At 38.8% G+C, this 203,831-nt stretch carries 189 protein-coding genes and 3 tRNA genes; 79 read left to right on the plus strand and 113 right to left on the minus strand.

Features of this window, described 5'->3' with window-relative positions; translation table 11 throughout:
• Nucleotides 1–792: 792 nt before the first annotated feature.
• From GM552_RS07710 to spt, 3 genes are all read left to right on the plus strand, one after another.
• On the plus strand, nucleotides 793–2,526 hold the full coding sequence (locus GM552_RS07710; RefSeq protein WP_370533616.1) for a fatty acyl-AMP ligase: 1,734 nt from the start codon (nucleotides 793–795) through the stop codon (nucleotides 2,524–2,526).
• 158 nt (nucleotides 2,527–2,684) lie between these two features.
• On the plus strand, nucleotides 2,685–2,927 hold the full coding sequence (locus GM552_RS07715; RefSeq protein WP_122124053.1) for an acyl carrier protein: 243 nt from the start codon (nucleotides 2,685–2,687) through the stop codon (nucleotides 2,925–2,927).
• 12 nt (nucleotides 2,928–2,939) lie between these two features.
• The gene (spt, locus tag GM552_RS07720) at nucleotides 2,940–4,139 is read left to right on the plus strand and encodes a serine palmitoyltransferase (RefSeq protein ID WP_155565971.1); all 1,200 of its coding nucleotides are present in this window, start codon (nucleotides 2,940–2,942) and stop codon (nucleotides 4,137–4,139) included.
• Nucleotides 4,140–4,144: 5 nt separating this feature from the next.
• Here spt and GM552_RS07725 read toward each other — a convergent pair whose 3' ends face one another.
• Both GM552_RS07725 and GM552_RS07730 read right to left on the minus strand, forming a co-directional pair.
• The gene (locus GM552_RS07725; RefSeq protein ID WP_155565972.1) at nucleotides 4,145–5,083 is read right to left on the minus strand and encodes a hypothetical protein; all 939 of its coding nucleotides are present in this window, start codon (nucleotides 5,081–5,083) and stop codon (nucleotides 4,145–4,147) included.
• A gap of 16 nt (nucleotides 5,084–5,099) precedes the next feature.
• Nucleotides 5,100–6,074: a diacylglycerol kinase family protein gene (locus tag GM552_RS07730; protein ID WP_155565973.1), complete on the minus strand. Its 975-nt coding sequence runs from the start codon at nucleotides 6,072–6,074 to the stop codon at nucleotides 5,100–5,102.
• 195 nt (nucleotides 6,075–6,269) lie between these two features.
• Between GM552_RS07730 and GM552_RS07735 the strand changes: the two genes are divergently transcribed.
• From GM552_RS07735 to GM552_RS07755, 5 genes are all read left to right on the plus strand, one after another.
• Nucleotides 6,270–7,157, plus strand: coding sequence for a metallophosphoesterase (locus tag GM552_RS07735; RefSeq protein WP_155565974.1), 888 nt, complete (start codon nucleotides 6,270–6,272; stop codon nucleotides 7,155–7,157).
• 67 nt (nucleotides 7,158–7,224) lie between these two features.
• Nucleotides 7,225–8,382: an LptF/LptG family permease gene (locus GM552_RS07740; protein WP_155565975.1), complete on the plus strand. Its 1,158-nt coding sequence runs from the start codon at nucleotides 7,225–7,227 to the stop codon at nucleotides 8,380–8,382.
• On the plus strand, nucleotides 8,382–9,479 hold the full coding sequence (locus GM552_RS07745; RefSeq protein WP_155565976.1) for an LptF/LptG family permease: 1,098 nt from the start codon (nucleotides 8,382–8,384) through the stop codon (nucleotides 9,477–9,479). Before GM552_RS07740 ends, GM552_RS07745 begins: the two co-directional genes overlap by 1 nt.
• Entirely contained in the window at nucleotides 9,476–10,300 is an 825-nt protein-coding gene (locus GM552_RS07750; protein WP_230873472.1) for a sterol desaturase family protein, read from the plus strand. Before GM552_RS07745 ends, GM552_RS07750 begins: the two co-directional genes overlap by 4 nt.
• A gap of 17 nt (nucleotides 10,301–10,317) precedes the next feature.
• Complete coding sequence (locus GM552_RS07755) at nucleotides 10,318–11,091, plus strand: nucleotidyltransferase family protein (protein ID WP_155565977.1); 774 nt, start codon at nucleotides 10,318–10,320, stop codon at nucleotides 11,089–11,091.
• 52 nt (nucleotides 11,092–11,143) lie between these two features.
• On the opposite strand, the gene GM552_RS07760 is transcribed toward GM552_RS07755, so the two are convergent.
• Together GM552_RS07760 and GM552_RS07765 are read right to left on the minus strand one after the other, a co-directional pair.
• A complete protein-coding gene (locus GM552_RS07760; protein ID WP_155565978.1) occupies nucleotides 11,144–12,034 on the minus strand; it encodes a formyl transferase in 891 nt (296 codons plus the stop codon).
• Between the two features lie 13 nt (nucleotides 12,035–12,047).
• Nucleotides 12,048–12,344, minus strand: a complete 297-nt coding sequence (locus tag GM552_RS07765) for a putative quinol monooxygenase (protein ID WP_110439034.1) — start codon at nucleotides 12,342–12,344, stop codon at nucleotides 12,048–12,050.
• A 166-nt stretch (nucleotides 12,345–12,510) separates the two neighbouring features.
• Between GM552_RS07765 and GM552_RS07770 the strand changes: the two genes are divergently transcribed.
• Both GM552_RS07770 and GM552_RS07775 read left to right on the plus strand, forming a co-directional pair.
• Entirely contained in the window at nucleotides 12,511–13,299 is a 789-nt protein-coding gene (locus GM552_RS07770) for an inositol monophosphatase family protein (RefSeq protein WP_155565979.1), read from the plus strand.
• A 69-nt stretch (nucleotides 13,300–13,368) separates the two neighbouring features.
• A complete protein-coding gene (locus GM552_RS07775; RefSeq protein ID WP_230882792.1) occupies nucleotides 13,369–14,229 on the plus strand; it encodes a lipid-binding SYLF domain-containing protein in 861 nt (286 codons plus the stop codon).
• Nucleotides 14,230–14,267: 38 nt separating this feature from the next.
• On the opposite strand, the gene mltG is transcribed toward GM552_RS07775, so the two are convergent.
• The 9 genes from mltG to GM552_RS07820 all read right to left on the minus strand — a co-directional run bounded on the left by mltG (nucleotide 14,268) and on the right by GM552_RS07820 (nucleotide 22,750).
• A complete protein-coding gene (gene mltG / locus GM552_RS07780; RefSeq protein ID WP_155565980.1) occupies nucleotides 14,268–15,227 on the minus strand; it encodes an endolytic transglycosylase MltG in 960 nt (319 codons plus the stop codon).
• Between the two features lie 34 nt (nucleotides 15,228–15,261).
• Entirely contained in the window at nucleotides 15,262–16,542 is a 1,281-nt protein-coding gene (gene fabF / locus GM552_RS07785; RefSeq protein ID WP_122124066.1) for a beta-ketoacyl-ACP synthase II, read from the minus strand.
• Between the two features lie 48 nt (nucleotides 16,543–16,590).
• Nucleotides 16,591–16,833, minus strand: a complete 243-nt coding sequence (locus GM552_RS07790) for an acyl carrier protein (protein WP_110439039.1) — start codon at nucleotides 16,831–16,833, stop codon at nucleotides 16,591–16,593.
• Nucleotides 16,834–17,024: 191 nt separating this feature from the next.
• Nucleotides 17,025–17,768: a 3-oxoacyl-ACP reductase FabG gene (gene fabG / locus GM552_RS07795; RefSeq protein WP_110439040.1), complete on the minus strand. Its 744-nt coding sequence runs from the start codon at nucleotides 17,766–17,768 to the stop codon at nucleotides 17,025–17,027.
• Nucleotides 17,769–17,792: 24 nt separating this feature from the next.
• Nucleotides 17,793–18,749: an ACP S-malonyltransferase gene (fabD, locus tag GM552_RS07800; RefSeq protein ID WP_155565981.1), complete on the minus strand. Its 957-nt coding sequence runs from the start codon at nucleotides 18,747–18,749 to the stop codon at nucleotides 17,793–17,795.
• A gap of 24 nt (nucleotides 18,750–18,773) precedes the next feature.
• Nucleotides 18,774–20,027, minus strand: coding sequence for a bifunctional 2-polyprenyl-6-hydroxyphenol methylase/3-demethylubiquinol 3-O-methyltransferase UbiG (locus GM552_RS07805; RefSeq protein ID WP_155565982.1), 1,254 nt, complete (start codon nucleotides 20,025–20,027; stop codon nucleotides 18,774–18,776).
• Entirely contained in the window at nucleotides 20,027–20,788 is a 762-nt protein-coding gene (locus tag GM552_RS07810) for a glycine betaine ABC transporter substrate-binding protein (protein WP_155565983.1), read from the minus strand. Before GM552_RS07810 ends, GM552_RS07805 begins: the two co-directional genes overlap by 1 nt.
• A gap of 34 nt (nucleotides 20,789–20,822) precedes the next feature.
• The gene (locus GM552_RS07815; protein ID WP_155565984.1) at nucleotides 20,823–21,650 is read right to left on the minus strand and encodes an acyl-ACP desaturase; all 828 of its coding nucleotides are present in this window, start codon (nucleotides 21,648–21,650) and stop codon (nucleotides 20,823–20,825) included.
• A 101-nt stretch (nucleotides 21,651–21,751) separates the two neighbouring features.
• Complete coding sequence (locus tag GM552_RS07820) at nucleotides 21,752–22,750, minus strand: enoyl-CoA hydratase/isomerase family protein (RefSeq protein ID WP_155565985.1); 999 nt, start codon at nucleotides 22,748–22,750, stop codon at nucleotides 21,752–21,754.
• A gap of 108 nt (nucleotides 22,751–22,858) precedes the next feature.
• Between GM552_RS07820 and GM552_RS07825 the strand changes: the two genes are divergently transcribed.
• On the plus strand, nucleotides 22,859–23,914 hold the full coding sequence (locus GM552_RS07825) for an acyltransferase (protein WP_155565986.1): 1,056 nt from the start codon (nucleotides 22,859–22,861) through the stop codon (nucleotides 23,912–23,914).
• A 54-nt stretch (nucleotides 23,915–23,968) separates the two neighbouring features.
• Nucleotides 23,969–24,976: a biotin synthase BioB gene (bioB, locus tag GM552_RS07830; protein ID WP_155565987.1), complete on the plus strand. Its 1,008-nt coding sequence runs from the start codon at nucleotides 23,969–23,971 to the stop codon at nucleotides 24,974–24,976.
• A 50-nt stretch (nucleotides 24,977–25,026) separates the two neighbouring features.
• On the opposite strand, the gene GM552_RS07835 is transcribed toward bioB, so the two are convergent.
• Complete coding sequence (locus GM552_RS07835; protein WP_155565988.1) at nucleotides 25,027–27,249, minus strand: cation-translocating P-type ATPase; 2,223 nt, start codon at nucleotides 27,247–27,249, stop codon at nucleotides 25,027–25,029.
• 109 nt (nucleotides 27,250–27,358) lie between these two features.
• Between GM552_RS07835 and GM552_RS07840 the strand changes: the two genes are divergently transcribed.
• Nucleotides 27,359–27,550 (plus strand): heavy-metal-associated domain-containing protein, encoded by a 192-nt coding sequence (locus GM552_RS07840; RefSeq protein ID WP_155565989.1) that lies wholly within the window; start codon nucleotides 27,359–27,361, stop codon nucleotides 27,548–27,550.
• A gap of 37 nt (nucleotides 27,551–27,587) precedes the next feature.
• On the opposite strand, the gene GM552_RS07845 is transcribed toward GM552_RS07840, so the two are convergent.
• The 3 genes from GM552_RS07845 to GM552_RS07855 are packed head-to-tail and all read right to left on the minus strand — an operon-like array spanning nucleotide 27,588 to nucleotide 29,371.
• Nucleotides 27,588–28,220 carry a phosphoribosylanthranilate isomerase gene (locus tag GM552_RS07845; protein ID WP_155565990.1) on the minus strand — a complete coding sequence of 211 codons (633 nt, stop codon included), beginning with the start codon at nucleotides 28,218–28,220 and terminating at the stop codon, nucleotides 27,588–27,590.
• 4 nt (nucleotides 28,221–28,224) lie between these two features.
• Nucleotides 28,225–28,926, minus strand: a complete 702-nt coding sequence (gene pyrF, locus GM552_RS07850; RefSeq protein ID WP_155565991.1) for an orotidine-5'-phosphate decarboxylase — start codon at nucleotides 28,924–28,926, stop codon at nucleotides 28,225–28,227.
• A 52-nt stretch (nucleotides 28,927–28,978) separates the two neighbouring features.
• On the minus strand, nucleotides 28,979–29,371 hold the full coding sequence (locus GM552_RS07855) for a LapA family protein (RefSeq protein WP_155565992.1): 393 nt from the start codon (nucleotides 29,369–29,371) through the stop codon (nucleotides 28,979–28,981).
• 193 nt (nucleotides 29,372–29,564) lie between these two features.
• Here GM552_RS07855 and GM552_RS07860 point away from each other — a divergent pair, with 193 nt between their 5' ends.
• The 6 genes from GM552_RS07860 (at nucleotide 29,565) to GM552_RS07885 (ending at nucleotide 34,142) form a co-directional block, all read left to right on the plus strand.
• Nucleotides 29,565–29,864 (plus strand): hypothetical protein, encoded by a 300-nt coding sequence (locus GM552_RS07860; RefSeq protein ID WP_155565993.1) that lies wholly within the window; start codon nucleotides 29,565–29,567, stop codon nucleotides 29,862–29,864.
• 77 nt (nucleotides 29,865–29,941) lie between these two features.
• Nucleotides 29,942–30,445 (plus strand): protein-export chaperone SecB, encoded by a 504-nt coding sequence (locus GM552_RS07865; protein WP_155565994.1) that lies wholly within the window; start codon nucleotides 29,942–29,944, stop codon nucleotides 30,443–30,445.
• A 26-nt stretch (nucleotides 30,446–30,471) separates the two neighbouring features.
• Complete coding sequence (locus GM552_RS07870; RefSeq protein ID WP_155565995.1) at nucleotides 30,472–31,074, plus strand: NUDIX hydrolase; 603 nt, start codon at nucleotides 30,472–30,474, stop codon at nucleotides 31,072–31,074.
• Between the two features lie 68 nt (nucleotides 31,075–31,142).
• Nucleotides 31,143–32,453, plus strand: coding sequence for a dicarboxylate/amino acid:cation symporter (locus GM552_RS07875; protein WP_155565996.1), 1,311 nt, complete (start codon nucleotides 31,143–31,145; stop codon nucleotides 32,451–32,453).
• A gap of 51 nt (nucleotides 32,454–32,504) precedes the next feature.
• Nucleotides 32,505–33,374, plus strand: a complete 870-nt coding sequence (gene folD, locus GM552_RS07880; RefSeq protein ID WP_155565997.1) for a bifunctional methylenetetrahydrofolate dehydrogenase/methenyltetrahydrofolate cyclohydrolase FolD — start codon at nucleotides 32,505–32,507, stop codon at nucleotides 33,372–33,374.
• 174 nt (nucleotides 33,375–33,548) lie between these two features.
• Nucleotides 33,549–34,142 (plus strand): hypothetical protein, encoded by a 594-nt coding sequence (locus GM552_RS07885; protein WP_155565998.1) that lies wholly within the window; start codon nucleotides 33,549–33,551, stop codon nucleotides 34,140–34,142.
• A gap of 36 nt (nucleotides 34,143–34,178) precedes the next feature.
• Here the strand turns inward: GM552_RS07885 and GM552_RS07890 are convergent, their stop codons facing one another.
• The gene (locus tag GM552_RS07890; protein ID WP_155565999.1) at nucleotides 34,179–34,682 is read right to left on the minus strand and encodes a lytic transglycosylase domain-containing protein; all 504 of its coding nucleotides are present in this window, start codon (nucleotides 34,680–34,682) and stop codon (nucleotides 34,179–34,181) included.
• A gap of 109 nt (nucleotides 34,683–34,791) precedes the next feature.
• Between GM552_RS07890 and GM552_RS07895 the strand changes: the two genes are divergently transcribed.
• Nucleotides 34,792–35,538, plus strand: a complete 747-nt coding sequence (locus GM552_RS07895) for a methylenetetrahydrofolate reductase (protein WP_155566000.1) — start codon at nucleotides 34,792–34,794, stop codon at nucleotides 35,536–35,538.
• On the opposite strand, the gene GM552_RS07900 is transcribed toward GM552_RS07895, so the two are convergent.
• Complete coding sequence (locus GM552_RS07900) at nucleotides 35,535–36,911, minus strand: dipeptidase (protein ID WP_155566001.1); 1,377 nt, start codon at nucleotides 36,909–36,911, stop codon at nucleotides 35,535–35,537. The genes GM552_RS07895 and GM552_RS07900 overlap by 4 nt on opposite strands.
• 63 nt (nucleotides 36,912–36,974) lie before the next feature.
• On the opposite strand from GM552_RS07900, the gene GM552_RS07905 reads away from it, so the two are divergent.
• Together GM552_RS07905 and GM552_RS07910 are read left to right on the plus strand one after the other, a co-directional pair.
• Nucleotides 36,975–38,180 carry an MFS transporter gene (locus GM552_RS07905; RefSeq protein WP_155566002.1) on the plus strand — a complete coding sequence of 402 codons (1,206 nt, stop codon included), beginning with the start codon at nucleotides 36,975–36,977 and terminating at the stop codon, nucleotides 38,178–38,180.
• 24 nt (nucleotides 38,181–38,204) lie between these two features.
• Complete coding sequence (locus tag GM552_RS07910) at nucleotides 38,205–38,765, plus strand: TIGR00730 family Rossman fold protein (RefSeq protein ID WP_155566003.1); 561 nt, start codon at nucleotides 38,205–38,207, stop codon at nucleotides 38,763–38,765.
• A gap of 64 nt (nucleotides 38,766–38,829) precedes the next feature.
• On the opposite strand, the gene GM552_RS07915 is transcribed toward GM552_RS07910, so the two are convergent.
• The 7 genes from GM552_RS07915 to hpnA form a co-directional block, all read right to left on the minus strand.
• Nucleotides 38,830–39,483, minus strand: a complete 654-nt coding sequence (locus GM552_RS07915; protein WP_155566004.1) for a hypothetical protein — start codon at nucleotides 39,481–39,483, stop codon at nucleotides 38,830–38,832.
• On the minus strand, nucleotides 39,483–41,447 hold the full coding sequence (gene shc, locus GM552_RS07920) for a squalene--hopene cyclase (protein WP_155566005.1): 1,965 nt from the start codon (nucleotides 41,445–41,447) through the stop codon (nucleotides 39,483–39,485). Before shc ends, GM552_RS07915 begins: the two co-directional genes overlap by 1 nt.
• Nucleotides 41,448–41,537: 90 nt before the next feature.
• Nucleotides 41,538–42,827, minus strand: coding sequence for a hydroxysqualene dehydroxylase HpnE (gene hpnE, locus GM552_RS07925; RefSeq protein ID WP_155566006.1), 1,290 nt, complete (start codon nucleotides 42,825–42,827; stop codon nucleotides 41,538–41,540).
• Nucleotides 42,828–42,838: 11 nt separating this feature from the next.
• Nucleotides 42,839–43,714 carry a presqualene diphosphate synthase HpnD gene (gene hpnD, locus GM552_RS07930; protein ID WP_155566007.1) on the minus strand — a complete coding sequence of 292 codons (876 nt, stop codon included), beginning with the start codon at nucleotides 43,712–43,714 and terminating at the stop codon, nucleotides 42,839–42,841.
• Nucleotides 43,715–43,842: 128 nt separating this feature from the next.
• Nucleotides 43,843–44,730: a squalene/phytoene synthase family protein gene (locus GM552_RS07935; protein ID WP_155566008.1), complete on the minus strand. Its 888-nt coding sequence runs from the start codon at nucleotides 44,728–44,730 to the stop codon at nucleotides 43,843–43,845.
• Nucleotides 44,731–44,733: 3 nt separating this feature from the next.
• Entirely contained in the window at nucleotides 44,734–45,990 is a 1,257-nt protein-coding gene (locus GM552_RS07940) for a glycosyltransferase (protein ID WP_155566009.1), read from the minus strand.
• Nucleotides 45,991–46,039: 49 nt separating this feature from the next.
• Nucleotides 46,040–47,032, minus strand: coding sequence for a hopanoid-associated sugar epimerase (hpnA, locus tag GM552_RS07945; RefSeq protein WP_155566010.1), 993 nt, complete (start codon nucleotides 47,030–47,032; stop codon nucleotides 46,040–46,042).
• A gap of 156 nt (nucleotides 47,033–47,188) precedes the next feature.
• On the opposite strand from hpnA, the gene GM552_RS07950 reads away from it, so the two are divergent.
• From GM552_RS07950 to GM552_RS07960, 3 genes are all read left to right on the plus strand, one after another.
• Nucleotides 47,189–48,241 carry a lysylphosphatidylglycerol synthase domain-containing protein gene (locus GM552_RS07950; protein WP_155566011.1) on the plus strand — a complete coding sequence of 351 codons (1,053 nt, stop codon included), beginning with the start codon at nucleotides 47,189–47,191 and terminating at the stop codon, nucleotides 48,239–48,241.
• A gap of 39 nt (nucleotides 48,242–48,280) precedes the next feature.
• Nucleotides 48,281–49,183 (plus strand): prephenate dehydrogenase/arogenate dehydrogenase family protein, encoded by a 903-nt coding sequence (locus GM552_RS07955; protein WP_155566012.1) that lies wholly within the window; start codon nucleotides 48,281–48,283, stop codon nucleotides 49,181–49,183.
• An 86-nt stretch (nucleotides 49,184–49,269) separates the two neighbouring features.
• A complete protein-coding gene (locus tag GM552_RS07960) occupies nucleotides 49,270–50,889 on the plus strand; it encodes an ATP-binding protein (RefSeq protein WP_155566013.1) in 1,620 nt (539 codons plus the stop codon).
• A 31-nt stretch (nucleotides 50,890–50,920) separates the two neighbouring features.
• Here GM552_RS07960 and pyk read toward each other — a convergent pair whose 3' ends face one another.
• Nucleotides 50,921–52,366 carry a pyruvate kinase gene (gene pyk, locus GM552_RS07965; RefSeq protein WP_155566014.1) on the minus strand — a complete coding sequence of 482 codons (1,446 nt, stop codon included), beginning with the start codon at nucleotides 52,364–52,366 and terminating at the stop codon, nucleotides 50,921–50,923.
• An 88-nt stretch (nucleotides 52,367–52,454) separates the two neighbouring features.
• On the minus strand, nucleotides 52,455–53,135 hold the full coding sequence (locus tag GM552_RS07970; RefSeq protein WP_162988616.1) for an SH3 domain-containing protein: 681 nt from the start codon (nucleotides 53,133–53,135) through the stop codon (nucleotides 52,455–52,457).
• Nucleotides 53,136–53,589: 454 nt separating this feature from the next.
• Here GM552_RS07970 and GM552_RS07975 point away from each other — a divergent pair, with 454 nt between their 5' ends.
• Nucleotides 53,590–54,120 carry a DUF2939 domain-containing protein gene (locus tag GM552_RS07975; protein WP_196424880.1) on the plus strand — a complete coding sequence of 177 codons (531 nt, stop codon included), beginning with the start codon at nucleotides 53,590–53,592 and terminating at the stop codon, nucleotides 54,118–54,120.
• A gap of 11 nt (nucleotides 54,121–54,131) precedes the next feature.
• Here GM552_RS07975 and GM552_RS07980 read toward each other — a convergent pair whose 3' ends face one another.
• The 6 genes from GM552_RS07980 to zapE all read right to left on the minus strand — a co-directional run bounded on the left by GM552_RS07980 (nucleotide 54,132) and on the right by zapE (nucleotide 62,658).
• Nucleotides 54,132–54,359, minus strand: a complete 228-nt coding sequence (locus GM552_RS07980) for a DUF3126 family protein (protein ID WP_155566017.1) — start codon at nucleotides 54,357–54,359, stop codon at nucleotides 54,132–54,134.
• A 92-nt stretch (nucleotides 54,360–54,451) separates the two neighbouring features.
• Nucleotides 54,452–55,462, minus strand: coding sequence for a L,D-transpeptidase (locus GM552_RS07985; RefSeq protein ID WP_155566018.1), 1,011 nt, complete (start codon nucleotides 55,460–55,462; stop codon nucleotides 54,452–54,454).
• Between the two features lie 82 nt (nucleotides 55,463–55,544).
• Nucleotides 55,545–57,269: a dihydrolipoyl dehydrogenase gene (gene lpdA / locus GM552_RS07990; RefSeq protein ID WP_155566019.1), complete on the minus strand. Its 1,725-nt coding sequence runs from the start codon at nucleotides 57,267–57,269 to the stop codon at nucleotides 55,545–55,547.
• Nucleotides 57,270–57,314: 45 nt separating this feature from the next.
• Nucleotides 57,315–58,520 carry a 2-oxoglutarate dehydrogenase complex dihydrolipoyllysine-residue succinyltransferase gene (odhB, locus tag GM552_RS07995; protein WP_155566020.1) on the minus strand — a complete coding sequence of 402 codons (1,206 nt, stop codon included), beginning with the start codon at nucleotides 58,518–58,520 and terminating at the stop codon, nucleotides 57,315–57,317.
• A 44-nt stretch (nucleotides 58,521–58,564) separates the two neighbouring features.
• Complete coding sequence (locus GM552_RS08000) at nucleotides 58,565–61,420, minus strand: 2-oxoglutarate dehydrogenase E1 component (RefSeq protein ID WP_155566021.1); 2,856 nt, start codon at nucleotides 61,418–61,420, stop codon at nucleotides 58,565–58,567.
• A 134-nt stretch (nucleotides 61,421–61,554) separates the two neighbouring features.
• Nucleotides 61,555–62,658: a cell division protein ZapE gene (gene zapE, locus GM552_RS08005; protein WP_155566022.1), complete on the minus strand. Its 1,104-nt coding sequence runs from the start codon at nucleotides 62,656–62,658 to the stop codon at nucleotides 61,555–61,557.
• A 216-nt stretch (nucleotides 62,659–62,874) separates the two neighbouring features.
• Here zapE and GM552_RS08010 point away from each other — a divergent pair, with 216 nt between their 5' ends.
• From GM552_RS08010 to GM552_RS08035, 6 genes are all read left to right on the plus strand, one after another.
• Nucleotides 62,875–63,894, plus strand: a complete 1,020-nt coding sequence (locus GM552_RS08010; RefSeq protein WP_155566023.1) for an aspartate-semialdehyde dehydrogenase — start codon at nucleotides 62,875–62,877, stop codon at nucleotides 63,892–63,894.
• Between the two features lie 354 nt (nucleotides 63,895–64,248).
• On the plus strand, nucleotides 64,249–64,701 hold the full coding sequence (gene sdhC, locus GM552_RS08015; RefSeq protein ID WP_230873109.1) for a succinate dehydrogenase, cytochrome b556 subunit: 453 nt from the start codon (nucleotides 64,249–64,251) through the stop codon (nucleotides 64,699–64,701).
• 64 nt (nucleotides 64,702–64,765) lie between these two features.
• Nucleotides 64,766–65,179, plus strand: a complete 414-nt coding sequence (sdhD, locus tag GM552_RS08020) for a succinate dehydrogenase, hydrophobic membrane anchor protein (protein WP_230873110.1) — start codon at nucleotides 64,766–64,768, stop codon at nucleotides 65,177–65,179.
• A gap of 27 nt (nucleotides 65,180–65,206) precedes the next feature.
• The gene (sdhA, locus tag GM552_RS08025) at nucleotides 65,207–67,018 is read left to right on the plus strand and encodes a succinate dehydrogenase flavoprotein subunit (protein WP_155566024.1); all 1,812 of its coding nucleotides are present in this window, start codon (nucleotides 65,207–65,209) and stop codon (nucleotides 67,016–67,018) included.
• Nucleotides 67,019–67,037: 19 nt separating this feature from the next.
• Complete coding sequence (locus GM552_RS08030; RefSeq protein WP_110439083.1) at nucleotides 67,038–67,820, plus strand: succinate dehydrogenase iron-sulfur subunit; 783 nt, start codon at nucleotides 67,038–67,040, stop codon at nucleotides 67,818–67,820.
• Nucleotides 67,821–67,854: 34 nt separating this feature from the next.
• Nucleotides 67,855–68,517, plus strand: coding sequence for a tyrosine-protein phosphatase (locus GM552_RS08035; protein ID WP_370533621.1), 663 nt, complete (start codon nucleotides 67,855–67,857; stop codon nucleotides 68,515–68,517).
• 13 nt (nucleotides 68,518–68,530) lie between these two features.
• Here the strand turns inward: GM552_RS08035 and GM552_RS08040 are convergent, their stop codons facing one another.
• Nucleotides 68,531–69,034 carry a helix-turn-helix domain-containing protein gene (locus tag GM552_RS08040; RefSeq protein ID WP_122124102.1) on the minus strand — a complete coding sequence of 168 codons (504 nt, stop codon included), beginning with the start codon at nucleotides 69,032–69,034 and terminating at the stop codon, nucleotides 68,531–68,533.
• 481 nt (nucleotides 69,035–69,515) lie between these two features.
• On the opposite strand from GM552_RS08040, the gene GM552_RS08045 reads away from it, so the two are divergent.
• A complete protein-coding gene (locus GM552_RS08045; RefSeq protein ID WP_155566026.1) occupies nucleotides 69,516–70,298 on the plus strand; it encodes an NAD kinase in 783 nt (260 codons plus the stop codon).
• Nucleotides 70,299–70,324: 26 nt separating this feature from the next.
• Here the strand turns inward: GM552_RS08045 and GM552_RS08050 are convergent, their stop codons facing one another.
• From GM552_RS08050 to GM552_RS08060, 3 genes are all read right to left on the minus strand, one after another.
• Nucleotides 70,325–71,014 (minus strand): response regulator transcription factor, encoded by a 690-nt coding sequence (locus GM552_RS08050; RefSeq protein WP_155566027.1) that lies wholly within the window; start codon nucleotides 71,012–71,014, stop codon nucleotides 70,325–70,327.
• A 185-nt stretch (nucleotides 71,015–71,199) separates the two neighbouring features.
• The gene (locus GM552_RS08055; protein WP_155566028.1) at nucleotides 71,200–71,634 is read right to left on the minus strand and encodes a hypothetical protein; all 435 of its coding nucleotides are present in this window, start codon (nucleotides 71,632–71,634) and stop codon (nucleotides 71,200–71,202) included.
• Nucleotides 71,635–71,664: 30 nt separating this feature from the next.
• Nucleotides 71,665–71,922, minus strand: coding sequence for a hypothetical protein (locus GM552_RS08060; RefSeq protein ID WP_155566029.1), 258 nt, complete (start codon nucleotides 71,920–71,922; stop codon nucleotides 71,665–71,667).
• A 669-nt stretch (nucleotides 71,923–72,591) separates the two neighbouring features.
• Here GM552_RS08060 and GM552_RS08065 point away from each other — a divergent pair.
• Genes GM552_RS08065 through GM552_RS08075 form a run of 3 tightly spaced genes read left to right on the plus strand, consistent with a single transcriptional unit; the run spans nucleotide 72,592 to nucleotide 75,254 of the window.
• Entirely contained in the window at nucleotides 72,592–72,786 is a 195-nt protein-coding gene (locus GM552_RS08065; RefSeq protein WP_110439090.1) for a DUF1656 domain-containing protein, read from the plus strand.
• A 30-nt stretch (nucleotides 72,787–72,816) separates the two neighbouring features.
• Entirely contained in the window at nucleotides 72,817–73,728 is a 912-nt protein-coding gene (locus GM552_RS08070; RefSeq protein WP_110439091.1) for an HlyD family secretion protein, read from the plus strand.
• Nucleotides 73,729–73,739: 11 nt separating this feature from the next.
• Complete coding sequence (locus tag GM552_RS08075) at nucleotides 73,740–75,254, plus strand: efflux transporter outer membrane subunit (protein ID WP_370533622.1); 1,515 nt, start codon at nucleotides 73,740–73,742, stop codon at nucleotides 75,252–75,254.
• A 91-nt stretch (nucleotides 75,255–75,345) separates the two neighbouring features.
• Here the strand turns inward: GM552_RS08075 and GM552_RS08080 are convergent, their stop codons facing one another.
• The 4 genes from GM552_RS08080 to xseA all read right to left on the minus strand — a co-directional run bounded on the left by GM552_RS08080 (nucleotide 75,346) and on the right by xseA (nucleotide 79,054).
• Entirely contained in the window at nucleotides 75,346–76,509 is a 1,164-nt protein-coding gene (locus GM552_RS08080) for a hypothetical protein (RefSeq protein ID WP_370533623.1), read from the minus strand.
• 248 nt (nucleotides 76,510–76,757) lie between these two features.
• Nucleotides 76,758–76,844 (minus strand) — tRNA-Leu (locus GM552_RS08085).
• 163 nt (nucleotides 76,845–77,007) lie between these two features.
• Nucleotides 77,008–77,445, minus strand: coding sequence for a YcgN family cysteine cluster protein (locus GM552_RS08090; protein WP_155566031.1), 438 nt, complete (start codon nucleotides 77,443–77,445; stop codon nucleotides 77,008–77,010).
• Between the two features lie 157 nt (nucleotides 77,446–77,602).
• Nucleotides 77,603–79,054, minus strand: a complete 1,452-nt coding sequence (xseA, locus tag GM552_RS08095) for an exodeoxyribonuclease VII large subunit (RefSeq protein ID WP_155566032.1) — start codon at nucleotides 79,052–79,054, stop codon at nucleotides 77,603–77,605.
• A gap of 52 nt (nucleotides 79,055–79,106) precedes the next feature.
• On the opposite strand from xseA, the gene purD reads away from it, so the two are divergent.
• Complete coding sequence (gene purD, locus GM552_RS08100) at nucleotides 79,107–80,381, plus strand: phosphoribosylamine--glycine ligase (protein ID WP_155566033.1); 1,275 nt, start codon at nucleotides 79,107–79,109, stop codon at nucleotides 80,379–80,381.
• A 164-nt stretch (nucleotides 80,382–80,545) separates the two neighbouring features.
• Here purD and GM552_RS08105 read toward each other — a convergent pair whose 3' ends face one another.
• Complete coding sequence (locus GM552_RS08105) at nucleotides 80,546–81,580, minus strand: nitronate monooxygenase family protein (protein ID WP_155566034.1); 1,035 nt, start codon at nucleotides 81,578–81,580, stop codon at nucleotides 80,546–80,548.
• A 183-nt stretch (nucleotides 81,581–81,763) separates the two neighbouring features.
• Between GM552_RS08105 and GM552_RS08110 the strand changes: the two genes are divergently transcribed.
• On the plus strand, nucleotides 81,764–83,554 hold the full coding sequence (locus GM552_RS08110; RefSeq protein WP_155566035.1) for an FAD/NAD(P)-binding protein: 1,791 nt from the start codon (nucleotides 81,764–81,766) through the stop codon (nucleotides 83,552–83,554).
• Between the two features lie 110 nt (nucleotides 83,555–83,664).
• On the opposite strand, the gene GM552_RS08115 is transcribed toward GM552_RS08110, so the two are convergent.
• From GM552_RS08115 to truB, 4 genes are all read right to left on the minus strand, one after another.
• Nucleotides 83,665–85,083, minus strand: a complete 1,419-nt coding sequence (locus GM552_RS08115; RefSeq protein ID WP_155566036.1) for a nitronate monooxygenase family protein — start codon at nucleotides 85,081–85,083, stop codon at nucleotides 83,665–83,667.
• 132 nt (nucleotides 85,084–85,215) lie between these two features.
• On the minus strand, nucleotides 85,216–87,384 hold the full coding sequence (gene pnp, locus GM552_RS08120) for a polyribonucleotide nucleotidyltransferase (protein WP_155566037.1): 2,169 nt from the start codon (nucleotides 87,382–87,384) through the stop codon (nucleotides 85,216–85,218).
• A gap of 238 nt (nucleotides 87,385–87,622) precedes the next feature.
• Complete coding sequence (rpsO, locus tag GM552_RS08125; RefSeq protein WP_110439101.1) at nucleotides 87,623–87,892, minus strand: 30S ribosomal protein S15; 270 nt, start codon at nucleotides 87,890–87,892, stop codon at nucleotides 87,623–87,625.
• Nucleotides 87,893–87,911: 19 nt separating this feature from the next.
• Nucleotides 87,912–88,838, minus strand: coding sequence for a tRNA pseudouridine(55) synthase TruB (gene truB / locus GM552_RS08130; protein ID WP_155566038.1), 927 nt, complete (start codon nucleotides 88,836–88,838; stop codon nucleotides 87,912–87,914).
• Between the two features lie 219 nt (nucleotides 88,839–89,057).
• Here truB and GM552_RS08135 point away from each other — a divergent pair, with 219 nt between their 5' ends.
• From GM552_RS08135 to GM552_RS08150, 4 genes are read left to right on the plus strand one after another with little or no spacing between them, the layout of a single operon-like run.
• A complete protein-coding gene (locus GM552_RS08135) occupies nucleotides 89,058–90,197 on the plus strand; it encodes an ABC transporter permease (RefSeq protein WP_155566039.1) in 1,140 nt (379 codons plus the stop codon).
• 3 nt (nucleotides 90,198–90,200) lie between these two features.
• The gene (locus GM552_RS08140; protein ID WP_155566040.1) at nucleotides 90,201–90,992 is read left to right on the plus strand and encodes an ABC transporter ATP-binding protein; all 792 of its coding nucleotides are present in this window, start codon (nucleotides 90,201–90,203) and stop codon (nucleotides 90,990–90,992) included.
• Nucleotides 90,989–91,939, plus strand: coding sequence for an MlaD family protein (locus tag GM552_RS08145; protein ID WP_122124116.1), 951 nt, complete (start codon nucleotides 90,989–90,991; stop codon nucleotides 91,937–91,939). Before GM552_RS08140 ends, GM552_RS08145 begins: the two co-directional genes overlap by 4 nt.
• Nucleotides 91,936–92,529, plus strand: coding sequence for a membrane integrity-associated transporter subunit PqiC (locus GM552_RS08150; RefSeq protein ID WP_155566041.1), 594 nt, complete (start codon nucleotides 91,936–91,938; stop codon nucleotides 92,527–92,529). The genes GM552_RS08145 and GM552_RS08150 overlap by 4 nt, the downstream gene beginning before the upstream one ends.
• A 5-nt stretch (nucleotides 92,530–92,534) precedes the next feature.
• On the opposite strand, the gene rbfA is transcribed toward GM552_RS08150, so the two are convergent.
• The 6 genes from rbfA to acnA all read right to left on the minus strand — a co-directional run bounded on the left by rbfA (nucleotide 92,535) and on the right by acnA (nucleotide 101,547).
• Entirely contained in the window at nucleotides 92,535–92,960 is a 426-nt protein-coding gene (rbfA, locus tag GM552_RS08155; RefSeq protein WP_122124118.1) for a 30S ribosome-binding factor RbfA, read from the minus strand.
• The gene (gene infB, locus GM552_RS08160) at nucleotides 92,960–95,779 is read right to left on the minus strand and encodes a translation initiation factor IF-2 (RefSeq protein ID WP_155566042.1); all 2,820 of its coding nucleotides are present in this window, start codon (nucleotides 95,777–95,779) and stop codon (nucleotides 92,960–92,962) included. The genes rbfA and infB overlap by 1 nt, the downstream gene beginning before the upstream one ends.
• A gap of 59 nt (nucleotides 95,780–95,838) precedes the next feature.
• Nucleotides 95,839–96,423 carry an RNA-binding protein gene (locus tag GM552_RS08165; protein WP_155566043.1) on the minus strand — a complete coding sequence of 195 codons (585 nt, stop codon included), beginning with the start codon at nucleotides 96,421–96,423 and terminating at the stop codon, nucleotides 95,839–95,841.
• Between the two features lie 92 nt (nucleotides 96,424–96,515).
• Nucleotides 96,516–98,045: a transcription termination factor NusA gene (nusA, locus tag GM552_RS08170; RefSeq protein WP_155566044.1), complete on the minus strand. Its 1,530-nt coding sequence runs from the start codon at nucleotides 98,043–98,045 to the stop codon at nucleotides 96,516–96,518.
• Nucleotides 98,046–98,106: 61 nt separating this feature from the next.
• The gene (rimP, locus tag GM552_RS08175) at nucleotides 98,107–98,649 is read right to left on the minus strand and encodes a ribosome maturation factor RimP (protein WP_155566045.1); all 543 of its coding nucleotides are present in this window, start codon (nucleotides 98,647–98,649) and stop codon (nucleotides 98,107–98,109) included.
• Between the two features lie 213 nt (nucleotides 98,650–98,862).
• Nucleotides 98,863–101,547 (minus strand): aconitate hydratase AcnA, encoded by a 2,685-nt coding sequence (gene acnA, locus GM552_RS08180; RefSeq protein WP_155566046.1) that lies wholly within the window; start codon nucleotides 101,545–101,547, stop codon nucleotides 98,863–98,865.
• Between the two features lie 183 nt (nucleotides 101,548–101,730).
• Between acnA and ccmA the strand changes: the two genes are divergently transcribed.
• Both ccmA and ccmB read left to right on the plus strand, forming a co-directional pair.
• Entirely contained in the window at nucleotides 101,731–102,351 is a 621-nt protein-coding gene (ccmA, locus tag GM552_RS08185) for a heme ABC exporter ATP-binding protein CcmA (RefSeq protein WP_155566047.1), read from the plus strand.
• Between the two features lie 12 nt (nucleotides 102,352–102,363).
• Entirely contained in the window at nucleotides 102,364–103,026 is a 663-nt protein-coding gene (ccmB, locus tag GM552_RS08190) for a heme exporter protein CcmB (protein ID WP_155566048.1), read from the plus strand.
• 6 nt (nucleotides 103,027–103,032) lie between these two features.
• Here ccmB and GM552_RS08195 read toward each other — a convergent pair whose 3' ends face one another.
• Nucleotides 103,033–103,398, minus strand: coding sequence for a copper resistance protein CopC (locus GM552_RS08195; protein ID WP_155566049.1), 366 nt, complete (start codon nucleotides 103,396–103,398; stop codon nucleotides 103,033–103,035).
• Between the two features lie 129 nt (nucleotides 103,399–103,527).
• Between GM552_RS08195 and GM552_RS08200 the strand changes: the two genes are divergently transcribed.
• Nucleotides 103,528–103,890, plus strand: a complete 363-nt coding sequence (locus GM552_RS08200) for a hypothetical protein (RefSeq protein WP_155566050.1) — start codon at nucleotides 103,528–103,530, stop codon at nucleotides 103,888–103,890.
• 124 nt (nucleotides 103,891–104,014) lie between these two features.
• Here the strand turns inward: GM552_RS08200 and GM552_RS09075 are convergent, their stop codons facing one another.
• A complete protein-coding gene (locus GM552_RS09075) occupies nucleotides 104,015–107,380 on the minus strand; it encodes a S41 family peptidase (protein WP_155566051.1) in 3,366 nt (1,121 codons plus the stop codon).
• 133 nt (nucleotides 107,381–107,513) lie between these two features.
• Between GM552_RS09075 and GM552_RS08210 the strand changes: the two genes are divergently transcribed.
• Nucleotides 107,514–107,756 carry a DUF3297 family protein gene (locus GM552_RS08210; protein WP_110439118.1) on the plus strand — a complete coding sequence of 81 codons (243 nt, stop codon included), beginning with the start codon at nucleotides 107,514–107,516 and terminating at the stop codon, nucleotides 107,754–107,756.
• A gap of 62 nt (nucleotides 107,757–107,818) precedes the next feature.
• Here GM552_RS08210 and GM552_RS08215 read toward each other — a convergent pair whose 3' ends face one another.
• The 4 genes from GM552_RS08215 to GM552_RS08230 form a co-directional block, all read right to left on the minus strand.
• Nucleotides 107,819–108,556: a dienelactone hydrolase family protein gene (locus tag GM552_RS08215; protein WP_370533617.1), complete on the minus strand. Its 738-nt coding sequence runs from the start codon at nucleotides 108,554–108,556 to the stop codon at nucleotides 107,819–107,821.
• A gap of 21 nt (nucleotides 108,557–108,577) precedes the next feature.
• Entirely contained in the window at nucleotides 108,578–109,024 is a 447-nt protein-coding gene (locus GM552_RS08220; RefSeq protein WP_155566052.1) for an META domain-containing protein, read from the minus strand.
• A gap of 91 nt (nucleotides 109,025–109,115) precedes the next feature.
• Nucleotides 109,116–109,502, minus strand: a complete 387-nt coding sequence (crcB, locus tag GM552_RS08225; protein WP_155566053.1) for a fluoride efflux transporter CrcB — start codon at nucleotides 109,500–109,502, stop codon at nucleotides 109,116–109,118.
• A 69-nt stretch (nucleotides 109,503–109,571) separates the two neighbouring features.
• The gene (locus tag GM552_RS08230; protein WP_155566054.1) at nucleotides 109,572–110,867 is read right to left on the minus strand and encodes a radical SAM protein; all 1,296 of its coding nucleotides are present in this window, start codon (nucleotides 110,865–110,867) and stop codon (nucleotides 109,572–109,574) included.
• A gap of 331 nt (nucleotides 110,868–111,198) precedes the next feature.
• On the opposite strand from GM552_RS08230, the gene GM552_RS08235 reads away from it, so the two are divergent.
• Complete coding sequence (locus tag GM552_RS08235) at nucleotides 111,199–111,504, plus strand: TRL-like family protein (protein WP_155566055.1); 306 nt, start codon at nucleotides 111,199–111,201, stop codon at nucleotides 111,502–111,504.
• A gap of 142 nt (nucleotides 111,505–111,646) precedes the next feature.
• Here GM552_RS08235 and GM552_RS08240 read toward each other — a convergent pair whose 3' ends face one another.
• The gene (locus GM552_RS08240) at nucleotides 111,647–113,200 is read right to left on the minus strand and encodes a trypsin-like peptidase domain-containing protein (RefSeq protein ID WP_155566056.1); all 1,554 of its coding nucleotides are present in this window, start codon (nucleotides 113,198–113,200) and stop codon (nucleotides 111,647–111,649) included.
• Between the two features lie 89 nt (nucleotides 113,201–113,289).
• Complete coding sequence (locus GM552_RS08245; protein WP_110439125.1) at nucleotides 113,290–113,721, minus strand: nucleoside deaminase; 432 nt, start codon at nucleotides 113,719–113,721, stop codon at nucleotides 113,290–113,292.
• Nucleotides 113,722–113,954: 233 nt separating this feature from the next.
• Between GM552_RS08245 and GM552_RS08250 the strand changes: the two genes are divergently transcribed.
• The 5 genes from GM552_RS08250 to GM552_RS08270 all read left to right on the plus strand — a co-directional run bounded on the left by GM552_RS08250 (nucleotide 113,955) and on the right by GM552_RS08270 (nucleotide 119,413).
• Complete coding sequence (locus tag GM552_RS08250) at nucleotides 113,955–114,656, plus strand: gamma-glutamyl-gamma-aminobutyrate hydrolase family protein (RefSeq protein WP_155566057.1); 702 nt, start codon at nucleotides 113,955–113,957, stop codon at nucleotides 114,654–114,656.
• Nucleotides 114,637–115,413, plus strand: a complete 777-nt coding sequence (locus GM552_RS08255; protein ID WP_110439127.1) for a pseudouridine synthase — start codon at nucleotides 114,637–114,639, stop codon at nucleotides 115,411–115,413. The genes GM552_RS08250 and GM552_RS08255 overlap by 20 nt, the downstream gene beginning before the upstream one ends.
• Before the next feature lie 4 nt (nucleotides 115,414–115,417).
• Entirely contained in the window at nucleotides 115,418–115,975 is a 558-nt protein-coding gene (rsmD, locus tag GM552_RS08260; protein WP_110439128.1) for a 16S rRNA (guanine(966)-N(2))-methyltransferase RsmD, read from the plus strand.
• Nucleotides 115,976–116,045: 70 nt separating this feature from the next.
• Nucleotides 116,046–118,730 (plus strand): DNA translocase FtsK 4TM domain-containing protein, encoded by a 2,685-nt coding sequence (locus GM552_RS08265; RefSeq protein ID WP_347400700.1) that lies wholly within the window; start codon nucleotides 116,046–116,048, stop codon nucleotides 118,728–118,730.
• Nucleotides 118,731–118,747: 17 nt separating this feature from the next.
• Entirely contained in the window at nucleotides 118,748–119,413 is a 666-nt protein-coding gene (locus GM552_RS08270; RefSeq protein ID WP_230873111.1) for an RluA family pseudouridine synthase, read from the plus strand.
• 31 nt (nucleotides 119,414–119,444) lie between these two features.
• Here the strand turns inward: GM552_RS08270 and rfbD are convergent, their stop codons facing one another.
• Genes rfbD through rfbB form a run of 4 tightly spaced genes read right to left on the minus strand, consistent with a single transcriptional unit; the run spans nucleotide 119,445 to nucleotide 122,883 of the window.
• Nucleotides 119,445–120,323, minus strand: coding sequence for a dTDP-4-dehydrorhamnose reductase (rfbD, locus tag GM552_RS08275; protein WP_370533618.1), 879 nt, complete (start codon nucleotides 120,321–120,323; stop codon nucleotides 119,445–119,447).
• A 12-nt stretch (nucleotides 120,324–120,335) separates the two neighbouring features.
• Nucleotides 120,336–120,896, minus strand: coding sequence for a dTDP-4-dehydrorhamnose 3,5-epimerase (gene rfbC, locus GM552_RS08280; RefSeq protein WP_155566059.1), 561 nt, complete (start codon nucleotides 120,894–120,896; stop codon nucleotides 120,336–120,338).
• Between the two features lie 29 nt (nucleotides 120,897–120,925).
• A complete protein-coding gene (gene rfbA / locus GM552_RS08285) occupies nucleotides 120,926–121,831 on the minus strand; it encodes a glucose-1-phosphate thymidylyltransferase RfbA (RefSeq protein ID WP_110439131.1) in 906 nt (301 codons plus the stop codon).
• Nucleotides 121,828–122,883: a dTDP-glucose 4,6-dehydratase gene (rfbB, locus tag GM552_RS08290; protein ID WP_155566060.1), complete on the minus strand. Its 1,056-nt coding sequence runs from the start codon at nucleotides 122,881–122,883 to the stop codon at nucleotides 121,828–121,830. The genes rfbA and rfbB overlap by 4 nt, the downstream gene beginning before the upstream one ends.
• Before the next feature lie 158 nt (nucleotides 122,884–123,041).
• Here rfbB and GM552_RS08295 point away from each other — a divergent pair, with 158 nt between their 5' ends.
• On the plus strand, nucleotides 123,042–123,701 hold the full coding sequence (locus GM552_RS08295; protein ID WP_122124140.1) for a histidine phosphatase family protein: 660 nt from the start codon (nucleotides 123,042–123,044) through the stop codon (nucleotides 123,699–123,701).
• Nucleotides 123,702–123,830: 129 nt separating this feature from the next.
• Nucleotides 123,831–125,159: a lipopolysaccharide biosynthesis protein gene (locus GM552_RS08300; RefSeq protein ID WP_110439134.1), complete on the plus strand. Its 1,329-nt coding sequence runs from the start codon at nucleotides 123,831–123,833 to the stop codon at nucleotides 125,157–125,159.
• 194 nt (nucleotides 125,160–125,353) lie between these two features.
• On the opposite strand, the gene GM552_RS08305 is transcribed toward GM552_RS08300, so the two are convergent.
• Both GM552_RS08305 and moaC read right to left on the minus strand, forming a co-directional pair.
• A tRNA-Lys gene (locus GM552_RS08305) sits at nucleotides 125,354–125,429 on the minus strand.
• Between the two features lie 77 nt (nucleotides 125,430–125,506).
• Nucleotides 125,507–125,980 carry a cyclic pyranopterin monophosphate synthase MoaC gene (gene moaC / locus GM552_RS08310; protein WP_155566061.1) on the minus strand — a complete coding sequence of 158 codons (474 nt, stop codon included), beginning with the start codon at nucleotides 125,978–125,980 and terminating at the stop codon, nucleotides 125,507–125,509.
• A gap of 56 nt (nucleotides 125,981–126,036) precedes the next feature.
• On the opposite strand from moaC, the gene GM552_RS08315 reads away from it, so the two are divergent.
• Genes GM552_RS08315 through mog form a run of 5 tightly spaced genes read left to right on the plus strand, consistent with a single transcriptional unit; the run spans nucleotide 126,037 to nucleotide 129,135 of the window.
• On the plus strand, nucleotides 126,037–126,285 hold the full coding sequence (locus GM552_RS08315; protein ID WP_155566062.1) for a MoaD/ThiS family protein: 249 nt from the start codon (nucleotides 126,037–126,039) through the stop codon (nucleotides 126,283–126,285).
• Between the two features lies 1 nt (nucleotide 126,286).
• The gene (locus GM552_RS08320; RefSeq protein ID WP_155566063.1) at nucleotides 126,287–126,745 is read left to right on the plus strand and encodes a molybdenum cofactor biosynthesis protein MoaE; all 459 of its coding nucleotides are present in this window, start codon (nucleotides 126,287–126,289) and stop codon (nucleotides 126,743–126,745) included.
• On the plus strand, nucleotides 126,738–127,352 hold the full coding sequence (gene mobA, locus GM552_RS08325; protein WP_155566064.1) for a molybdenum cofactor guanylyltransferase MobA: 615 nt from the start codon (nucleotides 126,738–126,740) through the stop codon (nucleotides 127,350–127,352). The genes GM552_RS08320 and mobA overlap by 8 nt, the downstream gene beginning before the upstream one ends.
• Entirely contained in the window at nucleotides 127,336–128,544 is a 1,209-nt protein-coding gene (gene glp, locus GM552_RS08330) for a gephyrin-like molybdotransferase Glp (protein WP_155566065.1), read from the plus strand. Before mobA ends, glp begins: the two co-directional genes overlap by 17 nt.
• Before the next feature lie 24 nt (nucleotides 128,545–128,568).
• Nucleotides 128,569–129,135, plus strand: coding sequence for a molybdopterin adenylyltransferase (mog, locus tag GM552_RS08335; RefSeq protein ID WP_155566066.1), 567 nt, complete (start codon nucleotides 128,569–128,571; stop codon nucleotides 129,133–129,135).
• A 10-nt stretch (nucleotides 129,136–129,145) separates the two neighbouring features.
• Here the strand turns inward: mog and moaA are convergent, their stop codons facing one another.
• The 9 genes from moaA to GM552_RS08380 form a co-directional block, all read right to left on the minus strand.
• Nucleotides 129,146–130,135, minus strand: coding sequence for a GTP 3',8-cyclase MoaA (gene moaA, locus GM552_RS08340; RefSeq protein ID WP_347400646.1), 990 nt, complete (start codon nucleotides 130,133–130,135; stop codon nucleotides 129,146–129,148).
• A 130-nt stretch (nucleotides 130,136–130,265) separates the two neighbouring features.
• A complete protein-coding gene (locus GM552_RS08345; RefSeq protein ID WP_347400647.1) occupies nucleotides 130,266–130,880 on the minus strand; it encodes an ATP-binding cassette domain-containing protein in 615 nt (204 codons plus the stop codon).
• A 50-nt stretch (nucleotides 130,881–130,930) separates the two neighbouring features.
• Nucleotides 130,931–131,608 (minus strand): molybdate ABC transporter permease subunit, encoded by a 678-nt coding sequence (gene modB, locus GM552_RS08350; protein ID WP_155566068.1) that lies wholly within the window; start codon nucleotides 131,606–131,608, stop codon nucleotides 130,931–130,933.
• A gap of 6 nt (nucleotides 131,609–131,614) precedes the next feature.
• The gene (gene modA, locus GM552_RS08355) at nucleotides 131,615–132,391 is read right to left on the minus strand and encodes a molybdate ABC transporter substrate-binding protein (protein WP_155566069.1); all 777 of its coding nucleotides are present in this window, start codon (nucleotides 132,389–132,391) and stop codon (nucleotides 131,615–131,617) included.
• A gap of 18 nt (nucleotides 132,392–132,409) precedes the next feature.
• Nucleotides 132,410–133,096: a respiratory nitrate reductase subunit gamma gene (gene narI, locus GM552_RS08360; protein WP_155566070.1), complete on the minus strand. Its 687-nt coding sequence runs from the start codon at nucleotides 133,094–133,096 to the stop codon at nucleotides 132,410–132,412.
• On the minus strand, nucleotides 133,080–133,736 hold the full coding sequence (narJ, locus tag GM552_RS08365; RefSeq protein WP_155566071.1) for a nitrate reductase molybdenum cofactor assembly chaperone: 657 nt from the start codon (nucleotides 133,734–133,736) through the stop codon (nucleotides 133,080–133,082). Before narJ ends, narI begins: the two co-directional genes overlap by 17 nt.
• On the minus strand, nucleotides 133,736–135,292 hold the full coding sequence (gene narH, locus GM552_RS08370) for a nitrate reductase subunit beta (RefSeq protein WP_155566072.1): 1,557 nt from the start codon (nucleotides 135,290–135,292) through the stop codon (nucleotides 133,736–133,738). Before narH ends, narJ begins: the two co-directional genes overlap by 1 nt.
• Before the next feature lie 10 nt (nucleotides 135,293–135,302).
• Nucleotides 135,303–139,001: a nitrate reductase subunit alpha gene (locus tag GM552_RS08375; protein WP_155566073.1), complete on the minus strand. Its 3,699-nt coding sequence runs from the start codon at nucleotides 138,999–139,001 to the stop codon at nucleotides 135,303–135,305.
• 32 nt (nucleotides 139,002–139,033) lie between these two features.
• Nucleotides 139,034–140,416 (minus strand): NarK family nitrate/nitrite MFS transporter, encoded by a 1,383-nt coding sequence (locus GM552_RS08380; RefSeq protein ID WP_155566074.1) that lies wholly within the window; start codon nucleotides 140,414–140,416, stop codon nucleotides 139,034–139,036.
• Nucleotides 140,417–140,692: 276 nt separating this feature from the next.
• Here GM552_RS08380 and GM552_RS08385 point away from each other — a divergent pair, with 276 nt between their 5' ends.
• The 3 genes from GM552_RS08385 to GM552_RS08395 all read left to right on the plus strand — a co-directional run bounded on the left by GM552_RS08385 (nucleotide 140,693) and on the right by GM552_RS08395 (nucleotide 145,500).
• On the plus strand, nucleotides 140,693–142,873 hold the full coding sequence (locus GM552_RS08385) for a TonB-dependent siderophore receptor (RefSeq protein ID WP_155566075.1): 2,181 nt from the start codon (nucleotides 140,693–140,695) through the stop codon (nucleotides 142,871–142,873).
• Nucleotides 142,874–142,935: 62 nt separating this feature from the next.
• A complete protein-coding gene (locus tag GM552_RS08390; protein ID WP_155566076.1) occupies nucleotides 142,936–144,825 on the plus strand; it encodes a histidine kinase in 1,890 nt (629 codons plus the stop codon).
• A gap of 18 nt (nucleotides 144,826–144,843) precedes the next feature.
• Nucleotides 144,844–145,500: a response regulator transcription factor gene (locus GM552_RS08395; protein ID WP_155566077.1), complete on the plus strand. Its 657-nt coding sequence runs from the start codon at nucleotides 144,844–144,846 to the stop codon at nucleotides 145,498–145,500.
• Here GM552_RS08395 and GM552_RS08400 read toward each other — a convergent pair.
• Nucleotides 145,497–146,249, minus strand: a complete 753-nt coding sequence (locus tag GM552_RS08400; protein WP_155566078.1) for a HesA/MoeB/ThiF family protein — start codon at nucleotides 146,247–146,249, stop codon at nucleotides 145,497–145,499. The genes GM552_RS08395 and GM552_RS08400 overlap by 4 nt on opposite strands.
• Before the next feature lie 206 nt (nucleotides 146,250–146,455).
• Between GM552_RS08400 and GM552_RS08405 the strand changes: the two genes are divergently transcribed.
• On the plus strand, nucleotides 146,456–148,156 hold the full coding sequence (locus GM552_RS08405; RefSeq protein WP_155566079.1) for an alginate export family protein: 1,701 nt from the start codon (nucleotides 146,456–146,458) through the stop codon (nucleotides 148,154–148,156).
• A 96-nt stretch (nucleotides 148,157–148,252) separates the two neighbouring features.
• Here the strand turns inward: GM552_RS08405 and GM552_RS08410 are convergent, their stop codons facing one another.
• From GM552_RS08410 to mnmE, 5 genes are read right to left on the minus strand one after another with little or no spacing between them, the layout of a single operon-like run.
• Nucleotides 148,253–149,155: a ParB/RepB/Spo0J family partition protein gene (locus GM552_RS08410; protein ID WP_110439155.1), complete on the minus strand. Its 903-nt coding sequence runs from the start codon at nucleotides 149,153–149,155 to the stop codon at nucleotides 148,253–148,255.
• Nucleotides 149,156–149,171: 16 nt separating this feature from the next.
• Nucleotides 149,172–149,960, minus strand: a complete 789-nt coding sequence (locus GM552_RS08415; RefSeq protein WP_122124312.1) for a ParA family protein — start codon at nucleotides 149,958–149,960, stop codon at nucleotides 149,172–149,174.
• A gap of 1 nt (nucleotide 149,961) precedes the next feature.
• Nucleotides 149,962–150,582, minus strand: coding sequence for a 16S rRNA (guanine(527)-N(7))-methyltransferase RsmG (rsmG, locus tag GM552_RS08420; RefSeq protein WP_370533619.1), 621 nt, complete (start codon nucleotides 150,580–150,582; stop codon nucleotides 149,962–149,964).
• Nucleotides 150,572–152,467 carry a tRNA uridine-5-carboxymethylaminomethyl(34) synthesis enzyme MnmG gene (gene mnmG / locus GM552_RS08425; RefSeq protein ID WP_155566080.1) on the minus strand — a complete coding sequence of 632 codons (1,896 nt, stop codon included), beginning with the start codon at nucleotides 152,465–152,467 and terminating at the stop codon, nucleotides 150,572–150,574. The genes rsmG and mnmG overlap by 11 nt, the downstream gene beginning before the upstream one ends.
• Nucleotides 152,468–152,488: 21 nt before the next feature.
• Nucleotides 152,489–153,823 carry a tRNA uridine-5-carboxymethylaminomethyl(34) synthesis GTPase MnmE gene (mnmE, locus tag GM552_RS08430; RefSeq protein WP_155566081.1) on the minus strand — a complete coding sequence of 445 codons (1,335 nt, stop codon included), beginning with the start codon at nucleotides 153,821–153,823 and terminating at the stop codon, nucleotides 152,489–152,491.
• A gap of 199 nt (nucleotides 153,824–154,022) precedes the next feature.
• On the opposite strand from mnmE, the gene GM552_RS08435 reads away from it, so the two are divergent.
• Both GM552_RS08435 and GM552_RS08440 read left to right on the plus strand, forming a co-directional pair.
• The gene (locus GM552_RS08435) at nucleotides 154,023–154,340 is read left to right on the plus strand and encodes a hypothetical protein (RefSeq protein ID WP_122124160.1); all 318 of its coding nucleotides are present in this window, start codon (nucleotides 154,023–154,025) and stop codon (nucleotides 154,338–154,340) included.
• Nucleotides 154,341–154,446: 106 nt separating this feature from the next.
• Nucleotides 154,447–154,899, plus strand: coding sequence for a methylated-DNA--[protein]-cysteine S-methyltransferase (locus GM552_RS08440; protein WP_155566082.1), 453 nt, complete (start codon nucleotides 154,447–154,449; stop codon nucleotides 154,897–154,899).
• 78 nt (nucleotides 154,900–154,977) lie between these two features.
• On the opposite strand, the gene rho is transcribed toward GM552_RS08440, so the two are convergent.
• Nucleotides 154,978–156,249 carry a transcription termination factor Rho gene (gene rho / locus GM552_RS08445; protein WP_110439160.1) on the minus strand — a complete coding sequence of 424 codons (1,272 nt, stop codon included), beginning with the start codon at nucleotides 156,247–156,249 and terminating at the stop codon, nucleotides 154,978–154,980.
• A gap of 383 nt (nucleotides 156,250–156,632) precedes the next feature.
• Here rho and trpB point away from each other — a divergent pair, with 383 nt between their 5' ends.
• From trpB to glpK, 7 genes are all read left to right on the plus strand, one after another.
• On the plus strand, nucleotides 156,633–157,859 hold the full coding sequence (gene trpB, locus GM552_RS08450; RefSeq protein WP_370533620.1) for a tryptophan synthase subunit beta: 1,227 nt from the start codon (nucleotides 156,633–156,635) through the stop codon (nucleotides 157,857–157,859).
• A complete protein-coding gene (gene trpA, locus GM552_RS08455; RefSeq protein WP_155566083.1) occupies nucleotides 157,856–158,668 on the plus strand; it encodes a tryptophan synthase subunit alpha in 813 nt (270 codons plus the stop codon). The genes trpB and trpA overlap by 4 nt, the downstream gene beginning before the upstream one ends.
• 41 nt (nucleotides 158,669–158,709) lie before the next feature.
• A complete protein-coding gene (gene accD / locus GM552_RS08460; RefSeq protein WP_155566084.1) occupies nucleotides 158,710–159,570 on the plus strand; it encodes an acetyl-CoA carboxylase, carboxyltransferase subunit beta in 861 nt (286 codons plus the stop codon).
• 5 nt (nucleotides 159,571–159,575) lie between these two features.
• Nucleotides 159,576–160,880 (plus strand): folylpolyglutamate synthase/dihydrofolate synthase family protein, encoded by a 1,305-nt coding sequence (locus GM552_RS08465; protein WP_155566085.1) that lies wholly within the window; start codon nucleotides 159,576–159,578, stop codon nucleotides 160,878–160,880.
• Between the two features lie 192 nt (nucleotides 160,881–161,072).
• A complete protein-coding gene (gene glpD, locus GM552_RS08470) occupies nucleotides 161,073–162,581 on the plus strand; it encodes a glycerol-3-phosphate dehydrogenase (RefSeq protein ID WP_155566086.1) in 1,509 nt (502 codons plus the stop codon).
• Nucleotides 162,582–162,606: 25 nt separating this feature from the next.
• Entirely contained in the window at nucleotides 162,607–163,395 is a 789-nt protein-coding gene (locus GM552_RS08475) for an MIP/aquaporin family protein (RefSeq protein ID WP_155566087.1), read from the plus strand.
• Nucleotides 163,396–163,422: 27 nt separating this feature from the next.
• A complete protein-coding gene (gene glpK, locus GM552_RS08480) occupies nucleotides 163,423–164,922 on the plus strand; it encodes a glycerol kinase GlpK (RefSeq protein WP_155566088.1) in 1,500 nt (499 codons plus the stop codon).
• Nucleotides 164,923–164,957: 35 nt separating this feature from the next.
• On the opposite strand, the gene GM552_RS08485 is transcribed toward glpK, so the two are convergent.
• The 4 genes from GM552_RS08485 to GM552_RS08500 form a co-directional block, all read right to left on the minus strand.
• A complete protein-coding gene (locus GM552_RS08485) occupies nucleotides 164,958–165,857 on the minus strand; it encodes a DMT family transporter (RefSeq protein WP_155566089.1) in 900 nt (299 codons plus the stop codon).
• Between the two features lie 163 nt (nucleotides 165,858–166,020).
• A complete protein-coding gene (locus GM552_RS08490) occupies nucleotides 166,021–167,550 on the minus strand; it encodes an efflux transporter outer membrane subunit (protein WP_196424881.1) in 1,530 nt (509 codons plus the stop codon).
• A 4-nt stretch (nucleotides 167,551–167,554) separates the two neighbouring features.
• The gene (locus GM552_RS08495; protein ID WP_110439170.1) at nucleotides 167,555–170,716 is read right to left on the minus strand and encodes an efflux RND transporter permease subunit; all 3,162 of its coding nucleotides are present in this window, start codon (nucleotides 170,714–170,716) and stop codon (nucleotides 167,555–167,557) included.
• Between the two features lie 23 nt (nucleotides 170,717–170,739).
• Complete coding sequence (locus GM552_RS08500; protein ID WP_110439171.1) at nucleotides 170,740–171,909, minus strand: efflux RND transporter periplasmic adaptor subunit; 1,170 nt, start codon at nucleotides 171,907–171,909, stop codon at nucleotides 170,740–170,742.
• Nucleotides 171,910–172,288: 379 nt separating this feature from the next.
• Between GM552_RS08500 and GM552_RS08505 the strand changes: the two genes are divergently transcribed.
• Entirely contained in the window at nucleotides 172,289–173,014 is a 726-nt protein-coding gene (locus GM552_RS08505; RefSeq protein WP_122124171.1) for a helix-turn-helix transcriptional regulator, read from the plus strand.
• Between the two features lie 40 nt (nucleotides 173,015–173,054).
• Here the strand turns inward: GM552_RS08505 and GM552_RS08510 are convergent.
• Nucleotides 173,055–173,130, minus strand: a tRNA-Ala gene (locus GM552_RS08510).
• Between the two features lie 109 nt (nucleotides 173,131–173,239).
• On the opposite strand from GM552_RS08510, the gene GM552_RS08515 reads away from it, so the two are divergent.
• Nucleotides 173,240–173,542: a YggT family protein gene (locus GM552_RS08515; protein WP_110439173.1), complete on the plus strand. Its 303-nt coding sequence runs from the start codon at nucleotides 173,240–173,242 to the stop codon at nucleotides 173,540–173,542.
• Between the two features lie 95 nt (nucleotides 173,543–173,637).
• Here GM552_RS08515 and GM552_RS08520 read toward each other — a convergent pair whose 3' ends face one another.
• The 8 genes from GM552_RS08520 to GM552_RS08555 all read right to left on the minus strand — a co-directional run bounded on the left by GM552_RS08520 (nucleotide 173,638) and on the right by GM552_RS08555 (nucleotide 179,483).
• Complete coding sequence (locus tag GM552_RS08520) at nucleotides 173,638–175,323, minus strand: glycosyltransferase family 39 protein (RefSeq protein WP_155566091.1); 1,686 nt, start codon at nucleotides 175,321–175,323, stop codon at nucleotides 173,638–173,640.
• A 33-nt stretch (nucleotides 175,324–175,356) separates the two neighbouring features.
• Complete coding sequence (locus GM552_RS08525; RefSeq protein WP_155566092.1) at nucleotides 175,357–176,082, minus strand: glycosyltransferase family 2 protein; 726 nt, start codon at nucleotides 176,080–176,082, stop codon at nucleotides 175,357–175,359.
• 23 nt (nucleotides 176,083–176,105) lie between these two features.
• Nucleotides 176,106–176,615 (minus strand): F0F1 ATP synthase subunit B, encoded by a 510-nt coding sequence (gene atpF, locus GM552_RS08530; RefSeq protein ID WP_230873476.1) that lies wholly within the window; start codon nucleotides 176,613–176,615, stop codon nucleotides 176,106–176,108.
• Nucleotides 176,616–176,630: 15 nt separating this feature from the next.
• The gene (locus tag GM552_RS08535; protein WP_110439175.1) at nucleotides 176,631–177,242 is read right to left on the minus strand and encodes a hypothetical protein; all 612 of its coding nucleotides are present in this window, start codon (nucleotides 177,240–177,242) and stop codon (nucleotides 176,631–176,633) included.
• Between the two features lie 13 nt (nucleotides 177,243–177,255).
• Complete coding sequence (locus tag GM552_RS08540) at nucleotides 177,256–177,489, minus strand: ATP synthase subunit C family protein (RefSeq protein WP_110439176.1); 234 nt, start codon at nucleotides 177,487–177,489, stop codon at nucleotides 177,256–177,258.
• A 45-nt stretch (nucleotides 177,490–177,534) separates the two neighbouring features.
• On the minus strand, nucleotides 177,535–178,302 hold the full coding sequence (locus tag GM552_RS08545) for a F0F1 ATP synthase subunit A (RefSeq protein ID WP_110439177.1): 768 nt from the start codon (nucleotides 178,300–178,302) through the stop codon (nucleotides 177,535–177,537).
• 28 nt (nucleotides 178,303–178,330) lie between these two features.
• The gene (locus GM552_RS08550; protein ID WP_110439178.1) at nucleotides 178,331–178,642 is read right to left on the minus strand and encodes an AtpZ/AtpI family protein; all 312 of its coding nucleotides are present in this window, start codon (nucleotides 178,640–178,642) and stop codon (nucleotides 178,331–178,333) included.
• A 76-nt stretch (nucleotides 178,643–178,718) separates the two neighbouring features.
• Entirely contained in the window at nucleotides 178,719–179,483 is a 765-nt protein-coding gene (locus tag GM552_RS08555; protein WP_155566093.1) for a hypothetical protein, read from the minus strand.
• Nucleotides 179,484–179,628: 145 nt separating this feature from the next.
• Between GM552_RS08555 and GM552_RS08560 the strand changes: the two genes are divergently transcribed.
• Nucleotides 179,629–181,122: an oligopeptide:H+ symporter gene (locus tag GM552_RS08560; RefSeq protein WP_155566094.1), complete on the plus strand. Its 1,494-nt coding sequence runs from the start codon at nucleotides 179,629–179,631 to the stop codon at nucleotides 181,120–181,122.
• A gap of 9 nt (nucleotides 181,123–181,131) precedes the next feature.
• On the opposite strand, the gene GM552_RS08565 is transcribed toward GM552_RS08560, so the two are convergent.
• Nucleotides 181,132–182,493: an MATE family efflux transporter gene (locus GM552_RS08565; RefSeq protein WP_230873477.1), complete on the minus strand. Its 1,362-nt coding sequence runs from the start codon at nucleotides 182,491–182,493 to the stop codon at nucleotides 181,132–181,134.
• A 71-nt stretch (nucleotides 182,494–182,564) separates the two neighbouring features.
• Nucleotides 182,565–183,365 carry an SDR family oxidoreductase gene (locus tag GM552_RS08570; RefSeq protein WP_230873478.1) on the minus strand — a complete coding sequence of 267 codons (801 nt, stop codon included), beginning with the start codon at nucleotides 183,363–183,365 and terminating at the stop codon, nucleotides 182,565–182,567.
• Between the two features lie 67 nt (nucleotides 183,366–183,432).
• Between GM552_RS08570 and gmk the strand changes: the two genes are divergently transcribed.
• From gmk to GM552_RS08590, 4 genes are read left to right on the plus strand one after another with little or no spacing between them, the layout of a single operon-like run.
• Nucleotides 183,433–184,089: a guanylate kinase gene (gmk, locus tag GM552_RS08575; protein ID WP_155566096.1), complete on the plus strand. Its 657-nt coding sequence runs from the start codon at nucleotides 183,433–183,435 to the stop codon at nucleotides 184,087–184,089.
• Between the two features lie 7 nt (nucleotides 184,090–184,096).
• Nucleotides 184,097–185,542, plus strand: coding sequence for a D-glycero-beta-D-manno-heptose-7-phosphate kinase (gene rfaE1, locus GM552_RS08580; protein WP_155566118.1), 1,446 nt, complete (start codon nucleotides 184,097–184,099; stop codon nucleotides 185,540–185,542).
• Between the two features lie 34 nt (nucleotides 185,543–185,576).
• A complete protein-coding gene (locus tag GM552_RS08585; protein ID WP_155566097.1) occupies nucleotides 185,577–186,788 on the plus strand; it encodes an AGE family epimerase/isomerase in 1,212 nt (403 codons plus the stop codon).
• A 4-nt stretch (nucleotides 186,789–186,792) separates the two neighbouring features.
• The gene (locus GM552_RS08590; protein ID WP_347400651.1) at nucleotides 186,793–188,298 is read left to right on the plus strand and encodes a replicative DNA helicase; all 1,506 of its coding nucleotides are present in this window, start codon (nucleotides 186,793–186,795) and stop codon (nucleotides 188,296–188,298) included.
• Nucleotides 188,299–188,330: 32 nt separating this feature from the next.
• On the opposite strand, the gene GM552_RS08595 is transcribed toward GM552_RS08590, so the two are convergent.
• The 15 genes from GM552_RS08595 to GM552_RS08660 all read right to left on the minus strand — a co-directional run bounded on the left by GM552_RS08595 (nucleotide 188,331) and on the right by GM552_RS08660 (nucleotide 203,575).
• Nucleotides 188,331–188,876, minus strand: a complete 546-nt coding sequence (locus GM552_RS08595; RefSeq protein ID WP_155566098.1) for a hypothetical protein — start codon at nucleotides 188,874–188,876, stop codon at nucleotides 188,331–188,333.
• A gap of 14 nt (nucleotides 188,877–188,890) precedes the next feature.
• Nucleotides 188,891–190,465 (minus strand): bifunctional phosphoribosylaminoimidazolecarboxamide formyltransferase/IMP cyclohydrolase, encoded by a 1,575-nt coding sequence (gene purH / locus GM552_RS08600; protein WP_155566099.1) that lies wholly within the window; start codon nucleotides 190,463–190,465, stop codon nucleotides 188,891–188,893.
• Nucleotides 190,466–190,514: 49 nt separating this feature from the next.
• Entirely contained in the window at nucleotides 190,515–191,441 is a 927-nt protein-coding gene (gene rapZ / locus GM552_RS08605; protein ID WP_155566100.1) for an RNase adapter RapZ, read from the minus strand.
• Nucleotides 191,442–191,531: 90 nt separating this feature from the next.
• A complete protein-coding gene (locus GM552_RS08610; RefSeq protein WP_155566101.1) occupies nucleotides 191,532–192,341 on the minus strand; it encodes a metal ABC transporter permease in 810 nt (269 codons plus the stop codon).
• Nucleotides 192,342–192,364: 23 nt separating this feature from the next.
• Nucleotides 192,365–193,123 carry a metal ABC transporter ATP-binding protein gene (locus GM552_RS08615; RefSeq protein WP_155566102.1) on the minus strand — a complete coding sequence of 253 codons (759 nt, stop codon included), beginning with the start codon at nucleotides 193,121–193,123 and terminating at the stop codon, nucleotides 192,365–192,367.
• Nucleotides 193,123–194,025, minus strand: a complete 903-nt coding sequence (locus tag GM552_RS08620) for a metal ABC transporter solute-binding protein, Zn/Mn family (protein WP_155566103.1) — start codon at nucleotides 194,023–194,025, stop codon at nucleotides 193,123–193,125. The genes GM552_RS08615 and GM552_RS08620 overlap by 1 nt, the downstream gene beginning before the upstream one ends.
• Before the next feature lie 48 nt (nucleotides 194,026–194,073).
• Complete coding sequence (locus tag GM552_RS09010; protein WP_255412377.1) at nucleotides 194,074–194,205, minus strand: hypothetical protein; 132 nt, start codon at nucleotides 194,203–194,205, stop codon at nucleotides 194,074–194,076.
• A gap of 97 nt (nucleotides 194,206–194,302) precedes the next feature.
• Nucleotides 194,303–195,250 carry an electron transfer flavoprotein subunit alpha/FixB family protein gene (locus tag GM552_RS08625; RefSeq protein ID WP_155566104.1) on the minus strand — a complete coding sequence of 316 codons (948 nt, stop codon included), beginning with the start codon at nucleotides 195,248–195,250 and terminating at the stop codon, nucleotides 194,303–194,305.
• Nucleotides 195,251–195,252: 2 nt separating this feature from the next.
• On the minus strand, nucleotides 195,253–196,002 hold the full coding sequence (locus tag GM552_RS08630) for an electron transfer flavoprotein subunit beta/FixA family protein (RefSeq protein ID WP_155566105.1): 750 nt from the start codon (nucleotides 196,000–196,002) through the stop codon (nucleotides 195,253–195,255).
• Nucleotides 196,003–196,041: 39 nt separating this feature from the next.
• A complete protein-coding gene (locus tag GM552_RS08635) occupies nucleotides 196,042–197,688 on the minus strand; it encodes an electron transfer flavoprotein-ubiquinone oxidoreductase (RefSeq protein ID WP_155566106.1) in 1,647 nt (548 codons plus the stop codon).
• An 84-nt stretch (nucleotides 197,689–197,772) separates the two neighbouring features.
• Nucleotides 197,773–198,429 (minus strand): 2OG-Fe(II) oxygenase, encoded by a 657-nt coding sequence (locus GM552_RS08640; RefSeq protein WP_155566107.1) that lies wholly within the window; start codon nucleotides 198,427–198,429, stop codon nucleotides 197,773–197,775.
• A gap of 14 nt (nucleotides 198,430–198,443) precedes the next feature.
• A complete protein-coding gene (gene hemN / locus GM552_RS08645; RefSeq protein WP_155566108.1) occupies nucleotides 198,444–199,808 on the minus strand; it encodes an oxygen-independent coproporphyrinogen III oxidase in 1,365 nt (454 codons plus the stop codon).
• 18 nt (nucleotides 199,809–199,826) lie between these two features.
• Complete coding sequence (locus GM552_RS08650; protein WP_155566109.1) at nucleotides 199,827–200,693, minus strand: OmpW family protein; 867 nt, start codon at nucleotides 200,691–200,693, stop codon at nucleotides 199,827–199,829.
• A gap of 367 nt (nucleotides 200,694–201,060) precedes the next feature.
• Nucleotides 201,061–202,821 carry an ATP-binding protein gene (locus tag GM552_RS08655; protein WP_370533624.1) on the minus strand — a complete coding sequence of 587 codons (1,761 nt, stop codon included), beginning with the start codon at nucleotides 202,819–202,821 and terminating at the stop codon, nucleotides 201,061–201,063.
• 43 nt (nucleotides 202,822–202,864) lie between these two features.
• Nucleotides 202,865–203,575 (minus strand): response regulator transcription factor, encoded by a 711-nt coding sequence (locus GM552_RS08660; RefSeq protein WP_198196655.1) that lies wholly within the window; start codon nucleotides 203,573–203,575, stop codon nucleotides 202,865–202,867.
• Nucleotides 203,576–203,831: the final 256 nt, after the last annotated feature.

Here is a 203,831-nt window from a genome sequence, read left to right on the forward strand (position 1 = left end):
TCTAAGGCTCCTAAAAACCCTAAACATCATAGCGCCACAAAAAACACTACAACCAATACGCCACCAGCATATCCCCTTCTCATCCTATACAATTGTCAATGAACAAAACCGTAAAACACATCAAAAACCTTTTGTTCTCTCAATGTCTGTGTGAACTTATCTATACAATTTAAATCTAAGAATCAACCCCTAAATTTTATTTTTTTATTTTTAATTTTAAATCCTTTTTTATTCTAAAAAACCGTTTTTAATTAACAATGTAAATCCGCTCATTTAACAATTTATAGAATAAGATATCAGGTTTACTTCTTTTCTATTTAAAAAATTGACTATTTTCATACTGAAAATGAAATATATTTCCCACTTATTAGTATATAAGTATTATACATACATAAAACGCTGTTCATTCATTTAAACTGATTGCAATAATGGGATTTGATTAACAAAACAATAATCAGTCCAAAAAAGATCTGGTTTTAAAAAAACTGTTTCATATAAATGTATATTTGCATAAAAAACTTGCGAAATCTTTATTTTTTTTTAAAAACAAGATTGTTTTTTATTATAAGCCCTATTAAACGTAAATACATAACCATAACAATGAGTTTTTACATGTTGCAAAAAATACTTTCTTCATTTGTAGAAAGCTTCTATACACAATATGTTTGGCAACAGCCAAACAGGATTGCTCTTTTATAATCATAATGAAGTGATTATTATTTATCTTTAGGTATACTTAACAAAAGCAATTTATATATACTGTTTTGTAAAAAACTTGGTGGAATTTTAATTGTGGACATAAACAAACATCCAACACCAACGGATTCTGGTCTTAAACGACGTTTTGGTGATTTTGTTTCTCTTTCTGAGGCTTTAGATTACGCCGCTCAAGGAAAAAGCGGTATTAATTTTTATTCAGCCAAGGGAGTTTTATTAGAATCATTACCCTATTCTGACCTGCGACAACAAGCTATACATGTTGCCAAGCAACTTTTGACCTTGGGACTAAAGAAAGGCGATCGCCTGGCCATTGTTGCAGAAAGTGACAGTGACTTTAGCCGTATCTTTTTTGGCTGCCAATATGCAGGTATTGTTCCCGCCCCAATGCCTCTGCCTGTTGCTTTTGCTGGAAAATCTTCTTATATCAACACCTTGCGGGGAATGATTGAAAACTCTTCCGCAAAAGCGGTTATTATTCCACAAACAATTCAAAGCTGGACGCGGGAAATTATTGAAAAATTTCCTTTATTGTTCGGAGGAAGTCCTGCCCAGCTAAAAGAAATAAAAGTTAATAGCGCCATAGAATTACCAGTTATTCAGGCTGATGATCTTTCTTATCTTCAATTTTCTTCAGGAAGCACTCGCTTTCCTATGGGGGTTGCTGTCACCCAGAAAGCCTGTTTGGCCAATGCTCATGCAATCTCATATTATGGATTGGCAGTAAAAGAAACAGGAGACCGATGCGTTTCATGGTTACCCTTGTATCACGATATGGGGCTGGTTGGATTTTTTCTAACCCCTATGACATGCCAGTTAACCATTGATCTTTTGCCTACCAGGGATTTCGCAAGGCGTCCACATGTCTGGTTGGATCTGATCAGTCGTAATAAAGGGACCCTATCTTATAGTCCATCTTTTGGGTATGAACTTTGTACACGCCGTATGCCTTCCTCAACCCTGGAACTTGATTTATCCTCTTGGCGTGCGGCAGGTATTGGCGGAGATATGATACGTTCTCATATTTTAGAACAATTTGCCGAACAATATCAAAAATATGGTTTTAATTCAAAAGCTTTTGTCGCAAGCTATGGTATGGCGGAAGCGACATTAGCCCTTTCATTCGCACCTTTGGGAGAGGGACTTAAAACCGATACTATTGATTTGCCCCTTCTTGAAACGACAGGTATAGCAAAACCTTCCAATGATCCTTGCGTTACAACCAGGACTTTTACTCTTTGTGGTCCGATACTTCCTGATCATGAAATTAAAATACGGGACGAAAATGGAAATATTCTTCCCGAAAGAAGAGCGGGCAGCATTTACGTGCGAGGCCCAAGCCTTATGAAAGGTTATTTCAATAAAGAAAAAGAAACAGAAGCCGTTCTTGACAAAGAAGGATGGTTAAAAACAGGTGATCTAGGTTATATTTTAAATAACGAAATTGTCATAATTGGACGCGAAAAAGATTTGATTATCATTAATGGGCGAAATATATGGCCCCAGGATCTGGAATGGGCGGCTGAACATGCTTTTAACTCGCTAAGAAGCCGCGATGTCGCTGTATTCTCGGTTGATAAGAATAATCAGGAAACTGTCGTTGCACTTGTCCAATGCCGTGCCATTGATGAGTCTGAAAGAAAAAGACTTCAAGAAGATATGACCAGTCTGTTTAGAAGACAAAATGGTGTAGAAGTATCTGTCCTGTTAGTCCCTCCACATAGCCTGCCGCAAACCTCCTCTGGAAAATTGACACGGGCAAAAGCAAGACAAATGCTTTTAAAAGGAGAATTCGGATTTCATTTTTAAAAATTCAGGTATGAAATGAAATTTTATGGCCTCTTGAACAGAATTTAAAAGCTATTTACAATAAATCAATTCTTTCCTTAGGATATGCGACTGATTGCGTTAAATGTCATCCAATCAGTCATAATCGTTCAAATATTGATATTTAACAAGGTAACACTATGACTGAAACGGTTGAAGAAATTTCAAAAATAATTATTGATACATTATTAGAAAACCCAAAAGTTCCCAAAAACATTTCACCAGACAGCAAAATTATTGAAGATTTGGAATTCGATTCTCTAGCTGTCATGAATTTCGTCATGGAAATTGAAGATAAACTAGACGTATCCGTTCCTTTGGATCGCCTGACAGACGTAAGAACGATTCGTGATCTTGCAGATGCCATCGTTTCCCTTAAATAAAAGCTCTCTCCTATGGATATATTTACAAAATTCAAGCCACTTGAAACTGCTTTCAACCAACTTATTTCCTTTGCCCCGCACAATCCGTTTGGGGTTACAATCGAGAAAACACTTACTGCAACAGTTGGTACTATCAACGGGAAAGAAACACTTCTTTTTGGAACAAACAATTATCTAGGCCTCAGTCAATCCAAAGAGGCACGAAAAGCAGCTGCTGAAACAGCTATGCAATATGGTGTTGGAACAACGGGATCCAGAATTGCCAATGGCTCTTATTCCTTACATCAATCACTCGAACAAGAGCTGGCTCAGTTCTTCAACCGTTGTTCCTGCATGGTTTTTTCAACAGGATATCAAGCAACCCTCGGCATGGTATCAACTCTTGCCGGTAAGGATGATTACCTTTTCTTGGATGCGGACTGTCATGCCAGTATTTATGATGGCAGCAGACTCAGTCAGGCACAAATTATACGTTTCCGACACAATGACGCTGACGACTTACGTAAGAGATTACGCCGAGTTGGCAATATAAACGGTATTAAACTGGTTGTTGTGGAAGGAGTTTACTCCATGTTTGGAGATATCGTTCCCCTCAAAGAATTTATCCAGGTCAAGAAAGAGGAAAATGCTTATCTCATGATTGATGAGGCACATTCTTTTGGTGTTTTTGGTGAACATGGTCGAGGAATTGCAGAACGTGAAAACGTGGAACAAGACGTTGACTTCATCGTGGGAACTTTTTCTAAAAGCTTGGGTACTGTTGGAGGATATTGTGTTTCCGATTATCCACAAATGGATAAATTACGTCTTTGTACCAGACCCTACATGTTTACGGCCTCTTTACCTCCCGAAGTAATCGCCGCAACACGTGAAAACTTGAAAATCATCGCTAACCGTCCTGAATTGAGAAATAAACTAAAGAATAATGCCTCCCGGTTTTATCATGCATTACAGAATGCTGGTTTTCAAACTGGTCCAGATATCAGCTCTGTTGTTTCTGTCATCTTGAATGAATTACCTCAGGCTGCTCATTTCTGGAACAGGGTGTTAGAATTGGGGGCTTATATTAATCTTAGCCTGCCTCCCGCTACACCAGATAACAGACCTTTATTAAGAGCGAGTATCGCCGCGGTCCATACAGAAGAACAGATTGACCGACTAGTTCAAATCTACATTCAGGCGGCTAAAGATGTAGGGCTAACTCTTAATTAAAATCTTTATCGTTTGAATAAACCCTGTCGATATAATTTGAATAATATCCAGGGTGCATTTATAAGGGGATATTTTTTTTGGAACGCTGTCAACTCAAGATTAATGTCACGGTGTCGATTAATTTTCCACACAATATACTGCGCCCCCCCTTCAAACGTGAAAGCGGCCTTAATTAATCGGCAAATATTCAAGGGTCGACCCAATATTTTCCGAATCTTCCAGCGTTTTCTAGCATATTCTCGTTGATCCTTTGACACAGATGGAAATAAAGAATAATTTTTTGTCTCGTTATAGGATATTCCTGCTTTTTGCCAGCCCAGTTTTAAAAGTTGCTTAAAGTAATCTTCTCTATTTTCCAAAATCAACATTGGACGATTATTTGATTCCACCCTTAGCTCGACATCATAAGTATGACGGAATAATGAACACCAATATTTTTCCGCAGTCCCATATTCTGGCCCCAAAAAAGTGGCCCACCATATAGCTGTATTTACCGCTTTTATGAGACAATCCAACAATGCCTGTTTTCCTTTTTCATCCTTCCACCAAAGAATCTTAACAGGCTGACAAAAACGCGCCCACATCGTTGTATCAATGGATTGTAAAGCAGTAGCTTTTTGAAGTTGATCTATTGATAATATCGCAACTTTGGCCCTTAAATTAACATTCCCCTCACTCCATTCATGATATTCAATATTCGGAGGTAGACAATAATTAATCACAATTTTAAAACAATCTTCCGGATACCAATCAGACAAATTTTGACAAACAACATAAAAATCAAGCAAACCTGTCAGTTCTTTTTTCCATAAAGAAGAACCGTAATAGATAACACCTATGGGTTGCCGATCTCCTATAATCTGTTTAACGAAGGCGGTAACAGATTCTGGAACAGAATGCTGATCAAATGAAGTGGCTAATAATTGTGACAAGGATGATGACATAAACAGCCGACATTATCTATAAACGGACAAACGAAAATTTGGGACCGGTCGAAAGAAGGACACAATGATCCTCGCCTGTATCAAACTGTTCTCCATCAAGAATAATATCCTCTTTGATTGACAGTTTTATTTTATTGGCGGTACCACTAAGATAATTAGGATCATTCAATAACCATTCCGGCGTTTTACCTCTTAATAAGGCGAAACATGCCGCCAACAGATGTGGAGGACGTGCTTTAACATTCAAATAATGAAGACTATCATCCCCTGCATATCGGTTAAAAAACGGCCACATTCCATGAGATAGGCTCTGTAAAGTCGTCGATAAAAACAAAAAGCAATTCTCCTGATATGATTTCTTTTCATCAATGAAAAAAGAGCATACATTACCGTTAAGCCACAAATCCCGTGTTTTTGAAAAAAATAATTTTAGTAAAGACGTTATAATGGTGATTGCCACAGCACCATCATGAGGAAAATTTTTTAAAATCGTCGGATTATGTGCAATCTGAATAGCCTTCGTAAATGCCGCTGCACCTTGAAACATTCCCAAAACAGGCGGGCGAGAGGGATCAGACCATTCAATTTTTAATGCATGACGATGCTGAACCATAAAATGCAATCGCTGACGTTCTGCCAAAGTCCTGATACGCTTAAGAGCATTGATTCCCCGAATACCGAATCCAATATCCTTGGCTATTAAATTTGTATTTCCTGAAGGAAGAATAATGAGGCTTGGCAATTTATCATGTGGATAACAGCTATAAATAGCTGTCATGACATGACTAATCGTGCCATCCCCACCATCTATAATGATACAATCAACTCCTGTTGCGACAAAACGATTTAACGTTTGCATCATATCATCAACAGTTCGTGGCGTAGAATAATTTTCACCTAACCAGTTCAAGGCAAAATCTGTAAATTCCTTATCCTCTTTCTGATTTAATCGACTGACAGGATTTTTAATTAAGGCAATATTCTGATTCACGGATTGCTTCTAACATTCTATAGTATCTTGTTTTAATTTAATATGAGGAGTAATAAACGTTTTTATAGTTTTGATGTTATCATTCCTTCCCATTTGCTTCTTTTATGAAAAAAATTGTGCAAAAATCAACTATATTATCATGATTTCAAGTATGTTACATAAAATAGCATAGAATATATTTAAGGATAGTCTCTTTTGAAACGCTTTACAATTGCCCATATTTCGGACATTCATCTTCCCTTGGAAAGCATTCAATTTCCGAAATTATCCCTTGTCAATAAACGATTTTTAAGTTTTCTGTCCTGGAAAAAAAGACGCCTTTCTTTGCAAAAAAAGAGACTTGATATCATTATTGACGATATTTCCAGAGAATCTCCCGACCTTTTGTTGATATCGGGAGATCTCACCAACTTAGCTCTGCCTGAGGAATTTAAACAGGCAGCTGACTGGTTGCATCATCTTCCTTTTAAAAATATAAATATTATCCCAGGGAATCATGATGCGCTTGTTAAAACACAATGGCACAATAGCTACGCTTTCTGGTCACCCTGGTCACATGCTTACAATCATGACGATTACCCTATCATAACCCGTTATGGTTCTATCGCTGTCATTGGCATTAATACAGCTGTTCCCACGCCTCCCTTTTTTGCAAATGGCCAGGTTGGAAATTATCAGCTGAATCAAATCAGATATGTACTCCAACAACTTAAAAAAGATAATTTATTCAGGATTGTGATTTTGCACCATCCCCCTGTATCAGGAATTGTTTCGGAAAGAAAGGCCTTAAAAGACAGGAAAAAATTGCAAAAAATATTATATGAAGAGGGTGTCGAGATTATTCTTTTTGGGCATGTCCATCGTACCATTACCCGAAAATTTCTTAACACCAATATACCGATGCTGGGAATTGCTTCAGCCTCTTCCAATTCAAACCGTCCGTATCACCAAGCCGCTTGGCGTAAAATCGTAATTGAAAAATTGGATGATCACTTTCATACATTTTCAACGGTACGCTTTATAGACAAAAATGGTGATTTTTCTCAAACCCACTCCTTTTATATAGATCATTATTTTCAGTAAATCCTTGTTGAAATTTCATTTAAAAAACCAGAGTTTGACCAGATTTTTATCAACGATCCACATCAAAATGTTGGATTCCTACCTTTTTGCGCAAGCTCTCCCAAGTTTTATTGTTTCTCTTGGAGTTATTCTTGCCGCCTTGATGCTGGAAAGATTGCTTGTATTACTTGACCTATTAGCGGCAGACAGCAGCCCCCTCAGTACTTTTCTTGGCTTGCTGGCAGATCTGATCCCTCATTATCTTGGTCTTGCCATTCCGGCAGCCTTTTGCGTATCAATTTTTTCAAGTATTCGTCAGTTAAATCTTAATAATGAAATTGATGCACTATTAAATGCTGGAAAATCCCTTTTTCAATGTACACGGTCTTACATCATAAGTGGTATTGCCGTCAGTTTTTTTTGTATAATATTATATGGTTATATTCAGCCATATGCCCGATATGATTTTCGCGCAGCTTTTTTTTATGCCTCTCATGCTGGATGGGCACCCCATATTCAAAGCCATATGATTGTTCAACCCAATAACCACACTGTTATGATCGTTGACAAAGCTAGCCAAAACGGAACCCAGCTTTCAGGAATCTTCATAAGACAAACAAAATTAAATGATAAAAAACAACTGGTTGAACAAATTATTCTGGCCGATAAAGGGAATTTTTATTCACTGGCCGATCATTCAAAAATAATGCTGACCCTTTATGATGGTCAAAATCTTACATTAAATCCGAATAACAACAATAATATAACAGATTTTTCCAATGCTTCACGAATAATACAAAACACAAACAAGAAAAACATTTTTAGGGAAAGAGGCAGCGATGAACGCGAACTAACCCTGACAAATCTCTACGAACAAATTCAGCACCATACCTATCAAGACATTCCAATTTTAGATATAAAGGCTGAATTTCATTTTCGTTTAGTCCGCGCCTTATCAATTATTGCCATTCCTTTTCTTGCTGTCGCCTTAGCCATTACACCAAAACGTCGTAAAAGAAATTTAGGTCTTGGAATCGCGGCAATCATTCTTGTTGCCTATGATCATATTCAACAACTGGGTTTAACCCTTGTTTCACACGGACATGACAATGCTTTTGTCGCTTTATGGCTACCATTTTTTATATTCTTGTTTTTTTGCTTTGGCTGTCTATTCTTAAAAAACAATCCCTTTCTCTTTACCTCTCGCAATTTGTTAAGACACTTTTCAAAGTCTTCGGATAAATAATGAAAAAATTATTGAAACGTTATGTGTTAACCTTTTATTTATCCAGTCGCTTGTTAGCAACGACTTTTACTACTGTCATTATTTTAACAGCAATCATGGAGGTTTTAACCCTATTGGAACAAACCTCTTCCATTTTGGAACGACAACTTGGGCTAAAAGGGGTTGTTCATTTCATGATGCTGAAATTACCTTTACTTTTTAATTCTGTTTTACCCTTAAGTACCCTTATCGGTTTCTTGATCGCCCTCACTCAATTGACAATCAACAATGAGATAACCATCCTACGATCCATAGGCCTATCGACATGGGGACTGATAAAAAAATTAATACCTGTTACGCTATTGCTAAGTTTTCTATGTTTTATTATGTCTGACCAAATTACACCCAAAACGGAACTGGATCTGGCAACATGGTGGAACAAAACCAACCCGCATCCCGAAAAAGAAAATAATTTCTATTTTTACAGCAATCTTGATATCATCAATATTGATCATATTGCCTATGGAGGAAATAAAATAACAGGACTGACGATCATCAAGCGTCGCGATTTATCTCATATTGACTCGGTGCTTATTGCTGATGAAGTCATTCACAAAAATCACCAATGGATTTTCTCTCATGCAAAATTCCTGCAAAACAAACCGGATATTCCATTAAAATTTCATGAATTAACAAATGAAAAAGAAAGAATATGGAATATTAACCTGACACCACATACCCTTATAAGACTATCTTCAAAATCAATGCCACAATCCATCCATAATATGGTTCTAGAATTATCATATCAACAACCTTTCAAAATGCCTACGAATTATATAAAAACAACAATTTGGGGAAGATTGTGTTTACCCTTTACTTTTATCATGATGCTAATTATTACTGTACTTGTGACCTACATCCCGCCACGTGCCGGGTTACGTAGCTGGATTCCCATATATTGTTTGGGATATGGATTGTTATTTATTATATTCCAAGAAGTCCTGCATGCTTTGGGGAAAGCAGGAACCATACCCGCCCCAGTGGCTTCACTTTCTGCCTTCCTTGTCTTTATGTTAGCTACATGCACTATCATTCTATCAGTTGAAGAAAAACAATGAGCAACCAATCTATCTTTCAAATTATGCGCAATCAAGACCTACGTTCCGGACGTAGTTACGATTTAGGTAAAATGGGACTAAAACAATTATGGGTGGCCTATTTGACGCATCCAACCATCCTATTATATTTCAGCCTTATTATTGGATGTATTGTCGCCGTCTGCTACACGTTCAATGGATGGGTTCCTGTCTTAAGTTCAATTATCGTCATGATATTTGGCTTTCCATTAATCTGGTATATTATCCATCGCTGGATCATGCATGTTTCGTTACTATACAGAATGAAATGGTCGGCTTCACTATGGAAACGCATTCACTTTGATCATCATCAGGATCCCCATCTTTTAAATGTATTATTTGGATCACCCTTGAATACCATACCAACCATCATTATCATTGGGGGCGGCTTGGGATATTTAGTTGGTGGATTTTGCGGTTTCTTTGCCTCTATTGGTACAGCTGTGTACATGTCATGTTTTTATGAATTTTTTCATTGCATTCAACATTTGAATTATAAACCAAAATCCAGATATGTAAGTCATATTAAACAGGTTCATGTTTTACACCACTTTCATTATGAGAAGGGAAACTTTGGTATTACCAACTATTTTTGGGACAAAGTCTTCGGTACCTATTATGAAGATGCCAAGGCACGCCCACGGAGCCCAACCGTATTTAACATGGGATATACAGTGAAAGAAGCTGAACATTATCCTTGGGTTATGCTAAAAACCGGGGCTCCTCCACGTGATCGTCCCGCAGGATCTAATTTTCGGGAGCATAAAAAAGATTGCACCCAACACACCCAAAAAGCAGCCTAAAAGGAATTGGGGCCATTATGGAACGTGAACCCATCAATGCTTTAATTCTGGCTGGGTCAAGGCAAGGGAAACAAGATCCTTTGGCTTTGCATGCTCACGTTTCGCACAAGGCGATTATTCCCGTATTGGGAAAACCAATGATCGAATATGTTACCGAAACCCTTGCAAAAATAGAATCCATTAATAAAATTTCTGTTTCAATTGAAAAGTTCGAGGTTGTTAGGGATATTCTACCCAACTTTATTAAGTATCTTCCCACCTGTCCTGGTCCAAGTGCAAGCATCATCCAAGCCATTCAAGCATTGGGAACCCCCCTATTAATAACAACCGCTGATAACCCCTTACTTCAACCGGAATGGGTGGAATATTTCATACAGGAAGCGGAGGCCTCACAATGTGACCTTGCTGTTGGTATCGCCCTAAAGGAACAGATTGAAAAAGATGTTCCAAACACAAAAAGAACTTACATCAAATTGGCTGACGGTTCTTTTTCTGGTTGCAATATTTTTATGTTTCGAACACCAAGGTCCATTCAAGTCGCGAAACTTTGGCAAAAATTGGAAAGTTATCGTAAAAGTCCAGTAAAAATGGGCTTGCTATTGGGATATTCAATAATCTTGCGATATATCCTGCATCGCTTGACTAGAAAAGCACTTAAAAAAAGAATTTTCAAATTAACCAAGGTTAAGATCCATTTTGTAATTATACCCTGGGGGCAGGCTGCCGTGGATGTGGATAAACCCGATGATCTCCACTTGGTTAATAATTTGATGTCTGACCGATCAAATTAAATCGATTCTTACACATTTCATTGGTTTAAAATCAAAAAATATTCCAAGCTTTTTAAAATATTCCATGTATTTGATATCGCATGTCAATCAAGAAACGCCTCACAGGCTGTCTAAGTATTTTTTTACCATCTATCAGACTATAGGGGCCAGCCTTACTTAATGTATGCACCCCTTGATTATATTCGCCAAATATTGAACCTTTATTGAACTGGCCTGTAGTTCTTGCTTCAAATTGATCAGGGGTTAATTCAATAATGTTTAAAAATGTCAGTCCCCCTCCATACGTCAGGCTACAATCCTGTGTCGGTAAAATAATACCCTGAGATGTAATGACTGCATTACCACCAGGACGTGCACTTGAGGGGGAAATCCTTACGGGATTAAGTGAATGAGAATGCCATGTTCCTGCGAGACTTTCCGACCAGGCAACAGATAAAACGCTTTGCCGACTTAACCCTTCCCTTACAGGGGTATAAAACATCCACCATAAATCATTATAAAATAATACAGTCGGATCAATGGCCACTTCAGGAAAAGAAAAAGAGGATACCTTCTCCCAATGAAATGGAAACTCAACTGCTTTATATAAACTGGTTTCACCTGATTTGTATGCCTCTGGCAGCATGTAAACCAACCCCTGATCCTCAATTAACATTGGATAGGATAGATGCCAGGGTTTCTCCAATACAATTTTTCGATCAATAAGTGAAAGCTGTTGATCAAGAATTAATACCTCTATACGGCCATGACGATCTCTGTAATCATATGCTTCCGCAAAAACATATAGTTTATTATCTCTATAGAGGCCAAAAGGATCAGCAAGAAATTTGAACGTATCCTCCTCTTTTATCCAATGAATATCGCAAATATCACAAGCTATTACATCCTCAACCGGTGCCTTGACAATACCAATGCGCCATATATCCGTTTCAAAAATCGACATCAGAAATACAAATTTATTTTGCGGGTATTAAATTCAGTAATTCAAGGGGCTTCACAGCAAAAGGTTTTACCACGCGCATCAGATTCTGGAAATGTTCCGTTTCGCAATGCGCATCCAAAGCCTGTTGATTTGCCCAACATTCAATAAAAACAATTTTATTAGGCTTGTCACTTTGAAAATAGGCTGTATAGCTGTGATTTCCTTTTTCCTCTCTTGAACGAGAAACACACACATTCACAGCATCTGAAATTTTTGACCAGGCCCCTTCATCAATTTCCAGTATAGCAACCAAATTAACTTCCTGAGACATAATTTGTTCCTTATTTTTTAAATAAAAATAATACGTTTCATCTTTATCAGGTTTTTATCTTAAAATAGTAAATAATCTGATTCTATAAAAAATTAAATATTTCTGATAAAATTCACTATAATCACATGATTTAAATTCATTCAATCATTTAAGGTTAAGACCAATTATGAGTGACGCACTTTCACGTCGTTTTATAGCTGCACAAGAAATTGTCAAAAATGCATCTGAAATTGCCTTACAAATGCGGCCCAGTCCAGGGGGACCCCAAGGATCCCTCAAACATGCCCAAGACTGGTTGACCGAAACAGATGGCAAGATCGAGTCTTATATTTCAAAAGCAATTCAATCCCTCTTTCCCGAAGATGGTTTTCAAGGAGAGGAAAAGGGAAAAACACGTTCAGGGTCATTAAGATGGATTGTCGACCCTATCGATGGAACATCAAACTATGCACGTGGCAGAAATCGGTGGTGTATTTCTCTTGGCCTTATGGAAGAAAATGTTCCCACTCTCGGTATTATTGCAGCTCCATGCGTAAACGAATTCTATACTGCCCGTCTAGGAAAAGGGGCATTCATGAATGAAAAGCCCATTCATGTTTCCGATGTTAAAGATCCAAAAATATCCATGATTGAACTGGGCTGGAGTCACGTCAGTAAAATCGATGAATTTCTAAAAAATGCAGAAGCTATCTTAAAAACTGGCGCAATGATTCGCACTTTGGGTTCTGGCACCATGTCCCTCGTCGATGTTGCGAGCGGTAGACTGGATGGACATTTTGAAATGGCCATTAATTTATGGGATGTGGCGGCAGCACTCGTTTTGCTTAGAGAAGCTGGTGCCTGTATTTCACCTTTCTTGGAAAATGGTGGCCTTCATCAAATGACACCTATTTTAACCGCAGCTCCAGGAATTTCGGATATCCTCTCGAAAACACTTCATATGTCCTTATCATAAATCGCTTTTATGTTAAACTACCGATCTGTTTTTTCTTTTTCGTCAAACCTGAACTAAATTGTTAATCCTATGAAAAATAATTTCATCTTTAAATATGGTACGATGTTTTGCTTTTCAATGCTGTCAATATTTTCTCTTCAGCATGCCAAGGCCAAAACTGACAAAGTACAATCTATTGTGGACCATTCTCTTTTAACAGTTGAGGATGTCTTTGCAAATATTCCCACATCCAGCCGTGTCTATACCCGTTTAAAAAACGCCCGGGCAGTGATGATTTGCCCAAATATTACACATATCTCCCTCGTGTTTGGAGGCTCCGGGGGAGATTGTGTGCTTCTTTCTAGGGATGCAAGAAATTCTTGGTCCAGTCCTGCTTTTTACAAAATGTCAAGTGGCTCTTTTGGTATACAGCTTGGTGTACAAAATACAGAAGTCATGCTTTTCATCATGAACGAACGCAGTTTGCGCAAATTGTTGGACAGCCAATTTACAATGGGAGCCAGTGCCTCTGCAACAGCAGCAAAATCCAGTAGCGATGCCAACAAGGATACAGCAGATATTTATAACCTGCAAAAAGCATCAGGATTATTTGTCGGAGCCTCTCTAAAAGGATCTAAATTAAAAATTAACAGTAGTGCCAATCATAAATATTATAACCAGATTGTGGGACCAGAAGATATTGTCATGGCAATGCGCGTTAACAATCCAGCGGCAAACCGTCTACGTAAAATCCTGATCAAATATTCAAATATGGCAAAAACTGTCCAACCTGACAAAAAATCATCCAAAAATCATAATGTAGAGGATGATAATGGCGATACCAATACCAACGATGATTCAGGTGCGATTGACCTTGCCCCACAAAAAGGCTCCTCATCACATAATATTAAATCTGAAAATTTGCCCTCCCCTTCAAAATCCAGAAAATAAAAAAACTATTCTATATTTTAAAAGATAGTTTTTAAAAACTATCTTTTTTTCTCTGCGGCAACATTGTGATTATGTTCTGCAAGACTTGTTGAAAAACTATGTCCACCCGTTCCATTTGCAACAAAATATAATATTTTTCCTTCTGCAGGATGTGCAACAGCCTCCATAGCGGCTTCACCAGGAGAGCATATTGGTGTAGGAGGTAAAGCGCTGGTCCAATAAGTGTTATATGGGTTGACAATTTCCAGATCCTGTCGAGTTAGCCTGCGATCAAAATCATTTTTTCCATCAGTCAGGGCATAAATCACTGTGGGATCTGACTGTAATCGCATGCCAAGATGCAGGCGATTGATAAATACACGGGCAACCATGGGACGTTCGCGTTTTAAAGCGGTTTCCCGCTCAACAATTGAGGCAAGGGTAACCAAATCCTGTTGCGTTTTTATCTCAGCAAGCACCTGTCGTTCACCCCAGATTTTTTGCAGTTTTTTCTGCATTGCCTGTTGCATACGGAATATCATCTTTTCACGAGACATACCCCATTCATAGGCATATGTCTGGGGCAATACCGTTCCCTCTTCTGGTGGCTGTATCTGTCCTGTCATATAGGGGGCATCATTAATCAAATTCGCAATCTGATAGGCTGTCAGCCCTTCTGGAATGGTTAATTTATGCTGTACAGGTTTTGCATACCGCAAGATATCGATAACCTGTTGAATCGATGCCTGCTTTGGAAAAGAAAACTCAGCCGCGTGTAACGTTCCGGCCTTATCTGTCAGCTTTATGCCACTACGAAAAATAAAACCGCCCCAATAGGATTGAGTGACAACCTTTTCTTTCTGAAGTTGGTTTAATATTGCCGCGACATTTCCCTTGGCAATAACCACATTTTTAGCATTATCCAAAGGACCGGGAGCAAAATAGGTATATTTTCCGTAAAAGAATACAGCAAGCAGGCATACAAGTAATGCACTGACCCCATATAACAATCGACGCATTACAATTTAACCCATGATATATCTTAGTAAATTTTCATATTCTTTTAAAAATCAGGCTCGCATTCGTGCCACCGAAACCGAAACTATTGGATAGGGCAGCATCAACTTTTCTTTGCTGGGCAGTATGAGCTATACGATCAATGACACTTTCCCTTGATGGATTATCAAGGTTCAAAGTGGGAGGTACCTCATTATTACATATTGATAATAGAGAGAAGATCGCCTCAACCGCACCTGCTGCACCTAATAAATGACCAATAGCCGTTTTTGTTGAAGACATTGCCAAATGTTTGCTTGCATCCCCAAACAACCGCTCGACAGCTTCAAGTTCAAGATCATCCGCCATGGTTGATGTACCATGTGCATTAATATAATGGATATCTTCCAATGATAATCCTGAATGCTTAATGGCCGATGCCATTGCACGATAAGCACCTTCATGCCCTTCTGCTGGAGCAGTGATATGATACGCATCACCTGACATGCCATATCCAGCCACCTCACCATAAATTTTTGCGCCACGGGCTTTCGCATGTTCATATTCTTCTAACACAAGAACACCGGCACCTTCTCCCATAACAAATCCGTCGCGATCCTTATCCCAGGTTCTTGACGCTTTTGTAGGTGTATCATTGAACCCCGTGGATAATGCTCTGGCAGAACAGAACCCTGCAATACCCAATTCACATACAGCCGCTTCCGCTCCTCCGGCAATCATTACATCAGCATCGCCAAGCGCAATCAAACGGCTTGCATCTCCAATAGCATGCACTCCTGTTGCACAGGCTGTCACTACCGCATGATTGGGCCCTTTAAAGCCATATTTGATGGAAACATATCCTGAAACCAAATTAATCAAGGCAGATGGAATAAAGAACGGAGAAACTTTTCGAGCCTGACCTTCATTAACCTTGATTGACGTTTCATAAATGGTTTGCAGCCCACCAATTCCTGAACCAATCATGACACCGGTAGCCATTTGATCCGCTTCATTTTTGGGTGTCCAGCCAGAATCCTCCACTGCCTGAATAGCCGCCACTAAACCCAATTGAATAAAACGGTCCATTTTCTTTAAATCTTTAACGGGGATCCATTCAGACAGGTTTAACCTGCCCTCTTCCTTTGAACCTTCAGGAACTTCCCCGGCAATACGTGCAGCAACACGTGATGCATCAAAACTTTTGATTTTGTCAATGCCGCTTTCACTTGCAACAAGTCTTTTCCAAACATTATCGATACCAATTCCAAGAGGGCTTACAATCCCCATTCCAGTAACAACTACCCTGCGGTGTGGCCATGAACTTGTACTCGTCATTAAATTATCCTGTAAGTTTTATGAATCGATAATGTTATAGACTTTTAATTAAGATGCTTGTTTCTGTTTTTCAATATAATCGATAGCATCCTTGACTGTTGCAATCTTTTCTGCGGCATCCTCAGGAATTTCCACATTAAAAGCCTCTTCAAAAGCCATAACAAGTTCAACTGTATCCAAGCTGTCCGCACCCAAGTCATCAATAAAGGAAGCTTCAGGAGTTACCTTTGATTCTTCAACACCAAGATGTTCAACAACAATTTTTTTTACTTTGTCAGCAATTTCACTCATTATATTCGTCCTTTTACAGCTATAAAGCTTACATGTTTATACTATATTACCAAAGTTCCAAAGAATTTTTAGAACTTTATACGATTTTATCACAACGGTATTGGGGAAATATCACATTTCCCCCAAATAACCAAGCAAAAGCAATATTATAATTTTATAAAATGTTCAAATGGTTCACAAAGCAAGGATCTTTACACCATATACATGCCACCGTTAACATGCAAACATGTTCCAGTAACCCAATCTGTCTCTTCAGAAGCCAGATAGACAGCTGCGGATGCAACATCCTCCACCTGTCCCATTCTATTTCTTGGAATTCTTTGTAATAATCTAGATTGTTGCTCTTCTGATAATACGGCAGTCATTGGTGTTTCAATAAAACCGGGGGCAATAACATTAACGGTAACGCCTTTTTTCGCCACTTCTAACGCCAGACTTTTACTCATAGCGATTAATCCGCCTTTTGCAGCTGAATAATTGGCCTGACCAACATTACCAATAAACCCAATGATCGAAGCGATATTGATAATGCGTCCTGAACGCCGGCGAACCATTCCCTTTAACGCAATCTGACATAATTGGAAGGGCACAGACAAATCCACATCCAGAACCTCGGACCATTCCGATTCCTTCATTCGGATTGAAAGATTGTCCCGCGTTAATCCGGCACTATTAACCAGGATATCGACAGGTGCATTTGCCTGCCTCTCTGCATTCGGGATAAGCGCTTTTAAAGATTCCTGATCCTTGAGGTTGGCTGTTTGAACAAATGCGTTCTGTTCACCCAACTCTTTTTGAACCTCTCTTAAAACGTTTTCCCTGGTTCCCGACAAAACAACCCTTGCCCCTTGCTGAACAAATGCCTTGGCAATCGCTTGACCAATTCCACCCGAGGCACCAGTAACCAACGCTACCTTATTATCTAGTCTGAACATAATCTTCATAATCCTTGTGTTCTTTTAAAAAGCAGAAAGAATTTTTGCAAATTCTTCAAGATCTGCAGGTGTATCAACAGAACAAACCTTGCTATCCCGTGCAGTACGCTGCATGATTTTAGACAAAACCTTACCTGCACCAACTTCAACAAAAAAATCAACTTCCTGATCAATCATATATCGCATAGTTTCTGCCCATCTTACAGAACCTGTTATTTGTCTAACCAATGAATCCCTGACAAAAGAAGAAGAATTTTCATAAGGGCAGGCGGTTATATTTGCGATAACAGGAAAATTAAATGGTTTGGGATTTGTTTTAGCCAAGGCATCCCGCATTTCCCGGGCAGCGGGTTCCATTAACGGACTATGAAATGGTGCTGATACAGGCAATTTAACAACTCTACGGATACCAGCTTCCTTGGCTATGGCTATAATCCGTTCAATCGCGTCCATATGCCCAGAAACCACAACCTGAGACGCGCCATTATCATTGGCAACTACAACAACCGAATTTCCCTGCGTGGCCTGTTTACATAAATCCTGAACCTGTCCAATCGTGACGCCTATAAGTGCAGCCATTGCTCCCTGACCAACCGGTACCGCATTTTGCATTGCACTGCCGCGCGTCCGTAACAAATTGACAGTTGTAACAAAATCAAACACATTGGCAGCACAAAGAGCAGAATATTCACCCAAGGAATGTCCTGCCGCCATTGAAACCAGATGATTGGCATCAATATTAAATTCTTTTTCCAAAACCGTGATTAGGGCCATGGAATGTGTCATTAATGCAGGTTGTGTATTTTGCGTTAAAGTCAACGCTTCCACAGGCCCCTCCATCATAATTTTGGATAATGGCTGCTTTAACGTTTCATCCAACGCTTCATAGACTTCTCTGGCAATTGGAAATGCTTCAGCCAATGCCTTACCCATACCAACATATTGGCTTCCCTGACCGGGGAATAAAAATGCACATTTCATAATAGATGATTCCAATAAAATAAATTAAACGGCAGATCTTACAAAAAGCTGGTTAATACTTCGTAAAATTTCAAAAGTCTGCTTCCACAAAGGTAAAATACGGTGTTCCTCAATACCCCGTTTTTTGACAATCTCAATTATTTCTCCAACCGAACGGCGATTGTCAACAAGTCCCAAAAACCCGCGTGCCTGTGCAGGTAAAGGAAGCATAATCGTCAACATTCCAAAAGAATAAGGAAGCAGATTGGATGGTAAAATCTGATTGGCAAGTATTTCTCCAGGCGTTTCCCGCATAAAAGGAATTGAATCAGAGGCACATGGATCAGCAAATTGTATATTATCTTCCGCGCGACGCACATATACAACATGCGTTGACATATTCCCAGCCAAAGATTCAGCCAGACCAGCCTGTGTTCTTATATCAAACTGCCTGAATTTTTCTCTGATCTTTGGATCTGTTATTAAATAAGCAGGATCATAACGCGCAGGCTCCACCAAACAGTTTACCGCCAACTCATTTTTATCCAACAGATCCCATAATTCGGCAATTTTATAGGATCGGTCACGCGGGTTTAATAAAAGATCATACAGACCAGCGTCACCTCCAGTTAAATGATCACCAAAATTTCCATTAAATCTGAGCCAGGCAGTCGATGGAAGATGCTTCATGATTCTTTTTGCAACATCCAAACGCTTTACTGGTGGATCTGACAAAGAGGTCAGTTTGGATAATGCTTCCTGCACCATATAAACGCCAGTACGACCATAGGGAGCATAAACCATCAATCCCATCCCGCCGCCAGGATTTAGTTGTTCCCTTAATATTTGCAGGGCAGCAGCAGGATCAGGCAAATGATGCAAAACACCACAACAATCAATATAATCAAACAACCCGAGATTTAAATCTGGCAATTCAAGAATTGAACCCTGAACATAACGGATATTACTCAATTTCCGTGTAGCTGCCCGTTCTTTAACAATTTTCAAAACTGCCTCGGCCCGATCCAAACAGATCACTTCACCAGAACGTTGGTGTCGTGCCATTTGTTGAGCCACCATGATTGCTGCATCACCGGTTCCACAACCAGCAATCAAAATCCTTAATGGTTGCGTATAAGAACGATATCCTCCAAATACCCAATAATCAATTTCATTCAAATGGCTTGGACTGCCTATTAATAAGCGTTTGGTTTCATCCTTTGGATTGCGTTCGGGATACGGATAGGCCTCATATTGCCTTGCCAACCCCAAATCTTGCTGATCATTTTTATGGGCCATTACGCTCTTACAACCAATTTACCACGCTGCCAAGCTTCTGCCGCCTCATCGGCACTCATCCCCTGATTGCGTATTGCATTTTCCATGAACTGAACAATCTGATTACCCAACATCATTTCCTCAAGCTCATCAATCAAGTCACCCCCAAATCGCTGAATCCAATTGGGGTTTAATAGCATGGCCGCTTTTTGTTTCCGTATAAAAATATTCTCGGATTCCCTCAGACGATAAAAATTTCCTGAATCCGTGAACAATGCCGGTTCATAAAGCATCATTAACTCGGGTTCTTGTGAGTGGATTATTTCCTGATAATGAGTCAACGTCTCTTCATCTGCAATAGATTTCAATTGATAACCAGCCTCGATCAAACCATATTCTTTCATGATTTTATTCGCGAAAACCTGCAAAGTTTCACATACCGTGATTTCACGATGAAGAAATGAAGCCGTTATAAGTTGATCAATAGAACCCACATGTTCTTGAAACTTTTTTGGCAAAGCAAAAGAGATAGAGGGTTGATAAAGATTTCCAATCACCTTGAAATTCGGATTGGATTGAATGATATCGGCATGAATATCAGGCAACCATACACTTACAAACAAATCAATTTTCCCAGCAGTCAGCTCCTGAATCAAATCCTTACATTCACCGGTAATTAATTCTATATCCGTTATTCCATGGGCCTCTAACACACGTGTTATAACTGCTGCTGTTGCTTCATGTATCAAATTATCAAAAAAACCAAGCTTCAAAGAATCCATCCCTGTTAATGTCCCACTCTTGTTCAGAAAATTGTTATATTATAGATAAAACTTGTTTGGTATAGGCTTTCTGTTGTTTATTAATAATCATTAGTATCAATTTAGACAAATATCTTTGCCATTTTTCTGAAGGCATCCACCCAATAACCTTACAAACCATATTAACCACCCTGACAATATGATGGATTTTATATAATGACATGGCCTTTTCCATATAAAGGGCTATACATCGTTTATGATTATATGGCATTCCATGGGGCTCATTGGTGGCATGAAAGGCCGAGGCAAGCTCATCATCCTGACTTTCAATTATACGACCCAAGGCAATCCTGGCTCGTTGCAACCTGGAGAGCTTTTGAGATTTCAAATATAATTTAGCATAATCATAAAACAATTTATAATGACGATATTCATCTCCAGCAATCCGTCTGCATATCTCCTTCAGGACAGGTTCCTTTACATAATCTGCCAAGGCACTGTAATAAGATGAAGTGCCAACCTCAACCATAGCCCGGGCGATAAATTCTCCCGCCTGTGATCCACGGATTGAGTGATCCGTCTTTAAGTCAATTTTATAAAAATTTCTGAAACGCTTATAACTTTCCTGATAATCCCAAGCAGGATCAGCCATCATGGCCCATCGTCCCAATGTTTCACCATGTTGCACCTCTTCATCTTCCCATTTCCTGAAAAGCTTTGTCAATTCAGGATCATGACCAAATACATTAGTCAAATAAACCGTATAGTCTACACTATTTCGTTCAACAACAGCAGCTGTTTTTATCAAAGGAACAATATCAGCATCTATTAATGAAGGGTCAAATTTATCCCAGTTAACCTGTTCAATATCCCAATGTTTCATAGTGCCACGCTTTCCTTATCAATTTTATTTTTAATTCAGAAATTATAAAATGACTATAGTAAACCGTAGTATGAGAAAATGACTAGATATTTTTATTAAATTCAATAGTCAAAACAGGAATTAATCTCGGACTCTGAAATTGACGCCTGATTCCATCTTGGGTTATGATCCTTGTCAATAATTGCAGCCCTCACCCCTTCTAAAAAATCGGCCCGTTGGATAAGATGACTAATTAACAATAAATCGCGTGTTAAAACAGCTTCTTGAGTTGGTAATTTCAAATGCCAAGCTCTATAAGTTACCTCTAAAGAAAATGGACAAGCTTTTAATATAGTTTTAAAATCACATACGGCCCAATTATATTTACTTTTTCGCAATTTCTCAATAATCTTTGCTACAGAAGAAGCTTGATAAATATCAGCAATTTGTTTTAAAGTTTTATTATCAAATTCATAGGATTGCTTATATGTTGAAAGAAAAAAATTAATTTCATTTGGCTGTAATTCTGTTAATTTTTGTAAAAAAAGTTCTAATTCACTTGAATAAATCATATAATCTGCAAACCCCAACTTAATAGCAGTGTTACCATTAAAACGTTGTCCCGTTAACATAGCCCTTAATCCAGAAAAACCTGGAGCATTTTGAAATAAAAAAGAACTACCTGCATCTGGGGTTAATCCGATCATCACTTCTGGCATTGCTAAAATAGAACGTTCAGTAACAAAACGATATGTAGCAAACGCTCCTAATCCTATACCTCCCCCCATGGTAATGCCATCCATTACTGAAATAATGGGCTTAGAATAATGTAGTATATAATTAGCTAATACATAATTATATTTAAAAATTTCTAAACCTTTTTGTCTTTTACCTGAACGAACTAAATCAGCAATTTTCCGAATATCACCACCAGCACAAAAAGCTCGTTCACTACTACTATTAATTAAAATAATATAAATACGCGAATCGAATTTCCACTTTTCTAAAACATCTAATATTTGATTTTGTAACACATCATCAATCGCATTCAATGCTTGCGGTCTATTCAATGTTAATACACCAACATAATTTCTTTTTTGTACTATAACTAAATTAGACACTTAAAATATATCCAACAAAAATTTATAATTATTCATAAATATTGATAACAATTTAAAAAAGTTTATAAAAGTTAATAGTTTGAAAGTATATTTTTATAAGGTTGCGTCATGGACTTACTCCATAAAAGAAATGTATCCCTTGATTGTTTTCGTGGAATTATGGCTTTATTTGTCGCTTGTGGACATTTTTTTTATTGGAACCATAAACCAATAATTCCTTGTTCTTTTGTTTTAGCTGTTGACTTTTTTTTGGTTCTCAGTGGTTTTGTCATTTGTCATTCCGTTTATCAAAAAAGAGAAAATTTTAACTCTATAAATTTTGCTTTTAAACGTTATCTAAGACTTTTTCCAGTATATATCGTTTGCGTAGTTATTTCTTATGTATTTAATATTTTTAATAATATCACTCAACCTAATTTATTTGATTGGTTTAAAATATTAACTATTTCAGAAATGATTCCCTTAAATACGCTTCACCCTTCAATACCTTTTGAACCAATAGGAATTTCATATACTATTTCAGCCGAACTTTGGGTTGGAATAATAATTTTTCCAATATTTGTAACATTACTAGATAAATTTACGCATTTGATATTTCCTGTTTTAATTCTAGTAATCTTATATTGTTTAATTGTATTAAATCAAACCTCTATAAACTATATGGATGCGCATCATAGGCTGTATAATTTATTTATAGATTATGCAATTATTAGATGTTTATTAGAATATTCACTAGGAATTCTTACTTATTTAATATTTATTAAGATTAATTTTAAACCAAACAATTTTATAATTTCTTTTTTTCAACTTTTTATAATTCTTTTATTTTCTATGATTTACTTAAAATTAAATTATAATAGAAATAATGAATTTATAGCTCCTTTTTTATTCGCTATATTTATCTATCTCTTATCTTTTAAAACTGGAATTATTTACAAAATAACTTCTAATAATTTTGCAAAATTTTTAGGAGATATTTCATATTCTATTTACCTAATTCATCCTATTTGGATAAATATCTGTTCAAAATATTTTCATTTACATACCACAAAAGGAATTAATATCGTCATTTATATATTTTGCATATTAACATCTGCATATATAATTTATCAATTTGTTGATAAACCTTGCCTACAACTTCTACGATACAAAAATAATACTTAAAACCAATTTTCAGTAATCTCGTAAAATTATTTATGATAAATTAAGGACTTATATATGCCGCTTAAAAGAGATTTCTCAACAACGATTTTTAATAATTTTCCGATTCGTCACGACTGGACCAAGGAGGAAATTGCTTCTTTGTTTCAGCTCCCGTTGCCCGAGCTTATTTACCAAGCACAAACTGCCCACCGATTAAATTTCGATCCAACACAAATTCAGGTTTCAACCTTGCTCTCGATCAAAAGTGGAGGATGTCCCGAAGACTGTGCTTATTGTCCACAAAGTGCAAAACATGAAGAAAAAATTAAGGCAGACCGTCTCATGTCCGTTGAAAAAGTGCTTGAAAAAGCACGAGCTGCCAAAGCGGAAGGTGCGACACGTTTTTGTATGGGTGCCGCCTGGCGTTCCCCGAAAGATCACGATCTCGAGACCGTTTGTGCTATGATAGAAGGCATTAAAAATCTTGGGCTGGAAACATGCGTAACCTTAGGAATGCTTAATCTGGAACAAACTGAAAAACTTAAAAACGCTGGGCTGGATTATTATAATCATAATCTTGATACTTCTGAAGAACATTATGAAAAGATCATCTCAACCCGTACATATCAGGATCGTCTGGATACCCTCGCTTTTGTTCGTGATGCCGGTATCAAAGTATGTTGTGGGGGTATTCTCGGAATGAATGAAGATGAAGCAGACCGTGTCAGCATGATTGCAACCCTTGCCAATTTACCCAGACATCCGGAAAGCGTGCCTATCAATATGCTTATCCGCGTCAAAGGAACACCTTTGGGTAACGCAGACCCCATAGATCCCATTGATTTTATTCGTACAATTGCTGTCGCCCGAATCACGATGCCTGAAAGCTATGTCCGATTGGCAGCCGGCAGAACGGAGATGAGTAATGAAATGCAGACCTTGTGCTATCTGGCTGGAGTCAATTCTATTTTTCTGGGTGAACGTTTGCTAACCTGTCCCAATCCAGAAAAAAGCAGTGATTTGACCTTATTCAACAAATTAGGACTACAAATTGCCAACCAGCAAAACCGGGCCATATCCTAAATTAACAACACTACTATAAGAATTAAGATTTTGAATTTTGGAAATCTTATCTAGATTCTTGCTTTCCAGCGTAATAACCTTAAAGCGTTCATAACAACACATACGCTACTTAAAGCCATGGCTCCCCCTGCAATAGCCGGATTTAAAAATCCGAGCATTGCCAAAGGAATACCGGTAATATTATAGATAAACGCCCAAAACAACCCTTCCTTGATACGCTGACGAGTTCTTTTGGCAATATCCAACGTATCAGCGACCAATTCAGGATTATTCCGCATCAATACGATCCCAGCCACCTCGGCCGCCACATCCGTTCCCTCGCCCATTGCAATGGCAAGATCCGCCTCTGCCAAGGCCGGAGCATCATTTATTCCATCTCCAACCATGGCAATTGACTGATGATCGATACCCTTTGAACCATGTTTCTTGATAAACTGTTGTTTATCTTCTGGTGTCAGATTCGCTTTAACGTCATCTATTCTCAATATATTACCAATTTTTTTGGCGACAGCTTCATTATCCCCCGTCAACATAATTGATTGGATTGAATGCTCTTTCAATCGTCGAACCGCCTCTACCGAACCAGACCGTACATGATCCTCAAAAGCTACAATACCCAATAAACGATAGGAATCTTGCATCTTCTCAAGAAGCCAGGATAAAGTTGATGATCGAATTTCTGACGGCACATCAGGAATTTTACACCCATGCGATTCAACCATCCGCTGATTGCCCAATAAGAAAACCCGTTCTTTTATCTTTCCCATGACACCACGTCCCTGTTCTTTTATAACCCGGAATTCTTCTGGTTGTTTTAAAGAAATAGTATAAGAGGAGGCTTCAGATAGCAGTGCCTTTGCCAAGGGATGTTCGCTTGATAAAGACAAACTGGCTGCATGATAGAGAATTTCTTTTTTTGAAAAATCGGATAAGGAAACAATTGAAACGACTGACAGTTTTCCTTCTGTTAAGGTTCCTGTTTTATCAAATGCCACCTTTTTGACATGCACCGCTCTCTCTAAAGTTTCAGCATCACGAATTAAAATACCAGAACGAGCTGCTGCCCCGCATCCAGTGGCTAAAGCTGTCGGCGTTGCCAAACCCAATGCACAAGGACAGGCAATCACCAATACGGCAGCGGCATGCATTAACCCTATTACAAAAAGACCGTTTATCAACCACCAACCCAGAAAGGTTAATAATGCTAGAATAATAACAACAGGTACAAAAATACTGCTTATCCGATCCACCATTTTTTGGATTGGCGCCTTGGAGGCTTGTGCATTTTCAACCAATTGGATAATAGCGGACAATCTTGTCTGTCTCCCGGTTTTTTCAACCTTAATTGATAAACGCCCATTATCATTTAATGAACCACCAGTAACTTTATCCCCAATTTTTTTCTCGATTGGCAGGCTTTCCCCAGTCAGCATCGACTCATCAACCGCACTTTCACCCTGTATGACCACACCATCACAAGGAATTGTTTCACCTGGACGAACAACAACCTGATCACCAACCATTAATTGATCGAGGGGAACTGATATTTCTTTGTCATCAACAAGTTTACAAGCTGTATCAGGACGCAGAGCCTGTAATGCCCTAATTGAATCAGCGGCTTTATATCTTGCCCGCTTTTCCAACCAGTGTCCCAGTAAAATAAAGGTTATAATCAATGAGGCGCTTTCATAATAAAGATCAGGCTCAACCTTGCAATAACCCAACAACCAGGAAAGCAATAAACATGTGCTCAGAATCCAGGCGGTACCTGAACCAAGTATCACCAGCAAATCCATATTTCCATTTCCTGATTTTACCGCACGATAAGCAGCAATATAAAATGGTTTTCCCAACCAGAATTGCACAGGAGTTGCCAATAAAAACTGAACCCAGCCTGGAAGCATCCAATGATGGTTGAAACCGCCAGCAATCATTGAACCCAATAATGGTGCGGAAAATAAGGCCGCGATAATCCAATGATATAAATCCTTTTCATCACGATCCCCATTCAGGTTGATAGCTGCATGACCGGGATCAAGCCATTCCGCATGATAACCAGCCTTTGTGACAGCCGTCTCAATCTCAGCAATTAAATTTTGTTGTTGGATAGCTGGTTTAGGAATTACCCTGGCCTGTTCCAATGTCAGATTCACATTGACATCTTCAACTCCTGCAACACGCTTAATGACTTTCTCAACACGTCTGACACAAGATGCACATGTCATTCCACGAATTACAAAATCAATTTCTTTATTTTCCAATGCTGCAGACATGATCGACCAATCCTACACTTTATCGGTATGCAAATAAGAATTAGTATAAAATATAAAACATGCTATAATAATCAACTTTCATAGTCATTAACTAAATAGGATTTTCATCATGAAAATATATCATGTCGAAGGAATGACATGTCAACATTGTGTCCACGCTGTAAAAGAAGCCGTTGAAGCCCTTCCAGATGTTCAGGAGGCCAATGTCGACTTGAAAACCGGAACATTAAAAATCACCGGTTCGGTCAATGAGAATGAACTCAAAAAAGCGATTGAAGAGGAAGGATACACACTCTCTTGAAATAATCCCATAATGGGCATTTCAGGTTCAATAATAATTATTCGCAATTATATTCTTGTCTGGCATTTTTTACAAAATGTTGAATTAGGATTGGATCCTTTTTCCCCAATACAGATTCAACCCCTGATGAGACATCAATTGCCTCTGCACCTGACTGCTGAATGGCTTCTTGCACATTATCGGGCGTTAATCCACCTGCCAGCAACCATGGCTTTGCCGGATTCCAGTTTTTAGTCAGGGACCAATCAAACTTGCGTCCATTACCGCCCGGTCTTGTATCCGATTCATAAAATGGCGCCTCAATCACTATTCCATCAACTTGGCAAGGTTCAAGCAAATCATCACGCGTTTTAACCCCCTTTGCCAACCAAACTGGCAGACCGATTTCCTCTCGAATAATTGCCGCCTGCTTGTCAGAACAATAAAGTTGCAGAATATCCAGCCGAACCTTGTCAAGAATTCTTTTTATATCATCTAATTTTGGCCTAACAAACAAACCAACCCTTAACAGACCTTCCTTACCATAATCAGGCAACTGTCTCGCTTGGGTAACAGATAAAAAACGCGGAGATGCTGGATAAAAAACCAATCCCACCCAATTGACCCGTAATTTTAACAATAAATCACAAGTCGCCGTTTCTCTTACACCACATATCTTGATAGAAACCATAAAATTAATCTTGTAACTGACAAATGATTTCCTCAGCAACCTGTTGTGGATTAGCTGACTGTGTTATTGGCCGACCCACTACAATCCAATTTGCACCCGCCTTATGTGCCAACGCGGGTGTCATGATTCGCTTTTGATCATCTGTTTTGGCATTTTCCAACCTTATTCCCGGCACCACCAATACAACTTTATCTCCATAAATCTTACGCAAAGTTGCAACTTCCTCAGATGAACAAACAAGACCATCGACACCAGCGTCCAAAGCCATTCCTGCCAGTTTCATTACTTGTTCAAGAGGTGTCGTATGAAGATTTACACTATTTAAATTCTCCTGATCCATACTGGTCAGAACCGTAACCCCAAGTAATAACGGTTTCTGATTATCAGGAAAATTGACATCTATTGCCTTACGTGCGGCTTTAATCATGTCTTTTCCGCCCAACGTATGAATAGTCAACATGGCTGGTTTTACAGAAACCAAACTGGCAATTGCGGATGCAACGGTATTGGGAATATCATGCAGTTTCAGATCAAGAAAAACTTGCCGACCCCTAGCCAGTTTCCTTACCGCATCAAATCCGCAAGCGTAGGTAAACTCCATACCTATTTTAATCATTTGCCCTGTTAAATCAGCAATTTGAGCCCATTGCTCAGCCAAATCATAATCTTTTGTGTCAATCGCAAGAATCAAGCCGGTTTTTGTCATTATTTTTCTTAAGTGATCTATCAATTATTTATTATAATATGTGGAAATAAATCTATTCTTCTGAATTCTGTTGCGAAGGTTCAACCCCGGCAGGGGAAAAGGCAGACGTTGCTGTTGGAACTGGGGCCCCATTCTGTCCTGTTCCCTGCTGCGTTGTATTCTGTTGAGTCAGGGCTATATACTGGGCCCGCAATTCATTTAACTGTGTTTCCAAATCACGTATCTTCTGTTCTGCCTTTCTGGCTCTTTTCCATTGACTGACCAAGGAGGTGAAAACTGTTAAAGCTCCTATCGCAAAAGAAATGATTCCAGCCAGCAATACAATCATTCCAACAGAACTTTGCCAATTAGCAGAAAAGAAATTCATTGGCACAGGCGTCATATTTAACAAGAAAAAGATAATTAAAAGTACCAGGAATGGTACAACGATAATTAATCGCAACACGATATGATCTCCCTAACCCAACCATAATCAAACATTATGAATATGACCAGTATATAATACACAAACCCTTACATAAATAAGGAATTTTAATCCAGATAAAAAAAACATTTAAAATAATAATTTAAAAAAAACAAAAAATAACCATATAGTTATAAAAAGATAAATCGTTTTTTCTTATATAAATCAAAAAGCTATGCATGAAGTTGTTTCATTTAAAAAAATAAAGAACAAAATATGGGCCAACATTTTTTATATCGGAAACAAACGATACATCGCTAATATTTATCATTCTTATGAAAAAGCATATCAGGATTGTGAATGGCGGAAACAGGAAATTACTGCCTACAGACATTTACTAGTCAATCATGAACAACCCGTACCACAATATTTGACAATCCCGATTCACCAATCAGAGATTCCAAAAAATTGGCAACCTTTGCCTGTATTCGGTTTTTTGCTTTCCTCAAAAAAACTTTCAAAAAAAACAATTTGATTTTATAAACAGGTCTTTCGATTCAATTTATTAATAATTTTATACCTATAAATATTTAATTTAAAAGAGAATGCTCAATGTCTAATAAACAACATGAAGAAAAAACATTTTTTTTACCTATCATCCCAGTTAAGGATTTAGTCACCAACATTGAATATATTCGAGAATTAAACGTAAAAATTTTTAATACACCCAAAGTTTTTCTTAAGGTATCTCCAAAATCCGACATTACCGTAACCGTTAATGTCAATGCCCAGCAAATTGAAAAGGATTACCCCCAATTCGAAATTATCGTTATCCTAAATTGTACCAGCCAAAAACAACTTGAAGATGATGATGAACCAACTTCTATTTTTGAAATTGACTTACAATATGGTGCAGTTGTGACCCTTCCCACTTTAAAGGCTGCCAATATAGAAGAATTGTTGATGATACATGCTCCAGAATTATTATTTCCAGAAATTCGCAATATCATCCTGAATATAAGTCGCACATCCAATCTACCCTCTATTCTTTTGCAACCCATTGATTTCGCAGAATTATGGAAAGAAAAAAAATCCACCATGAAAAACAAAAATTAAGAAACCCTACAAAAATGGATACAACAATGCCCCAAAAACTAGACACGGACAAAAAAATTATTGGTCAAGCAGATCCAGGCGGGATTGTTCCGGAATCATCACGTATTGCCTATGAAAACCGTTGGCTAAAAATCCGTGAGGATATCATACGCTATCCCAACGGGTTAAAAGGCATGTTTGGTGTTGTAGAACGAAACGAATTCGCTGTTATTTTACCACTGCATATTAATAATGAGGGAATTAAAATAGTCACCCTTATTCGACAATACCGATATCCTGTGGGTAAATTTATGTGGGAACTGCCGATGGGAATGTGGGAATTAAAACCAGATGCCACCCCCGAGATGGTTGCTGCCGGAGAACTGGAGGAAGAAACAGGTTTGCGTGCCGCCAATATGGTACATGGAGGTATATTATATCAGGGGGCAGGCTATTCAACCCAAAAAGGTCACGTTTTCCTTGCCACTGATTTAACACAACATTCCCCGAAACGCGAAGAGACAGAACTGCATATGACCTGTCATACAATCCCGTTAACTCAATTCGAGGAAATGATTCAAACCGGACAAATAACTTGTATGGTCACAATCGCTGCATTCTGTTTGTTACGTAGTAAAAAATTAGTTTGACTCTCTCTTCCTTCGTTACCTAAAAAAAGATTTAATCGTGTAATTTATGACTTGAGGAAATATAAAGTATGGCAGAAACCCAGCTCCAATATAATAACCCTTCTACATCACGTACCTTTGTCAAACATGCGGTTACAATTGGTTCCACCATGATCTTGGGACTTGTTTTTGGGTTGATCTGTCATGCTTTTGGAGATGTTATTATCTATAAGTCAGCAAATGGCTCAATAACGTTATCAAATTTTATTCTGACCTTGTCTGAATTAATTGTCAATTTGTTTTTGCGCCTGATAAAGATGATCGTGGCACCTCTGGTTCTGGCCACGCTTATTGCCGGGATTGGGAACGTTCAAGATACTAAAACCATAAAAACCATCGGGATCAAGGTTATTTTTTGGTTTATCGGTGCCTCTATCGTTTCCTTGGGTGTTGGAATGCTTGCCGCCAATATCATCCAGCCAGGCAAGAATTTTACGCATAATTTACCACCTGTCTCTGAATCTCATGCAATTTATCATTTTGACCTTATTAAATTTACACTTCATATCGTTCCTGATAGTGTCATTGACGCAATGGCTCATAACGATATGTTACAGTTGGTTGTTTTCGCTGTCTTTTTCGGTTTGTCTTTAGCCGCTTTACCTGACAAACAATGTCAACTGGTAAGAGATGTAACAGATGGAGTAGGCAAAGTTATGCTGAAAGTCACCGATATGGTCATGATTATTGTACCATTGGTTGTCTTTGCTTCACTTCTTTCAATAGCAACCCGTAATGGATTACATGTAATTGAAAGCTATGGACTGTTTTTAATCGAGTTTTATGCTGTCATTCTCGTCATGTTCATTATTTTGATTGGAACTGGTTATTTCATGATGGGAAAAAAAGTGTTTAAACTTCTTCCATTCATAGCCGAACCTGTAATGGTGGGATTTGCAACCGCCAGTAGTGAGTCTGCCTTTCCAAGATTACTTGAACAACTTGAAAAATTCGGTGTTCCACCCAAAATATCTAGCTTTGTCGTTCCCTTAGGCTATAGCTTTAACCTTTGTGGAACCATGATGTTCATTTCATTTGCCGCCATTTTCATCGCACAAGCCTATGGTATTCATATGCCCATTGAAAAACAAATCATGATGCTCCTGGTCATGATGATCAGCAGTAAAGGCATCGCAGGAGTTCCACGCGCCTCAATGGTAATGCTCGCCGCTGTCATGCCAGGTTTTGGAATACCCGAAGCTGGACTGCTATTAATTGTCGGAATTGATCAGTTTCTTGATATGGCAAGAACTGCAACAAGTGTTTTGGGTAATGGAATTATTGCAGCAATCGCCAATGAATGGGACATCAGGGCAAACAATACAAAAGAAACAATATGATTTTATCTTTCCCCAAAACCAGTTGAATATAATAAAGGTCACTGATATCTTATGAAAACGCAATTAATTGATGGCAAAGGCTTTGCCGCAAACATGACCCAGAAAATAGCTCTGGAAGTCAAGCTGCTGCAGCAGGAAAAAAATGTAACCCCTGGTCTTGCCGTCATTTTGGTCGGCAATGACCCTGCCAGCGAGGTATATGTCAGAAACAAGACAAAACAGACACACAGGGTGGGAATGCGTTCGTTCATGCATCTTCTTCCTGAAACAACCACACAAGAAGAAATCCTGAATCTAATTGCAAGATTGAATAAAGATCCTAATATTCATGGAATTCTCGTACAGCTACCTCTTCCAAAAGGGTTGAATGCAGACACCATTATTCAGGCAATCACCCCTCATAAAGATGTTGACGGCTTGACAGCCTATAATACAGGAAAACTTGCGCTTGGACATAAAGACGGATTTATACCCTGCACCCCACTTGGATGTCTAATGTTATTGCAAAAAGAACTTTCCAGTTTGAAAGGATTACATGCAGTCATTATTGGAGCGTCAAACTTGATGGGCAAACCCATGGCACAACTTTTATTACAAGAAGGTTGCACTGTAACTATTGCCCACATTCATACACGCAATCCTGAAAAACTTGCCCGTCAAGCAGACATTCTTATTGTTGCGACTGGTTGCAGTGAGCTCGTTAAGGGATCATGGATCAGTGAAGGTACGACTATTATAGATGTCGGCATAAACCGTATCACGACAAAAGATAACAAGACCAAACTGATAGGTGATGTCGCTTTTGAAGAGGCTTTGGGTAAAGCTGCAAAAATTACACCTGTCCCTGGTGGTGTCGGTCCTGTCACTATTGCCTGTTTGTTGCATAATACATTACAAGCAGCAAGAAATACGATAAAATAATTTACACCAGAACTATTTCTTATTATAATTATTGCAATAATATAACAATAATTTCTTAAACCGCTTGATTAATATTAATAACTAAATCATTTAAAAGCGGTTTACAATTTATTAGATTGTTTTCTATAAACGAAACTAAAACTTGCTAATATAATATTTAAGTGAACAATTAAAATGACTGAAATTGATTTTCCCTCTTTACTGTTTGATTCAGCCTGGTATTTAAAAACCTATCCAGATATTGCAGCCGCCAATGCGGATCCTGTTGAACATTATCTGTTTTTCGGATTTCGAGAGGGAAGAAATCCTAACCGTTTTTTTAATACCACCTTTTATCTGAATACCTATCCTGACGTTGCCGCAAGCACTATTAACCCTTTTATCCATTATATAATGTATGGTGCCGCGGAAGGGAGATTGCCCAGGGCTTCTGATCAACCACCTATACCTTCTACAACGGTAAGCACGGAACTATCAACCGGGACCGATATTCCGTATATGGTTGCCACCGAACCCAACCCACAATCTAAATCTGAAATTAATTTAAGTTTTAAAATCAGTGATTCAGAACCTCCCCAGCAATTGCAAGATAAAAAAACTGCATCCTATGATAAATTAACCTTGAATGCCGTATCTGAGATTAAAACAAAATTACCAAACAAGAAAACGACTGTAAAACCAAAAAACTCATCTGTAGCATCCTCTCGAAAACGAAGTCCGAGAGTTAAAACTCAACGCGTAGCACATGGTAATAGTATAAGCGGATAGGCTGATTTTTGTATAAATTCAAAACTAGATAAATAATCAGTTTCTAACGGTTTTCTTTTTAAATTTTCTTCTTTTTTTTACATTCATTAAACGATGCTGATAAGGAGAGAGATATTTTCCAGCTTTTTTTCTCCTTATTGAAAAATTATTGTTCAAATAAGAGGCTTGAATGATTTGAAACTGATAATGATTGTTTAATTCAGGTGTATGAGAATGATAATTGCCAATCGCCTGCATTAAATTTCCATTTGTCTCTGCAAGATACAATTTAAGAATCGCCCCCGCCACGGCTATATTATAACAATTATCCTGTTTTAATCGTTGATAGATGACTTGACCGGTTTCATGCGTTGTTTCCATCAATGGAACAATCCAACGTGTATTGATCTGCATTACCCCCAAATCCTGCGTGCCATTCTTGTTATTGGAGACAAGATTAGGAGCCCCACCCTCCACACGTTGTATTGCCGGTAAAACAGAGGAAGGCAAATGATGAAACGCAGCAACCATCATCATACATTTTAAATATGTCGCAACCATCTAACTAAATTAACTTTATTCTATTTTATTTTTATATTAACAATTTAAACATTAAAAAAATTGAATCTATTATTTCAAATCCACTCATTTTCATTACAAGGAATTCGTTATGACACGAATCTCGGTAGAGTTAATTCCTAGAGATAGAAATCATATCATTAATGATATGAAACAAGTCAAGGAATGTTTTCCAATTGCCGACAGCATCAATATTCCAGATCTCATGCGTTTTTCTTTAAGAAGCTGGAACGCTTTTCAGATTACCTCTTCATATTATACACGTTCCATTCCTCATATAAGAGCAATTGATATTAATCCCGATCTTCCATTGCCCGGCCATGATATCAATAATTTACAAGAAATTCTGGTTATTCAGGGAGACCCTCCCTCCGATTTCAACAAACATACATATCCCAATTCAACTGAAAGCATTTTAAGACGATATCGAAGGGAACTCCCAAATCTGAAATTGTATGCTGCCTTTGACCCATACCGTCGTTCTCCCAAGGAAGAACTTGAACATGTCCTGTCAAAAAAAGAAGCGGGAGCCAGTGGTTTTTTTACACAACCCATTTTTGATGAGAAAATGCTTGAACTCTGTATGGATTGGTTACACAACAAAACCGTTTTCTGGGGTTTGTCACCTGTCATTGGACCAAAATCGAAATCATATTGGGAAATTACCAACAAAGTTGTCTTTCCACATAATTTTGAAACAAGTTTACAGGCCAACATTGATTTTGCAAAAAAAGCCTTACAAATGATCAAAAAAACAAACCAAAATGTTTATTTAATGCCTTTACGCGTCAAATTAACCACCTATCTATCACCATTACAGGAAATTTTTCAAAACTAGTCTCCCAACGCATATAAAATTCGAATCCAAGATCGTATCCCCTTATGAAATGAACGAAGATTATATTTTTCATTCGGGGAATGAATGCAATCATCAGCATTTGCAAACCCGATTAAAAAAGATTCTATTCCGAATTCACGCTGTAAATCATTAACCACAGGTATGGCGCCTCCACTGCCAATAATGGCTGTTTTATGAAGCCATTCATCTTCGAGCGCTTGACTAATTTTACTTAAATTCTTTCCTTCAAGGGAAACCATACTTGCATTTGAAACACCATGGGAAACAAATTCAACTTTACAATCTTCGGGTATTCTCGATTTTACAAACTGCCGAAAATTTTTCCGAATTTGAATTGGATCCTGTTCCCCAACCAAGCGAAAAGAAATTTTGGCTGAAGCCTGAGCTGGAATAACCGTTTTAAAGCCAGGTCCTTCATATCCCCCCGTAATTCCATTGATTTCACACGAAGGACGACACCATGTCTGTTCAACGGCATTGAATCCAATCTCACCCGCCGGATATTGCAAACCGATTGGATGAAGCAGTTCACTATCGGTTTTACCAATTTCCTGCCATTTTTGACGAATCGTTTCAGCAATTTCAGGCACCCCTTCATAAAAATTTGGAATGGTGACCCTTCCTGTATTATCACGTAATGCTGCAATAATTTCAGCCAAAACCTGAATGGGGTTTTGAGCGGCATTTCCGTATAATCCCGAATGCAAATCCCGATTAGCCGCGTAAACGGTAACCTCTTCCCCAACCAAGCCACGAACCATGGCAGTGATTGCTGGCACATCCGGAGTAGCCATATCCGTATCACAAATAAAAGCAATATCAGGATGTAAGATTTCTTTCTGTTGCGCTAAAAAGATAGGTAAATGTTCTCCTCCACTTTCCTCTTCACCCTCCAAGATAAAAGTGATATTCAATGGAAATTGCTTGTCTTTCATATAAATCGCTCGACAGGCTTCCAGGAAAGTAAGAATTTGACCTTTGTCATCTGATGATCCACGCCCATGAATAACCTCTTTTCCTGTTGCGTCGGTTCGGATACAAGGTTCAAAAGGTGGTATTTCCCATAATTCCAGTGGATCGACAGGTTGTACATCATAATGTCCATAAAATAAAACATGCGGGTCTCCCTTTATTTCAGGAGAATTTGCCATGACGATTGGATGTCCCCCAGTTTCACAAATCTGCACATCCAAATCCATATTACGCAAGTAATCATGCAACCACTGTGCTGCCTTTCGACAGTCTTGGTTATAGCTTGGAATAGCTGAAATACTTGGAATGCGTAAAAATTCGAATAAACGATCAAGAGATTCTGTTATCCTATGATCAACATTGCAAAGAATTGATTGCAAAATAAACTCCTATTATTATAAAATTTTATTTTAAAGAGATACTTTTTTATTTAATAACCAATAATGATTTTATCCTATCTGAAACCAAAACCCATTACATTAAAGATTCTTGCCGCGGCCATTTTTAATCTTGTATGTTTCATAAATATCGGTATGCCTTTGGCTACAATACCTGTATTTGTTCACAGACAACTCGGATATAATAGTATAATTGCCGGAATTGCTGTTTCCGCAGCCTATCTTGCCACCTTTATAAGTCGCCCGGGAGCGGGTCAATGGCTGGATATCAAAGGGGCCAAAAGTGCAGTCATTATAGGTTTGGGAATTAGTGCATGCGGGGGACTTTTGACAATTTTGGCTTTATTGTTTACCCATCAACCTCTTATGGCATTAATAATCATCCTTCTAGGCCGCTTTTGCATGGGTATTTCAGAAAGCTTGGCATCAACAGGTGTTAATGTCTGGAATATCGGCAGGGTAGGAATTGAAAACGCAACCCATGTCATATCATGGAATGGCGTAACCACTTATGGCGGCATGGCCATTGGTGCCCCCTTAGGGGTTTATCTTGCTTCACAGCCCATCGGTTTTATTGGTGGGTTATCTGGATTTTCTATTCTTACTGTCATTCTGGCTTCAGCATCAATGCTTCTAGCATCAACCTATCCAGCCATCATTCCCGTTTCAACCGCTAGACGTTTACCTTTTACCAAGGTTTTCAAACGAATTTCAGCTTACGGCTGCTGTCTTGGTTTATCAACTATCGGATTTGGCAGTATTCAAACTTTCATTGCCTTATATTTTATTAGCAACCACTGGACAGGATCTGCCATTGCCTTGACAATTTTTGGCGTTTCCTTTGTCATGATCCGATTTATTTTCAAAAATTCACTTTTAAAATATGGTGGTTATATTGTCTCTATCATCTCCCTAATTACAGAAACCATTGGTCTTCTTCTGCTTGCCACACAAACCTCAATAATTGGTGCATATATCGGAGCAGCCTTGACAGGATGTGGTTTTTCACTCATCTATCCAGCCTTGGGTGTTATTGCCATATCAAAAGTCAGTAGTGAAAATAAAGGGGCGGCCCTTGCCTCATTTTCTTTATTTCTGGATATGGCCCTTTTTATTTCCGGTCCCCTACTGGGTCTAATCCAAAGTCATCTTGGATATGATTATCTTTATTTGTCAGCCAGTTTTTTTGCTTTTTGTAGTGTTCTGTTAACCTATGGGCTATATTATCAGAATAAAACAGCCTCTATTTAACAATGATATATTAAAGAAAATTTCATGACTCATTACAATTACTCAATTACCGTTTTCTGCGGTTCAAAATGCGGAAACAAATCCATCTACATTCAGGCGGCAAAAGAATTGGCAAGCCATTTTGTTCACAATCAATTACGACTTGTCTTTGGAGGAGGCAGTGTGGGTTTGATGGGAATAATATCAAATACCATGATTGACCTTGGTGGATCCGTCAAAGGTATTATCCCGCAATTCCTTATCAAAAAAGAGGGACAACATTCTCGTGTAAATGATTTAACCATTACCGAAGATATGCATTCCAGAAAAAAGATTCTTTATGACGAAGGAGATGCCTATCTGATTATGCCTGGAAGTATCGGGACTTTTGACGAATTCTTTGAAATACTTACTTGGCGCTATCTAAAACTCCACAATAAACCGATCATCATTGTAAATGTCGATAATTGGGCTAGGGGCATTCATGATCAATTAAACAATACCATCGAACAGGGATTTGCTGATAAGTCCCTGTTAAAACTCTTTGAAGTTGTTCCTGATGTACCTTCAGCAATAGAATCTTTGAAAAAACAGATGAAATTCTAGAAAATAAATATTCCTGTTACCATAAAATTCTGTAACAGGGATTTCACATATTATACAATATTTTCTAATGAAAATTGGCAAGATACCGTTTTAAATGCCAGTATGCTCGAGCCATATCCATACCCACGCCAAACAAATCCTTAATCTGAAATGGACAGGTTAACAGACTTCCGGCAATCCTGGAAAAATTCAATTTGCCATCCTGTGTCAAGACTGAAGAAACAAGAAGTGGAAGATTCCGACTTGCCGTATCGCATACAACACGTAAAACAGCAAACGGAATATGTTTCTCCTGAGCAAACTGCGCAACCAGACCACTTTCCATATCAACTGCCAAACAGGCCGAATCTTTAAAAAGCCTTTCTTTTTTTTGGGCAGAGGTCACAATTTCATTGCTATGCAATAAACTTCCGAGCTTGACTTCTGATTTTTCCGCCCCCAACCAGGTCCTTAATTCAGCATCCGCATGATATTCCCTATTCTCGGCAACTACACTATGCGGCAATAATATTGTACCTGCCTTAATAACGGGATCCAAACCGGCAGCAAATCCAAAAGATACGATTGAATCAATTTTTTCCACCGACAATCGCTCAAGGGCTTTTTTTGCACCCAGATAGTTCGCCCCGCTCGTTTCAACAGCAGCGGGAGCTAAAGTTGAGGCTAATCTCGCCTCAAAATCCATTCCAACCAAAATGCCAAGGCGGTTGTATATCATTAAAACCCAACCTCGACTTTTCCACTGTTACTCGCTTGAAGATTGCGAAAACGTGATAAGGCCAATAAAGGAAAAAACTGTTTATATCCATGATAACGAAGATAAAACACTTTTGGAAATCCCACGGCATTATAAGGGTTTTCTTCCCAGTGACCATTTTCTTTCTGGGCGCTCATCAGCCAGGCCATCCCTTTTTGCACCGCTGGGTGTTTGACTTGTCCCGCTGCCATTAATCCGAGTAATGCCCAGGCAGTCTGAGAAGGCATGCCTTGATTATAAACGCCTTTTGGCGCATCCTCATAGGAGGCTTCATCTTCACCCCATCCTCCCTCTGGTCTCTGTACATAAAGTAACCATTTAACCGCACGTTTTACCATTGGATCTTCATGAGAAACTCCAGCTGCATTTAAGGCGCATAAAACCGACCATGTTCCATAAATATAATTCGTTCCCCAACGCCCGAACCAGCAACCTGCATCTTCCTGTTCAGAACGTAAATATTGAATTGCCTTATCGATTACCGCTTTATCTTCAGGATAATTAAGCTGTGCCAGAAAAGAAACACAACGCGCCGTTACATCAGCCGTAGGAGGATCCAGCAAAGCGCCATGATCAGCAAAAGGGATATGATTCAGGATCATTTTATTATTGTCGATATCAAAGGCCCCCCAACCACCATTCGAGCTTTGCATGCCAATTATCCACTGACGGGCACGTTCAATTGATTCGGCATGTTCCGGATTACAATCACGATGTAGCAACATACCGACAACAGCCGTATCATCAACATCTGGATAATAATCATTTCTATATTGAAATGCCCATCCTCCAGGAGCTGTTTCGGGAGAGTTAATAATCCAGTCTCCCTTTACATCCAAAATCTGGCGATCTTTCAGCCATTTCAAACTTTTCGCCAATTTTTGTGAGGTTACCTCTCGATCCACTGCTCGATTATGACTTATGGTTTCAATTACGGCATGGCCAGTCAAGGCAGTATCCCAAATAGGTGAAACACAAGGTTGACAATAGGCTTCTGTATCCGTCTCAATCAATAATTTTTTCACAGAACGCCAGGCAATCGCAGCGCGTGGATCATCATCGGCAATTCCCAACGCATGATATGCCATCACAGAATTTGCCATGGCTGGATAAATTGCTCCCAGCCCGTCTTCCCCATTCAATCGTGCATCAACGAATTCCAATGCTTTCTGAATGGATTTTTTCCGTAAAACAGATGGAATATATTTTTCAGCAGGTCTTACAACTTTATCCAGTCCTTTAAAGACATGTCCCCAATAAGACCGGAACGGACCCTTAATCCAGTTGCTGACCTGATCAGGCGGAGTTACAAACAATTCCTGAATATGAATACTACGAGGGTTAATCGCCTTGGGTTTCAAAGCGGCCAGAATCAATAAAGGAACAACAACTGTTCTGGACCAATATGACATATTCCAAATGGAAAACAATGCTTTCTTGGGCATCAGCATCAATTCAATCGGCATTGCAGGAGTGGCATGCCATGGAACCTCACCAAACAACGCCATTTGAATACGTGTGAAAACATTGGTTCTTTCCGCACCGCCATGCGCAAGAATGGCCTCTCTGGCACGTTTCATATGGGGTGCATCAATATCATCCCCAATAGCCTTTAAAGCAAAATAAGCCTTTACGGAAGCCGAAAGATCAAATTTTCCTTGATAATAAAGAGGCCATCCACCATGATCCCCTTGGATACGGCGCAAGTAAACGCCAATTTTATTTTCCAAATCCCGGTCTATACGATTCAGAAAATGTTCCAACAATACATATTCAGCAGGGATAGTTGCATCCGCCTCCAGTTCAAATACCCAATGTCCATCTTCATTCTGATGTTCAGTTAATACATGCTGTGCTCGAGAAATTGCTGCGTCCAAATCGTCATTATCTATTCCCTTTCCCAAATCACCAGTATGATCTAGCATAATTGAATATTTCCTTATTTTATTATAAATAAACCATTACTATTTGAATTTTGATAAAAAATCTAACCTTAATTATCCCGAGTTTATAAGCTATAAAATAGCCTGAGCCGCCTTATATCCCGAACGGATAGCCCCCTCAATTGTTGAGGGAAGACCTGTAGCGGTCCAGTCTCCTGCCAAAAACAGGTTTGGACATATCGTATAACAGGAAGGACGACGTTTATTTTGTTCTATCGTTGCGGCAAAACTGGCCCTTTTTTCCCACAACAGACGATAGGACGGCACGTCTTCAGGCAAAGGGGAAAAAAAGAAAGGTTCAAGGGTTGTCCTGATTTCCTGCCAAATTAATTTTGATAAATTTTCAGGATCGGACCCCGTAAAACGATTGGCGGCACTTACAGTTACCGAAATCACCCCGTCTTTAACAAAAATCCATTCACTAATTCCACCAATAACACCGATGAACCTTGCCTTTTCGACACTCCCCTTCATTTGCAAGGCAAAATCAACTTTATAATGAAGATTCAATATACTTTCAAATTCATCTGGCAAGGGAATGTCAGGTAAAATCGGAGATAAAACCTGTCTTGCCGTATAAGGATTAACCGCAAGAATAACCTGGTCCTCTGAATTAAGTTCTATTTTTTCATTATTCACGATAAAATAATCAATATATCCGTCTTTCCGATGCAGTTCAGAAAGACGGGATGTCGCATGAACTTTGCCCCCTTGCAATTTTATCAGAGATAAAGCCGGTTTTACAAAGGTTTCTGACAATCCCTCCCTTGGAAAATAGGGAACACAGGCCTTTCCTCCCTTTAGCAAAGACTGACGCACAACAGAACCCAGCAAAATTGCGCTACCAACCTCACAAGAAGTATTCAAAACAGAAATGGCAAACGGTTTCAGAAGACGACGGGAAAATTCACCATTTACCAAACAATCGGCAACAGTTTGACTATGATTTGCCTTAATTAAATGCCACAAAGCCATCAATTCGGGAAATTTAAAACCTGGAACCCGACGGTTTTTACTAAATAGCCACCAAGGGAATCTTCCATTTGATAAACTAACATCCCAATGTTTGTTTTCATCAAGATCAAAAAAGGGAAATAGGGGAATTCCTGAACTGGTCAGACTGTTCATGGAATCTATTTTGTTCAAATAATCAAAAACGGCATCATTTCCAGAAAGAATTAAATGATTACCGTTATCGATCAAACGATCCAATTTTGAATCATAAAAAGAACGGGCCCGCCCACCAAATGTTGGACTTCCTTCATAAAGCGCGATTTGCGCATCTGTCCTTGAAGATAAAAAGACAGCGGCAGACAAGCCAGCCAGCCCCCCACCAATAATATGAATATGTTTCTTTGCCATATTATTGAACGCTATACCATCAATCCAGCCATACCAACAATAACTTTTTCCCCTGTCGATAAGGATGCTCTTTTAAAAGGTTTTTTCCACCCCAATTTTTTTTGTTTACCCAATAAAAAGCGATAAGTAGCTGCCATAATTTTTGCAGGCCGAATGGCATCAACTTTACATTGCCTCATATAGTTCGCGGCAGAACGAAAATGATCCAGGGCACGATATGACATAATATTGCAAACTTCTTGAATTGAGGGATTCTCCATACATCGTTCAGGAATCAGGGAAATATGAAAACGTTCCAACAATTCTTTCGGTAAATACAAGCGCCCTCGTTCGATATCTTCCTCTAGATCGCGCAAAATATTTGTTATCTGTAGTGCCCGGCCCAAATGATAAGCGACTTTTTCAGCCGCTTCTGATGAATCCCCAAAAATCCGGATTGCCAAACGACCCACTGCCGAAGCGACCCGATCACAATACAAATCTAGTTTGACTTCATCAGGAGCAATAACAGGATTTAATACATCCATTTCCATACCATCAATAATGGCAAGAAAATCTTCTTTCCTCAATCCAAACTGTTGAATTGAGCCCAGCAATACATTCTCAACGGAACCATCAGCCTTTCCATTATACAGAAGCTCAATTTTATCGCGCCATTTCTGCAATTGTTTCTGTTTAACCTCAGGTTCACCCATATCGTCCGCAATATCGTCAACAATGCGACAAAAACTGTACAAGGCGAACATACCGTAACGACGCTCAGGGGATAACATTTTCATGCCTGCGGCAAAAGATGTCTTGGCATGACGAACGATTGCCTCGACAAAGATCAAATCAAGCTCGCTACATCCCATTATCTGTGCAGTTTCAGCTAGCGGCTTTTGCATAATTTGATCGGACCTTTCCATAGTTAAAAATAAATTAAGTCAGTTTTAAGCAAGAAAACAAAAATTAGCAAATTAAATAATAGGATAATCTATTACCCTATATCAATAATTTATCTTTTTCAGGACTATTATCTTAAAATATGTGGACAAGCATATAGAACAGCCTTGATCGCATCCTTATAATTCAGTTTCACTCTTGTTGCCAATGGATCCTCTTTTCTCAAATGCTCAGTCAAGGAACATGCAAGCGTAAGAATTACAGAACTCTCCATTCTTAACCGTCGATTGGACGTCAATCGTATTAATTGTTCGGCTTCCCTGTTTAAATCATCAATATAGTCAAGAATATAATCAAATACATTCCTTAATCCGCTTATTGTTCCCTCGTCTTTAACCGCCTGCACGTCAACATTTTCTGCACGCAGCATATCCAACGGGATATAACAGCGATCAAGACGAATGAGGTCAGCCCTACAATCCTGCAAATGATTAAGAATTTGTAAAGAGGTGCATAACGCATCTGCAGCTGGCCTTGTATCAGCATTTTCCTTATGAAGATCAAGTAGATAATGACCAACAGGATTGGCAGAGTATCGACAATATTCGAGAAGCTCGGAAAAAGTTTCATACCTATTTTTTACTGCATCCTGACGAAATGCAATCAATAAATCCGTTGCAGTGTCAAAAGATACACCCGTTTCCAACAAACTGTTACGTAAATATCTTGCAGACTGGACATCAGCCCGATCGGGTGCCGGCACATCATCACATAAAACAGCCTGCATTCCATTCAATCGTTTAACTTTTTCTTCCGAACTTAACATTTCGGAATCAGCGATATCATCAATAACCCTTGCGAAATTATAATATGCCTGTACATGAGGTCTCAATTTACGGCTAATCAATAAAGATCCTACTGGAAAATTCTCATCTTTTGCCCCCTTGCCAGAAGAAACATCTTCATTCCCCCAAATTGAAAAATCATACAGATCACAATGATTATTCACTGAACGCATAAATTAATCCTTCTGTTTTGCATTTTTGTGCCCATTCCGTACTGAAACCAGATCTCCTAAACCCATACCGGTTTCCTGTTCATGAGCTGTACCGGAATTGTCTGTATAAGCCCTGCCTTTCCAGACCATTCCCTTCCCCCGGTAATAATTAATTGCTGAACCAATTGTCGCAAACAAATAGAACAAAGCAATAAATGGTAAAACCAAAATCCATAAATAGGAAATTTGAAAACGAGATAAGGTCGGAACAAATGACAAAATTGACATCATATAGGTGATAAATGCCAGTTGCTGCACACGTCCCTGGGAAAAAACAACCTGTAAAAAAGGCGTGAACCAAATCAGCGTCATCAAGATAATGGTTACCATTAACCAAACCAATGAATAATTCAACTGAACATAAGCAGAACGTGTAATCATGTTCCAAATGGATTCAACAGATTCATAAGGCCTTAATGAAACAGCTTGAGAACTATGTCCCAGATAAATTTTTCCGCAATTTCTTTTAACCAAAGACGCCAAGGTTACATCATCAATCAATGCATCTTTCAGCGCTGCAATACCACCAATCCGATCCAAGGCCTCTTTTCGAATTAAAACTGTTCCGCCCGCCCCTGCCGCAACAGTGCTCGAAGCTTTATTCACCCTTGAAAAAGGATAAAGCATACAAAAGAAAAAAATAAAGGCAGGAATCAAGGCTTTTTCAAAAAAACTTTCACAACGAAGCTTTACCATTTCGGATACTAAATTCAAATTATCCCGTAAAGCCTTATTTACCAAAGAGGAAAGATGAGTCGGTTCATGAAAAATATCGGCATCAGTAAAAAAGAAAAAAGAATTTTTCATTGACCTCTGTTGAGTAACCTTTGTTATTCCTTGTGACAAGGCCCACAATTTACCACTCCATCCATCGGGACGAAAAGATGCATCAACAATTTGTAGTTTTTCACGTTGATCTTCCGACAAGGTCTCCCTCAGTTTCCTGACCAGTGTTCCGGTTCCATCAGTACTTCCATCATTAACCAATGTAACATCATACCGTCCAGCATAATCCTGATTTAACAAGGATAAAATGACGTTCTCGATTGTTTTCGCCTCATTACGCGCCGGGACAATAACATGCAATTCTGGCCAACAATCCTGCTTCTTTTGCTCTTCCCGAGATAGAGGATATAAAATCGGTCCCCTACTCCAAAAACGACCATGAAAAAAAATCAATCCTATCCAGATTGCAAAAGAAATACCTGCCAATACTAACATAATATTGCACCATTTATATTCATCTTAAATTTCAAGTCTTTAAATTATTTTATTGTTTAAGATATCCTTGCTTCCAAAACCATAACAGGGAATCTTTCAAGGCCTCTTTTGCAGGCCTGAATGTATAACCAAGTTCCCTTTCTGCCTTGGCAGGAGAGAAAAACATTTTTTTATAAGACATCATCAGCATTTCACGCGTAACCCGTGGCTCTATATTAAGTGTACGAGCCAACCACTCCGAAATAACAGCTACCGGCCACAAAACCTTCTGATTAAGTCTTATTAAGGGAGGTTTTACACCAGCAATTTCAGCGACAATTGAAAAGAGTTCCCGTAATAACATATTTTCACCACCTAAAATATATTTTTCACCAATACGTCCCTTTTCCAAAGCCAACCGATGCCCATTGGCAACATCATCAACATGCACAATATTCAAGCCTGTATCAACATAAGCGGGCATTTTTCCAGAGGCACAGTCCAAAATCATTTTTCCCGTAGGAGTGGGTTTTATATCGCCAGGACCAATGGGGGTAGAGGGATTAACAATCACCGCCGGCAATTTTTTGTTTTTTACAAGCTCCAACACAGCCTGTTCAGCCTGATATTTGGACTGTTTATAAGCACCAATTATATGATGAACAGGTGTTGTTTCATCAGCAACACTGCCGTCCCCAACCAATCCAAGGGCTGCCACAGAAGAACAATAAACAATTTTTTCAATGCCAGCTTCCATTGCGGCCAGCATCAGCTGACGTGTGCCTTCGACATTAATATACATCATTCTGTTAGGATCCGGTACCCATAACCGATAATCAGCTGCCACATGAAAAAGATATCGACACCCTTGCAACGCATCGGCAAAACTTGTGGGATTAGCCAGATCCCCCTCGACCAATTCAGCCTCCAATCCATGCACATTTTGACGATTACTATTCGCCCGAACCAATAATTTAAGTTGATGTCCATGGGCAATTAAATTGCGGGCTACGGCAGAACCTACAAAGCCTGTTGCTCCTGTCACAAACGTTGGCGCGACCATCTCGACCTCATTCATCATGTTTATATTTTTTAAGTTTTGCAAATCAATAACTAAGATACGTAGGAACGTGTATTGTAATTAGCTCTATTTCTAACTAGTATGCAAATAATTTAATAATATAAAATAACTTTCTAATAAAATAACATACGGTTTGTTTTGAAAAAAATCTCAATTATTTTGTTCTTTCTCGGACTTACCCTTCTCATTGGCGGAGCTGTCTGGGTTGGTATGGACAGTATTGTTCAATCTTTTTCCTCGGTGGGAATAAAAGGATTACTCATTCTTTCTTCATGGCAGGTTATTGTCATTCTTTTACTAAGTTATGCTTGGCATGTCATCTGTCCTGATATAGGCATACTGCGCTTGATATGGGCCCGTTTCTTACGGGAATCTGCGGCAACCTGTCTACCTTTTTCACAAGTTGGCGGAATTCTTTTAAGTATCCGCGCCGTATGTTTTAAAGGTTACCGTTATATTAAAAACCCTAAAGATCTTTCAATTGCCCATGCCGTCAGCTCGAATATCGTTGATATTACCACCGAGACACTTGGACAAATTGTTTTTATCATTGTTGGCATATGCTTCCTGATAATTGGACAATATCATGAGACCTTACAAAATATTACCGTTCCCGGCACCAAACTCAATCTTAAATGGTTTATCATCATTGGAATTTTTTTTCTGTTGATAGGCAGCATTTCCCTTATTTGGTCCCAACGACAAGGAAGCGCCTTAATTAAAAAACTTGTCAATTTTCTCAGCAAAAATATTGCCCAACAATGGGAGGATCAAGTTAATGCCAATGCAGATTCCTTTCAAAATTCAATCAATCAAATCTGGTCGAATCCAAAAAATGTTCTGTTAAGCTGTATTATCCATTTAATAGGCTGGTTGGCTGGTGCAGTTGGAACATGGCTTTGTTATAAATTCCTGGGAGCTTCAATCAACATTCAGGAGGCCGTTATTATCGAGGCTTTTGTATGTGTTGCCCTTTCCATCGGGTTTCTTGTTCCCGCTAGTGTTGGTATACAAGAAGGCGCATACGTTCTTTTAGGCAGTATATTTGGCATTGATCCCCATTTATCCTTCAGCCTCTCTCTCTTGCGCAGGGCCAGAGATATTTTAATTGGGGTGCCAACCCTTCTATTATGGCAAATTACTGAAATTCATTATTTGAATAAATATTCAAAAAATAAAAAAAATTGTTGATCCCTCTTCTGAATAATTTCAAGTAAACAAATTAACATTATGACCAATAAAATTACATCAATTCCAATTTTTAAAAATATCACCGTCATTGGCCCGGGATTAATCGGTTCTTCAATTCTTCGACGCATTCAAAAAGATCCCACTATTTCAGAATATACGGTTGCTGTTGATAATCACCCTGAAGTTTGTCATCGCGTTAAGAAATTAAAAATCGCCAACAAAGTCAGTTCAGACCCTGTTGAGTCAGTTAAAAATGCAGATTGCGTCATCCTCGCAATACCTGTTGGTGCCATGCAAGAAGTTGCCAAACAAATTATTCCACATATGAAAAAAGGGGCCATTCTTACCGATACAGGATCCACCAAGGCTTCTGTCATCGCCGCCATTACTCCCTATCTAACTTCTGATATTTCCTTTGTTCCAGCACATCCCATGGCCGGAACAGAATTTTCCGGTCCTGATGCCGGTTTTGAATCTCTGTTTGAAAATCGTTGGTGCCTGATAACGCCCACCACCTCAACCGGAAAAGAAAGCGTTTATAAGATCGAGCGATTCTGGCAGGCCATGGGGGCGAATACGCGCATTCTTGATATAAGACATCATGATAAAATCTGCGCAATTGTAAGTCATTTGCCACATCTACTTGCCTTTACTATCTGCAATACAGCAGATAGTCTGGCCGATGAAACACGTTCCGAGGTATTGGATTATGCGGCATCCGGATTTAGGGATTTTACACGGATTGCAGCATCTGATCCAATTATGTGGAAGGATATTTTTCTCAATAACCGTGAAGCCATTCTGGAAATGCTGGCTCGCTTTACCGAAGATGCCCAGGCAATGGCAAAAGCGATTCGCTGGCAAGATGAGGACTATATTGTAAAAACAATTAAAAAAGGACGGGAAATTCGTAAATCCCTTATCAATAATAAGCAAGCATAATCATTTTATTGGTCTTATTCATTAAGATATCTTATTTTAATTTATCGGCTTTTTCCTCAGCACCCTAAAATTAAGATAATCATAAAATGAACGTATTGCCATCAAAACTCCCATCGATTCAAAAACTGATGAATACATTTGAATGGAAACACACAACGCTGGGAGAACAAAAAAATTGGCCGTCCACATTACATACAACGATTTCCCTGTTAATGAATTCTTCACTTCCCATGATTCTTTTTTGGGGAGAAAAGTATATCACGTTTTATAATGAAGCCTACATTCCCTTTATTGATTTTAAACATCCTGCCCTTTTGGGGCGTCCTCTACTGGAGGTTTGGCCAGAACAGAACAAGAATTTCAATAAAATTATCAAACTTGTTTATCAAGGAGAATCCTTCAGTTACACATTTCAACAGCAGCACGCCAAAAATTCATCCTCTCATCCCTTACAAAAAATTACCATTACCTTTAATCCTGTTCATAATGAACATAATAAAATAAGCGGTATCCTTGGAATCATTACAAATATAACCGATCACAAAAAACCAGAAACAGAATCAATCGAGCATTTAATCGGTGGCATAGCTCATGATTTCAACACTCTGCTTGGTGGAATAATTGGAAATCTGGAATTAATGGAATTGAGAATTCAACAAAAAAAACTGGAAAAATTACCCACTTATATCAATGCTGCCCAACAAGCGGCATCCCAAGCCTCAGTCATTACAAATCAGCTTCTTTCCTTCTCAAGAAGGCAAACTCTCATTCCGCACGTTACGAACCCCAATCACATCATTCAAATTCTGACTGATGTTTTTCAAAACATACTTCATAAGAATTCAGATAAAACCATTTTTCTTGATTTTTCTTTGAGTCAAGATATTTGGCCTGTTTTTTGCGATCCAGAACAATTTAAAACCGCACTGATCAATATTTTTACAAATGCTTGTGAAGCGATACAATCCCTGACAGGAAGAATAAATATATCCAGTAAAAATTTATCTATTGACCATACTCTTGCCAATCAGCTTTCCATTAAACCTGATGACTACGTAAAAATAAGTATAAAGGATAATGGTAAAGGCATCAAGCCTGAATATATTGACCGTGTTACAGATCCATTTTTTACAACCAAACCCTTGGGAAAAAGAGCCGGACTCGGCCTTTCAATGGCTTATGGTTTTACCAGACAGTCACGCGGATATTTAAAGCTGCATTCCAGGTATATGGAAGGCACTATTATTGATTTATATCTTCCACGATATCGACGCCCTTTGGTTGTGGAAAATTTTTTCACAAATGATACCCGGCAATTATGCTATAAAACATTAATTATTTCACAAGATTACCATCTTCGTACACTTTTAGGCGAGGCATTTGAAGATCTTGGTTATACAGCGACCATGGTTAAAACTTATCCAGAGGCGACAACATTACTAAACAATAGCTCAAATTTCGATTTTATCACTATTGATACCAGGATATTACAGCAATTCAACAATCAAAATATAATTTCAACACTTCACAACAATTATCCAGATCTACTAATTCTTTTCATTACCGGTTATGAAAAGAACTTTGTAAATTTATCCGATTTTACAGACGAGAAAAATTTTATTATTCGACAACCGATAACATATTCTCTTCTTGCCGATCAAATTGAAACAATAAAAAAAATACGGGAAAAGAAATTCCCGTATTAAAAAATGGAATTATTTTATTTTTATTAAAATACTAGTTGATTTCCGTAACACGAATCAAATTCGTGCTGCCTGTCTGACCAAAAGGAACACCGGCAACAACAACAATTTGGTCACCCCTTTTGACAATATTGTGTTCTTGCGTCGTTTTACGGGCTTCATCAACAATATGTTCAACAGTACAGGAAGGTATGCAAGCCTCATTTGTTGTACATGGATGAATACCCCAAACCAATGCCAACCTACGAGCCACTTCAACACTTGGCGTTAGACTGAAAATCATACTGTTTGGACGTTCTCTCGACATGCGCAAGGCTGTTGTTCCCTTATGCGTATAGGCAACAACAGCGGGTGCAGACAAAGTCGCACAAATTTTCTGGGCAGCGGCAACAATAGCATCAGCAATATTACGTTGAGGTTGTTCACGCGTGGCTTCCATTAATTTTGTCCACTCTTTATCTTTTTCAACCCGTGTAATAATACGGTTCATAATGGAAACTGCTTCTTTCGGATATTGACCTGCCGCACTTTCAGCAGACAACATGACCGCATCAGCGCCCTCCAATACAGCAGTTGCAACATCAGAAGCTTCAGCACGGGTAGGTGTTGGTGATGAAATCATGCTTTCCAACATCTGAGTGGCCACAATCACTGGTTTACCAAGACTGCGCGCCTTGCGAATAATCTGAATTTGAACCAGGGGCACCTCTTCAGGAGGCATTTCAACACCAAGATCACCACGGGCAACCATTACACCATCCGTAACTTCAAGAATTGAATCAAGATTTTCAATTGCTTGTGGTTTTTCCATTTTGGTAATAATCCAGGCTCTACCATTGGAAATAGCCTTGGCTTCCTGAACATCCTCTGGACGCTGAACAAAGGAAAGCCCGATAAAATCAACACCCAGATCCAATGCAAAACGTAAATCTTTATGATCTTTTTCTGTCAATGCTGGAATGGGCAAAACCATATCAGGAACATTCACACCTTTATGATCAGATAAAACACCGCCGACAGTAACTTCGGTTTCCAAATAATCCGCACCAACATTCCGAACCGTCAAACGTAACTTACCGTCATCAAGCAATAATCTTGCCCCTGGCTTTGCACTTTGGATAATCTCTTTGTGAGGTAAACAGACACGATTTTCATCACCTAATGCCGGATCTAAATCTAAACGAAAAATTGCTCCATTTTTTAGAGTAACCTTACCATTTGCAAAATTACCTACGCGCAGTTTAGGTCCCTGAATATCGGCCAAAATACCAATAACCTTACCTGTTTCCTCTTCGATTTCACGGATAATACGATATCGTTCTGCATGATCCTCATGTGTACCATGGGAAAAATTCAAACGAAAAACATCAACCCCGGCCAAAAACAAAGCCTTGATCATTTCTTTTGTTGAGGAAGCAGGTCCCAAAGTTGATACAATTTTTGCCCGACGATCTCTTAAGATCAATGATTTATCTTTCATAATATTAGTTCCTTACATTTTTAATTGTGAATTCAAACGTATCAAATTTGAATTCTTTATTCCTATATATCATTATTCAATAAGAAAATTAATGAGGCTGGATAATTTCCTGGGGAAGCAAGCCCCAGATATTTGATCTTGGTATCCATCCTATATAGGTATTGATTTTAACTTTACACCAACTGGCGTTGGGTTGGCATTCTTTTATACTTCCAACAACTCCGGGTTTCAAAATCGCAACTGGATCAGCCGACTCTTGTGGAACAGTCCTTACAATGACACCCTGACCCGATAATTGGGAATTTTGTGTTTTGGATACATATTCTGAAATATAGCTGTCTGTGCTTTTTACTTCTGATTTCTCTTTTGTTTCGTCTTGTAATTTATCTTTATCATCCATGACACTGAGCGGCATTCCAGTTGTAATGAAAAAACGCTCTCTGGATAAAATAGCCTGCTGGATCCATCCTTTTTGTCCATCCACGTCCTCAATAAGACGCCAAACATCAAATTCCCTAAGAATTTTTACTGGCATATGACGTCTGTGATAAATCATGATAATAGGATAACGGGTTCCAGGACCTGCTCGCATGTTCACCACATCCGCACGTAAAGAAAGAAAATGAGGGATAGGCAAACCTGTTACAGAACCCTTTTCTGGTTCCTGAGATGGAATGCTGCTTGCAGCGGGGATTGCGGCCGCTGAAGCGGTTGCGACTCCCACTGCTGTTCCAGCTGCAGCTGTGCCCCCCCCCTCATTATTATTCACAGATTGAGTCTGAGAGTTTTCCTGTATATGAACCTTTTTTTTCTTGTGAGAAACTGGGTGGCTTTTTTTCCTGATACTTTTTTTATGAACAAACTGTTTATGCTGATTTTTTTCCTGAGTAAAAGCGGTCGAGGAAAAACATAAAATATTTAAACAAAATATTGATATAAAAAATGAAATGTATAAAAAACAATTTAAGCTTTTTTTAATAAGATGATCTAAAAAACCGCATTGCATTTTATCTTGTCTTTCAAATATAAATCAAGGGATCAAATCGTTACTATAATATAAAATAATAATTATGTTATAATAAATTCAATGCTTTCTTTCAAAAAGGCAAGAGACATATTACCATAAATCTTATTCAAACAGGTTAAATAACAAGAATATGACTTTTTTATACATATCCCAAAAAAAATATAGAAAAAATCTGTTTTTATATATAAAATGGTTAATGGTCATAATTGTATTTTGCACGATATACGTTGCCTATCCATATTTGACCCTATGGTCAATTTCTAAGGCGATACAGACCCACGATACTAAATATCTAACCAAAAGTTTGAACTGGCATTCTATTCAAGATCACTTAAAAAAATATCTCACTCAGGATTTTCACAGCCCTTCAAAAGAAGACCTGGATGAATTACCGGATTTTGGAACGTCTTTTGCGACTGAAGCGGTAAGTAATGCTATTGATCATCATATAAATCACAATAGTTTACATGTTTTACTTGATTATATATCCCCGCCTACATTGCCATCATCCTCTTCTTTGAAAAATAAGAAGAATGCATTACAAATTTATATGTCGAGCCATATCTATTTTTCTTCGCCTTTTACAATGCACGCAAGAATTATCATTCCTGGTGAAAACATGCCACCCTTAAGCCTGACAATGAAATTACAAAGATGGCGTTGGAAAATTACAAACATATCTTTACCTGATCAGGTTATTGCCCAACTTTTCCAACAGAATAAATAGACTAGTTCTGATTATACAAGATCTTCTTCTAATATTGTCATTGAGATCGCATAAGAAATTTCACCTTCATCCTCATCACGATAAACTGTTCCAATTGACTCAAGCGTTTTTCCATCTTGAATACATAATTCAACAGGCTGTCCCTGACGTTTAGGCAAAATAACCTTCAAATTGTTATTCCCTAATTTTTTCTGTAAATATGACTGTAATGACTTGCCTTCTTTTTCAGTAATATTCATAGACTTTCCTTATCTTGAAATCGAAAATTGAAAATGATTCCATATTAGTTAACCAACCCTTTACCAAATTACCAGTTCTTTATTTGAAATTATCATTTAATTTTCTCTGAAGAATCAACAACAACCAACAGGTCACCAGCAATTGGTGTAACCTGGCGATTTCTAGATAAAATAGCTTCAAACCGTTTATTCTGTTTTGCGGCCTGCTCATATAAAACATCTATGATACCATAATGATCTATAAAACGGTTCATATGGGCAGAAATACGAACGCATCCTTCAGATGCAGAATTGCCCAGTCTTGGTTCCAAATATACAGGATCTGTTGCATGCATTTCCAACCGAATCTGACCTTTTACATGATTAGGCAACCACCCTTTTTCAGCCCATTGCCAACCAAAATCCCATACTCGCATTCCTTTCGTTCCGTTACCACGAATCCCTAATTTATTCTTGGTACCCAACGCGCGATATCCCAACCTTTCCGTAGTATTCATGAATACACCTGTCGGTGTGACATAATATAATTTACGTCCTTTTTTTCCTGTAGATACATGCCCTCCCCCAAATGCCATCCATTGATCCGTGCCTTGAGGAAAAGCCAGCACAAAACATAAAGCTTGAACCTTGGGATTGCGATCAACCACAACTAAAATCTGTGCCCGTTTCAAGAGAATACCTGATTTTTCAACTTCTTTTTTGGCCAGTCTAATCCATTCCATATTTTGTTTATTGCTATAAATTCGTGCACGGGGAACATTCTTGCTTAATAAACGCTGAAGCCTTCTGGCCTCTAAATAGGCCTTTTCCGGCGCAAGGACTGGTAAAGGAGGTAAAGTGACAAAATGATTATTACCAAAGATCGAGAAATTATTTTCAAACTGAGTATAATCAATATGACATTGATTTCCTGTCAGACTTGAAAAACAGTCATATATAATTGGAGAAAAATCACGATCATCAATTGGACAATAATAATGTCGTCTTAAAGAGTTCAATTGATCAGTAACATTGAAAGAGGAGAGAGATGTTTTAGCAAAAGGCTGCATAATAAAGATTAAAGAGCACAATAATATGCAAACCCTTAATCGATAAAGCTTCATCCTCTCTCCTTATTATGTAAAATATTACAATTATTCATTAATTATATATAATATTTTACAAATAAAAACAGAATAATTTAGTTTACATATGGATTGCCTGGTTCTGTGTTGCCAAGGCCGCCTCTTTAACCGCTTCGGACAAGGTAGGATGCGCATGACAAGTCAAGGCAATATCTTCGGCAGAAGCACCAAAAGCCATTGCCAATACGGCTTCTGCAATCATTTCACTGCAATTTGGACCAATCATATGAACACCCAAAATTCTGTTGGTATGTTTATCGGCCAGAATTTTTACAAAACCGTCTGTTTTACCCATTGCACGGGCACGACCATTAGCGCTGAATGGAAATTTGCCAACCGTATAGGCTACATTTTCTTTTTTCAATACTTCTTCTGTTTTACCAACCATGGCAACCTCAGGTTCTGTATAAACAACACCTGGAACAAGGTTGTAATCAACATGCGGCTTTTTACCTGCAATAAATTCTATAGCTGCCACACCATCCTCTTCTGCTTTATGCGCCAACATTGGACCAGCTATCACGTCTCCAATCGCATAAATACCCGGAATATTGGTTTGGAATTGAGCGTCTGTTTTAATTCTTCCCCTTTCATCCAATTCCACACCAATTTTATCTAGTCCCAGACCTGCAGTTACAGGACGGCGACCAACTGCCATCAAGACTACATCTGCCTCAAGAGTTTCCTGATTCCCTCCTTGAGCGGCTTCAATTGCGATCTTAAGCTGTCCATTCATCTTGTCAATTTTACTAACTTTATGAGACAGTTTCAGTTCAAAACCTTGCTTGATCAAAAGACGGGCTAATGTAGATGAAATTTCCTGATCAAAACCAGGCACCAACCGATCAAAGTATTCAACCACAGTAACCCTGGCACCTAAACGTTTCCAAACACTTCCAAGTTCAACCCCGATCACACCACCACCAATAACGACCATATGACGAGGTATTTCAGAAAGAGCCAAGGCTCCTGTTGAACTTACAACCTGTTTTTCATCAATTTCAATTCCCGGCAATCCTGCCGTCTCACTGCCAGTTGCAATGATAATGGAACGCGCGCTAATCTCTTGCCCATTAACGGAAACTTTTCCTGCGGCAACAATGGTTGCCTCGCCCTCAATACGCGTTACCTTATTCTTTTTGAATAAGAACTCGATCCCATTAACATTCGCCTCAACGACTGACTGTTTGTGCTCCTGCATTTTTTTCAGATCAACTGAGACATTCTTAACAACAACCCCCAATTTTTCAAATTGATGCCGGGCAGCTTCATATTGCTCGGAAGCATATAATAAAGCTTTTGAAGGGATGCAGCCAACATTCAAGCATGTTCCACCCAATGTTTTCCGTTTTTCTACACATGCGACTTTCATGCCCAGTTGTGCAGCACGAATGGCGGCAACATATCCTCCTGGTCCCGCACCAATTACAAGAACATCATAATCATATTCACTTGCTGGCGCGGAAGCATCAACTGGTTTTTGCTCAGGATTTGAGCCCGAAACAGATGACACTCTTGTATCATTTCTTGTAACTGTTTCTCCTTTTCCCAATGGTTCCAATGTCACCAATAATGCACCTACTGAAACCTCACTGCCCGCTTCGACAACATGTTTGCCGACAATTCCCGCAGAGGGGGCCGGCACTTCAACATTTACTTTATCCGTTTCAAGCTCAACAATCGCCTCATCCGCAGCAACTTGATCGCCTGGCTGTTTCAACCATTTTGAAACAACAGCAGATGTTATACTTTCCCCCAAAACAGGTACGACAATATTTATGGTCATGTTTTTTACCTTTCCTATCCTTTATAATAAATTTCACACGACCCCTTAAACATCCAACAACAAGCGTTCTGGATTTTCAATACGTTCCTTGATATGAACCAAGAAACTGACCGCTTCCTTACCATCCACGATACGATGGTCATAAGAAAGAGCAAGATACATCATTGGACGGATAACAACCTGTCCATTGACTGCAACTGGACGCTCTTTGATCGCGTGCATCCCCAGAATTCCTGATTGCGGCATATTTAAAATTGGGGTGGACATCAGAGAACCGTAAATTCCTCCATTTGTAATCGAGAAGGTACCCCCTGAAAGGTCAGCTAATTTCAGCGTATTACTGCGTGCACGTTTTGCAAAATCAATGATCTGCCCCTCAATCTGAGCAAAACTCATTTGATCCGCATCTTTGAGCACGGGAACAACCAGCCCATTTGGGCCACCAACCGCAATTCCCATATTCACAAAATGACGATAGATAATATCTTCACCATCAATTTGTGCATTGATTGCAGGATATTCCTGAAGGGCAGATACAGTTGCCTTTACAAAAAAAGACATAAATCCCAAACGGCTACCTTCATGTTTTTTATTGAAGGCTTCCTTATACAGGGTCCGCATATTTATGACGGCAGACATGTCAACCTCATTAAAGGTCGTCAACATTGCCGCTGTTTCCTGTGCTTCCTTAAGGCGACGCGCAACCGTACGACGTAACCGGGTCATTTTGACACGCTCTTCACGAGGATCATCCTGACGGGGTACAACAGGACCAGATGCCTTGGCAGGATTTTCCTTTTGATCCAGAAATTGTACCACATCATCCCGTGTAATCCGGCCACCCCGTCCCGTACCAGCCACCTGATCAACCGTAATATTTTTTTCTTCCATCATTTTACGGGCAGCCGGCATTGAAACTGGCTTATTATCAGCAGGCACTGAAACCGAGGGTTCTGCCTGTTTAACATCCTGTACAGACACACTTTTGGATTGAGCTGATTCAATAACCGAAGCCCCATCCTCCAATACAGTCAATAAGGTCCCAACACTGACCTCCTGCCCTTCATGTACCAGCTGTGCACCCATCACACCTGTTTTAGGCGACGGAACCTCTACACTGACCTTATCTGTTTCAAGCTCTACAATCGCTTCATCCATATTCACAACCTCACCAGGTTTTTTTAGCCATCTGGCAACTGTGGCCGTACTGATACTTTCGCCTAATTGCGGTACTTTAATTTCAATGGACATATTTGTTTTTCCTAATTAAATCTTATTATTTCTCAATATAGTTCTTATAAATTCAAGGCTTGTTTAACCAATTGTTCCTGACCTGCCTTATAAACAGACATCAACCCTGCTGCAGGACTTGCCTGAGCCGTACGTCCGGCATATTCAATTTTGATTGGACTATTTTTAACCGTGTGCACAATCGCTTCAATCTTACCAGAAATAAACTGCCATGCCCCCATGTTCTGAGGTTCTTCCTGACACCATACAAATTCCTGTGCCCCAGAATATGATTGTATCAATTTCTTAACAATATCGATTGGGAATGGATATAATTGTTCGACACGAACCAAAGCCACATCATTTTTCTTGGCTTCACGACGAGCTATCAACAAATCGTAATAAACCTTACCTGAACAGAATACAACTCGTTTGACTTTTTGACGATTTACAGAGGCATCTATTTCATCAATAACTTGTAAAAATTCTGTTTTATCCGCAAATTCTGCCAATGTTGATTGTGCAAGAGGATGTCTTAATAAAGATTTCGGGGACATGACAACCAACGGTTGACGATAATTCCGTTTCAACTGCCGACGCAAGGCATGAAAATAGTTTGCGGGAGTTGTAAAATTACAAACCTGCATATTTTCCTCTGCACTTAGCTGCAAGTAACGTTCAAGTCGGGCAGATGAATGTTCAGCCCCTTGTCCTTCCTGGGCATGTGGCAATAAAAGCACCAACCCCGATTGCTGGAGCCATTTACTTTCAGCAGCCGAAACAAACTGGTCAATGATAATCTGTGCGCCATTGGCAAAATCACCGAATTGCGCCTCCCACAAGACCAAGGCATTTGCATTTTCACAAGAATAACCGTATTCAAATCCCAGAACCGCAAATTCAGACAGCAATGAATTATAGATGTCCAATTTCGCCTGATCAGTGGCAATATGATTTAAAGGAATATAAGGTTGCTGCGTCTTCTGGTCAAACAGCATTGCATTACGATGACTGAATGTACCCCGTTGACAGTCTTCACCGGAAAGACGAACCGGATGCCCCTCCAACAAAAGGCTACCAAAGGCCAAGGCTTCACCAGTCGCCCAGTCAAACCCTTTTCCTGTTTCAAACATTTTGGCCTTAGCTTCAAGTTGACGAACCAATTTCGGATGGCAATTAAACCCTGTTTGGTATGAGCTAATCGCTTTACCAATCCGCTTTAAATCATCAATTGAAACTGCCGTGGAAAAATCTTTACGATTTTTTCCACGCCATTGCATTTTTTTCCAGTCACCTTTTAACCATTCTGGAGTTCCGGGATGATAATTATCAGCCTCTTCATAGGATTTTTGTAAATAATTCTGGAAATCAGACCAATATTTTTCCGTTTCTACAGCAGAAATCACTCCTTCATCTTGTAATTTCGCTGCATAAAGCTGATAAATATCCTTATGTTTATGAACAGCCTGATACATGATTGGCTGGGTAAATGTCGGTTCATCCGTTTCATTATGTCCAAATCGACGATAACAGACAATATCAACAACAATATCCGTTGCAAAACGTTCCCGATAATCAACGGCAAGCCGCATGACTGAAACTACAGCCTCAGGATCATCCCCGTTGACATGAATGACGGGAGCTTTAGCAACTTTAGCGACATCCGTACAATAATATCCAGAATGTCCATATTCTGTAGATGTGGTAAATCCAATCTGGTTATTTGTAACAACGTGAATTGTTCCGTTTGTTTTATATCCGGGAAGCCTGGACATGGCAAAAGTTTCATAAACCACACCCTGTCCAGCAAAGGCAGCATCACCATGCATTAAAACAGCCAGATGTTTCTGACCATTAGCATCTTGCATGGCACGAACCCTTCCCTCTACAACAGGATCAGCCGCCTCAAGATGGGACGGGTTAAATTCCAGGACAAGATCGACATCCTGTCCATTCATTTGAACCTGTTTTCGATATCCAAGATGATATTTCACATCTCCAACACCAGGAATATCGTCAGATTTATAAGATTTTCCTGCAAATTCACTAAATAAGGCAGGAAAAGACTTGCCAACGATATTGGTTAAAACATTTAAACGTCCACGATGTGCCATGCCCATCGCCACAGATTGAATATCATAATTTGCTACTGCATGTCGAATAAGGGTACGTAAGGCAGGAATAAGTGATTCCCCGCCATCCAATCCAAACCGCTTTACACCAACGTAACGTTTTTGACAAAAAGTTTCAAACCCTACAGCCTCTGCAAGTTCCTGTAAGATTGTTTTCTTATCATCTGCATTCAGCACATGATTTTTCTGGCTTTCAACCTTTTCACAAAACCATTGCTGTTGTTCACTATTTTGCAGATATGTATATTCCCAGGCAATTGAACTGCAATAAATCCGCCTTAATACAGGAATGACTTCACCAAGAGTATGAATTTCACCTGGAAGGAAATTCTTAGTAACATCTCCCATAAAAACTGGGCGATCCAAATCCTCTTTTTTAAATCCATAAGTTTCAGGATTTAATTCCTTGCACTCTATAGGCTTATGAATGGACAAGGGATCCAATACAGCATTAAAATGACCAAAGCTTCGATATGCATTTATAAGCTCTACGGCTCGCAGACTGTCATTCGCAGCCTGATAAAGTTGTTTGGCTGTTACTTTTCCCTCTTTCGTCAAAGCGGGCTTGTCATCGGGCTCCAATTCAATTTTTACAGGTTTGCGAGGGGCCCATGAAGGTCCCCTTACATCATCCATTACAACTGTCTTATCATCATTCATCGCAGAAAAAATCTGTGCAAATGACGGGTCAACACTATTAGCGTCCTGCCTCCACTTTGCATATAATTCCGCAAGATACGCAGCATTCGATCCACTGAATACACTGGCAATTTGATCAGCAATCGCCATAATATTTCCCCTTAATTATTTCTACTAAAAACTCACTATTCAGAGTTTAATTTACCTATTAATATAACAAGTGCACCTATAAGCCACTTCAATTTTTCTTTAACAAATGTCAGAGAACCTTTACTCTCGAATGCCTATTTTGTCCAATCTAGACTTTGCATTTCATACAAACGTGAAACAGTACGCTCAAAAAAAGCCGCCCTATTTTCCTCAGGATAAATATGCTCCCAATCCGTCTCCGCAGATACATAGAGAATTGTATGCCGTTCGTACAATACATCAATCAAAGTGGTAAACCGTTCAATTACATTCATATTTTCAGGGTTAAATATCGGTATGTTATCAATAATCAATACTTCATATTTTTGAGCCAAAACCAAATAATCACCAGCTCCCAGTGCCGCATCACATAATTGTTCAAATTGAAACCGGGCCACCTTTCCTGCTGCGCAAGGTATGGTAAATTGACGTCCCATAACGGTTAAGATTGTCTTTTCGCCCTCTTTGCCACCTGATTCCTGTAGGAAGATTTTATCCAGAAGAGCATGGTTTTCCGGATTACAGCCGATCAACCATTTGGTTTCAATTTCCTTGCGACCCAATCGATAATCATGTGCCGAACATAATTCAAGTTCAATCATATTTTGTGCTAATAAAGCAATAAACGGCTTGAAAGCATCAGCTCCCGGTCTGTTTTGAAATAAATCCCTGATGTGAACATTCGAAGTGGCAACAATGATAACTCCCAATTTAAAAAGATATTCAAACAGTCGCCCCAATATCATTGCATCAGCTATATCATTGACTTGAAATTCATCGAAACAAAGCAACCATGTCTTTTCGACAATTTCCTCAGCCAGTTTTGGAATGGGATCTTCACCCTTTGGATACTGTATTTCCAACGCATGAAATTTCTTATGCACTTCCTGCATGAAAACATGAAAATGTGTTCTCATCTTTTTTTCAACAGGGGCCTGACTGTAAAATAAATCCATCAACATTGATTTACCTCTACCAACAGGCCCTACAAGATATATACCCTTGGGTTTTACAATAGGCTTTTTCCACAATTTTTTAAATGAATTCAAAAGCCCGCCAACGTTAGTCTGTTCTGGCACATAATCAGACAATTCAACACAAAGATGATCCAGTCGGTCTGCAATTTGTTCCTGTGCCTTGTCTGGTTTAAGCTCACCATTCTTTACTTTTTGTGCATACAACACATTTAAACGACTCATAAATAAAAAAAACCCTGATTAACAATTAGTATAAAGACCTTTTAAATTATTACTAAGAAGAACATAGCTTCTTTTTTTTTCCTAATAATTTTCTTTATTTTCAAACAATTTTGATAAAATTTATTTACATAAATAATAAAAGAGTTAAAATATTTGGCTGGTTTCTAAAGACTTCTTTAAAATTTATTAAACTTTATTATCTAAGGATTATATACTATGGGATATCGCATAGCCGTTATTGGAGCAACAGGGGCGGTAGGTAGAGAAATCTTAAAAATTCTGGCGGAACGTGATTTTCCAATTAAGGAAATTGTTGCCTTGGCTTCTCCACGTTCGGCAGGAAAAGAAATATCCTTTGGTGACAAAAGAATTCTAAAAGTCCAAAATCTTGAAACCTTTGATTTTAAGGGATGGGATATCGCTTTATCCTCTCCTGGCGCATCCGTATCATCCGTCTATTCACCCAAAGCAGCCAAGGCAGGCTGTATCGTGATTGACAATACTTCCCATTTCCGTATGGAACCTGATGTTCCATTAGTGGTTCCAGAGGTTAATCCGGAAGATTTAAAGAAAATCAAGCGGAATATTGTTGCAAATCCAAACTGTTCAACCATTCAGATGGTTGTTGCCTTAAAACCTTTGCACGACTTGTTCAAAATTAAAAGAATTGTTGTTTCGACATATCAAGCCACAGGCGGGGCAGGCAAAAAAGGAATGGACGAATTATATATCCAAACCAAATCATCATTGGTTGGGGATTCCATTTCAATAAACAATTTTACCAAGCAAATTGCCTTTAACTGTATACCTCATATTGATAAATTCATGCCAGACGGATCGACAAAAGAAGAATGGAAAATGAATGTGGAAACCAAAAAAATTCTTGATCCAGATATCAATGTTTTTGCAACCTGTGTTCGGGTTCCTGTTTTTATCGGACATGGCGAGGCAATTACCATTGAATGTGAACGCCCCGTTGATCTTGCCAAGGCACAAAAAGCCTTACGCAACGCTGAAGGTGTCATTCTATTCGATAAACAGGAAGATGGCGGCTATATTACCCAGATTGAGGCGGCAGGAGAAGATGCCTCCTATGTTTCACGACTCCGTATCGATCCAACAGTTCCAAATGGCTTAGGACTATGGTGCGTTTCCGACAATTTACGTAAGGGTGCAGCATTGAATACAGTACAGATTGCCGAAAAATTAATAGAAATGAATCTAATTTCTAAATGATAGTTTTTAACCAACAGATCATAAAATTGATATGATTTGTTGGTATCGAAATTAAAAACATAAATAAATTAATGATTACCAATTTCACGTTTCTATAGCCATTAATCCAATTTATACAAATTAATTTGATATTTATTTTATTATCCTGAAAATTGTTATTATCATATTCTTATTGTTACTTTAGAAATAAAACAAAAAACTGTTTAGTCATCAAATAACAAAGACCCCGAATACTTCATACACAATCAATTGAATGTCCAAAAATTGACTGGATCAATCTTTTAGTGGGGTATAAAGTGCAATTAACTTAAATCGGTATCAGCCGTGTTATAAGGATTAATTAGGAAATCAAGAATGTCGGATATACGCAAAACTTTTTATGTAGGTTACAAAAGTGACGGATCATATCGAAACCGACCAATGTCGCCCCATTTACAAGTTTACAAACCCATTTTATCAATGGTCTTGTCAATCAGTAACCGCATTACAGGCGGTGCACTTTCCGCAGGAAGTGCATTAATGGTTGCCTGGCTGGTTTCAGCCGCAAAAGGACCAAAATCTTTTCAAAAAACTCAAAAATTTACAGGAAGTTTTCTAGGACAAATTATTTTATTTGGTTTTTCATCAGCATTCTTTCTCCATTTTATTGGCGGTATTCGTCATTTTATTTGGGATTTAAGTGGCAAACGTCTTGAAAAACCTGAAATTAATCAAGACAGTAAATCAGAGGTTATCGGTGTTGCTGCTTTAACTTTAGCTTTATGGACTATTATTCTTGGTAAAAAAATCAAAAAAAGAAAAAAATAGACAACCTTCGTATTGATTAAAAAATATCAAAATAATTTTCTATAAACAATTAGGAGAAACTCCAATGAATACCTCTGTAGAACGCCCCACCATTCTACGCTCTTATCTTGGACGTATGCGTGGATTGGGGACAGGACACAATATTTTCGAACATTGGTGGACCGAACGCATAACCGCGGCAGGCAGTGCCCCTTTATCAATCTGGTTTATTATCCAAATGCTAAGATTGGGTGATGCAGATCATAAGGATGTTGTAAAATGGGCTGGAAAACCTACGAATACAATTTTATTACTCACACTTGTCTTGCTAACATTCCGTCATATGCAACTCGGCTTGGAAGTCATTACATCAGATTACGCACGTGAAAGAAAAAGATTGGCTCTTAATTACTGTATTAAAGGTGGGGCCTTATTTTTAGGAATTCTATCCGTAATTTCTATATTAAAATTATTTTTTACTGCATCCGCCAGTAAATAATTCAGCATTTAAAGGATATATATCGTAATGACTGATACTACTTTATCATTAAAAGATACGTATCGTATCGTGGATCATGCCTATGATGTCATTGTCATAGGGGCTGGCGGTTCTGGCTTGCGGGCAACATTGGGAATGGGTGCGGCCGGTTTTCATACAGCCTGTATTACAAAAGTATTTCCAACCCGCAGTCATACAACAGCAGCCCAGGGGGGAATTGCGGCTTCACTTGGAAATATGGGAGAGGATCACTGGCAATGGCACATGTACGATACCGTAAAGGGCTCTGACTGGCTTGGTGATCAGGACGCAATTGAATATTTATGCCGTGAAGCGGTTCCTGCCGTTTATGAACTGGAACATATGGGAGTACCCTTTACCAGGAATAAAGATGGTAAAATCTATCAACGTCCATTTGGTGGACACATGCGCGACTTCGGAAAGGAACCCGTTCAACGCGCTTGTGCTGCGGCAGACAGAACTGGTCACGCTATATTGCATACACTTTATCAACAATGCTTGAAACATAATGTTGAATTCTTTGTTGAATATTTTGCTATTGATCTTATCATGGATGAAAATGGCACATGTCGCGGTGTTACGGCATGGTGTCTGGAGGATGGCAGTATACACCGTTTCCGTGCAAATCTGGTTGTTCTGGCGACAGGAGGATATGGACGCGCTTTTCAATCCTGTACTTCTGCCCATACTTGCACAGGTGATGGAAATGCCATGGTCATGCGTGCTGGCATCCCAACACAGGATATGGAATTCGTTCAATTCCATCCAACCGGTATTTTCCCAGCCGGCTGTTTGTTAACAGAAGGATGTCGCGGAGAAGGCGGCTATCTGACAAACAGTGAAGGTGAACGTTTCATGGAACGTTATGCGCCACATGCAAAGGACCTTGCTTCTCGTGACGTTGTCTCTCGTGCCATGATTGTGGAAATCAATGAAGGACGCGGATGTGGTCCCAATAAAGATCACATCATGTTACATCTTGAACATCTGGGGGCAGACCTTTTACACGAACGTTTACCTAGTATTGTTGAAACATCGCGCATTTTCTCCGGAATTGATGTAACGAAGGAACCCGTTCCTGTATTACCAACTGTCCATTATAATATGGGTGGTATCCCAACAAATCTTCAGGCCGAAGTTATTCGACCTACCAAAGACAATCCAGATGCAACCGTTCCGGGATTAATGGCAATCGGTGAATGTGCCTGTGTTTCCGTTCATGGTGCAAACCGCCTTGGCACGAATTCATTACTTGACTTGATTGTATTTGGTCGTGCAGCTGCCTTACGTGCAAAAGATATTCTTAAACCTGGCGCTCCTGTTGCTCCATTCCCTAAAAATGCCGGGGAAAATGCATTTGGCCGTTTAGATAAACTAAGATTTGCCAAAGGTGGAACCCGTGTGGCTCAAATGCGTGACACCCTGCAAAGAACCATGCAACGTCATGCAGCCGTTTTCCGGAATACTAAAAACATGAAAGCGGGCGTTGAAAAGATTAGGGATATCTGGTCTGGTCTGGGGGACATCTCTGTTTCCGATCAATCCCTGATTTGGAATACAGATTTAATGGAAGCCTTGGAATTCGAGAATCTATTGGCAAATGGTACCGTAACCATGGTAAGTGCAACCGCACGTCATGAAAGTCGTGGCGCACATGCCCATGATGATTATCCTGAACGTGACGATAAAAACTGGTTGAAACATACTGTTTCATATCTTAATGACAAGGGAGAGGTTTCACTTGATTATCGCCCAGTCCATATGAGAACTTTAACCGATGAAGTTCAGGTTTTCCCTCCTAAAAAACGGGTATATTAATCAGAGAAGGTGATGACTAATGGTTGAATTAAGACTACCCAAAAACAGTAAAATTGGAATTGGAAAAGTATTTTATGCCTCTTCACAGGCAAAAAATATCAAGAAATTTAGAATCTATCGTTGGAGCCCTGATGATAACAAAAATCCAGTCATCGACACTTACGAGGTTGATCTGGACAAAATCGGCCCAATGGTTTTAGACGCGTTAATTCATATTAAGAATGAAATTGATCCGACTTTATCATTCCGTCGTTCTTGTCGTGAAGGGGTTTGCGGATCTTGTGCCATGAACATTAACGGATTAAATACCCTAGCCTGTTCAAAACACATTAATGAATATGAGGGGGATATTGCAATTTATCCTCTCCCCCATATGCCCGTCATTAAGGATTTGATACCTGATCTTAATGGTCCATATGCACAATTAAGGGAAATTGATCCATGGCTTAAAGCTGATACCCCTCCACCCCCTGACAAAGAACGGTTACAATCCATTGAGGAGCGTAAAAAACTGGATGGTTTATATGAATGTATCCTGTGTTTTTGCTGTTCAACCTCTTGTCCTTCATATTGGTGGAACGGGGACCAATATTTAGGCCCATCCGTCTTATTGGCTGCCATGCGTTGGGTTGCTGATAGCCGTGATGAGTATAAAGGCGAACGCCTTGATGAATTAGAGGATTCAATGCGTTTGTATGCATGCCGTACTATCATGAACTGTACACAGACCTGTCCAAAAGGGCTTAATCCAGCTCATGCAATTGCTGAATTGAAAAGATTACAAATTGAACGTAAACTTTAAATAAGCTAAAAGATGAGTCATGAAAAAGAAATATATTTTTGACTCATCTTTTCCAAATCGTCGGGACTATCATATCGCATGGCTCAACAGCCTATTTGTTGACCATGCGATTTTTCGTTTATTCTGGTCAAATTTTCAGACAGTTATCCCCGGTAAAGTATATCGCAGCAACCATCCCACTCCAACCAGATTATTGAATTTAACAAACAAATATCATCTTAAAACAATTATCAATTTACGGGGTAAAAGAAATTGTGGTTCTGATGCGCTATCCCGCCATATCAGTAATAAATTAAATTTAAAACATTACGACCTCCCTTTTGAAAGCCGTGGAGCACCACATATCGATCGAATTCTAAATCTTGCAAATATTTACAAAGCTATTGAATTCCCTCTTTTAATCCACTGTAAATCTGGAGCTGATCGTGCAGGTTTAGTTTCCGCATTAATTCTTCTATTTGAAAACTACGATATTCATTCTGCAATGCGACAGCTTTCATGGAAATACGGTCATTTTAAATATTCCAGAACAGGAATTCTTGATGCTTTTTTTACCCAATATCTTCAGCAAACGCATGGAAAAGTGAATTTTTTATATTGGCTTCAATCCCAATATAATGAAAAGCAATTAAAAGATTCTTTCAAATCGAAAAAAATCTCCTCTTTTATTACAGATAACATTTTACATAGAGAATGAAATATTTTTTAAATCATTCTGCCATAACCTTAATAAGATGTAGCAACTTTTTCCTGATTTCCTTATCTTTAATATGATAATACGCCTTTAACAAATCAACCGTTTCCTTATTATTCATAACATTCAAATCTGTAATTTTAATTTCCTCCTTAATGGCATTTTCCTTATCCTTGGTAATTAATATTTTTTTAACATCTAATGCCGTTGAAAATGATGGAGGAACCTGACTTTTATTTTCTTCGTTTCCGGTCAAAAACTCATCAAAGAAAAAATTAATCGGAACTTGCAAAAACTGTGCTATATAATAAAGTCTCGAAGCGCCAACACGATTAAATCCCTTTTCATATTTTTGAATCTGTTGAAATGATAAACCTAAAGCTATAGCAAGTTTTTCTTGGGAAAAGCCCAATAACTTTCTTCTTAACCGGATACGGCTTCCTACTCGTTTATCTATAGGATTGGGAGGAATTTTTTTTTCTTTTGAAATACAGTTTGATAGCAACTCATTTGCTTTCATCAAATAATAAACTTTCACAATAAAATACTTGTAAAATCATATCCACAATAAATATTTATATTAAATAACTCTTTCAAAACATTATATATTACTAGACAAATATGATTGTTTACATTATTCTAAACTAATAAATATATATATATTTACATTTAGCCATGAAATATAATTTTAATTCAACACCATTATCTCTAATTGCATAATTTTTACCTAATTTATAAATATTAATAAATAATTAAATTGTTTACCTAAAATTAGCAAATAAATTTTAAATTTTGGTATATCAATCCTTTTTTAAGTATTATTCAGTTTACAAATCTATCTATTCAACCCAGTAGCTCTAGTAAAATTTTAATAATAAATTATATTTGATTTAATAATTTTGATTGATTAAAAAAGAAATTAATTAAACTAAAACAATATTGTTTATATGTTGCGTAATGTTTATAATTAATGAAATCTGTATAATTGCCGAGAACTATTTATGAGGTTTTTTGATAATCCACCCACAAAGTTTCATTTTTTATCCATGGATAAACCCGAGGCAATTCAATATAAAAATGACCTGGTAAAAAAATATGGAAACGCAAGTATCGACCAAGCCGAAGTCATTATCTGTATTGGTGGTGATGGTTTTGTTCTAGAAACACTTCATACTTATATTAATTATCAGATTCCAATTTATTGTATCAATTTCGGTTCTGTTGGTTTCCTTACAAATCCCAAGATCAAGAAGGATCTTCCATCACTACTTCAAAAAACCCAACCAACTTGCCTTCATCCTTTGGCCATGTCAGCTAAAACAGTTGATGGTAAAACACACACAGCCCTAGCTTTTAATGATATATTTTTATACCGGCAAACCAGACAGGCAGCCAAAATAAAGGTGATAATTAATCATAAGATCAGGTTATCTGAACTGATTTGCGACGGTATCATTCTTTCAACACCCGCAGGATCGACAGCCTATAATTTATCAGCACATGGTCCAATCGTTCCCTTAAATTCTGATTTGTTACCCTTAACTCCTATTTGTCCTTTTCGGCCACGCCGATGGAGAGGCGCATTACTTCCTTCAACAACTCTTTTTCAATTCTTGACCATGGAAGAAAATAAACGCCCTATAGCAGCTGTAGCCGATTTCACAGAGATACGTGACGTTGTCGAGATTACTGTCAAAGAAAACAAATCTATAAAATCTTGTTTACTATTCAATCCAAATCAAAGCTTGTCAGAACGGATTATTTCAGAACAATTTTCCGAATAAAGATTGGTGAAACGTAATATCTATTTTCATTCACTATCCATTGTTGATTTACGGAAGATATAACCTTGTCCCCATATTGTTGAAATAAAATCTTCCGCACCAGCATCTTGTAATTTTTTTCTTAATTTACATACAAAGACATCAATAATTTTAATATCGGGTTCTACATTGCATTTGTATAAATGGTTTAAAAGTGCCGCCTTTGTAATTAAAGTGCCCCGTTGTAAAATAAGCAATTCCAAAATAAGATATTCCTTGCCTGTCAAATGAACCAATGCTTTATTAACGAATACTTCATGTGTTTCCAAATTGATACTTAATGCATCAATATGAATAATTTTTTTGGAAAATACTTTTTGGACACGTCTCAAAACCGCCTTGCATCTTGCAATCAGCTCATCCTCATAAAATGGAATTAACACATAATCATCCACACCTGCCTGAAAAGCTTTTATCTTACTTTCCAGATTATTTTGTCTGGAAACAACAATAATAGAAATCTTTTCATTTAATGCGCGCAATTCTCTAATGGTCGAAAAAAACAATTTATCCAAATTATTTCCTTCAACTATAATAAGATCATATTCATACAGATGAGCCGTTGATAATACCTCAATATCAAACGATACCCTATCGATAGAAAAGTCTGTTACTTTAAGTTTTTGGTAGAATTCATGCTCTAAAAAAAAGATTTCTCCCATAAGAAGAACGTGCATACTTCTACTCCAGGTTATAAAATGAATTTAAAATACTACTATAAAGTGCATAAGTTTATAAAAAAAATCAACAAAAACTTAATAATGAGAATGATAAATTTGGAAAAACAATTTTTTTTCAACAACTTCGTAAATAATGTTGAAGTATTTATTATAAAAACCTCAACATTATAAATAAAATCTATTCAGATTTTTTTTCTAAATTTCTTTTTAATAAACTGCCATATAAAACTTCGTAAATATCCACCCAACGGCCCTGTAAGTGCAGTAATTAAAGTTGTCAGGGCAATTGAATCACGCAATTGCTTTAAATTATGGTTCCGAATCACCTTGGCTTCTATCTCTTCTTCACCAATTTTTGCCTGCAAGGCTAGATAGAAAAAGATACCAGCACACAAAATATCAAAAATTAGGATAATTAATGATGATCCCAAAAAACCAATATGAAACAACCAGCAACACAGCGCCGCCAAAACAGCATGCAAGGAAATTAAAACAAATAATCCAAATACTGCCCCTATACAGCATAACAGGATTTGCTTGCTTACTCTAATTGACTTTTTTTTCAAAAGCAGGAGCTCTGCATCCGCTGCTGCTTTGCCAAATTCAACAATCTTCATGTATATAGACCATTTCTACAACAAATATTACTAGCGCGTCATCCGACCCAGTACAAAACCTATAATCGTGGAGATCAAAACCGCTTTGATCGGTTTGGATTGAACTTTTTTAGAAAGCTGCTCTACTTGTTCTTCTGCAACATCCTTCATATCATCCTTAATCTTATCTGCTTTATCTGCCATTTCAGCCAAGGCAGGATTAAGCTGTTCTTTTGAAGCCATGACATTATCTTGAACCTGATTTTTAATTTGCTTTAAATTTGTTTTTTTTTTCTTGCAAAAAAACATTTTAATTCCTTCTACATATCCGATAAAACTTGTTTTCAAGTTTAATATATATTTAAATTAATAATAATAAAAAAAGACAAGAAATATTATTTATTTTACTTTGAATAATGTAATAAGACTTAATGACAAGATCTAAACATACAATTAGATTTATTACTAATAAATGATATAACTCATAAAATGCTTTTTTTATCTATAATTGCATATTAAAATTACTTGATTTTAATATGCAATTTAATTTTTTCTATTCAAATTTTCCAATTATGGACCAAATATTTCCTTTCTATTTTAACCTAAATTTTATTTACTGCAAAACGCATTGTAAAATAAAATTAATGTACATATACAATGAAAATATCTTGACTTGAAAATAATTTAGGCATAATCCGCACGGAGAGCATTTAATAATTCTTGATTTATTCCCTTACTTAAATATGTTTTAAATGCTACCCATATCATTATCCGTTTCTATCATAAATGGATTATATTATAAACAATATTAGAGTTAATTTTTTAAGATCAAATTGATTGATTCATGTTTTGTGCTTTAAAGAAAATTTTGTCCATAAAAAAAACAAATTTATATTACTCTTTTTTATTTTTCTGGGAATTTACAAACTATCCATTAAAAATTAGTAAAAATGTTTCCTTTTTTCTGAGTGCAACAAGATGATCGCAGAATTTGATTTTTTTGGTGTCTATATCGCCCCTTTTGTTGTTTATGCTTTATTTGCATTCGCCTTAACTGTTATTATCCGTTCTTTCCTGTGGAAAACAGGTTTAATAAAATTATTTTGGCATCTTGCTTTATTTGAAGTAGCTTTATATTTCAGTATCCTATGTTTGCTTATCTTATATGTATAACTTCTGACTTTAAGAATTTGTTTTTCAATCATGGCACCCATTAGTAATATCATCCGCATCATCTTGACCCTAATCATTGTAGCCATGGCTATAATTCTAGGGGTAGCCTTGTGGGACACCTACATGATTGCCCCATGGACCCGTGATGGTCGTGTCAGAGTATACGTCGTTAAAATCGCCCCGGAAATTTCGGGCACCATTGTACAGGTTCCTGTCAGGGACAACCAGTTTGTTCGCAAGGGTGATCCCCTTTTCGTAATTGACCCCTTACGTTTTAAAATCGCCATTCAACAGGCAGAGGCAAATTTGGAAAATGCGGAGGCCAATCTTGCCTTACAACGTCGTAATGCAATGCGTCGCAAAGGATTGGAAGGCATTGTTTCAACAGAAGAAAAAGAAGATTTCAATACAAAGGTTAGAACCGCACAGGCAAGTGTAGATACAGCAAAAGCAGCCCTGACAGAAGCCAAGTTAAATTTGCAGCGTTCCATACTTTATTCACCTGTCAATGGCTATATTACAAATCTTAATTTACGGGTTGGTGATTACGTCAATACAGGCAATTCATATTTATCCGTTATTGATGCCGATTCTTTCTGGGTCTATGGCTATTTTGAAGAAACCAAAATGTGGGGCATTCATGTCGGCGATGTCGCCCGGATCAAGTTAATGGGATATAAACAGATACTGCCCGGACATGTTGTCAGTATTGCCCGTGGTATCAATGACTCTAATGCCAACGCTGATAATTTTGGTTTGCAAAACGTTAATCCCATTTTTACCTGGGTTCGTTTGGCTCAACGTATTCCCGTAAGAATTCATATTGATCATATTCCAGACACGATCCATCTTTCCGCCGGCATGACCGCCACAATCAGTGTCGGCCCACAAACAAGTGGCAGAAAAGGAAAACTGGCCACCTGGTTACAAGATCATCTATGAGTATTTCAAACATGTTCCGTCTAAAATCTATCTGGCAGAAAGCAATTACATTTTCCTTGATTGGATTGAATGCCTGCACGGTTGGCCCCAATTTTCATCGGGATCACATGAAAATTCCGGAACAATGGACTGAAAAAGTATGGAAAAGACCAGCCACAGCCCAAGAGATTGTCCAGGCAGCGAACAACATGCGTCGTTGGTGGGAACAGTTTCATGATCCATTGTTAAATCAACTTGTTGAAAAGGCCATCCAGAACAATTATGACCTTCAGATGGCGGGACAACGGATTTTGGCCGCTCAATCCTTGCGTGATCAGCAGGCGTCTAAATGGTATCCCCAACTGGATGGTTCTGGCGGATTTGGATATCAGACATCTTCCAATACCTTATCCAGCAATATCTCGATATCAAAAGGAAATCCAAATAATGCCGTTATACGTCGTTATGGCGCGACATTCAGCTGGCAACTGGATACATTCGGTTTGATCAGACGAATGGTTCAATCCCAAGAAGAGGCTGTAAAGGCCTCGATCGAGGATAGAAGAGCCGTCCTTTTAGCCATGCTTTCTCAACTGGCCAATAACTATGTAACCCTCCGCACCATGCAGCTACGGTTACGCATAGCGGATGAAAATGTTGCAATCGCCCAATATATCTATAATCTGGCACAAAAACAGTATATTGAGGGTACAGGCACGACTCTAAGCACTGCCCAGGCAGAAGCCGAGCTTGAAACCCAGCGAGCAAGTCGAGAGCCCTTGAAAACCAGCATTACCCAGATTACCCATACAATTGATGTTTTGCTGGGACAAACGCCGGGAACCACGGAAACACTTCTTAAGATAGAACAGCCTTTACCAGACTTACCCCCATTTCCACCCTCCATTCCTTCCATTGCCCTAGCCAATCGTCCAGACATACGTATGGCCGAAAGGCAATACGCCATGGCAACGGCAAATATCGGTGTTGCGGTTGCAGAACTCTATCCACAATTCACCATTGACATGAGTGCGATGCCAACGACTTCTTTTACCAGTCAAATGGCCAATATTGCCAGTCTGGTATCCAGCAGCTTTATCAATCTTTCCATTCCAGGTCTGCATGGTGGCCGCCTTAGTGCCGCGGTTAAGCAAGCGCAGGCTCAGGCAGAAGAGGCACGGTTAAATTACCGTCAAACAATCCTGACATCCCTGAAGGAGATCGAGGATGTTATCGCGGCCTGGGGTGATGATTCAGAACATGTTGATCTGTTGCACAAATCCAAAGTAAGCAGCCAGACTGCCCTTATCCGTGCCCAAAAACTCTATAAGGCAGGACTTACAGGATATCTGGATGTCCTGACCGCGCAACGAACAGCCACAAATGCCGCCAATGAAGAGGCTGTGGCCATTTTGGAACGTTTCCAGGATTCCATCAATTTGTTCACGGCCCTTGGAGCCGGCTGGCAGGGTGTGGATATAACAAAAACGGAACTTCCCATGACCATCGAACAACAAAATCTGTTAGCGAAACTGGTCAAACAATAAAATTCGAAAGCAGTTTTAAAAATTATACTTCAATTATATTAACGTATAACCTGATCCAATTTTATAGTTTTAATTTAAAATTTATTGAAATTTATACTTTCTCTGGTAATTTCAATTGTCCAGATTTAGCCCACTCTAACGCTTTTTTTGAATCTGGATCTTTAAAATTTTTTATTTTCGTCAATATTAAATTAAAATCACCTTTAACTGTATCTAAGTCATTTATAACATTGTAATAATCCGAATAAATATTATTATCTAAAATCCAATGATAAACTGATGAAATAAAATGTAAACTACCCCATAATCCCTGTAACTGTTTAACTTGTTTTAAAATATGATTTGTATTAAAATTTTTATAATAAGCAATACAAGTGATATAACGTTTAAATAAAATTCTTTTCTTTACTATGTCCTTACAAATATTTTTATACGTTTGATCATCATCAAATAAACTATAATATTTATCAAATTGATTTATATTTTTCTCAAAAATAATATCTAATATTTGCTCACAAATAGGAAAATTAATAATATTTCCATTTAATTTTTCATTTAGTAATTGATCCAATCCATTTGCATTATTCCACTTTGTATCTTGGAGCAAATAAAATAATTCATCAACATTTTCCATTAAAGGCTCAATTCCTTTATCTATATCTTTTATTTTTTTTATTCTTTCAAAAAGATATGCTGCCAATTCATATTGGTTAATAAAAGGCTGTTTTTGATATGAAACACGATTTTGAAAAGCAGTTTGCAATTGTTCAAGCAATCCCTCTCCTACTAGTACTAACCCATTCAATACATCCAGGATTGATTTTTCTTGTTGAGACAATTCACCATTAAATTGCTTATAGCCTAGATCATGATTAACCTCTGACCACGCATGCATTAATACTGAAGCAACTTGAATCTCAACAATATGATCAGAATATTCCTTATTCTCTTCTAAAGTGTCAGATCTGATTTCAACACGATAATGATCTGCATGGTAACCATCAAATCTATTGTTGACCAGTTTTACTTCATTAGGAAATTTTTTATCTTTAATAATCTTAAAATTCTTCTCAATTAACTGACTCACTCTCATACGATCTGCAGGATAATATAGTGCTATTCGAACACCAGACAAATCAATAATATCTTTACTAATAGCTTCTTCATTTTGGTAACGTTTCTCTTTGCAGCGTTGAATAATTTTTTCTTTTAATCGCTCAGATGTTTTTGCACGATATGTAACAATGGCTTTGATACCATCACTCTTTAATGCTTTTTCACATTGTTTAGCTACTAATCGGGCAAGCTCATTAAAAAAACACGTTTTTGTTTATAATGACTTAGAAAAGATTCAATTAATTGATTTAATTGTTCCATCCTTTTCCCCGTTTTCAGTTAACATTAATTTCAAATTATATATAAAACGTAACAAAAAATTATTGTATTATTTTAATTAAATTTCTCAAATTTTAAAAAAAGGGAAAAATCAATAAATTATTCAGGTGGTGCGAACTGTGGGACTTGAACCCACACGTCCAAAACGGACACAAGATTTTAAGTCTTGAGCGTCTACCATTCCGCCAAGCTCGCCCATATTTTGTAAAAGGATTAATAGCATGAAGAACGAAAAGGTCAAAGAATAAATTTAAAAAAAATTAATTATTTGATAAAAGATTTCAAATCCATGTAAAATTCTCCAATACAAGTAAATATACAGCCTACAATGAAGGAAGAAAACCGCTCATTGTGTTTTTCAATCGATCCATTCCACTATATAATCCTCCAATTCCCCTGCATCATGTTCACTCACAACCTTTCCCCGCACGGAAATACCGGCTTTATGCATGGCTTCAAAATTACCGGCAATCAAATAATGCCAAGGATAAAGTGTCTTGCCTTCCGCTATTAAACGATATGCACAGGTGGAGGGCAGCCAGTCAATCCTTGATAAATTCTTTCGGGTCAATTGGATACAGTCCGGAATCCTGATTTTACGATGACAGTAATCCGAACATTGCCCTGTTTTTATATCCAGCAACCAACAGGCAACATTTGTATAATAAATTTCATTCGTATCATCATCCCGCAATTTATGCAGGCAACACCGACCGCAACGGTCACATAAAGCCTCCCATTGCTCCTTGTTCATTTCTTGAAGTGACAAGTTTTCCCAATAACGATCCGTAACCATAACAACCAATATAATATTCTGATCAAAAAAATGATTTACAATATTTCAAAATTCAATTTTTCAATAAATCAACATTCATCTCAATTTATATAATTCAGGTTACGATTTAATTAAATTGAATAATTAAACAGGATTGATTATAAACCGTTTAATCAATTTACAGATCAAAACTTTCCTGACGGTTTTCCTGCCGCTTCAAAACACGCACGTCTTTCTGCCCATCATAAAAAGTTAAGATCAAATCAGATCCAGCTCTCAATCCTCTTGCTTCAGTTACAGCCTGACCTTTCTTATTCTGTACCAAGACATATCCCCGTGCCAATACAGCCTTGGGGGAAAGGGCTTCCAATCTTGCCGTGACACTTTCCAATTTCAGCTGCCTTTCTCTCAATAAATTACGTACATTCGATATGGAGAACAGGGGTAAATTATTTTCCAACTGACGCATATAATGCAGCCAAGAAATTGCATATTGTTTTTCATTAAAGGCCAGTTGTCTCTTGAAACGATCAATCAGTCCCAAAAGATATTGATCAACAGCCTGAATGGAAGAAAGCTGATGTCTCCTTTTCAGAACCAATGCTGGAAGCGCCAAATCCAGACGATAGGAACGGTCATCCAGGCGCATGCGATTTTGAGCCAATAGAGTGGGAACGTCCGGCAGTATGGTAATGGCCTTGTTCAAACGCAGTTGATAAGATTGAATAATCTGTATTAATGCTTTATTCAAACGCGTAACCAGCTGCATTATTCCAGCAGCAAGATCAACCTGCGAAGGAACAGCCATTTCCGCAGCTGCAGTTGGAGTCGGGGCCCGACGGTCAGATGCGAAATCAATCAAGGTTGTATCTGTTTCATGTCCAACTGCTGAGATCAGGGGAATTTTCGACTCTGCTGCGGCTCTTACAACAGCCTCATCATTAAAGGCCATCAAGTCTTCCAGTGATCCACCCCCTCGTGCAACAATCAAGATATCAGGACGTGGAATTTTACCATTAACAGAAAGAGTGTTAAATCCAATAATAGCCCTGACAATCTGTTCACTTGCCCCCTCTCCCTGAACCGCCACTGGCCAGACCAGGATATCCCTGGGAAAACGTCGTTGAATTGTTGTGCGAATATCGTGCAAAACCGCGCCTTTAGAGGATGTAATCACACCTATTACTTTTGGCAATAGAGGAAAAGGACGCTTTTTTTCCTGGTCAAATAAACCTTCAGCTTCCAATTTCTTTCTTAATTTTTCGATACGGGCCAATAAAGCACCTTCGCCGGCATAATCAATCTGATCGACAATGAGCTGATATGATGAACGTTCCCCATAAGAAGAAATCTTGCCTGTTGCAATAACCTCAATACCGTTTTCGAGTTTTATAGTAAGTTTTGCCGCCTTGAACCGCCAGATAATTGCTGTCAGTTTTCCATTTTCATCTTTTAGGGAAAAATAAATATGTCCAGACGGATACTGTTTTAACTCGGTAATTTCCCCCCTCACTTTAATCCGAGAAAAATTTCCTTCCAAAACGCGCTTAATCGCTGTAGAAATATCCCCTACACTAAATTCTGGTATATTATCCGTCATTCGATCAGAAAGTTGCTCATCTATCGACATAAATATGATACAGCCTTATCCCAAAAAAGAAACATCAGTAAAGGAAATCTCTATGCGCGTTTTACTCGTCGGTTCTGGGGGAAGAGAACACGCCCTTGCCATGGCTCTTGCTTGCTCACCCAATCTTACCGAGCTTTTTATCGCACCAGGAAACCCAGGTACTGCACAATATGGTAAAAATATAAACATTAAGGTAGATAATATTACCGATTTAGTAAAATTTGCACAAGACAATCATATTGATCTTGTTATTCCCGGACCAGAATTACCTTTGGTTAAAGGATTAACCGATGCTTGCCAGCACGCCGGAATCCTCTGTGCAGGTCCCAGCCGAGCGGCTGCACAGCTGGAGGGAAGCAAGAGTTTCACAAAAATGATCAGCGATGCCGCCCAAATCCCAACTGCAGCATGGAAAGAGTTTACAGATAGTGAACAAGCGATTGCTTATTTGAAAACCCATTCTTTTCCGATTGTTATCAAGGCAGATGGTTTGGCGGCAGGAAAAGGCGTTATTATCGCCTATACCTTTAAGGAAGCTGAAGAAGCGATCGAAACAATCCTGCAAGATAACCGTTTTGGCGAAGCAGGCAATAAAATCGTTATCGAGGAATTTCTGACAGGAGAGGAAATTTCCCTATTTGCCTTTTGCGATGGAGAACATGCGGTTTTAATCGGGGCGGCTCAGGATCACAAACGCATTGGCGATAATGATACGGGACCCAATACTGGCGGAATGGGGGCGATATCCCCACCACCCTTTTTTGATCACGCAGCCCAAGAGAAAGCGTTGGATATAACAGTCAGACCCATGCTGCGCGAAATGGTAAAACGTGGAATTCCTTTCCGTGGCATTATTTTTGCCGGACTGATGATTACAAATGATGGGCCTTATCTAATTGAATATAATGTTCGTTTTGGAGACCCGGAAGCGGAAGTTCTGCTTCCTCGACTGGAAACAGATTTGTTAGATATTCTCTATAATCTCAGTCAGGGAAAATTAAAAAAATCAGAAATCAAATTCTCTGATCAAGCAGGGATTTGTATTGTTATGGCGGCAAAAGGATATCCGGGAACACCAGTTGTAGGGGGAATTATCCAAAATATTGACCAAGCTGAATCCCTACCCCATGTAAAAGTCTTTCATGCTGGAACCAATTATAACGCTCAACAAGAACTTTGTGCAGCAGGAGGTCGTGTCTTATGCGTTGCCGCTTTTGATAAAACACTCAAACAAGCACAAACAACCGCATATAATGCCGTTAACAAAATTAACTGGAAAGATGGTATCTGGCGCACGGATATCGGTAATAAAGCTTTAAAACAGTAGAATAATATAAAAACGATATTTCAAAACAGGTTAAATTGAATGTATCTTAAAATACGTTCAATTTTTACAATTCAGCAAATATGCATTTTATTTTCTAAAAATTATAGTAAAAAATATTGCTATTTAATTTAACTCTATCTTCATACTCTAAATAATGATTAAGATCAAAAATCAACATCTTCAATAAAAGACTTCATTAGATCTGGCGCTTCCATTTTTTTAATTTTTGAAACCTTTGATCCTGCCCAAAATGCGGCATACTGAGGCTGTCTAGTATATTCGTAAATTTTCTTGGCAAAATAATAAGTATAAGGATAAGGTGGTGTTAAAGGCCGATCTGGTGAATCAATTTTTAAATGCCAATCATTGACCAACCCTCTGGCAGGTCGACCAGAAATGGTCGCAGTAATTTGCGTAACTTTAGAATTAAATAATGATTGTCTATAGGTTTCACTCGCTTTTGACGAACTGCATTGGACGAATGCCGTTCCTAACTGAACACCATTTGCCCCCACTCTAAGACAATCATGAATATCTCGTGCATCCATAATACCACCGGCAGCCACAACTGGTATTGATAAATTATTTTTAATCAGAAAAACCAGTTCTAGTGTTGGTATCGCCGAATCAATATTTGGATTAAAAACACCCCGATGACCACCCGCTTCTATACCCTGCGCTATTATTATATCTATACCAGACCTTGCTATGTATGAAGCCTCTATCAAATTTGTCGCAGAAGCCATCGTAACAATATTGGCTTGTTTCAATCTGTGAATTTGACTTTTGCTTGGGATTCCAAAATGAAAACTAACAGCGGGAACTTTTTCTTGAATTACTAAATCCAGAAAATTGTCATTCTCTAAAAAACTGGAATAAAGACAGGAAAAAGCCTGACTAAAATTATTCATCAGATCTATCCTGCCAAATTTTGAACAGCAATATTGAACCCACTGATTTTCAAGTGTAGCGTCTGATTTCTCTGGTTGATGACAGAAAAAATTGACCTGAAAAGGTAAGGAGGTCAGCTGTTTCAGCTGTTCAATTTGCTTTTTCGCCTCTTCATGATTGCAGGATCCCAGTCCCAACGATCCCAATCCACCAAAATTTGAAACCTCAGCTGCCAGTTTTGGTGTTGATACACCCGCCATTGGTGCAAGAAAAATAGGATATTGAATATTCAAAAAATTTCGTAACATTTTTTATACACTTAAATACTAATAATATACTTCTTAATAAAACCAATTAAATTATAACTTTATTAGTTATTTTAATTTGTATTATATTTCGTTTCAATGTGTTATTTATTATAAAATAATAATTATATTAATAATGCATTAATTTTATTTAAAAATATTAATATATTAATAGAAGAAAAAATTATGAATAATGATTATAATAAGATTAAGATATCTATAATAGGATTGGGATCAAGAGGCCTCAACGTACTTGAAAGAATTATATCCCATTGTATTTGGGATGAGAAACTAAAAGATAGGCAGATTATTTTACAACTATTTAACGAAAATAAAGATTATGGTGCCGGTTGTCATGATATCAATCAATCAGAAAATTTATTGGTTAACACTATTTGCAGTCAGATTACTGTTTTCCCTGATGATACGGTTAAAAACTACAAATATGCAATCCGGGGACCAACCTTTTATGAATGGTTAAAAATCAAATATAAATCACAAGATAAAACAATCAACCCTTTAAACTATTATTCACGAAAGGATCTTGGCGAATATCTATGCTGGGTCTTTAATTATTTATGTTCTATCAAGGTACAAAACCTTCAGATCATCAAAATACAGGAAAAAGTTATAAACATTTCCGGAAGTGATAAAAAAAAATGGAGTATCGTTACGAAAAATAATACTTACTCATCTGATATTATTTGTATAACCACCGGTCACGATACCCAAAATTGCGAATTTCCAAATAAGAAAAAAATATATGCATATCCTTTGGAAAAATTAGACCATATCATTACAAATAAAGAAACCGTTGCAATACAGGGACTTGGCTTGACCACATTTGACGTTATTTCCAAATTGACTGAAGACAGAGGAGGGAAATTCATTAAGGAAAAAGATCACCTAATCTATCAACCCTCTGGAAAGGAACCTAAAATTATAGCCTTTTCCAGATCAGGATTGCCCTTGAATGCACGGGGGAGAACGCAAAAAGAATTAAGAGAACAATACAAGCCCCAAATTTTTACCAAAGAAAAAATAATTGAGTTAAAAAACAATAAAAAAATTGATTTTGAAAAGGATTATCTCCCGTTATTGATTGAAGAAATGGAATGTGTTTACAGTTTTACCTATCTCAAGAATCAGGACATAATCAAGGCTTATAATTTCCTTAATGACTATCTAAGAAACAAATCACAAAGAAACGCGATTGTAAAAGCCTATATTCCCGATGAAAAAGAAAGATTCTCATGGGAAAAAATTAGCGATCCGCTTGCCCATACTTCCTTCAAAAGCCAGAGAGAATTTCATGAATGGCTTTTAAACTATTTACAGGAAGATATACATAACGCTTTACAGGGCAATATAGACAATCCCACCAAGGCAAGCACTGATATTTTAAGGGATGTACGTGATTGGATCAGATTAACCGTTGACCATTGTGGCCTGTCGGAAAAAAGTGCTATCTGGTTCAATGAAGTATTTAAACCTATCATGATCCGAATTTGTGTTGGTCCACCCCTTGAGAGAATTCAGCAAATGATCGCTTTAATCAAGGCCAACATATTGCGCATAGATTTGGGGCCGAATGTTAAAGTAGAAGAAAAAAAGGAAAGCTTTTACCTAACAACACAATTTAACGAAGTCATTCGTGCTGATTATTATATTGTTGCCATGGTCAATGCACCCATTGCAAAGGAAAGCAAAGACATTCTTTTTCAAAATATCCTGAAAAACAATATAGGCTGTCAGTTCCATATTGGCAATTATGCTCTAGGAGAATTTAATGTCAATGCAAACTTCAATTTGATCAATCAAAACAATCAGATAATCAAGTCTATTTATGCTCTAGGTGTTCCCACTGAAGGCAGTAAATTTTATACTTATATTTTACCAAGACCTTTTGTTAATTCGACAGCTTTATTTGATGCAGAAGTCTGTACCAATAATTTGTTATCGCAAATTGCCAGATAATATTTTAACAAATATTCAATAGTTTTTTAAAAACTAGTTTAATCCAAAAAATTCTAAATTATTTGAACAGTAATTTAGAATTTAACATTCGATACTGGATAAATTTATCATTAATATCCGGTTATAATTCGATCAACCAACTGTTTAACTGTTGGAATAAACCCATTATCATAAAATGGGTCAGATCCAAATCGCCACCCTGTGGTTCCACTAAACATCAAATTATGATCAACCACCTCTTTTGCGTCAGGACCATTCGCATGAGCTATTGCCTGTAATGTTTTCTGAATACAAAAAGAGCGGGGATCGGGTCGATTTCCTGTCGTATAACTGGGACCAACCTGTGACCAATTTGAAAACTGGCACATTGACAGGCATCCCATGCAGTTATTCTGATCCTGTTGTATCTCTCCTGCTTTTTCAGGAGTTACAAAAATGAATGTATGATCTGGAGTCCGGAGAGGCTGAGTAAACCCCTCGCTTTCCCATTTCTTAATATTTTCAAAACTCGTCTGGGTAACATAAATCAAACGTTTTCTAGCCCCATATTCATATGGAACATTCATCATTTCTGTAGCTTCCCTTGAAAAAGGAACTTGCCTTTGAGACCGTTCCCTCAATTCATTAAGAAAACTATTTTGAACTGCCGATGAATAAAAACCTGTAGGAGAGAAATGATTAAGATATACATCACCCTTTTTCAATGTCCGCAAACGATCTTTCCAAGCTTGAGGGATTTGGCTTTCCCTCGTTAACAAAGGTCTTGTACCGAACTGAAATGCAATCATACCCAAATCTGGATTATCAATCCAATCTTCCCATTCAGAAAGCCACCAGACATTACCTGCCATAATGATTGGAACATGATCCAGTCCATATTGGCGCATGACTCTTCTCAACTCTACAACGCGTAGAAAAGGATCCTGCGGTTCTAATGGATTTTCACTATTTGATAACCCATTATGCCCCCCAGCCCTCCATGGATCTTCATAAACCACCCCACCAAGCCATTCTGGCGTTTTTCTGTAAGATCGACGCCATAACGCATTGAATGCACGTCCAGAGGAAACAATGGGATAGTAATATAATGCATGTTTTGCAGCAATTTCTGATAAACGATAGGGCATTCCCGCTCCACAGGTAACACCATTAATCAAGCCTTTTGATTGTTCCAAAACCTGAGATGCAATCAGTTCACTTGCTGCCATTTCCCACATAATATTGACATGAAGAGGCACTTTTGGCCCCGCAATATCACGGGCAACCCTTATTTGGGTTATTCCGCCCTTAATTGCATATTGAATGAGTTCTTCATGTCGTTCACGCCGTGTTTTTGCATGATAGATCTGGGGAATAACATTGCCATTTTCATCATAACTATCAGCATTTACAATGGAAATGGTTCCAATTCCACCCGCAGCAGACCAATGACCAGCAGATACTCCTGTAGAAACAGAAACCCCTTTACCCCCTTCAATCAAAGGGAGGACTTCTTTATTTCCCATACGAATTGAATTAACTGCTTTCATTATTACTCCTGCTCTATATGCAGTGGACTAAACAATCTAAACCAAAAAAACTTTGAATAGCCCACTTATATTTATTCCAATAAAAAAATCAAGAATCATCTTTTTATTGAAAAAAATGATACACATAAAAACCTATGAGCGTTTGGACTGGTTATCATTGCGATTACGAGATGACGAGCTGTTTTTGACTCCAACGGCTTCACTGATGTCAGCACCTGTTTCCTGATCTACCTCACGCATGGAAAGCTTGATTTTTCCTCGATCATCAAAACCCACAACCTTCACCTTGACAGTATCCCCCATTTTGACAACGTCACTTGTACGACCGACACGCCCGGCTGATAATTCAGAAATATGAACCAGCCCGTCACGAGCCCCCATAAAATTGACAAATGCTCCGAAATCGGCAACCTTTACAACTTTTCCTGTATAAATGCGGCCAACTTCTGGTTCAGCAATGATTGCATTGATACGCTCCTTGGCTTTTTCCGCCTGTTCATTCGATGTAACAGCAATTTGTATTGTACCATCATCATCAATATCAATTTTACAACCTGCATATTCAACAATTTCACGAATTGTTTTACCGCCAGATCCAATAATATCCCTGATCTTTTCCTTGGGCACATTCATAATGATTACATGTGGTGCATTCTCTGCAATGTCATTACGGCTTTCTGTCAAGGCTTTTGCCATTTCACCCAAAATATGAATTCTTCCTTCACGAGCCTGTTCCAAGGCCTGTTCCATAATTGCTGGTGTAATGGATGTAATTTTAATATCCATTTGTAAAGCGGTGACACCAACTTCAGTACCAGCAACTTTAAAATCCATATCTCCCAGATGATCTTCATCACCAAGGATATCACTCAATACAGCAACACCCTTTTTCTCCTTGATCAATCCCATGGCAATTCCCGCTACAGGACGTTCCAGTGGCACACCTGCATCCATCAGGGATAAAGAGGTTCCACAAACCGTAGCCATAGAGGACGAACCGTTACTTTCCGTAATTTCAGAAACTACACGCATGGTATATGGAAATTTTTCCTTGCTTGGCAACAGAGGATGGATAGCTCTCCATGCCAGTTTTCCATGACCAATTTCACGACGCCCAGGTGAACCCAACCGTCCACATTCCCCCACAGAATAAGGAGGAAAATTATAATGCAACATGAAATTAGAACGATATTCCCCTTCTAACGCATCCACAACCTGTTCATCTTGAGTTGTACCTAAAGTTGTCACAACCAGAGCTTGCGTTTCACCCCGGGTAAAAAGAGCGGATCCGTGTGTTCTAGGTAAAACACCAACTTCACTGATAATGGGTCGAATCGTGGTTAAATCACGTCCGTCAATCCGCAATCCTGTCTTTAGCACTGAATTACGAACAATATCGGCTTCCAATTTATCAATCAAGGAACCCGCCTTGACTGTATCAAATTCTTCCTCAACAAGCTTATCAATAATTTTGGTACGTGCCGCATCCAGTAAAGTGTAACGTTTTTGCTTTTCCTTTTCCTTATAGGCTTCCGCCAAAGGTTTGCGTCCAATCTTGTCAATACGAGTTTTTAATTTCTTCTCTTCTGCAGTAGGTTCAGACAATTCCCAAGGTTGACGGGCAGCATGCTCGGCCAAAGCGATAATTGCATCAATAACAGGCTGACAGGCCTCGTGACCAAAATTAACAGCCCCCAACATTGCTTCTTCACTTAATTCCTGGGCTTCGGATTCAACCATCAGAACCCCTTCGGAAGTACCCGCCACAACCAAGTCCAATTTGGTTTGATCCATCTCCGCCAAAACCGGATTTAGAACATATTCATTATCAATATATCCAACCCGGCAACCCGCAATCGGTCCAAAGAAAGGAATACCGGACAGGGTCAGCGCTGCAGAACAGCCAATCATGGCAACAATGGCAGGATCATTTTCCATATCATGACTTAAAACAGTCGCTATAACCTGCACTTCATTACAAAAATTATCAGGAAATAATGGACGAATAGGCCGATCAATAAGTCGAGAGATCAATGTCTCGATTTCAGAAGCGCGCCCCTCACGTTTGAAAAAACCGCCAGGAATTTTTCCAACTGCAAAAGCCTTTTCCTGATAATGCACGGTTAATGGAAAAAAATCCTGATCTGGATTGGCTTTCTTATTTCCAACAGCTGTACATAATACTGTAGTCCCGCCATAAGTGGCCATCACTGCACCATCTGCCTGACGCGCTATTTTACCTGTTTCCAGAATAAGAGGACGTCCCCCCCATTCAATTTCCTTACGATAATATTTAAACATTTTTTATCCTATGAAGTTATACGCAAGAAATTTTTTTTAACCATCATTACATTCAATGCTGTAAATAACAGCGTTTCGGACGGCATGGAGCATTTATATTTTGTTATTTTCACACCATGTGGCCTGAAACGCTGTAAAGCTGGATTTCAAAAAACTTTCCTGTTTTGATTATAATATACTCAATATTCTTAATTTATAAAATAAAGACTGGTTTAATAGATAAACCAGTCTTTATTTTTTAACGACGCAAACCTAAACGCTTGATCAGGTTTTCATAACGGCTTTTATTAACCCGACTGATGTAGGCCAGCAAACGACGACGTTGACCAACCAATTTCAATAACCCACGCCGGGAATGAAAATCCTTGGCGTGTTCTTTCATATGTTCAGTTAAATTATTAATTCTTTCTGTTAACAAAGCAATCTGAACCTCAGGAGACCCTGTATCATTTTCTTTGGTTTGGTATTCTTTAATTAGCTGGGTACGACGATCCGGTGTAATCGACATCGTATATCCTTTCATCAATTTAAATATTAAAAATACGAACAGGACGCAGCCATTTATTGTTTAAATGGCACAATCCTATAAAATGCTCCTTTTTCATTGCACGAACAATGCCATCATATGAATTCACATCCAGTGCAAAACGATTCCGTATCTCGGTCAGATCAATAGATTTGCCAAAATTCAGGGATTCAGCCTCCTCTTCAGTCATAGCTAGAGCCGGGATGTCGTCCAGCGCAGTTTGAACGGGAAGAAGCATATCTAAAGAAACAATTCCTTTTTTGCCATTTTCAACGAGTTTGTCCAGTAAAAAAGCATTTGCAATATCAAATGGACCCACGCGAAGGCGGCGTAATTCAGAAACATAACCAACTGTATTACAGGCAACCGCCAAATCCCTGGCTAAAGAACGCATATAAACGCCTTTACCAGAAACAACTTCAAACTTTGCACGATCTTTATCAATCCGTTCTATCATTCGAAAAGAATCAATACGTGCCAACCGTTCTTTTAGTTGAGGTTTTTCCCCTTGACGTGCTAAGTCATAAGAACGTCTACCTTGCACCTTTACCGCTGAGTAAATAGGAGGTACCTGATATATTTCTCCTTGAAAGGACTGTAAAGCTTTATTGATTTGTTCATCACCCGGTCTGAACTCTGAATGGTCAAGAACCTCACCTTCAGCATCATCCGTTGTACGAGATTCTCCAAAAGTAAGTTCAAAATGATAAACTTTTGTCTTATCCATAATGTAAGGGATTGTTTTGGTTGCCTGGCCAAAAGCGATGGGTAACAACCCTGTCGCCAATGGATCCAAGGTACCACTATGCCCTACCTTACAGGCATTAAAAACATATTTCACCCTATTTACAACGTAAGCAGATGTCACATTTAATGGTTTATCAACAAGAAGCCATCCATCCAACTTCTGTTTACGTTTTGTATGCATCAATCAATCAAAAATCCTAATTCTCTGAAAAGTAACTTTTATATTACCAATACTTCTCTTTTTTACATAGTTACTTTTTACAAAAAAAACCATATTATATAAAAAATTAAAATGATAATAAATTCACCTACATTTCATATAAGTATATAATGTTTTATATATTTACCTTTTTAGTATAATTTTATGAAATAAAATTATTCAACATTATTCAGACAAAGCATGAGCGATATAAATTCAGATCAGCAGCCTCAGTGGAAACTAGAGCAGCAAGAAAATCATTATGTTATTTCCTTAAGTGGGCAATGGTTAGCAAAAAACAATAACATTCCCCGATTTTCTCCAAAAAATCTAGAAAGGATCCCTGCTCATCAAACGCTTTATTTTGATGCTAGAAATCTTAAAAACTGGGATAGTGGATTGATTGTCTTTCTTTGGGATATCAAATGTCAGGCCACCAAACATTCCATAAAATTCTTTGACAAGGATCTGCCTGCTTCCGCACAAGAACTTCTTTCCCTCTTGCATGAAAGCAAAGATGAAGGACCTGTTAAACATTCATCTCCCTTTCGTCCGTTATATATGATTGGTGAATGGACTATCAACGGACTGACCAATCTTGGCATAACTGTCCAGATGCTTAAGGAAGTTATTATTGGTATTTTAAAATCCCTCACTGGCCGTTCTTACATGCGAATTGTGGATTTGATTTCTGATGTCCAGAACGCTGGTCCGTCTGCCTTCTTAATCATCAGTGTTGTTAATTTTCTAGTCGGGGCAATTCTTGGTTTTGTCGGTGCAGTACAATTACGCAGGTTTGCAGCTGACGCTTATGTGGCAAACTTGGTCAGCATTGCAACTGTTCGGGAAATGGCTGCCGTCATGAGTGCTATTGTTATTTCAGGCCGAACAGGTGGGGCCTATGCAGCCCGTATTTCAACAATGCAGGGAAATGAGGAAATTGATGCGTTAAAAGTCATGGGTGTTTCCGTTATGGAATATCTTATTCTTCCATCAATGCTCTCACTTGTAATCACCATGCCGATTTTATATCTTTATGGCTGTTTTATGGGAATTCTTGGCGGATTGATTGTTTCCATTTTCATGTTAAAAGTTTCAATCATAGGATTTTTACAACAAAGTTTCGGAGCGGTTGCTTTCAACCAATTTGTGTTTGGTGGTCTCAAAACCATTTCATTTGCAATATTTATAGGGGTAAGCAGCTGTTACATCGGGTTAAAATCAGGACGAAGTGCGGTTGATGTCGGCTTGGCTGCGACCAAAGCTGTGGTTACTGGCATTGTAGGGGTGATCGCTATTGATGCCATATTTGCCGTTATTGCTGATATGATTGGAATATAAATAATGAGTAACCAATCCAGCAATATACTTCTATCCGTTAAAAATCTCACCATTGGTTACGGTACAAAGGTTATCCAGAAAAACATTAATTTTGACGTTAAGCAAGGCAGCATTTTTGCCCTAATGGGTGGTAGTGGATGTGGAAAAAGTACACTTCTTAAATCCATGATAGGGCTTTTAGAACCAATAGCGGGTGATTATCTTGTCAAGAATGAAAATTACTGGAGAGTTTCGAGAAAACATCGCATAAAAATCGCGCATAATTTTGGTATTTTGTTTCAAAATGCTGCTCTATGGAGCTCTATGACAGTAGGTGAAAATGTTGCACTTCCATTGCAACTTTTTACCAACCTTTCTCCAGAAATGATTCATCGATTGGTAGAATTAAAACTGGGGCTGGTTGGAATGGAATATGCCATTAACCTGTATCCCTCTGAATTAAGCGGAGGAATGAGAAAACGGTGTGGCTTGGCTAGAGCTCTTGCCCTTGATCCAGAAATCCTATTTTTTGATGAACCCTCAGCCGGACTTGATCCTATCACTTCTAAGAGACTTGATGATTTAATTCTCACCTTACGAAATGGATTGGGAAGCACAATCATCATAGTCAGTCACGAATTATCAAGTTTATTTACAATTGCAGATGATGGTATATTCCTTGACGCGGAATCAAAGACACCCCTTGCCCATGGTTCACCACAAGAAATGCACGATCATCCATCCTGTCAATTGGTATACGATTTTATGCATAGACAACGTTATGAAAATGCAGAAGAGAAAGAAGAACAAAGATGACCATTAATAAACAAACCACAATCGGGGCTTTTGTATTGGGAGGAATAATTCTTGCTCTTTGTGCTGTTATTTTTTTCAGTAATTTTAATCTTTTTTCAAAAAAAGAGCATGCCATAATCGTTTTTCCAAGCTCAATATCAGGATTATCCATTGGAGCGCCTGTTACGTTCAGAGGAGTACAGGTAGGAACCGTTGATTCCATTAATCTCCAATTCGATCAAGGCAGTCACAAAGCATATATCCCTGTAGTAATCAATATTGATCCCAGAAAAATCCGCATAGGATATAAATATAATAATTTTAAAAAACTATTGGAAAAAATGATAGAAAATGGACTTTGTGCAGAAATTAGCACAGAAAGTTTTGTTACCGGTACGTCCAATATTTTTCTTGATTTTGATTTGCAGAATGCCCCTCACTTTCATCCTGTGATTGCAAAAAATCTTACAGAAATACCTTCCCGTCCCTCTACGTTTCAAAAAATCAAATCCGAATTAATGAATCTACAACTTGAACAACTTTCCAGAAACCTAAATGACACTGCACAAAAAATAGGACAACTTGCCGAAACTTTAAACAAACAAACTCCTGATCTTATTAATAGCGTCAAAAAAACATCAGATAGTACAAATATTCTGGTGACTCATATCAACAAAAACATAGATGGTTTATTGAAGAACTTTAATAAATTGCTTGTTGATGGAGATGTCCAACTTCGTTCACGCGGAAAAGAGCTTCACATTTTATTAAACAATTCAAACAAAGCCGTGTCATCAGCATCAGAAATGATTGATAATGTGAAAACGCTTACCTCATCCCGTTCACCTTCACGAAACAATCTTGAAATTATTCTGAAGAACCTTGCTGATGCTTCCACTTCACTTCGAGGATTTTCGCGGGAAATAGAACGTAATCCTAAATTATTACTGATTGGTCGAAAACAATGAATAAATTCATCGCTTTATCCTCATTAAGTACCTTATTTATTCTCGGGGGATGCAGTGCTCCCCCTCTTAAATATTACACTTTCAATGAAAATATTATAAATCAGTCGACAAACAAAATTACACAATATTCTGAAACTTCCCCCACTATTATCATTACACCGATCACAGTACCGGATTACCTTGACACAACCGATATTGTTACCCGAGAAAACAGCAGTCTTCATCATAGTGTCAACGGAAGAATGAGTAGCGTTTTATCCGTTGCCGTAACCGATTATGTTACACATTTGCTATCCATAAAAAATCCAACTCTATTCATAACCAATCAAAGACAGGTTGGTATGCCAACAAGTCAGATCCTGATCAATATCAGCCACTTGGATGTACAAAATCTGGGGAATCAAAATGGCTCAGCAATCTTGGAAGCTGATTGGTCCATTATTCCCAGAAATGAACATCTACCCATCAACAAACAAAAAGGAACCTTTTTCGCATCGGGTTCCATTGCTTCTGACAGTGATGTAATCAAAATAGAACAGGCTCTATTAATCCAACTGGTTAATCAAATCAGTAAAAATCCTTTGTACTAACTTGATTATTGATTTTCTTTTTCAAGGTCTCTCAAAACTTCCGGACTATTCAGCACTGCATCAATCTTAGCTGCATAGTCCAAAGTTGTATCAGGCTGAAATCTCAAATCAGGTAAAAATTTAAGTCTAATTTTTTGTGATAGCTGATTTCTCAAATAAGGTGCAACTCGTTTTAATGCAGGTAAAAAATCCCCTACATCACTTTTCCCTAAGTGAGAAATATATACAATTGCATGACGCAAATCAGGCGTCATGCGCACTTCTGTTACTGTAAATTTCTGTCCCTGAAGTTCAGGCACACGAAATTCGATCCGGATGAATAAATCTGCCAAAATATGCCTGATTTCTTCAGCAACGCGCAATTGCCGTTGAGAAGGGCCTTTTGAATCCTTTTTCAAAAAATCCTTCCCAGTTACTATAAATTTATCCATCAAGCCTGTACTGTTTCAATTTCATAACATTCAACAACGTCTCCCTCTCGCAAGTCATTGTATCCTGAAAAAGAAAGTCCACATTCATAATCATGTGCCACTTCTTTGACATCATCCTTGAAACGTTTAAGCTGGCTTAAATTACCCTGATGAATAACAACATTATCACGCAACAACCGAACACCGCAGCCTCGACGAACCACGCCCTGTGTTACGTAACATCCTGCAACCTTACCAGTTTTACTAATGGTAAAGACTTTACGAATTTCTGCATAACCCAAGAATTTCTCACGCTGTTTTGGTGCAATACGTCCTTTAATAATCTGTTCAATATCATCAACCACCTGATAAATAATTGAATAGTAATGAATATCAACACCTTCATGCTGCGCAAGTTCTCTAGCCTGCGTTGTTGCCCTTACATTAAAGGCGATAATGATAGCCTGTGATGCTTTGGCAAGTTGAACATCACTTTCCGTAATCTGACCAACTGTTGCGGATAAAACGCGAACTTTAATTTCCTCATGTTCAAGTTTCTGAACTGTCGCCTGAATAGCCTCAGCAGATCCCTGAACATCAGCCTTGATTAAGACAGCAATTTCTTTTTGCTCATTTGCTTGAATACGCGCAAGCATCTGATCCAAGGTTCCACGTGCAGCCATTCTAACCGCTGCCTGTTTTTCACGAGCCTTACGTTGCCTAAATTCAGAAATTTCACGAGCTTTACTTTCATTATCCACAACAACAAAAGGCTCACCAGCACGAGGTACACCCGTTAAACCCAAAAGCTCTACGGGTGTGGAAGGTCCAGCTTTTTTCATATTCTTGCTTTTATCATCCAGCATCGCACGAACACGACCCCATTCAGAACCAGCGACAATAACATCTCCTTTATTCAAGGTTCCTTTCTGAACCAATAAAGTCGCAACAGGTCCACGTCCCTTGTCCAAACGGCTTTCAATAACAGCACCCTCTGCCACTCTATTCGGGTTTGCTTTTAATTCCAACAATTCAGCCAGCAAAATGATTGCTTCTTCCAGTTTGTCCAAACCGATATGTTTTTTAGCCGAAACTTCAACATCCTGAGTATCACCCCCCATTTTCTCAACGACGATTTCATGATTCAAAAGCTCCTGTCTTACACGGTCAGGATTGGCTCCAGGCAAATCACATTTATTAATGGCGACAATAATTGGAACATTTGCAGCTTTAGCATGTTTAATTGCCTCAATTGTCTGAGGCATGACCCCATCATCCGCAGCAACAACAAGCACCACGATATCCGTCACTGACGCTCCCCTGGAACGCATCGCCGTGAATGCCTCATGACCAGGCGTATCTAAAAAGGTGATTTTAGCACCTGACTGCATTCTAACCTGATAGGCGCCAATATGCTGGGTAATCCCACCAGCCTCCTTATGCGCAATATCCGTTGTCCGCAGAGCATCCAGCAAAGAGGTTTTACCATGATCAACATGTCCCATCACCGCTACAACAGGTGGACGGGGCAATTTATCCTCATCCTTATCCTCTACACCTTCAATACCAAGTTCAACATCACTATCGGCAACCCTATGCACACGATGACCAAATTCCTCGATAATCAATTCGGCCGTGTCTGCATCCAATGACTGATTAACTGTTGCCATCACACCCATTTTCATCAGGGCTTTAATAACGACTCCTTGGCGTGCAGCCATACGATTGGCAAGTTCTTGTACGGTAATTGTTTCTGGAAGAGTGACATCACGAACAACCTTTACCTGATCCGTACGTAATTTCTCCAACTCTGCTTGACGGCGTTCACGTTCTCTTTGACGACGTACCGAAGCCAACGAACGAACTTTATTATCATCCTCGCCCTCAATCGCTGCCTGAATATCTATTTTACCAGAACGTCGACCATCCCCCTTGCCTCGACTACTGCTTTTACGATTTACACCGCTTCCACGACGGGACGAACCACGACGACCTTCCCCTTCATCAGAATCCATATCATCCTGAACATTAATCCTGCGTGAAGATTCAACAGATTTCTTATTTATTTTTCCGTCTTTTTCAGATGTTTTGACATTGAGAACAGATTCACTTGAATTTTTTACTGAGGTTTTACCAGATACGGATTCTCCATTCTTAACAGACTCACTCACCACAGGTTTTTCAGGCAAAATAGCCCTTTTTGCCAAAGGTTCCACAGGAACAGGCTCTGGTGCCAAGGTAATTTCACCAGGAATAGGAACCTTGGAAACCTTGACCCGACGTAATGGAGGTTCAGATGCAGTTTTCGTTTTTTTGGATTTTATAGTTTTTTTAGATTCTTCTTCTGTCTCAGATACAGCAATTTTTTCCTGCTCAACAGTTTCCTTGCCTTCTTCCTGCGCAGCCTTTTCAGCCTCTGCCTGTGCCTTGGCTAGAACTTTCTCTTCTTCCTGTTTTTTACGTAATCTCTCCGCTTCTGAAAGAATAGATATTTTTTCCTGTTCTTGACGTTCAAGATTTTTACGCTGCTGTTCAAGCTTTTGTTCTTCCAGAACACGCTGTCTGATGGCTAATTCTGCAGCTGTCAAGGAGCGTTTACTCGAACCAGCAGATGCTTTTTTTGCCGCAGGTTTACGGACACTATTAACCTGTTTTTCCTTACTGCCAGGCGCACTACGCTTTTTACGTACTTCAACCTGGACAACCTTGCTGCGTCCATGGCTAAAACTTTGCCTAATAGATCCGGCATCGACAGTCTGCCCCACGTCCCTTTTTACTGATGAACGTAAAGATAAACGTTTTTTACCCTGTCCTTGTTCTTGATCGTTGCCTTCGCTCATATACCTGCCTGTTCTTAAATCCATTTTCGATGGGTTGACTTATTCCATCGATTTATACCCTAATTTATTATTCCTGATAACCGTTTATTATCAAAAAGAATTTGCTTTACAAACGGTCCCCTGTAAATTGCTGCATGAACTATATATTCTCGACCAAAAATCATTCCCAATTCTTTTGCCGTAAAAACTGCCATGACAGGTAAAAGACCCGTTCCTGATAATATACGCTTTTTTTCTTCTTCACTACCATCTATAGCCTGTATAATCAATCCAGCAATATTCTGAGAAATCTTTTCTCTTACTTTTACAAAACCGTACGTAATCTGTCCAGCACGTCTTGCAAAACCAAATGTATCCTTAATTTTATTCCGCAAACCATCCCTAATTATTGACACCAAATTTTCCGGAACCGTAACCTGACATTGCATTGCACGTGAGAACGAACGCATTTCTATCGCCTTATGTATGATATTTTTATCGGCTTTCAACCACATCCCTCTTCCAGGAAGCCGTTCTGTCAAATCTGGAACAATATATCCATCTGGCGACAAAACAAAACGAATTAAATTTTCAGGATCATCTCTTTCCCTTGTAACCACACAGAAACGTTGACGATTCGCCGAGCTATCAGGACTTTTATTCATTAGCGTAAACTATTCAAAATTAAAAGAAAATAATAAATCAAAATGATTAGGCCTCCCATGAAGCCTAATCATTTAAATATCATTATCAAATTTTATTCTTTATCTTGACTTTCCTCGCCTCCCTCTTCTTCAAACCAATGTTCTCTGGCCTGCATAATAATTGCATTGGCTGTTTCTTCATCAATTGCATCTGCACCAAGAATCTCGATCAGTTCATCACTGGCAAGGTCAGCTAAATCATCGAGCGTTTTCACCCCTTTTTCACCCAATAAGATCAACATTTGTTGTGTAAAGCAATCAAGTTCCACAAGCTCATCCGAAACCCCAAGAGCCTGCCTTTTCTCATCCAGAGAACGATGTTGTTTTTCCAAACATTCTTCTGCCCTCTGGACAAGCTCTTGCGCGATATTTGCATCAAAACCTTCAATTTCAGCCAATTCCTGGGGATCGGCAAAAGCAAGCTCCTCAATAGTATGAAAACCTTCTGTAACCAACAGGCCGGCAATCACATCATCAACATCCAGCTCTTCGGCAAAAATAGCGGATCTGCGACGGAATTCTTCTTGTCTACGATCTGATTCTTCTGTTTCGGTCAGAATATCAATGTCCCATCGTGTCAATTGACTGGCCAAACGAACATTTTGTCCACGACGTCCAATAGCTAAACTCAATTGATCATCTGGAACCACAACCTCCACACGCCCAGCTTCCTCATCCATGACAACTTTTGTAACTTCCGCCGGTGCCAAGGCATTCACGACAAAGGTGGCCGCCTGACCGCTCCAAGGAATGATATCAATTTTTTCCCCTTGCAATTCCTGTACTACAGCTTGTACACGAGACCCCCTGACTCCAACACAAGCACCAACAGGATCAATGGTACTGTCTTTTGAAATAACAGCCATTTTCGCTCGGGAACCCGGATCTCTGGCGACTGCCTTAATCTCGATAATACCATCATAGATTTCAGGCACTTCCTGTGCAAACAATTTCGCCAAAAATGCGGGGTGCGTCCTAGATAAAAAGATCTGTGGACCACGTGGCTCCTTACGGACATCACAAATATAGGCTCTTACACGCTCTGAATTCCGAAAGTTTTCTCTTGGAATCAATTCATCACGCCTTAACAAAGCTTCGACACTGCCAATTTCCACCAACAGATTGCCATATTCAGTTCGTTTCACTGTTCCATTCACAATTTCACCAATACGGTCCTTGAAATCCTCATATTGACGATTCCGTTCACATTCACGAACACGTTGCACGATAACCTGCTTTGCAGTCTGTGCAGCGATACGGCCAAAATCTATGGGTGGCAATGGATCAATAAGATATTCACCAATCTTAATATCAGGCTGTATCTTGAGCGCAATTTTATATGGAATTTGTGAAGCCTCATTTTCAACTTCCTCCACGACTTCTGTCCATCGGGAAAGGCGCACCTCTCCCGTCTTACGATCAATTATCGCACGAATGTCTTTTTCATGACCATATTTAGCGCGTCCAGCCTTTTGAATGGCCTGTTCCATCGCTTCGAGAATCTCTTCCCGGCTAATGGCTTTTTCACGTGCAACAGCATCAGCAACCAATAACAATTCAGGACGAGCAACAGACGTATCCATTTTAACCTCACAATCTATTATACCAGATTAAACCGGTTTTGATTTTATTTTCACTTATACTTTATTCAGTTTCCGACCCAGATAAAGCATTGACCATATGACTGCATGCATCAATTAAAGAATCAGTCAGCACCAATTTAGCCTTGCGTATTTCTGACAAAGGCAATTCAATTTCAGAACCTGTATCTAAACGCATACGCGCATTCTGTTCATCCGCTCCCAGGGCAATCCCGGAAAACCGTCTTCTGCCTTCAATTGGAATCATCATTTCCACTTTGGCAAGATGACCCGCAAAACGGTTCCAATCTTTTACGCGCACCAAGGGACGATCGATTCCGGCGGAGGAAACCTCCAATGTCCAGGCACCTTCCATAGGATCATGAACATCCATTACAGCACTTACAGCGTGACTAATCTGTTCACAATCCTCAACATTAATCAGACTACCATCAGCCCGATCCACCATAATCTGTAAGGTCAAAGCTTGTTTGCCCAACAAAGCCACTCTAACCAACTCATATCCCATATTAATCAAAATGGGTTCAATCAAAGCGATAACACGTTGTTCAATACGTACATCAGAAATATTTTCTACGGATTCCAAAATAAAAAAGGCGGCCGACTAAGGCCACCCCCCACATCTAACGGAAGACAATTTTGTATTAATTTAACAATCTTATAAATGCTTTACAAGTAACAAATCCAAATATTTATAATTCCATGATAATGACACGTTATGTTTGGATATATTACAAATGAAAAGTGACCTGTTTAACAAATAAACAGGTCACTTACACTTTAAAACAGATTTTAAGACTTAGGCCATTAGTCTGAGAACATAAGGCAAAATGCCACCATTACGATAATATTCTACCTCTTCTTGCGTATCAACACGACAGATCACAGGAATATCCTGATGTGAACCATCATTGCGAGTTATTCTCATAATCATTTTTTGACGCGGTTTTAAAGTTTCGATACCCAAAATATCGATTTTTTCATCACCCTTCAATCCCAACGTTTTACGTGTTGTACCCTCCTCAAATAAGAGTGGCAATACACCCATTCCAACAAGATTAGAACGATGAATACGTTCAAAACTTTCAGCAATAACGGCTTTTACTCCCAACAACGTCGTACCTTTTGCCGCCCAGTCACGGGAGGAACCCATTCCGTATTCTTTACCGCCAAAAACAACCAATGGTGTATTTTCTTTTTGGTATTCCATGGCAACATCATAGATTGCCCCTTCCTTACTATCAGGATAATGCTTGCTATATCCACCTTCAACTCCTGGAACCATTTCATTACGAATACGGATATTGGCAAAAGTGCCACGCATCATGACCTCATGATTACCACGACGTGAACCATACGAGTTAAAGTCCTCCACCCTAACTCCATGTTCAGTCAAATATCTGCCAGCAGGGGAATCTTTACGAATGGAACCAGCTGGAGATATATGATCTGTTGTAACATTATCCCCTAATAACGCCAATATTCTTGCCCCTTTAATATCATGACGGGCTTCAGGATGCCGCTTCATTCCTTCAAAATAGGGAGGATTACGAACATAGGTTGATTTTGAATCCCAATCATAAGTCTGAGATCCAGTTGCCACAGCCAATCTCTGCCATTCAACCGTACCTTTACTGATATTATCATATCCCTTACGGAATTCTTCACGCGTAATCGCTGCTGCCATTACCTCTTTGATTTCCTCTGTTGAAGGCCAAATATCATGTAGATAAATTTCCTTACCATCCTTGGAAACACCAATAGGATCCTTTGTAATATCCTTACGCAAGGTTCCCAATAAAGCATAAGCGACTACCAACGGTGGACTTGCCAGATAGTTTGCGCGAACGTTTGGAGAAATACGTCCCTCAAAGTTACGGTTTCCCGAAAGAACCGCTGTTGCCACCAAATTGTTATTTTCGATAGTGTCAACAATTTCTGGTGCCAGAGGACCGGAATTTCCGATACAGGTTGTACAACCATATCCAACAATATTGAATCCAAGCGCATCAAGAGATGGAATTAACCCGGCCTTTTCTAAATATTCAGTAACAACTTTTGAACCAGGTGCAAGAGACGTTTTAACCCAAGGCTTCCGCTTCAATCCCAAAGCATGTGCTTTTTTTGCCAATAAACCAGCAGCAATCATCACTTCCGTATTAGAGGTATTGGTGCATGAAGTAATTGCCGCAATTACAACTGAACCATGTTCGAGTTTAAAATCTTTACCGGCAACAGCACAAGCGACATCTTGATCTTTACCTTCAACATGGAATCCTGAAGACAGCTCTTTGACGAATGCAGAGGTTGCATCGCTGAGGCTGATACGATCTTGTGGACGACGAGGACCTGAAATAGAGGGAACAACATTACCAATATCCAGTTCCAAAGTATCAGTAAATTCTGGTTCTTCCGCATTCGCTTCACGGAACATACCCTGTGCTTTAAGATAAGCTTCCACCAACTTAATCTGATGATCGTCACGACCGGTTAATTTGAGGTAATCCAAAGCTTGCTGGTCAACCGGGAAGAACCCACATGTTGCGCCATATTCAGGTGCCATATTTGCAATTGTAGCCCGTGTATAAAGTGGTAAATGATCCAAAGCCGGACCATAAAATTCAACAAACTTGCCAACAACACCCTTCTTACGTAACATCTGTGTAATTGTCAGAACAAGATCTGTTGCAGTTACACCCTTTGCCAATTTTCCTGTTAACCGGAAGCCGATAACATCCGGTATTAACATTGTAATCGGTTGCCCCAACATGGCTGCTTCAGCTTCGATACCTCCAACACCCCAGCCAAGAACACCCAATCCGTTGACCATTGTTGTATGGGAATCTGTTCCAAAAAGAGTGTCTGGATAGGCATAGGTTTTTCCATCTTCATCACGAAGCCAAACAACCTTGGCAATATGTTCCAAATTAACCTGATGACAAATTCCAGTATCAGGTGGAACAACGGAAAAACCTTTGAACGCTTCTTGTCCCCAACGAAGGAAAGCATACCGCTCAGCGTTTCGTTCAAATTCAAGCGTTATATTTTCTTTCAGTGCCGCATCAGATCCAAATTTATCGACCATTACAGAATGATCAATCACCAGATTTACCGGAATTAGTGGATTAACCTTTTGCGGATCACCTTTTAACTGGGTCATTCCTTCACGCATGGCAGCCAAATCGACAACAGCTGGAACCCCTGTAAAATCCTGCATCAAAATACGGGAAGGACGAAAAGGCACTTCGGACTGGCTATGATGATTCTTTTGCCATTCTATAATTGCCTTGGCATTGTCTACCGTAAAAGATTGACCATTTTCAAAGCGTAAAACATTTTCCAGCAATACTTTTAAGGTATTTGGTAAACGACGAAAATTACCCAATTTTTTCTCTGCTTCAACCAGTGAAAAATAATGATAGGTTTTTCCATCGACTTCCAACGTTTTACATGTTTTTAAATTATCCTGACCAATCAGTTTCATAATGATATCCTTAAATTATGTCGTTAGATAATCGTGTATAAACAACATTTTATATTTGTTATCTCGCCAATTACACTATACTTATTATATCTTGAATATCATAAAAGCAATTATTCATGGGCTTTTACAATTTCACTAAACAGTGTACTTTTGTAACTTAAAATCATTTTTGAAACCCTTTTCATGACCGTATCTATTGTCAATCTAACCACATTTCGAAATGAAAAACTGGTCCTGAACAATATCAATTTTTCTCTATCTGCAGGGGAAAGTCTCTGTATCCATGGTCCAAATGGCGTTGGCAAAAGTACATTATTAAGAATTCTCGCAGGGTTCAGAAAACCAGATTCAGGTAATGTTTTATGGAACTCCAGAAACATCTTTGAACATCATGAAACTTATGAAAATTATCTTCAAACTATTGCCTGGTTGGGTCATTCAAACGCCTTAAAACCGATTATGACTGTGAGAGAGAACCTGCAGTTATATTCAAAATTTTACAAAACCAATCTTCACGATTGTTTGAAAAAATTTAATTTATACCATTTAATTGATACTCCCGTTCGATTATTATCCGCTGGTCAAAAACGTCGCACAGCCCTGGCCCGCATTTTGCTTAAACCTGCAACAATTTGGTTGCTAGATGAACCAACCGTTGGATTGGATAGAGAAAACATGATCAATCTTGCTGAAATATTTGCCTCTTTTCAAAAAAACGGTGGCATGATTTTAGTCAGTACACATACAGATCTTCCATTGATCAACGCAAGATCTCTTAATCTTTCACTTCCTTCCTTACATTAAGATATCTTTCCCATGCCTTTCATTCTTCTTTTACAACGAGAAATATTACTTTCTTTCCGGCATGCCAGTGATACCATTGGAACAATCCTGTTTTTTATTTTGACAGCGACTCTTTTTCCGCTTGCGCTTGGACCAGAACCTCAAAGACTTCAGCAAATAGCCCCCGCCATTTTGTGGGTTTGCGCCCTGTTGGCCGCTTTGTTGCCTATGGAACGCATATACCAGCAAGATTATGAGGATGGGTCCCTGGATCAATTTTTTTTGCTTGGAATATCTCCCTCTACCTTGGCCTTCACCAAAATGACAGGTCACTGGTTATGTACAGGAATCCCTCTTCTCTGCGCCAGTATCCCCTTAACAATTTTATATAACTTGCCCGTATCAATCCTGCCCATTTTTATTATCAGCCTTTCACTTGGAACCGCCTGTCAATCTCTTGTCGGGGGAATGACAAATTCTATTGCCCTTGGAGCCAAGAAAAACTCTTTTTTGCTCCCTTTATTAACTTTTCCCTTGTTAACCCCCGTCCTTATTTTTGGCACCATGCTTATTGATGCAAAATTAAATAATCTCGCATTCCTACCCAATCTTCAATTACTCGGGGCATGTTTTGCTATTGCTCTACCTTTTTGCCCACTTGCTGCTGGAGCAGGTTTACGATTGGCAATAGAATGAACAAAATCAGGGATTAACAGCCTCAAAAGGAATTTCACCTGTACTTTCCTCCCCCTTCCAATTCCAAACATGCCATTGCAAGATATATTGCCCCGCCTTTAACGGATATGATGTTTTAACTTCCCTGTGATTTAAAGCGGTTGTTGCGGGAATCAAATCAGGTTGTCCAGATTGATTTATCAATAACAAACGACTGCGGAAAGGATCAAATTCATGGTCATAAACCAAATGAATTTCTTGATTCCCAGCCTTAATTTTCTGATGTGGCTGAGGATTGGAAAACTTTAAACCGATTGCTTTAGCTGTACCAGTCGATAATAACAAGGCAGTGCAGCAGGCCATAAAAATTAATTTATTTTGTTTTTTACTCATTTTGAAAGCCCTTTTAAATTTATTCTTTCAAATCTTTCAAAAAAAACTATAGCCCTATAAAATGGTTAAAACCAGTCCTTACAATAATGACTGCGATCACTTACCTATTAATCTCAACTGGAAAGATAAATGATCTTTCATCTGCGCTCTTTGGCTGTAACCATAATTGCTGGAATTAGCCTAAATATCCTGTTTACCTGTAAAGCTGTCGCCCAATATAAACGATGCTGGCTGGAAAATGGTGTTGTTACTATCAACTGCGCCCCTGCTGATGGTTATTTTTTCATAAATAGACAAAATATATATAAAAAATGTCCAATAGTTGCAGGTAGTTTAGAAAAATCCTGTAATATAGAAGATGGTTATGGGTTATTTTATAAAAATTATCATTGGTATCAATGTCCCGTACAACAAGGTAAAAAATTGGATCATTGTACTTTGGCTTCCGGATACCAGATTATTAAACTGCATCAAACTTTTTTAAAAGACTAACGATCTTTCAACATTTTAAATGTTCAAAAATCAATGTGACGGCTGTTATCTCTTCTTACTGCTTATATAAACTCTAAAAATGATAACTGTATGGCTTATATTAAGATACCATACAGTTCGAACCCTATTTCCTGTTAAAGGGGATACCGTTCTCAGGATAAGCGGTTTTCCAAGAAGGAGACTGAGGCATAGATACAGGATGATCCCTTAACTCTTTTAGCAAATAATCTATTGCCGTTTCCAATTGTCTATCATGCCCATGCTGTAATTCATCTGGAGTATTCTCAATTTCAATATCTGGATCGACCCCGTGATTTTCAATAATCCATTCTGATTGTAATCCATACAAGCTTTCTTCTGGAATAGTAATATATCCTCCATCCCTTAGCGGCCAAAAACCGCGAATACCACGTACGCCACCCCAGGTTCGCTTGCCAATCAGTTTACCCAAACCATATTTACGAAAATAATAAGGAAAGATATCACCATCAGATGCAGAATACTGGTTGATTAACGTGACCTTAGGTCCAACAATCAACTGTTCAGGCAAGGAATGAGCCATTTTTTCACGGTTTGTGGTCATTCCCACCAAGATTCTCCTTAAACGCTCAAGAAGAATTTCATCGATAAAACCACCACCGTTCCAGCGATCATCAATAATAACTGCCTGTCTATCCAGCTGGGCATAAAACTGACGGATAAACTGCTGCAATCCAAGCTCTTCCATATCTGAAAGATAGATATAGGCTATTTTCCCACCTGATAAACGATCAACCAGTCGACGATTATGTTCAATCCAGTCTTTCTCTCTTAATGACAGTTCACTTTTAATCGTATTGACTGTTACATTTTTCACGGCTTTTGTTTGCCGATCCTCAAAAGAGAGTTGGACAGGATTTTCGAGCCCGACAAAAAACCGGTAAGGGTTAATACCACTCTTTACCTCTTGACCATTTACCGTTAACAGATAATCACCTGCATGAATATTAAATCCTGGTTCAGATAAAGGACTGCGATAGGCTTTGCGGCTATTATCCCCGGAATATATTTTTGCCAAATAATAACGCTGCTTCTGTGCATCATAGGCAAAGTCAACCCCCAATAAGACTGTGGGAACTTTTTTTGTCAAATTCTGTTGATCTCCACCTCCAACATATGTATGTGAATTGCCGATTTCTCCAACCATCTGACCAATAAGATAATTGATATCCGATCTTGATCCAGCCAATGGCAATAATTTGGCATAACGATCATGAATTTCATGCCAGTTCTGTCCATTCATTTGGGGATTAACGAAAAGATCACGCTGTAGACGCCAGGCATTATCAAACATTTCCCTCCACTCTTCAGACGGAATGACAAAACTTGTTAAGGATTCAAGCTTTAATGATTTATCTTCCGTATGTTTTTCCTTGGCATCACTAATAACCCACTGGTTATTCTTGTTATATAAAAATTTCTGACCGTCATACGAAAGACTATAATTCTGAATACCCTGTTCAATTATGGTATCTTTCCTCTGTTTAACGTCATAAACATGCAACGCAGGTTTTTCACCGGGAAATTCACTAGAAATCGTTTGTGGAGGACTCATCAAGTAATAAACCTTATCCCCAGCAATCTGCATATCTGTAATCATGCCACCTTCAATTGGTAGGGGAACAATTCGACCTTCCAATCCTTTTTCATCGATCTGAATTGAAGAGATCGTTTTTCCATCCTTCTCTCTTATAACCCTATCTTTATCTACAATTCCCTCATCAGAACGAGGGGCGAATAAGGATGGGGTTGCAACCTGTAGGGTTGCCACATATATTCCCGCGCTTTTAACCGTCAGGGCATTCATTTCATTGTCAGCAAAAACAGTATTTTCATGGCGATTGGAAACAAAATATAAATATTTTCCATCAGCAGAAAATAATGGCAAATAATCATTATTGTTTCCGGATGTTAGCTGAACAATCTTATTCGTAGCAAAGTTATAAGCCCAAATTGCCCGTTGCTGATTGGATTGAGTTAAACTATAAACCAACCAATGACTGTCAGGAGAAAAACTAAAATCATGTATTTCCGCATGAATATCGGTGGCAATTTTTTTTACGGATTTACCCTCAAAATCAACTGTCCATAAATTATGGTTGCCATCTGAAAAGGCAAGCAGTTTTCCATCGGGAGAAAAACGCGGAGCATAATAATAACCTGACTTGAAATGGGTTAAAAGCCGTTCGGCCCCTCCCAGAGATGGACGAACAGCAATATTCTGTTCACCATCACTATCTGTTGTATAGGCGATCCATTTCCCATCCGGTGACCAGACGGGATGATCTGCATCTACATTACTTGCATTAATCAAATTTCGGATAGCTCCATTTTCAACAGGAACGGTGAATATATTTCCCCTTGCGGCAAAAGCGGCCCGTTTTCCATTTGGAGCAATCGAGAAATCAGGTTGTTGGGCAGAATCAGTTTTACGTACATCATCAGTCAAAGACACATAACGACGCATGATTTTTATACCATCATCCGGTACAATAACATGGATTTCATGCAGGTGCTCCGATGGAAGATCAAGCACGTATAAATGACCGCCCTGTTGAAAGACAATGCCTTGATCACCCAATGACGGAAAATCAATATCATAATCGATGAAATGCGTTACCTGACGTTTTTTTCCTGTCGTCTTGTCATAAACCCATAAATTAACGCGTCGATTTGCATCCCTGTCAGATAAAAAATAAATTTTGTCCTGATACCACATCGGAGTGGTATCTGTGCCTTTCCAATGAGTTATTTGTTCCAGTTTTTTTGTATCAAAATCATAAATATAAATATCCTGTGCCAGACCACCATCATAACGTTTCCAGGTTCGAAAATCACGATAGATACGGGTATAAGCAATTTTTTTTCCATCAGAATCATAACTTAAAAATCCAGAACGATCCAGGGGAAGCGCTTTTGGCAATCCACCTTTTATGGATACGGAAAACGGCAAACTCATCCAGCTGTTCCACGCATTCCGACGAGATAAAAATACGATTGATTTCGAATCCGGTGTCCAGGTGACAACCATATTATCAGGTCCCCAACGTTCCGGTGCAGAAGCAACAATGTCGGAATGATAGGTTAATCGTTTGACCTCTCCACCCGCAGCGGGCATGAGATAGACATCTCTATTGCCTTGATAGCTTCCTGTAAAAGCTAGCCATTGACCATCCGGTGAAAATCTCGGCATCAAATCCTCACCCTGTTCGGAAGTCAACCGAACGGCCGTTCCACCTGATTTTGAAACCTGCCAAAGATTACCCCGTGCCGAAAAAACAATTTTATTCCCATGTAAAGTTGGATAACGCATGAGAACTTGATTGTTTAAAGTTTGACTTTCCTGGGCAAGACCTGGAAAAAAAGTTCCTGCACAACCGATCATTCCGACATGAAACAATATCGTATTTACTAATAACCTATTCCATCTGTTCATGCCAAATCCACGCACTTTATTATCTCCATCTGTTCATGCCCTTTTCAGCCATTAAAATCTTCAATCGCAAAATTGCTTGTCAGGCCGAATCATTTTTTTGTAATAAGTTAAAAACTTATCGCTAAAATCACAACAAGGAAACCTAAAAATGTCAGACGCGCTTCCCGATCGCCTTTCTGCCGATCCACAAAGCCCATACTATAATGAAGAGCTTTTAAACCGTGGAGTTGGTATTCGCTTTAAAGGAGTGGAAAAAGATAATGTTATTGAATATTGTCTGAGCGAACAATGGGTCAAGGTATCCATCGGCAATACATTGACACGCAGTGGCAAGCCCATGAGCATGAAACTCAACGGCCCCGTTGAGGCATACCTCAAAGAGGAAAAATAATATTAAAAATTAAAGTAACGTAAATTTAAATATCATTCATACGTTACTTTATCGACAGCAATCTAAAAAGAATCCCTTAAAAACCGAATGACAAGCCCCATACAGGTTTGAAACAGGGCGGGATCATAGCGTGGTCCTTCATCCCTTAAAAAAGCGTGCTGGGCATTGAATTCATGCCATTCATACTGAACCTCTGCTTTTTCCAGGGCTTCACGAATCAATTGCCGACCCGCAAAAGGGATATGGGGATCCTGTTTTCCCCACGTAAACATAACCTTTCCCTTGATATCCTTAAATCGTTTCAAGGTATCATCCCTTTGCCCCTTACCAAGGGTGGCATCATGCACATTGGTGGCATAAAAACAGACAGCTGCTGATATTTCAGGGTTCAGGGCAGCTCTTAACGCTAAATGCCCTCCTAGACATACCCCCATTGATCCAATCTTGCCATTAGAATAAGGATAGGTTTTTAACCATTCAATAACTGACATCGTATCGGAATCATAAGCTGAAACAGGTTTTTCAAATTTCAAACAGTTACCCCGATCCGTCCCTTCCTTATCATATTCCAAGGCAACCCCTGGATTTTCATATTCATGATAGACTTCTGGAACAATAACAATATAACCCTGCCCTGCTATATAAGATGCCAAACGACGAATTGGCTGAGTTACCTGATAAATTTCGGAGTAAAATATGATCGCCGTATATTTTCCCTCTTTGACAGGTCGGAAAATATGACAACGCATCAAGCCTGTTGGCGTGTTAAGATCCTCTGCCTCATTCGAATAAATAATCACCCATTCATCCTTTTGTTATCATTATTTAAAATATTTTGCGGTTATTAATATCTTATTATTTTCATCAAGCAACCTTAGATATTTTCCACCAATGGAAACTGATTTAACCAATTTTAACTTGTCAAAGAAAAATTCATCCTGCGCATTAACCTGGGGATCCAAACAGGTATTTTGCTGACGTTCAATTTTACTGATTGTAATTTGGTTTCCATTGTTTTGAAAAAATCCAAGAAATTTATTACATAAACCACTTCCATTAATTCGATGTGTATAAGGATTAAAACTTAAATATGTGAATTTCTGATCATTTTGATAGGATTTAATAAATGTTTTTTGATGACTTAAATGTTCAACACGCCATATTGATTCATCAAAAGGAGCTTTACTTTTTGAATCTTGGGCAAAAGCTGAATTTATTCCTGCCCCCAATAACCCCGTACCGAAAATCATTACAATAATTTTTTTCATTTAAATTTATCCTTCTATTGCGCTTTCCCATTCAAGTAAATCTACCTAATCATACGAATAAGTTGAAGTAAACAAAATGAATGCGAAACAATCAATGAAAACAAGATCTCATCATATAGACCGTTGCAATTCCGAGAATGGTCAACCCTATTGAACAAATAAGATGCGTAAACACTATAACTCCTGCCCACATAAAACGCCCTTCTTGCATGGAAAGAACAACTTCTGCAGAAAAAGATGAAAAGGTTGATAAACCACCCAAAAAACCCGTAATAATGAAGAGGCGCCATGGTAGCAGGACTGGAATTACCACAAAAATTGCCACGGCAATACCAATAAAATAACCAGCAAGACAATTTGCAGCCAAAGTTCCAAGGGGCAAATAAGGAAAAAAAGCGTTCAAGGCAATCCCCAACCACCAGCGCAACAGACAGCCCAAGGCCCCACCTATACTGACCATCATAATTGAATTGATCATTCATTTACCTTGTTCATACAATTTATTGAATCAATCCTATAAATAAATCATTCATCAAATTGATATAATTTAATTTTTTATTATCATGTTATTACTTATTTCAATTAACTGATCATAAAAATCATGAATGTTAACAATATCTTTTATATTAGTTTCAAAGATATTTTTCTCCACTTTTTTTCCCTGTATATTTGAATAGGCCTCAACAAATATTTTTAGATGACCATCCCATGATAATCTAAGCATAAATTGACCGACAAATCTATTTACTGATATTTTCCTTTGATTTGCCTCTTCAACCTGAAGATCCTGTAAAAAAAATAACTTGTCATTATTTGGCAAGGTCTTACACAACCTTCTTAAATTCACCCAATCACTATCATTTAAAAATTCTCTCTCTTTGAAATCTTTTGAAAGATAAGGGGTATCGAATGTATTGCGAATTTCCACTTTAGAAGCATTATAATCATTAACAAGCCTATTAAATAAATCTGGCAATTCTTTCACGTTGGACTGATATGCCATGATTATAAATTGTATTCTAATTGGATGAACAGATGTCAGGACCGCTTTTTTCAACTTCTCCATATTTTCCAAAAAAATATGTTGTTTGGCACCTTTTCTCAATTGTTCATAAATTACAGAATCAAAGGATTCAAGGGAAATATTGATATGATCTATCCCGGAATTAACAAGCCAATAAAAAAACTGATCTGACATTCTCTTGGCCAGATTAGTTGTGAAAAAAATTTTATTTCTATAAATTTCAGGAACCTTCTCAATATAATCCATTAATTTAGGATGAAGAGTAGGTTCATGCAGACATGAAAACCAAAATTCACTGTTCCGAATATAAGGCAAAAAACGTAAAGCTGACTCTATGACCTCTTCACTCATAAAATATGTTTTATTTGTCGAGGTATAATCATACAAACAGAATGGACAGCGTAAGTTACAATTATTAACAATATCCATTGCCATATGTACAAATGGTTGAAATTCCAATCTAATATTTGATGCAAAAGGTATTTTATAATTTGAATTTTTTACTCGAATAACAACATTTTCATGCTCTTTCACACTGAGTACACGTGGGAATTTCATATAGAATGCATAATAACAGCTCCCATCTCCAATTTCTTTAATCGTTTCATAATGCAATTTATCAGCTACAGAAGAGACCAGTATTTCATTTGTTGTCTGCAAAATTGCTTCACAAATCAAACGCTGATTAGGAAAATCCTGATTGCATACCCAACCATATGCATATGAATCACTCAATTCATCTACAAATCCTATAAAAGGCTCAGGAACTGTAAATAAGGATTTTAATTTCTTTAATAGTATTTTAGAAATATTGTACATTATGCAGATTCATAAAAATGAAGGCTGGCTTTATATAATACATATTCGAAAAAATTACGGTAAATAAAATATATTTGTACAGAAATAAAATTGGTGAGCCATAAAAAACAATAAATTATTTATAAAATTTCATGAACAGTTATGTATGATCTTCAGCTTGATTGATCAATCCTGTACAAAACCAGTAATAATTTCATAATGTTTATATTTATAATATGCAATATTTATGATTGAAATTCAATAAAAGAACCGCTATTAAAAACCCGTAATTAATTTATTAATAAATAATTACATATTTTAGTACTTATTTTAATATATTATTGGATTTATAATGAAAAAACTGTTTTTACTAGCAACCACGGGATTACTAGCCGGATGTGCGGGTGGTAAATCACCAGTGGGACTAGCTTTAATCAGTAATGTAAAAGGCCCTATTTCAGCAACTGATCACACTGTCACCTCAAAAAAAGGTGCAAGTTGTGCCCACAATCTACTAGGTATTGTTGCAAGCGGAGATGCATCAATTGATTCTGCCAAAAAGAAGGCAGGCATAACAAAAGTTTCTTCTGTTGATTATAAAACCACAGGTATTTTCCCTTTTTATGGAAAAACCTGTGTCAATGTAAAAGGGGAATAACTTCCTTTATATAAATAATTAACTTTTTTGGAAGTTGTTTATAAATTATTAATATAAACAATTTCTAAAAAGTGTTTTTTTCGCTTTATAAATAAGAAACAACACTTTGCGATTGCTTTTAACTTACTGATAATCATGCAATTTAATCATTATCTCCGAGTGTGACAGCGATAAATATGGACTGGCCATCTCTTAAAATTCTCAATAAAACAGTTTTGTCTGTTTTTAGAGATGAACTAATCAACCGGTTCGCCATTTCCGGTTTATCAACATCTTGGTTATTAACGGATACAATGACATCACCGTTCTGCAATCCGGCATGATCAGCTGGGGAATCGTTTTTAATCGAGGTAACAATTACCCCCTTGATTTTTTCATCAATACCAGCCTGTTGCCTTATTTCAGGGGTTAATAATGATAAGGAGACACCCAAACTGCCAGGAGCAGGAGCTGGTGTTTTTTTACTCTTGGTATCCTCGTTTAGATTACCTACCTGAACCTTTACAACTTTCCGCGTGCCATTTCGCAAAATATTCAGATCAATCATTGTATTTGGAGTAATAGCCGCAACCTGGTTGGCAAGATCCCTCGGATTTTCAACCTTTTTATCATTCAAAGAAAGAATGACGTCCCCAACCTTCAGTTGGGCCTTTTCAGCAGGACTATTGTTTGCAACAGATGCAATCAAAACCCCTTTTGGTGGAATACCATGCTCAGATGGAGGCAATTTTAACATTTTCACCATTGAAGGTGTGATCATCTGGCCCATAACCCCTAAATAACCACGGGTAACATGTCCTGTCTTTTCCAATTGAGTAACGACATTTTTCACCGTATTTGATGGAATGGCAAACCCGATACCGATTGATCCTCCTGATGGAGATAAAATTGCTGTATTAACACCGATAACCTTACCATCTTGAGAAAAAAGAGGCCCTCCCGAATTTCCACGATTGATTGGAGCATCAACCTGGATAAAGGAATCGTAAGGAGTATCACCGATATCCCTTCCCCGGGCAGATACAATCCCTGCGGTAACGGTACCTCCCAAACCATATGGATCTCCAACTGCAATTACCCATTCACCAGGTTCAATACCATTTGAATCTCCAAGCTGGATAAATGGCAAAGGTTTTTCAGACTGGATTTTTAACAACGCCAAATCTGTTTTTGAATCCCTTCCAATAATTTTTGCCTGATATTTCGCACCAGTCTCCAGGGCAATCGTTATTTTCTTCGCCCCTTTAACAACATGATTATTGGTTACGATATAACCATCAGGCGAAATGATAAATCCTGATCCACGTGCCTCAGCCACCTGCTTGGGCATTTGTTGTGGAAACATGGGAAAGGGAAAAGGAAACGGAAACGGATTCATATTATCATCGCCATTGGGAAATCCATTTCCCATCATTGAATCATCATTGTCTCCGACAACAACCCGTGAAGTAATAGATACAACGGCAGGTTTGACCTGTTTAACCAAATTTACAAAATTAGGCAGATTTTGCGTTGAGGTTACCGGCTTGATCGCATCAGAATGATCTTTTAACAAATCTGTTGCCTGGGATGAATTATAACCTGTGACTGCACTGCCCAGCACTAAAGAAGCCAATAAACCCTGTTTAATTTTTTTTCCACAAACATGATTTATAAGCTCTAGAACCGTTTGCTTTTTTTTAGAATATTTATCCATAAAATTCCTCGTAATTTCTTTATTTTTACATAAAATTAATTATTTAAGAAATAATATGATGATCAATTATGGCAAAAATTAAAAATTTTTTACCGTAAATTCATAAAAAAATTTCTTAATAATTTTTGACAGGCATGCTCCCGAACACCTCCAATTATTTCGGGATGATACATCGTTTGCTGGTGTGAAAATATACGCGCCCCGTGCTCTATTCCCCCACCTTTTGAATCATATGCTCCAAATACAATTCTTGCGATCCGAGCATGCATTGCAGCAGCGGCACACATAGGACAGGGTTCTAATGTAACGACCAGACTATATCCCATAAGCCGTTTACTCTTGACTTTTAGACAAGCTTTTTTCAAAACGATCATTTCGGCATGCGCCAAAGGATTTTGATGCGCCTCTACCTGATTAAAAGCCTGCGCAACAATCTTGTTTTCCGGTGATAAAACAAGCGCTCCAACCGGAATCTCTCCCCGCTGATATGCTTTCCTCGCAAGATGCAGAGCCTGATCCATTCTCCAGTAAGATTGTTTAGGATACAATGATATCATATCTTAAAATTAATACATGTTATAATTCTATAGTAAATTTTGAATATAGAATATGTCATCTAAATCACCAATTCTTTCAATTAGAAGAACTATTTTCATCTTTAGTTAAAAGATACTTTGACAAAAATATCTTTTTCTTATTAAAAACGTCTATCCAATATATTCCCCTTAATATTCACCGTCTCCATGATTCTTGTATGACAAATTCTTCTTTACCCTTGATTGGCATCACGCTGGATAGTAGTACAATTCCCTTTACAGATAATCACAACATTTGTTCCTATATTCTGGACAGAAACTTAAAAACAAGTGTTCTTGAGGCAGGTGGAATTCCGTTGGGTATTTTTCCAGTCAATCAAAAGAATTTATCAATGATTCTTGACAAAATGGATGGGCTTGTCCTTTATAAAAATAAATTTTCCGACTCTTCAAAAAATCATGATCCCTTTGAACAAAATCTTCTTCAATATGCTTGGGAAAAAAACATTCCCATTCTGGCCATTGCAGGTGGGGCCTGTCACATGACCTTTTTTCTCCAAGGGGAATTATATAAAAATATTCAAACGGAATTGCCTGAAAGCCTTCCCCATATTCAAATAAATTCTCCCTATCAAGGAAGTCACTGCATTCAACTTCAGCCAAAAAGCTGTTTATATTCTTTAACCAAACGAACAAAATGGATGGTAAATTCTTTTCATCAATCTGGAATAAAATCTGCAGGAAAAGGGATCCCAAGTGCCCTTGCCGAAGATAACACTATCGAAGCAATTGAAGATCCTTCAAGGTTTTTTTTTGTTGGTGTACAATGGCATCCTGAATTTGCTGTTGATTATACTGATCGCAAATTATTTTCAGCACTAATTGCCAAGGCCAGAACCTATGCCCAAAACAGATCCTGATTCTCCCAATCTCTCATTTTCAAAAGGAGAACGCATTGCCAAATGGCTTGCACGTGCAGGTGTGGCATCCAGAAGAGATGCTGAGAAACTGGTTTCGGAAGGTAAAGTCTTTATTAACCAACAGCAAATCACCCAACCCGCCACCTTTGTCTCGAATAACGACAATGTCTATGTTAATGGAAAACTCATTGCTTATCCAGAACATTCTCGTTTGTGGCGGTATCACAAACCTGTTGGCCTGATAACCACCCACAAAGACCCAGAGGGACGACCCACTGTTTTCGATGCACTCCCGCCTAACATGCCACGTGTTATCAGTGTAGGTAGATTGGATTTAAATAGTGAAGGCCTTCTACTACTCACCAACGATGGCTCCCTGGCAAGGCAGCTGGAACTTCCCTCCAATCACTGGGTGCGTCGGTATCGGGTCCGGGTATTTGGTCATATCGTACAAGCAAAACTGGATCAGCTAAAAGATGGCATTACAGTTGAAGGAATACACTATTCCCCAATCATTGCCAAAATCGATTCACAAAAAGGAATGAATGCTTGGCTTACAGTTTCATTACAGGAAGGTCGTAACCGGGAAATCAGACGTGTTATGCAACATTTTGATTTACAAGTTAATCGTCTAATCCGAATTGCCTATGGACCTTTCCAGCTGGGTTCATTACCAAAAAATAGTCTTGATGAGGTTTCGGGAAAAGTCATTAGAGAGCAAACGGGTAAACACATACCTTTATCCAGAAATAAATAGATACATGCGAATTATTGCCGGTAAATATAAGGGTACACATTTGTACCCCCCTGCTGGTCTGGAAACCCGTCCAACGGCCGATCGTGTAAGACAAACATTATTTGACATGCTTATACATGCAGAATGGGGAGGACAATATTTTTTGCAGGACAGCCTTGTTCTCGATGCTTTTGCCGGAACGGGTGCCTTGGGTATTGAAGCTTTGTCCAGGGGGGCAAGAAAAGGTTTTTTTTGTGAAAAAAATAAATCAACTCGTCAGGTTTTAGAAAAAAACTTGACCCGTTGTCATTGCCATTTGAATAGTGTAATTTACAGTGATTATCAGGCCCTGCCAATAACTGAACACCCCTGCAACCTGGTTTTCTTGGATCCCCCATATCGAAAAAACCTTATACCTTATACACTCCAGACGCTAGAAAATAAAAATTGGCTTTCCACCCGATCCATTATCATTACAGAAATTGCACAAGATGAAAATCTTATGCTAAATGATAATTATCATATGTTAGCTGAACGAAATTTCAAAAATACATGCCTAAAATTTTGGGTAAAAAGAAAATAACCAAGGGTATATTTCAGTTTTATAACCCTATAAAAATAAATAAACCCCTGTAAGGATTTGGATAATTACTGTGCCTAACCAGAATAAAATTGGAAAAAACACGACTTCAAAATTTCAATCTTCATTCAGTAAAAGGCTGATACAGGCAAGCGGCTGGATTCTATGGATATTTGCCTTGTTACTTATGCTGGCATTGATCAGTTACAATCCTTATGACCCTTCATTCAATACCTCGTCAAACCAGCCTCCCAGCAACTTGCTCGGTTATATTGGATCCCATTTGTCAGATATTTTAATTCAATGGGTTGGAATAGCCAGTTTTTTCCCAGTGCTCGTTTTTATTGCATGGGGTTGGCGCATCATACGGTTTCAATATTTAAAAGGAATAATTATCCGTTTTATAGCCATGATTATTGCCATACCAGTCATGGCTGCGCTAATTGTGGCAACCATCCTGCTATTTTCAGGCAACAAAGTTCCTACGCTTGTTATTCCACCTGGATTGGGGGGATCAATTGGTTACGTGATCGCGAGAACATCTTTGATAGCGGCTCAGGATACACTTGGCATTATGGGAAGAATCTTGATCTGGGTTTTAAGCGCCATATTTTGTTTGCTGTTAATCCCTCTAACAATGGGATTGTCAAAACAGGAATGGAAAAAAATCATAGGTTTTTTCAAAAAGATCTTTCAATTCTTCTATTATACTTTACTCAGGAAATCTAAACCTGCCGAACCAGAAACTGATCATTATATCAATAATTCTTATAATGTCCCTTTACGGACCTACAACCATTCACCTTTTAAATCCAATCCAGATATCCTGAAGGAAGAACAAACCTATACCCCTCCCGCCTATCAGGATTCTGTCAGGGAAACAACCCATGCCATTCAGCCTTATGCAAAAAAACAGAAACCCTCTTCACTGGCACCAGACAACACACCTATTTTCAACCCGGAGGACGATCAGGAAGATGCCCAGAATAATTATCGGCCGGCATCGCAGTCCTTGATAACAAAGCAAGAAACAACAGTATCCACCACAGTTAATAAAAACGAACAACCTCTGAGAGAATTAACAAAACCCACCGAATCAATAGAATATGGAGACACCCGGCAACCTGACAAACCTTATGAAAAAAGGGAAACTACGCCCATAAAAAATAAAGGTATTTTTTCCCTGCTCCATAAACCTCTTAAGGAACACTTTGTATCTTCCAATAATGCATCTGAATCTCACCCTCCCTCATTTGAAGAACAATCAGGAAACAGTTGGTCTTTTCCTTCCCTTTCCCTGTTAAAACCCAATTTAAATCACGAAAGCAATAAACCTACACCTGAAATGCTTCATGCCAATGCTCGCATGCTGGAAACCATTTTGGATGATTACGGGGTAAAAGGCACTATAGGTAATATTCTACATGGCCCAGTAGTAACTTTATATGAATTGGAACCGGCTCCAGGTATCCGGTCTGCTCGTGTCATTGGCCTGTCCGATGATATCGCCCGCTCTCTTTCCGTTATATCAGTGCGCATTGCCACAGTTCCAGGCAGAAATATCATCGGGATTGAGGTTCCCAATAATATTCGTGAAATTGTATATTTTTCCGAACTGCTTAATACAGAAAACTGGTACAGAAATTCTGCACGTTTATGTCTGGCTTTAGGGAAAAACATTTTTGGTGAGCCAATTTATGCAAATCTTGCAAAAATGCCACATCTATTAATTGCTGGAACCACCGGTTCAGGGAAATCAGTGGGCGTTAATGCCATGATTCTATCCTTATTATATCGCCTGTCTCCTGATGAATGCCGTTTAATCCTAATTGATCCAAAAATGCTAGAGCTTTCTGTATATGAAGGTATTCCCCATCTTTTGACCCCTGTTGTTACCGATCCGCACAAAGCCTTGTCTGCCTTGAAATGGGCGGTAAGGGAGATGGAAAGACGTTATCGTCTTATGTCCCAGCTTGGAGTCAGGAATATTGATGGTTATAACCAGCGCATAACCAATGCAAAAAATCAAAGCAAGGTCATGACAAGACGCATACAAACAGGCTTTGATCCTGAAACTGGTAAACCAACATTTGAGGAACAGCAAATTCCCCTTGAACATTTTCCCTATATCGTTATCGTCATTGATGAAATGGCTGATCTCATGATGGTGGCCGGCAAAGATATCGAAGCTGCCGTTCAACGTCTTGCGCAAATGGCTCGAGCTGCCGGAATACATGTTATCATGGCAACACAGCGTCCTTCCGTTGATGTAATTACCGGGACTATTAAGGCCAATTTCCCCACTCGTATCTCTTTTCAGGTAATCAGCAAATTTGACAGCCGAACTATTCTTGGTGAACAAGGAGCCGAACAATTATTGGGACAGGGAGACATGTTATTCATGCAGGCGGGTGGACGTATTGAACGCATTCATGGTCCCTTTGTCTCTGATGAAGAAGTTGAACGGGTTGTTCAGCATTTACGCACGCAGGGTGAACCGATTTATGTTGAAGATGTTACCGTTGACCCTGTGGAAGATAATAATGGACGTTCAGGCGGCAATAATGATGAATTATATAACCAGGCAATCAATCTTGTTTTAAGGGAGGGAAAGGCTTCCACCTCATTTATTCAACGTCATTTATCCATCGGGTATAATCGAGCAGCCAAAATTATTGAACAAATGGAAAAAGAACGGATTGTCAGTCCTGCCAACCATGTTGGTAAACGTGAGATCCTTATTAAAAGATCAGAATAAAGGGAAGATTCTTTACCTTGCTTCCTTTTAGAATTCTTTATCAAGATAACTATTATATTATCATTGACAAACCTGCTGGAATGCCTGTGTATTCGAGCGATAAAAATGATTCCATTCCCTCTGTCGAAAATTTTTTTCCCCTGTTATCAAGACGAAAGGAAGGGCCATGGCTAGTGCACCGTTTAGACCAGGATACAGCTGGATGTTTATTAATAGCCCTACGCAAGCAAGCCCTAATCAAGGCCCAAGCCTGTTTTGCGCAACATAAAGTAAATAAAGTCTATTGGGCCATTGTTCAGGGTAGACCGAAAAAATATTCCGGTATCATTACATCACCCCTTTTAAAAATAACACAAAAGGGCCAATGGAAAATGATACAAGATAATAAGGGTCAGAATGCACTGACAAAATGGAAATTTTTGAAAGGCGATAATACTTGCAGTTTAATTGAGCTTAATTTACAAACGGGTAGAACCCATCAGGCCAGAGCCCATTGTTCCATTATGGGACATCCAATTATCGGTGATACAATATATGGTGCCAAGAAATATTCATCCATTCCATTATCACTATTGAGTCGAACCCTAACGCTTCAATTGGAAACAGCCATTTCTGCTACGGCTCAGCCACCACAACATATGCTACATTACATAAATAAATTCAGCATATATAAAAAGTCTTAACCCTCAAGATCAAGACCTTTATATTTAAATTCTATGTCGAGAAAATTTTTTTAATGACATTATCAACACTTTTATGCCAATCCGGTAACCGTATGGCAAAAGTTTTATAAAGCTTGTCCGTATTCAACCTTGAATCCTGTGGTCTTTTTGCAGGAGTTGGCCAATCTTCAGTTTTTATAGAAGTAATGGAAGGCATTTTTTGCCCATAACGCTCTGCCTGTCTCAATGCATATACAGCCAAATCATACCAAGTCGCATCACCCGTTCCAACAGCATGATAAATACCGCTCCAATTATCCTGCCATTTTTGACCGACAATCCGATCTGCTATTTTCATAATCGCCCAAGCCAAATCATCAGAACAGGTTGGATTTCCCTTCTGATCCCCTACAACACGAAGCGCTGGATTTTTGGCTCCCGCATTAATAATAGTACGAACAAAATTTTTTCCGTGTTCCGAATAAACCCAAGCTGTCCTCAATATAATTGCATGAGGATGAGCCTGTAAAATAGCCTTCTCTCCTGCAACCTTACTTGCCCCATATACTGTTTCGGGAGAAATTGGATCCGTTTCAACATAGGGAGTCCCCTTTTCACCAGAAAATACATAATCTGTTGAAATATGAATCATGGGAATATTATATCCTGCACATAATTCAGCAAAATAAGCAGGCCCATCGCTATTGACCAAATAGGCTTCATCTCGATGATCCTCTGCCGCGTCAACAGCCGTCCATGCTGCGGTATTTACAACAAGGTCAGGTCTATCTTGCTCAAAAACTCCGGATATCGTATTATGTTGTGTAAAATCAAACTGTGGACGGCCGATGAACTTTAAGCGTTTATCATGCAAATTCCGTAAAGATTCTGCCAATTGTCCATTTTTCCCGCCAATTACAAGAATTGTCACCAGTTTATCCTTTTATGAATATGAAAACCAATTCTTTGCTGCTGAAAATGATGGATTTTGCATATCTTTTTCTGATAAAATCGCATCATTTACAGCGATTGGCCATTCAATGCCAATTTCTTTACAATTCCATAAAACAGCACGCTCACTGGCTTTATTATATAAATTTGTACATTTATATTGTACCATAACGTTTTCTGTTAACGTACAAAAACCATGTAAAAATCCTGGTGGGATCCACAATTGAGACCAATTGTCAGCTGATAATTCCGCAGCAACCCATTTCCCATATGTCGGAGAACCCGTTCGCGCATCAATAGCCACATCCCAAATCGAACCTTGTGTACATCTTACCAACTTCCCTTGTTCATAAGGGCCCAACTGACAATGCAAACCCCTCACCACACCTTTCTGAACAGAAAGGCTTTGATTATCCTGCACAAAAGGCAAATCAATCCCGACTTCTTTTAATCGCTGTGCATTATAGGTTTCTGAAAAAAATCCACGATTATCCTGAAAGCGAGGAGGTGTTATCAATAATACTTCTGAAATGGCTAATTTTTCTATTTTCATGACAAATATTTCTTACTTTTAATAATTAATTACTTTTGATTAAAACCTTCGTTTGCAACATCCATCAACATTCTCCCAAGGTCTGTTTTATTCAATTTTTTTGCAATTGCACGTAATTGCTCCGCATTAATAAATCCTCTATGGTAGGCCACCTCAGCAGGAGATCCCACCAAAATCCCTTGTCTTGCCTGAATCATTTGCACAAAATTTCCAGCCTGCATCAAACTGGCGGGAATACCGGCATCCAACCAAGCACAACCCCGACCCAGACGCTCTACATGTAAATTGTCATTTTCAAAATAAATTTTATTTAAATCCGTGATTTCATATTCACCACGTGCTGATGGTTTTATTTTTTTTGCATATTCTGTAACCCTTGAATCATAAAAATACAGTCCTGTCACAGCCCAGTTTGAGGGAGGATCTTTCGGTTTCTCTACAATCTGGGTTACCTTGCCATTTTCATCAAATGTCACAACACCGTACCGTTCAGGATCACTAACCTGATAACTGAATATCGTTGCACCGGATTTTCGTTGAACCGCCTTTTGCAACAGCTGACTTAAATGTGAAGCAAAGATCAAGTTATCCCCCAGCACCAGGGCACAAGGGGAAGCATCCAACCACTCTTCAGCTAAAACAAAGGCTTGTGCAATACCTTCAGGTTTGGGTTGAACACAATAGTCAAATTTCATTCCAATATCAGAACCGTTTCCCAATAATCTTTTGATTTGTGGTATATCATGAGGGGTAGAGATAATCATGATTTCCCGAATACCTGCCAGCATTAATGTTGTCAGCGGATAATAAATCATGGGTTTGTCATATATAGGCAATAGCTGTTTACTGGAAACAGCTGTCAAAGGATATAACCTTGTACCTGATCCACCAGCCAGTAATATACCCTTTATTGATTTTTCATGCTGATTTGTCATTGTTTTATTCCCAACCGTTGTCCAGCATAATGTTTTTGACGAATATTCTTCCACCAATCCTCATGATTCAAATACCATTGAATCGTTTTACGAATTCCTTCTTCAAAATTGTGTTTTGCTTTCCATTTTAATTCGGTTTGGGCATGGACTGGATTTATTTCATATCTAAAATCATGACCTGGACGATCCGTTACAAAATGAATCAACCGCTCGTATTTTCCCTGAGGATCAGGCTTCAGTTCATCAAGAATATGACAAATCGTTTGCACAACCTCCAGATTAGTTCTGGGTTGTTGGGCACCAATTGCATAAGTTTCTCCCGGAATTCCAAGCTCTATAGCTTTTACAAGCGCTTCAGCATGATCTTCAACATACAGCCAGTCTCTTATATTATCTCCCTTACCATAAACTGGTAGAGCCTTGCCTTCCAAGGCATTGATAATCATTAACGGGATTAACTTTTCTGGAAAATGCCAAATGCCATAATTATTTGTTGTGTTTGTCACAAAAGTTGGAAGTCCATATGTATGAAACCAAGCCCTAACCAGATGATCTGAAGCTGCTTTTGAAGCAGAATAAGGACTGCGCGGATCATAGGGAGTTTGTTCTGTAAATGGGGGATCTCCAGACTGTAAAGCGCCAAAAACTTCATCTGTTGAAATGTGATGGAAACGGAATTTTCTTTGTCTATCTACTGACATTGCTCTCCAATATTCATAAGCAGCCTGTAATAAACAATATGTTCCATGAATATTGGTCCGAATAAACACTTCTGGACCATCAATCGAACGATCTACATGAGATTCTGCAGCCAGGTGCATTACTGCATCAGGCTTGAATTGATTAAATATTTTGTTTAATGAAATAAAATCAGTAATATCAGTTTTGCAAAAAGAATACCGGCTATTTCCGGCTATTTCTGCCACATTATCAAGAGAAGCCGAATACGTTAGGATATCGATATTAACCACTTCATGCTGCGTATTTTTTATAAGATGTCGAATCACAGCTGAACCAATAAAACCACATCCTCCAGTGACTAAAATCAACATTATTAATGTACCTTAAATAATTTTTTTGTATTTTATATTATAAATTTATTGAATATCTTCAAAATATCTTAAAAATTTATAATAATTAAATCAAACCAATTTGCAATTTATGATATAAATACCCATATTTTTTGACTATATAAAGTATATCATTGCTTATGTCTAACAATAATTTTAGTTTCATAGACCATCCTGATTCTATTGGTGATACGACACGTTTCTGGTTTATTCGTCATGCAATTGTTAATGAAAAGGACCGTTCTTATCTTTATGGCACTAAAGATGTTCCAATCTGTCCTACACATTTAAAAAAACAACAAACATACTATCAGTTTCTGGCCAAGAAATTACCCAAGACACAACTTTGGTTCATTACCAGCCTGTCCCGTACAAGAGATACGGCCTTACAAATTCAAAAGGCGGGTTATGGATCTGAGAATTTACAAATCGAAAATGCTTTTCTGGAACAGAATCTTGGAGCCTGGCAGGGTCTATCACATGTTACAGTTGAAAAACACCGAAAATTTTCTGCGCACCCTTTTTGGCCCTTCTCAGCCGAAGAAACTCCACCTAAAGGTGAAAACATGAATGATGTCCATCAAAGAGTCAGTTGCAAAATGGAGGAATTTAGCAGAATATACACAAATAAAGATATTATTGTCATATCTCATGGCGGGGCTATTCGGGCTGCCCTTGCCTATGCTTCAAAAATCCCGGTTAATTCAGCATTATCCTTTGCCATTTATAACCTTTCCATTACTCTGATAGAAAAAACACGTGAACATTGGCATATTATTACGGTAAATGATATGATTTAGCCTTTTATTTTTCTAAAAAAAGTTACTATATATTTTAACTTAAAAAAAAATTGCTAAGGCATTATCTCTTTAATGCCCTGAAAAACTGAAAATAACAAAATCTGTTTACTTGAAACTATGGAATAAAGAGTGCCAAAGAATAAAATCCCTTCCTATAGAGGCAGTTTAAGGCGGTCAGGATATAACGTATTAAAATTATTAAGCGGAAAGATCATCAATGTTCCTCTTGGTTTAGCCCAAATTTATTTAACAACCCGACTCATTGGCGATAAAGGATACGGTTTTCTGGTTCTTATATACGCTTTTGGCCAGCTTGTGGGCGATGTGGCAGAATTTCAATCATGGCAGACTGTCTTGCATTACGGCCTTAAACCCTATCAAAATAAAGATCTTCCCCTTTTTCAACGAGTGTTGCGATTTTCTTTTTTACTTGATGCATGCAGTGCTACCTTTGCCTTGGTCGTCAGTGTTCTGATTGCCATAAATTTCAGCAATATTTTGGGGTGGCCACCTGAATGGCATTATCTGGGTATCATTTTCAGTTTTTCTGTTTTATTTACGACAAGTGCAACAGCCAATGGCGTTTTATTATTATTGAACCGTTATGATTTACTTGCCATTCAAGGAACAACAACAACAACAGTTCGGTTCTTGGGCATCGCTTTTCTTACCCTTATTCATGGTGGTATGTTGGGAGCAGTTATTGTCTGGACTTTTGCCACTTTCATGAATTTCATTACTATTTTGGTCACCGCTTTGTACCAACTTTACAAGCAAGGTTTTTTAAAAGGATTTTTCAATCGTATTAATGATGGGCTTACCAAAGATTTACCCGGGATATGGAAATTTGCCTGGAATACCAATATAAACATGACTTTTTCCCTTGTTTCCGCCCATATAACCGCTCAAATTATTGGAAGTATGCTTGGTACTGTTCAAAATGCACGCTATTCGATTGCCAATAAAATTTCAGAAGCGATTGCAAAACCTGTCATTATGCTACAATCTACATTATATCCGGAAATGACCCGCTCATGGCAGGGCAGCAAACCATCGCACCTTTATAAAATGGCCTTGCAAATCACTCTTTTAACCGGCGGTATCATTTCCGTTATTTTTCTCATTCTACCTTATATTGCACCATATATCATTTCATTATTACTTCATAAATCCACCACACCTGAAACCCTTCATTTACTATATTGGTTGGCTGGTGCAAAAGCAGTTATCCTATGGGGAATTTCCTTGGAACCCATTTTAATCACAACAGGAAATACCAAAGGGGCATCCATTTCTCGTGGAATAAACAGTTTCATTTATATACCAATGTTGATTATTTTTATTCAAAAATGGGGGATACAGGGGATTGGACCAGCCACCCTAATTTCATCTGTATTACTGGTTATTTCCCAAATCCTTTTTGTTATAAAATATAAAAAGAAAACTATAACACAATAATAAATCCTGCATTATTATGAATAATGTTCTTATTAAATATTATAATATTGTTTAATGCTCATTAATTTTTTTATTATTTAAATAACCAAAATTCAAAAACATGAATTTTAAGCTCATAATATGGGGCTTTTAACTTAAAAATGCATATTTCTCAAAATTATATTTGATAAATAAAAATTGCTGTATCAAGAAAATGGTGGGCGCACAAGGGTTCGAACCTTGGGCCCGCTGATTAAGAGTCAGCTGCTCTACCAACTGAGCTATGCGCCCCACACAGAACTTTTATCAAGAAGCGATCAAAAATACAAGATGAATTCAGTAATTAGACTGAACTTTCCTTATAAAATTTAAAAATTAAATTCTCCGCTTTTCCCACCCTTTTTAGAAACAAGATGAATGTTATGCATGACCATTCTTTTATCTACCGCTTTAAGCATATCATAAACGGTTAACAATCCTACAGAAACCCCTGTCAACGCTTCCATTTCAACTCCTGTTTTGCCCTCTGTATCAACAGTAACCCGCATATGCACAATATTTTTACTTTCTTCCAATTCAAATTCCACTTTTAGATGATTTAGCGATAATGGATGACATAAAGGGATCAAATTTGAAGTCTGTTTGCTACCCTGTATGGCGGCAATTCTTGCTATACCTAATATGTCACCCTTATGACTGTTTCCTTTTTTCAAAAGTTCAAAAGCTTCCTGAGACATCTGGATTGACCCCCCAGCCATGGCAGTTCTTTTCGAGATTTTCTTATTTGCGACATCAACCATGTGAGCTTGCCCAGACTCATCAAAATGCGTCAATTTACTCATGATATTCTTCCTATATTAATCTTTAAACTCATTCTAGCAGATGCTATATATATAATATGATAAAAATCCGTTATTTTGGTTTTCTTAAAGATATTTTACAAATTGAAGAGGAAGAAATTACCTGGGACAAAGGTAATTCACAAGATTTACTTAATTTTTTAAGAAGCCGCAATGCCTCTTGGTCGGACGCCTTGGCAGAAGAAAACATTTTCCGCCTGGCCATTAATCAACGCATTATCTATCAACCCACTCCCCTTCATCCTGATGATGAAGTTGCCATTCTACCTCCTGTTACAGGAGGTTGAATTGTTCTCTGTCAAAATACAGACCCAACCTTTTTCACAAGAGGAATTCCGAAAAAAGATTCACATTTTCAATTGTGGTGCAATTGTCAGCTTTACCGGTATCGTCAGGGGGTTTGATGAAAAAGAACCGCTTGATTATCTTTATCTTGAACATTTTCCGTCTGTAACTGAACAAGAAATTGAACGAATAATTCATTTGGCAAAAAAACGATGGGATATACAGGGTTGTCAGGTTATACACCGCGTGGGGAATTTACGGGTAGGAGAAGAAATCGTTTTGGTTCTGACAGCGGCCAGTCATAGAAAGGCTGCATTTGAATCTGCTGAATTCATAATGGATTATTTAAAATCAGAAGCTCCATTCTGGAAAAAAGAATTTTTTAGAAACGGACAGTCAAGATGGGTCAGGGCTAAATCATACGATTTAAAAGAAAAAGAACGATGGTCCAGTCATGAATGATAAAAATATTGCCGCCTTTATTCTGGCGGGTGGGGAAGGTCGGCGTGTAGGATGTCAAAACAAAGGATTGCTTTCTCTTAATAGTCATCCCCTTGTCAATCATGTTATCCAACGTATTCAACCGCATGTTCAAAACATTTTGATAAGCGCAAACAATCATATTGAAACTTATCAATCTTTTGGTTTTCCAGTCTACCAGGATCTCCCCCAATGGAAAGGAAAAGGTCCCCTGGCTGGCATTGTCAGTCTTTATTCCTTTATTCCCGCTCATACAGATTACATATTGGTTGTTCCCTGCGACACTCCCTTTTTACCCGCAAATCTAGTTTCCTCACTTTATCACGCATTGATATCAAATCCAGACTTGCTAATTGCGTACGCAGCGACACCAAAACAGATTCATCCAAGTATCCTCTTATGCAAACCCTGTACGAATGACTATCTTGCCAATCATTTAAATCATCAGCATTATAGCCTTAAATCATGGATATCTGCACACCCAAATATAAAAGTGAATTTTCATGATGAACATGAATTTACCAATATTAACGACCTTGACACATTAACCCGTTATCAACAAGACAGGCACCATGCTAAAAAACTATGATGAGGCCCTTGAAGAACTTCTGCAAAGAACCTCTATTAAACAACCCATAGAAGATTATCCCCTTTTAAAGGCAAATCATCTAGTTCTTGCTGAAAATATTTATGTTCAATATGACACACCTTTTTTCAGCAATAGTGCCATGGATGGCTATGCTCTGGGTGGTGATCCTTGTCAATGTTCTGAATGGCAAATTACAAACCGGATTGCAGCAGGAGATTCCCTTTCCAATGCCACCCTCCAAACTGGTGAAGCCGCACGAATTTTTACCGGAGCTCCAATTCCCCCCGGAACCAGCGCTGTAATCCAGCAAGAAAATACAAAAATTGAAAACAACACCCTAACTCTTACCTCGCAGATCAAAAAAGGACAAAATATACGCTATCAAGGGGAAGAACTAAAAAAAGGTGATATACTGCTTACACAAGGCCATAGGCTTACGCCCGCAAGTGTTGCTTTATTGGCAAGTCAAGGCTATCAAAATGTCAAAATATATAAACCTTTAACCATTTGGGTTTATTCCACAGGAAATGAATTGATCAACCCAGGTCAGCCTCTATCTTCTGGCAAGATTTTTGATGCAAACCGTTATCTTTTGATAACCTGGCTTCAAAAAACCAGACATCATGTCATTGATGCAGGCATTCTTCCCGATAATCGGGATAAAACTGAAATCGCATTAAAAAAAGCCAGTAAAGAAGCAGACATCATTATCTCATCTGGTGGAGTTTCGGTTGGTGAAGAGGATCACGTTCATGCCGCCTTACAACAGCTTGGCCAACTCATTTTCTGGAAACTTGCCATTAAACCCGGCAAACCTTTTGCCTGGGGACAAATCAATAGCAAAATATTCTTTATGTTACCCGGTAATCCTGTCAGCACCCTCGTCACCTTTCAACAACTTGTTATTCCCGCTTTACGACATCTTGCCGGCGAAACATTACAGAATTGCCTGCCAAAAACTATTCTTGCTCAAGCCCAATTTGAAAAAAGGAAAACCCAAGCAAGACGGGAGTTTTTACGGGTGCGGGTTGATTATTCTCAATCACCTGCTCATGTTAGTCTTTTAAATAATCAGGGTTCTGCCATGTTGGCAACATTTTCCCAGGCAAATGGATTGGCAGAAATTCCGGAAAATACCCCTGTTCATAAAGGAGACTTTATAAAAATTTATCCACTTGACTATTCTCTTTAGACTTTATTGATAGGAAAATATAAAATGACAGCAATAAAAATTGGTTTGGTTTCTGTCAGTGATAGAGCCAGTCAGGGTATATATGAAGATAAAGGTTTACCTGCCTTGAAAAATTGGCTGGATAAAGCGGTTCTTAACGAAAAACAATATATTGAGCATTTAATTCCTGATGAACAGGATCTGATTGAAAAAACATTAATCGATCTGGTCGATCATCAAGATTGTCCCCTTGTTTTAACCACGGGCGGTACAGGCCCTTACATCCGAGATGTGACACCTGATGCAACTCTGGCCATCGCAGATAAAGTTATGCCCGGTTTTGGTGAGCAAATGCGTCAAGTCAGTTTATATTTCGTGCCAACCGCCATTCTGTCACGACAAGTGGGCGTAATCCGTAAAAAAAGCCTGATACTAAACCTGCCCGGACGTCCGAATGCCATTCGTGAAACATTGGAAGGGGTAAAAGATCAAGATGGCAAGGTTCTTATACATGGAGTATTTGCCGCGGTTCCAATGTGTATCGATGTAATTGGTGGACCCAGGATTGAAACAGATAAAAAAGTCGTAAAAGCTTTTTTACCTAAAAAATAGGACTGTCAACCTATCCTCCTGTCTTTGACATAATACGCATAATTTTATTGGGCTGTTTTAAAAAATCATGTTCTTTTGGCTTTAATTCTATCGCTTCTTGAATGGCCTGATCCAGTTCTTTATCACTACAATGATTTCTTAATAACGGCCTTAACGCAAAGCTGTTATCCTGTCCCAAACACATATAAAGGGTTCCATCAACCGACAATCTAACCCGATTGCATGTCGCACAAAAATGCTGTGATAACGGTGTAATTAATCCAAGACATACATTACCTGTTGCTGTTTCCCAGTAACGCGCCGGACCATTTCCTATTATCTTCATCGTTGAACGCAAATCGTAATGTTTCCTTAATTCTTGTATAATGGGTTGCAGCGAGACAGTTGTCATATTTTGCCCGGTTTTTCCCATTGGCATGACTTCAATCAAACACAGAATAAACCCGTGTTCAATACAAAATTCGAACATTCGTTCAATTTCTGCCATATTCTTGTCTGGCAATACAACCATGTTAATCTTTATTTTATGAAAACCGAGTTGTTTTGCTGTTCGCAGACCCTCCATAACCTGCTCTAGACAATCCAGACCTGTAATATCCTCTATATTTTTACGATTCAAGGAGTCAAGACTTATGTTCAAACGATCTAAGCCAGCCTCAAACAATGATTTGGCATGGGATGTCAGCAAGGTTCCATTCGTTGTAATGGATAAATCCTCCACCTCATCAATTTTTTTAATTCGATGCACCAGATCTGTTAGGTTTTTGCGAACCAACGGTTCACCACCAGTCAAGCGAAAACGTTTTGTACCTAATCTTACAAACGCACGAACAACACGCATTAATTCATCAAAAGTGAGCCAATGGTCTGGAGTTTCAAAATCTTTAAATCCTTTCGGAATACAATAAGAACATCTTAAATTACAGCGATCCGTAACAGAAATTCTTAAATAATCAATTGTTCTACCAAATTTATCAATCAGCATCAGAAGCTCGGCCACGTCATAATTGCAATAAAGACTTTGTAGTTATGAATTTTATATATGTGTTTAAAAATCAAAAAAAAGACTTAAATATTTCTAAAAAATCATTATAGATAAAATACAATCAGACTATTATTTATTAATTCATCTAATAATTACTATTTTTTCCCAAATGTAAGATATCCTCACCAAAACACTCTACATCCTCATCATCGTGCGATATAACCATCATCAAGCATTGCAACCGTTGTTGAATATCCCTTATTTCATACCGCAATTTGCGTCGCAAGCGACTATCAAGCATTGAAAACGGTTCATCTAGTAACAACAAATCGGGTTGCGCAACCAATGCTCTGGCCAATGCAACCCGCTGTTGTTGCCCCCCCGACAATTGATATGGATAATATTCAGCATAGTTCAGGATTTCCAAGCGATTCATCCAGTCCTTAACAATTGCAAAATCCTGACTGACACGGGGATTAAATATTCCCTTGACAAGTGAGAAGGAAATATTCTGTTTGACTGTTAAATGCGGAAAAAGACTATAACCTTGGAAAAGATAAGCAAGTTTTCTCTCCTGGGAGACCAGATTGATTTTACGTTTCTGATCAAAAAAGATTTTATTATCAATTTTTATCAACCCGCAATCTGGTGAATTTAATCCCGCTATTATTTTAAGCAATGTTGTTTTTCCAGATCCAGACGGGCCAAATATCACCACTGAACGATTTTGAGAAAAAAAATCAACATTGAGCTGAAACACATGATGATGATTTTTTATTAATTTCTTGAGATTTATTTGAAATATCATGATCAATAAATTGAATTATGCGTAATATTCAGCCGTTTAGCCATAAATAAAACAAAAATGCAAACAGCGGATAAAATCAAGACGGATATATTTGCGGCATGATCCTGTCCCGCTTCAACGGCTTCATAGATTGCCAAAGATAGGGTTTGCGTTTTTCCGGGAATATTTCCGGCAATCATCAGGGTTGCACCAAATTCTCCCAAAGCTCTGGCAAATGCCAGTAATAAACCTGCCATAATACCACGCCAAGCCAAAGGTAAGGTTATACGGAAAAAAATCGCCATATCAGAAATAGTCAATACCCGTGCAGCCTGTTCATAACAAGGATTGATTGATTCAAAGGCACTTCTGGCGGGTTTGAATATCAAAGGAAAAGTCACGACAATAGCGGCTAAAACAGCCCCCTGCCACGTAAATATAAGACTAAGATGAAAATATTTTCCCAATATTTGTCCTATCCAACCATGCTGTCCAAACAATACTAACAAATAGTATCCCAATACAGTCGGCGGCATAACCATTGGCAATGTAAAGACAATATCTAAAAATTCCTTACCATAAAAACGATACCGAGCAATAAAATATCCTGCAGGTATTGCCAGAAACATATTGATCGAGACTGCGAAAACGGCAATTTTCAAGGATAAAAAAAGAGCCGTCCAGGTAAAATTTATTCCCATGAACAACTACCGAACAGCAAAACCGTATTGTCTAAAAATTCTCTGACCTTTAACTGAAAATAACAGGTCCATGAACGCCTTAGCCTGATTTGGGTTTTGAGTATTTTTAACCAAGGCAACTGGGTACTGAACGGGTTTTGGCAAAGGAGCCCGATAAAGTATTTTAACTTTATCTGAAAAAAGTTTTGCATCACTTTCATAAACAAAACCGACATCCACTTCATTACAGGCAACATAATCCAGAACCTGACGGACATTTTGCGCAGGAATGAATTTATCTTGTAATTTTTGCCATAAACCTGCAGCCTGCAATGCATATTTTGTATAACGACCCGCTGGAACAGTTACAACTTGTCCCAACGCGATCCGCTTAATCAAGGGTTTATCTAAATCTGCCAGTTCACGTATCTGTAACTTGCTATGAATAAAAGTCACAAGAACCAAATGATTATTAATAAAATCCTGTCTTGATCCAGGAAAAATCAATCCTTTTTGCTCTGCCATATCCATTGTGCTTTCATCGGCACATGCAAAAAGATCAACCGGGGCACCCTGTGCTATTTGATTTAACAGACTGCCCGAAGAACCAAAATTAAATAAAATTTTATCCTGAGGGTGCGATGTTTCATAAATTTTAGCTATATCTTTAAAAGCATCGCTTAAACTAGCCGCCGCAGAAACAACAATCTCTTTTGCCTGAACGGAATGAAAAAATCCAAAACAAGCCAGAACAACAGCCAATAGTTTAAGCAATCTTAATTCCGGTATTTTGGGATTTTTCATCAGTTCACATCTTCACGTTCATGAACGTGGTCTTACCAACTGCCAGCGTCGAGTTACATAACTGACCATGGCAAAGCCACTAAATACATGAACCAAACGGGTAAATGGGAAAATAGCAAATACTGTCATTCCCATAAAAAGATGGAATTTGAAGATTGATGACGCATTCATGATATAGGCCACGGCATCACCTTGAAAGGTAATTGTATGCTGTACCCATGTCATAAGTTGAACCATTTCATGACCGTCCGTATGCTGAGCCGAAACAAAAATTGTTGATAAACCAAGTAACAAAGTCAATAATAACCAGATTAACAACAATTTATCACGCCAGGTACTATTTGCCAATATACGGGCTGAAACAAATCTTCTGTGAATAAGGATCAAAATCCCAACCAAACAGATACTGCCCATGATGCCGCCAGCCATCATGGCGAAAATCTGTTTTGCTGAATGGGTAACTCCCAGTGTATCCCAAACCCAGATGGGTGTTAAAAGACCGAAAAGATGCCCAAAAAACAGACCTAAAATACCAATATGAAAACAGATATTTCCAAATCTTAATTGTCCACGATATAAAATCTGGCTGGAATCACTTTTCCATGAATATTGTTCACGTTCAAAACGTACCAAGCATCCAACAACAAAAATTGTTAATACGATATACGGATAAATTCCAAAAATAAATTTATCGAGATAATGCATGACTTGCCCCTTTATTTTCATTGTCTACAGAACAGAGATTACAGGCATTCGTTTGTAAAAGAGGTTCAACTCCCTCAATATTTGGGCCAAATTTCTCCATTGCCTCCTCCATATCTTTAACTGGGGGAACTTTTAAAGGTTGAGGTTGAACAGAAGAATAATTGACAAGTAAAGTGAAAATACCCGTATAGACAGACTGACTTTCCCGCAATTTTGATCCGATGTGATCAATCACGTCAATTGATGCCGCCAGTAAATCCTTTGCTTCACCTTCATTACAGACAGATAAAAACTCTAAAAATAAAGGCAAATAATCTGGTAATTCATCAATTACTGAAATATCATAACCGTTTGCCTTATATTCTGACATGAGATTGACTAGGGCTTGCCCCCTTAGACGGTCCTCACCGTGAATATGCTCAAATAAATGCAATGAACATGATGGATTACGATCGAAAAGTGAAACATACTCTTCTTGCAAATCAATCAAATCCTTTTCTTGCAAATGTTCCAATAAGGGAGAAAGCAAGCTCCATTCAATCTCAAGCGTTTTTAAACGTCCCAAAATTGAAGGGAGTGCATCAAGCAATTCTTGCTCTGGATAACATAATAAAACTGAAAGTATCTTGAAAATTTCCATCAGCTATTGCTTTCTTTTGCCTTGTTCTGTTCACGATCCTCTACAGCGTCGTGAAAGATAATTGGAGAAACCTTCTTGCCAAAAAGACTTGCCTTATTCACCCCGTCAGAGCATCCATTCCCGAAAGTAAATCCACAGGAAGCCTTATCCTGGAATGCGTTTTCAACCATTTCCTTGTGGGATGATGGAATGACAAAACGATCTTCATAATTCGCAATCGCCATAATCTGATACATTTCTTCAATCTGGACTTCAGTCAAAGCCGTATCTTTCAAGACAGAACGATCAGGACGTTGATCAACAGACTTGCTACGCATATAACGACGCATCGCAATCATGTTTTCCAAGGCGTTAATAATGGGTTCTTCTTTCCCCGCCGTAAGCAAATTAGCCAAATAGCGAATTGGAATACGTAAATCCTTAATACCAGGAATAATTCCATTCTTGCCAATCATGCCATTCGCTACTGCAGACTGAATAGGCGATAAAGGTGGAATATACCAAACCATTGGTAAGGTGCGGTATTCTGGATGCAGGGGGAAAGCAACTTTCCATTCTACTGCCATTTTATAGACCGGTGAATTTCTTGCCGCATCCAGCCAGCTTTGGGGTATACCCTGTTTAAGAGCTTCCGCAATAATTGCCGGATCATTGGGATCTAAAAAAACATCAAGTTGGGATTCATACAAATCCTGGGTATCTTCCGTAGATGCAGCCTCTTTAATTTTATCTGCATCATAAAGTAAAACACCCAGGTAACGAATACGCCCTACACATGTTTCGGAACAAACGGTTGGCTGTCCACCTTCAATACGTGGATAACAGAATATACATTTTTCTGCTTTACCAGAAACCCAGTTAAAATATATCTTTTTGTAGGGACAGCCCGAGACACACATCCTCCAGCCGCGACATTTATCCTGATCTATCAGGACAATACCGTCATCCTCACGTTTATAAATTGAACCTGAAGGACAACTTGCAACACAGGCTGGATTTAAACAATGCTCGCACAATCTTGGTAAATACATAAGAAATGTATTTTCAAAAGTTGACAGCATATCCTTTTGAATACCATCAAAAAGCTTGTCTTTTGCACGCTTTGAAAACTCTCCACCAAGATCATCCTCCCAGTTTGGTCCCCAATTTATTTTTTCCATTTTTTGTCCGGTTAGGACCGAAACTGGTCGGGCAACAGGGGGGGTTTTTACATCCGGAGAATTTTGCAAACGTTCATAATCATATGTAAAGGGTTCATAATAATCATCAATTTGCGGAAGATTGGGATTGGCAAATATATTTGCCATAATATGTAACTTGCCACCCTGACGGGGACGCAACTTGCCACCTTTTAAAACCCATCCACCATTATATTTATCCTGGTTTTCCCATTCCTTGGGATATCCAACCCCTGGTTTTGATTCAACGTTATTGAACCATGCATATTCAACACCATCTCGACTGGTCCATACATTTTTACATGTCACGGAACAAGTATGGCATCCTATGCATTTATCCAGATTCAACACCATGCCAATTTGAGCTCTAATTTTCATTGGTAATCTCTTATGCCTCAACTTTTGGGTAATTAACGCTAACAGTCTCTTCAAGCCAATCGACATGCTTCATTTTACGGACAACAACAAATTCATCACGATTTGAACCAACTGTTCCATAATAGTTAAAACCATAGGAATATTGCGCATAACCGCCAATCATATGTGTCGGTTTTAAGACTGTTCTTGTTACCGAATTATGAATGCCTCCGCGTTTTTTTGAAACTTCTGCACCAGGAACATTGATGATCTTTTCCTGAGCATGATACATCAAGGTCATTCCTTCTGGAACGCGCTGACTTACAATTGCTCTGGCCGTTAAAGTTCCATTTAGATTGAAAACCTCAATCCAGTCATTATCAACGATACCAGCCTTTTGTGCATCAATTTCGGAAAGCCAGACATGTGGCCCGCCACGGGATAATGTCAACATCCGTAAATTATCGGAGTAAGTACTGTGGATGCCCCACTTTTGATGTGGTGTGATAAAATTCAGGACTATTTCTGGATTTCCGTTACCATGCTGTCCCAAAACCTTTTGAGTTGTTTTCAAGTCAACCGCTGGACGATAGACACACAACATTTCACCAAATGCACGCATCCATTGATGATCCTGATAAAACTGCTGTCGACCGGTCAGGGTTCTCCAAGGAATCAGTTCATGAACATTTGTATAACCAGCATTGTAACTTACCGTTTCACTTTCCAGGCCTGACCAGGTTGGGGAAGATATAATCTTACGTGGCTGAACCTGTATATCACGAAAACGAATGGAATCATGTTCACGAGGGGTGGCCAAATACGTATGGTCAATACCTGTTACTTTTGATAATGCCCCCCATGCCTTGACAGCGATATGCCCATTTGTTTCAGGAGCAAGATTCAGGATCATTTCAGCCGCATCAATAGCAGTATCAAGTCTCGGCTGTCCCTTTGCAATACCCTGACCAACAACCTTGTTTAAATTACGTAATTGATCAACCTCATGCTTGGTATCCCAACTTATACCTTTACCACCATTACCAAGTTTTTCAAGTAAAGGACCAATTGATGTAAACTGTTCATAAATTGCTCCATAATTTCGCTCGATAACTTTCATGGCTGGCATTGTTTTACCAGGAATAGGATCACATTCACCCTTTTTCCAGTCTTTAACGTCAAAAGGCTGCCCCAACTCTTGTGGAGTGTCATGCATTAAGGGTGTCAATACAAGATCTTTTTGATTTCCAAGATATCCTGCGGCGAGTTCAGAAAATTTTCCAGCCAGTCCTTTAAAAATTTCCCAATCACTTTTACTTTGCCATAAAGGTTGTACAGCCTCGCTTAAAGGATGAATAAAGGGATGCATATCCGATGTATTCAAGTCATTTTTCTCGTACCAGGTGGCCGTCGGAAGAATTACATCTGCATATAAACAAGTCGTTGACATACGGAAATCCAAGACGACCAGAAGATCCAGTTTACCTTCTGCGGCTTCTCTTACCTTGATTTCCTTCGGTTTAATACAATTTTGCTCTTCACTTAAAACTGCATTCTGAGTACCCAAAAGATATTTAAGGAAATATTCATGTCCCTTACCTGAAGAACCAAGAATATTGGAACGCCATACAAACATGTTGCGTGGAAAGTTCACTGGATTATCAGGATCATTACAAGACATGTCAATTGCACCTGATTTCAATCCTTCAACCGCATAGTCAATGGGATCTTTATTTTGAGCAATTGCATTTTGTGTCAACGTCAACGGATTCATTGACAATTGCGGTGCAGAAGGTAACCATCCCATCCGTTCAGCCTTGGCATTACAATCAATCAGCGCCATACCTTCAAATTCACTCAGGCTATTTTGTGAGGCAACTTCATTGATAGCCAGCTTTTCATGACGCCATTGACTTGTATGATTGTAAAAGAAGGATGTTCCGTTCATCTGACGAGATGGACGATTCCAATCCAATCCAAATGCCAATGGAGCCCAACCGGTTTGTGGCCTCAGTTTTTCCTGACCAACATAATGGCACCAGCCACCTCCACTTTGACCTATACATCCACAAAGCATTAACATGTTGATAATGCCACGATAGGACATATCCATATGATACCAGTGGTTTAATCCGGCGCCCACGATGACCATGCTTTTACCATGAGTTTTATCGGCATTTTGGGCAAATTCACGAGCAACCTGAATAACCAATTCAGGTTTTACACCAGTATGTTTTTCCTGCCATTTAGGAGTATAGGGAACATCATCCATATAATCTCTAGCGCCATCACCTAGACCACGGTCAATACTGTAATTGGCAGCCATTAAATCAAAAACTGTAGTAACCTTTACCTGATTGCCATCAGCCAAGGTAATGGTTTTAACCGGAACCTTTCGGAGCATCTGTTCATTTTTGCTTTCTCCAGCAAAATAATTGAACACAACCTCCGCAACATTATCATGCTTACCCAGCAGACTAAGTTGGGCCTTAACGGTCTGTCCTTTGCTATCCTGTTCTTTAAGATTCCATTGACCTGTTTCACCCCAGCGAAAACCAATTGATCCTTTGGGGGTTACAATCTGTCCCGTCAATTCATCAATAACAAGCGTTTTCCATTCAGGATTGTTTTTTTCATCAAGCTGATCTGCCAAATGACTGGCACGCAAGAAATATCCGGGAACCAGTTGGCCATTCTTTTCATCAAGCATAACCAGCATTGGCATATCTGTATATTGACGGCAATATGACGTAAAATATTCAGAGGGACGGTCCAGATGAAATTCTTTGAAGATTACGTGCCCCATCGCCATGGACAAGGCAGCATCCGTACCTTGTTTGGGAGAGAGCCATATATCACTGAATTTTACCATTTCACCATAATCTGATGAAACAGCGACCGTTTTTGTACCTTTATAACGAACTTCGGCATAAAAATGAGCGTCTGGCGTACGAGTCATGGGGATATTTGATCCCCACACTAGTAAATAGGTTGAATTATACCAATCGGCTGATTCCGGAACATCGGTTTGCTCGCCCCATACTTGTGGGCTTGCTGGTGGCAGATCGCAATACCAATCATAAAAAGATAGCGGAACACCCCCAATAAGAGAAAGATAACGGGATCCGGAAGCGTAGCTGACCATCGACATAGCCGGAATAGGAGAAAATCCAATAATACGGTCGGGACCATATTTTTTGATAGTAAAGTTATTTGCCGCGGCAACAAGCTCGTTGACTTCCCGCCAGGTTGATCGGACAAATCCGCCCAATCCACGTCTTTTCTTGTAAGAACTGGCCAATTCTGGTGTTTGACTGATATATTCCCAGGCGGATATCGGATCCATCTTCTGACGTGCATCACGCCATAATCTAGCCAGCTGTCCACGCAGCATTGGATATTTAACACGTTGGGCAGAATAAACATACCAGCTGTAAGATGCCCCGCGAGGACATCCCCTGGGTTCATGATTGGGTAGATCCGCACGAGTTCTCGGATAATTTGTCTGTTGGGTTTCCCAGGTAATCAATCCACTTTTAACATAGATTTTCCAACTGCAGGATCCAGTACAATTCACACCGTGAGTTGATCTTACGATTTTATCCTGTTGCCAACGTTGTCTATACGCGTCTTCCCATTTTCTGTCCTCGTTAACAACAGCGCCATGCCCGTCAGCAAAACTGCTTTTCGTTTTTTTAAAAAAGTTTAAACGATCTAATATATGGCTCATAATCAATTTCCAAATTCTAAATCAAATTTGTCTTAACAACGTATTTCAGCATTTCTGCGAAGGTAGTACCAACGGTTTATCAAAAGGCAAAATACGTAAAATCCCACAAAAATATAAAAAGCTAAATTATACGATCCGGTATAACTTAAAGAGGTTCCATACAGTTTTGGAATTATAAATCCACCATAGGCACCAATAGCCCCCATAAAACCAAGAACCGCACCGGTTTCCTTGGCAGCATCCTCATTCATCTGCTCTTCAGATTCAGCTTTTTGTTTTTTAAGGTATTTCTGGTAAAATATTGTGAATATTCCGGGAACCTGGGCAAATACGGATCCATTTCCCAATCCAACAAAAATGAACAGGATCATAAAACTTATCAGGAAGCCGACAAAACTTCTTGATTCTTCCGGGGCTGAGATGAAGAAAACGATACATAAGGAAAAAACAATCATACCCAGGAAACTGATTTGAGTTACCCGTGTCGCCTTGAATTTGTCAGAGGCAATTCCCCCAACAACTCTAAATATGGACCCCAGCAAAGGACCTAAAAAGGCGTATTTTATTGGATTAACATCAACGAATTCATGCTTTATCAACAGGGGCAATGCCGCTGAAAAACCGATAAAGGATCCAAATGTACCCAGATAAAGCAAACAGGCAACCCAGGTATGTTTACGCTTGAAAATTATTGATTGCTCTGAAAAAGATGCCTTGACCGTGGCAAGGTCATTCATCCCAAACCAGGCAGCGATAACGGTTACCGCAATAAAAGGTACCCAAATATAGGTGATATTCTGTAACCAGACAAGACTCTGCTGACCGTTATGAATACGTGTTTCTGGTCCACCCCCCAAAGCACCAAAGATACTGACGCCAATAACCCACAAGGTAACAAATTGTACAAACGGTACACCAAGATTTCCCAGTCCAGCATTTACCCCCGTGGCAAATCCCTTTCTTGATTTAGGGAAAAAATATCCGATATTTGCCATAGAGGAGCTGAAATTTGCTCCACCAAATCCACACAACAGGGCCAAGATCACCATTGTTGCAAAACTGGTATTTGGATTTTGTATGCATATACCAAAACCAATGGTTGGAATCAAAAGGGTGGCTGTTGAAAAAACCGTCCATCTTCTTCCACCAAAAATGGGAACCATAAAGGCATAGATGATTCTCAGGGTTGCCCCTGACAATGCAGACAATGCCGTTAAAAGCATTAGTTGATTTTGAGTATATTTAAACCCAACTTCTGGTAGATAGACAACAACGACACTCCATAATTGCCATACAACGAAAGCAAGTAAAAGAGCAGGAACGGAAATCCATAAATTCCGTAAAGCAATAACACGTCCTTGCTTTTCCCAAAACTGTTGATTTTCCGGTTCCCATTTTGTTAGTAAATGAGACATTTTTTTTCCTTGGTTGATGAACCAATACGTTTATATCTGTATTGTTTTTGATCTTTATTGTATAAGTTAAATAAAACGCATAATTGTTTTAATAATATTTACATCTTCCGCAAGATCGAACCAATTAGTCAAAAGCTTATAGAAATCTGGAATAATGGCTAGGTTGTTTATAGCCATTTGGCTAAGTATAATTAGTCGTTTTCCTACTATTAATATATCATATTCATTTCCATTATTAGAATAATTTCTTGAATTATTAATCCATGAAGAATTTGCATGAATAGAAAACAAAAATATATTCTACCTCTGCTTCTTCTTTTCCCTTTTCAAACGATGGCACAAAAGATTTCAACCTCGACCAATATGGAAAGAGAGGATGAAATATCCGAAAAAATTACTGTAAGGGGACAAAGAAGGGCTGACGGATCAGTTGCGGTAATGAGTACTCCAGACGTTACCTTGGGCCCCTTGGGTTCCTTGAAATCTGAAGACGCGCCTTTTTCAATCTTGTCAGTTCCTCATGACGTTATTGCCAATCAACAGGCAAGAAACGTTAATGATCTAATGAAATACCTTCCTTCCGTACAACTCGAGGCCCGTGGATCTGCAGGCATGGCCAGGCCGCAATCCAGGGGGTTTGAGGGGGACGTGACAGCAAACAGCCGTATTGACGGGCTCAATATGACAACCACCACCCCCTATCCAACGGAAATGTTTGAAAATTTGCAGGTTCTGAACGGGTTGGCCGGGGCTATGTATGGCCCACAAAATCCAGCCGGCATTTTCAGTTACCAGCTCAAACGTCCCACTGACCGTCGTACGGAACATCTTTCAATCAATTACGATTCAATTGGTGCCGTGACGGAATATGCGGATGCATCTGGTCGAGTCGGTAAAAATGGGTGGTTTGGATATCGTTTAAACCTTCTGCATGATGAAGGCACCGCCTATGTGGAACACAGTCAGTTAAAACGTAATCTGGTCAGTGGTGATTTTGATATTCATCTTTCCTCCAAAACCGTTATTGAGATAGATGCCAGCCATTATACCTATAATGAAAGGGGAACAGCGACGAATTTTTCGTTTGATAATTCCATTCAACTGCCATCCGCACCCAATATGGGCAAGGCCTATCTTGGGCAAAAATATGCCGGCTTTAATACGGAAACAAATACCTTTCTCGGAAAAATCAAACACCAAATCAATAGAAAATGGAGATTTACTGCGGGAGGGCTCTATCAGGATGCCAAACGAGAGATGTTCAACAACAGCAATCGACTCCTAAACAGCAAGGGTGATTATCAACAATCTATTTCGGTAGCCGGTCAGGCAAACGTTTTTCAGGTAGGGAGCAATTTTGCCTATGTGAATGGAGAAGTAAATACAGATTTTGTAAAACATGAACTTGTTTTGGGCACCAATGGATATATGAGGGGTAATTACAATCCCACTCATACTGAAACAATCAATCTTGGAACCAGCAACATACACAATCCTCGTCCATTACCGGGTCATAGACCAAAAGGATGGGGACGTTATCAATCGGCCTTAATCCAGCAACAAGCCCTGATTGCAGGCGATACAATCCATTTTAATCAACAATGGGCCATTATGGGTGTTTTCAGTTGGAGCTGGTTAAGCAATGACAGCTGGAACATGAAAGGAAAGAAAACCGCACACAATTCACATGATGCGGCATTTAGTCCAACAACAAGCCTGATTTATCATCCTCTTGAAGGTCATACCGCCTATTTCACTTGGGCAAGAAGTCTGCAGGCGGGAGATATTGCCCCGGCGACGGGAGTAATTAATCCAAACCAGATCATGGCTCCCTATCGTAGTGAAGAATATGAAGTGGGCTATAAGGTCAAATTCAACCGCCTGTGGTTAAATGTTGCGGCATTCCGTATGACACGTCCATATGCATTTATCAATCCAACAACCCATATTTTTGCCGTCGCAGGACAACAGCGCAATTATGGGGTTGAATTTCAGGTCGCAGGACAGATATGGGATAGTCTGTCTATTCTTGGAGGTGTTACATGGCTTGATGCACAACTGGGAAAAACAGGAAATATTGCCACCTCTCATAAACAAATTGTTGGTGTCCCACCTGTTCAGGCCAACCTGCTGATTGACTACCAATTACCTGTCGCAAAAGATCACATCCTGTACGGTATGGCATTCAACATCAATCTTCACTATACAGATCGTCGGGCTGCCAATAATTACAACACCACTTTTGCCAAGGGGTATTTTACGACAGATGTCGGGATGCGCTACGCCTTCAATGTCTTTAACACCCCACTTGCGGCACGATTTAATGTCAATAATGTAACCAATAAACATTATTGGATGTCTGTATATCCATCCTCAATTAACGGAGGCACCGCAAATAACAGTGCTTATGCTGGATTACCCAGAACATATCAATTTTCATTGGCAGTTGATTTCTAATATTTAATTCAAATATATGTTAAAATAATCTTATCATAATATTTACGAACAATTATCAAATAATGAAAATCACGCGGTATTTTAACAAGCTTTCAACCAAACTGCTTACCTGTACTATCGCATGGGTTGTATGTGCCATATTCTTTACGGGATATGCACTCGCCCTGCTTTGGCAGCTTGAAAATGCTGGAATTGCCATCAATTATACGGGCAGTTTGCGCATGCGTGTCTATTACATGATGTTACTTTCTAATCAAAACGATTATGTAAACCTGCAGCATGAACAAACAAAATTTATTACAATCCTTAATAAATTAAAAAAATACGATAATAATACCCTGATTTTTTCAAATAATAAAAAAATAAACCTGCAAATAAAATATATTGAAAAAACCTATAATAACCAGATATTGCCGCTTATAAACCAGTCCTCTGGATATCACAGATTAACTGACAAAAATTATTATCATCTCAACACATTCGTAGAAGACATTGATCTTTTAGTCAAACTGATCGAAAACCAAAATACGCAAGACATCATTTGGCTTCGATACATAATCACAACAATTATCCTGATGATACTGATAACTGCCTTTTCGAGCATATCCCTGTTATATAGATCAGTCATCAATCCATTGAAACATCTTGAATCAAGTATCAAAGCCCTAAGTCAGGGTAATCTATCCAGACGTATTCCTGTAAATGGCAGTAGTGAATTTGATATTGTCTCCTCCGGTTTTAACCAGATGGCACATAATTTGCAGGACTTATACAATAACCTTGAACATAAAGTTTCGGATAAAACACTTGCATTAAAGAAAAAGAATCATGAATTAACTATTCTTTATGACATGATCACCTTTTTACATACCTGCCTGACTCCCAATATGGCAACCGAGAGATTCCTTGAAAAAATTATTGATTTAAGTCAAGCGGATGCCGGATTTATCGGCTTTCTTAACGAAGAGAAAGACGCCATGAATTTTATTTGTAGCCAAGGTTTTCCAGCACAATTAAACACCATTGAACAATGTTATTTTTCTGCCAACTGTTTTTTTGATATTTCTTCCCTACCCAAAAATTCCTATCCTATTTGCGTCAAAACTGATCAGCAGGAAAACTGTCTTATACCCTCGTGCGTTAAAAAATTATTTAGTCATTTTATCATTTTTCCTATTTGGCATAATAAAAATGAAATAGGGTTAATGGTTCTATATTTTAAAAAAAGGGAATCTTCTTTTTCTCCAGAAACCTACCACTTGATTGAAACATTGACCTGTCAACTTGGTGTATCCATTGAAAATTACCAATTAACTGCCAAAGAAAAACAGCTTGCCATTATGGAGGAACGCAACTTAATTGCACAGGGATTGCATGATAGCATAGCACAAGCATTGTCCTTTCTTAATTTGCAAGCTCAAATGCTTGAAAAGGCAATCAATAAGAATGACCTTGACAAAGCCAAGCAAAATCTGGATTTTATTCAGCATGGCGTGCAAGAATCCTATGACGATGTTCGTGAACTGTTAATGAATTTTCGAACCAAGATTGGCAAGGAAGATTTTGAGACTGTTGTTAAGAAAGTCGTGAACCGTTTCAAAGCCCAGACAAAAATACCTGTAAAATTAATTAATCTGCAAAAATTTTTATTTATTACAAAACAACAGCAATTACAGATCATTTTTATTCTTCAAGAAGCTTTATCCAATATTCGTAAACATTCAAAATGCAAGCTTGCAACAATTGAATTTAGTTATAATAATTCTTTCATGATGCGTATTCATGATGATGGTGTCGGATTTGACCTTAATACCTTGCAAAAAAAACAACAGAACCATATCGGTTTATCAATTATCCAAGAGAGGGCAGAAAATATTTCCGGAAAAATAAACATTACTTCAACACCTAATCATGGTACAACCTTGGAACTCACTATTCCGATAAACTTATAGAACGGTAGTATAAAGAAAATGCAAACAAAAATTAAAATTCTGCTTATTGACGATCATTCTTTATTTCGTTCAGGATTGAAATTTCTTCTTAACAATCAGGAAGATATAGAGGTTATTGGAGAGGCGCAAAATGGATCAGAAGGTATAAAACTGGCCCAGAAACTTAACCCTGATATCATCCTCCTTGATCTGGATATGCCAAGAATGGGCGGAAAGGAAACGCTCCAAAACCTTTTAAATATTAATCCAGACCTTAATGTCCTAATTTTAACTGTTTCGGAAGATAATGATGACCTTATTCAATGTATGACACTTGGAGCAAAAGGCTATCTTTTGAAAAATATCAATACCGATTTCCTATTGGACAGTATTCACAAAGTTTATGAAGGGAATAATATTCTCTCCCCAGCCATGATATCAACCCTTATCGATCAATTCCGACCCAATGAAAAGGAAAAGAACGAAGATCTCTATGATTCTTTAACACCAAGGGAAAAAGAAATATTGGCTTGGCTGACCAAGGGAATAAGTAATAAAGAAATTGCCCGTTTTTTGAGCGTGTCAGAAAGTACAATCAAGTTGCATGTTCAGAATATATTACGAAAACTTAATTTACACAGCAGGGTGCAGGCAGCAATTTACGCCCTAGAACATGGTTTTGACAAAACACCCTAGTTCCTCGAACAACCACACACGTTACAATGCGGATTGCGATCACATTCCAGCATATGAAAAGAAAAATTCAAAGCATTATAATGCAGTATCCTGCCCGTAAGAGCTTGACCCATCCTGGATATTACCTTCAAAGCCTCTGAAGCCTGCATAGCTGCCATTGTATTGACCAATGGGGCGTAAACACCGGTAAATGAACAACGGTCCTGTTCTGTTTCCGCTCCATCAAATAGACAGGCGTAACATGGTGATCGATCATTATTTGAGTCAAATACACTTAATTGCCCTTCAAACCGTATGGCCGAGGCATAAATTAAAGGTATTTTACTAGAATATGCAACCCGCCCGATCATTTGTCGGGTTTTTAAATTGTCACTACAATCCAAAATCACATCATAATCATGAATTAATGAAGATAATTCATCCTCGGATAAACGGTAAGGCACAGTATCAACAGTAATATCCGGATTTTGTCTATGAATGAAATCGGCCATTACATGATTTTTGAATTTACCAATATCATCAGGTGTATAGTATGTCTGTCGTTGTAAATTGGACAGTTCGACCTTGTCATTATCAACCAGCATTAAACTGCCAATACCCGCAGCAGCAAGAATAGGAATTGCTGCACAACCCAGTCCCCCGCATCCTATAACCATAGCACGGCTATTTAAAAACCGTTTTTGTCCATCCAAATCAATTTGCGGCAAAAGGATATGGCGACTGTATCTTACCAATTGATCTTCATGCATTATTTGAAATAACCCAAATAAATAACCATATAATGATAAACGTCATAAAGAATACTAGCCATAAGACTAGCAACCAAATATTCACAAAGATTAATATAATCTTATTCTTAATATAAATAATACTATACATGTGGATAATATAAATTCTTTTCTTAAAAGAATAATATAATTAAATAAAACAATAATATTAGTATGAATGATAAACTATGAATAAATCAACTATTCTGGCTAGTTTAAAAGTAGTTAATCATATTTGTTTCTCATTACTACTTTTAACTTCAATACATACTTACGCTAAAGATCAAACAAAACAAACATTACTTCCAACAGATTCAAAAATTCAAAATAAAATCGATTCTACATTTACTGATTACTCAAATCTTAATAACCGTTGTGCAAAAGTTGTCACAGCGGCTGGTAAATATGGAAATACACGACATCCGGATTGGGGTGTCTTCAACAAACACAGCGGTTTTGGACCTGTTGGTAATTATTCTTGGTATGCTTTCGGACAATATGCCCCATACGCACAAGCAAGATGGGCAGAAGACTGGAGCGGATTATGCAATGATCCCCATAAAAATGATGACTGGTTTAACCGACTCAAGTATATTCCCCTGAATGATTCTGGGGATATCTGGCTGAGTTTAAACGGCAATGAGCGGTTTCGTCATGTTTTCGACAGCAAACCATATATGGGATTTGGAGCCAAAACAAATTCCAACCGTTTGTTGATTCGTAGCGTTTATGGTGCTGATTTGCATATTGGTTCCCACGTAAGAGCTTATGCCGAACTCATTAATGGTGTTGCTGGTGGCAGCAACACTTTTGGCTATCAAACAGGTTTTCAACGTAAACGACTTGACATGCAGCAAGGTTTTTTAGAAATAAAGGGGAACCTGCTTGGTGCAAAAATGGGGGCAATGGGAGGACGTCAATATTTTGTTGATGCACCACTCTCCATGACTTCCGCACGGGAACTGACTAATATTCGTTACAGTTGGGATGGATTCCGAGGCTATGCTTTCTGGAAAAATTTCAGAGTCGACATTTTTGACTTCTGGCAAACTGACTTTTCCAAAGATCATGTTTTTGGTGCAGGGCCAAGTTATAATGCTCGCATGTTTGGTGGTTTGGCCAGTTATGCTCTTCCCAGCTTTAAAGTGCAGAATGTGAATAGCCAATTATATCTTGATGCCTTTTATATTGGTTACCTTTATAACGGTAATGCTGCAGGTCTTCCCACACCAACACCCGGGAAAAACCGTCAAGGCTCTACAAGACGTGATAATATCGGTGGAAGGTTGAACGGAAATATTGGCAATTTCACCATTGATGTTACAGGTATATATCAGGGTGGTGAATTCCGTCCCGCAAATTCTGGTAGTAAAACACGTCCAGTCAGAGCCTATGCATTTGATGCGATTTTTGCTTATAACTTTAAAAACGTGCCGGGAAATTTGTCATTGGGCCTGCAAAGCGACTATTTTTCTGGTGGCAACTATCACAAAGATCACGGCGCGGTCAGAAATTTTGCTGTTCCCTATTTTACAACAGCAAACTATCAGGATATGACGCTATATCTGGCAACTTCCAATACAGTCAGTACAGGTCCTTTAATCACTTACAATCCAACAAAAAAAGCACTTGTCAAATTGCACGCACCTGTAATTTGGAGAGCCAATACCAATGATACGATTTACGGTGTCGGATTCAACTATCCTTTGCGTGACAATTATTCTGGTGGATTTGTTGGTGCAATTCCCCAGTTTACTCTCGCTTATGCAATTGCTCCCCATCTTGTTTTAACTGGAGACTTTGGCGGTGTTCTAGCCTCACAATCCATAAAAAAAGCTGGTGGCAATGACAGTGCTTTCCTTATGGAAACACTCGACTTCAGGTTTTAACCTTTTTCATTCTATACTTTACTTATTATTTTGTCGCTTATTTTTAATAATAAGCGACTTTTTTTATTATGGGTCTATGAAGTATCAATATTTCATTTAATTTTTTAACAACGTTAAAATCTCATCAAACTGTTCAAGGGATTTATAAAATATTTTTAAGGACCCACCTTTACCATCAAATTGAATTTTGACATTAAACCCTAATCTGCCACGCAAATCTTTTTCAAGTGACTCTATCTCAGGATCGATTGGCTTTTTTTTCAAGTGTAAATTTTTATTAACCGCTTTGGCATTTTTAACTAGGGCTTCTGTTTGTCTTACCGTTAAATCATCTTGAATAATTTCCTTTGCCGCTGATACAGGATCGGGATGCATAAGCAAGGCTCTTGCATGTCCCGGAGTTAATATCCCGTTTTTCAAATAATTTATAATCTCATCCGGCAATTGCAATAGGCGGATTATATTAGCAATATGTGAACGTGATTTACCCAATGCAGAAGATAACTCATCCTGAGTAAGATTGAACTCATTTAATAATCTTGAAAAACCTTCAGCCTCTTCGATAATATTTAAATCCGTACGCTGTAAATTTTCCACTAATGCGACAGCCATTGCATCTTTATCAGTAAAAGAGCAGATCCTAACCGGCACCTCATCAATCATGGCCAGTTGGGCAGCACGCCAGCGACGTTCCCCAGCAACAATTTGGTATTGACCCTTTTGGGTATCTTTTTCCTTAACCAGCAGAGGTTGTAAAATACCATGTTGTCTGATTGAGTCCGCCAACTCTTGTAAAGCTTCAGGCTGCATAATTTGTCGAGGTTGAAAAGGACCAGGCTCAATTATGTCAATAGGTAAAATCTGCATTTTCAAATCTGAAATCCCAAGATCGGATCCAATATCTTTCTGATTATCCTCATCTTTAACCGACTCCCCTAATAAAGCGGCAAGTCCTCTTCCCAAACGAATTTTACCCTGATCCCTTTTCTTACCCTTCATATTTCCTACCCTCAAATTAAGCAAATCGACGATTCAATTCCTTAGCCAAGTTTATATAGGCTTGCGCTCCAGTTGATTTAGGATCATACACCATTATTGGCTTTCCATAACTTTGTGCCTCTGAAATACGGATATTGCGTGGAATAACTGTTTTACAGACCTTATCCCCAAAAAAATTCCTAGTATCTTCAGCAACAAGCTCTGAAAGTCTGTTGCGTTTGTCATACATCGTTAAAACAATTGCCTTTATATCCAGATCAGGATTTACCTTTTTCTGCAAATGTGTAACCGTTTTAACCAGATGACTTATTCCTTCAAGTGCCAGAAATTCACATTGCAACGGAACAATAACACCAGTAGCAGCCGCCAAGGCATTTACCGTTAACAGTCCAAGGCTTGGAGGACAGTCAATCAAAATATAATCATATATACCTATAAATTGCTTAATTGCCTCCTTGAGCCGAAATTCACGTTTTTCAATATCAATCAACTCAAGCTCTGCAGCCGCAAGGTTGCCATCAGCTGTAATCAACGATAATCCTGGAATCATGGACTCCTTGATCATTCCATCAACCACTTTGCCATTAATTAATAAATGATAGGTTCCTTTATCACGATCGCCATATTCAATTCCCAATGCAGTTGAACTATTTCCTTGAGAATCAAGATCAATTAATAGAACCTTCTTTTTTTCAGCGAATGCGGTGGCAAGATTAATTGCTGTCGTTGTTTTACCCACCCCACCTTTTTGGTTTGCAATTGCCAAAATATAAGTATTTTTTGATTTTGTCTTTTTAAGCGCCATTTTATTCAACACGTTCAAATTGATTAATCTTAACTATTACCCCATCGGCATTCGTTTGACTGGAAAAGGTTTTATAATTTATTTTCCAATCCTTTTGTGCCTCTTCAATTTCCAGATTAACAGACCGGCCTTTCAAAAATAAACAATAACCATTTTTATTTAAAATATTTTTTGAAAATTCCAAAAGCTGAGTCAATGAAGTCAATGCCCTTGCCGTCACAACATCTGCACTGATAGCATTCACATTTTCAATCCTCTGGCAAAGCACAGTTGCTTGTGTTTTGGTCTGTCGCAGAACTTCCCTTAAAAAAATTGTCTTTCTCATATCAGATTCAATCAATATTACAGGAATATCTGTTGACAATGCCAAGATCAGACCGGGAAATCCTCCACCTGATCCAAGATCAGCAATAGATTTTACAGATGAATCAAGATACCGAATCAATTGAAAGCTGTCATATACATGACGTTTCCAGACCTGATCCATACCCTGTTGCGATACCAAATTTATTTTTTTGTTCCATTGCTGAAGCAAAGAAATATAAATTTCCAGTTTCTCTATTGTTTCACGTGAAACACTCTTTAAAAACGGATAATTTTTTATATAACCGTCAAGATTCACAACAATTATCCTTTTCCCCTTTTTGCGGGGTTCGAATATATGCCAATATAGCCATCAATGCAGAGGGTGTTACCCCCGGTATCCTTTGGGCAGCACCAAAAGAAACAGGACGAACCGCTTCTAGACGTTCCTGCATTTCTCGGCTTAATCCGCCAATTTTCCTATAATCAAGATCCAGTGGCAAATTGATTCTGGACTCCTGGTCAAGCTGCCTGATTTCCCTGGCCTGTCTAACAAGGTAACCTTCATAACGGGCCTCGGTACGAATATATTGTTGAACTCTTGATGTTAATTGATGAAACCAAGGAGCGACTTTCTCAATTACCTCCTCAGAAGGGCATAATGATAAAATTTCAAATAATGACCGCCAGCGTCCATCGGACGAAATCTGCATTCCATAACCATTCAGGGTTTTAGGCAGGTATTTCTCTCCCTTCGCTCTCTGAACAGAATTTTTGATATGATCTATATCCTGAAGATATAAAGCCAATCGTTCAGCCCCCAAACACCCCAACTGTTCAGCCAAAGGGGTTAACCGTATATCTGCATTATCTGCCCGTAAAGTCAAGCGATATTCTGCCCGTGAGGTAAACATACGATAAGGTTCGGTCACCCCTTGCGTTGTCAGGTCATCTATCATGACACCAATATAACCCTGGCTACGATCAATTGTAATTTTTTCTGATCCAGAAGCATGATTTGCGGCATTAATTCCAGCCAACAAACCCTGAGCTGCGGCTTCCTCATACCCTGTTGTACCATTGATTTGTCCGGCAAGAAACAATCCGGAAAAATTTGGCAATTCTAAGGTCGGATTCAAGGATCTCGGATCAATATAATCATATTCCACGGCATAACCTGGCCTGACAATCACGGCATTTTCCAGACCTGGAATTGAATGAACCATTCGTTCCTGAACATCTTCTGCAAGACTGGTTGATATTCCATTCGGATAAACCAAATCCCCACCTTCATGTCCAGGCAATGCTTCAGGCTCAATAAAAATCTGATGACGCTCCCGATCAGCAAAACGGACAATTTTATCCTCGATTGACGGACAGTAACGAGGTCCTTTTCCAATAATTGCACCCCCATAGACTGCAGAAGTATGAATATTATCCCTTATTATACGATGCGTTTCAGGAGTGGTTGCAGTTATCCGGCAGGAAACAAATTCATTAAAAGCGTTATCAGTCAATCGGCTAAAAAACTCGGGAGATTCATCCCCCTTATCTTCTGTCAACCGCTCCATATCGATACTTGATCGCAACAGCCTTGGAGGGGTTCCTGTTTTTAAGCGACCCATACGCAGTCCCATCGCCTCCAATCGGTTTCCCAATATTGTGGCAGGTTTATCTCCAACTCTTCCGGCTGGCTGACTTTTATTGCCAACATGAATAACACCACGCAAAAAAGTTCCCGTCGTTAAGACAACCGCTCCTGACAGAAAATCACGACCATCCTCGCAAATAACACCACATATTTTATTGCCAATATCGACATTGAGATCAGCAACCGCACCCTCCATAATAGTCAGGTTGCTTAATTCTTTTAAAAATTGTTGAACCGCATTACGATATAACATCCGATCAGCCTGAGCCCTAGGTCCATGTACTGCTGGACCTTTGGAACGATTAAGCAGCTTGAAATGAATGCCCGCACGATCCGCTGCTTTTGACATGATACCATCAAAAGCATCAATCTCCCGAACAAGATGCCCTTTGCCTATTCCACCAATTGCCGGATTACATGACATGATCCCAATCGTGTTAAGAGAATGGGTCAGCAATAAAGTTCTTGCCCCCATCCGAGCAGAAGCTGCAGCCGCTTCACTTCCAGCATGTCCTCCACCAACGACAATTACATCGTATTTTACATTTATCATTAATCTTTTCTCAACTCGACCTTACTTACCGATACAAAATTGACCAAATATGGTATCCAACAGATCCTCCACACCTACAGCACCAGTTAATCTACCCAAACTCTGCATAGCTAACCGCAATTCTTCACCACGCAATTCAGCCCATTCCATTTCTTGGGCTTTTTGCAAATGTTGAACACATTCTGTTATACCTAATCGATGTCTTACCCGTGTTAAAGGGGGTGGCCCCTGACGGGATATTAATTCTTTGGTTTTCTGAACCAATAAACTTTTGAATTTATCCATCCCCTCACCCGATTTGACGCTGATTAACACGGTTTTATCTGACTGACTTAATAATGTTTCACGTGAAACATTTAAATCAATTTTTGTTCGAACCAACAGATCACAAGATAATTCAGGGCAATCATTTTTATCCGCAGCATCCATCAAACACATTACATAATCTGCATTTTGAGCGATCTTGTAGGCTCGCTTTATCCCCTCTTTTTCAATTTCATCTTCTGTTTCACGTAAGCCTGCAGTATCCACCAAGGTTACAGGAACATCACCCAATACTACCCTGACCTCAATAACATCTCGTGTTGTTCCAGCCTGTTCGGTCACAATCGCCGCATCACGGTCAGCCAAATAATTCAATAAACTAGATTTTCCAGCATTTGGTGGCCCCACAATTGCAAAGGTCAGTCCTTTTCTCAAACGTTCCCCTCGTCCTTGATCATTCAGATGGTCAATCATTTCAGAATGCAAATCAACGATTGTCCTCTTCACATTCTCCTCAATCTCTTGCGGCAAATCCTCATCCGGGAAATCAATTAATGCCTCTTGAAATGCCAACACTTCGCGCAATTGTTTTGCCCAGCCATGATAAAGGTCACTTAATCCACCTTCCGTTTGTTCCAAAGCCTGTTTTCTTTGCGCCTGCGTTTCCGCCTCAACAAGATCGGCAATACCTTCCGCCTGTAATAAATCAATTCGGCCATTCAAAAACGCTCGCTTGGTGAATTCACCTGCCTGGGCAGGAATGGCACCATAAGAAACCAATACCTCCGCAACAGCATCAACCACAGCAGGACCTGCATGCAAGTGCAGTTCTGCACTATCTTCACCCGTATAACTATTAGGGCCTGGGAACCACAGCAGCAAAGCCTCGTCCAGTAATTCTTTCTGACCCTCCTGAATTTTCCATAATTTACGAACCGACGCCAAACGTGGTTGCGGCACTTGATGACACATTCTGTGTAAAATAGAATAAGTTAAAGGCCCACTCAAACGCATGATCGCAACAGCACCCCTGCCCATTGCAGTTGCCAAGGCAAAAATTGTCGTATTTGAATTTAATGAAATATTTTCCATACAATATTAACTTATCTACTTAAGATATATATTTTTTATACGGTCGTAACATAAAAAAATCTTTTAATACATACGAAAAGATAAATTCATTCATATAAAATCAATTTTCTTCAAATCAATAAACTAAATATTACTACACATATCATTGTACGCTACCTATAATAATTATAATTATGCAACTAAATTGAAGGGATATAATATGCGTGACCTAACAGATAATGAAATTAACAATGTATCAGGTGCCGCTTCATTTACCGCAATTGGTTCGTTAATTGGTTCTCGAATTGGTAATGGACTAAATCAGCTGAGTAAAAATATCTCTGGAAAAGAGCCAGAGAAATCATATATAACAGGTGCAATAAATATAGGTTATGGAATCGGTGAATTTCTGGATAATCTTAATAATCGATCTGTTTGGGGGGATGCATGGAATAACACTCAAACAGGTATCACTCAACTTATTAATGCAGCCGTGACGAATAGTCTTAATGATCTGAAGATTTTACTTCCCGCTTAAATTTTAGAGACAATCCCCAATAGAATAAATTGATAAATAAAATAAATTATCTTAATTTTGTAAATTGCTACATTTACAGAAATAAATTTCAGATTTTTATAACACCATGGGTTTTATATCTTTTCATTCTCCAGTCGGTGATCTTAGTATCGCTGAAAATGATAATCTTATCGTCTCAATTGATTGGGGCTGGGGTAGTCTTGAAGAAAAAACACCATTATTGGAGGAGGCAAAAAACCAGATTGCCGCGTATTTCAATGGTAAACTAAAAAAATTTGATTTACCCATTCTATCGCCTGGAACAGCCTATCAACAACAAGTCTGGGAATTTTTGCAAACTATTCCCTTTGGTACGACAAAATCCTATTCCGAACTCGCCAAAATAATAGGAGGAAGTGCCCGTTCCATTGGAAATGCAAACGCCGCAAATCCAATTCCCATTATCATTCCATGTCATCGTGTCATTGGTAAACGAACTTTAGGTGGATATTCTGGAGGGGAAGGGATTAAAACCAAAGAATATTTATTGAATATTGAAAAATTATTTAGCACACCTTAATCAATATCTCTATAATTCAGGAAATAGAATAAATACATAGGATTTATTCTATTTCCTAATGTTCAATACTTTTTACGATCAAGTATTCATAGCATCAAAAAAATCTTGATTGTTTTTGCTGTATTTCAACTTATCAAGCAAGAAATCCATTGCATCCATCGTTCCCATTGGCGCCAAGATACGACGAAGCACCCAAATTTTTGACAAGCTCGAACGATCCACCAATAGCTCCTCCTTACGGGTACCGCTTTTAGTAATATCAATCGCAGGAAAGGTTCGTTTATCAGCAAGCTTACGATCAAGAACAAGTTCAGCGTTACCGGTTCCCTTAAATTCCTCAAAAATAACCTCATCCATACGACTACCCGTATCGATCAGTGCCGTTGCGATAATGGTTAAGGAACCACCCTCTTCAACATTACGCGCCGCACCAAAGAAACGTTTTGGACGTTGCAACGCATTGGCATCCACACCGCCAGTCAGAACTTTACCTGATGAAGGAACAACAGTATTGTAAGCCCGAGCCAATCGCGTAATGGAATCAAGCAAAATCACAACATCGCGTTTATGTTCAACCAGTCTTTTTGCTTTCTCCAAAACCATTTCCGTAACCTGAACATGACGATGCGCAGGTTCGTCAAAGGTTGAGGAAACAACCTCACCTTTGACTGAACGAATCATATCCGTAACCTCTTCCGGACGTTCATCAATCAGAAGAACAATTAAGACAACCTCGGGATGATTGGTTGAAATTGCTGTTGCTATATTCTGCAACATCACGGTTTTACCCGTTCTCGGCGGGGCAACGATAAGCGCACGCTGCCCCTTACCAATGGGTGTTACCAAATCAATAACTCTGGGTGTAAAATCCTTATTTGGATTCTTGCTTTCCATTAATGATGGAATTTCCATCTGTAACCGTTCATTTGGAAATAGGGGGGTCAAATCATCAAAATTGATACGATGACGAACCACTTCCGGATCCTGATAATTGATTGTATCAACTTTCAGCAAGGAAAAATAACGCTCCCCATCTTTTGGAGCGCGTATTTCACCAGAAACAGTATCCCCTGTCCGCAAACTAAAACGGCGTAACTGTGCGGGAGAAACATAAATATCATCCGGTCCTGGCAGATAATTGGATTCAGAGGAACGTAAATATCCAAAACCATCTGGTAGAATTTCCAGAGTTCCCTCTCCATAAATAGCTTGATTGTTCTCAGCAAGCTTTTTAAGGATGGCAAACATCATATCTTGTTTACGGAGTGAGGACGCGTTTTCAATCTGCAAACTTTCTGCATAATTGAGCAGTTCTGCTGGAGATTGCGCCTTGAGTTCGGCAAGTTGCATAGATGGAGGCTCTATATAATAGAAAATTAAATCATATAAATAAGGAAAGGAAATATGGCGATCAAATACTTAAACATTTACCAAATTGTATATTGATCCTTTATTCATACATTTCAAAACAAAAACGTAAAAATAAAATACACATTTCATACGAAGGAAATTTTGATATATATATCAAATATAAGATTGGATTTATAGATAAAAAGATCAAAAACGTCAAGAACTTTAATTTTTAAATAAAATTGAAAAATAACTATTTTTTTTTCAAAAAGCCATTTAAGTTACAATTCCATTTATTTGCTGTAAAATCCAGAATCATTTAAACTCAACCAAACGATAATTTTGTTGATTTTTTATTTCAATCAAGTTTTTAGGAGAGAAACGTGGGGTCCCAAACTGGTTCATCCTTTAATAGTTTAAGACAGGGTCCTGATGAACATGGACATTTTGGAAAATATGGGGGAATGTTTATTGCCGAAACACTTGTCCCTTTAATCCTTGATTTGCAAAAAGCTTATCAATCCATTCAGAAAGATCCTGGATTCCAAAATGAATTGACCTACTATTTAAAAAACTATGTTGGAAGACCCAGCCCATTATGGTTTGCAAAACAATTAACAAACATTGTCAATGGTGCAAAAATCTATCTGAAACGTGAGGATCTCAACCATACGGGGGCCCATAAAATTAATAATGTCATGGGTCAAATCTTGCTGGCCAGACGCATGGGCAAAACACGCATAATCGCTGAAACCGGAGCTGGCCAACATGGTGTTGCAACAGCCACAGTCTGTGCACTATTCAATATGGAATGTGTAATCTATATGGGCAAGCTTGACATTGAACGTCAGAAACCAAATGTTTTCCGCATGGAACTGTTGGGCGCAAAAATCATTCCTGTCACCGCTGGCAATGCCACATTAAAAGACGCCATCAATGAGGGGTTAAGAGACTGGGTAACAAATGTTCATAACAGCTATTATCTTATGGGTACAGCTGCCGGACCTCATCCTTATCCCATGATGGTCAGAGATTTTCAATGCATTATTGGCAATGAAGCCAAAAAACAGATTTTGGAAGCTGAAGGAAAGTTACCCAATAAAATTATTGCTGCAATAGGCGGCGGATCAAATGCAATTGGTATTTTTCACCCTTTTCTGGATGATCCTACCGTATCCTTAATTGGTGTTGAAGCGGGAGGAAAGGGGCTGGATAGTGGAAAAACCGCAGCCTCTATTGAACGGGGATCATCAGGGGTATTGCATGGTAACCGTACGTATCTGTTACAAGATGATGATGGTCAAATTACTGAACCTTACAGTATCAGTGCCGGACTGGATTATCCCGGAGTGGGTCCTGAACATTCCTGGTTACATGATCTGAAACGAGTGGAATATGTTGCCATCAATGATGATGAAGCAGTTGACGCATTTCAGAAATGCACAACCAAAGAGGGAATCATCCCGGCCCTAGAAAGCTCTCACGCTCTTGCTCATGCCTTGAAAATTGCTCCTGCCATGAAGTCAGAAGATATCATCATTGTCAATCTATCGGGTCGAGGCGATAAGGATATTGATAATATCGCAAATTATTTAGGAGTAAAATTATGAGCCGTATTGCCACCTGTTTCAAAACTGTTAGACAAAAAAAACGTGGAGCTTTTATTCCTTATATAGAATCTGGTGACCCTGATTACCAAACCGCCTTAAATATTCTAAAGGCCATGCCACATGCAGGCGCGGATCTGATTGAAATTGGCATCCCCTTTAGTGATCCCATGGCAGATGGCCCAACAGTTCAGGCAGCTGCCAACCGTTCGTTAAAAGCCGGAACCAATATGCAAAAAACATTGCAAATGGTTCGGGATTTTCGTCAGGACAACCAAACAACCCCTATCATTTTAATGGGATATGTTAATCCAATCGAACATTATGGATACGAACGTTTTTGTCAGGATGCCGAACAGGCTGGTGTTGACGGTCTAATCATTGTTGATATGCCTCATGAGGAATTAGGCTGTATTCTACCATATGCGGGAAAACATCATCTTGATGTTATTCGACTGGTAACCCCGGTCACTCCCAAAAACCGTTTGGAAAAAATTCTTAAAGATGCCAGTGGTTTTATCTATTATGTCAGTATTACGGGAGTGACAGGCACCAAAACCGCGTCCCAGAAAGATCTGGAAAAAACCATTCCCATCATTCGTTCCGTTTCCGACCTCCCTATCGCAATCGGGTTTGGAATTTCAACAGCTGAACATGTTCAAAACGCTATAAAACATGCAGATGCTGCCGTTGTTGCCTCAGCTTTGTTAAAAACACTGGAATCAACCTTAAATCAGGACTATCATTCTACTGATACAACCATTGAAAAAGTTATCCAGCATGTTGCGCTCCTGTCAGCGAATACCCTGTAAAACAGGTTTATAAATTAATCATCATCAATGAAAGATCAGTTATGAGTTGGCTTACGGAATATGTACGTCCCAGAATTCAAGGATTTTTAAAAAAAGATATACCTGATAATCTGTGGACCAATTGCGATGCCTGTGACCAAATGCTGTTAATCAAGGATTTACAAAAAAACATGAATATCTGTCCACATTGTGGACATCATATGCGTGCATCTGTGAAAGAGCGTTTGGAATGGACTTTTGACCAGGATTCCTATACTTGCATAGAGCTCCCCAAAATGCCTGTAGACCCCTTAAATTTCAGGGATAAAAAACGTTATACCGATCGACTAAAGGAAAACCGCGCAAAATCACAACTTGAAGAATCAATTGCCGTCGCACATGGTACCATTCTGGAGCAAAAAGCAGTGGTGGCCGTTATGGCCTTTGAATTTATGGCTGGCACAATGGGGGCCGCCTTTGGTGAGAGTTTCCTTGCGGCAACCCGTCTTGCCCTTTTACAACAATCCCCTTTAATCATATTTACCGCATCAGGGGGGGCCAGAATGCAAGAGGGAATGATTAGCCTTATGCAGATGCCCCGTACCGTCATAGCTGTAGAAATGCTAAAAGAGGCCAAAATTCCCTATATCGTCGTCTTTACCAATCCAACAACAGGCGGGGTGACTGCTTCCTTTGCAATGTTGGGGGATATCCACATCGCAGAACCCAATGCATTAATCGGATTTGCAGGTCCACGTGTTATTGAAAATACTGTTCATGAAAAATTGCCAGAAGGATTTCAACGCTCAGAATATCTTCTTGATCACGGCATGATTGACATGGTTGTTAAAAGAACAGATATGCGAGAAACGCTTGCCAATCTCATCAGCCTGTTATGTAACACAAATACACAAACATCCTAGCTTTTATGAATTCTCCTGTTTTAACCGAATTTACTGGACGCTCAGGTCAAATACTCGAGCGACTTAACAAACTATATCCCTCTTTGATTGATCTATCCCTCAATCGATTGAAACGGTTGCTAAACGATCTGGGAAATCCAGAGCGGCATCTTCCCCCAACAATTCATGTGGCTGGTACGAATGGAAAAGGCAGCACCTGTTCCTTTTTGCGTGCCATAGGCGAAAAAGCGGGATGGAATGTTCATGTTTCAACTTCACCCCATCTGATCAATGTCACAGAACGTTTTCGAATTTCAGGCCATCTGGTTGATGAAGCAGAATTATCAGATACCTTGTCCTACATTGAAAAAGTTAATAATCAACAACCCATCACGGTTTTTGAAGTTCTAACAGCCGCCACTTTTTGTCTATTCGCGAAATATCCAGCTGATCTGGCAATTATTGAAGTAGGATTGGGTGGGCGCTTTGATGCAACAAATGTCATATATCCCATTGCCAGCACCATCACCTCCATCTCAATGGATCATGAAGCTTTTCTTGGCAACAGTCTTGTAAAAATTGCTAGGGAAAAGTCTGGAATCATCAAAAAATCCATACCTGTTATAACTTATAATCAATCCCCAGAAGTATTGAACATTTTACAGGAAGAAGCTCAAGCCAAGAATGCTCCACTATTTATCCAGGGGAAAAACTGGACTATTGAAAAACAAAGGGATTATCTAGTTTATAATGATTCCAAGGGAACGCTTCAATTACCTCTACCCAGTCTAATGGGATTTCATCAGGTTAATAATGCAGGTTTGGCGATTGCCACTTTACGTGCAACCCAACTTGCCGTGCCAGAATATGCATGGCAAGGTATTGCAGAGGCACAATGGCCGGCACGTTTGCAACGCTTACAAGGAACATTGACCAAGTATATCACTCCAGAAACAGAGTTGTGGCTGGATGGAGGACATAATGCCGATGCCGGGCAAATCCTTGCCCGATTTATAAAGTCTAAATGGCAGGACAGGCCCCTTCATCTCATTGTTGGCATGAAAAACAATAAAGATTCCAGTGCATTTCTTGCCCCTCTTATCCCGTTATGCACCTCTATACAGGCTGTAATTGAACCTGATCAACATATGGCCATGTCCATTGATAATATTATCCAGGCTTCTAAAAATCATGCCATTAGCGGTGGAACGATTAAAAATGCTTTAATTCATCTTCAACAAACAGAAAAAAAACCTTACAGAGTCCTTATTTGTGGAAGTCTTTATTTAGCAGGAAGTGTTTTACGTCAAGATGGATGGAAACCTGTTTAAGGTTTATTTATATAACTATTTATAATTAAACTTTTATTTTCTTTTAAATATATGATTTTTACTTTTAGTACAACTATACTTTACCAGAAATAGCCCAAATAGGGCCATTTCTTGCTTGATATTTCATATCTCCTGAAACCATATTAAAAAAATAAAATTAAATAAATAAAATATTCTTTCAGGAGATTACTAATGAACACCCAGCCTACAACCTATGATCTTTTAATTGTTGGTGGTGGCGTCAATGGAACAGGTATTGCTCGCGATGCAGCAGGACGAGGATTAAAAGTTTTACTCGTTGAGAAAAATGATCTGGCAAGCCATACTTCTTCTGCAAGCACAAAACTAATTCATGGCGGATTGCGTTATCTTGAATATTATGAATTTCGCCTGGTTCGGGAGGCCTTACAGGAACGTGAACGTCTTCTTAACCTGGCCTCTCATATTATACGTCCTCTTGAATTTGTTCTTCCTCATCGAAATTCCATTCGACCAGCCTGGATGATTCGAATCGGATTATTTTTATATGATCATTTGGCAAGCCACCCAAAATTGCCTAACTCCAAATTAATCTCATTACAAACCTCTCCATATGGACAACCTTTACGAAATGACATCAAAAAGGGCTTTACCTATGCAGATTGCGCCGTTGATGATAGCCGCCTTGTTGTATTAAATGCAAAAGGGGCCTCTATGCTGGGTGCCGACATTCGTACTCAAACAAAATTTGTGGATGCCAAACGCTCAACAAATGAATGGAGTGCAACAATCCAAGATAATAAAACCCAGAAAAAAACAACCATAACAGCAAAAGTAATTGTGAACGCAGCCGGACCATGGGTTGCAGAACTTTTACAAGACAAACTGCATGTTCAAAGTAAAATGAATGTTCGGCTTGTCAAGGGCAGTCATATTGTTGTCAAAAAACTTTATGAAGGTCCTCAAGCCTATATTCTACAAAATGATGACAAACGGATTGTATTTGCCATTCCCTACCACGAAGAATTCACATTGATTGGCACAACAGATATTTCCTGGGATCAATCTCCAGATATTTTACCTGGGATTGATGAAAATGAAACCGAATATCTATGTAAATCGGTGAACGATTATTTCAATAAGAACATTGCTCCAAAAGATGTAATCTGGAATTATTCTGGCGTTCGTCCACTGTATGACGATGCCTCCAGCAATGCTTCAGCAGTAACCAGAGATTATCACCTCGATTTGAATGAGGAAAACAGTCAGGCACCTTTACTCTCAATCTTTGGCGGGAAAATTACAACCTATCGCCGTCTTGCAGAACATAGCATGGAAAAACTAGCCAAGTTTTTCAAATATACCCGCCAAAATTGGACGGACAAAGAACCTTTGCCAGGTGGAAATATTACCGATGGCAATTTTGATTTATTTTATAAAGATTTTCGCAATACTGTTTCCTTCCTTGATGAAATCACTGCCAAACGCATTGCACACAGTTATGGAACAGATGCCATAAACATTATTCACAATGCCAAAAGCAAGACGGATATGGGTATTGATTTTGGCCATGGTTTGACACAGCATGAAGTTGATTACCTTGTCGAAAAGGAATGGGCCATGACTGTAGAAGACATTTTATGGAGAAGAACAAAACTGGGATTATATTTCACCCAAGAAGAGCAAGGAAAACTGGCTCAATATTTGCAAAAGTCTCAATAACCTCCCTCCAGAAAGTCAATAACATATGCAAAATACGAAAAATCTTATAGGAGAGCTCATTTCTGAAGCGATTGCAGTTACAATTATCATATTTATTGGTTGTTCAGCAGCAGCAATGCTTCTTATGTATGATCCAAGTCCTTATCAAAATGCCTATTGGGGTGTTGCGATTTCCTGGGGATTAAGTGTAACTTTCGCGATCTATGTTACTGGCAGCATAAGTGGCACCCATGCCAATCCTGCTGTAACACTAGCCCTTGCCTTATTCCGGAATTTTTCCTGGAAAAAAGTCCCCGCCTATATAATCGCCCAGGTTTTTGGCGGGATTTGCGGTGCAGTTCTTGTTTATTGCATGTATTATTCAGTTATTGACCATTATAATGTTGTCCATCACCTGACCCGCCCATTGGGCGGTGGGGCTGGTGTTTTTATCACAGCACCCGGATTAACAGTCACACCTATCCATGCTTTTTTTAACGAAATCCTTTTAACTGCATTTTTGGTTTTCAGTATTTTTGCCATTACTGATGAATACAATACCATTGCCCCACAAGCAAACAGTGGTGCACTGATTATCGGTTTTGTAGTTGCTGCTATTGGTGCATCGGCAGGATATCTTGAAGGATGGGCGATCAATCCCGCACGTGATCTTGGTCCTAGAATATTCATCTATTTGGCTGGCTGGGGACCTTCTGCCTTTCCCGGTTTACCTTCTTATTGGTGGGGTCCTATTTTCGGCCCACTCCTAGGCGGTGTCATGGGTGGAGGTGCCTATCAATTATTCATTAAACCCTTTTTATCTCGTATATCATAACCCAATTACAAAGCGGATATAATTTCCATGAATAAAGCTCATTATATTATTGCCCTTGACCAGGGCACAACATCTACACGTTCAATTATCTTCAACACACGGGGCCAAGAAATATCGCTCAGCCGACATGAATTTACCCAGCATTATCCTCAACTTGGATGGGTTGAACATAATCCGGAGGACATCTGGAGTGATACTGTATATACAATTAAAAACGCCATCGCCAAAGCTTCCCTTGAAGGTAAAACCAGTGAAATTGCCGCCATAGGCATTACCAACCAACGTGAAACAGTTGTTATCTGGAACCGTAAGACGGGCAAACCTGTCTACAATGCCATCGTATGGCAGGATCGACGGACAGCAAATTCATGCAGAGCTTTAAAGGAAGAAGGGCTAGAAAAAACAATCTATGAAAAAACAGGCTTACTTCTTGACCCCTACTTCTCCGCGACAAAAATTGCCTGGATATTGGATAACATCCCGAATGTAAGATCTGAAGCAGAACGCGGTGAACTGGCTTTTGGTACAATTGACAGTTTCCTTTTATGGCGTCTAACTGGAGGCAAGGTTCACGCAACAGATGCAACCAATGCCAGTCGAACCCTGCTGTTTAATATACAAACACAATCATGGGATCCAGAACTACTCAAAATCTTTAATATTCCCGCCTCTATTTTACCTGAGGTAAAAGATAACAGTACTTTGTTCGGCACAACAGATCCTGCCTTGTTTGGTAATTCAATTCCCATTATGGGAATGGCGGGGGATCAGCAAGCCGCATTAATCGGTCAAGCCTGTTTTGAACCCGGCATGGTTAAGGCAACCTATGGCACGGGATGCTTTATGCTGTTAAACACAGGGGACAAAATCGTAACCTCCCAAAACCGCATGCTCACAACAACGGCCTATCGCCTAAATGGTAAACCAACCTATGCACTTGAAGGATCCATCTTTGTTGCTGGTGCTGCAATCAAATGGTTAAGGGATGGTATCGGAATCATCACCCATGCCTCACAAACCAATGATATGGCAACCAAGGTTAACGACAACCATGAAGTATATATGGTTCCAGCCTTTGTCGGATTGGGTGCCCCCCATTGGGAACCTGATGTCAAGGCAATCATTACTGGATTAACCTTCAATGCGACAGCTGCCCATATAGCCCGTGCCGCACTAGAATCCATTGCCTATCAGACCTATGATCTTGCCGAGGCAATGAAAAAGGACAGTCTTGAAGAAATTTCATCCATCCGTGTTGATGGCGGAATGTCAGCGAATGACTGGTATTGTCAATTCCTAGCCAGTATTATGAATACAACCGTCGAACGACCCGCTTATATTGAAACAACCGCAATGGGAGCTGCCTATCTTGCTGGTCTTGGGTGCGGTATATGGAACAATATCGAAGATATTACGACCAACTGGTCCGAAGGTAGCACTTTCAAACCGGCAATGGAACAAGCAGAACGGGAAAGAAAACTCAAAGGTTGGCGACTAGCCTTTAAAAAAGCTTTACTGAAAGAATAATTTTTTCTCATGCCTTTATCCTTATAAAGGCATTTTCATTTTTTATTATTGGGAATTGAGATACAAACCAGACATAAAAAAATCAAACCAATTCCTAACCAGCCAAAACCTGAAAATTTTTCCCCTACAATTATTACGGCAAGAAATGTTGCAATAACAGGTTCCAACAAGGTTATCAAAGTTGCCATGCTTGTTGGAACAAAGGACAGGCCGTAACCAAAACAAAGATAACCAATAAACATGGGAATAGTCGCCATATAAATTCCAACAGATAAATTGCTCCATGAATTCAAATATGTTCCGCCCGTTATCAATAAAACTGGTAACAGCAAAAGACCACCAACCCCGAAAATACTTCCCATCGCTGCCTTTGATGGAATTTCATGATGTATCAAATGTCTTGCAACCCATGTATAGAATGCATAGGTAAACCCTGCCAACAATCCCAATAAAATACCCAGACTGATTCTTGCAAAGGATATTGGGCTATATAAGGTATGTTGGGCAGAAAAACAGAGCAAGATGATACCCGATACTCCCATAAAGGCACCAATGACCCATTGTAGGGTGACTTTGAAATGATCCATTATGTTTTCAAGTGCAGCAGAAAAAAATGGTGCCGAACCAATTGAAACAACTGTTCCAACCGTAATACTGGCAACCCGCATCGAACCATAAAAAGCCAAAGGGTAAAACATAACGGCAAGGGCACCCAATATAATCCAACCTTTTTGACTATATAATTTCCCCTGATAATTTTTTAGACATGGCAAGGCAATCACTGATTGCAACAACCCACCGATACCCATAGCACCTGACCCAATCGCAAGCGCACTCACTTCAGGTGCAAATTGAGCGGCAACCCCTGTTGTCCCCCATAAAACAGAAGCCATTAAAATAGAGATTATCCCTATGTATTTTTTTCCAATATTCATATCCGTTTTTTTACCGATAACTGATTGATTTTACTATCCATTGCAATTCGGCACCTGTTCAATACAATTTTTCAAAATAAAAATAAAATTCATATGGATAAAAAAAAGAGATTATCCTCTTCAGATAATCTCTAATCGCAAACCGATTTAATTCATAATAAATTTATTGCTTGCTCTTATCTACCTGAGTATTCAATTTCTTTCCATTGGATTGATAGGTCTGAAAAGCATTTTCTGCACTCCATCCTCCTCCCAACGTTCTGTACAAAGTTGAAAGACTCTGCATATATTGAAGACGTGCCTGAATAGATGAAACTTGGGCGGTCAATAATGTTCTTTGCGCCGTTAATGTGCTGATATAACTATCAATTCCATTACTGAACCGGGCATAGGACAAACGGTAATCTGTCTGGCTTGCCTTGACATTGTCAGATTCAGCTTTCCACTTTTCTTTTAATGTTGTTCTGGCTGCCAAAGCATCCGCAACTTCCTTGAAAGAAGATTGTATCACTTTCTGATAATGAGCGACGGCGGCACGCACTTTAGCTTTTGCTGTTCTCAATTGTGCCAGATTTTGCCCCTCATCAATTACAGGTACGGTAATTTTCGGCATAAATGTATAAGCCGCAGAATATGGCCCAAACATTTGTGCAAAAGTTGCTCCTGCCGTACTGCCTGATGTTGTTAGCTGAATGGATGGAAAAAAAGCGGCTCTGGCATATCCAACATTCGCATTGGCTTCTTTAAGCTGATGTTCTGCCAATAAAATATCTGGACGACGTTCGAGAAGATCCGATGGCATACCCGACGCCACCTCTGGCATGGAAACAAAATTATCCAGAGAGGGATTAGGACCGGCCTTTTGCAAGACAGATTGTGGAATAGGCTGACCAATCAACAAAGTAAGACTGTTCAGATCATTGGCAACCGTTTTTTGATAAACCTGCTCCTGACTTCGGGCTTCTTGCAACAATTCTGTTGCTTGTGCCACAGCCTGGGCATTTTGTTGACCATAGGTATGCATTCCTTGAATTAATTGTAAATTCCTTTCACGATTATGCAAGCTTTCCTGAACAGTACGAAGACTGTCACAATCCGCAAGCCAGGCCATATATGTATTGGCAACCTCGCTAATCAACGAAATTTGCACAGATAAAGTACTCTCTACCTGCTGCAAGTAACTTTCCCTGGCCGCTTTGGTCAAACTCCGAACATGATCGAATATATCAATTTCATAATTTGATACACCAAATCCCGTTGATAATTGGTTCCAATGCGTATAGCCCCGCATACCGCCCAAGGTTTTTCCCGGACTCGTTTGATAGGAAGCCCCCGCAGAATAATTTACTGTTGGAAATAAATCACCTCTTTGACGCATGTAACTGGCATGGGAAGCCGTAATATTCTCGATTGCCTCACGTAAATCACGATTATTAGCCAAAGCCATGGAAATTAATTCACTCAAGACTGGATCCCGAAAGAAAACCTTCCAACCGACATTATAGGCTTGTGGCAAATTTGAATCCTTGGGCAAGGGGGGCCCATAAGCGGAACCCATCGGCCATTGCTGGGAAATTGATGCATCTGGGCGTTTATAATCTGGAACAAGATTACAGGAGGTCGTTGAAAATATCATTAAAGCTAAAGTCATGGATATAAGCGGTGACCAAAATGACTTTCTTATTTTCATCATTATTTTACTCTCCTGTCTGTCCAGCGGTTGCATCAACATTCTTATTATTTAATGGATGAGGACGCACCTTGAATAATCCCAGAACGACAATAAAAAATACAGGGACAAAATAGAGGGCCAACAAAGTGGCTGTAATAACACCACCCACCACACTTGTACCAATGGCCACGTGACTTGCAGCACCCGCCCCTTTTGCAATTGCCAGAGGAACAGTTCCGATCACAAATGCCAGCGAGGTCATCAGAATAGGCCGAATACGTTCACGTGCAGCCATTATCGCTGATTCTTCCAATGTTTTTGTACCAGTATCATAATGTTCCTTAGCAAATTCAACAATCAGGATGGCATTCTTGGCCGCAAGCCCCACGGTTGTTAACAACCCAACCTGGAAATAAATATCATTATCTATTCCACGCAGATAAACCGCTGCCGCCGCTCCAATAATTCCCAAGGGAACCACCAGGATAACGGAAAAAGGTATAGCCCAACTTTCATACAAAGCCGCCAAAGATAAAAAGACTGCCAAAATAGAAACAGCATATAGTTTTCCGGCTTGTCCAGAGGACTTTTCCTGTTCATATGACATGCCCGTCCATTCATAGCCTATTCCCTTGCCAAGTTCATTTGCATAACCCTCAATGATTTTCATCGCTGTACCATTACTGATACCAGGAGCTCCCTGCCCCATGATTTCAAAAGATGGATAACCGTTATAGGTCTCCACTTTCTGAGGAGCCATTTTCCATTCACCATCAACAAACGAGGTTAATGGAACCATCTTGCCATTATTATTCCGGACAAACCAACGCCTTAGATCATCAGGCTTCATTCGCGACTTGACATCTCCTTGTACAAACACGTGTTTTACACGGTCACGCAAGTTAAATAATCCCGCATCAGAAGATCCCAGAGCAATGGATAACGTTTGATTGATACTGTCAATACTAACCCCTTGGGCATGTGCTTTATCACGATCAATATTGAAATAATATTGCGGGGCAATAGGCAACCCATTCGGGCGAACGGCAACGAGACGATGATCCGCACTGGCCTTTTTTAACAAAGCATCCCTTGCCTTCATAAAGGTAATGGTATCCAGATGTCCACGATTTTGCAATTCAAAGTCAAACCCGGTTGACGAACCTAAATCCATAACGGGAGGCGGAAGAAATGCCAACACATTGGCGCCGGGGATAGAAGACAATGCGTGCATCGCCCTTGTTGCGATAGCTTGAGCGGTTGCCCTGGAATCGCTGCCCCTTTCATCAAATTCTTTCAAACGGGCAACACCAAAAGCTGCACTCTGGGCCTGACCACCAAAATTGAACCCAATCGCCGTAAAAACAAACTTGATATATTTATTCTCATGCTTAACAAAATAATCTGTCATTTTCCGGGTGACATTCGACGTCATTGCGGCTGAAGATCCAGGACTCAATGTTGCCTGCATGTAAACAACCCCTTGATCTTCATCAGGTAAGAACCCTTCGGGTAAAATATAAAAAACACATAATCCGGCAACCGTAATGAATACATAAATAATCATGGTTATACGTGAATGGTGAATCATATGCTTCACCCCTCGAATATACCCATCGACCATTTTATCAAACCCGTTATTAAATTTCGTAAAGAACCAACCGTGCTGTTCCTTTTTTTCCTTAGGTTTTAAAACCGTTGCACACAAAGCGGGGGTAAAAATCAATGCAATGACAACAGAAAGAGCCATCGCTGCAACAATGCTAATTGAGAATTGCCGATAAACCACCCCGGCAGAACCGCTGAAAAAAGCCATGGGAATAAAAACAATGGATAGAACAAGCGCAATACCAACCAGGGCCCCACTAATCTGATCCATGGAAATTTGAGTAGCCTTTTTAGGAGAACAATGTTCCTCCTCCATAACACGCTCAACATTTTCCACGACCACAATCGCATCATCCACAAGCAACCCGATGGCAAGCACCATAGCCAACATTGTCAAAGTATTGATCGAAAATCCAGCAAAAAACAGGATTGCGAATGTTCCCAACAAAACTACGGGAACGGCAATTGCAGGTACAAACGTTGCCCTAAAATTTTGCAAGAAAACATACATCACAACAATAACCAGCAAAATCGCAATAACAAGAGTTTCAACGACCTCCTCCATTGATTCAATAATATATGTCGAGGTATCTTGTGGATATAAATAGGTTGTATTTGCTGGAAAATACTTGGATAATTCTGCAATCTTATTATGAATATCTTTTGACAGCGCCAACTGGTTGGCCCCAGAAGCAAGCTTGACACCAAAAGCAGCAACAGGCTGATTGTTAATCATACCAATTGGCTGATAAGTCATTGGTCCCAATTCAACCCTGGCAACATCTTTCAATCGGATACGTGCACCATTTACCTGTGTTTTAACAACTATATTCTGAAATTCCTCTGGTGTGACCAAACGTCTTACACCACCTGTATAAATATCAGAACGCTGATTAGGCAAAGCTGGCAATTTTCCAAATTCACCCAAAGGCTGTTCCGAGTTCTGGGAACCAATTTCATTCATCACATCCGTTGCATTAAGCTGATAATCATGCAGCTTATCTGGATCCAACCAGACACGCATCGCATATTCTGATGAAAAGGCGGTATAATCTCCCAACCCGTTCAATCGGGTAACGGGGTTCTGTATATCACTTGCCAATAAATCTCCCAGAGCTCCCTCATCCATGGATTGATCAGAAGATTGAACGGCAAAAAACATCATGTAACTTTTATTGGATTTCGAAATACGAATTCCTTGCAACGCAACCGTTGATGGTAACAATGAACGGGCAACATCAATACGGTTCAATACTTGAACCTGTGCAATATCCGGACTGGTACCCTGTGCAAAGGTGAGGGTAACCAATGCAGTTCCATCAGCATTAGCGGAAGTGGAAATATATTCTAGGTTATCCAAACCGTATAGATTTTGACTGATTGGATCAACAACCGTTCTTTGAACCGTATCTGCGGTAGCACCTGGATAGGTAAAACTTAATGTAATTGGTGGAGGGGCGATTGAAGGCCATTGTGCAATAGGCAGGCTTATAATAGAAATTGTTCCAATCAGTGAAACAAGAATAGCAATAACCCAAGCAAAAATCGGCCTGTCAATAAAAAAACGCGACAATGACATGTAAAAATTCCAATTATAACACTTTAATTAGGGACCTCTGCCGTAATCGTCCGTCCTTCTTTAGGAACGACTTTTTGACCTGGTCTGTATGAAGTTGGATTACTAACAAGAAGATGATCACCATCTACTGGACCTTTTGTAACAACCCAGTATGTATCCTGAATACGTTGTAATTCTACATTACGTCTTTCAATAACATTATCCTTGTTAATAATATAAATATAGGGAGCATTATCCAAACCACGCATAATAGCTTCCTGAGGGATTAAAAAGGCCCCTTTCTCATATCCTTCATGCATAACAGCACGAACATACATGCCTGATAACAATAATTTATCAGGATTACGTATGATTGCCCGCTGAATAACAGATCCTGTTTCCTGATCTGTCACAACTTCGGTAAATAATAAATTCGCCTGTAAGGGGTAACGAGAACCATCTTCTAAAATCAAATCAATAGGAACATGGGCTGCCCCACGTAAGGTCTGTAATTTTCCATTTTCCTGTCTTGAACGTAAACGCAACTGTTCTGCGGTAGGTTCAATAATATCAACAAAAATTGGATCAAGTTGCGTAATGACAGCGACTGGATCGGCCTGATTAACAGACATTAATGCGCCCTGCGTTTGGATAGAACGACTTATCCTTCCAGAAATGGTGGCATTAATTCCCGTATATTCAAGATTCAGTTCAGCCTGTCTTACTGTTGCTTTATCACTTTCAATATCAGCCTTAGTTGCTTCTTGTGCAGCAAGTGTATCATCATAATCCTGACGACTGACAGCATCCATATTTTTCAATGGGCCATATCTTTTTAACTTCAAAGTCTGGGTGCGTAATGTCGCCAAATCACGGTTAAGCTTACCCCGCGCCTCATTTAAAGCGGCTTGATAGGGTCGAGGATCAACCTCATAAAGCTGTTGTCCCTTAATAACATCCGTACCTTCTTCAAATAACCTTTTATAAAGATATCCATTTACCTGAGGACGAACCTGTGAAACGCGCATCGGAGAAACACGTCCAGTCAGCTCAACTAAATTCTCAACTTCTTGAGTATGAACCGTTACAAAATTCGCACTAGGTATGGGTCGAGCAGGTTGCTGTTTTTTACATGCATTAAGTGGCAATAATAAAGCAAATAATAAAGCATATTCTTTATGCCATTTTGTAAAGAAAGAATCTGTTATTGTCACTTCTCTTCCCTATTTCCTTAAAAATCAAGATAAATTTACTGTTGATTATCTATAAATAAAGTAAATTTTAAATTATAATATGAACAATTTAAGCTTATTCACTTAATAATATACATAATATTGTATATTCTTATTAAAAGCCTTCCCATAATATCGGTATGCTTCGAATAAACAACAGTTATTTTTCAACAAACAAAAAAATTGAATCCAAATTTTTCATTTTCAGCAAATTATTGGAAAACTTAACCAATAAATTTAACTATTAAAAATAATCTTATTTACCGTATATTTTTATAAGCTGTATAGCCAGTTTTGATTTTAATATTAAAACTTATAAAGTAAAAATATACAACTCCAACATTTTATTTTAAAAAAAAGAATGACCACCATTGGTAACAACGTCAAAAAAATTAGGAAATATTTAAAACTTTCTCAGTCCCAATTGGCAGAAAGAGTCAGAAAGCTAACGGGTCGATGCTCCCAACAAACCATAGCGAATATTGAAAATGGCAATATTCGTGAAAGCTCTCTTTTACCTTATGTTGCACTTGCTCTGAATGTTAAACTCGACCATCTAAACCCAAATATCGGCAAGGGGAAATTAAAAAGTCAGATTAAACTTACCCCAAAAATAACTCAATTTTTCAATTCAAATTTTAAAGTTAACTCAAAAAAAGATAACTCTGATTTTAGTGATCATTCTTTTGATAACTTTAAACTGGATGAAGAAATACCTGTTTTCGGTACAATGAACTTGATCCATGATGATTTTATTCTGACGGATACGCCCATTGAGTATGTTAAACGTCCCCATGTTGTAACATTTGAAAAAGATGCTTTCGGTATTTCAATCGCAAACCGTAATATTGAACCTATCTTTAAAATTGGCGACATTATAATTTTACATCCCCGTAAAATTGCCAAGAAAGGAAATATCTGTCTTTTTTTAAAGGTGGATAATAATCTCCACATCTATACAATGGGAGAATTAATAGAGGATCACCAGAATTTCTGGTTAATAAAATATTACAATCCTGAAAAGGAAAGAAAAATCTGTAAAAAAACGTGGCAGAATTATTTTACCGTCGTTGCAAGATTTCTTTAATTCATTGAAACCAGAAAATCAATTCAGGTCTTAACATCTATGGTGGAGCCAAGGGGAATCGAACCCCTGACCTTCTCATTGCGAACGAGACGCTCTCCCAACTGAGCTATAACCCCCTAAAGTAAAATCTAATTCATTGATACTATTCCTAGAAAAACTGTCAAGAAAGAATTATATAATCCATACCATAATTTACCATCAGAATCCGTTATCAAGGAATTAGATATGTTTGAACTATATCAATTACTTCAAACCTTATTAAGCCTTTATTCTTTCATCCTGCTCGCTTATTGTATTTTCAGTTTTCTATTTGCACTTAACATCATTAATCCTAACGCACGGGCCGTTTATGTAATCGGCACTTTCCTGAGCAGGCTTTGCGAGCCGATTTTACGACCCATTCAAAGAATTTTACCGGATCTTGGTGGTATAGATATCAGTCCTATCATTGTGTTTTTAATCATTGATTATCTTATTCGTCCATTATTGTTTCGTATTTTTTTTAACTTATCAATTTTCACCCATTAAATTAAAAAATGCCGTTATTCAAAATTAAACAATACCCAATAATGAATCATTATCTTTGCTTTTCAAAAACAGCATTTCGTATCAATCTCTTTTAATTACCATGAATGAACTTTATACAGACCCAAATTCAATTTTTTTCCAGTCGAATAATTTAATCCTTTGATTTCTCCCAATAAATCGACGGAAATATTATCTTTATCCAAATACTCTTTAAACACTTTCTGATCTTTCCGATCAACCAAAGCCATTCCACAAACCTTATTCTTTTCAAGAAATGCAGCTGTTTTCATCACGTTGATCAGCTGTGTCTCTTTCCCAACTAAAAAAACCAGACTTGGTTCTGAATAAGAGGCCGAGGCCAAAACCGTTTTCTGACAGGGTTTAAAAAAATGAACAGTTCGTGCGATTTTATAACTTAGCCATTCTGGTTGTAAAGAAGGAATCAAGATTACGAATAGTTGAATATAAACAATTAGAGCAGCCAATATGGAAAAAAGAGAAGCCCTTTGAACATTTTGTTTGCAGAAACAGTAAATAACATACCCAATCAGACATAATACAGTGACTGCCCCGATCATTGCGGCATAATACCATTCTCCCGTCATGAAATGTGCCCAGATAACACTTCCAACAGCCAGAATGACTCCAACCAAACACCATAAAATCATATAAAAATAAAACAGCCCCTTTCCCAAGACAGAAATTGGACCATGCCACCTTTCAGAAATTTTCCATAATGCAGCAGATGTAAGAATTGCAATCGCAGGATATGTAGGCAATACATAATGGGGAAGTTTGGTTGCAATAACCTCAAAGACCATCCAATGGGGAATAATCCAACATAACAAAAATTTTACTGATTCAGTTTTTCTTTCCATCCATATAAAAGGTAACGACCATGCCGTAAACAGGGAACCCGGCCAAAATGCAATTAGAAAAACCAGAAGATAATACCCTGGTGGTAATCCATGCGCCTGTTGTCCTGACGCAACCTTCCCTAAAAAATTCGTACCAACTGCATTTGTGAAAAACTGTCCATGACTTATCAAGGCAATGGCAATACACCAAGGCAGGGCAATCATTACAGAAATTAACCAGCCATAGCCGGGCCTTAATTGTTTCCACCATGATTTATCCTTTTGAACCCAGGCTAGAGTCAAGGGAGTCAATAAGGTTGGGATGAGAATAACTGGCCCCTTCAACATCAATCCACACCCAATTGCGCCCCAATAGATTGCGGCAATGTGAAAAGGTGATTTTTCCACAGATGAACGGGATAACCACGCTTTTGCAACACTCGTTTGGGCAAGCAAAATGAAAAAAAGTAGAGTCGTATCTATTGTGGCCATACGACCTTCCGCAGTAAGTATTACCGAAACTGCCAGAAAAATACCCGCCAATAAACCAATACATGAATCAAATAATAGACTGCCTATCCATACAGTCAGTAAAACAGATCCAACCGCAGCAAAGAGGGAAGGAATGCGATATGGCCAAACCTCTTTATGACTGATGGAATATGCCGCCTTTACAGAAAACGCTTCCAACCAGTAAATTCCGGCAGGTTGCAGATAACGAGGCTTGTCCTGAAACCGAACATCAATATAATTACCGCTCTCCAGCATTTGAGATGTTGCCTGCATATACCGGGCCTCATCCCTATCCAGTGGTGGAAGGCTTGCTCTACCAGGTAAAAACAACACAAAAACAAACAAGGCAAGCCACAAATAATGACTTGCCTTCAAACGAAAAGACGGTTCCGAGAGATGAGAAATACTCATGCTTATCCCTTTTTATCTTGATCTGTTTCGGTCTTAAGACTTTCTAATATTACCAGGCAAATGAATACGATTTAACAACCACATTACCCCCAGTAAATCCCTTATTCCCACAAGGGCACGATTTAAATTGGTATATTTAGAAAATCCATTCAGTCTTTGCCTATGATGGACAGGATAACATAATAGAGGAACGCCATAATGGGCAAATAAAGCCGGTAAAAAACGATGTAACCCTTCAAACTGCGGTAAGGAAAGAAAATCGTTTTTCATAAACAATTTCATTGGCGCACCCGTATCTGGACAGCCATCATTCAACAAACGGCGTCTTAACCCATTTGCAAACCGCGTTGCAAACCGACGGGAAAAATTATCATGTCTCTTTAATCTTACCCCTACAACTAACGGGGGTTTTCCTTGATATCGCTGCATTACATTCCACATTGCAACAATATCAATGGGATCATCCTGACCATCCCCATCCAGAGTTGCAATCCATTCCCCCTTTGCAACTTTGATTGCAGTCAATAATGCAGCTGATTTACCGCAACATTTGGGATGAGATAAAATAACAAGCCCGGGAAGAATCGTTTTTTTTATTTCGATTAACTGATCCAGCGTATGATCAGTACTTCCATCATTAACAAAAATAACTTCACTATCAGGCAACTTTGGCAAAACAGAAGCAATTTCCTGACAGACAGGTAAAATATTATCCGCCTCGTTTAAAACAGCAACTACAATTGAAAGTTTATAATTCATGTGCATGAACGAGACGAATAAAATTAGGCATTATATTGATCTTTGGCCAACATCTTGGGAACTTCAGCAATTGCATGATCAATTAAGGACTTATCTTTTTCCTCAGTCATAACAGATGCAATTACTTCTCTTGCAGCTTTTACAGCAATTTCAGCGGCCTCTTTACGAACAACTGAAATGGCTTCTTGTTCAGAAGCGGCCATTCTTTGGCGAATAAGCTGTTCATGACGTTCAGCCGCAAATTCTGCATCCTTTTTTGCTTTGGCAGCAATACGGGCTGCAATTTCCTTGGAATTTTGCAACATTCTCTCTGCCTCTTCTTTGGCAGCCTCATGCTCTTTTCTGGCATTCGTATATATTTCTTCAGCTTCCCGACGCAAACGGCTGGCCTCTTCCAGTGCCGCCTGTATCTGTGCAGACCGTTTATCCATCATTGCAGCCAAGGGACGCCAAATCTTTTTACCAAACAGGACAAAGAATAAAATAAATGCAATAGCAGCCCAAAAACGTGGTTCTTGTAAAAAAAGCATCATACTCTCTCTGCTTGTTTAATGTGAAGACGAAGGGACAAACTGTCTGATCTTTTGATCAATAACGCCGCTATCTATCTCTTCATTCAGCATTTTCTTCACCAAAAGATACGCAACCTCTTTTGACATTTGATCAACCTGGGTCAGGGCTTTATTTCGAGCTTCAATGATGCGTTTTTCAGTATTCTTCATTTCCTGATCAAGCTTACCTTGCAATTCCTGCATTTTTTTTGCAGAATCTGCTTTGGTTTCCTGTAAAATAGCATCAACATGTCTTTGCGCTTCCAAGGCGGCATCATGACGTGTTTTATTTAATGCAGCGACAGCTTTATCAGCCTGTGCCTTAGCCTGACGTGCGGAATTCAAGTCTTGATCAATTTTTGAACGACGATGGGAAATGACATTTTCAACCTGAGGAATTGAAAAATATTTCACCACCAGAAATAAACAAAAGAAAATAATCAATACCCAAAAAAATTGACCCATTACCAATGGGTTTTTAAAGTCCATCTGGGGCATGCCAGCAGCTCTGGCATTCGTAGCAAAAACAGGTGCCAGCAACAGGCTTGCACATCCACCCGCCACGAGAGACGCCGCCAGACGGGTAAAAAAGACTGAAAAGCGTCTCATATAAAAGAACCCTTTACATGAACAGAATAAGAAAGGCGATCAGGAGTGCGTAAAGAGCCACAGCTTCTGTAAGAGCAAAGCCCAACATTCCCAAACCAAATACATGGGAACGGGAAGCTGGATTGCGAGCAATACTGCTTACCAGAGTTGCAAAAATATTACCAATACCAATACCAACACCGGAAAGAGCGATAACAGCGAGGCCGGCACCAATCTGTTTTGCAGCCAAAAGAAGCGAATGATCCATTTGTTTTTTCCTTGTTATTAAAAATAAAGTAAACGAAACCCAAAGTTAATGATGAACGGCTTCTTGTAAATACATACAGGTAAGGATTGTAAATACATAAGCTTGCAATGCACCAACCAATAGTTCAAGGGCAAATAAGGCTATATTGAGCAAAATAGGAAATATACCTAAAAAACCGCCAACAGCCAATCCCAATCCAGCAGCCAACATAATCGTGAAAGCAGCAAACATTTCCAACATGACGTGACCAGCAACCATATTCGCAAACAAACGAATAGACAGGCTGACAGGTCTCGACAAATAGGACAGGATTTCAATGGGCACCAATAACGGGGCCATTAAAATTGGCGCTCCAGCAGGCATGAAATGGGCAAAAAATTTCAGTCCCTGATTTTTGAGGGAAACAATGATTGCCAAGACAAATACCATCAAGGCCAAGCTGACCGTTACAACGATATGACTGGTAAAAGCGAAAGAAAAAGGCAAAAGCCCAAGATAGTTCCCCGTCAGGATGAAGAAAAACAATGCGAATATAAATGGGAAAAATCCTTTGCCCTTTTCACCCATGGTTCCCACAGCCATACTATATACAAATTCATATAGTATCTCTGTTGCCGCCTGATAACGTCCGGGAACCACTGCCTTACGACGCATGCCAAAATAAATAGCGACCGGGACAATTACTGCTGCAATCACCATCATTAATTCTGACTGGCTGAAACGGATTGTTTCACCCAAGGTTCCAAAAACTGGATGCAACTCAAATTGACCGAGCGCGTCTATATTATGACCGGCCACTAATTTTCTCCCAATATAAACCGAATCTTACCAAAAATAGCATTTATTTTAACCTTATATCATTAGGTTTAACAAGATGCCAGATATTAAAAATGCCCGCAATCATTCCTAAAACTGAAAATATAAGAATAAAAACTGGTTTTGTTGATAACCAATAATCCAATCCATATCCTATTACAAGACCGACAATAAAGGCAGATACTACTTCTACACCAGCACGACAGGCAAAAAACCAAGGATTAGCACCATATTCTGTTTTTTTTTCTCGTTTTTTTGAAGAGCGTGGATTTAATCGATCTTCAAAACTATTCAATTTCTGATCAAAGGCATCAAACTGATTCTTTTCCTGATTCATTGTTATAGCTTCAAACCTCCAAACTGAGATCAATAACTGATCCAAACACTTCTTCAAAAATCAATTTCAAAGAAAATTACTGCGGAATATAATCATACGATGGACTTCCTGCAGGGGCACCAGCTGGTGGAACATTAAATTGCGACAATTCTACCATGGTATTTTCCGTCTTACCGATTATCCTTGCCTGTAACGCTTTACCCAGAGAATTGGCATTTCCCATCCCGCTAACATAAATTTTCTGACCTACACTCAAAATAAAATCAAGTTTTTTAATATCGGAAGAGCGAATATAAATAACTGTTCCATCCTTTAAAACAACACCCATTTTATCACCTTGCAAATTATACAAAACTTGCTTGATTGTACCATTTACAGACAAATCTGGTCCAGTAATAGGTACAGGTGAAAAGTTTGCCTCGGGACTATCCTCCTCAATCTGTTCTCCACGTTGATTGATAATCTCAAAAGCCTGGACAAAAGGTAATGAATAGGCTTTCAACCCACGAATCACCACGTCCTGACCCGGATGAACAAAGGATTTCACAATTTCCCCAAACATTGTGGAAAACATGATTTGCGTTCCATCCGTCAATAACAATCCACCCAAATTGCCATAAGGGGTAGGAAGATATTGTGCAACATTTCCCTTAACAACAGGCAATACTGAAAAATCCAGAACAGTTTTTGCAACCCGATTATTTTTCTGAACCGGATCAACCTTCCGCATATGATGTATATTTCCATTTTCTGGCCTGGCCTGGCTTTCTGACAGATTGGCATTAACAAAGACAGAACTTACCAAAAAACAGCCGGCTAATTTCCATTGATTGTTTTTCATAAACGACCACAAACCTAAATAAATTTAATAAATTTAATACGAATATACACATATTTATGGTTTTCTGTAATTATATACTGTTTACTTCAAAATGAGAAACAATCAATTTTTTTATAATGATATCATTTTTTAGACCGAGACACATGTGCATACCTCTTCTGTAACCATCCATCCTTTCAGGGAGAAAAATAGAGCTTTCTCCGTTGTCCTTTTCATCGAATTATGGGAGCGCTTTGGCTATTACGGTATGCAAAGCATTTTAGTGCTGTTCCTCATTAACAGAATGCATTTCAATGATCAGAATGCCAATCTTCTAATCGGTGCATTTTCAGCGATGACTTATGCCGCACCAGTACTTGGGGGATGGATTGGCGATAAAATCATTGGAAACAGAAGAGCGATGCTTTATGGCAGCATAATTCTTGCAATGGGCTATCTTTTATTGGCAAAGGCAACCCATGATACAGCCATTCTATATCTTACCATGGCTGTCATCAGTACAGGAAACGGTCTTTTTAAGCCCAATGCAGCAACGCTGGTTCGACGCATTTATGATCAAAACGATGATCAACTAGACATTGCCTTTACCCTTTATTATATGGCAGTCAATGTTGGCTCGACCGTTTCCATGCTTCTCTGTCCAATTCTTAAAGACCATTATGGATGGTCCGCTGCCTTTATCACCTGTTTCATAGGACTTGTCCTTGGCATTCTCAATTATTTTGCCACACATAAAAGATTAAATCCCTATTTGCCCAAGAAAGATCAGGATCCATTATCCTGGCTGGTTCAAGGTCTGATTTTTCTAGGGATTGCCACCTTTATTTCCGGAATGACCTTTCTGATTCAATCGGCAACCTTGATTGCTGCATGTATGTGGGCTGCGGCTATACTGATCTTTCTTTTATGGTTCATCATGTATTACAGGATTGATTCATCAAGTCGTTATGGTCTAAAAATAATGTATATCCTAACTCTGGAAGGAATGCTTTACTTTATTTTCTATCAACAAATGTCAACATCTTTGACCTTGTTCGCGCAACGGAATATAAATCCCGCTTTTTATATCGGATCATATCATCTTTTCAATTGGTCTTCGGGACAGTTTCAGGCGCTCAATCCCATTGCGATTATCATTCTCAGCCCCATTCTGGCAAAACTATATGACTATATAAACAGGCAATCATATGATATTTCCATTGCCACAAAATTCATTACCGGTTTCAGTTTTGTCGCCTTCGCCTTTGGTATTTGGTGGTTTGCCTGTTTTAGAAGCACAACTCCACAATTATCCTCCTGGGTTATGATATATGGTTATTTTTTCCTTTCTCTGGGAGAACTTTTAACCAGTGGTCTCGGTTTGGCAGTCATTGCCCGCTATGTCCCGGCATCCATGAATGGGTTTATGACCGGATCTTATTTCATGGCTTCAGGTATCTCCCTTTACATAGGCAGTAAAATCGCAAATCTTGCAGCCTCAAAAAATATCAATACAGCAACTGACCATCTTACACTTCGATTATATCAAAATTTATTTTTAAATCTTTTTATCGCTGCCATTATTGTCTTGATTTTCCTGGTTGTTTTATATCCCCTTATTCAAAAATGGGATCGTAATTTTAAAACCAATCAAATATGAAATAAGATTTCATTGATACGAAACCATGTTTATTTTAATATTACGCAAGACATAAAAAGCGCATAAAACCGCAAAAAATCCAAAAGGCATAACCCCAATTGCCTGACCAACCAATATTCCTTTTGGGCCATAGGTTGCACCAAACCAGACAAAGGGAATTGTCCCCAACGTGGCTCTACCCCAATTAAACAGGGTCGATAATAAGGGATATCCCAAATTGTTAAAAGCCGTATTGGAAACAAATAACATCCCCAAAAATAAATTGCTTAAAATAACCCAGTGACAAAATAACCGCATCAGTTCAATACCTGCCGCCTTTAACGCAAACATTTTGACAATCCATTCCTCTCCAACAAAAAAAAGGATCCATGCACATAAAACACATAAACATACCAATTTCAGTGAGACCATCAAAGTTTCACACATCCGATCCCTAAACCCGGCACCGAAGTTTTGCGAAATAATCGGCCCCACCGAACCCGTCAAAGCAAATACAAACGCAAATGCTACAGGAACGATACGATCAATTGCGGTTTGTCCCGCAATTGCATCGCTTCCAAAAGATGCCATTGTCTTGATAACAAAAGTGTTTCCTGCTGGTGTCGCTAGATTGGTTAAAATCGCAGGAAATGCAATTACAAAAACAGGATAAGAATCAGAAAAGATCTTTTTCCAAACTGGCTTATGAATTAATTGATACTTCCTCAAACTATAAAAACCAAAAACGGCAACAGCCGCTCGTGAAAAAACGGTACTTACTGCCGCTCCTTCCAATCCCCAACCAAAATATAAAATGAACAAAGGATCCAAAACCGCCGTGACCAGGGCTCCTGCAATTGTGATATACATGGATCCTTTTGCATCACCCACCGCCCTTAACAATCCAGACAATGCCATTCCCAACCCTATAAAACATAAAAAGGGGGAAGTAATAGCTATAAACTGACCGGCTTGTTCAAGCACTAAATCCTGTGCCCCTAATAAAGATAAAACTGGATATCGGAAAACCATGATCGCAATACCAATTACAATCATAATTACCGTCATCAATAATAAAAACGAATTTATAATCTGACCTGCCAAATCATGTTTTTTGGCCCCAATCAGCCGTGCAGTCACGACCGTGATTCCAATAGACATACCAATACAGATCGCCACCTGCAAAAAGTTAATTACATTGGCAAAACCAATAGCTGCTGTGTAACGTGTATCCCCCAATCTGGAAATATAAAAAAGATTCAGAAAATCAACCAGAAAAACAGCCATTAACCCAATTGTGCCGGTTCCGGCCATAACGATCACATGCCGCATAATAGACCCTTCACAAAAACGGGGTTTATGTATTGATGGATCTTTGGCAGAAATTGTCATAATAAATCACGGTCTTAATTTTAAAGAAATAATAGAATCTTTTACACACAGATCATTGATTCATAAATCTTTTATTTATGACGATCCTGTTCCTGAAGATAAGGCAAATAGATTTTTTCCAAAAAAGAAACAGGAAACAAATCAAGGATTCTTGCGATAATGGCAAGCCAAACTGGAAAAATAACACGCCTTTTTCGCCCTTCTATCCCTTCCAATATCAATTGTGCCGCCTTATCCGCCGATATTTTCCCTGGCATATAAAATTTGTTTTTTTGTGTCATCGGTGTTTCAACAAAACCACAACAAACACTCGTTAACTGAATTCTGCATTTTTTCCACCAACCCATACCACTCGCCACCATAAACCGATCCACAGCCGCTTTTGACGCACAATAAGATGGAGCCCAGGCCGAAGTGAAAAAGCTTGCAATTGAGGCAATAGCAGCTATTCTTCCTCGTATATGTTCTGAATTGCATTCCTGTCTTTGCATCACCTCAATTGCGGGAAGAACTGTATTGAGGACACCATTCATATTGGTCTGCATGATTTTATAGCACTGTGCAATTGGTTCTGGAATAACATGCGCATGGGTCTCAACATGGGGAACGAAAGAAATTCCTGCACAAGCCAATACAAGATCAAGCTGTCCAGCAGATTTAATCCATTCATCCATTTCCTGATGATTGCAGACATCAATAATTTTCGTATGAACATTGGCACCCAGTTGACAACATTTTTCAGCCAATCCTGCCAAAGCATCCGAACGCCGGCCTGATAAATGCAATGTGACCCCTGGTTTGGCAAGCCGAATAGCCAAGGCATACCCAATACCTGATGATGCCCCCGTGATTAGAACTGATCGTAATTTCATATACATATATTGTTTACTTTTCTGTTATAAGCTTGAATAATTACTGCTTATCAAGGAATATCAAGGTATGTCTGAATCTAAAGCCAAATCAACATCAACTCCAAGAAAAAGAGGAATCTGTTTTGTTTTTTCCGCCCCTTCTGGTGCTGGAAAATCAACAATTGCCAATGCTCTCCGGGCGACTCAACCCAATTTGTTTCCTTCGATCTCAGTAACAACCCGTGACCCTCGACCCGGTGAGGAACACGGTGTTCATTATCATTTTATCAGTCAAGAAGAATTTGAAAAACAAGCAGAAAATGATGAGTTACTGGAATGGGCAACCGTCTTTGGTCGAGGTTATGGTACACCCAGGGCTCCTGTCGAAAAACTATTGTCGGAAGGCAAAGACCTTATCTTTGACATAGATTGGCAAGGACATCAACAGATTCGTAAGGCTTTACCCCATGATGTTGTAGGTATCTTTATCTTGCCCCCCTCACTTAATGAACTAAAAAATCGCCTTCAACTGAGAGGGTCAGACCATATTGACGAAATTAACAATAGAATGAACAAGGCAATGGATGAAATATCCCATTGGAATGAATTCGATTATGTTATTATTAATCATCAATTAAACAAGGCTATTGAAGAAATTGAATCTATTTTAGCCAGCGAACGATTAAAAACAGACAGACAATTATTTTTAGACCCTTTCATTCAAAATTTTCAACATGAGCGATAATACTAAAATGGATTTTTCAGCCTTAACCATCCTGTGCATAGGCGATATTATGCTGGACCGCTTTATTTACGGAAATGTCCAGCGTATTTCACCCGAGGCACCAGTACCTGTTCTTCATTTAAACAGCCAAAAAGAAATGCTGGGCGGTGTTGGAAATGTTGCCAATAATATTTTATCCCTAAATGGTAAGGCTGTTCTGGTTGGATTAGTCGGAAATGATGAATATGCATTGAAAATAAAAAAAATAATGCGTTCGAAATATATTCCCGAAGATTCCATTATTTCCTCTCCCTATCGCCCAACTATCTGTAAATCGCGCTTTATCGCTGCAAATCAACAAATCATTCGTGCAGATGAAGAAAGTCTTATTCCCCTTCATTCCGAAGAAATCACCCTATTGATTGAAAATATTGAAAAAAATATTCCATCTGTTCAGGCTGTTATCATATCTGATTACGGAAAGGGGGTCTGTCACCCTGAGATTATTCAGTTTATCGCACAAAGGGCCAAGCATTACAGCCTGCCTGTATTTGTTGATCCTAAATCCAGGGATTTTTCCCTTTATAGACATGCCACCTGTATCACACCCAATATTGCTGAAGCAAGCCAGGCCGTGCAGATGTCCCTGAAAACTGATACCGATTTTGAAAAGGCAGGACAGGAACTCTTAGATATCACCCAGGGACAAGCCATTCTGATCACACGATCAGAAAAGGGAATGACATTAGTTGAAAAAAACAGAAACACCCAACATATACCCTCCCGAGCTAGGGAGGTATTTGATGTTTCTGGCGCGGGCGATACAGTTATTGCAACCTTGGCATTGGGGGTCGCCTCGGGATTATGCATAAGGGAATCAATGCATATTGCAAATGCAGCTGCTGGTGTCGTAATCGGAAAAGCGGGAACCTCCACCGCCACCATTGCAGAAGTTCAAAATGAACTGAAAGCACAATCCTCAGAAGAGACTTTTCCTCTTGTTACACCTGAACTGATTTCACTGAATGATTTGACCCTTCAAGTCAATAAATGGAAAAAACAGGGGCTTACTATTGGTTTTACCAATGGATGTTTTGACATCCTCCATACAGGTCATATATCGCTTTTGCAATCAGCACGCACACAATGTGACCGGCTTATCGTTGCACTGAATTCAGATACAAGTATTCAACGTTTAAAAGGACCCAAAAGACCTATTAATCCGTTAAAAGAACGCGCCAGACTCATTTCTGCCATACGGTATGTCGATGCCGTTGTTGCCTTTGACGACGATACCCCCCTTAATCTTATTCAACATATAAAACCTGATATTCTAATCAAAGGGGCAGATTATATTGGAAAAGAAGTTGTTGGACAGAATATCGTTGAACAATATAACGGCAAAGTTATTTTGACAGAATTGCAGAAAGGTTTTTCAACCACCAATATTATTGATAAAATAAAACATTTATAAATCAATGTAATTTGAGTCTAAAAAGTCAAGTATTATGCCTATCTCCCAAAATATAACCCGATACTATATCCTCTTTACTTCCTGGTTATTTGATAAGGCCTTACCATATTGGGGAACAATAGGATGTGATGGAACCGCAGAAAACCCTTTTCTTTACGGAGTTCATGAACAACTAAAGCTTGATGGACAACCTGATTTTCCTGGATACAAACGAATGCGTGTTCAGGCACGTCAACTTTATACCTTTAGTCAAGCAGGACTTTTGGGATGGACAAAGGGCAACATAATTGCTGAAAGAATATATGTTTTTATGCAAAATGCCCATCAAGGTGAGGGACATTGGGCAAAATCCCTAACACGAAAAGGAAAAATTCTTGATAAAGCTTCTGATTTATATGATCTAGCCTTTATCATTTTCTCTCTGGCCTGGTATGGAAAATTGAGTAATAATCCCAGACCCATTCAACAGGCCCGCCAGACCATACAATGGATCCTGCAATTTATGGCTTATCCTGAGGGTGGTTTTAAAAATATTCTCCCCTTGACTGCCGGATATCGTCAACAAAACCCGCATATGCATCTCCTGGAAGCAACGCTGGCCTTGTTCGAAGTTACCCAAAATGAACGAGATCTTCTTTTAGCCCACAAACTTATTTCTCTATTTAAAAATCATTTTTTTGATCATCAAGCTGGTGTTTTAGGTGAATATTATACTGAAGGGTGGTTTAATGCTCCTTGCATGGCTCGGGAAAGTATCGAGCCGGGACATCAATATGAATGGATTTGGCTGCTTTACGAATATCAACGCTTGACTGGAATCAGTTATAAAAACGAAATTGACCGTCTATTTCTTTTTAACCGTTTACATGCCATTGATCAAAAAACCGGACTCGTTGCGGATAAAGTAAGAAGAGACGGGACACTAACCCATAAATCTGCCCGATTATGGGTTCAGACAGAAGCTTTACGGGCGACAATTCATAATCAAGATGAAACAAGTTGCCGCCATCTTGTCCAAATTCTTCATAACTTATTATATCGCTATTTTACCCACTGCCCGTCAGGCACATGGCAAGATCAATTGGATGATCACTATCATTATAGAAACGATAAAATACCCACCAGTTCATTTTATCATATCATGAGTGCCTATATACAACTTCATAAAACAATCAACTTATCCACATTATCCACAGATTTCCCCACAATTAACACCCCCATTAATCAACAAAAAGTGATACAATAAAAACGTGAGTAATAAAGAATCCAGTTCTAGTAAATCATCTTTGTTGGAAATGTCACAAAGACTGCCTCCAACCAATATTCAAGCAGAACAGTCATTGCTTGGTGCTTTACTGACCAACAATAAGGCTTATGATAAAATCGCCGATTTTTTGATTGGTGAACATTTTTCAGATCCCATCAATAAAGAAATCTACGATGCTATTGTAAAGCGTATTGAAGCTGGTCAAATAGCGGATGCCGTTACTTTGAAAGCTGAGTTTGAACATTCGGGAAAATTGGATCAGGTTGGCGGAGTAGCTTATCTAGGACAATTGTTACAATCCATGGTGGGAATTATTAATGCCAAGGATTATGGTAAAATTATTCATGATGCCTGGATAAGAAGACAGTTAATTGATATTGGCGAGGATATTGTCAACGAAGCTTTTCAATCAAATACTGAAATAAATGGCACTGATCAGATTTCTTTGGGCGAAGAAAAGCTTTTCCAGCTTGCCACGCATAAAGGGCAAGAGGGTGGTTTCGTCACCTTTGAAAATGCATTAACAGAAGCCATTACAATTGCTGAAAAAGCTTTTACAAACAGTAGCGGAATCGCCGGACTCACCACAGGGTTACGTGACTTGGACAAAAGAACTGGGGGATTGCATCCTTCTGACTTAATTATTCTGGCTGGTCGGCCTGCCATGGGAAAAACTGCCCTGGCAACTAAAATCGCTTTTAATGCGGCACGCAATCTTTTACAAGAATCACAAATTCAATCGGATACAAATCATCATAAAATAGGAACTGTTGCCATTTTTTCTTTGGAAATGTCTTCTGAACAATTGGCCACCCGTTTACTTTCCGAGGAATCACGTGTTTCAAGTGAACGCATCCGTCGTGGAGAAATTGGACAAAAGGAATTTGATCGCTTTGTTCAAGTCAGCCGAGAATTATCACAGCTTCCTCTCTATATTGATGATACACCTGCAATCAGTCTATCCGTCATGCGAACACGCTGCCGGAGATTATCTCGAACAAAAGGGTTGCGATTGGTTGTCGTCGACTATTTACAACTGATGCGTCCATCCGTTGGCAGTAAACCTGAAAGTCGGGTCTTGGAAATTTCACAAATTACCCAAGGATTAAAAGCTCTGGCAAAAGAATTTAACATTCCCGTTATTGCACTTTCACAACTTTCAAGACAAGTCGAAAGCCGAGAAGATAAACGTCCGCAACTTTCAGACTTACGAGAATCTGGCTCAATTGAACAGGATGCAGATAGCGTCATGTTTGTCTATCGTGATGAATACTACTTACAGCAACGCATGCCGAAACCGACCACATTTGAAAATGAGGATAAATATCAAATTGCCTTGGAAAAATGGCAAGCAGATATGAATAAGGTTCATAATAAAGCAGAACTCATTCTTGAAAAGCAACGTCATGGCCCAACCTGTAAAATTGACCTCTTTTTTGAAGGAGAATTTACACGCTTTACCGATCTTGACGAAATTCACGATTATTAATTCAATAAAAAAAATCAACAAAACCATTCATGTTAATGGCTGTTAACATCCCCCTGAATCAAGGGAACCTGCGTGACTTTTTGAGGGGTAAGGGTTACAATCCGATAAATAATGCCATTCCCTTCCCCAGCGACACCACTTAAATCTGATTCTTGATTGTAAGAAGAATAGTCTTCATCATTTTTAACCACAGGAATATTCATTACAAAAATCCATTTTCCTGCCGGCAAATAGGCAATGTGAAAATCACCTTCTTGATCACAAGTTACGGAAAAACGGTATTGAACAGACTGTGGATTTAAATTCTTGATATTGGTAATACCTCGCATTCTAAACTGCAACTGTTCCATTACATAATCAGAATAGGGATAATAATAGACGGTTTGTCCTGCACAACTTTTCATCGTACCATCGGATAATCGATAGATACCCATACCTGCGACCGCTGCATTTCCTGTTGTTTTAGACCATTGAACCGAAGCTGGATCAAATTGGCTTTTCAAGCGATATTCTTTCGCATAAACAAACTGCACAAACAGAAATAAAGAAGAAATACAGAACAAACCTATCCGTTTCATTTTCCCTTGACCTTTTAATGACGGAAATGGCGCATTCCCGTAAAAACCATTGCAATTCCAGCCTCATCTGCGGCCGCAATCACCTCATTGTCACGCATTGAACCACCTGGCTGAATAACCGCAGTGGCTCCTGCCGCTACGGCAGCCTGCAAACCGTCTGCAAATGGAAAAAAGGCATCTGAAGCAACAACACTTCCCCGGGTCATGGGTTTTTCTAAACCGGCGGCTTGAGCTGCTTCCGCACTTTTGTGGGCAGCAATCCTGGCTGAATCGACACGACTCATTTGACCCGCACCTATCCCTACAGTCGCTTTATCTTTAACATAAATAATTGCATTTGATTTAACATGCTTGCCAATCGTAAAGGCAAAAATCAGATCTTCCATTTCCTTTTCAGTAGGTTCGCGTTTAGTTACAACCTTAAAATCGGAAGGTCGTCCATTATCACGATTTTGTAAAAGATACCCACCCGCCAAAGTACGAACCGTCATACCTTGTGCCAATGGATCAGGCATTGCCCCTGTTTCTAAAACCCTTACATTCTTTTTCTTTGAAAGGATCTCCAATGCATCTGAATTGACCTTTGGAGCAATAATCACTTCACTAAATATAGTTATAATTTTTTGTGCGGCTTCTTTATCTAATGGACGATTGACCGCAATAATTCCTCCAAAAGCAGAAACAGGATCACACCGTAAAGCCAAATCCCAAGCTTCTGATAAAGAAGATGCGCTTGCTGCACCACAAGGGTTTGCATGTTTGACAATAACAACAGATGGTTTATCAAATTCAGCCACCGCTTCAAAAGCTGCATCTGTATCGTTAAAATTATTATAGGAAAGCTCTTTACCCTGTAATTGTTGGGCTGTTGCAACACCCGGACGTTGTTCATCATTCGTATAAAAAGCAGCCTGTTGATGAGGGTTTTCCCCGTATCGCAAAATCTGTTTCCGTTGGCCACTTAAATTTAGGCGTTCTGGAAATATATCTTTTGCCTGACCTGCAAACCAACTGGCAATCGCAGCATCATATGCAGCGGTCCGGGCATAAGCCACCTGGGCCCATTTTCGCCGCTGCTGTATTGTTGTTCCACCATTCTGCTTCATCTCTTCTTTAAAAACGGCATATTGATGAACATCCGTCAACACCGCGACATGACTATGGTTTTTAGATGCAGCCCTGATTAAAGCTGGACCACCGATATCAATATTTTCTATAATATCTTCTTTACCGGCGCCTGACACGACTGTTTCCTCAAAAGGGTATAAATTGACACACAACAAATCAATCGGCAAAATATTATGCTGTTTCATTTGTTCCTGATGACTGGCCAGATCACGTCGTCCCAATAACCCACCATGAATTTGAGGCACCAGTGTTTTAACTCGACCGTCCAGAATTTCCGGAAATCCTGTAAAATCCGAAACCTCCACCACTTTTATTCCGGCATCCCGAAGTGCTTTGGCTGTCCCACCTGTTGACAAGATTTCCACGCTGTTTTCAGCCAATAACTTGGCCAAATCAATTAAACCTGTTTTATCAGAAACAGAAATCAAAGCCCGACGAACAGGAATAATCTGTTGATCCATATTAATATTCCAAACCTAATATTCTAACAATTTACACTTATTATAATTTTTATTGAGGATGGGCAACCCATCGCCATGTTTGAATTCCCTGCCGCGCCAGTTCACGATGGATAACCAATGCAGGGAAACGCATTTCTTTATCTTTAGAATTAACAATACGACGTGCAAGGTCCTCTATAACGGTAACTGAACGATGACGTCCACCAGAACATCCTACCGCAATTGTGACGTATTTTTTTCCTTCTATCGCAAAACGGGGAAAAATCAAATTTAGCATCTGATAAATCTGATCAACAAATTTCTCATAATCAGGATCACTTTTAACATAATCTTGGATCGACGTATCCAGTCCCGTCAGTGCTGATAATTCTGATATATAATAAGGATTATGCAAAAACCGTGCATCGAATACCATATCCGCCTCTCTTGGAATTCCAACAGGAAAGGCAAAAGACATCAAGGTTAGGGTAAAGCGGTTTTTAGTATCCAGATGATTAAAGTTATACCTTGTTTCCACAAGCAACCTTAATTCCATAGGGGGAAGATCCGATGTATCAATAACCAGATCGGCAACATTTCGTAATGGATTCATCAAGGCTATTTCAGCACTAATCCCGTCCTTAACCGTACCATTGGCAGCCATTGGATGACGACGACGGGTTGCTGTATAACGTCGCAACAAAACGTCCAACTCTGCCGTGGCGTAAATTAGTTCAACCTTAAGGGATGAATTCTGCTTTAAACTATTTAAAACCTCTAGAAATGCATTCACCTCAAACCCATTGGTTCTGGAATCAATGCCTATTGCAATGGGTCCCTGAACACGCCCAACAACATCCGCAATAAGCTGTAAAGGCGCATTATCAACCAGTTCATATCCAAGATCCTCAAAAACCCGAAGAATAGACGCTTTACCAGCTCCTGATAATCCCGTTACAAAAATTACCAATTTCTTACTTGACGTGAAATCATGCATTCTGAAGAAATCAACTTTTTAAATAAAAATTTTCAAATACCTCATAAAGGGTTATGTTAAGCAATCCTTACTCTTTATACAATATGATATTTATAAATACTTTCGAAATGATATTTTTCTTTTGAAAAAAAGCAAACTTATTGAATAAATGACAAAACTAAAAAAGCTGATCCAAAAAGATACTGGCAAGTCTGTATACCAAGAAGCCACTATACCACTCCAGGCCTCAAATAAAGCCAGGAAAATCGAAACCATAAGTGCCCGCCATATTGTCTTACCCCATTGCCTGGCAACAGCAGCAGGTCCAATCATCAAAGAAAAGGTCAAAAGAATACCGGTCACTTGAACACAAGCAACAGTTATGCAGGCAACCAGCATTAGAAAGACTATCGAAACCCATCGTAAAGAGATTCCTCTTGTCTCGGCCAAATCTGGTTGCAAGGTGGCAAATAACAAAGGTCGCATAAAAAATAGCATAACAGCTAGGCAAAATAATGCGAGACCGACAAGATCATATAAAATGACTGTATCAACCGCAAAAATATTGCCGAATAACAAGCTCGTAACTTGTGTCGCGTAATGGGTATAAAAATGAAGAAATAACAGACCTAAACCCATTGATGCTGACAGAACCAGGCCAATAGCGATATCACGATCCCTCAACTGTGGGCCTATAAAACCGATCAATCCACCAGCAAATAAACTGAAAACAAGCAGTCCGGCAAAAGGGGATATTCCCAACAGTCCCGCTCCTGTCGCCCCAGCGAACCCTATATGCGATAATGCATGTCCTGCAAAGGCCTCTCTTCTCAATAAAAGAAAATAACCAATAAACCCTGTCAATAAAGCCACAATCCCTGCAGCGGCAAAAGCATGATACATAAATTCAAGGGTAAGCATCCAAGAATATACTTTCGAATTTCTTAATTAAAGGATGTTGTTACAAAACACGTATTATTTGCCTTTATCACCTGTATTGGGAAACCATAAAGCTTCGTTAAAGTCTTTGCTGTAATGACATCCTGAACCTTACCCAGAATTGCTGATTGATTACCAATACATAATACCTGATTCATAACATGAATTAACGGATTTAAATCATGCGTTGACAATAAGACAGAAATTTTTCTTTCCTGCTGTATATTTTTTATCAAGGCAAGAATAACTTTTACCCATTTGGGATCCAAGTTATTAAAAGGTTCGTCCAGTATAATAAATCTTGGCTCCCCCAAAAGGGCTTGTGCCAATAAAATTCTCTGTTTTTGGCCTCCCGACATTTCCATCAAGGATAGATCAGCCAGATCCCTTGCCTCCACATCATCCAGAACCCGATCTATTTCCTGATGGTCTTTTCTTGCTAGAAACGGTAAACCCAAACGATTCCCATGGACAGAACTTGCAATAAATGATCTTCCCGTCAAATAAAAGCTATCCATATTTTGATACTGAGGGATATAGGCTATTTCCTTCCTTACCTGTCTTGGATGTTTTCCAAAAATTTTTAAGGTTCCTTGCTGAACAGGTAAAATACCTAAAATTGTTTTCATAAAACTTGTTTTGCCCGCCCCATTAGGACCGAAAACCCCTATAAACTGGGGTTCATCAATGCTAAAGGTTAAATCTGACAAAACAAGCCGGTTACCAAACTGGATACGCAGCTTATTGCAAGCGAGGATTGTCATCAGGGAATGCTCTGTGTTACCGCCTCAATTTTATCTAATGTCTGGTTAATCCATGTTTGATAAGAAAGAGAAACAGGCATAATCTCTTCAACACCAATTACAGGAATTTTATATATTGACGCCATTTTTTTCAAATGCTCTGTCGCGCCGTTACTGACCTGATTATTATAAAACAAGATTTTTATTTTATGGGTTTTAAAATCCTGGATAAATTGGGCTGTTTGCTGGGGAGTCGGTTCTCCACCGTTCATAATTACCCATTGATAGGATTCTTCCAATACCCTAAAGCCCATATATTTGGCCATCAACCCAAAAACAGGTTCCGTAGCAGCCACGCTTAAATCAAGATGCTGAACACGAATTTTATGAATACGCCGATCTATACTGTCGATTTCATGCAAAAAATGATCACGATTATGCAAAAAAGAATTCTTGTGTTCAGGATCCTGAACGGATAATTTTTGCTCCAAATACCCAGCCAATTTCTTGACTGACTGAAGATCATACCATAAATGTGGATTACTACCATCAGAACGATTTAACAAATCCTGAATGGAGATAACCTTTCCGTTTTTTATTTCAACACGGGAAATTAGCCGATTGATCCAGTCATCATACCCTAAACCATTCATGATGATTAAATCAGCTTGACTTGTCATTCTGCTGATATGCGGGGTCAATTCAAATAGATGCGGATCTTGATCAGGATTATTTAAAATCACGTCAACCTTGACGTTATCACCCCCTATTTGTTGGGCTATGTCCCCGTACATATTTTCAGCAGCAACAATATGAACAACTTTGGCTTTTACATCATCATGACAAGCATAAAATAACAAAGCAAAAATACTTAATAAAATACTGAAAAAAAAATTGCCCTTGATTATGTCACCATTTTTCATTATTTAGAATGCCATTCCCCAACTTAAAATTAAACTGCTCACCAATTCCTATAATTCCCAGGCACCAATAATCATAATACTAAGCAATACAATTAGGGCCAGATGAAGAATCAACAACCATTTAATGGTTATAACTGGAACATAATACTTATCTCTTGGTTGCTGTAATTCCCATTTCATCGCCCTAATCCTAACCTTATTAATATTAATATTTCCACTTAACCTTATTCATTCAATTGAAACATTGTTAAAAAATCATGCCTCAATTGAATATCTTTTATCTTAATGCTTTAAGTTTTTCCTCTAATTGAGGGAGAATTTCAAATAAGTCGCCAACAATACCATAATCCGAAGCCTTGAAAATTGGAGCATCAGGATCTTTGTTAATTGCAACCACGATCTTACTGTCTTTCATACCCGCAAGATGCTGAATGGCACCAGAAATGGCTACTGCGATATATAATTCCGGAGCAACAATTTTCCCTGTTTGGCCAACCTGACAATCATTATTGATAAATCCGGCATCAACTGCAGCACGAGATGCCCCAATGGCGGCATTTAATTGATCCGCCACCTTTTCAATTAACACAAAGTTTTCACCGCTTTGCATACCCCGTCCGCCTGAAATAACAACACGGGCAGATTCCAATTCTGGTCTGTCCGATTGGGAAATTTGCAGTTCACAGAATTTGGATAATGATTTTTCTGAACCGGGAAAATTATCCAGAATCTCAATCTCGGCACTCCCCCCATCTTCAGCAACAGGAGCAAAAGCCGTTCCACGAACAGATAAAAGCTTTTTGGAATCATGAGACTTAACCGTTGCCAAAATGCTCCCAGCATAAATAGGTCTCACAAAGGTGGAGGCATCAATAATTTCGATAACATCAGATACAGGCTGTATATCCAACAACCCAGCAACACGAGGCAAAATATCTTTTCCTTCAGCATTTGCAGGAACAATAACCGTATCATAAGAATCGGCCAGAGATGCAATCAGATCTGCAGTTGGCTCTGCCAACATATGGGCATACACCTCATGATCAGCAACCAGCACCTTTGAAACACCAGCCAGCGCCACAGCCTTTTTCGTTATTGCTTCTAGGTTTTTCCCAGCTAATAGAACATGAACTTCCCCTAGTTTGGATGCGGCTGTAATCGCTGATCGGGTAATAGAACGAATTTGATCACCTTTTTCATAACTTGCCAAAACTAAAACGGTCATTCTTAAATTACCTTTGCTTCATTTTTAAGTTTATCAAGTAATGCATCAACGGAATCAACAATGACGCTTTCACGAGACGAAGAGGATTCTTTTACGGAAATAACTTCCAAATGTTTTTTTGCCTCAATTCCCAATTCACATAAAGCGACCGTTTCCAAAGGCTTTTTACGTGCTTTCATAATATTGGGTAATGATGCATAACGAGGTTCATTCAACCGTAAATCGGTTGTAATGACTGCTGGCAATGTTAGCTCAAGAATTTCCTGTCCATCATCGACTTCCCTGGCAATTTTTGCGTGTCCATTAGACAACTCCAGTTTACTGACAAAAGTACCCTGTCCCCATCCAAGTTTGGCAGCTAATATCTGCCCTGTCGCATTCATATCATCATCTGAGGCCTGTTTACCCATTAACACAAGGTCGGGTTTTTCCCTGTCCACAAAGTGTTGCAAGATTTTTGCAACGGTCAGAGACTCCACAGCCCTATCCGTTGTCACCAGAATTCCCCGATCCGCCCCCATTGCCATAGCTGTTCGCAATGTATCTTGGCATTTCGCTTCTCCTATGGAAACAACCACAATTTCCGAGACAATTTTTTTCTCCTTTAAACGAACAGCCTCCTCAACAGCTGTTTCATCAAAAGGATTCATGGACATTTTTACACCATTAATCTCAACATCGGATCCATCTGATTTTATCAGCGGTTTTATATTGGAATCAACAACCCTTTTAACCGGAACAATTACTTTCATAATGACCTTTCTCTATAATTACACATAATTAAATGATTTCTACATTCCCCCTGAATAATTGGGACCACTGCCACCTTCAGGTGTTTCCCAATCGATATTCTGTGTTGGATCCTTGATATCACAAGTCTTACAATGAATACAATTTTGTGCATTAATCTGTAATTTGGGTTCTTGATTCTCATGATCAGCATCAACAACCTCGTAAACACCGGCCGGACAATATCTTGTTTCAGGAGCCTTGAAAATATCCCAATTAACCGTTTTCCAAATTGAGGGATTTTTTAATTTCAGATGAACAGGCTGATCATCACGATGATCAATATTCGCCAAAAATACGGAAGATTCACGACTGAATGTCAATTTGTCATCAGGCTTTGGATAATCAGGTTTAACACATAAAGAAGCCGCTTTTAATTTATCGTTATCAGCCAAACGATGGCGAAAGGTCCAAGGCACTTTCCCCCGAACCAAGGAATCAAATCCCGTATACAATGTTGCAAACCTTGCACCAAATTTTGCAAATGCGGGACGAATATTCCTCACTTGATACAATTCATCATAAACCCAGGATTTACGGATACGAAATTGATAAATCATAGGTTCTGCTTGTTGTGTATTTAATGCCTCAACAATCGACTCAGCGGCAATCATTCCCGATTTCATTGCAGTATGCGTTCCCTTAATTTTTGGAACATTCAAAAAGCCTGCTGCATCTCCGATTAATAGACCACCAGGAAAGGTCAGTTTTGGAATGGATTGGTATCCACCTTCAGATAATGCACGGGCAGAGTATCCTATTCTTCTGCCTCCCTCTAAATATTTGCGGATAATGGGATGTTTTTTTACACGCTGCATTTCATCAAATGGAGAAAGCCAAGTATTTTCGTAATCCAATCCCAAAACAAAACCACATGAAACCAGATTACTGCCAAAATGATAAAGCCATGAACCACCATAAGTGCGATTGTCCAAGGGCCAACCAAAGCTATGCTGTATATATCCAGCCGAAAATTTTTCCTGTGGAATTTCCCATAATTCCTTAATTCCAATTCCGTATGTTTGTGGATCAACACCTTGACGTAAATTGAAATAGCCCATGAGCTTTTTGGATAAGGAACCACGACAGCCTTCTGCAAATAACGTATATTTTGCCCTTAGCTCCATACCTGGAACATAATTACCTCCCTGGCTGCCATCTTTTTCCAGTCCCATATCACCAGTCACTACACCCATAACTCGATTATTTTCAATTATGAGATCACTACCAGCAAATCCTGGAAAAATTTGAATGTCCATTGCTTCAGCTTCTGCGGCCAGCCACCGACAAAAATCACCCAAACTTCCCACATAATTTCCCTCATTGTTCATTTGAGGCATAATAGATTTAATAATGGGGATATTTATAGACTTGTCTTCATTCGGCAGATAAAAAAATGCCTCATGCTGAACCGACGTGTCTAAAGGGGCGTTTTTTTGCTGCCAATCTGGGATCAACTCATTAAGCGCTGTCGGTTCGATCACCACTCCTGAAACAATATGGGCACCAATTTCAGAAGCCTTTTCAATCAAACAGATCTCAAGAGATGGAAGTAATTGCTTTAATCGTATTGCCGCTGAAAGACCGGCAGGTCCTCCACCAACGATTAAAATATCGAATTCCATTTGCTCTCGCACAACCTCACCCATAATTCCTTAATCTCTCTTCTGCTGATATTTATCAAGTTGCAAATTATATATATCTTTAATCTTAATTAAAAAGACTTTATTCAATTATGAGGGAAATGCCAATTCATGTTTTGCACGCCAACTTGAATCTACATAATTTAAAATAAGGGTACGACGCACTCCCTTGATAGGTCGCTTTTCAAAACCATGCCAGGTATTTTTAGCGGGAATAAATAAAAATGCTGAATTGAAAACGCCCGAGCTTCTTCCCAAAGACTGACCTTCCTCATTCATGATATCGGTCCCCCATCCCTTGGCCCCTTCTGCAGTGGACAAAGAAAGCAAAAAGGTTAATTTCTTTGCCCCAATATCTGTATGTGGTTCCAACCAGAACCCATCAGTATCAAGGCATAATTCCAATCTTAACCAAGTATTGGAAAGATCACCACCTGTTAAATGAGAGAAAGCAGAACGAATTTCCTCTGAATCAAAAACTTGCGCCAAAACCGCACAGGCGGGATCCTCCCTCTGTTTTTGCCGGGTTACAAATACACGATCTTTATTATGATTTTCCCTTTTGCCCTTCACATCACCGGCAATAGATCTTGAATCGGGCATCCAGTTCAACAGAGAATCACAAATAAACAAAGGCAAGACATTCGTCATTGTCCAATAGGAATATGGCAGCGAATGATAATCAGCATGATCAATTACGTTTTTGATATCTTGTTTAGTTTGCTTTATCTCTTCTACAAGTTGCATAATTTTTCTTTCACCTAAATCGCCTGCGCATGGCGATGGGGAGCTGCACGGTAATAAGCATCAAAAACCACGGCGATATTTCGTAAAAAGGGACGACCTTCTTCTGTCACTGTAATTTCATTATTACGAATAATAACCAGACCATCCTCTTCGAAGCTGCGTAGCTTTTTAAGAAACTCACCTAATAAAGACGGATCTTGTTTATATTGACCAATCATTTTCTTTAAATCAACATGTAAGTCACACATTAACCGCTCAATTATTTCCCAACGGAACAAATCTGCTGTACTACGCTGTACCCCCCTTACAACGGGCAAGATATCGGACTGCTGCATTGCCTTTTGATAGCCATAGGAAGATGGCTGATTTTGAAAAATACCTTGCGGTAAAATTGAAATTGATGAAGCACCAACCCCTAACAGTGCTTTGGCTTGGTCTACGGTATATCCCTGGAAGTTGCGATGCAGTACACCTTTTTCCATTGCCTTACTCATAGAATCATGAGGCAAAGCATAATGATCAAATCCTATAGCCCGATAACCCGCTTTTTTTAAAACTTCATCAATAATCTGTCTCTGCTCAAAACGTTCAGCCGGATTGGGTAAGATTTCCCCCTCCAACAAAGTTTGGCGTTTAAATTTCCATGGGACATGTGCATAACCAAAAACAGCCAAACGATCAGGCCTTAACGTCACAATAGCTTCTATCGTTTCTCGAACACTGGCAGCTGTTTGATTGGGTAGACCATAAATCAAATCACAATTAACCGATTTTATATTTTTCTGCCTGACACGATCAATACAATCAGAAATCATTTCAAAACTCTGGATTCGACCGCAAGCCTTTTGCACTTCAGGAGCAATATCCTGAACTCCAAGGCTAACCCGTGTAAATCCAACAGTGGGTAATAATGCAAGATAATCCTCGGAGATATGTCTTGGATCTAATTCTATCGAAATATCGGCATCTTGCTGAACATAAAATAAGGATCGTATTGTTGACATTACCTTTTTCATCGCTTCAATCGGTAATGTTGTAGGAGTACCCCCACCAAAATGAGCAAAACTTACTTTACGACGCGATTTTAAAAGGGTTGCCAGTCGTTTCAATTCATCACATAGAAGATTACCATAAGCAACCCGCACATTAACTTGATGAACGACTTGTGTGTTACAGGCACAAAATTTGCACAACTCATCACAAAAAGGAACATGGATATACAAAGAAACAGGCTCTTCTTCAGGAAAAGCCTGCAACCAATGTTTATACTCGTTAAACCCGACACGCTCTTCAAACTGTACAGCTGTTGGGTAACTTGTATAACGCGGCACGTTTCCTTCATACCGCGCAAGACGGTCAAAGGAAACTTCGGGTTTCATGCCAATCTCCGCAATGAATTAAAAGCGATATCCAATACCCATACTTACAACGGTTGGATTCAAAGAAGTACGAGCATCAATTCTGTTAGGACTGTCATTAATGTGGGCACGTTGTTGTAAAAGAATCTGTTTTACATCAGCATTATAGAACCAGTTTCCAACAATCTGATAATCAAACCCGAAATTGAAAGATGGACCAACTGCTGTTTCAAGCCCCACTTTTTTGACAATACCCCCTGCAGGAGAGATATTATGCCAGAAAGCTACTGTCAAGCCAACACCTACATAAGGATTAAAGGCCTTATGAGGACGGAAATGCCATTGTGCTGTCAAGGTAGGAGGCAAAATCCATCCACTGCCCACATCCACCTTACCAAGACCCGGGACACCCTGCGCCTTGATTTCATGACGTGTACTTGCCGCAATTAATTCAAATGACAAATTATCCGTGACAAAATAATCAAAACTTAATTCAGGCATAACCTGGTTGGTTGCATTGACATGCCCTCCAACGGATGTTTTAGAACTTGTATTATTCGTGATAACACCCAATGCACTTAATCTGATGATAAAATCACCTTTACCCAAACCAATTCTGGTTACACCAGGACATGTTTTAAATAAACCACAATGAGGTTTTGGTTTTTTAGGTGGAGCATACATTGGAACTTCACGATACTGGATTTTTCCACTCCAGCCAGAAGCCCAGATTTCTTCTCTTCTCATAGGAATTGCCGTTGCTGGGGCAGTTGTGCTTGAAGCTGGAGCCAATGCTGGATTGACAGCAGGAGTCAGATTAGGAGAAGCATAATGTTGTTGTGCATAGCCTGCGACTGGCGTAAACAAAAATGCACAGGTAAGAATACGACTTAATGATTTTTTCATTGTGGTGAAACCTTACTGATCAAAGTAAAGATGAAATGATCAAATTAAATAGTTAAATGTTCTTTTTTATTAGGATCATAACCATTGATCAGGCAACCAGTTTCTAACAATATATACTTAAACAATACATAATGTGACCAAATAACAACAAATAAATATGTAATCTTTCGCAAAAAAAATTAATTAGTTCCTGATAAAGCTTAACAAATTAGGATAATCATTATTTTAATAAGTATTTTTTTTACATATTATATTACAAATATATATTTATAATATATCTTTAATTGTAATTAAATATTCGAAAATTCTTTGAGCGAATCGGTTTTTGTTTGATTAAATTTTTAAATTTAAAACAAAATCCAATCAGTTATTTTGCCCTTGGTAAAGAAACCACAAAAGAGGCGCCAATAACTTTTCCTGCATCATCATACCGGTTATAGGCACGAATTGACCCTTTCAAGGCAACCACAATTTGCCGACAAATTGATAATCCAAGGCCTGAATGTTGCCCAAAATTTTCTCCTTGAGGTCGCTCTGTATAGAACCGTTCAAAGATATTATTTAATTTATTTTCAGGAATCCCCGGCCCCTCATCACTGACCATGATCTCCACGTTATCTTTGACTGCAACAGCCGACAAAATAATTCTTCCCTTTGATGGAGAAAAAGAAGATGCGTTTCCAATTAAATTCCTTAAAACCTGTACCAGTCTATCTTCAATTGCCAAAACAGAAAGCGGATATTTAGTATCGTCATTTTTCAGATCCACAACAATATAAGGATCATCTTCTTTCTGTGTGGCTGCATTGATATCAGCAAGCAAACGAAAAAGAGGCGCTACAGCAACAGCTTTTGGAGTCACCCTTGACATTTCAGATTCAATACGACTTGAATTGGCAATATCCGTTATTAAACGATCCAAACGTTTAACATCATCGGTAATAATAAATAATAACTGTTGACGATGTTTATCATCTTTTATTCTTGGTAACAATTCAATTGCAGAACGAATGGAAGACAAAGGATTTTTTAGCTCATGACTGACATCAGCCGCAAAACGCTCAATTGCATCCATCTTGGTCCATAACTCTCTTGCACTATCCTGAATTGCCCTTGCCAGATCACCGATAACATCTTTTCGGATCAAAAGGGAATCAGGAATCATTCTGTTTCGTCCCGTAGATTTATGAATCCTGTAAGCGGAATTAGCCAAACTCAGTAAAGGTTTTGCAATAGTCAAAGACAAGTACCAAGATAATAGGACCGTTATTGCCAAGGCAACTAAAAATAGAATCAAAATTGATGCACGCACAGAAAATAGCGCCTGATCGATATCCTGTGCCTCTCTTGTCAGTTCAATAATACCTACAAGCTGGTTCTGATGGATGATAGGTTCAGATACGGTAATCAACAAACGATAATCAACTGTTCTACGAATATAAGGGGGAGCTTCGTAATTATTTGATAATTCATGCAGCTTAAATGTCTGATTATCATAAGGTAAACTATCTGGATCGGCACCCATTTCAAGAAACTCAATTCTTCTTGCATTCGTATAGGGAAGCCAACTTAAAAGATGATCATAAATCTGTTCTAAAAAGCCGTCATAATTTAAATATTTATTTTTATTACTCTCACCAAATACGGTTATTTTTTTCTGTGTATCCTGCTCTGTATTTGAAAAAACTGAATTATCAAGTCGATTATCTTTATGAGATCTATATATTTTTTTTCTTTCATTTTGACTGTCAATAACCAGTTTCCCATTAACGGCATAAACACGTGCACGTACACGTGGACTGGGGTTTGTTAGGCTTAACAAAAGAGGTCTGGCCAATTCAACAGATAAAGATTGATTATTCCGCTGTTCTGGCACCAGAGCATAAAAATCCAAGGATCGAAAAAAAACATCATCCTTAATCTTCTTGATTGCACTTTGGCTGAGTGCTCCAGCATAAATTTTTGCCTGCTCCCGTAAAACATTGATTTCTGTTTCCAACAGGCTATTCTGAAATTGATTCAAATAAAGAAGTGTAACAACCAAAACCACAAGAGGAAGCGTATTAACCAATAATATCCTCTTCATCAGAGGAGAAAAAAAAAGTTTCCTAAATCTTCTATCCTCCAAAGGGTAATGACGATAAAAAAAACCAAAGAGTTTATAGACTTTTCTAATCTTCTTTGTAACGATATCCAATGCCATACAACGTTTCTATTTTATTAAATTCAGGATCAATCTGACGAAATTTCTTGCGGATACGTTTAATATGACTATCTATTGTTCTATCATCAACATAAATATTTTCACCATAGGCAGCATCAATCAACTGATCCCTTGATTTTACCAGACCGGGCCGTGTTGCCAATGCTTTGGTCAATAAAAATTCAGTTACTGTCAATTGAATATCCTGGTCATGCCAACGACATTGATGGCGCATATCATCCAAGGTTAAAGCACCACGAACAACCAAACCGTTATTGATCCCACCATCATTTTCAGCCTTATTGACTTCATGACGCCTTAACAAAGCACGAATACGCTCCAGAAGAAGACGCTGGGAAAAAGGTTTAGTGATATAATCATCTGCCCCAAGGCGCAACCCCATTAACTGGTCAATTTCCTCATCCTTGGAAGATAATATTATCACGGGAATTTGGGAACGGTTACGCAGTCTCTGCAACAATTCTATTCCATCCATCCGAGGCATCTTAATATCCAAAACCACCAGATCAACAGGACGTGATAAAAGACCTTGCAACGCACTTTCACCATCCGTATAGGTCTGAACAATAAAACCGTCAGCTTCCAGCATCATAAAAACAGAGGTTAAAATATTACGGTCATCATCAACCAATGCTATGACATGTTTCCCTGCTTCCACCTGTTACACTCCACCAATCCATTAAAAATAAATCAAAATCTTATATAAATATGCTAGAATAAAGTTAAATAGAAAATAAATTATAAAATCAATTCCAAAGGTTAATTTCTGTATCTTATTTGCTCTATTTCATTCGTATTTCTTGTAACTTTCAAAAAGTTTATTAAAATAGATCTGTCTTAAATTTTGTAAGGATACCGATCTTATCCAATATCTTTTACAATCTTTTTAACAGAATAAAACAAATTTGGTTATT

The organism is Commensalibacter sp. ESL0382 (genome assembly GCF_009725775.1).
GTDB lineage: Bacteria > Pseudomonadota > Alphaproteobacteria > Acetobacterales > Acetobacteraceae > Commensalibacter > Commensalibacter melissae.

What these genes read in the sequence shown, in the direction of transcription:
- GM552_RS07715 (WP_122124053.1), top strand. Translation starts at nt 2,685, where the DNA reads ATGACTGAAACGGTTGAAGAAATTTCAAAAATAATTATTGATACATTA.
- spt (WP_155565971.1), top strand. Translation starts at nt 2,940, where the DNA reads ATGGATATATTTACAAAATTCAAGCCACTTGAAACTGCTTTCAACCAA.
- GM552_RS07725 (WP_155565972.1), bottom strand. Translation starts at nt 5,083, where the DNA reads ATGTCATCATCCTTGTCACAATTATTAGCCACTTCATTTGATCAGCAT.
- GM552_RS07740 (WP_155565975.1), top strand. Translation starts at nt 7,225, where the DNA reads ATGTTGGATTCCTACCTTTTTGCGCAAGCTCTCCCAAGTTTTATTGTT.
- GM552_RS07745 (WP_155565976.1), top strand. Translation starts at nt 8,382, where the DNA reads ATGAAAAAATTATTGAAACGTTATGTGTTAACCTTTTATTTATCCAGT.
- GM552_RS07750 (WP_230873472.1), top strand. Translation starts at nt 9,476, where the DNA reads ATGAGCAACCAATCTATCTTTCAAATTATGCGCAATCAAGACCTACGT.
- GM552_RS07755 (WP_155565977.1), top strand. Translation starts at nt 10,318, where the DNA reads ATGGAACGTGAACCCATCAATGCTTTAATTCTGGCTGGGTCAAGGCAA.
- GM552_RS07760 (WP_155565978.1), bottom strand. Translation starts at nt 12,034, where the DNA reads ATGTCGATTTTTGAAACGGATATATGGCGCATTGGTATTGTCAAGGCA.
- GM552_RS07765 (WP_110439034.1), bottom strand. Translation starts at nt 12,344, where the DNA reads ATGTCTCAGGAAGTTAATTTGGTTGCTATACTGGAAATTGATGAAGGG.
- GM552_RS07770 (WP_155565979.1), top strand. Translation starts at nt 12,511, where the DNA reads ATGAGTGACGCACTTTCACGTCGTTTTATAGCTGCACAAGAAATTGTC.
- GM552_RS07775 (WP_230882792.1), top strand. Translation starts at nt 13,369, where the DNA reads ATGAAAAATAATTTCATCTTTAAATATGGTACGATGTTTTGCTTTTCA.
- mltG (WP_155565980.1), bottom strand. Translation starts at nt 15,227, where the DNA reads ATGCGTCGATTGTTATATGGGGTCAGTGCATTACTTGTATGCCTGCTT.
- fabF (WP_122124066.1), bottom strand. Translation starts at nt 16,542, where the DNA reads ATGACGAGTACAAGTTCATGGCCACACCGCAGGGTAGTTGTTACTGGA.
- GM552_RS07790 (WP_110439039.1), bottom strand. Translation starts at nt 16,833, where the DNA reads ATGAGTGAAATTGCTGACAAAGTAAAAAAAATTGTTGTTGAACATCTT.
- fabG (WP_110439040.1), bottom strand. Translation starts at nt 17,768, where the DNA reads ATGTTCAGACTAGATAATAAGGTAGCGTTGGTTACTGGTGCCTCGGGT.
- fabD (WP_155565981.1), bottom strand. Translation starts at nt 18,749, where the DNA reads ATGAAATGTGCATTTTTATTCCCCGGTCAGGGAAGCCAATATGTTGGT.
- GM552_RS07805 (WP_155565982.1), bottom strand. Translation starts at nt 20,027, where the DNA reads ATGGCCCATAAAAATGATCAGCAAGATTTGGGGTTGGCAAGGCAATAT.
- GM552_RS07810 (WP_155565983.1), bottom strand. Translation starts at nt 20,788, where the DNA reads ATGGATTCTTTGAAGCTTGGTTTTTTTGATAATTTGATACATGAAGCA.
- GM552_RS07815 (WP_155565984.1), bottom strand. Translation starts at nt 21,650, where the DNA reads ATGAAACATTGGGATATTGAACAGGTTAACTGGGATAAATTTGACCCT.
- GM552_RS07825 (WP_155565986.1), top strand. Translation starts at nt 22,859, where the DNA reads ATGGACTTACTCCATAAAAGAAATGTATCCCTTGATTGTTTTCGTGGA.
- bioB (WP_155565987.1), top strand. Translation starts at nt 23,969, where the DNA reads ATGCCGCTTAAAAGAGATTTCTCAACAACGATTTTTAATAATTTTCCG.
- GM552_RS07835 (WP_155565988.1), bottom strand. Translation starts at nt 27,249, where the DNA reads ATGTCTGCAGCATTGGAAAATAAAGAAATTGATTTTGTAATTCGTGGA.
- GM552_RS07840 (WP_155565989.1), top strand. Translation starts at nt 27,359, where the DNA reads ATGAAAATATATCATGTCGAAGGAATGACATGTCAACATTGTGTCCAC.
- GM552_RS07845 (WP_155565990.1), bottom strand. Translation starts at nt 28,220, where the DNA reads ATGGTTTCTATCAAGATATGTGGTGTAAGAGAAACGGCGACTTGTGAT.
- pyrF (WP_155565991.1), bottom strand. Translation starts at nt 28,926, where the DNA reads ATGACAAAAACCGGCTTGATTCTTGCGATTGACACAAAAGATTATGAT.
- GM552_RS07860 (WP_155565993.1), top strand. Translation starts at nt 29,565, where the DNA reads ATGCATGAAGTTGTTTCATTTAAAAAAATAAAGAACAAAATATGGGCC.
- GM552_RS07865 (WP_155565994.1), top strand. Translation starts at nt 29,942, where the DNA reads ATGTCTAATAAACAACATGAAGAAAAAACATTTTTTTTACCTATCATC.
- GM552_RS07870 (WP_155565995.1), top strand. Translation starts at nt 30,472, where the DNA reads ATGCCCCAAAAACTAGACACGGACAAAAAAATTATTGGTCAAGCAGAT.
- GM552_RS07875 (WP_155565996.1), top strand. Translation starts at nt 31,143, where the DNA reads ATGGCAGAAACCCAGCTCCAATATAATAACCCTTCTACATCACGTACC.
- folD (WP_155565997.1), top strand. Translation starts at nt 32,505, where the DNA reads ATGAAAACGCAATTAATTGATGGCAAAGGCTTTGCCGCAAACATGACC.
- GM552_RS07885 (WP_155565998.1), top strand. Translation starts at nt 33,549, where the DNA reads ATGACTGAAATTGATTTTCCCTCTTTACTGTTTGATTCAGCCTGGTAT.
- GM552_RS07890 (WP_155565999.1), bottom strand. Translation starts at nt 34,682, where the DNA reads ATGGTTGCGACATATTTAAAATGTATGATGATGGTTGCTGCGTTTCAT.
- GM552_RS07895 (WP_155566000.1), top strand. Translation starts at nt 34,792, where the DNA reads ATGACACGAATCTCGGTAGAGTTAATTCCTAGAGATAGAAATCATATC.
- GM552_RS07905 (WP_155566002.1), top strand. Translation starts at nt 36,975, where the DNA reads ATGATTTTATCCTATCTGAAACCAAAACCCATTACATTAAAGATTCTT.
- GM552_RS07910 (WP_155566003.1), top strand. Translation starts at nt 38,205, where the DNA reads ATGACTCATTACAATTACTCAATTACCGTTTTCTGCGGTTCAAAATGC.
- GM552_RS07915 (WP_155566004.1), bottom strand. Translation starts at nt 39,483, where the DNA reads ATGATATACAACCGCCTTGGCATTTTGGTTGGAATGGATTTTGAGGCG.
- shc (WP_155566005.1), bottom strand. Translation starts at nt 41,447, where the DNA reads ATGCTAGATCATACTGGTGATTTGGGAAAGGGAATAGATAATGACGAT.
- hpnE (WP_155566006.1), bottom strand. Translation starts at nt 42,827, where the DNA reads ATGGCAAAGAAACATATTCATATTATTGGTGGGGGGCTGGCTGGCTTG.
- hpnD (WP_155566007.1), bottom strand. Translation starts at nt 43,714, where the DNA reads ATGCAAAAGCCGCTAGCTGAAACTGCACAGATAATGGGATGTAGCGAG.
- GM552_RS07935 (WP_155566008.1), bottom strand. Translation starts at nt 44,730, where the DNA reads ATGCGTTCAGTGAATAATCATTGTGATCTGTATGATTTTTCAATTTGG.
- GM552_RS07940 (WP_155566009.1), bottom strand. Translation starts at nt 45,990, where the DNA reads ATGTTAGTATTGGCAGGTATTTCTTTTGCAATCTGGATAGGATTGATT.
- hpnA (WP_155566010.1), bottom strand. Translation starts at nt 47,032, where the DNA reads ATGGTCGCGCCAACGTTTGTGACAGGAGCAACAGGCTTTGTAGGTTCT.
- GM552_RS07955 (WP_155566012.1), top strand. Translation starts at nt 48,281, where the DNA reads ATGACCAATAAAATTACATCAATTCCAATTTTTAAAAATATCACCGTC.
- GM552_RS07960 (WP_155566013.1), top strand. Translation starts at nt 49,270, where the DNA reads ATGAACGTATTGCCATCAAAACTCCCATCGATTCAAAAACTGATGAAT.
- pyk (WP_155566014.1), bottom strand. Translation starts at nt 52,366, where the DNA reads ATGAAAGATAAATCATTGATCTTAAGAGATCGTCGGGCAAAAATTGTA.
- GM552_RS07975 (WP_196424880.1), top strand. Translation starts at nt 53,590, where the DNA reads ATGGTCATAATTGTATTTTGCACGATATACGTTGCCTATCCATATTTG.
- GM552_RS07980 (WP_155566017.1), bottom strand. Translation starts at nt 54,359, where the DNA reads ATGAATATTACTGAAAAAGAAGGCAAGTCATTACAGTCATATTTACAG.
- GM552_RS07985 (WP_155566018.1), bottom strand. Translation starts at nt 55,462, where the DNA reads ATGAAGCTTTATCGATTAAGGGTTTGCATATTATTGTGCTCTTTAATC.
- lpdA (WP_155566019.1), bottom strand. Translation starts at nt 57,269, where the DNA reads ATGACCATAAATATTGTCGTACCTGTTTTGGGGGAAAGTATAACATCT.
- odhB (WP_155566020.1), bottom strand. Translation starts at nt 58,520, where the DNA reads ATGTCCATTGAAATTAAAGTACCGCAATTAGGCGAAAGTATCAGTACG.
- GM552_RS08000 (WP_155566021.1), bottom strand. Translation starts at nt 61,420, where the DNA reads ATGGCGATTGCTGATCAAATTGCCAGTGTATTCAGTGGATCGAATGCT.
- zapE (WP_155566022.1), bottom strand. Translation starts at nt 62,658, where the DNA reads ATGAGTCGTTTAAATGTGTTGTATGCACAAAAAGTAAAGAATGGTGAG.
- GM552_RS08010 (WP_155566023.1), top strand. Translation starts at nt 62,875, where the DNA reads ATGGGATATCGCATAGCCGTTATTGGAGCAACAGGGGCGGTAGGTAGA.
- sdhC (WP_230873109.1), top strand. Translation starts at nt 64,249, where the DNA reads ATGTCGGATATACGCAAAACTTTTTATGTAGGTTACAAAAGTGACGGA.
- sdhD (WP_230873110.1), top strand. Translation starts at nt 64,766, where the DNA reads ATGAATACCTCTGTAGAACGCCCCACCATTCTACGCTCTTATCTTGGA.
- sdhA (WP_155566024.1), top strand. Translation starts at nt 65,207, where the DNA reads ATGACTGATACTACTTTATCATTAAAAGATACGTATCGTATCGTGGAT.
- GM552_RS08030 (WP_110439083.1), top strand. Translation starts at nt 67,038, where the DNA reads ATGGTTGAATTAAGACTACCCAAAAACAGTAAAATTGGAATTGGAAAA.
- GM552_RS08040 (WP_122124102.1), bottom strand. Translation starts at nt 69,034, where the DNA reads ATGAAAGCAAATGAGTTGCTATCAAACTGTATTTCAAAAGAAAAAAAA.
- GM552_RS08045 (WP_155566026.1), top strand. Translation starts at nt 69,516, where the DNA reads ATGAGGTTTTTTGATAATCCACCCACAAAGTTTCATTTTTTATCCATG.
- GM552_RS08050 (WP_155566027.1), bottom strand. Translation starts at nt 71,014, where the DNA reads ATGCACGTTCTTCTTATGGGAGAAATCTTTTTTTTAGAGCATGAATTC.
- GM552_RS08055 (WP_155566028.1), bottom strand. Translation starts at nt 71,634, where the DNA reads ATGAAGATTGTTGAATTTGGCAAAGCAGCAGCGGATGCAGAGCTCCTG.
- GM552_RS08060 (WP_155566029.1), bottom strand. Translation starts at nt 71,922, where the DNA reads ATGTTTTTTTGCAAGAAAAAAAAAACAAATTTAAAGCAAATTAAAAAT.
- GM552_RS08065 (WP_110439090.1), top strand. Translation starts at nt 72,592, where the DNA reads ATGATCGCAGAATTTGATTTTTTTGGTGTCTATATCGCCCCTTTTGTT.
- GM552_RS08070 (WP_110439091.1), top strand. Translation starts at nt 72,817, where the DNA reads ATGGCACCCATTAGTAATATCATCCGCATCATCTTGACCCTAATCATT.
- GM552_RS08075 (WP_370533622.1), top strand. Translation starts at nt 73,740, where the DNA reads ATGTTCCGTCTAAAATCTATCTGGCAGAAAGCAATTACATTTTCCTTG.
- GM552_RS08090 (WP_155566031.1), bottom strand. Translation starts at nt 77,445, where the DNA reads ATGGTTACGGATCGTTATTGGGAAAACTTGTCACTTCAAGAAATGAAC.
- xseA (WP_155566032.1), bottom strand. Translation starts at nt 79,054, where the DNA reads ATGTCGATAGATGAGCAACTTTCTGATCGAATGACGGATAATATACCA.
- purD (WP_155566033.1), top strand. Translation starts at nt 79,107, where the DNA reads ATGCGCGTTTTACTCGTCGGTTCTGGGGGAAGAGAACACGCCCTTGCC.
- GM552_RS08105 (WP_155566034.1), bottom strand. Translation starts at nt 81,580, where the DNA reads ATGTTACGAAATTTTTTGAATATTCAATATCCTATTTTTCTTGCACCA.
- GM552_RS08110 (WP_155566035.1), top strand. Translation starts at nt 81,764, where the DNA reads ATGAATAATGATTATAATAAGATTAAGATATCTATAATAGGATTGGGA.
- GM552_RS08115 (WP_155566036.1), bottom strand. Translation starts at nt 85,083, where the DNA reads ATGAAAGCAGTTAATTCAATTCGTATGGGAAATAAAGAAGTCCTCCCT.
- pnp (WP_155566037.1), bottom strand. Translation starts at nt 87,384, where the DNA reads ATGTTTAAATATTATCGTAAGGAAATTGAATGGGGGGGACGTCCTCTT.
- rpsO (WP_110439101.1), bottom strand. Translation starts at nt 87,892, where the DNA reads ATGTCGATTACACCGGATCGTCGTACCCAGCTAATTAAAGAATACCAA.
- truB (WP_155566038.1), bottom strand. Translation starts at nt 88,838, where the DNA reads ATGCATACAAAACGTAAACAGAAGTTGGATGGATGGCTTCTTGTTGAT.
- GM552_RS08135 (WP_155566039.1), top strand. Translation starts at nt 89,058, where the DNA reads ATGAGCGATATAAATTCAGATCAGCAGCCTCAGTGGAAACTAGAGCAG.
- GM552_RS08140 (WP_155566040.1), top strand. Translation starts at nt 90,201, where the DNA reads ATGAGTAACCAATCCAGCAATATACTTCTATCCGTTAAAAATCTCACC.
- GM552_RS08145 (WP_122124116.1), top strand. Translation starts at nt 90,989, where the DNA reads ATGACCATTAATAAACAAACCACAATCGGGGCTTTTGTATTGGGAGGA.
- GM552_RS08150 (WP_155566041.1), top strand. Translation starts at nt 91,936, where the DNA reads ATGAATAAATTCATCGCTTTATCCTCATTAAGTACCTTATTTATTCTC.
- rbfA (WP_122124118.1), bottom strand. Translation starts at nt 92,960, where the DNA reads ATGGATAAATTTATAGTAACTGGGAAGGATTTTTTGAAAAAGGATTCA.
- infB (WP_155566042.1), bottom strand. Translation starts at nt 95,779, where the DNA reads ATGAGCGAAGGCAACGATCAAGAACAAGGACAGGGTAAAAAACGTTTA.
- GM552_RS08165 (WP_155566043.1), bottom strand. Translation starts at nt 96,423, where the DNA reads ATGAATAAAAGTCCTGATAGCTCGGCGAATCGTCAACGTTTCTGTGTG.
- nusA (WP_155566044.1), bottom strand. Translation starts at nt 98,045, where the DNA reads ATGGATACGTCTGTTGCTCGTCCTGAATTGTTATTGGTTGCTGATGCT.
- acnA (WP_155566046.1), bottom strand. Translation starts at nt 101,547, where the DNA reads ATGAAACTGATTGGTCAGGATAATTTAAAAACATGTAAAACGTTGGAA.
- ccmA (WP_155566047.1), top strand. Translation starts at nt 101,731, where the DNA reads ATGACCGTATCTATTGTCAATCTAACCACATTTCGAAATGAAAAACTG.
- ccmB (WP_155566048.1), top strand. Translation starts at nt 102,364, where the DNA reads ATGCCTTTCATTCTTCTTTTACAACGAGAAATATTACTTTCTTTCCGG.
- GM552_RS08195 (WP_155566049.1), bottom strand. Translation starts at nt 103,398, where the DNA reads ATGAGTAAAAAACAAAATAAATTAATTTTTATGGCCTGCTGCACTGCC.
- GM552_RS08200 (WP_155566050.1), top strand. Translation starts at nt 103,528, where the DNA reads ATGATCTTTCATCTGCGCTCTTTGGCTGTAACCATAATTGCTGGAATT.
- GM552_RS08210 (WP_110439118.1), top strand. Translation starts at nt 107,514, where the DNA reads ATGTCAGACGCGCTTCCCGATCGCCTTTCTGCCGATCCACAAAGCCCA.
- GM552_RS08220 (WP_155566052.1), bottom strand. Translation starts at nt 109,024, where the DNA reads ATGAAAAAAATTATTGTAATGATTTTCGGTACGGGGTTATTGGGGGCA.
- crcB (WP_155566053.1), bottom strand. Translation starts at nt 109,502, where the DNA reads ATGATCAATTCAATTATGATGGTCAGTATAGGTGGGGCCTTGGGCTGT.
- GM552_RS08230 (WP_155566054.1), bottom strand. Translation starts at nt 110,867, where the DNA reads ATGTACAATATTTCTAAAATACTATTAAAGAAATTAAAATCCTTATTT.
- GM552_RS08235 (WP_155566055.1), top strand. Translation starts at nt 111,199, where the DNA reads ATGAAAAAACTGTTTTTACTAGCAACCACGGGATTACTAGCCGGATGT.
- GM552_RS08240 (WP_155566056.1), bottom strand. Translation starts at nt 113,200, where the DNA reads ATGGATAAATATTCTAAAAAAAAGCAAACGGTTCTAGAGCTTATAAAT.
- GM552_RS08245 (WP_110439125.1), bottom strand. Translation starts at nt 113,721, where the DNA reads ATGGATCAGGCTCTGCATCTTGCGAGGAAAGCATATCAGCGGGGAGAG.
- GM552_RS08250 (WP_155566057.1), top strand. Translation starts at nt 113,955, where the DNA reads ATGACAAATTCTTCTTTACCCTTGATTGGCATCACGCTGGATAGTAGT.
- GM552_RS08255 (WP_110439127.1), top strand. Translation starts at nt 114,637, where the DNA reads ATGCCCAAAACAGATCCTGATTCTCCCAATCTCTCATTTTCAAAAGGA.
- rsmD (WP_110439128.1), top strand. Translation starts at nt 115,418, where the DNA reads ATGCGAATTATTGCCGGTAAATATAAGGGTACACATTTGTACCCCCCT.
- rfbC (WP_155566059.1), bottom strand. Translation starts at nt 120,896, where the DNA reads ATGAAAATAGAAAAATTAGCCATTTCAGAAGTATTATTGATAACACCT.
- rfbA (WP_110439131.1), bottom strand. Translation starts at nt 121,831, where the DNA reads ATGACAAATCAGCATGAAAAATCAATAAAGGGTATATTACTGGCTGGT.
- rfbB (WP_155566060.1), bottom strand. Translation starts at nt 122,883, where the DNA reads ATGTTGATTTTAGTCACTGGAGGATGTGGTTTTATTGGTTCAGCTGTG.
- GM552_RS08295 (WP_122124140.1), top strand. Translation starts at nt 123,042, where the DNA reads ATGTCTAACAATAATTTTAGTTTCATAGACCATCCTGATTCTATTGGT.
- moaC (WP_155566061.1), bottom strand. Translation starts at nt 125,980, where the DNA reads ATGAGTAAATTGACGCATTTTGATGAGTCTGGGCAAGCTCACATGGTT.
- GM552_RS08315 (WP_155566062.1), top strand. Translation starts at nt 126,037, where the DNA reads ATGATAAAAATCCGTTATTTTGGTTTTCTTAAAGATATTTTACAAATT.
- mobA (WP_155566064.1), top strand. Translation starts at nt 126,738, where the DNA reads ATGAATGATAAAAATATTGCCGCCTTTATTCTGGCGGGTGGGGAAGGT.
- glp (WP_155566065.1), top strand. Translation starts at nt 127,336, where the DNA reads ATGCTAAAAAACTATGATGAGGCCCTTGAAGAACTTCTGCAAAGAACC.
- mog (WP_155566066.1), top strand. Translation starts at nt 128,569, where the DNA reads ATGACAGCAATAAAAATTGGTTTGGTTTCTGTCAGTGATAGAGCCAGT.
- modB (WP_155566068.1), bottom strand. Translation starts at nt 131,608, where the DNA reads ATGGGAATAAATTTTACCTGGACGGCTCTTTTTTTATCCTTGAAAATT.
- modA (WP_155566069.1), bottom strand. Translation starts at nt 132,391, where the DNA reads ATGAAAAATCCCAAAATACCGGAATTAAGATTGCTTAAACTATTGGCT.
- narI (WP_155566070.1), bottom strand. Translation starts at nt 133,096, where the DNA reads ATGCATTATCTCGATAAATTTATTTTTGGAATTTATCCGTATATCGTA.
- narJ (WP_155566071.1), bottom strand. Translation starts at nt 133,736, where the DNA reads ATGGAAATTTTCAAGATACTTTCAGTTTTATTATGTTATCCAGAGCAA.
- narH (WP_155566072.1), bottom strand. Translation starts at nt 135,292, where the DNA reads ATGAAAATTAGAGCTCAAATTGGCATGGTGTTGAATCTGGATAAATGC.
- GM552_RS08375 (WP_155566073.1), bottom strand. Translation starts at nt 139,001, where the DNA reads ATGAGCCATATATTAGATCGTTTAAACTTTTTTAAAAAAACGAAAAGC.
- GM552_RS08380 (WP_155566074.1), bottom strand. Translation starts at nt 140,416, where the DNA reads ATGTCTCATTTACTAACAAAATGGGAACCGGAAAATCAACAGTTTTGG.
- GM552_RS08385 (WP_155566075.1), top strand. Translation starts at nt 140,693, where the DNA reads ATGAATAGAAAACAAAAATATATTCTACCTCTGCTTCTTCTTTTCCCT.
- GM552_RS08390 (WP_155566076.1), top strand. Translation starts at nt 142,936, where the DNA reads ATGAAAATCACGCGGTATTTTAACAAGCTTTCAACCAAACTGCTTACC.
- GM552_RS08395 (WP_155566077.1), top strand. Translation starts at nt 144,844, where the DNA reads ATGCAAACAAAAATTAAAATTCTGCTTATTGACGATCATTCTTTATTT.
- GM552_RS08400 (WP_155566078.1), bottom strand. Translation starts at nt 146,249, where the DNA reads ATGCATGAAGATCAATTGGTAAGATACAGTCGCCATATCCTTTTGCCG.
- GM552_RS08405 (WP_155566079.1), top strand. Translation starts at nt 146,456, where the DNA reads ATGAATAAATCAACTATTCTGGCTAGTTTAAAAGTAGTTAATCATATT.
- GM552_RS08410 (WP_110439155.1), bottom strand. Translation starts at nt 149,155, where the DNA reads ATGAAGGGTAAGAAAAGGGATCAGGGTAAAATTCGTTTGGGAAGAGGA.
- GM552_RS08415 (WP_122124312.1), bottom strand. Translation starts at nt 149,960, where the DNA reads ATGGCGCTTAAAAAGACAAAATCAAAAAATACTTATATTTTGGCAATT.
- mnmG (WP_155566080.1), bottom strand. Translation starts at nt 152,467, where the DNA reads ATGATAAATGTAAAATACGATGTAATTGTCGTTGGTGGAGGACATGCT.
- mnmE (WP_155566081.1), bottom strand. Translation starts at nt 153,823, where the DNA reads ATGGAAAATATTTCATTAAATTCAAATACGACAATTTTTGCCTTGGCA.
- GM552_RS08435 (WP_122124160.1), top strand. Translation starts at nt 154,023, where the DNA reads ATGCGTGACCTAACAGATAATGAAATTAACAATGTATCAGGTGCCGCT.
- GM552_RS08440 (WP_155566082.1), top strand. Translation starts at nt 154,447, where the DNA reads ATGGGTTTTATATCTTTTCATTCTCCAGTCGGTGATCTTAGTATCGCT.
- rho (WP_110439160.1), bottom strand. Translation starts at nt 156,249, where the DNA reads ATGCAACTTGCCGAACTCAAGGCGCAATCTCCAGCAGAACTGCTCAAT.
- trpA (WP_155566083.1), top strand. Translation starts at nt 157,856, where the DNA reads ATGAGCCGTATTGCCACCTGTTTCAAAACTGTTAGACAAAAAAAACGT.
- accD (WP_155566084.1), top strand. Translation starts at nt 158,710, where the DNA reads ATGAGTTGGCTTACGGAATATGTACGTCCCAGAATTCAAGGATTTTTA.
- GM552_RS08465 (WP_155566085.1), top strand. Translation starts at nt 159,576, where the DNA reads ATGAATTCTCCTGTTTTAACCGAATTTACTGGACGCTCAGGTCAAATA.
- glpD (WP_155566086.1), top strand. Translation starts at nt 161,073, where the DNA reads ATGAACACCCAGCCTACAACCTATGATCTTTTAATTGTTGGTGGTGGC.
- GM552_RS08475 (WP_155566087.1), top strand. Translation starts at nt 162,607, where the DNA reads ATGCAAAATACGAAAAATCTTATAGGAGAGCTCATTTCTGAAGCGATT.
- glpK (WP_155566088.1), top strand. Translation starts at nt 163,423, where the DNA reads ATGAATAAAGCTCATTATATTATTGCCCTTGACCAGGGCACAACATCT.
- GM552_RS08485 (WP_155566089.1), bottom strand. Translation starts at nt 165,857, where the DNA reads ATGAATATTGGAAAAAAATACATAGGGATAATCTCTATTTTAATGGCT.
- GM552_RS08490 (WP_196424881.1), bottom strand. Translation starts at nt 167,550, where the DNA reads ATGATGAAAATAAGAAAGTCATTTTGGTCACCGCTTATATCCATGACT.
- GM552_RS08495 (WP_110439170.1), bottom strand. Translation starts at nt 170,716, where the DNA reads ATGTCATTGTCGCGTTTTTTTATTGACAGGCCGATTTTTGCTTGGGTT.
- GM552_RS08505 (WP_122124171.1), top strand. Translation starts at nt 172,289, where the DNA reads ATGACCACCATTGGTAACAACGTCAAAAAAATTAGGAAATATTTAAAA.
- GM552_RS08515 (WP_110439173.1), top strand. Translation starts at nt 173,240, where the DNA reads ATGTTTGAACTATATCAATTACTTCAAACCTTATTAAGCCTTTATTCT.
- GM552_RS08520 (WP_155566091.1), bottom strand. Translation starts at nt 175,323, where the DNA reads ATGAGTATTTCTCATCTCTCGGAACCGTCTTTTCGTTTGAAGGCAAGT.
- GM552_RS08525 (WP_155566092.1), bottom strand. Translation starts at nt 176,082, where the DNA reads ATGAATTATAAACTTTCAATTGTAGTTGCTGTTTTAAACGAGGCGGAT.
- atpF (WP_230873476.1), bottom strand. Translation starts at nt 176,615, where the DNA reads ATGATGCTTTTTTTACAAGAACCACGTTTTTGGGCTGCTATTGCATTT.
- GM552_RS08535 (WP_110439175.1), bottom strand. Translation starts at nt 177,242, where the DNA reads ATGAGACGCTTTTCAGTCTTTTTTACCCGTCTGGCGGCGTCTCTCGTG.
- GM552_RS08540 (WP_110439176.1), bottom strand. Translation starts at nt 177,489, where the DNA reads ATGGATCATTCGCTTCTTTTGGCTGCAAAACAGATTGGTGCCGGCCTC.
- GM552_RS08550 (WP_110439178.1), bottom strand. Translation starts at nt 178,642, where the DNA reads ATGAATCAGGAAAAGAATCAGTTTGATGCCTTTGATCAGAAATTGAAT.
- GM552_RS08555 (WP_155566093.1), bottom strand. Translation starts at nt 179,483, where the DNA reads ATGAAAAACAATCAATGGAAATTAGCCGGCTGTTTTTTGGTAAGTTCT.
- GM552_RS08565 (WP_230873477.1), bottom strand. Translation starts at nt 182,493, where the DNA reads ATGACAATTTCTGCCAAAGATCCATCAATACATAAACCCCGTTTTTGT.
- GM552_RS08570 (WP_230873478.1), bottom strand. Translation starts at nt 183,365, where the DNA reads ATGAAATTACGATCAGTTCTAATCACGGGGGCATCATCAGGTATTGGG.
- gmk (WP_155566096.1), top strand. Translation starts at nt 183,433, where the DNA reads ATGTCTGAATCTAAAGCCAAATCAACATCAACTCCAAGAAAAAGAGGA.
- rfaE1 (WP_155566118.1), top strand. Translation starts at nt 184,097, where the DNA reads ATGGATTTTTCAGCCTTAACCATCCTGTGCATAGGCGATATTATGCTG.
- GM552_RS08585 (WP_155566097.1), top strand. Translation starts at nt 185,577, where the DNA reads ATGCCTATCTCCCAAAATATAACCCGATACTATATCCTCTTTACTTCC.
- GM552_RS08595 (WP_155566098.1), bottom strand. Translation starts at nt 188,876, where the DNA reads ATGAAACGGATAGGTTTGTTCTGTATTTCTTCTTTATTTCTGTTTGTG.
- purH (WP_155566099.1), bottom strand. Translation starts at nt 190,465, where the DNA reads ATGGATCAACAGATTATTCCTGTTCGTCGGGCTTTGATTTCTGTTTCT.
- rapZ (WP_155566100.1), bottom strand. Translation starts at nt 191,441, where the DNA reads ATGCATGATTTCACGTCAAGTAAGAAATTGGTAATTTTTGTAACGGGA.
- GM552_RS08610 (WP_155566101.1), bottom strand. Translation starts at nt 192,341, where the DNA reads ATGCTTACCCTTGAATTTATGTATCATGCTTTTGCCGCTGCAGGGATT.
- GM552_RS08615 (WP_155566102.1), bottom strand. Translation starts at nt 193,123, where the DNA reads ATGACAATCCTCGCTTGCAATAAGCTGCGTATCCAGTTTGGTAACCGG.
- GM552_RS08620 (WP_155566103.1), bottom strand. Translation starts at nt 194,025, where the DNA reads ATGAAAAATGGTGACATAATCAAGGGCAATTTTTTTTTCAGTATTTTA.
- GM552_RS09010 (WP_255412377.1), bottom strand. Translation starts at nt 194,205, where the DNA reads ATGAAATGGGAATTACAGCAACCAAGAGATAAGTATTATGTTCCAGTT.
- GM552_RS08625 (WP_155566104.1), bottom strand. Translation starts at nt 195,250, where the DNA reads ATGACCGTTTTAGTTTTGGCAAGTTATGAAAAAGGTGATCAAATTCGT.
- GM552_RS08630 (WP_155566105.1), bottom strand. Translation starts at nt 196,002, where the DNA reads ATGAAAGTAATTGTTCCGGTTAAAAGGGTTGTTGATTCCAATATAAAA.
- GM552_RS08635 (WP_155566106.1), bottom strand. Translation starts at nt 197,688, where the DNA reads ATGGGTGAGGTTGTGCGAGAGCAAATGGAATTCGATATTTTAATCGTT.
- GM552_RS08640 (WP_155566107.1), bottom strand. Translation starts at nt 198,429, where the DNA reads ATGCAACTTGTAGAAGAGATAAAGCAAACTAAACAAGATATCAAAAAC.
- hemN (WP_155566108.1), bottom strand. Translation starts at nt 199,808, where the DNA reads ATGAAACCCGAAGTTTCCTTTGACCGTCTTGCGCGGTATGAAGGAAAC.
- GM552_RS08650 (WP_155566109.1), bottom strand. Translation starts at nt 200,693, where the DNA reads ATGAAAAAATCATTAAGTCGTATTCTTACCTGTGCATTTTTGTTTACG.